This window comes from Micromonospora sp. USAFONa4, assembly GCF_057197825.1.
In genome coordinates this window covers 3,693,798-3,919,887 of the sequence record NZ_CM170072.1, presented here as the reverse complement: position 1 = coordinate 3,919,887, position 226,090 = coordinate 3,693,798, and the positions used below count along the sequence as shown (strand labels likewise).

The 226,090-nt window shown below is 72.8% G+C and carries 203 protein-coding genes, 1 tRNA gene, 6 pseudogenes and 1 riboswitch (2 of these 211 only partly in view); of the genes and pseudogenes, 83 read left to right on the top strand and 127 right to left on the bottom strand.

All coding sequences use genetic code 11. The features are described from left to right. On the bottom strand, positions 1-992 hold the 5' portion of the coding sequence (locus AC0OO9_RS17330) for a cytochrome P450 (protein ID WP_484511135.1). The gene continues 211 nt to the left of window position 1, outside the view; only the first 992 of its 1,203 coding nucleotides appear in the window; the start codon lies at positions 990-992; its stop codon lies off the left edge, out of view. A gap of 200 nt (positions 993-1,192) precedes the next feature. Continuing rightward, positions 1,193-1,375: an antitoxin gene (locus AC0OO9_RS17325; protein WP_132231882.1), complete on the bottom strand. Its 183-nt coding sequence runs from the start codon at positions 1,373-1,375 to the stop codon at positions 1,193-1,195. A gap of 202 nt (positions 1,376-1,577) precedes the next feature. Here AC0OO9_RS17325 and AC0OO9_RS17320 point away from each other — a divergent pair, with 202 nt between their 5' ends. After that, complete coding sequence (locus AC0OO9_RS17320; RefSeq protein WP_484511134.1) at positions 1,578-2,705, top strand: AI-2E family transporter; 1,128 nt, start codon at positions 1,578-1,580, stop codon at positions 2,703-2,705. Between the two features lie 20 nt (positions 2,706-2,725). On the opposite strand, the gene AC0OO9_RS17315 is transcribed toward AC0OO9_RS17320, so the two are convergent. After that, a complete protein-coding gene (locus tag AC0OO9_RS17315; RefSeq protein ID WP_484511133.1) occupies positions 2,726-3,385 on the bottom strand; it encodes a dienelactone hydrolase family protein in 660 nt (219 codons plus the stop codon). A gap of 169 nt (positions 3,386-3,554) precedes the next feature. Here AC0OO9_RS17315 and AC0OO9_RS17310 point away from each other — a divergent pair, with 169 nt between their 5' ends. Beyond that, positions 3,555-3,734: a hypothetical protein gene (locus tag AC0OO9_RS17310; protein WP_132231888.1), complete on the top strand. Its 180-nt coding sequence runs from the start codon at positions 3,555-3,557 to the stop codon at positions 3,732-3,734. Between the two features lie 73 nt (positions 3,735-3,807). Here AC0OO9_RS17310 and AC0OO9_RS17305 read toward each other — a convergent pair whose 3' ends face one another. The 9 genes from AC0OO9_RS17305 to AC0OO9_RS17265 all read right to left on the bottom strand — a co-directional run bounded on the left by AC0OO9_RS17305 (position 3,808) and on the right by AC0OO9_RS17265 (position 16,234). Beyond that, the gene (locus tag AC0OO9_RS17305) at positions 3,808-6,180 is read right to left on the bottom strand and encodes a glycoside hydrolase family 65 protein (RefSeq protein WP_484511132.1); all 2,373 of its coding nucleotides are present in this window, start codon (positions 6,178-6,180) and stop codon (positions 3,808-3,810) included. Next, positions 6,177-6,929, bottom strand: a complete 753-nt coding sequence (locus AC0OO9_RS17300) for a beta-phosphoglucomutase family hydrolase (RefSeq protein ID WP_484511131.1) — start codon at positions 6,927-6,929, stop codon at positions 6,177-6,179. Before AC0OO9_RS17300 ends, AC0OO9_RS17305 begins: the two co-directional genes overlap by 4 nt. A gap of 61 nt (positions 6,930-6,990) precedes the next feature. Further along, positions 6,991-7,455, bottom strand: coding sequence for a DUF4442 domain-containing protein (locus tag AC0OO9_RS17295; RefSeq protein ID WP_484511130.1), 465 nt, complete (start codon positions 7,453-7,455; stop codon positions 6,991-6,993). Positions 7,456-7,513: 58 nt separating this feature from the next. Next, positions 7,514-8,812 carry an ABC transporter ATP-binding protein gene (locus AC0OO9_RS17290; protein ID WP_484511129.1) on the bottom strand — a complete coding sequence of 433 codons (1,299 nt, stop codon included), beginning with the start codon at positions 8,810-8,812 and terminating at the stop codon, positions 7,514-7,516. A gap of 134 nt (positions 8,813-8,946) precedes the next feature. Continuing rightward, positions 8,947-11,208, bottom strand: coding sequence for a bifunctional glycosyltransferase/CDP-glycerol:glycerophosphate glycerophosphotransferase (locus AC0OO9_RS17285; RefSeq protein WP_484511128.1), 2,262 nt, complete (start codon positions 11,206-11,208; stop codon positions 8,947-8,949). A gap of 16 nt (positions 11,209-11,224) precedes the next feature. Further along, the gene (locus AC0OO9_RS17280) at positions 11,225-13,231 is read right to left on the bottom strand and encodes a DUF5941 domain-containing protein (RefSeq protein WP_484511127.1); all 2,007 of its coding nucleotides are present in this window, start codon (positions 13,229-13,231) and stop codon (positions 11,225-11,227) included. Then, the gene (locus AC0OO9_RS17275) at positions 13,228-13,974 is read right to left on the bottom strand and encodes an ABC transporter ATP-binding protein (protein ID WP_484511126.1); all 747 of its coding nucleotides are present in this window, start codon (positions 13,972-13,974) and stop codon (positions 13,228-13,230) included. Before AC0OO9_RS17275 ends, AC0OO9_RS17280 begins: the two co-directional genes overlap by 4 nt. Before the next feature lie 2 nt (positions 13,975-13,976). Next, positions 13,977-14,804, bottom strand: coding sequence for an ABC transporter permease (locus AC0OO9_RS17270; RefSeq protein WP_421457000.1), 828 nt, complete (start codon positions 14,802-14,804; stop codon positions 13,977-13,979). Positions 14,805-14,863: 59 nt separating this feature from the next. After that, the gene (locus AC0OO9_RS17265; protein ID WP_484511125.1) at positions 14,864-16,234 is read right to left on the bottom strand and encodes an L-serine ammonia-lyase; all 1,371 of its coding nucleotides are present in this window, start codon (positions 16,232-16,234) and stop codon (positions 14,864-14,866) included. A gap of 312 nt (positions 16,235-16,546) precedes the next feature. On the opposite strand from AC0OO9_RS17265, the gene AC0OO9_RS17260 reads away from it, so the two are divergent. After that, positions 16,547-16,753, top strand: a complete 207-nt coding sequence (locus AC0OO9_RS17260) for a PspC domain-containing protein (RefSeq protein ID WP_121396981.1) — start codon at positions 16,547-16,549, stop codon at positions 16,751-16,753. An 84-nt stretch (positions 16,754-16,837) separates the two neighbouring features. Here the strand turns inward: AC0OO9_RS17260 and AC0OO9_RS17255 are convergent, their stop codons facing one another. The 6 genes from AC0OO9_RS17255 to pdxH all read right to left on the bottom strand — a co-directional run bounded on the left by AC0OO9_RS17255 (position 16,838) and on the right by pdxH (position 21,844). Beyond that, the gene (locus tag AC0OO9_RS17255; protein ID WP_484511124.1) at positions 16,838-17,605 is read right to left on the bottom strand and encodes a DUF4230 domain-containing protein; all 768 of its coding nucleotides are present in this window, start codon (positions 17,603-17,605) and stop codon (positions 16,838-16,840) included. A 153-nt stretch (positions 17,606-17,758) separates the two neighbouring features. Continuing rightward, the gene (locus tag AC0OO9_RS17250) at positions 17,759-18,064 is read right to left on the bottom strand and encodes a type II toxin-antitoxin system VapB family antitoxin (protein WP_089002310.1); all 306 of its coding nucleotides are present in this window, start codon (positions 18,062-18,064) and stop codon (positions 17,759-17,761) included. 200 nt (positions 18,065-18,264) lie between these two features. Continuing rightward, positions 18,265-18,867, bottom strand: a complete 603-nt coding sequence (locus AC0OO9_RS17245) for a nitroreductase family protein (RefSeq protein WP_484511123.1) — start codon at positions 18,865-18,867, stop codon at positions 18,265-18,267. A 12-nt stretch (positions 18,868-18,879) separates the two neighbouring features. After that, on the bottom strand, positions 18,880-19,809 hold the full coding sequence (locus AC0OO9_RS17240) for an aldose 1-epimerase family protein (protein ID WP_327030326.1): 930 nt from the start codon (positions 19,807-19,809) through the stop codon (positions 18,880-18,882). Positions 19,810-19,862: 53 nt separating this feature from the next. Continuing rightward, positions 19,863-21,170, bottom strand: a complete 1,308-nt coding sequence (locus tag AC0OO9_RS17235; protein ID WP_484511122.1) for an MFS transporter — start codon at positions 21,168-21,170, stop codon at positions 19,863-19,865. Next, a complete protein-coding gene (pdxH, locus tag AC0OO9_RS17230; RefSeq protein WP_484511121.1) occupies positions 21,167-21,844 on the bottom strand; it encodes a pyridoxamine 5'-phosphate oxidase in 678 nt (225 codons plus the stop codon). The genes AC0OO9_RS17235 and pdxH overlap by 4 nt, the downstream gene beginning before the upstream one ends. Positions 21,845-22,081: 237 nt before the next feature. Between pdxH and AC0OO9_RS17225 the strand changes: the two genes are divergently transcribed. From AC0OO9_RS17225 to AC0OO9_RS17210, 4 genes are all read left to right on the top strand, one after another. Continuing rightward, a complete protein-coding gene (locus AC0OO9_RS17225; protein ID WP_089002315.1) occupies positions 22,082-23,188 on the top strand; it encodes a citrate synthase 2 in 1,107 nt (368 codons plus the stop codon). 292 nt (positions 23,189-23,480) lie between these two features. Further along, positions 23,481-24,608 carry a phosphoserine transaminase gene (gene serC / locus AC0OO9_RS17220; RefSeq protein ID WP_151454143.1) on the top strand — a complete coding sequence of 376 codons (1,128 nt, stop codon included), beginning with the start codon at positions 23,481-23,483 and terminating at the stop codon, positions 24,606-24,608. A 187-nt stretch (positions 24,609-24,795) separates the two neighbouring features. Continuing rightward, complete coding sequence (gene sepH / locus AC0OO9_RS17215; RefSeq protein WP_132231924.1) at positions 24,796-25,878, top strand: septation protein SepH; 1,083 nt, start codon at positions 24,796-24,798, stop codon at positions 25,876-25,878. 77 nt (positions 25,879-25,955) lie between these two features. After that, positions 25,956-26,942: an aldo/keto reductase gene (locus tag AC0OO9_RS17210; protein WP_484511120.1), complete on the top strand. Its 987-nt coding sequence runs from the start codon at positions 25,956-25,958 to the stop codon at positions 26,940-26,942. Between the two features lie 10 nt (positions 26,943-26,952). Here the strand turns inward: AC0OO9_RS17210 and thpR are convergent, their stop codons facing one another. The 5 genes from thpR to AC0OO9_RS17185 all read right to left on the bottom strand — a co-directional run bounded on the left by thpR (position 26,953) and on the right by AC0OO9_RS17185 (position 31,541). Then, a complete protein-coding gene (gene thpR, locus AC0OO9_RS17205; protein ID WP_484511119.1) occupies positions 26,953-27,531 on the bottom strand; it encodes an RNA 2',3'-cyclic phosphodiesterase in 579 nt (192 codons plus the stop codon). 13 nt (positions 27,532-27,544) lie between these two features. Further along, positions 27,545-28,054 carry a hypothetical protein gene (locus tag AC0OO9_RS17200; RefSeq protein WP_484511118.1) on the bottom strand — a complete coding sequence of 170 codons (510 nt, stop codon included), beginning with the start codon at positions 28,052-28,054 and terminating at the stop codon, positions 27,545-27,547. Positions 28,055-28,141: 87 nt separating this feature from the next. Next, positions 28,142-29,425, bottom strand: coding sequence for an MFS transporter (locus tag AC0OO9_RS17195; protein ID WP_484511117.1), 1,284 nt, complete (start codon positions 29,423-29,425; stop codon positions 28,142-28,144). 68 nt (positions 29,426-29,493) lie between these two features. Continuing rightward, on the bottom strand, positions 29,494-29,943 hold the full coding sequence (locus AC0OO9_RS17190) for a MarR family winged helix-turn-helix transcriptional regulator (RefSeq protein WP_484511116.1): 450 nt from the start codon (positions 29,941-29,943) through the stop codon (positions 29,494-29,496). Between the two features lie 119 nt (positions 29,944-30,062). Next, positions 30,063-31,541 carry an NCS2 family permease gene (locus AC0OO9_RS17185; protein ID WP_357576798.1) on the bottom strand — a complete coding sequence of 493 codons (1,479 nt, stop codon included), beginning with the start codon at positions 31,539-31,541 and terminating at the stop codon, positions 30,063-30,065. A gap of 88 nt (positions 31,542-31,629) precedes the next feature. Here AC0OO9_RS17185 and AC0OO9_RS17180 point away from each other — a divergent pair, with 88 nt between their 5' ends. Then, positions 31,630-31,878, top strand: a complete 249-nt coding sequence (locus tag AC0OO9_RS17180; RefSeq protein ID WP_484511115.1) for a DUF2530 domain-containing protein — start codon at positions 31,630-31,632, stop codon at positions 31,876-31,878. 45 nt (positions 31,879-31,923) lie between these two features. Here AC0OO9_RS17180 and AC0OO9_RS17175 read toward each other — a convergent pair whose 3' ends face one another. After that, positions 31,924-32,763, bottom strand: coding sequence for a DUF3027 domain-containing protein (locus AC0OO9_RS17175; RefSeq protein WP_421456988.1), 840 nt, complete (start codon positions 32,761-32,763; stop codon positions 31,924-31,926). 87 nt (positions 32,764-32,850) lie between these two features. On the opposite strand from AC0OO9_RS17175, the pseudogene AC0OO9_RS17170 reads away from it, so the two are divergent. The 3 genes and pseudogenes from AC0OO9_RS17170 to AC0OO9_RS17160 all read left to right on the top strand — a co-directional run. After that, positions 32,851-34,264 (top strand): annotated as a pseudogene (locus AC0OO9_RS17170) (MFS transporter); the annotation flags it as partial. Positions 34,265-34,395: 131 nt separating this feature from the next. Next, positions 34,396-34,584 (top strand): annotated as a pseudogene (locus AC0OO9_RS17165) (hypothetical protein); the annotation flags it as partial. Beyond that, positions 34,581-35,231 carry a futalosine hydrolase gene (locus AC0OO9_RS17160; RefSeq protein ID WP_484511114.1) on the top strand — a complete coding sequence of 217 codons (651 nt, stop codon included), beginning with the start codon at positions 34,581-34,583 and terminating at the stop codon, positions 35,229-35,231. The pseudogene AC0OO9_RS17165 and the gene AC0OO9_RS17160, both read left to right, overlap by 4 nt. 6 nt (positions 35,232-35,237) lie before the next feature. On the opposite strand, the gene AC0OO9_RS17155 is transcribed toward AC0OO9_RS17160, so the two are convergent. After that, positions 35,238-36,122 carry a GNAT family N-acetyltransferase gene (locus AC0OO9_RS17155; protein ID WP_484511113.1) on the bottom strand — a complete coding sequence of 295 codons (885 nt, stop codon included), beginning with the start codon at positions 36,120-36,122 and terminating at the stop codon, positions 35,238-35,240. 547 nt (positions 36,123-36,669) lie between these two features. On the opposite strand from AC0OO9_RS17155, the gene AC0OO9_RS17150 reads away from it, so the two are divergent. Next, positions 36,670-37,554: a 1,4-dihydroxy-6-naphtoate synthase gene (locus AC0OO9_RS17150; protein ID WP_484511112.1), complete on the top strand. Its 885-nt coding sequence runs from the start codon at positions 36,670-36,672 to the stop codon at positions 37,552-37,554. Here the strand turns inward: AC0OO9_RS17150 and AC0OO9_RS17145 are convergent. Continuing rightward, a complete protein-coding gene (locus AC0OO9_RS17145) occupies positions 37,515-37,901 on the bottom strand; it encodes a cold-shock protein (RefSeq protein ID WP_132231948.1) in 387 nt (128 codons plus the stop codon). The two genes, AC0OO9_RS17150 and AC0OO9_RS17145, sit on opposite strands and share 40 nt — an antisense overlap. Positions 37,902-37,935: 34 nt before the next feature. Further along, a complete protein-coding gene (locus AC0OO9_RS17140) occupies positions 37,936-38,559 on the bottom strand; it encodes an HAD family hydrolase (protein WP_393168900.1) in 624 nt (207 codons plus the stop codon). 85 nt (positions 38,560-38,644) lie between these two features. On the opposite strand from AC0OO9_RS17140, the gene AC0OO9_RS17135 reads away from it, so the two are divergent. After that, on the top strand, positions 38,645-41,125 hold the full coding sequence (locus tag AC0OO9_RS17135) for a helicase-associated domain-containing protein (RefSeq protein ID WP_484511111.1): 2,481 nt from the start codon (positions 38,645-38,647) through the stop codon (positions 41,123-41,125). 10 nt (positions 41,126-41,135) lie between these two features. On the opposite strand, the gene AC0OO9_RS17130 is transcribed toward AC0OO9_RS17135, so the two are convergent. Both AC0OO9_RS17130 and AC0OO9_RS17125 read right to left on the bottom strand, forming a co-directional pair. Beyond that, entirely contained in the window at positions 41,136-41,384 is a 249-nt protein-coding gene (locus AC0OO9_RS17130; protein ID WP_484511110.1) for a hypothetical protein, read from the bottom strand. Between the two features lie 127 nt (positions 41,385-41,511). Continuing rightward, positions 41,512-42,405: a L,D-transpeptidase family protein gene (locus tag AC0OO9_RS17125; RefSeq protein WP_484511109.1), complete on the bottom strand. Its 894-nt coding sequence runs from the start codon at positions 42,403-42,405 to the stop codon at positions 41,512-41,514. A 175-nt stretch (positions 42,406-42,580) separates the two neighbouring features. On the opposite strand from AC0OO9_RS17125, the gene AC0OO9_RS17120 reads away from it, so the two are divergent. Further along, the gene (locus AC0OO9_RS17120) at positions 42,581-44,260 is read left to right on the top strand and encodes a DNA repair helicase XPB (RefSeq protein WP_484511108.1); all 1,680 of its coding nucleotides are present in this window, start codon (positions 42,581-42,583) and stop codon (positions 44,258-44,260) included. Positions 44,261-44,354: 94 nt separating this feature from the next. On the opposite strand, the gene AC0OO9_RS17115 is transcribed toward AC0OO9_RS17120, so the two are convergent. The 6 genes from AC0OO9_RS17115 to AC0OO9_RS17090 all read right to left on the bottom strand — a co-directional run bounded on the left by AC0OO9_RS17115 (position 44,355) and on the right by AC0OO9_RS17090 (position 48,037). Further along, positions 44,355-44,894, bottom strand: a complete 540-nt coding sequence (locus AC0OO9_RS17115) for a hypothetical protein (protein WP_484511107.1) — start codon at positions 44,892-44,894, stop codon at positions 44,355-44,357. Positions 44,895-45,035: 141 nt separating this feature from the next. Next, on the bottom strand, positions 45,036-45,584 hold the full coding sequence (locus AC0OO9_RS17110; protein ID WP_484511106.1) for a carboxymuconolactone decarboxylase family protein: 549 nt from the start codon (positions 45,582-45,584) through the stop codon (positions 45,036-45,038). A 91-nt stretch (positions 45,585-45,675) separates the two neighbouring features. Then, the gene (locus tag AC0OO9_RS17105; protein WP_484517974.1) at positions 45,676-46,224 is read right to left on the bottom strand and encodes a carboxymuconolactone decarboxylase family protein; all 549 of its coding nucleotides are present in this window, start codon (positions 46,222-46,224) and stop codon (positions 45,676-45,678) included. 172 nt (positions 46,225-46,396) lie between these two features. After that, entirely contained in the window at positions 46,397-46,618 is a 222-nt protein-coding gene (locus AC0OO9_RS17100; RefSeq protein ID WP_484511105.1) for a winged helix-turn-helix domain-containing protein, read from the bottom strand. After that, positions 46,566-47,060: a hypothetical protein gene (locus tag AC0OO9_RS17095; protein WP_484511104.1), complete on the bottom strand. Its 495-nt coding sequence runs from the start codon at positions 47,058-47,060 to the stop codon at positions 46,566-46,568. Before AC0OO9_RS17095 ends, AC0OO9_RS17100 begins: the two co-directional genes overlap by 53 nt. 62 nt (positions 47,061-47,122) lie before the next feature. Then, the gene (locus tag AC0OO9_RS17090) at positions 47,123-48,037 is read right to left on the bottom strand and encodes an RNA polymerase sigma-70 factor (RefSeq protein ID WP_484511103.1); all 915 of its coding nucleotides are present in this window, start codon (positions 48,035-48,037) and stop codon (positions 47,123-47,125) included. 167 nt (positions 48,038-48,204) lie between these two features. Between AC0OO9_RS17090 and AC0OO9_RS17085 the strand changes: the two genes are divergently transcribed. Further along, positions 48,205-48,690 (top strand): carboxymuconolactone decarboxylase family protein, encoded by a 486-nt coding sequence (locus AC0OO9_RS17085; protein ID WP_484511102.1) that lies wholly within the window; start codon positions 48,205-48,207, stop codon positions 48,688-48,690. 87 nt (positions 48,691-48,777) lie between these two features. On the opposite strand, the gene AC0OO9_RS17080 is transcribed toward AC0OO9_RS17085, so the two are convergent. The 3 genes from AC0OO9_RS17080 to AC0OO9_RS17070 form a co-directional block, all read right to left on the bottom strand. Further along, complete coding sequence (locus AC0OO9_RS17080) at positions 48,778-49,737, bottom strand: zinc metalloprotease (protein ID WP_484511101.1); 960 nt, start codon at positions 49,735-49,737, stop codon at positions 48,778-48,780. 252 nt (positions 49,738-49,989) lie between these two features. Then, on the bottom strand, positions 49,990-50,586 hold the full coding sequence (locus tag AC0OO9_RS17075; protein ID WP_484511100.1) for a dihydrofolate reductase family protein: 597 nt from the start codon (positions 50,584-50,586) through the stop codon (positions 49,990-49,992). After that, the gene (locus tag AC0OO9_RS17070; RefSeq protein WP_484511099.1) at positions 50,586-51,350 is read right to left on the bottom strand and encodes a TIGR03089 family protein; all 765 of its coding nucleotides are present in this window, start codon (positions 51,348-51,350) and stop codon (positions 50,586-50,588) included. Before AC0OO9_RS17070 ends, AC0OO9_RS17075 begins: the two co-directional genes overlap by 1 nt. A gap of 247 nt (positions 51,351-51,597) precedes the next feature. Between AC0OO9_RS17070 and AC0OO9_RS17065 the strand changes: the two genes are divergently transcribed. Then, on the top strand, positions 51,598-52,758 hold the full coding sequence (locus AC0OO9_RS17065) for a hypothetical protein (protein WP_484511098.1): 1,161 nt from the start codon (positions 51,598-51,600) through the stop codon (positions 52,756-52,758). Positions 52,759-52,864: 106 nt separating this feature from the next. On the opposite strand, the gene AC0OO9_RS17060 is transcribed toward AC0OO9_RS17065, so the two are convergent. The 3 genes from AC0OO9_RS17060 to ligD (AC0OO9_RS17050) form a co-directional block, all read right to left on the bottom strand. Continuing rightward, positions 52,865-54,847 carry a family 43 glycosylhydrolase gene (locus AC0OO9_RS17060; RefSeq protein WP_484511097.1) on the bottom strand — a complete coding sequence of 661 codons (1,983 nt, stop codon included), beginning with the start codon at positions 54,845-54,847 and terminating at the stop codon, positions 52,865-52,867. Positions 54,848-55,017: 170 nt separating this feature from the next. Then, positions 55,018-55,932 carry a non-homologous end-joining DNA ligase gene (gene ligD, locus AC0OO9_RS17055; RefSeq protein ID WP_484511096.1) on the bottom strand — a complete coding sequence of 305 codons (915 nt, stop codon included), beginning with the start codon at positions 55,930-55,932 and terminating at the stop codon, positions 55,018-55,020. Further along, positions 55,922-56,863, bottom strand: coding sequence for a non-homologous end-joining DNA ligase (ligD, locus tag AC0OO9_RS17050; protein ID WP_357576827.1), 942 nt, complete (start codon positions 56,861-56,863; stop codon positions 55,922-55,924). The genes ligD (AC0OO9_RS17055) and ligD (AC0OO9_RS17050) overlap by 11 nt, the downstream gene beginning before the upstream one ends. A gap of 85 nt (positions 56,864-56,948) precedes the next feature. Here ligD (AC0OO9_RS17050) and ku point away from each other — a divergent pair, with 85 nt between their 5' ends. From ku to AC0OO9_RS17010, 8 genes and pseudogenes are all read left to right on the top strand, one after another. Continuing rightward, entirely contained in the window at positions 56,949-57,965 is a 1,017-nt protein-coding gene (gene ku / locus AC0OO9_RS17045; protein WP_484511095.1) for a non-homologous end joining protein Ku, read from the top strand. A 91-nt stretch (positions 57,966-58,056) separates the two neighbouring features. Further along, positions 58,057-58,449 carry a MerR family transcriptional regulator gene (locus tag AC0OO9_RS17040; RefSeq protein ID WP_484511094.1) on the top strand — a complete coding sequence of 131 codons (393 nt, stop codon included), beginning with the start codon at positions 58,057-58,059 and terminating at the stop codon, positions 58,447-58,449. After that, complete coding sequence (gene trxA, locus AC0OO9_RS17035; RefSeq protein ID WP_484511093.1) at positions 58,419-58,766, top strand: thioredoxin; 348 nt, start codon at positions 58,419-58,421, stop codon at positions 58,764-58,766. Before AC0OO9_RS17040 ends, trxA begins: the two co-directional genes overlap by 31 nt. Before the next feature lie 82 nt (positions 58,767-58,848). After that, the gene (locus tag AC0OO9_RS17030) at positions 58,849-59,493 is read left to right on the top strand and encodes a DUF4241 domain-containing protein (RefSeq protein WP_484511092.1); all 645 of its coding nucleotides are present in this window, start codon (positions 58,849-58,851) and stop codon (positions 59,491-59,493) included. Between the two features lie 88 nt (positions 59,494-59,581). Continuing rightward, positions 59,582-60,269: pseudogene (locus AC0OO9_RS17025) on the top strand (FKBP-type peptidyl-prolyl cis-trans isomerase). A 171-nt stretch (positions 60,270-60,440) separates the two neighbouring features. Further along, positions 60,441-61,331: an SCO6745 family protein gene (locus tag AC0OO9_RS17020; protein WP_484511091.1), complete on the top strand. Its 891-nt coding sequence runs from the start codon at positions 60,441-60,443 to the stop codon at positions 61,329-61,331. 28 nt (positions 61,332-61,359) lie between these two features. Then, complete coding sequence (locus AC0OO9_RS17015) at positions 61,360-62,031, top strand: HAD family hydrolase (RefSeq protein ID WP_484511090.1); 672 nt, start codon at positions 61,360-61,362, stop codon at positions 62,029-62,031. Positions 62,032-62,179: 148 nt separating this feature from the next. Continuing rightward, entirely contained in the window at positions 62,180-63,196 is a 1,017-nt protein-coding gene (locus AC0OO9_RS17010; protein WP_484511089.1) for an NADPH:quinone reductase, read from the top strand. 200 nt (positions 63,197-63,396) lie between these two features. Here the strand turns inward: AC0OO9_RS17010 and AC0OO9_RS17005 are convergent, their stop codons facing one another. Beyond that, the gene (locus AC0OO9_RS17005) at positions 63,397-65,046 is read right to left on the bottom strand and encodes a fatty acid--CoA ligase (RefSeq protein WP_484511088.1); all 1,650 of its coding nucleotides are present in this window, start codon (positions 65,044-65,046) and stop codon (positions 63,397-63,399) included. 83 nt (positions 65,047-65,129) lie between these two features. Here AC0OO9_RS17005 and AC0OO9_RS17000 point away from each other — a divergent pair, with 83 nt between their 5' ends. After that, entirely contained in the window at positions 65,130-65,621 is a 492-nt protein-coding gene (locus AC0OO9_RS17000; protein WP_421456968.1) for an NUDIX domain-containing protein, read from the top strand. Between the two features lie 121 nt (positions 65,622-65,742). On the opposite strand, the gene AC0OO9_RS16995 is transcribed toward AC0OO9_RS17000, so the two are convergent. Continuing rightward, positions 65,743-67,413: an MDR family MFS transporter gene (locus AC0OO9_RS16995; protein ID WP_484511087.1), complete on the bottom strand. Its 1,671-nt coding sequence runs from the start codon at positions 67,411-67,413 to the stop codon at positions 65,743-65,745. A gap of 108 nt (positions 67,414-67,521) precedes the next feature. Continuing rightward, positions 67,522-68,082: a type 1 glutamine amidotransferase domain-containing protein gene (locus AC0OO9_RS16990; protein ID WP_484511086.1), complete on the bottom strand. Its 561-nt coding sequence runs from the start codon at positions 68,080-68,082 to the stop codon at positions 67,522-67,524. Positions 68,083-68,197: 115 nt separating this feature from the next. Between AC0OO9_RS16990 and rfaE2 the strand changes: the two genes are divergently transcribed. The 3 genes from rfaE2 (at position 68,198) to AC0OO9_RS16975 (ending at position 71,654) form a co-directional block, all read left to right on the top strand. Then, positions 68,198-69,991: a D-glycero-beta-D-manno-heptose 1-phosphate adenylyltransferase gene (rfaE2, locus tag AC0OO9_RS16985; RefSeq protein ID WP_484517973.1), complete on the top strand. Its 1,794-nt coding sequence runs from the start codon at positions 68,198-68,200 to the stop codon at positions 69,989-69,991. Further along, positions 69,988-70,866, top strand: coding sequence for a glycosyltransferase family 2 protein (locus tag AC0OO9_RS16980; RefSeq protein WP_484511085.1), 879 nt, complete (start codon positions 69,988-69,990; stop codon positions 70,864-70,866). The genes rfaE2 and AC0OO9_RS16980 overlap by 4 nt, the downstream gene beginning before the upstream one ends. Positions 70,867-70,955: 89 nt before the next feature. Beyond that, complete coding sequence (locus AC0OO9_RS16975; RefSeq protein ID WP_484511084.1) at positions 70,956-71,654, top strand: DUF1963 domain-containing protein; 699 nt, start codon at positions 70,956-70,958, stop codon at positions 71,652-71,654. A 59-nt stretch (positions 71,655-71,713) separates the two neighbouring features. Here AC0OO9_RS16975 and AC0OO9_RS16970 read toward each other — a convergent pair whose 3' ends face one another. The 3 genes from AC0OO9_RS16970 to AC0OO9_RS16960 are packed head-to-tail and all read right to left on the bottom strand — an operon-like array spanning position 71,714 to position 73,936. After that, the gene (locus tag AC0OO9_RS16970; RefSeq protein ID WP_484511083.1) at positions 71,714-72,835 is read right to left on the bottom strand and encodes a glycosyltransferase family 9 protein; all 1,122 of its coding nucleotides are present in this window, start codon (positions 72,833-72,835) and stop codon (positions 71,714-71,716) included. Positions 72,836-72,843: 8 nt separating this feature from the next. Further along, complete coding sequence (locus tag AC0OO9_RS16965) at positions 72,844-73,392, bottom strand: Hsp20/alpha crystallin family protein (RefSeq protein WP_484511082.1); 549 nt, start codon at positions 73,390-73,392, stop codon at positions 72,844-72,846. 37 nt (positions 73,393-73,429) lie between these two features. Next, complete coding sequence (locus AC0OO9_RS16960; RefSeq protein ID WP_151456572.1) at positions 73,430-73,936, bottom strand: DUF2231 domain-containing protein; 507 nt, start codon at positions 73,934-73,936, stop codon at positions 73,430-73,432. A 167-nt stretch (positions 73,937-74,103) separates the two neighbouring features. Between AC0OO9_RS16960 and AC0OO9_RS16955 the strand changes: the two genes are divergently transcribed. The 4 genes and pseudogenes from AC0OO9_RS16955 to AC0OO9_RS16940 form a co-directional block, all read left to right on the top strand. Then, positions 74,104-74,721, top strand: a complete 618-nt coding sequence (locus tag AC0OO9_RS16955) for a pyridoxamine 5'-phosphate oxidase family protein (RefSeq protein WP_484511081.1) — start codon at positions 74,104-74,106, stop codon at positions 74,719-74,721. Positions 74,722-75,149: 428 nt separating this feature from the next. After that, positions 75,150-75,827 carry a helix-turn-helix domain-containing protein gene (locus tag AC0OO9_RS16950; RefSeq protein WP_484511080.1) on the top strand — a complete coding sequence of 226 codons (678 nt, stop codon included), beginning with the start codon at positions 75,150-75,152 and terminating at the stop codon, positions 75,825-75,827. Further along, positions 75,824-77,116, top strand: a complete 1,293-nt coding sequence (locus tag AC0OO9_RS16945; protein WP_484511079.1) for an MFS transporter — start codon at positions 75,824-75,826, stop codon at positions 77,114-77,116. Before AC0OO9_RS16950 ends, AC0OO9_RS16945 begins: the two co-directional genes overlap by 4 nt. Before the next feature lie 147 nt (positions 77,117-77,263). Next, positions 77,264-77,713: pseudogene (locus tag AC0OO9_RS16940) on the top strand (SRPBCC family protein); the annotation flags it as partial. A 355-nt stretch (positions 77,714-78,068) separates the two neighbouring features. Here AC0OO9_RS16940 and AC0OO9_RS16935 read toward each other — a convergent pair. The 4 genes from AC0OO9_RS16935 to AC0OO9_RS16920 form a co-directional block, all read right to left on the bottom strand. Next, positions 78,069-78,473, bottom strand: a complete 405-nt coding sequence (locus AC0OO9_RS16935; protein WP_484511078.1) for a VOC family protein — start codon at positions 78,471-78,473, stop codon at positions 78,069-78,071. A 93-nt stretch (positions 78,474-78,566) separates the two neighbouring features. Next, entirely contained in the window at positions 78,567-79,103 is a 537-nt protein-coding gene (locus AC0OO9_RS16930) for a DUF4240 domain-containing protein (RefSeq protein ID WP_484511077.1), read from the bottom strand. Between the two features lie 111 nt (positions 79,104-79,214). Then, complete coding sequence (locus AC0OO9_RS16925) at positions 79,215-79,592, bottom strand: hypothetical protein (RefSeq protein ID WP_484511076.1); 378 nt, start codon at positions 79,590-79,592, stop codon at positions 79,215-79,217. 337 nt (positions 79,593-79,929) lie between these two features. Beyond that, positions 79,930-80,003, bottom strand: a tRNA-Thr gene (locus AC0OO9_RS16920). Between the two features lie 148 nt (positions 80,004-80,151). On the opposite strand from AC0OO9_RS16920, the gene AC0OO9_RS16915 reads away from it, so the two are divergent. Further along, positions 80,152-81,885 (top strand): metallophosphoesterase family protein, encoded by a 1,734-nt coding sequence (locus AC0OO9_RS16915; protein ID WP_484517972.1) that lies wholly within the window; start codon positions 80,152-80,154, stop codon positions 81,883-81,885. Positions 81,886-81,928: 43 nt separating this feature from the next. Here the strand turns inward: AC0OO9_RS16915 and AC0OO9_RS16910 are convergent, their stop codons facing one another. Beyond that, a complete protein-coding gene (locus AC0OO9_RS16910) occupies positions 81,929-82,927 on the bottom strand; it encodes a hypothetical protein (protein WP_484511075.1) in 999 nt (332 codons plus the stop codon). Then, entirely contained in the window at positions 82,915-83,895 is a 981-nt protein-coding gene (locus AC0OO9_RS16905; RefSeq protein WP_484511074.1) for a LuxR C-terminal-related transcriptional regulator, read from the bottom strand. Before AC0OO9_RS16905 ends, AC0OO9_RS16910 begins: the two co-directional genes overlap by 13 nt. A gap of 241 nt (positions 83,896-84,136) precedes the next feature. On the opposite strand from AC0OO9_RS16905, the gene AC0OO9_RS16900 reads away from it, so the two are divergent. Then, positions 84,137-88,102 carry a S8 family peptidase gene (locus tag AC0OO9_RS16900; protein ID WP_484511073.1) on the top strand — a complete coding sequence of 1,322 codons (3,966 nt, stop codon included), beginning with the start codon at positions 84,137-84,139 and terminating at the stop codon, positions 88,100-88,102. A gap of 98 nt (positions 88,103-88,200) precedes the next feature. Here AC0OO9_RS16900 and AC0OO9_RS16895 read toward each other — a convergent pair whose 3' ends face one another. From AC0OO9_RS16895 to tmk, 6 genes are all read right to left on the bottom strand, one after another. After that, positions 88,201-89,061: a PSP1 domain-containing protein gene (locus AC0OO9_RS16895; RefSeq protein WP_484511072.1), complete on the bottom strand. Its 861-nt coding sequence runs from the start codon at positions 89,059-89,061 to the stop codon at positions 88,201-88,203. Between the two features lie 80 nt (positions 89,062-89,141). After that, a complete protein-coding gene (locus AC0OO9_RS16890) occupies positions 89,142-89,828 on the bottom strand; it encodes a hypothetical protein (protein WP_484511071.1) in 687 nt (228 codons plus the stop codon). Then, the gene (locus AC0OO9_RS16885; protein WP_484511070.1) at positions 89,828-90,133 is read right to left on the bottom strand and encodes a hypothetical protein; all 306 of its coding nucleotides are present in this window, start codon (positions 90,131-90,133) and stop codon (positions 89,828-89,830) included. Before AC0OO9_RS16885 ends, AC0OO9_RS16890 begins: the two co-directional genes overlap by 1 nt. Before the next feature lies 1 nt (position 90,134). After that, a complete protein-coding gene (locus AC0OO9_RS16880) occupies positions 90,135-90,464 on the bottom strand; it encodes a YbaB/EbfC family nucleoid-associated protein (protein ID WP_132232040.1) in 330 nt (109 codons plus the stop codon). A 181-nt stretch (positions 90,465-90,645) separates the two neighbouring features. Continuing rightward, on the bottom strand, positions 90,646-91,917 hold the full coding sequence (locus AC0OO9_RS16875; protein WP_484511069.1) for a DNA polymerase III subunit delta': 1,272 nt from the start codon (positions 91,915-91,917) through the stop codon (positions 90,646-90,648). After that, positions 91,917-93,980: a dTMP kinase gene (tmk, locus tag AC0OO9_RS16870; protein ID WP_484517971.1), complete on the bottom strand. Its 2,064-nt coding sequence runs from the start codon at positions 93,978-93,980 to the stop codon at positions 91,917-91,919. Before tmk ends, AC0OO9_RS16875 begins: the two co-directional genes overlap by 1 nt. 331 nt (positions 93,981-94,311) lie before the next feature. Between tmk and AC0OO9_RS16865 the strand changes: the two genes are divergently transcribed. Then, positions 94,312-95,520 (top strand): amino acid deaminase/aldolase, encoded by a 1,209-nt coding sequence (locus AC0OO9_RS16865; RefSeq protein ID WP_484511068.1) that lies wholly within the window; start codon positions 94,312-94,314, stop codon positions 95,518-95,520. Between the two features lie 61 nt (positions 95,521-95,581). On the opposite strand, the gene AC0OO9_RS16860 is transcribed toward AC0OO9_RS16865, so the two are convergent. Beyond that, positions 95,582-96,154 (bottom strand): TetR/AcrR family transcriptional regulator, encoded by a 573-nt coding sequence (locus AC0OO9_RS16860; protein ID WP_132232438.1) that lies wholly within the window; start codon positions 96,152-96,154, stop codon positions 95,582-95,584. A 222-nt stretch (positions 96,155-96,376) separates the two neighbouring features. Here AC0OO9_RS16860 and AC0OO9_RS16855 point away from each other — a divergent pair, with 222 nt between their 5' ends. Both AC0OO9_RS16855 and AC0OO9_RS16850 read left to right on the top strand, forming a co-directional pair. Then, positions 96,377-97,693: a D-arabinono-1,4-lactone oxidase gene (locus AC0OO9_RS16855; RefSeq protein ID WP_484511067.1), complete on the top strand. Its 1,317-nt coding sequence runs from the start codon at positions 96,377-96,379 to the stop codon at positions 97,691-97,693. A 180-nt stretch (positions 97,694-97,873) separates the two neighbouring features. Beyond that, positions 97,874-98,800, top strand: coding sequence for a DUF559 domain-containing protein (locus AC0OO9_RS16850; RefSeq protein WP_484511066.1), 927 nt, complete (start codon positions 97,874-97,876; stop codon positions 98,798-98,800). A gap of 104 nt (positions 98,801-98,904) precedes the next feature. Here the strand turns inward: AC0OO9_RS16850 and topA are convergent, their stop codons facing one another. The 6 genes from topA to AC0OO9_RS16820 form a co-directional block, all read right to left on the bottom strand. Continuing rightward, the gene (gene topA, locus AC0OO9_RS16845) at positions 98,905-101,733 is read right to left on the bottom strand and encodes a type I DNA topoisomerase (RefSeq protein WP_484511065.1); all 2,829 of its coding nucleotides are present in this window, start codon (positions 101,731-101,733) and stop codon (positions 98,905-98,907) included. A 344-nt stretch (positions 101,734-102,077) separates the two neighbouring features. Continuing rightward, a complete protein-coding gene (locus AC0OO9_RS16840) occupies positions 102,078-102,788 on the bottom strand; it encodes a hypothetical protein (protein WP_484511064.1) in 711 nt (236 codons plus the stop codon). Beyond that, positions 102,779-103,321, bottom strand: coding sequence for a hypothetical protein (locus tag AC0OO9_RS16835; RefSeq protein WP_393168813.1), 543 nt, complete (start codon positions 103,319-103,321; stop codon positions 102,779-102,781). The genes AC0OO9_RS16840 and AC0OO9_RS16835 overlap by 10 nt, the downstream gene beginning before the upstream one ends. A 115-nt stretch (positions 103,322-103,436) precedes the next feature. Continuing rightward, complete coding sequence (locus AC0OO9_RS16830; protein WP_484511063.1) at positions 103,437-105,791, bottom strand: sodium-translocating pyrophosphatase; 2,355 nt, start codon at positions 105,789-105,791, stop codon at positions 103,437-103,439. 345 nt (positions 105,792-106,136) lie between these two features. Continuing rightward, positions 106,137-106,571: an ATP-binding protein gene (locus AC0OO9_RS16825; RefSeq protein ID WP_132232054.1), complete on the bottom strand. Its 435-nt coding sequence runs from the start codon at positions 106,569-106,571 to the stop codon at positions 106,137-106,139. Further along, the gene (locus AC0OO9_RS16820) at positions 106,571-106,927 is read right to left on the bottom strand and encodes an STAS domain-containing protein (RefSeq protein WP_151453426.1); all 357 of its coding nucleotides are present in this window, start codon (positions 106,925-106,927) and stop codon (positions 106,571-106,573) included. Before AC0OO9_RS16820 ends, AC0OO9_RS16825 begins: the two co-directional genes overlap by 1 nt. Before the next feature lie 141 nt (positions 106,928-107,068). Between AC0OO9_RS16820 and AC0OO9_RS16815 the strand changes: the two are divergent. The 3 genes and pseudogenes from AC0OO9_RS16815 to AC0OO9_RS16805 form a co-directional block, all read left to right on the top strand. Further along, positions 107,069-109,435 (top strand): annotated as a pseudogene (locus tag AC0OO9_RS16815) (DEAD/DEAH box helicase); the annotation flags it as partial. Between the two features lie 338 nt (positions 109,436-109,773). After that, positions 109,774-109,980, top strand: a complete 207-nt coding sequence (locus AC0OO9_RS16810; RefSeq protein ID WP_121397051.1) for a hypothetical protein — start codon at positions 109,774-109,776, stop codon at positions 109,978-109,980. 239 nt (positions 109,981-110,219) lie between these two features. Beyond that, entirely contained in the window at positions 110,220-110,798 is a 579-nt protein-coding gene (locus AC0OO9_RS16805; RefSeq protein ID WP_357576741.1) for an LURP-one-related family protein, read from the top strand. 165 nt (positions 110,799-110,963) lie between these two features. Here AC0OO9_RS16805 and AC0OO9_RS16800 read toward each other — a convergent pair whose 3' ends face one another. The 7 genes and pseudogenes from AC0OO9_RS16800 to ssd all read right to left on the bottom strand — a co-directional run bounded on the left by AC0OO9_RS16800 (position 110,964) and on the right by ssd (position 116,588). Then, positions 110,964-111,308 carry an Rv3654c family TadE-like protein gene (locus AC0OO9_RS16800; protein WP_357576740.1) on the bottom strand — a complete coding sequence of 115 codons (345 nt, stop codon included), beginning with the start codon at positions 111,306-111,308 and terminating at the stop codon, positions 110,964-110,966. 185 nt (positions 111,309-111,493) lie between these two features. After that, positions 111,494-111,922 carry a TadE family type IV pilus minor pilin gene (locus AC0OO9_RS16795; RefSeq protein WP_484511062.1) on the bottom strand — a complete coding sequence of 143 codons (429 nt, stop codon included), beginning with the start codon at positions 111,920-111,922 and terminating at the stop codon, positions 111,494-111,496. Then, on the bottom strand, positions 111,919-112,107 hold the full coding sequence (locus AC0OO9_RS16790; RefSeq protein WP_357576738.1) for a DUF4244 domain-containing protein: 189 nt from the start codon (positions 112,105-112,107) through the stop codon (positions 111,919-111,921). The genes AC0OO9_RS16795 and AC0OO9_RS16790 overlap by 4 nt, the downstream gene beginning before the upstream one ends. A gap of 2 nt (positions 112,108-112,109) precedes the next feature. Next, positions 112,110-112,898 (bottom strand): type II secretion system F family protein, encoded by a 789-nt coding sequence (locus AC0OO9_RS16785; RefSeq protein WP_484511061.1) that lies wholly within the window; start codon positions 112,896-112,898, stop codon positions 112,110-112,112. After that, positions 112,898-113,563 (bottom strand): annotated as a pseudogene (locus tag AC0OO9_RS16780) (hypothetical protein); the annotation flags it as partial. The pseudogene AC0OO9_RS16780 and the gene AC0OO9_RS16785, both read right to left, overlap by 1 nt. 713 nt (positions 113,564-114,276) lie before the next feature. Beyond that, positions 114,277-115,488, bottom strand: coding sequence for a TadA family conjugal transfer-associated ATPase (locus AC0OO9_RS16775; RefSeq protein ID WP_484511060.1), 1,212 nt, complete (start codon positions 115,486-115,488; stop codon positions 114,277-114,279). Beyond that, positions 115,485-116,588 (bottom strand): septum site-determining protein Ssd, encoded by a 1,104-nt coding sequence (ssd, locus tag AC0OO9_RS16770; RefSeq protein WP_484511059.1) that lies wholly within the window; start codon positions 116,586-116,588, stop codon positions 115,485-115,487. Before ssd ends, AC0OO9_RS16775 begins: the two co-directional genes overlap by 4 nt. A gap of 244 nt (positions 116,589-116,832) precedes the next feature. Here ssd and AC0OO9_RS16765 point away from each other — a divergent pair, with 244 nt between their 5' ends. The 7 genes from AC0OO9_RS16765 to AC0OO9_RS16735 all read left to right on the top strand — a co-directional run bounded on the left by AC0OO9_RS16765 (position 116,833) and on the right by AC0OO9_RS16735 (position 125,215). Continuing rightward, complete coding sequence (locus AC0OO9_RS16765; RefSeq protein ID WP_484511058.1) at positions 116,833-117,213, top strand: VOC family protein; 381 nt, start codon at positions 116,833-116,835, stop codon at positions 117,211-117,213. A 962-nt stretch (positions 117,214-118,175) separates the two neighbouring features. Continuing rightward, a complete protein-coding gene (locus tag AC0OO9_RS16760; protein ID WP_484511057.1) occupies positions 118,176-119,315 on the top strand; it encodes an ImmA/IrrE family metallo-endopeptidase in 1,140 nt (379 codons plus the stop codon). Continuing rightward, positions 119,316-119,789, top strand: a complete 474-nt coding sequence (locus AC0OO9_RS16755; RefSeq protein WP_484511056.1) for a DUF4411 family protein — start codon at positions 119,316-119,318, stop codon at positions 119,787-119,789. It begins immediately after the preceding gene. Between the two features lie 424 nt (positions 119,790-120,213). Beyond that, positions 120,214-121,500, top strand: coding sequence for an AAA family ATPase (locus AC0OO9_RS16750; protein WP_484511055.1), 1,287 nt, complete (start codon positions 120,214-120,216; stop codon positions 121,498-121,500). Then, positions 121,497-122,138, top strand: a complete 642-nt coding sequence (locus AC0OO9_RS16745; protein WP_484511054.1) for an HNH endonuclease — start codon at positions 121,497-121,499, stop codon at positions 122,136-122,138. Before AC0OO9_RS16750 ends, AC0OO9_RS16745 begins: the two co-directional genes overlap by 4 nt. Before the next feature lie 1,126 nt (positions 122,139-123,264). Continuing rightward, the gene (locus tag AC0OO9_RS16740; protein WP_484511053.1) at positions 123,265-123,888 is read left to right on the top strand and encodes an SLATT domain-containing protein; all 624 of its coding nucleotides are present in this window, start codon (positions 123,265-123,267) and stop codon (positions 123,886-123,888) included. Next, complete coding sequence (locus AC0OO9_RS16735; protein WP_484511052.1) at positions 123,878-125,215, top strand: reverse transcriptase domain-containing protein; 1,338 nt, start codon at positions 123,878-123,880, stop codon at positions 125,213-125,215. The genes AC0OO9_RS16740 and AC0OO9_RS16735 overlap by 11 nt, the downstream gene beginning before the upstream one ends. A 58-nt stretch (positions 125,216-125,273) precedes the next feature. Here the strand turns inward: AC0OO9_RS16735 and AC0OO9_RS16730 are convergent, their stop codons facing one another. Both AC0OO9_RS16730 and AC0OO9_RS16725 read right to left on the bottom strand, forming a co-directional pair. Further along, entirely contained in the window at positions 125,274-125,744 is a 471-nt protein-coding gene (locus AC0OO9_RS16730) for an NUDIX domain-containing protein (RefSeq protein WP_484511051.1), read from the bottom strand. 24 nt (positions 125,745-125,768) lie between these two features. Continuing rightward, a complete protein-coding gene (locus AC0OO9_RS16725) occupies positions 125,769-126,992 on the bottom strand; it encodes a helix-turn-helix domain-containing protein (protein ID WP_484511050.1) in 1,224 nt (407 codons plus the stop codon). Between the two features lie 383 nt (positions 126,993-127,375). On the opposite strand from AC0OO9_RS16725, the gene AC0OO9_RS16720 reads away from it, so the two are divergent. The 4 genes from AC0OO9_RS16720 to AC0OO9_RS16705 all read left to right on the top strand — a co-directional run bounded on the left by AC0OO9_RS16720 (position 127,376) and on the right by AC0OO9_RS16705 (position 129,677). Further along, the gene (locus AC0OO9_RS16720; RefSeq protein WP_484511049.1) at positions 127,376-127,633 is read left to right on the top strand and encodes a hypothetical protein; all 258 of its coding nucleotides are present in this window, start codon (positions 127,376-127,378) and stop codon (positions 127,631-127,633) included. After that, a complete protein-coding gene (locus tag AC0OO9_RS16715; RefSeq protein WP_484511048.1) occupies positions 127,626-127,868 on the top strand; it encodes a hypothetical protein in 243 nt (80 codons plus the stop codon). The genes AC0OO9_RS16720 and AC0OO9_RS16715 overlap by 8 nt, the downstream gene beginning before the upstream one ends. Before the next feature lie 82 nt (positions 127,869-127,950). Then, positions 127,951-128,697 (top strand): tyrosine-type recombinase/integrase, encoded by a 747-nt coding sequence (locus tag AC0OO9_RS16710; protein WP_484511047.1) that lies wholly within the window; start codon positions 127,951-127,953, stop codon positions 128,695-128,697. Between the two features lie 173 nt (positions 128,698-128,870). Then, positions 128,871-129,677, top strand: a complete 807-nt coding sequence (locus tag AC0OO9_RS16705; RefSeq protein WP_484511046.1) for an HAD family hydrolase — start codon at positions 128,871-128,873, stop codon at positions 129,675-129,677. Between the two features lie 57 nt (positions 129,678-129,734). Here the strand turns inward: AC0OO9_RS16705 and AC0OO9_RS16700 are convergent, their stop codons facing one another. Then, complete coding sequence (locus tag AC0OO9_RS16700; protein WP_484511045.1) at positions 129,735-130,481, bottom strand: Fic family protein; 747 nt, start codon at positions 130,479-130,481, stop codon at positions 129,735-129,737. A 256-nt stretch (positions 130,482-130,737) separates the two neighbouring features. Between AC0OO9_RS16700 and acs the strand changes: the two genes are divergently transcribed. The 4 genes from acs to AC0OO9_RS16680 all read left to right on the top strand — a co-directional run bounded on the left by acs (position 130,738) and on the right by AC0OO9_RS16680 (position 139,653). Continuing rightward, positions 130,738-132,702, top strand: coding sequence for an acetate--CoA ligase (gene acs / locus AC0OO9_RS16695; protein ID WP_484511044.1), 1,965 nt, complete (start codon positions 130,738-130,740; stop codon positions 132,700-132,702). A 268-nt stretch (positions 132,703-132,970) separates the two neighbouring features. Beyond that, the gene (locus tag AC0OO9_RS16690) at positions 132,971-135,760 is read left to right on the top strand and encodes an immune inhibitor A domain-containing protein (RefSeq protein ID WP_484511043.1); all 2,790 of its coding nucleotides are present in this window, start codon (positions 132,971-132,973) and stop codon (positions 135,758-135,760) included. Positions 135,761-136,184: 424 nt separating this feature from the next. Further along, positions 136,185-138,581 carry an immune inhibitor A domain-containing protein gene (locus tag AC0OO9_RS16685; protein ID WP_484517970.1) on the top strand — a complete coding sequence of 799 codons (2,397 nt, stop codon included), beginning with the start codon at positions 136,185-136,187 and terminating at the stop codon, positions 138,579-138,581. A 139-nt stretch (positions 138,582-138,720) separates the two neighbouring features. Then, positions 138,721-139,653 carry an alpha/beta fold hydrolase gene (locus AC0OO9_RS16680; protein WP_484511042.1) on the top strand — a complete coding sequence of 311 codons (933 nt, stop codon included), beginning with the start codon at positions 138,721-138,723 and terminating at the stop codon, positions 139,651-139,653. Position 139,654: 1 nt separating this feature from the next. Here AC0OO9_RS16680 and AC0OO9_RS16675 read toward each other — a convergent pair whose 3' ends face one another. After that, positions 139,655-140,020, bottom strand: coding sequence for a hypothetical protein (locus AC0OO9_RS16675; RefSeq protein WP_484511041.1), 366 nt, complete (start codon positions 140,018-140,020; stop codon positions 139,655-139,657). After that, the gene (locus tag AC0OO9_RS16670) at positions 140,017-143,322 is read right to left on the bottom strand and encodes an SseB family protein (protein ID WP_484511040.1); all 3,306 of its coding nucleotides are present in this window, start codon (positions 143,320-143,322) and stop codon (positions 140,017-140,019) included. The genes AC0OO9_RS16675 and AC0OO9_RS16670 overlap by 4 nt, the downstream gene beginning before the upstream one ends. 152 nt (positions 143,323-143,474) lie before the next feature. On the opposite strand from AC0OO9_RS16670, the gene mycP reads away from it, so the two are divergent. After that, positions 143,475-144,752 carry a type VII secretion-associated serine protease mycosin gene (gene mycP / locus AC0OO9_RS16665; RefSeq protein WP_484511039.1) on the top strand — a complete coding sequence of 426 codons (1,278 nt, stop codon included), beginning with the start codon at positions 143,475-143,477 and terminating at the stop codon, positions 144,750-144,752. 154 nt (positions 144,753-144,906) lie between these two features. On the opposite strand, the gene AC0OO9_RS16660 is transcribed toward mycP, so the two are convergent. Beyond that, positions 144,907-145,197 (bottom strand): WXG100 family type VII secretion target, encoded by a 291-nt coding sequence (locus AC0OO9_RS16660; RefSeq protein ID WP_132232078.1) that lies wholly within the window; start codon positions 145,195-145,197, stop codon positions 144,907-144,909. Positions 145,198-145,223: 26 nt separating this feature from the next. Next, positions 145,224-145,544, bottom strand: coding sequence for a WXG100 family type VII secretion target (locus AC0OO9_RS16655; RefSeq protein ID WP_132232452.1), 321 nt, complete (start codon positions 145,542-145,544; stop codon positions 145,224-145,226). A 417-nt stretch (positions 145,545-145,961) separates the two neighbouring features. On the opposite strand from AC0OO9_RS16655, the gene eccE reads away from it, so the two are divergent. The 4 genes from eccE to rarD all read left to right on the top strand — a co-directional run bounded on the left by eccE (position 145,962) and on the right by rarD (position 149,754). Next, positions 145,962-147,800: a type VII secretion protein EccE gene (gene eccE / locus AC0OO9_RS16650; RefSeq protein ID WP_484517969.1), complete on the top strand. Its 1,839-nt coding sequence runs from the start codon at positions 145,962-145,964 to the stop codon at positions 147,798-147,800. Between the two features lie 54 nt (positions 147,801-147,854). Then, positions 147,855-148,241 (top strand): phage holin family protein, encoded by a 387-nt coding sequence (locus AC0OO9_RS16645; protein WP_132232082.1) that lies wholly within the window; start codon positions 147,855-147,857, stop codon positions 148,239-148,241. 86 nt (positions 148,242-148,327) lie between these two features. Further along, entirely contained in the window at positions 148,328-148,828 is a 501-nt protein-coding gene (locus tag AC0OO9_RS16640; RefSeq protein WP_484511038.1) for a GNAT family N-acetyltransferase, read from the top strand. Further along, positions 148,825-149,754, top strand: a complete 930-nt coding sequence (gene rarD / locus AC0OO9_RS16635; protein ID WP_484511037.1) for an EamA family transporter RarD — start codon at positions 148,825-148,827, stop codon at positions 149,752-149,754. The genes AC0OO9_RS16640 and rarD overlap by 4 nt, the downstream gene beginning before the upstream one ends. 10 nt (positions 149,755-149,764) lie before the next feature. On the opposite strand, the gene AC0OO9_RS16630 is transcribed toward rarD, so the two are convergent. After that, positions 149,765-150,457 carry an anti-sigma factor family protein gene (locus AC0OO9_RS16630; RefSeq protein WP_484511036.1) on the bottom strand — a complete coding sequence of 231 codons (693 nt, stop codon included), beginning with the start codon at positions 150,455-150,457 and terminating at the stop codon, positions 149,765-149,767. Next, the gene (locus tag AC0OO9_RS16625) at positions 150,454-150,948 is read right to left on the bottom strand and encodes a sigma-70 family RNA polymerase sigma factor (protein WP_255474788.1); all 495 of its coding nucleotides are present in this window, start codon (positions 150,946-150,948) and stop codon (positions 150,454-150,456) included. The genes AC0OO9_RS16630 and AC0OO9_RS16625 overlap by 4 nt, the downstream gene beginning before the upstream one ends. Positions 150,949-151,197: 249 nt before the next feature. Between AC0OO9_RS16625 and AC0OO9_RS16620 the strand changes: the two genes are divergently transcribed. Next, complete coding sequence (locus tag AC0OO9_RS16620) at positions 151,198-153,309, top strand: PhoX family protein (protein WP_484511035.1); 2,112 nt, start codon at positions 151,198-151,200, stop codon at positions 153,307-153,309. Positions 153,310-153,407: 98 nt separating this feature from the next. On the opposite strand, the gene AC0OO9_RS16615 is transcribed toward AC0OO9_RS16620, so the two are convergent. Then, positions 153,408-154,190, bottom strand: coding sequence for an IclR family transcriptional regulator (locus tag AC0OO9_RS16615; protein WP_421456922.1), 783 nt, complete (start codon positions 154,188-154,190; stop codon positions 153,408-153,410). A gap of 154 nt (positions 154,191-154,344) precedes the next feature. On the opposite strand from AC0OO9_RS16615, the gene AC0OO9_RS16610 reads away from it, so the two are divergent. Next, positions 154,345-155,526 (top strand): MFS transporter, encoded by a 1,182-nt coding sequence (locus AC0OO9_RS16610; RefSeq protein ID WP_484511034.1) that lies wholly within the window; start codon positions 154,345-154,347, stop codon positions 155,524-155,526. Positions 155,527-155,547: 21 nt separating this feature from the next. Here AC0OO9_RS16610 and AC0OO9_RS16605 read toward each other — a convergent pair whose 3' ends face one another. The 22 genes from AC0OO9_RS16605 to AC0OO9_RS16500 form a co-directional block, all read right to left on the bottom strand. Continuing rightward, positions 155,548-156,633, bottom strand: a complete 1,086-nt coding sequence (locus AC0OO9_RS16605; RefSeq protein WP_132232098.1) for a polyprenyl synthetase family protein — start codon at positions 156,631-156,633, stop codon at positions 155,548-155,550. Positions 156,634-156,723: 90 nt separating this feature from the next. Continuing rightward, complete coding sequence (nuoN, locus tag AC0OO9_RS16600) at positions 156,724-158,277, bottom strand: NADH-quinone oxidoreductase subunit NuoN (protein WP_484511033.1); 1,554 nt, start codon at positions 158,275-158,277, stop codon at positions 156,724-156,726. 115 nt (positions 158,278-158,392) lie between these two features. Further along, on the bottom strand, positions 158,393-159,928 hold the full coding sequence (locus tag AC0OO9_RS16595; RefSeq protein ID WP_132232102.1) for an NADH-quinone oxidoreductase subunit M: 1,536 nt from the start codon (positions 159,926-159,928) through the stop codon (positions 158,393-158,395). 64 nt (positions 159,929-159,992) lie between these two features. Further along, positions 159,993-161,951 (bottom strand): NADH-quinone oxidoreductase subunit L, encoded by a 1,959-nt coding sequence (nuoL, locus tag AC0OO9_RS16590; protein WP_484511032.1) that lies wholly within the window; start codon positions 161,949-161,951, stop codon positions 159,993-159,995. A gap of 11 nt (positions 161,952-161,962) precedes the next feature. Beyond that, positions 161,963-162,262: an NADH-quinone oxidoreductase subunit NuoK gene (gene nuoK, locus AC0OO9_RS16585; protein ID WP_132232104.1), complete on the bottom strand. Its 300-nt coding sequence runs from the start codon at positions 162,260-162,262 to the stop codon at positions 161,963-161,965. After that, positions 162,259-163,029: an NADH-quinone oxidoreductase subunit J gene (locus AC0OO9_RS16580; RefSeq protein WP_484511031.1), complete on the bottom strand. Its 771-nt coding sequence runs from the start codon at positions 163,027-163,029 to the stop codon at positions 162,259-162,261. Before AC0OO9_RS16580 ends, nuoK begins: the two co-directional genes overlap by 4 nt. Then, entirely contained in the window at positions 163,026-163,667 is a 642-nt protein-coding gene (nuoI, locus tag AC0OO9_RS16575) for an NADH-quinone oxidoreductase subunit NuoI (RefSeq protein WP_132232108.1), read from the bottom strand. Before nuoI ends, AC0OO9_RS16580 begins: the two co-directional genes overlap by 4 nt. A gap of 1 nt (position 163,668) precedes the next feature. Next, complete coding sequence (gene nuoH / locus AC0OO9_RS16570; protein WP_484511030.1) at positions 163,669-165,024, bottom strand: NADH-quinone oxidoreductase subunit NuoH; 1,356 nt, start codon at positions 165,022-165,024, stop codon at positions 163,669-163,671. After that, complete coding sequence (locus AC0OO9_RS16565) at positions 165,021-167,534, bottom strand: NADH-quinone oxidoreductase subunit G (RefSeq protein ID WP_484511029.1); 2,514 nt, start codon at positions 167,532-167,534, stop codon at positions 165,021-165,023. The genes nuoH and AC0OO9_RS16565 overlap by 4 nt, the downstream gene beginning before the upstream one ends. Next, positions 167,534-168,850, bottom strand: coding sequence for an NADH-quinone oxidoreductase subunit NuoF (gene nuoF / locus AC0OO9_RS16560; RefSeq protein WP_132232114.1), 1,317 nt, complete (start codon positions 168,848-168,850; stop codon positions 167,534-167,536). The genes AC0OO9_RS16565 and nuoF overlap by 1 nt, the downstream gene beginning before the upstream one ends. Next, a complete protein-coding gene (gene nuoE / locus AC0OO9_RS16555; RefSeq protein WP_484511028.1) occupies positions 168,847-170,004 on the bottom strand; it encodes an NADH-quinone oxidoreductase subunit NuoE in 1,158 nt (385 codons plus the stop codon). The genes nuoF and nuoE overlap by 4 nt, the downstream gene beginning before the upstream one ends. Beyond that, positions 170,001-171,326, bottom strand: a complete 1,326-nt coding sequence (locus AC0OO9_RS16550) for an NADH-quinone oxidoreductase subunit D (protein WP_132232118.1) — start codon at positions 171,324-171,326, stop codon at positions 170,001-170,003. Before AC0OO9_RS16550 ends, nuoE begins: the two co-directional genes overlap by 4 nt. Before the next feature lie 52 nt (positions 171,327-171,378). Next, positions 171,379-172,116, bottom strand: a complete 738-nt coding sequence (locus AC0OO9_RS16545; protein ID WP_484511027.1) for an NADH-quinone oxidoreductase subunit C — start codon at positions 172,114-172,116, stop codon at positions 171,379-171,381. Continuing rightward, entirely contained in the window at positions 172,113-172,790 is a 678-nt protein-coding gene (locus AC0OO9_RS16540) for a NuoB/complex I 20 kDa subunit family protein (protein WP_132232122.1), read from the bottom strand. Before AC0OO9_RS16540 ends, AC0OO9_RS16545 begins: the two co-directional genes overlap by 4 nt. Positions 172,791-172,804: 14 nt before the next feature. Next, the gene (locus AC0OO9_RS16535) at positions 172,805-173,170 is read right to left on the bottom strand and encodes an NADH-quinone oxidoreductase subunit A (RefSeq protein ID WP_111134310.1); all 366 of its coding nucleotides are present in this window, start codon (positions 173,168-173,170) and stop codon (positions 172,805-172,807) included. Positions 173,171-173,363: 193 nt separating this feature from the next. Beyond that, the gene (locus AC0OO9_RS16530) at positions 173,364-174,641 is read right to left on the bottom strand and encodes a geranylgeranyl reductase family protein (RefSeq protein WP_132232124.1); all 1,278 of its coding nucleotides are present in this window, start codon (positions 174,639-174,641) and stop codon (positions 173,364-173,366) included. 148 nt (positions 174,642-174,789) lie between these two features. Then, on the bottom strand, positions 174,790-175,020 hold the full coding sequence (locus AC0OO9_RS16525; protein WP_421456910.1) for a hypothetical protein: 231 nt from the start codon (positions 175,018-175,020) through the stop codon (positions 174,790-174,792). Between the two features lie 66 nt (positions 175,021-175,086). After that, positions 175,087-175,797: a demethylmenaquinone methyltransferase gene (locus AC0OO9_RS16520; protein ID WP_484511026.1), complete on the bottom strand. Its 711-nt coding sequence runs from the start codon at positions 175,795-175,797 to the stop codon at positions 175,087-175,089. A 114-nt stretch (positions 175,798-175,911) separates the two neighbouring features. Next, entirely contained in the window at positions 175,912-177,159 is a 1,248-nt protein-coding gene (locus AC0OO9_RS16515; protein WP_484511025.1) for a COG1361 family protein, read from the bottom strand. A gap of 221 nt (positions 177,160-177,380) precedes the next feature. Next, the gene (locus AC0OO9_RS16510; protein WP_484511024.1) at positions 177,381-178,586 is read right to left on the bottom strand and encodes an LPXTG cell wall anchor domain-containing protein; all 1,206 of its coding nucleotides are present in this window, start codon (positions 178,584-178,586) and stop codon (positions 177,381-177,383) included. Between the two features lie 354 nt (positions 178,587-178,940). Further along, complete coding sequence (gene mqnC, locus AC0OO9_RS16505; RefSeq protein ID WP_151456466.1) at positions 178,941-180,131, bottom strand: cyclic dehypoxanthinyl futalosine synthase; 1,191 nt, start codon at positions 180,129-180,131, stop codon at positions 178,941-178,943. A 143-nt stretch (positions 180,132-180,274) separates the two neighbouring features. Next, positions 180,275-182,122 carry an FG-GAP-like repeat-containing protein gene (locus tag AC0OO9_RS16500; RefSeq protein ID WP_484511023.1) on the bottom strand — a complete coding sequence of 616 codons (1,848 nt, stop codon included), beginning with the start codon at positions 182,120-182,122 and terminating at the stop codon, positions 180,275-180,277. A 276-nt stretch (positions 182,123-182,398) separates the two neighbouring features. On the opposite strand from AC0OO9_RS16500, the gene AC0OO9_RS16495 reads away from it, so the two are divergent. Beyond that, entirely contained in the window at positions 182,399-183,163 is a 765-nt protein-coding gene (locus AC0OO9_RS16495; protein WP_484511022.1) for a peptidoglycan recognition protein family protein, read from the top strand. 86 nt (positions 183,164-183,249) lie between these two features. Here AC0OO9_RS16495 and paaE read toward each other — a convergent pair whose 3' ends face one another. From paaE to paaA, 5 genes are all read right to left on the bottom strand, one after another. Next, positions 183,250-184,359 (bottom strand): 1,2-phenylacetyl-CoA epoxidase subunit PaaE, encoded by a 1,110-nt coding sequence (gene paaE / locus AC0OO9_RS16490; RefSeq protein ID WP_132232136.1) that lies wholly within the window; start codon positions 184,357-184,359, stop codon positions 183,250-183,252. Then, a complete protein-coding gene (paaD, locus tag AC0OO9_RS16485) occupies positions 184,356-184,829 on the bottom strand; it encodes a 1,2-phenylacetyl-CoA epoxidase subunit PaaD (RefSeq protein WP_484511021.1) in 474 nt (157 codons plus the stop codon). The genes paaE and paaD overlap by 4 nt, the downstream gene beginning before the upstream one ends. 30 nt (positions 184,830-184,859) lie before the next feature. Then, positions 184,860-185,585 (bottom strand): 1,2-phenylacetyl-CoA epoxidase subunit PaaC, encoded by a 726-nt coding sequence (gene paaC, locus AC0OO9_RS16480; protein WP_484511020.1) that lies wholly within the window; start codon positions 185,583-185,585, stop codon positions 184,860-184,862. Between the two features lie 76 nt (positions 185,586-185,661). After that, a complete protein-coding gene (paaB, locus tag AC0OO9_RS16475) occupies positions 185,662-185,982 on the bottom strand; it encodes a 1,2-phenylacetyl-CoA epoxidase subunit PaaB (protein WP_101413756.1) in 321 nt (106 codons plus the stop codon). Further along, entirely contained in the window at positions 185,979-187,046 is a 1,068-nt protein-coding gene (gene paaA / locus AC0OO9_RS16470) for a 1,2-phenylacetyl-CoA epoxidase subunit PaaA (RefSeq protein ID WP_484511019.1), read from the bottom strand. The genes paaB and paaA overlap by 4 nt, the downstream gene beginning before the upstream one ends. Positions 187,047-187,404: 358 nt before the next feature. Between paaA and AC0OO9_RS16465 the strand changes: the two genes are divergently transcribed. Further along, positions 187,405-188,361 carry a hypothetical protein gene (locus tag AC0OO9_RS16465; RefSeq protein ID WP_484511018.1) on the top strand — a complete coding sequence of 319 codons (957 nt, stop codon included), beginning with the start codon at positions 187,405-187,407 and terminating at the stop codon, positions 188,359-188,361. After that, entirely contained in the window at positions 188,361-189,308 is a 948-nt protein-coding gene (locus AC0OO9_RS16460; protein WP_484511017.1) for a serine hydrolase, read from the top strand. Before AC0OO9_RS16465 ends, AC0OO9_RS16460 begins: the two co-directional genes overlap by 1 nt. A gap of 31 nt (positions 189,309-189,339) precedes the next feature. Here the strand turns inward: AC0OO9_RS16460 and AC0OO9_RS16455 are convergent, their stop codons facing one another. Genes AC0OO9_RS16455 through AC0OO9_RS16445 form a run of 3 tightly spaced genes read right to left on the bottom strand, consistent with a single transcriptional unit; the run spans position 189,340 to position 192,178 of the window. Further along, on the bottom strand, positions 189,340-190,191 hold the full coding sequence (locus AC0OO9_RS16455) for a menaquinone biosynthetic enzyme MqnA/MqnD family protein (protein ID WP_484511016.1): 852 nt from the start codon (positions 190,189-190,191) through the stop codon (positions 189,340-189,342). Between the two features lie 33 nt (positions 190,192-190,224). Continuing rightward, positions 190,225-191,553 carry an MFS transporter gene (locus AC0OO9_RS16450; RefSeq protein ID WP_484511015.1) on the bottom strand — a complete coding sequence of 443 codons (1,329 nt, stop codon included), beginning with the start codon at positions 191,551-191,553 and terminating at the stop codon, positions 190,225-190,227. A 40-nt stretch (positions 191,554-191,593) separates the two neighbouring features. Further along, entirely contained in the window at positions 191,594-192,178 is a 585-nt protein-coding gene (locus tag AC0OO9_RS16445) for a helix-turn-helix domain-containing protein (protein WP_484511014.1), read from the bottom strand. A gap of 246 nt (positions 192,179-192,424) precedes the next feature. Here AC0OO9_RS16445 and AC0OO9_RS16440 point away from each other — a divergent pair, with 246 nt between their 5' ends. From AC0OO9_RS16440 to AC0OO9_RS16425, 4 genes are all read left to right on the top strand, one after another. Continuing rightward, entirely contained in the window at positions 192,425-194,641 is a 2,217-nt protein-coding gene (locus AC0OO9_RS16440) for a HelD family protein (RefSeq protein ID WP_484511013.1), read from the top strand. A 57-nt stretch (positions 194,642-194,698) separates the two neighbouring features. Beyond that, complete coding sequence (locus AC0OO9_RS16435; protein WP_484511012.1) at positions 194,699-195,616, top strand: ABC transporter ATP-binding protein; 918 nt, start codon at positions 194,699-194,701, stop codon at positions 195,614-195,616. 15 nt (positions 195,617-195,631) lie between these two features. Beyond that, entirely contained in the window at positions 195,632-196,369 is a 738-nt protein-coding gene (locus AC0OO9_RS16430; protein WP_484511011.1) for an ABC transporter permease, read from the top strand. A 97-nt stretch (positions 196,370-196,466) separates the two neighbouring features. Beyond that, on the top strand, positions 196,467-197,228 hold the full coding sequence (locus tag AC0OO9_RS16425; RefSeq protein ID WP_484511010.1) for a VOC family protein: 762 nt from the start codon (positions 196,467-196,469) through the stop codon (positions 197,226-197,228). Positions 197,229-197,255: 27 nt separating this feature from the next. Here the strand turns inward: AC0OO9_RS16425 and AC0OO9_RS16420 are convergent, their stop codons facing one another. The 4 genes from AC0OO9_RS16420 to AC0OO9_RS16405 all read right to left on the bottom strand — a co-directional run bounded on the left by AC0OO9_RS16420 (position 197,256) and on the right by AC0OO9_RS16405 (position 202,391). Beyond that, entirely contained in the window at positions 197,256-198,041 is a 786-nt protein-coding gene (locus AC0OO9_RS16420; RefSeq protein ID WP_484517968.1) for an ABC transporter ATP-binding protein, read from the bottom strand. Positions 198,042-198,100: 59 nt separating this feature from the next. Continuing rightward, positions 198,101-199,204 carry a FecCD family ABC transporter permease gene (locus tag AC0OO9_RS16415; RefSeq protein WP_484511009.1) on the bottom strand — a complete coding sequence of 368 codons (1,104 nt, stop codon included), beginning with the start codon at positions 199,202-199,204 and terminating at the stop codon, positions 198,101-198,103. 13 nt (positions 199,205-199,217) lie between these two features. Further along, complete coding sequence (locus AC0OO9_RS16410; RefSeq protein ID WP_484511008.1) at positions 199,218-200,156, bottom strand: ABC transporter substrate-binding protein; 939 nt, start codon at positions 200,154-200,156, stop codon at positions 199,218-199,220. A 111-nt stretch (positions 200,157-200,267) separates the two neighbouring features. Then, a riboswitch (cobalamin riboswitch) is annotated at positions 200,268-200,346 on the bottom strand. Between the two features lie 167 nt (positions 200,347-200,513). After that, a complete protein-coding gene (locus tag AC0OO9_RS16405) occupies positions 200,514-202,391 on the bottom strand; it encodes a M14 family metallopeptidase (protein WP_484511007.1) in 1,878 nt (625 codons plus the stop codon). Between the two features lie 212 nt (positions 202,392-202,603). On the opposite strand from AC0OO9_RS16405, the gene AC0OO9_RS16400 reads away from it, so the two are divergent. The 4 genes from AC0OO9_RS16400 (at position 202,604) to AC0OO9_RS16385 (ending at position 206,085) form a co-directional block, all read left to right on the top strand. Next, entirely contained in the window at positions 202,604-203,959 is a 1,356-nt protein-coding gene (locus AC0OO9_RS16400) for a C39 family peptidase (protein ID WP_484511006.1), read from the top strand. Between the two features lie 187 nt (positions 203,960-204,146). After that, entirely contained in the window at positions 204,147-204,647 is a 501-nt protein-coding gene (locus AC0OO9_RS16395) for a SigE family RNA polymerase sigma factor (protein ID WP_484511005.1), read from the top strand. Next, entirely contained in the window at positions 204,647-205,696 is a 1,050-nt protein-coding gene (locus tag AC0OO9_RS16390) for a hypothetical protein (RefSeq protein ID WP_484511004.1), read from the top strand. The genes AC0OO9_RS16395 and AC0OO9_RS16390 overlap by 1 nt, the downstream gene beginning before the upstream one ends. Before the next feature lie 236 nt (positions 205,697-205,932). Continuing rightward, positions 205,933-206,085, top strand: a complete 153-nt coding sequence (locus AC0OO9_RS16385; RefSeq protein WP_484511003.1) for a hypothetical protein — start codon at positions 205,933-205,935, stop codon at positions 206,083-206,085. Between the two features lie 170 nt (positions 206,086-206,255). On the opposite strand, the gene AC0OO9_RS16380 is transcribed toward AC0OO9_RS16385, so the two are convergent. Genes AC0OO9_RS16380 through mqnE form a run of 3 tightly spaced genes read right to left on the bottom strand, consistent with a single transcriptional unit; the run spans position 206,256 to position 208,195 of the window. Next, the gene (locus AC0OO9_RS16380) at positions 206,256-206,537 is read right to left on the bottom strand and encodes a DUF4229 domain-containing protein (RefSeq protein WP_484517967.1); all 282 of its coding nucleotides are present in this window, start codon (positions 206,535-206,537) and stop codon (positions 206,256-206,258) included. A 42-nt stretch (positions 206,538-206,579) separates the two neighbouring features. Beyond that, a complete protein-coding gene (locus AC0OO9_RS16375; RefSeq protein ID WP_484511002.1) occupies positions 206,580-207,002 on the bottom strand; it encodes a hypothetical protein in 423 nt (140 codons plus the stop codon). A 23-nt stretch (positions 207,003-207,025) separates the two neighbouring features. Beyond that, complete coding sequence (gene mqnE / locus AC0OO9_RS16370; RefSeq protein ID WP_132232180.1) at positions 207,026-208,195, bottom strand: aminofutalosine synthase MqnE; 1,170 nt, start codon at positions 208,193-208,195, stop codon at positions 207,026-207,028. Between the two features lie 241 nt (positions 208,196-208,436). Here mqnE and AC0OO9_RS16365 point away from each other — a divergent pair, with 241 nt between their 5' ends. The 4 genes from AC0OO9_RS16365 (at position 208,437) to AC0OO9_RS16350 (ending at position 214,498) form a co-directional block, all read left to right on the top strand. Beyond that, on the top strand, positions 208,437-210,041 hold the full coding sequence (locus tag AC0OO9_RS16365; RefSeq protein WP_484511001.1) for a C40 family peptidase: 1,605 nt from the start codon (positions 208,437-208,439) through the stop codon (positions 210,039-210,041). A gap of 1,164 nt (positions 210,042-211,205) precedes the next feature. After that, positions 211,206-211,697, top strand: a complete 492-nt coding sequence (locus tag AC0OO9_RS16360) for a hypothetical protein (protein WP_484511000.1) — start codon at positions 211,206-211,208, stop codon at positions 211,695-211,697. A gap of 196 nt (positions 211,698-211,893) precedes the next feature. Further along, positions 211,894-213,768, top strand: a complete 1,875-nt coding sequence (locus AC0OO9_RS16355; RefSeq protein ID WP_484510999.1) for a DEAD/DEAH box helicase — start codon at positions 211,894-211,896, stop codon at positions 213,766-213,768. A gap of 109 nt (positions 213,769-213,877) precedes the next feature. Beyond that, complete coding sequence (locus AC0OO9_RS16350; protein WP_484517966.1) at positions 213,878-214,498, top strand: putative glycolipid-binding domain-containing protein; 621 nt, start codon at positions 213,878-213,880, stop codon at positions 214,496-214,498. An 82-nt stretch (positions 214,499-214,580) separates the two neighbouring features. Here AC0OO9_RS16350 and cds1 read toward each other — a convergent pair whose 3' ends face one another. The 3 genes from cds1 to AC0OO9_RS16335 form a co-directional block, all read right to left on the bottom strand. Continuing rightward, positions 214,581-215,672 (bottom strand): L-cysteine desulfhydrase Cds1, encoded by a 1,092-nt coding sequence (gene cds1 / locus AC0OO9_RS16345; RefSeq protein ID WP_425693674.1) that lies wholly within the window; start codon positions 215,670-215,672, stop codon positions 214,581-214,583. A 22-nt stretch (positions 215,673-215,694) separates the two neighbouring features. Beyond that, a complete protein-coding gene (locus tag AC0OO9_RS16340; protein ID WP_393168739.1) occupies positions 215,695-216,522 on the bottom strand; it encodes an SDR family NAD(P)-dependent oxidoreductase in 828 nt (275 codons plus the stop codon). A 147-nt stretch (positions 216,523-216,669) separates the two neighbouring features. Further along, positions 216,670-217,128 carry an Lrp/AsnC family transcriptional regulator gene (locus AC0OO9_RS16335; protein WP_151454997.1) on the bottom strand — a complete coding sequence of 153 codons (459 nt, stop codon included), beginning with the start codon at positions 217,126-217,128 and terminating at the stop codon, positions 216,670-216,672. A gap of 268 nt (positions 217,129-217,396) precedes the next feature. Here AC0OO9_RS16335 and AC0OO9_RS16330 point away from each other — a divergent pair, with 268 nt between their 5' ends. Next, a complete protein-coding gene (locus AC0OO9_RS16330) occupies positions 217,397-217,663 on the top strand; it encodes a BldC family transcriptional regulator (RefSeq protein ID WP_132232190.1) in 267 nt (88 codons plus the stop codon). A 66-nt stretch (positions 217,664-217,729) separates the two neighbouring features. Here AC0OO9_RS16330 and AC0OO9_RS16325 read toward each other — a convergent pair whose 3' ends face one another. After that, a complete protein-coding gene (locus tag AC0OO9_RS16325) occupies positions 217,730-218,359 on the bottom strand; it encodes a UbiX family flavin prenyltransferase (RefSeq protein WP_132232192.1) in 630 nt (209 codons plus the stop codon). 195 nt (positions 218,360-218,554) lie between these two features. Between AC0OO9_RS16325 and AC0OO9_RS16320 the strand changes: the two genes are divergently transcribed. After that, positions 218,555-219,559: a terpene synthase family protein gene (locus tag AC0OO9_RS16320; protein ID WP_484510998.1), complete on the top strand. Its 1,005-nt coding sequence runs from the start codon at positions 218,555-218,557 to the stop codon at positions 219,557-219,559. Between the two features lie 61 nt (positions 219,560-219,620). Here AC0OO9_RS16320 and mqnP read toward each other — a convergent pair whose 3' ends face one another. Together mqnP and AC0OO9_RS16310 are read right to left on the bottom strand one after the other, a co-directional pair. Continuing rightward, positions 219,621-220,532, bottom strand: coding sequence for a menaquinone biosynthesis prenyltransferase MqnP (gene mqnP / locus AC0OO9_RS16315; RefSeq protein WP_484510997.1), 912 nt, complete (start codon positions 220,530-220,532; stop codon positions 219,621-219,623). Continuing rightward, the gene (locus tag AC0OO9_RS16310; RefSeq protein WP_484510996.1) at positions 220,532-221,992 is read right to left on the bottom strand and encodes a menaquinone biosynthesis decarboxylase; all 1,461 of its coding nucleotides are present in this window, start codon (positions 221,990-221,992) and stop codon (positions 220,532-220,534) included. Before AC0OO9_RS16310 ends, mqnP begins: the two co-directional genes overlap by 1 nt. Positions 221,993-222,239: 247 nt before the next feature. On the opposite strand from AC0OO9_RS16310, the gene AC0OO9_RS16305 reads away from it, so the two are divergent. Then, the gene (locus AC0OO9_RS16305) at positions 222,240-223,589 is read left to right on the top strand and encodes a hypothetical protein (RefSeq protein WP_484510995.1); all 1,350 of its coding nucleotides are present in this window, start codon (positions 222,240-222,242) and stop codon (positions 223,587-223,589) included. Positions 223,590-223,674: 85 nt separating this feature from the next. On the opposite strand, the gene AC0OO9_RS16300 is transcribed toward AC0OO9_RS16305, so the two are convergent. Beyond that, positions 223,675-224,232, bottom strand: a complete 558-nt coding sequence (locus tag AC0OO9_RS16300; RefSeq protein WP_484510994.1) for a carboxymuconolactone decarboxylase family protein — start codon at positions 224,230-224,232, stop codon at positions 223,675-223,677. 112 nt (positions 224,233-224,344) lie between these two features. Here AC0OO9_RS16300 and AC0OO9_RS16295 point away from each other — a divergent pair, with 112 nt between their 5' ends. The 3 genes from AC0OO9_RS16295 to AC0OO9_RS16285 form a co-directional block, all read left to right on the top strand. Next, positions 224,345-224,821, top strand: coding sequence for a MarR family winged helix-turn-helix transcriptional regulator (locus AC0OO9_RS16295; RefSeq protein ID WP_484510993.1), 477 nt, complete (start codon positions 224,345-224,347; stop codon positions 224,819-224,821). Positions 224,822-225,265: 444 nt separating this feature from the next. Further along, positions 225,266-225,637 (top strand): hypothetical protein, encoded by a 372-nt coding sequence (locus AC0OO9_RS16290; RefSeq protein ID WP_151455005.1) that lies wholly within the window; start codon positions 225,266-225,268, stop codon positions 225,635-225,637. Further along, a protein-coding gene (locus tag AC0OO9_RS16285; protein WP_484510992.1) for a hypothetical protein crosses the window boundary here: on the top strand, positions 225,637-226,090 show its 5' portion. The gene runs 875 nt beyond the window's last position; only the first 454 of its 1,329 coding nucleotides appear in the window; it begins with the start codon at positions 225,637-225,639; the stop codon falls past the right edge of the window. Before AC0OO9_RS16290 ends, AC0OO9_RS16285 begins: the two co-directional genes overlap by 1 nt.

Here is a 226,090-nt window from a genome sequence, read left to right as displayed (position 1 = left end):
TCGAGCCGGTCCGCGTCGGCGAAGACCGTCTCGTCCCGGTTGGCCGACGAGATCGACACCACCACCGGCTCACCGGCCCGTACCAGCACGCCGCCGACCTCGACGTCCTCCGTGGCGTAGCGGGCGAAGGCCGAGGACGCGCCGAGCGGCACGTACCGCATCAACTCCTCGACGGCAGCCGGCACCAGGTGCGGCCGCGACCGTAGCCGGGCCCACTCGTCCGGGTGGGTCAGCAGGGCGTACACGAAGTTGGGGATCTGGGTCACCGTCGTCTCGTGCCCTGCCGCGAGCAGCCCGGCGGCCAGGCGCACGACCTCGTCCTCGGCGAGCCGGTCGTCGGCGTCCCGGGCCCGGACCATCGCGCCGATCAGGTCGTCGGTGGGTTGCTCGCGCCGCCGCGCGATCAGCTCGCCCATGTACGCGAGGAGACTGTCGATGTACTCCTGGGCCTGTTCCGGGTTCAGCGAGGTCGTCGACACGATCGCCTCGGACCAGGTGTGGAAGCGGTCCTGGTCGGCCACGGGGACGCCGAGCAGGTCGCAGATGACCCGGATCGGCAGCGGGGTGGCCAGGTGCTCCACCAGGTCTGCCGGCGGACCGGCCGCGAGCATGCCGTCCACCAGCTCGTGGGCCACCTCCCTGGTCCGGGGTCGCAACTCCTCCACCCGGCGGGCGGTGAACGCCTTCGCCACCAGGCGACGCAGCCGGGTGTGCTCCGGCGGGTCCATCGACAGGATCCCGCCCTCCTGCTGTCGCGGCGAGTTGCGGGGCTCGTCCCGGTCCACCGAGGCGGCCCGGCTGAACCGCGCGTCGCCGAGCACGGTCCGGACGTCGGCGTGCCGGGTGGCGAGCCAGGCCGGCTCGCCGAACGGCATCTGGATCCGGGTGAGCGGTTCCTCCCGGCGCAGCCGGGCGTAGCGCGGGTCGAGGTTGAGCCGGTCGGGGTCGCTGAACGGATAGCGGTGGGCGGTCGTCTCGGGGGCCTCGGTCACCGGATGACTTCCTCTCGTCACGGCGCCCCAAGGGGAGAGCGCCGGTCCGGTCGGGGATGACTCCACTTTGAGTCATGTTCCGACTGCGGATAGTAGCGAGAGTGGTCGATCCTTGGCTAGCGGTACGCGTCGATCCGTCAGGAAGCAGTCGTCCCGGGCCGCCTGCCTGCGCGGCGACCCGGGACGACGCTACGAGGGGTTCAGCGGACCTGGTCGCCTTCGCCGGTGCGCGCCTGGGCCTGGTCGACGCCCTTGTCGATCTGCTCGTCGTACTTGCCGCCAGTGCGCTTGTCGGCCATGTCGCCGCCCTTCTCCAGGCCCTTGTCGACCTGCTCGTCGTGCTTGTCGGCGAAGTCCTTGGCCTTGTCCATGAAGTCGCTCATCGGGGTCCTCCTCGAAGCCGGTTCCGATCTCAGGCTTCCCTGGGCCCGGGGGCTCAAACGCGACGGAGCAGCAGCCCGGGGGCGGTCGGGAAACGGGCGGTCGCCCCCGACGCCCCGGCCGCCCATCTAGCGTGAAAGGGGACGCGGGTGTCGAAGGGACGCCGGCCGGGTACCGACTCGCCGGAGATCGAGGAGGGCCGACGTGGTCGCAGACGATGCCGGGCGTACGCCCGAGGGAACGCCGGGCCGGGACGCGGGCTCCCGACAGACCACCTGGGCCGCGCTCCCCTGGCTGGTCCGCTCGGCCGTGGTGTGGAGCGCCTGCCTGGTGGTGATCGTCGCCGGGCTGTACCTGCTGGGGAAGATCGCGGTGCTGCTCGCGCCGCTGGCCATCGCGCTGGCCGTCACCATCTTCCTCGCCGCGCTGCTCGACCCGGTGCAGCTCGCGCTGCGCCGGCTCCACCTGCCCGCCGCGCTGGCCGCCCTGCTCACCGTGCTGCTGCTGCTCGGCCTGCTGTTCGGCGTCGGCGCGCTGGTGTGGAGCCTCACCGCCAACCAGTTCAGCGAGTTGAGCGAGGAGCTGGTGCAGGGCCTGCAACGGACCCGGGACTTCGTGACCTCGACGCTGCCGGTCAGCGACCGGCAGCTCGACCAGCTCCTCGACCAGGCCCGCCAGGGCCTCGGGCAGGGCTCGGTCGACCCGGTCTCCGGCGCCAGGACGGCCGCGGAGGTGCTCGGCTCGGCGCTGCTCGCGCTCGTCCTGCTGTTCTTCCTGCTCAAGGACGGCAGGTCCATGTGGCGCTGGACGCTGTCCCGCACGACCGGGCCGAACCGGGAGGTGACCGCCGAGGCCGGCCGGATGGGTTGGCGGACGCTCGGCGCGTACAGCCGGGGCACGATGCTGATCGCCGCGATCGACGCGATCGGCATCGGCTTGGCGCTGGTGGTGCTCCGGGTGCCGCTGGCCTTCCCGCTCGCGCTCATCACCTTCTTCGGCGGCTTCATCCCGATCATCGGGGCGACCGTGGCCGGCGCCGTGGCGGTGCTGGTCGCGCTCGCGGCGAAGGGGCCGGTGACCGCACTGCTCGTCCTCGCCGCCGTGATCACCGTCCAGCAGGTCGAGGGCAACCTGCTGGAGCCGCTGGTCATGAAGCGTCAGGTGCGCCTGCACCCGGCGGTGATCCTGGTGGCGGTTACCGCCGGCACCCTGATCGCCGGCATCGCCGGGGCCTTCGTCTCGGTGCCGATCACGGCCGTCGTCTGGCGGGTGATCGACACCATCCAGCAGCACCGCCAGCGCCCGACGCCCGCGCCCCCGACCCCCGCCTGACCACCTGCGCGGGTGGGTCCTCAGTGCGGGGCGGGGAGGTGGGTGGTGAACCAGTCGGCGGCACTGTGCGCCACCTGTTCCAGGGTGCCGGGCTCCTCGAAGAGGTGGGTCGCCCCCGGGATCACCGTCAGCTCGGCCGTGTCCGGCAGCGCCTCCTGGGCCTGCTCGTTGAGCGTGATCACCTGCTCGTCCAGGCCGCCGACCAGCAGCAGCGTGGGCGCGCGCACCTGATCGAGCGCGGCGCCGGCCAGGTCGGGACGGCCGCCCCGGGAGACCACCGCGCCGACGAGGTCCGGCCGGGCCGCCGCCGCCACCAGGGCGGCGGCGGCCCCGGTGCTGGCCCCGAACAGCCCGATCGGCACAGCGCCGAGGGGTCGCTCCGCCGCCAGCCAGTCCACGATCGCCGCGAGCCGACGGGCGAGCAGGGGGATGTCGAAGCGCAGCTCGGCGGTACGGGCGTCCACCTGGTCCTCCGCCGGCGTCAGCAGGTCGACCAGCACGGTGCCGAGGGCACTGCGGTTGAGCACGTGCGCCACGGCCGTGTTGCGCGGGCTGTGCCGGGAACTGCCGCTGCCGTGTGCGAAGAGCACCACGCCGGCCGGCTCCGCCGGGATCAGCAGGTCGGCCGGAAGTTCGGCGTCCCCCGCCGGGATCGCCACCGCGCTGCTGCGCACGTCCATCTCGCCTCCGTACGTCCTCGGTCGTCCCCGTTCCGGCCGCATACCCGTCCCCGGCGCCGGCAAGCGGCCCCGGCGCCCCCGGCGTTTGTCGCCGAGGGGCCCGGGTAGGCGTCGGGTGACCGCAGACCGTACCGGCGCAACCGCGCCCCGACGGATCGCGAGGATCGCCATGGCCCAGCAGCAGCGGGAGACCCGGCAGCAGACCACCGACCGGGACCGGCGGGAGCAGGACACCGAACGCGGCCGGGACTGGGCGGACGACGCCGCCCAGGCGCGCACGGCCGACGACCCGCGGGCGATGGCGCCCCGCGACGCGGCGGACCGCCCGTCACAGGGCAGGCCGCTCTGACCGATGCCGCCGGGCGACCGGCACAGGTCCTACGCCGCCGGCCCGCCGTCGTCGACGGCGGGCCGGCGGTCGGTCACGGCTCGTTCTCGGGCAGGCGGAGCAGGGGAGCCCGGCCGGGGGCCTGCTCCGGGACGGGGCCCGACACCTCCGCCGCAGGGATCGGCATCGTCACCGGCTCCCCGCAGGTGACCCGGACCGGCTCGCCGTGGTGCCGCAACTCCAGCACGTCTCCCGGGTCGCCGTGGCGCAGCGCGTACGTGGTCTCGTGCGGCCGGACGTCGACCCGCAGCCGCATCCCGCGCCACTGGAGGGAGAACTCCAGCCGCCCGAGGCGGCTCGACAGCCGCGGCGCGAAGGAGAGGTTGCCGTCGTGGTCGCGCAGCCCGCCGAACCCGCCCACCAGGGCGATCCACGCGCCGGCGAGCGAGGCCATGTGCACCCCGTCGCGGGTGTTCTCGTTGAGGTCGTGCAGGTCCATCAGCGCGGCCTCGCGCAGGTAGACGTGCGCCAGTTCGGGGTGGCCCACCTCGGCGGCCAGCACCGCCTGGGTGCACGCCGACAGCGAGGAGTCGCGCACCGTACGCCGCTCGTAGTAGAGGAAGTTGCGCAGCTTCTGCTCCGGCGTGAACGCGTCGCCGCGCCAGTGCATGGCCAGGACCAGGTCCGCCTGCTTGACGACCTGCTTGCGGTAGAGGTCGAAGTACGGGTAGTGCAGCAGCAGCGGGTACTTCTCCGGCGGCGTGTGCACGAAGTCCCATTCCTGGAGCCGGGTGAAGCCCTCCACCTGTTCGTGGACGTCGATCTCCTCGTCGTACGGGATGTGCATGGACGCCGCCGCGTCCCGCCAGGCTGCCGCCTCCTCGTCGGTCACGCCGAGGTGGAACGCCTCGTCCCGGTAGCGCATCACCGCGTCGGCCGCGCTGATCAGGTTCCGCTGCGCCATCAGGTTGGTGTAGATGTTGTCGTTCTTCACCGCCGTGTACTCGTCGGGGCCGGTGACCCCGTCGATGTGGAACTGGCCGTGCCGGTCGTGGTGACCCAGCGACCGCCACAGCCGGGCGGTCTCCACCAGCAGCTCCAGCCCGATCTCGCGTTCCAGCTCGGTGTCCTGGGTGACCTGGACGTAGCGCCGCAGCGCATCGGCGACGCCGGCCGCGATGTGGAAGGCGGCGGTGCCGGCCGGCCAGTACCCCGACGACTCCGGCCCCTCGATGGTGCGCCAGGGGAACGCCGCGCCCTCCAGGTTGAGCGTCCGGGCCCGCTCGCGCGCGGCGGCCAGGGTGCCGTGCCGCCAGTGCAGCGCGTCCCGCACGGCGGCCGGTTGGGTGTAGGTGAGCACCGGCAGGACGAACATCTCCGTGTCCCAGAACGCGTGCCCGTCGTACCCCGGACCGGTCAGGCCCTTCGCGGCGATGGGCCGCCGCTCCGCCCGGGAGCCGGCCTGGAGGACGTGGAACATGCCGAACCGGACGGCCTGCTGGATCTCCGGGTCGCCCTCCACCACCACGTCGGCGGCGTCCCAGAACTCGTCGAGGTATTCGCGCTGCTCGCGGAGGAGCCCGTCCCAGCCGTCGATCCGCGCCCCCGTCAGGGCGGCCTCGACCTGGTCGCGCATCGCCGGCAGCGACCGGCGGCTCGACCAGCCGTACGCGAGGTACTTGACCACGCGCAGCGTCTCGCCGGGCTGGAGCACGCACCCGATCGTGGTACGCACCCAGTCCTCGTACCCCTCGGACTGGCTGGTCGTACGCCCCGGGGCGTACACCTCGTGTTCCATGGCGGCGGCCACCCGCAGCCCGGAGACCTTGGTGCGGTGGATCAGCAGCCCGCCGTCGGCGGTGGTGAGTTCCTCCTCGGCCTGCAACGGCGACTCAAGCACGGCCGCGACCCGCGGGTCGCCGCTCTGCGCGGGCAGCGCCTCGTTCGCCACGAGTTCCGACTGGAGGATCAGCCGCAGCGGGCCGTCCACCGCCTCGACCTCGTAGCTGATCGCGGCGACGGCGCGTTGGGTGAACGAGACGAGCCGGGTGCTGCGGACCTTGATCTCGCGGCCGGCCGGGGAGCGCCAGTGCAGTTCCCGGTGCAGGGTGCCGGCGCGCAGGTCGAGGACCCGTTCGTGGGCGAGGAGCTCGCCGTAGCGGACGTCGAGCGGCTCGTCGTCGACGAGCAGCCGGATCAGCTTGCCGTTGGTCACGTTGACGATGGTCTGGCCCGACTCGGGGAACCCGAAGCCGGCCTCGGCGTACGGCAGCGGGCGCAGCTCGTAGAAGGAGTTGAGGTACGTGCCGGGCAGGCCGTGGGGTTCCCCCTCGTCGAGGTTGCCGCGCAGCCCGACGTGCCCGTTGGAGAGGGCAAAGACCGACTCGGACTGGGCCAGGACGTCCATGTCCAGCCGGATCTCCCGGACGTGCCACGGCTCGACCGGATAGGCCCGTTCCCGGATCACGCGGTCTGCCCGGGGTCGAGCAGGTCGGCGAGGTCGGTGACCACGACGTCGGCGCCGTGGGCCAGCAGCTCGGCGGCCTGGCCGACCCGGTCCACCCCGATCACGTACCCGAACCCGCCGGCGCGGCCGGCGGCGACCCCGGCGAGGGCGTCCTCGAAGACGACGGCGTTGCGCGGGTCGACCCCGAGCAGTCTCGCGCCGGCCAGGAACGTGTCCGGCTCGGGCTTGCCGCGCAGCCCCTCGGCGCGGGCGACGAGCCCGTCCACCCGCGCCTCCAGCAGCGCTTCCAGCCCGGCGGCGGCGACCACCTCCCGGCCGTTCGCGCTGGCCGTGACGACCGCCCGGCGCAGTCCGGCGGCGCGCGCCGCCTCCAGGTAGGCGACGGAGCCGGGGTAGACGTCCACGCCGTGGGTGCGCAGCCGCTCCAGCAGCAGCACGTTCTTGCTGTTGCCGACCCCGTTGACGGTGTCGGCGTCCGGCGGGTCGTCGGGCGACCCCTCGGGCAGCACGATGCCCCGGGAGGCGAGGAAGGTGCGCACCCCGTCGGCGCGCGGCCGGCCGTCGACGTAACGGTTGTAGTCCGGCCCGGGGTCGAAGGGACGGAACTCCGCGCCGGTGGCGGCGGCGTGACGGCGCAGGAAGGCGTCGAACGTCTCGGTCCACGCGGCGTTGTGCACCCGGGCGGTCTGCGTCAGCACACCGTCCAGATCGAAGAGACAGGCGGTCACGTGAGCAGGCAGGCCCAGCACGGTACGAATCTATCCAGACCTCCGCGCCCGTAAACCGCTTTCGGTCCGCTTGTCGCGCGGCTCAGTTCGGGCGCAGCGTCCAGACCACTGTCATCCCGCCGGTCGGCTTGCCCTCCTCGGTGGCGATCTCCACCTGGACCGGGAACTCCGGCCGGCGGCCGGACTCCAGCTCCGCGACCACCTCGGCGACCGGCCGGTCGAGGCGCGCGGTGGCCAGGACGGGGCCCATGGCCAGCTTCCGGTACGCGATCTCGGCCCGTACGGCCAGCGGCGTGGCCCGGTCGAGCAGGTGCCCGAACGCGGCCAGCACGACAGCGCCGGAGGCGGTCTCGCCGAGGGTGAACATGGCCCCGGCGTGCGGGCCGCCGACGTGGTTGTGGGTGGCCGGCGAGTCGGGCAGCCGGACGGTCACCCGTACCCCGCCCTCCGCCTCGGGGGCCACTTCGACGAATTCGATGCCGAGCGTACGGGCGAACGGCACAGCCTCCAGCATGCCGGCCGCCACCTGGCGCGAGTCGATGGTCATGACCCGACGTTACTAGCCGGTAACTTCCCCGACAAGCCCGCCCTTCCTTACACCTCCGTCAGCGCCAGCCCACGTCGATGCGGTCGCCGCGCTCGTCGAAGAAGTGCAGCGCGTCCATGCGTACGGAGACGGCCAGGGGGTGCCCGGCGGCGATCCCCGGGTACGGCGCGAGCCGGACCGCGAGCTCGGCGGGGCGCCGATGGTGCCGGCCCGGGTCGTTGAGCACGCTGGTGCGGGTGGCGGCGACCGGGGCGGGCACCTCCTCGGCGGCGCGCCCGGTCAGCCGCTGCATCACCTGTCCGAAGCGGCGCAGGCCGCGCTGGCCGGTGGGTGCCTCCTCGGTCCGGGTGCCCATCTCGTCCACCACGATCGCGGTGGCCCCGATGTCGAGGAAGGCGAGCGACTCGTGCCCGTGGTGCTCCAGATAGCGGATGCGGCCGTGCAGCACGGCGCCCTGGGTGTCCGGCGCGACCGGGGTGAGCGCCTCGGCCCGCATCCCGACCACGATCCGCTCGCCGTGGTAGTGCGCGACCGCCCGGCTGCGGATGTCGTCCCACGGCAGGTGGAGTGCCTGGTCGCCGAGGGTGAGGGTGACGTAGCGGTCGAGGTGGACGTAGACGGAGGCCTCCAGCAGGTTCATCCGCGGGCTGCCGAGGAACGCGGCCACGTAGAGGGTGGCCGGGCGACCGTAGACCTGGGTGGGGGTGCCGACGTCCTGGAGGACGCCCTTGCGCATGATGGCGACCCGGTCGGCCATGGTCAGCGCCTCGGCCTGGTCGTGCGTGACGTAGATGGTGGTGACGCCCAGCTCCCGGGTCAGGCCGGAGATCTCGGCGCGCAGTTCGGCCCGGAGCCCGCTGTCGAGGTTCGACAGCGGCTCGTCCATCAGGAAGAGGCCCGGACGGCGCACGATCGCCCGGCCCATCGCGACCCGCTGGCGTTGCCCGCCGGAGAGCTGGCTTGGCTTGCGGCCGAGCACGTCGCCGATGCCGAGCGCGCTGGCCACGTCGGTGACCCGCTCGCCTCGCGGCTCGGGCTCCAACCCGGCCAGCTTGAGCGGGAAGGCGATGTTGTCGCCGACGGTCATGTGCGGGTAGAGCGCGAAGTCCTGGAAGACCATGGCAATCTTCCGGTCGCGGGGCGGCAGGTCGTTGGCCAGCTCGCCGTCGAGCATCACCGCGCCCGACGTCGGTTCCTCCAGCCCGGCCACCATCCGCAGCACCGTGGACTTCCCGCAGCCCGACGGGCCGAGCAGCACCATGAACTCGCCGTCGTTGACGTCGAGATTGACGCTGTCGACGGCGAGGGTGCCGTCCCGGAACACCTTCGTGACATCCTTGAGTGCGACGGTTGTCACCGTGCCCTCCCCCCACCTCGTCGACCGAATCCCGAATGACTGTGACGAGGATCATGCGGTTCGCACATCGGGTAAACGTGCCATGTTCGGCTTGTGACGGCCCTGTGACGCCCACCCGGCGGGATGAGCCAGCGTCAGCGGGGTCCGCCTCCCGCCTGCGACGCCGGGGCCAGCGCGCCGACTCCGTACGTTGACCGGGCGGCGCTGGCCGGTTCGCCGAGGAAGACCCGGCGGACCACCCGCTCGGCGGCGTGGCCGTCGTCGAGTGCGCAGAACCGGGCCCGGAACCGCTGTCGGGCCGAGCGCGCCGCCGCCGAGTCGACCCCGCCGGCGCGGAACAGGTCGAGCAGGTCGGCGAAGCTGGTGGCCACCGCGCCCGGCGGCTCCGCCGTCACGTCGAAGTAGACGCCCCGGGCCAGCCGGTACGCCTCCCAGTCGGGGGCGTAGACGACGATCGGCCGGTCGAGCACGGCGTAGTCGAACATCGCCGAGGAGTAGTCCGTGATCAGCACGTCCGCGACGAGGTAGAGGTCCTCCACGCGCGGATGGCCGCTGACGTCGCGTACCCGGTCCCGGTCGGCGGGGCGCCGGGCGCGTAGCTCCCGGTCGTGGAAGTAGTGGCTGCGGATCAGCAGCCGGCCGGCCGGGCCGAGCACGTCGAGCAGCCGTTCCGGGTCGAACGGCGGCCGGTAGCCGGGCAGGTGCTCCCGGTGCGTCGGGGCGTACAGGACGACCCGTTCGCCGGGCCCGAGGCCGAGTCCGGCACGCAGCCGGCGCACCTCCCCGGCGGTCGCGGTGACCAGCCGGTCGTTGCGCGGGTAGCCGACCTCCAACGTGGTGTACGCGGCCGGGTACGCGCGCTCCCACATCTGCGTGGAGAAGCTGTTCGCGCTGACGCTGTAGTCCCACCGGTCCACCCGGCGCAGCAGCCCGGCGAAGTCCATCCCCACCGCGCCGACCGGGTAGCGCTGCTGGTCCAGGCCCATCACCTTCACCGGCGTGCCGTGGTGGGTCTGCACGTGCACGGTGCCCGGCCGCTTGCGGACGTGGTCCGGGAAGTTCACGTTGTTGACCAGCCACCGCGCCCGGGCCAGCGCCCGGTAGTACGCGGGCGTCCCGGCGACCACGTACGCGACGCCCTCGGGCACGGTGTGCACGCGGTCCCGCCGGACGATCCACACGCCGCGCACCTGCGGCGCCAGCCGCCGGGCCGCCTCGAAGATCGCGGCCGGGTTGTCCGAGTAGCCCCGGTACCAGTAGGCCGCGTAGACGGCCAGCGTCTCATCGACCGGCCGGCGCAGCTCGGCCCGGTAGTACTCCCGCAGCAGGGCGTCCCGGGCCAGCCGGGCCGCGCGCCGGGCCGGGGGCGCGACCCGCCGCTTGGCGCTCCGCGCGGTACGCCGGGCGGCGTCCCGCGCGCGGTAGGCGGTGCGCAACGCGCTGAAGGTACGCCAGCGCCCGGCGGCCACCAGCCGGTGCTTGAGCCCCTCCGCGCCCGCCGGGGCCGGATAGCCGCCGGGCGGCAGCCAGCGCGCGTGGTCGGCGGTGATCTGGGCGAAGAAGGCCGGCCGCAGCTCGGGGTCGATCCGTTCCCCGTTGCCGAGCACGCTCAGGTAGTGCCAGACCATCCGCTCGAACAGCGCGGGGCGCAGGTCGTCGACCGCCGGCCCCCAGGCGTCCATCAGCCGGAACACCCGGTGCCACTGGTCGAAGACCTCGAAGTGCCGCTCGCCCCTGGTCCTGGTGATCGCCCCGGTGCGGCGCTGCCGGTAGTTGACGCAGACCCGGTCCAGCACGCCGATCCGCTCGGCGGCCATCAGCACGGGATAGCTGAACGAGACGTCCTCGTACCAGCCGGGGGCGAAGCGCAGCCCCTCCTCGATCAGGAACTGCCGGCGGACCAGCCGGTTCCAGGCGGTGTGCAGCAGCCGGAGCGTCTCGGGCCGGTCCCGCAGCCGGAAGGTCTCCTCGCCGGGCGGTTCCGGAAAGACCTCCGCCATCGCGCTGCGGCTGGTGGCGTCGTTCCAGTGCGTCCGGACGTGGTCGACCAGGAGCACGTCGGGGCGGGTGGCGCGGAGGCGGCCGACCACCTCGGTGAGGCACTCGGGGGCGAGCCAGTCGTCGCCGTCGACGAACCAGACGTACTCGCCGGCGGCCCGGTCCAGCCCGATGTTGCGGGCCGGACCGAGCCCCACGTTCTCCGTCAGCCGGACGGCACGCATCCGCGGGTCGCGGGCCGCGTACTCGGCGAGGATCTCGCCGCTGTCGTCGGGCGAGCAGTCGTCGACGCCGATCACCTCGATGTCGGTGACGGGCTGCCCGAGGATGGAGTCGAGGCATTCGCGCAGGTAGCCCTGCACCCGGTAGGCCGGCACGACGAAGCTGATCAGTGTCATCGGCCGGCCCCTGTCGTCAGCCCGGCGAGCGACCTCCCGCGCCGACCAGGCCCGCCGACGCCCGCGCGGCGCGGGCGGGCAGGACGACCCAGGCGAGGGCGACACTCCCCACGAAAACCACGAGAAGGTACGTACCGAGTGTAGCCATCCCGATACCCGCAAAACCGACGATCGCCGCCAGGGCCAGCAGCACCGACCGACCCTCCCAGCCCAGCGTGCCGCCGTGCAGCGGCGGGGCGGACTGCCGCTTCTCCAGCCGCGCGGTCAGGTCGTAGTGGTGCAGGGTCAGCACGAAGACGTACCCGAAGATGAGCCACGGCGGCACGTCGCCGACCACCCCGACCGCGACGGCGAACAGGAACTCGCCCGCCCGCAGCGCGGCCGGCACCAGCCAGTCCAGCGGCCCGGTGTGCGTCGCGCCCGCGCCGAGGCCGGCGACCAGCAGCACCAGCAGCGCGACCGGCACCGCCCACCGCGGGACCTCCGCCCCGTCGCGGGTCAGCAGCGCCGCCACCAGCAGCGCCGCCGGGCCCAGCGCCGCGACGACCGCCAGCGCCAGCGGGCCCACCGGCCGGAGCGCCGGCAGGAGCCGGGCCAGCGGCCCGTCGTCGCGGTGCAGGGTGGCGTCGACCGTGTCCAGCACCGGCACCCGCATCCAGCGGGCCCGCAGCGTACGCAGCGCCCCGGTGTACGCGAAGGCCAGCACCCCCCAGGCCAGCACCGCGTACAGGCTGACCAGCGGGCCGAACAGCGCCACGGTGATCGCGATCAGCGCCCACCGCTCCCCGATCGGGAAGACCACCGTGCGCTTCAGCCAGTACGACACCGACCCCGTGTCGGCCTGCACCCGGTTGGAGGCGGCGTTCAGCTTGTCGCCGATGCCGCCGCCGGCGGTGCCGACCGCCTTCGGCCGGCGCGCCGCCTCGTCGTGCAGCACGCCGTACCAGGTGTCCGTCATGTGCCGGACGGTCTGGAGGGTGATCGCGGCGATCGCCAGCGCCCAGCCGTACCGGAAGCCGGCCTGGGTGGCCCCGTAGCCGAGGCCGGCGTAGACCACGTACTCCTTCGCCCGGTCGGCCATCGTGTCCAGCCAGCCGCCCCACGCGCTGAAGTGCCGGGTGTAGCGGGCGAGCTGCCCGTCCACGCAGTCCAGCACGAAGCCGAGGTAGAGCAGCACCGCCCCGGCGACCAGCGCCAGCCGGCCGCCCGTACCGAAGAGCACGGCGGCGGCCACCGCGAAGGCCACCGAGATCATCGTGACGGCGGTCGGGCCGAGCCCGAGCTTCGCCGACGCCTTCGTCACGTACGGCGACCAGGTGCTGACGAAGAAGGTGGTGAAGAAGTCGTCCCGCTCCTTCACCGAGAGCTTCAGCTCGGCCCGGTCCTCGTCGACGGCGGCCACGGCCGCCTCTGCGGCGGCCAGCCCCGCCGGGTCGCCCACCCGGTGCGCCACGAGCAGGCGTACCCGCTGGGCGAAGGTCAGCACACCGAGCCCGGCGAGGCCGGCGAAGAGCCGGTCCACGGCCGGCCCGGCCGGCGGTGGCGCGGCGGCCGACGGCGCGCCGACGGGCACCACCCCGGCGGCGGCCGCACGCGCGGCGGCGGCGAGCGACGGCAGGTCGTCCACGCCGACCCGCAGCGCGCCACCGAACACGCCTGTGGCTTCGCCGTCCAGCGCCTGCGCCGGCCCGGCCCCGACCACCTGGCCGCGCTCCTCGCGCACGGCCGTGTGGCCGTCGCCGGGCGGGTCGGTGAGCACCAGCGCGACCGTCGGCCCGACGGGGCTGGTGGCCAGGTGCCGCAGTACGGCGGTGTGCGCGACCAGGTCGGCGCCGGTCACGAGCACCGGCTGCGTGGCCGCGTCGACGAGGTCGGCCAGCTCGTCCAGGCCGGCGGCGTGGCGCACCTCGTGCGCCCCGGCGCGCCGGAGCTGGTCGGCCAGCCGGTCGGCGAGGTGTTCGCCCGAACGGGTCGGCAGGCTCGCGGCCGGGGCGTCGGCGGCGAGCACGATCGCGAGCGTCACCGCGGAACCGCGGCGTGGTACGCGTGCAGCGCCTCGGCGATCGTGCCGTCGACGCCCACCCGGCCCCCGTCGAGGTACAACCCCCGACGGCAGAACCGGGTCAGGTCCTTTTCGTTGTGTGACACCAACACCAGAGTGCGCCCCTCCCCGAGCAGACGGTCGATCGTCGCATAACACTTCTTGCGGAACTCCTCGTCCCCGACCGCCGTCACCTCGTCCATGAGCAGGATCGGGTGCGGCAGGTGCGAGATGATGGCGAAGCCGAGTCGGACCTTCATGCCGGACGAGTAGTGCCGCACCGACGTGTCGACGGCCCGCTCCACCTGCTCGCCCGCGAACGAGACGATGTCGTCGAAGTGCCGCCGCAGGTAGCCCGACGGAAGCCCGTGCAGGCCGCCGACCAGGTAGAGGTTCTCCCGCCCGGTCAGGTCGTTGGAGAACCCGGCGGAGAGTTCCAGCAGCGGCGCGACGTCCCCGCGCACCCGGATCCGGCCCTCGTCGGGGATGAGCACGCCGGCGATCAGCCGCAGCAGGGTGCTCTTGCCGGTGCCGTTGCGCCCGACCACGCCGACGGTCTCCCCGGCCCGGACCGAGAACGACACGTCCCGCAGCGGCCAGAACCGGCCGTCGTCGGCGCCGCGCCGTCCCCGGTGGATGAGCAGCTCCCGCAGCCGCAACTGCCGCCGCCGGTTGCGGACAAACCGGATGCCTAGCCCCTCCGCCTCGATGATCGGATCGGCCATCCCTACAGTTCCTTGAGCACGGCGGGTTCGAGCCGGCGGAACGACCACCAGCCGGCGGCCAGCACCAGCAGGCTGACGCCGACGGAGATGGCGAGCAGCCGGGCGTCCGGGAACTCGTCCGGGTACCAGACCGCGTGGTGCAGCTGGAAGATGCCGACCAGCGGGTTCAGCTCGTAGGCGACCTTCAGCCAGCCCGGCAGGTCGGCGTCGCGCACGAGGCTCAGCGGGTAGATGATCGGGGTGGCGTAGAAGAGCACCCGGACGACCAGCCGCATGAAGCGCTCGACGTCGCGCATCAGCACGTTGACCGCCGAGAGCAGCAGCGCCAGCCCGACCAGCAGGACGGCCTGCACCGCCACCGCGAGCGGCAGGGCCAGCAGCGACCAGCCCGGCTCGACCCGGCCGGACGCGGCGTACCCGACGGCGACGGCGAGCAGGATCGGCAGGCCGGCGGCGTACTCGGCGAAGCGGCCGGTGACCCGGCCGATCGGGAAGACCTGCCGTGGCACGTTCATCGTCGTGATCAGCCGGGCCTGGCCGGTCAGCGCGTTGGTCGCCTCGCTCAGCGCCGAACTGGTCCACATCCAGGCGAAGATCCCGGTGAGCAGGAACAGCGGGTACGAGTCGGCCGCGTCGCCGAGGTGGCGGTTGGTGTCCCGGGAGTAGAGGACCCCGAAGACGAACCAGTAGATGGCGCCCAGGCCGAGGGGCTCGATCAGCGACCAGAGATACCCGAGCACGGACTGCTGGTACTTCACGGCGAGGTCGCGCCGGACCAGGATGCGCAGCGAGGTGCGGTGCGACCACAACGCCGCGACGCCAGAGGTCACCGCCGCCTCCCGCCTCACCGGACGGACGACAGGCTAGCAGTCGATGAACGAACGCCCCCTCAGCACTCGATCACGTTGACGGCCAGTCCGCCGCGCGCCGTCTCCTTGTACTTCACCTTCATGTCCGCGCCGGTCTCGCGCATGGTCTTGATGACCTTGTCCAGCGAGACGTGGTGCACCCCGTCGCCGCGCAGCGCCAGCCGGGCGGCCGTGATCGCCTTGATGCTAGCCACCGCGTTCCGCTCGATGCAGGGGATCTGCACCAGACCACCGACCGGATCACAGGTCAGCCCCAGGTTGTGCTCCATGCCGATCTCGGCGGCGTTCTCCACCTGCGCGGGTGTGCCGCCCAGCGCCTCGGCCAGCCCGGCGGCGGCCATCGAGCAGGCCGAGCCCACCTCGCCCTGGCAGCCCACCTCGGCGCCGGAGATCGAGGCGTTCTCCTTGAACAGGACGCCGATCGCGCCCGCCGCCAACAGGAACCGCACCACCCCCTCCTCGGAGGCGCCCGGGGAGAACCTGGTGTAGTAGTGCAGCACCGCCGGGATGATCCCGGCCGCCCCGTTGGTCGGCGCGGTGACGACCCGGCCGCCGGCCGCGTTCTCCTCGTTGACGGCGAGGGCGAAGAGGGTCACCCAGTCCATCGCCCGCAGCGGGTCGGCGGGGTCGGATTCCGTCTCCAGGCTGCGGCGCAGCTCGGCCGCGCGGCGGCGGACCTTCAGCCCGCCGGGCAGCACCCCGTCGCGCGAGCAGCCCCGCTCGACGCACTCCCGCATCACCCGCCAGATCTCCAGCAGGCCGGCGCGCACCTCGCCCTCACCGCGCCAGGAGAGCTCGTTGGCGAGCATCACCTCGCTGATCGACAGCCTCGTCGACGCGGTCACGTCGAGCAACTGCGCGCCGGTGAGGAACGGGTGACGTACGCGCGTGGTGTCGGGCTTGATCCGGTCCGCCCCGGCCGCCGCCTCGTCCACCACGAAACCGCCGCCGACCGAGTAGTACGTCCGCGCCCGCAGCTCGGCGCCCCGGTCGTCGTACGCGACGAAGGTCATCCCGTTGGGGTGGTACGGCAGCGACCGGCGCCGGTGCAGCACCAGGTCGTGGTCGGGGTCGAAGTCGATCTCGTGCGCGTCGAGCAGGCTCAGCCGGCGCTCGGCACGGATCCGGGCGATCCGCGCGTCGACGGTGTCGGTGTCGACGGTCTCCGGGGCCTCGCCGGCCAGCCCGAGCAGCACCGCCCGGTCGCTGCCGTGGCCGTGCCCCGTCGCACCCAGCGAGCCGAAGAGCTCCGCCTGCACCCGCACCGTGCCGGACAGCAACCCGTCGGCCTTCAGACCCGCCACGAACGTACGGGCGGCCCGCATCGGCCCCACCGTGTGGGAGCTGGACGGCCCGATACCGACACTGAACAGATCGAAAACGCTGATCATGGCTGCACTTCCTCGCCGTCGTACCTCGTGGGTCTCCGGCACGGTCGTGGCCGGCCCGGTCGGGGCGGCCGTCCGGCACCCGGGGGTGTGGGTGCCCGACCGGCGAGCCTACCCGCCCAGCTCAGCCCCTGCCGCCAGCCGCGACCGGTCGTGATGTCCCGGCATGTCCCGGGGGCGTCGCGGGGCCGGTTCCCGGGTAACCACCTACGGGTACGGGCACCGCCGATCCTCCTCCGGACCGAGGGCGCGGTGGCCACCCCTTCCTACCGTTGAGGGCAGAGGCGGCGAACGCCGCAGAGTGGGAGTACGACGATGAGTCGCAAACTGGTCCGCCCCCGTCAGGGGCGCATGATCGCCGGCGTCTGTGCCGGCCTGGCCCAGCGTTTCGGCAGGTCGGCCGGCTTCATCCGGCTGCTGTTCCTGCTGTCGCTGCTGCTGCCCGGCACCCAGGTGGTCGTCTACCTGGTGCTCTGGGTCCTGATGCCGAACGAGGACCGCTACGCCGCCGCCCGCTACTGACCCCGCCCCCGCCCGAGGCGGGGGCGAGCACGAGGCGCCCGTCCCGTCGACCGGGGCGGGCGCCGTCGCGTCGTGGGCCCGCCGTCAGGGGGCGGTGTAGGTGACCGTCACCTTCTCGTAGCCGAGGGAGCGCAGCAGCCCCTCCAGCATCTTGCGGGTGTTCTCCTCGGCCCGCTGGGTCAGGCCGCTGTCGCGGGCGGCGGTGGTGATCCGCTCCTCGGCGAGCTGGTAGACCTGCTGCTGGCGGTTGGGGTCGCCCTTGACCAGCTCGCCGACCCGGTTGAGCAGCCCGCGCTCCTCGGCGAAGACGTAGCTCTTCTCCAGGTCGAGGTTGGTCTTGGCGAGCTGCGGCGCCGGCAGCCTGATCTCCACCGACTTGCCGTCGGCCGACTCCACCACCGCGCCCTCGGAGATCTTGGCGAAGTCGACGTACGCCTCCACGCTGCCCGCCCCGACGAAGAGGGTGCGCTGGCTGAGCAGCCAGTCGGGCACGTTGCGCCGGTCGTTCTGGAGATCGACGACCACCTGGAAGTTGCCCTCGGCCGCGACGTAGCGGCTGAGATCCTGGATCGACTTGAGCAGCGGCGGCTGGCTGCGGTCGGTCTGTTCCTTGGCGAACGGGTTGCGGAAGTCCGGCAGCAGGCCGGTGGCCTGCACACCGAGCAGCACCACCACCGCCAGCGCCGCCGCGCCGAGCACCCAGAGCAGGCCGTGCGCGGGCCCGCCCGCCGGTGGTGGTGGCGCATCCGGATCCGGCTCGGTTGTGACAGCCGACCGCTCCTTGAGCGCCTCGCCGGTCGGATAACCGGGGAACTCCCTCGTGGGCTCGTTGATGTCACCGTCGCGGGCCATGGCCCTCACCGTCCTCGTCAGACACGTCGTCTGGAGATGACGGTACGGCTCCGGTGCGACAGCCGCTCGTCGAAGGGCGCCGGCAGGCGAAACCGCCGCGTCGAATCCGCGAAATCGCAGGTCAGTACGGGTCGGACGGCCGGCGGGCCGCGCTCACTCGATCGGCCCGGAGAGGACGAGCACCCGGGCGTGGATCTGGTTGCGCTGCTGGAGCGCCGCCCGCAGGGCGCGGTGCAGCCCGTCCTCCAGGTAGAGCCCGCCGTTCCACTGCACGACGTGCGGGAAGAGGTCGCCGTAGAAGGTGGAGTCCTCGGCGAGGAGCTTGTCCAGCGCCAGCTCACGCTTGGTGGTGATCAACTGGTCCAGGCGCAGCGGCCTCGGCGGGATCTCCGCCCACTGCTTGAGCGTCAGGTTGTGCTCCGGGTAGGGACGCCCGTCCCGGACCGCTCTGAAGATCACGACGGCACGCTCCCCTCCCCCTCGGCGGGCCGACCCGCGACACCGGGTCGGGTCGCGGCGCGGCACCGCGACCCGCGGCACCGATGACCGTGCCAGCGTAGCGGGCTGCACCACACCGTGTTCTGCTCCCCAATGCCAGTTTCGCCACCCGCCGTCCGGTTCGCCACCGGACGAAACACCTGACGGCACACTGGCGCCGCTCAGCTCCAGCGCCCCCGCCGGACCACCTCGCCCACCGGGCGACGCCCCCGGCGCAGCGACGGTGACCGGTGGTCAGGCGCGCGATAACCCACCGTGACGGCGCCGACGGGCTCGTACGCCTCCGGCACCCCGAACGCCTCCCGGTAGGCGTCGAGGCGCTGCGCGGGGATGCCGAAGAAGCACGCCCCCAGCCCCTCGTCCACGGCGGTCAGCAGCATCAGCAGGGCGGCGAAGCCGGTGTCCACGTACCAGTAGGGCACCGGCCAGCGCTCGGCCGAGCGGTCCGCCCAGCCCTTGTCCGGTTCCGCGTAGCGCTCCAGGTAGGCCGACCGGTTCGCGTGCGGGACGACGATCAGCGGGGCCTTGCGCATCCCCGCCAGCCACCGCTCCCGGCCGCCGCCGCCCGGCGTGGTCGCCGCCCAGAACCGCTCCCGGTCCTCCGGCGCCTCCAGCACCAGGAAACCCCAGCCCTGGGCGAAGCCGGCCGACGGCGCGCGGACCGCATGGTCGAGCAGCCGCTCCACCACGTCGGGCGGAACGGGACGGTCCGGGTCGTAGTTGCGCACCATCCGGCGTCGCCGGACCACCTCGCCGAAATCCATGCGCTCCCCCGCTCAGGCCCCGGGCCGTACGCCCCAGGCACCCCGCCAGGTCGCGCCCGGCTTCAGGGTGATCACGTCCCGACCCGAACGGAACGCGTCCGGCGGGCAGGTCATCGGCTCCACCGCCACGGAACGGCGCCGCCGCTCGCCGGGCAGGGCGTCGCCGGTGAACACCTGCCACCAGCCGAACTCCCGGTCCGCCCAGATCCGTACGCCCGCCGTGCCGTCCGGGGCCGCCAGGCTGACCACCGAACCGCCGTCGTCGTCGCGGATCACGTCGCCGAAGCAGAGGTCGAGCCGGGCGCCGCCGATCCGGCGGGGGCTGGTCCAGTCGTACTCGGTGCCGGCGACCGGGGTGCCCCCGATCGGCAGCAGCCGTCCGTCCACCTGCAACCGCGTGCGGGCCGGCAGCCGCATCGACAGGTCGTCCACCGCGACCCCGGGCACCCGCAGGTACGGGTGCACCGCGAAGCCGAACGGCGCGGGCTCGGCGCCGAGGTTCGTCGCCTCGTGCTCCGCGCGCAACCCGTCCGGGCCGACGCTCCACCGGGTACGCAGCCGCAGCGGCCACGGGTAGCCCGGCTGCGGCGGCAGGTCGTAGCCGACGGTCACCGCGTCGGACGACTGCTCCACCAGCCGCCACGGCACCCAGTTGACCAGCCCGTGGATGGCCACTCCCCGGTCCGGCTCGCTGAGGGTGAGCTGCAACGACCGCTCGCCGAAGGTGTAGCGCCCGTCGCGGATCCGGTTCGGCCAGGGGGCCAGCACCTGCCCCGCGCAGCCGGGACAGATCTCGTCGGCGGCGTACCCGTCGAGGTGGTCGGTCCCGTCGTGCCGGTATGTCCGGACCCCACCGCCCACCTCCACGATGACGGCCTCGTGGCCGGCGGCGGAAATGGTCCACTGCGCGCCCGAGGGCGGACGCTGGTCGGGGGTGTCCATGCGGGCGACCCTAACGGTTCCCGCCCCGCCGTCGCTCGCCCCGACCCGCCCCGTCACGCCTTGTCACCGCCGGGCGGGTCCGCCGCCCGGTAGCGCAGCAGCACCGGGAAGGCCACCGCGAGCAGCACCGCGAGGGCCGCCGAGAGCAGCCCGCCGCCGACCCAGGCGACGCCGCCGCCGAAACCGGCCGCCACCGCCCCGGCCCGCAGGTCGCCCAGGCGCGGGCCACCGGCGATGACCACCGTGTTGACACCCATCAGCCGCCCGCGCATCCGGTCCGGCGCGTAGACCAGCAGCATCGACTGCCGCAGCACAGCGCTGACCAGGTCGGCCGCCCCGGCCACCGCGAGCAGCAGCACCATCAGCCAGAGCTGGCCGGCGAGGCCGGCCGCCGCGATCGCCAGCCCCCAGCCGACCACCGCCAGCACCAGCACCAGCCCCTGCCGGCGCAGCCGCCCGATCCACCCGGAAGTCAGCCCGCCGAGCATCGCGCCCGCCGCGATCGCGCTGTAGAGCCAGCCGACGGCCGCGCCGCCGCCGAAGCGGGACTCGGCTATCTCGGGGAAGAGCGCCCGGGGCATGGCCAGCACCATGGCGATCAGGTCGATGACGAAGGAGAGCATCAGCACCGGGGTGGTGGCCAGGTAGCGCAGGCCGTCGACGATGCTGGCCAGCCCGGCCCGCCGTGGGGCGGCGTCCGGGTCCGCGTCCGGGTCCGGCTCCGGCGGCATGGCCGGCAGCTTCACGGTCGCCCAGACGGCGACCAGGTAGAGCACCGCGTCGGCCGCGTACGCGATCGGCAGGCCGAGGTCGGTGCCCCACCAGGCGAAGATCAGGCCGGCGGCCAGCGGGCCGAACACCGAGGCGGCCGTGTAGGTGGTGAAGTTCAGCGTGGTCGCCGCCGGCACCAGCTCCGCCGGCACCAGCCGGGGCAGGATCGCGTTGCGGGTGGGCGAGCTGATCGCGAAGGCGATCGACTGCACCGCCACCAGGACGAGCAGCAGCAACGGGCTGCCGATCCCGAGCACCGCCTGCACCGCCAGGCCGAACGTGGCGGCCCAGAGCACCGCCGCCGTCGCCAGCAGCACCTTGCGCCGGTCGTGCGCGTCGGCCACCGCGCCGCCCCAGAGCCCGAAGACCAGCAGCGGTACGAACGCCGCGATCCCGATCAGGCCGACCCAGAGCGAGCTACCGGTCAGCGCGTACATCTCCACCGGCACGGCGACCGCGGTGAGCTGGATGCCGAACATCGCGATGCCGTTGCCGAGCCACATCCGCCGGTACGCCGGCACGGCCAGCGGGCGCACGTCGATCGCGAACCGGCGCAGCCCGCTCGGCCGCGCGTCCTTGAGCTGGGTCACGGCGCCAGCCGCTCGACGCTCCACTCCCCGGGCCCGGTGAGCCGGAACCGCAGCCGGTCGTGCAGCCGGCTGACCCGGCCCTGCCAGAACTCCACCGACTCCGGCCGCACCCGCAGGCCACCCCAGTACGGCGGGGCGGGGATCGGCTCGACCTCGGCGAACCGCTCCGCCGCCGCCCGGTACGCCTCGTCCAGCACGGCCCGCCCGGGGATCACCCGGGACTGCGTGCTGGCCCACGCGCCGAGCTGGGAGCCGCGCGGCCGGCTGGCGAAGTACGCCTCCGTCTCCGCCCGGTCGACCCGCTCGACCCGGCCGGCCACCACCACCTGCCGGTGCAGCGGGAACCAGGGGAAGACGAGGCTCACGTGCGGGTTGACGGCCGCCTCGGCGCCCTTGCGGGACCCGTAGTTGGTGAAGAAGACGAAGCCCTCCGGGTCGTACCCCTTCAGCAGCACGGTGCGCGCGCTCGGGCGGCCCTCGGCGTCGGCGGTGCCGAGCACCATCGCGTTCGGTTCGGGCAGTCCGGCGGCGACCGCGTCGGCGAACCAGCGGGCGAACTGGCCGTGCCAGTCGGCGGCCAGGTCCGCCTCGGAAAGGCCCAGCTCCGGGGCGTACTCGTTACGCATACCCGCCGGCCGGACTGTGTCCCCCGTCACGTTCCCCCTCCTCCTCATCGACCCGGCCCGCTGCCTGCGGCGCTGGCCAGCCCGCACCGCACAGTGTCGCCGACGCGGTCCGGGCCGCCCGGACCGGGGATGTCGTGTGCGGCACAGTCGCAGTGGGTCGCGAATCCGGTTACCCAGCAGGCAAGATGTCACGAACACATCCCTGAGGGTCGCCTAAGGCGCTCGCCCGGCTGGGCCGGGACCGGAGCCCCGGGCGGGCGCACCGAGCAGATCCAGGAGAGCGACATGGCCGATTTCAAACCCGGGCTGGAGGGCGTCGTAGCCTTCGAGACCGAGATCGCCGAACCCGACCGCGAGGGCGGCGCGCTGCGCTATCGCGGCGTCGACATCGAGGATCTGATCGGCCAGGTCTCCTTCGGCAACGTGTGGGCGCTGCTGGTCGACGGGCGGTTCGGCCCGGGTCTGCCGCCGGCGGAGCCGTTCCCGGTGCCGGTGCACTCCGGTGACATCCGGGTGGACGTGCAGTCCGCGGTCGCGATGCTGGCCCCGTACTGGGGTCTCAACCAGCTGCTCGACATCTCCGACGAGCAGGCCCGCGAGGACCTCGCCCGGGTGTCGGTCACGGCGCTCTCCTTCGTCGCCCAGTCGGCGCGCGGCCTGGGCCTGCCGGCCGTGCCGCAGAAGGAGATCGACAAGGCGTCCACCATCGTCGAGCGCTTCATGAAGCGCTGGCGGGGGGAGCCGGACCCGCGGCACGTCAAGGCCGTCGACGCCTACTTCATCTCGGCCGCCGAGCACGGCCTGAACGCCTCCACCTTCACCGCCCGGATCGTCGCCTCCACCGGCGCGGACGCCGCGGCCTGCATCTCCTCCGGCATCGGCGCCCTCTCCGGCCCGCTGCACGGCGGCGCCCCGTCCCGCGTGCTCAGCATGCTGGAGGCGGTCGAGCGCAGCGGCGACGCCGAGGGCTACGTCAAGGGCGTCCTCGACCGGGGCGAGCGGCTGATGGGCTTCGGCCACCGCGTCTACCGGGCCGAGGACCCGCGGGCCCGGGTGCTCCGCCGCACCGCCAAGGAGCTGGGCGCGCCGCGCTTCGAGATCGCCGAGGCGCTGGAGAAGGCCGCCCTGGCCGAGCTCCAGGCCCGCCGGCCGGACCGGGTGCTCGCCACCAACGTCGAGTTCTGGTCGGCCGTGGTGCTGGACTTCGCCGAGGTGCCGGCGCACATGTTCACCTCCATGTTCACCTGCGCCCGGATGGGCGGCTGGAGCGCGCACATCCTGGAGCAGAAGAAGCTCCAGCGGCTGGTCCGCCCGTCGGCCCGCTACGTCGGCCCGGGCACCCGCAAGCCCAGCGACGTCGAGGGCTGGGACGCCATCCCGCACGGCGTCTGAGATGTGAGGAAGGGCCCCCTCCTAACGCCTGGTGCACAGGAAGGGGCCCTTCCTCGCGTCCGGGTGCGGTCGGGGGCGGCGTGCTGGCACGGATTGTGGTGGACGCCTCAACGTCGCTGGTGGGATCGGCGGCCGGTGCGGCCGGCGCGGGTGGGAGGATGAGGGCCGGCAGTGACGCCGGACCGGGCCCGGGTCCCGGCCACGTCGTGCGCCTGAGCGCGCGTCCGCCGTCGATCCGCGCCCGCCTGAACACCGGGCCCGCCCTCGCCCATGCGGAAGGATCTCGACAACCGTGGCTGACGCACCGACCATCCGGATTCCCGACGACCTCAAGCCCGCCGACGGGAGGTTCGGCTGCGGGCCGTCCAAGGTCCGTCCGGCGGCGGTCTCCGCCCTCGCCGAGGTGGCGACGAGCTACCTGGGCACCTCGCACCGGCAGAAGACCGTCCGCGACGAGGTGGCCCGGCTGCGCCGCGGCATCGCCGACTTCTTCTCCCTCCCCGAGGGCTACGAGGTGGTGCTGGGCAACGGCGGCACCACGGCCTTCTGGGAGGTCGCGACGTTCGGCCTGGTCCGCGACCGGGCGCAGTTCGCCAGCTTCGGCGAGTTCGGCGCGAAGTTCGCCAAGTCCGTCAAGGACGCCCCGTTCCTCGGCGAGCCCACCGTCCGCAAGTCGGAGGCCGGCACCGCGCCCACCCTGACCGCCGAGGCCGGGGTGGACGTCTACGCCACCCCGCACAACGAGACCTCGACGGGTGTCGCGGTGCCGATCAGCCGGGTGGCCGGCGCCGACCCCGGCTCGCTGCTGCTGGTCGACGCCACCTCGGGCGCCGGCGGCCTGGACGTCAACGTCGGCGAGACCGACGTCTACTACTTCGCCCCGCAGAAGTGCTTCGGCTCCGACGGCGGCCTGTGGCTGGCCCTGATGTCGCCGGCCGCGCTGGAGCGGGCCGGCGAGATCAAGGCGTCCGGCCGCTACATCCCGGCCTTCCTCGACCTGGTCACCGCGATCGACAACTCGCGGCTGGAGCAGACCTACAACACCCCGGCGCTGGCCACCATCTTCCTGGCCGCCGAGCAGACCGACTGGATGAACTCCCAGGGCGGGCTGGCCTGGGCGGCCAAGCGCACGGCCGAGAGCGCCGCGATCGTGTACGGCTGGGCGGAGCGCTCCGAGGTGGCGACGCCGTTCGTCACCGACCCGGCGCTGCGCTCCAACGTGGTCGCCACCATCGACTTCGCCGAGTCCGTCGACGCCACCGCGATCGCCAAGGCGCTGCGCGCGAACGGCATCGTGGACACGGAGCCCTACCGCAAGCTGGGCCGCAACCAGCTTCGTGTCGCGCTCTTCCCGGCCGTCGAGCCGGCCGACGTCGAGGCGCTGACCGCGTCGATCGACTACGTGGTCGAGCGACTCTGACCGCCGTCACGGTCGGTGGCCGCCGGACGCGTCGGCGGCCACCGACCGTGATCATCGTCGCAGCTCAGTCGCGACATGCGGGTGTCGCATCCCCCACCTGCGGACAGATGCGCGTACGGTGGTGCGAGGACGCCCGGGTGGCCGGCTCGTGGCGTGACGGCCAGCGAAGCGGGACGGAGGCAACGCGATGCGCCCAGTACGCTTCGTCGCCCTCTCCGAGGACGGCCAGGCCCTGGTGCTCGCCGACGAGGTCGGGCGACTGCTCGCCCTGCCCATCGACGAGCGGATCGCCGGCGCGTTGCACGCCGAGCCCGGCGCCCCGCCGCTCGCGGTGGCCCCGTCGGCGACCGCCGACCCGGTGCCCTCACTCTCCCCTCGGGACATCCAGGCCAAGATCCGCTCCGGTGAGTCCGCCGAGGACGTGGCCCGGATCGCCGGCGTGCCGGTCGACCGCGTGCTGCGCTACGCCGGCCCGGTGCTCCAGGAGCGGGCCATGCTCGCCCAGCACGCCCGCCGCACCCGGCTGAAGGGCGCGGAGAAGCCCACCCCGCTCGCCGAGGTGGTCAACGGCCGGCTGGCCCAGCACGGGATCGACACCGAGAAGATCTCCTGGGACGCGTGGCGCCGCGACGACGGCACCTGGCGGATCGTGGCGACCTGGCCCTCGGGCAAGGCCACCGCGCAGGCGATCTGGGATCTCGACAAGACCCGGCAGTCGGTCACCCCGCACGACGACATGGCGCAATACCTCTGCGCCGAGCGGCCCACCCCGATCCTCGGCCAGGAGCCGGCACCGGAGCGGGGCGGCCACGCGCTGCCGGGCCCGTCGCGCGGCGAGCCGAGCCGGGGCGGGCACGGTCTGCCGGCGGCGGCGGAGCACAGCCGTCCCGGGCGCGACCCGATCCGGGCCGGGCGGGACGCCCTGCTCGCCTCGCTCGACCGTCCGCTCGGCTCGACCTCGGGTCGCGGGCTCGAACCCCGCACCCCGGCTGCCCTGGCCGGGCAGGACGCGCCACGCCAGCGGCCGGTCGGCGGCGGGGCGGCGGCGCTGCTCGGCGGTGGGCAGGGTTCCGCCTTCGACGACGACTCGGACGCCCCCAAGGAGGTGCCGGCCGTGCCGTCGCTGGCGGTGCTCCGGCCCCGTCGCACGGGCGCGCCGGCGGCAGCGGCGGGCGAGTCGACCGACGCCGGCGGTAAGCCGCGCAAGCGCCTGCCGAGCTGGGACGACGTGCTCTTCGGCAGCGGCCCGGCGGCCCGCGAGTCCTCGTGACCGCCTGACTCCGGCGACCGCCCGGTCGCCGGAGTCAACGCGAGGCGCTCCGACTGCCGCCGTGGCAGGGTGGCCCCATGGAGTACACGAACCTCGGCCGTACGGGCCTGTCGGTCAGCCGCCTCTGCCTCGGCACGATGAACTTCGGGCCGCAGACCACCGAGCCGGACAGCTTCGCGATCATGGACCGGGCCCTCGACCACGGCATCAACTTCTTCGACACCGCCGACGTCTACGGCTGGCAGACCGGCGAGGGGATCACCGAGCAGATCATCGGGCGCTGGTTCGCCCAGGGTGGCGGCCGGCGGGAGAAGGTCGTGCTGGCCACCAAGGTCTACGGCAAGATGGGCGAGTGGCCCAACCAGCAGGGCCTCTCCGCCCGGCACATCGTCCGGGCCTGCGAGGACTCGCTGCGCCGCCTCCAGACCGACACCATCGACCTCTACCAGATGCACCACGTCTCGCGGAGCACGCCGTGGGAGGAGATCTGGCAGGCCATGGAGACCCTGGTCGCCCAGGGCAAGGTCCTCTACGTCGGATCGTCCAACTTCGCCGGCTGGCACATCTCCGTGGCGCAGGAGGCGGCGGGGAAGCGCCACTTCCTCGGCCTGGTCTCGGAGCAGTGCATCTACAACCTCATGACCCGGTACGTCGAGCTGGAGGTGGTGCCCGCCGCGCAGCACCACGGGCTGGGCGTCATCCCGTGGTCGCCGCTGCACGGCGGGCTGCTCGCCGGGGTGCTGCGGAAGATGGCCGAGGGCGGGGCCGCGCGGGGCGCCAGCGGCCGCTCCGCCGACGCGCTCGCCGAGCACCGGCCGACCATCGAGGCGTACGAGAAACTCTGCGGCGACCTCGGTCACGACCCGGCGGACGTGGCCCTCGGCTGGCTGCTGTCCCGGCCCGGGGTGACCGCCCCGATCATCGGGCCGCGCACCACCGACCAGCTCGACCGTTCCCTGGGCGCCCTGACCGTCGAGCTCGACGAGGACACCCTCACCCGCCTGGACGAGCTCTTCCCGCCCGTCGGCAACGGCGGCCCCGGCCCCGAGGCCTGGGCCTGGTGACCGGGGAGCGTCAGAGGGGCCAGGCGGCCAGGCGCTCGTAGGTGGGGCGGGGGCCGGGGTGGCTGCGCACGAGGACCATCTCGCCGGCCGGCCACTCCGGGCCCTCGTAGTCGTCGAGGGTGGTCACGTCGGCGACCACGTCGGCCGGGGGCACCCGGTCGCCGGGGCGCGCGACGGTCAGGTGCGGGCGGAACGGCCTCTCGTCGTGCGGCAGGCGGGCGTGCCGTAGCCGGGAGCGGATCAGCCGGGCCAGCACCAGCACCGGCTCCACCTCGCCGCGCAGGTCGACCCAGAGCACGGTGAACCGGCCCCGCCCGAACCGCCCGCCGCCGGCCAGCCGGAGCCGGGGCGCGGCCTGGCGGCCGTCGCGGGACCACTCGGCGGCGAGCCCGAGCGCGCTCTCCACGGCGACCAGCCGGTCGGCCTCGACGTCGCCGAGGAAGGCGAGGGTGACGTGCGCGTTGGCCGGGTCGGCGAGCCGGACGTTGGTCCCGGCGGCGGCCGCCGCGCCGATCCGCAGGCGGGCGACCTGCGCGCCGAGGTGCGCGACCGCCTCGGGCGGTGGGTAGAGCGCGACGAAGAGCCTCACGCGGGCCCCGCCCTCAGCGGTGACGCTGCCAGTGACCGGCCCGGGCGGCGGGCAGGGTCAGCCCGGCGGTGTGCAGCAGGCCCTCCACCCGGACGCGTTCCAGCTCCAGGTCGACGCCCTCCAGCTCGGTCAGGTGCTCGGCCAGCCCGAGGGCCCGGCAGGCCAGCCGGAGCCGGTCGTCGTACGCCTGGAGGACCATGCCGTGCCAGACGGGCTGGCGGCCGTCGGAACCCACCCCCTGGCTGCGCAGGCGGCGCAGGTCGGCGGCGAGTTCCTCCAGCGGGCGCCGGTCGGGCCGGTCGAAGGCGGTGAGGTCGATGTCGCGGGTCAGCGCGCCGGCCTCGACCGCCCGGTCCAGCCGGGCGATGGTGCGCCGCTCCCGCCGGCGCTCACGCCACTCGGCGTACCCGCAGGCGACCCGGTCGATGATCTCGTCCGCGCAGAAGACCAGGGCGATCAGCGCCGGCAGGCTGGCCATGGCGACGATGGCCAGGATCAGCAGCAGCGCGCGTCCGAGCTCCACGTATCGACGCTAAGCCGCTTTCCCCCTTACCGCTACCGCTTTCGTGTCATCCGGCCCAGGAAGCGGTCGGCCCACCTGGGGACGGGCTCAGCAGTCGGCGGAGGTGACGTAGAAGCGCGGCATCGGCAGGATGCGGAAACGCAGCCGGGCGCCGGAGCGGCGCAGCTGCCAGGTGAGCGCGATCAGGATGGTGGCCAGCGAGATCAGCCCACCGCTCCAGATGCTGGCGCCCGCGCCGTAGGTCTCGGCGACCCAGCCGATGAGCGGCGCCCCGACCGGGTTGGTGCCGAGGAAGACCAGCACCCAGAGGGCCATCACCCGGCCGCGGAAGGCGGCGTCCGTGCCGAGCTGGACCCGCTGGTTGGCCGCCTGGGCGAAGTACACCATGAAGAACCCGGTCGGCAGCAGCAGCGTCACCACCATCCAGTACGCCGGGGCGAGCCCCACCAGCGTGCCGAAGCTGGCGCAGCCGACTCCCGCGCCGAGCACCAGCCAGACCGACGGGCGGCTGCGCCGCCCGGTGCCGGCGAGCGCACCCACCAGCGCGCCGACGGCCAGTGCGGTGCTGAACAGCCCGAACGAGGCGGCGCCGGTCTGGAACACGGTCTTGGCCAGCGCGGCGAGGGTGAGCTGGAAGTTGAACAGCGACATGCCGATCACCGACATCACCGCCATGGGCAGCAGCAGGTCGGGCCGGCGCCACACGTAGCGCAGCCCGTCGACCACCTTGGCCGACGCCCGCTCGTCGCGCGGCGGCAGCGCCTCCCGGTGCAGCTCGGCGGGGCGCATCCGGATCACGGTGACCAGCGGGGCGATCGAGCTGAGGGCGGTGAACATGAAGACCGGCCCGACGTCGAAGGCGGCGATGGCCAGGCCGGCGACGGCCGGCCCGACGATCCGGGCCGAGTTGAACACGGCCGCGTTCAGCGAGAGCGCGTTCGGCAGCAGCGACGTACCGACCAGCTCCGAGACGAACGCCTGCCGGACCGGGGTCTCCACGGCGTTGGCGACGCCGAGCAGGGCCGCGAACGCGAAGACGTGCCAGAGCTGCACGAGGCCGGTGATCACCAGCAGGCTCATGGCGAGCGCCAGCACGGTCCAGAAGGCGTTGGCGACGAAGAGCAGCATCCGCTTGTCGTAGCGGTCGGCCAGGCGCCCGGAGAGCAGCGTGAGCAGCAGCACCGGGGTGAACTGGAGCGCGGTCACCACGCCGAGCGCGGTGGCGGAGTTGTCGGAGAGCTCGAGGACCAGCCAGTCCTGGGCGATGAACATCATCCAGACGCCGATCAGCTTGATCAGCTGCCCGGATGCGAAGAGCCGGTAGTTGCGGACCTGTAGGGACTGGAACATCGTGCTCAGCTTCGCCTGCACTCTTGGTGCGCCTCCTCGCGGTCGTACGCGTCATCGACGGCGGACGGCGCGGTGGCACGACGCGCGGGTCAGGCGCGGGCGACCTGCTGAAGGATCTCGGCAGCCTGCCGCAGGGTTTCCCGCTCGGCTTCGGTCAGGTCGGCCAGCCGGCGGGCCAGCCACTCGTCGCGGACCCGCTCGAACTGGTCGAGCACGGCCCGTCCCCCCTCGGTCGCCGCCAGGATGACCTGCCGGCCGTCGGTCGGATGGGGGGTGCGCTGCACGAGGCCGCGCTCCTCCAACTTCGCGACGATCCTGGTCATCGTGGGCGGCTGCACCCGTTCCACGTCGGCCAGTTCCCGAGGCGTCAGCGCACCCGCCAGCCGGAGGCTGGTGAGCGCGGAGAGCTGGGTGACCGTGAGGTCGCCGACCGGCCGGGCCTGGCGGACCCGTCGGTTCAGCCGGGTGATCGCATCACGCAGCTGCGGTGCCAGCTGCGCCGGTGGCACGCGTTTCGCCGTCACCGTCCGCTCCGTCACGATAGTTAGCCTAACTAATTAGCTTGGCGAATGACCACTGATATGACCACGCTCACGAGAAGTTTGTCCTGCTCCGGGCCGGGTACCCCGTTCGGTCACCGGCCCGGAGCAGGCCGTGTTCAGAGCACCACGGACTCGATCGGTCCACGCAGGAAGTAGAGCACGAAGAGGGCGGCCACCCCGTACAGCAGCGGGTGGATCTCCCGGGCCTTGCCCTTGGCGAGCTTCACCACCACGTACGTGATCAGGCCGGCGCCGATGCCGTTGGAGATCGAGTACGTGAAGGGCATCAGCACGATCGTCAGGAACGCCGGGATCGCGATCTCGTAGTCGGACCAGTCGATCGTCCGCACCGCGGTCATCATCAGGAAGCCGACCACCACCAGCGCCGTCGACGCCGCCTCGAACGGCACCACCACGACCAGCGGCGCCAGGAACATCGCCAGCAGGAACAGCGAGCCGGTGACCAGGTTGGCCACGCCCGTACGGGCGCCCTCCGCCACACCGGCGGCACTCTCGATGTACGACGTGTTGCTGGACGTGCTCGCCGCACCGCCGGCAGCCGCCGCGATCGAGTCGACCAGCAGGATCTCCTTGGCCCGCGGCGGGGTGCCCCGCTCGTCGAGCATGCTCCCCTCCTGGCCGACCGCCACCATCGTGCCCATGGTGTCGAAGAAGTCCGTGATCAGCAGGGTGAACACGAACATCAGGACGACGACCCAGCCGGCCCTGCCCCACGAGTCGAACAGGTTGAAGTTGCCGAGCAGCGACAGGTCCGGCACGTCCACCCAGGTCTTCGGCAGCTCGGGCACGTTGAGCGCCCAGCCCTTCGGGTTGGGCTTGCCGTCGACGAAGGACGGCCCGATGTTCGCCACCGCCTCGACGATGATCGCCACCACGGTCGAGCCGAGGATGCCGATGAGGATCGCGCCCTTGACCCGCCGCACCATCAGCACGATCGTCAGCAGCAGACCCACCACGAAGACGAGCAGGGGCCAACTGGCCAGGCTGCCGCCGATGCCCAGGCTGACCGGAACGGTGGTGTTCTGCACGTCCGGCACCCGGCGCACGAAGCCGGCGTCGACCAGGCCGATGATGGTCAGGAAGAGGCCGATGCCGACGCCGATCGCCGTCTTCATCTGCGTCGGCACCGAGCGGAACACCGCCGTACGCAGGCCGGTCAGCACCAGCACCGCGATGATCACACCCTCGATCACCACGAGGCCCATCGCGTCCGCCCAGGTCATCTCCGGGGCGATCTCGTACGCGACAAGCGCGTTGACGCCGAGGCCGGCGGCGAGCGCCAGCGGGAACCGGCCGACCACGCCCATCAGGATGGTCATCAGGCCGGCGACCAGGGCGGTTGCCGCGGCGAGCGCGGCGATGGAGAGCTTCTTGCCGTCGCCGTCGACGGCACCACCGATGATGAGCGGGTTGAGCACCACGATGTACGCCATCGTGAAGAAGGTCGCCAGGCCACCGCGTACCTCGCGGCTCATCGTCGAGCCACGGGCGGAGATCTCGAAGTACCGGTCGAAACCGTTCCGGGGGTGCGCTGGGTCGGGTGGTGTGCCGTTCTCGGGCGGCGCTACTGCCATCAGGTCCTCGCAGGTGGAACTTCCGTTGTCGCGCGCATCGTCGCAGATCACCGGCCAGCAGGAAAAGTTGATCGCGTACGCTTGCCGCGTGCCGAAGGAGCAGCCCCCGCGGCCCGAGCCGCTCGACCCGCCGATGGTGCCGTTCGCCCTCGCCGGGATGGCGGCCTGGGCGATCGCCGGGCTGGTGCTGCTGGTCTTCTTCCGCGACTGGCTGACCGCGCACGATCACCAGGACTGGCTGTGGACCTGCCTGGCCGGTTTCCTCTGGGGTTTCCCCGGTCTCGCCGTGATGATGCGGCACGACGCCAACCGACGTCGCCGCCGCGCTGGCCGCTGACCTGCGACGACACCGGTCCGCCGGACCGGCGCCGCGCCAGTGGCGTCAGGGGTGGCCGTACGGCTCCGCCGGCTCCGCGGCCTCGACGGAGCCCGGCGCCCGGCTGACCGCCACGGGCTCGACCGCGCTGTCGTCGTAGACCGTCGGCATCTCGTCGACCGGGGTCTCGGCGGCCTCGATCAGGGTCTCCGAGTGCGCCCCGCAGCCGTGGTCGGCGCTGACCACCCGACCGTCGTCGGGGGCGTAGAAGTTGCCGCAGGCCCCGAAGGACTGCCGCAGGGCGCCGGCGAGCGGCAGGTAGAAGCCGCAGGTGCCGCAGCGGGCGGCGGCGGGGGCGGCGGCCGAGATCGCGGCGGACGGGCCGTGGTCGCCGTCGTACCAGCGCTGGGCGGCCTCACTGCGCCCCTCCCGGGAGAGCACCCGGGCCCGGCCGAGACCCAGCTCCCACGCGGTCTCCTCGACCGCCGGGTCGTCGGAGAGCAGGTAGCCGGGCTGGAGGCGGTCGTCGTCCGCCGGGGTGGGCAGCAGGTCGCCGGGGCCGAGGTCGCCCGGCTTGAGCCGCTCCTGCCACGGCAGCCAGCCGGGCGCGAGCATCGCGTCCGTGCCGGGGATCAGCACCGTCTCGCAGACGGTGACGTGCCGGCTGCGCGGCACGCGGGTGACGGTGACCGCCCACCGCCAGCCCCGGTAGCCGGCGAGCCGGCACTCGAAGTAGTGGGTGACGAGCCGGTCGCCCTCCGCGACGGCCTGCAGGTGGTCGCCGATGTCCGAGGGGTCGACCTCGGTGATGGCGTCACGCGCCACCTCGACGGCGGCGGCGCAGACCTGGTCGAGACGAGCGGCACGGGCGGAGGCAGGCCTGGTCACCCAACCATTGTTCCCCATGCGTACGGCCGACCGACAGGCACCCGCCGACGACGTTCTGGGACAGTGGTGCGGCACGGACGGACCGGATGGGTGAGGATGGTGGGCATGCCGCTGTTCTCCCGCTCCGGGCGGTCCGTACTCGGGCGGACCGTCGGCACCGGCATCAAGGCCGTCCGCCTGCTGTTCCGTGGCTCGGTCAGCAGTGGCCGCTGGATGACCCGGCGGGCGGGCCGGGCCCGCACCCGGGGCGCCGGGGGCGAGGTCGGCATGGTCCGCCTCTTCGACCTGCACGCGGTCTCCTGCGCCGGGGACACGCTGATCGCCATCGGCCTCGCCGGGACGATCTTCTTCAACGTCCCGCTCGGCGAGGCACGCAGCAAGGTCGCCCTCTACCTGCTGGTGACCATGGTGCCGTTCGCCATGCTCGCCCCGGTGGTGGGCCCGCTGCTCGACCACTTCCGCCACGGTCGCCGGTACGCGCTGGCCGCCACCATGCTCGGCCGCGCCTTCCTGGCCTGGCTGATCTCCGACTACATCCACGGCTTCGGCCTCTACCCGGCGGCCTTCGGCGTGCTGGCGCTCTCCCGCGCGTACGGGGTGGCCCGCTCGGCGGCCGTCCCACGGCTGCTGCCGGAGGGGCTGGGGCTCTCCCAGGTGGGCGCCCGGGCCAGCGTCTACGGCACGGTGGCCGGCGCCCTGGTCGCTCCGATCGGGCTGGCCGCCTTCTGGTTCGGGCCGCAGTGGCCGCTCCGGGTCGCCTCGATCATCTTCCTGGTCGGCATGGTGATCTCCCTGCGCCTGCCGCCGAAGGCCGACTCCGAGCCACCGGAGCGGGTGCCCCGGCCGCTGCGTGCGCTCTGGCGGCGCACCGGCGACCGCCCGCTGGGCCGGGGACGGCCGGCCGGCCGGCTCGTGATCGCCACCCTGATCGGTGCCGCGACGCTGCGCGGGCTGTACGGGTTCCTGCTGCTCTTCCTGGCCTTCGCGATCAAGGCCGGCGACCTGACCACCGTCGTCTTCGGACGGGACCTGGGCGACGAGGGGGCGCTGGGCCTCGTCGGCGCCGCGCTGGCCGTGGGCACCTTCCTCGCCACCGCGATCGGCACCCGCCTGCGCATCCACCGACCCGTCGCGATCCAGTCCAGCGGCATGATCATCGTGGGTGGGGTGGCGATCCTCGCCGCGTTGAAGTTCTCGCTGCCGATGGTCGCCCTGCTCTGCCTGGTGGCCGCGCTGATGAGCGGCATCGCCAAGCTCACCGTGGACGCCTCGATCCAGGAGCGCATCCCGGAGCGGCTGCGGGCCAGCTCGTTCGCCCACTCCGAGACCGTGCTGATGCTCGCCTTCGTCGCCGGGGGTGGGCTGGGGCTCGTACCCTTCGACGGCCGGATCGGGATCGCGGTCGCCGCCGGGGCCGGCACGCTGGCCGCCGTCCGAGGCGTGGTGGTGGCGAACCGCCTGCGCGCCGAGCGGCTGGCCGGTCGCCCGCTCGACGACGACGAACTGGCCGAGACCGACGATGCCGGCAGCAGGGCCGGTGCCGGCACCGGCACGAACGACCGGACCGGCACGGGCGACACGGTCCGCGCACGCACCGGGGCCGGCGGAGGCAACGGGGATGAGCCGGCCGGCACGGGCGCCGGCGCACACGCCGAGGCAGAGGACGGACCCGACACTGGGGTGGCGCCCGTCTCGCCCGCCCCGGCGCAGGGCTCGCCGCTGGACGACCCGGCACTGGCCCCGCCCGGGTACCACATCTACCGGCCGTCGTCGGCGGTCGGCGGGCCGGGCGGGGCGGACGACGAGACCCGGCGGGAGCCGCAGGGGCCCCTGCCGTGACGGGCCTGCTGGTGGTCACGGCGGTGCCCGCCGAGGCCGAGGCGGTCCGCGCGGGCCTGACGGATGCGTCGACGACGGTGCTGCCCGTGGGCGTCGGCCCCGCCGTCGCCGCCGCCACCACCGCCCGGCTGCTGGTGCTCGCCGAGGCGGCCGGGCGCCCGTACCGCGGCGTGGTCAGCGCGGGCGTGGCGGGCGGCTTCGCCGGCCGGGCGGACGTCGGCGCGACGGTGCTGGGCGCCGTGTCCGTCGCCGCAGACCTGGGCGCCGAGTCGCCGACGGGCTTCCTCCCGGTGGACGAGCTGGGCATGCCCCGGGAGTGGCTCGGTGTGGGCATCGCGCTCGCCGCCGACCCCGGCCTGCTGGCGGCCCTGCGGGCCGCGCTGCCGACGGCCACGGTGGGCGCGGTGTTGACCGTCAGCACGGTGACCGGCAGCGCCGCCAGCACCGACGCCCTGCGCCGGCGTCACCCCGACGCGGTCGCCGAGGCCATGGAGGGGTACGGCGTGGCCGTCGCCGCCGCGCAGGCCGGCGTCCCCTTCGTCGAGCTGCGTACCGTCTCCAACCCCATCGGCCCCCGCGACCGCGACGCCTGGCGCATGCGCGAGGCGCTCGCCGCCCTCACCACCGCCGCCGCGGCCCTGACCTGAACCCGCCTATGCGGAGGGCCGGTTCGCAGGCGCGGGTCGACGGTCGAGACGCAGGGCCCACGGCCGGCTCGTCTTGAACTGGTAACCGCAGGCGAGCAGCAGGTCGACACCACCGCCCTCGGCGATCGCGTGGGCCGAACGAATGCCCGAGCGGTCCATCTCGGCGGCGAGCATCGCGACCAACCGGCGCCCGATGCCGAGCCGTCGACAGGCCTCGGCGACGAGGACCCCGTCGAGCACGATCTCCCGCTCGTCGCTCGGGTCCTCGCCGTCGATGAGGTGCGGGCTGCGCTCGTGTGCCCGCAGCTCACCGACCAGCCCGCCGCCCGGCAGCTCGGCCACGAATCGCCACGACGTCGCCGGCAGACCGCCGCCCGTCACCCGCCGCAGCCGTACCGTCCGCCGAACCTCCTCGGCCCGTCGGCGCCGATCCCGGTATCGACGATTCCGCTGGTACGTGGCCGGCGGTACCGGTAACGGCCAGAGCGCCGGCGGCAGGTTGTACCAGTTCGCCCACCAGGCGCCCGGCCAGTCCTTCGGCTCCTTGACCTCCCAGGCGTCGAGGTGCGCCGGGTAGCGCCGCCCTGCTCCGTCCCGCAGCGCGTCATGCGGCACCGCCGGCAGCGACAGATCGGCGGCTCCGGCGGTGCCAGCGGTTACGGCGGTGTCGGAGGTGCCGCTTACACGGATCGGCACTTCCCCACCGGCGGCCCGGACGAGCCGCTCCACCGTGCGAAACCGTGGATCGGCGGCCCGGCCCGACTCGATCCGGGCCAGGGTCGCCTGGGGCACTCCGGACCGCTCGGCCAGTTCGCGCTGGCTCAGGTCCGCTCGGCGTCGTAGGGCCCGCAGGGCTGCGCCAAGGTCGACGGCTTCCGTCAGCTCTGTCACGAGAACATGCTTCCCGGCTTGGCGCGACGTCCTCAACACCCACCCGCCGCCTGTGGACAAACCTGTGGACAACGTCGATCATCAACGGATTGGCCATCGCACGGCTCGGCGACCAGCCAGGACCGCCCGGCCAGGACGTCCCAGCAGGGACGGCCTAGCCAGGGACGTCGGCCCGGGACGACGACCCTGCTCCGACGCTGTCGAGCTGAATCGTCTACGACATCAGGAGCCGCCTGCCGCCCGTGCCACGCGACAGGTGCCCCTGGGTCCGTCACACCCGAGGTGCACAGCCACGCGCCGCGGGCGAGCGGGCGGGGATGAATCGTCTACGACATCAGCTCGAAAGGGGCTACCGGACGAGGTCTGTCGGCAACGCGGCACACGCGCTCCCGTCCGCCGGGCACGTTCCGTCCGGGCGGAGGGACAGGCGGCGGGGCGGGCGGAACCCACCTGGCGCGGTGGCTGTCGGCCCGGCGACAGTGGGTCCAGGTCACACCGAGCCTGCCACGGTCGGGCGACCCACCCGGGGCGGGGATACGGTGAGGGTGTGGCGCTCTCGCTGGCTGTCTCGCCCTGCCCCAACGACACGTTCGTCTTCCACGCCCTGGTGCACGGTCTCGTGCCCGGCGCACCGCCGGTCGACGTCACGTACGCCGACGTGGACGTCACCAACACGGCCGCCGAGCGGGGTGCGTTCGACCTGGTCAAGGTGAGCTACGCGGCGCTGCCGTGGCTGCTGGACGACTACCACCTGCTGCCCTGCGGGGGCGCACTGGGCCGCGGCTGCGGCCCGCTCGTGCTGACCCGCGGCGACCATCCCGACCGGCCCGACCGGCTCAGCCAGCCGGACCGGCCCGACGGCCCCGGGCGCGCCGACCTGAGCGGCGCCACGGTGGCGGTGCCGGGCGACCGGACGACGGCGTACCTGCTCTTCCGGCTCTGGGCGGCCGACCGGCCCCCGGCGCGGATCGAGGTCGTGCCGTTCCACGAGATCATGCCGGGCGTCGCGGCCGGCCGGTACGACGCCGGCCTGGTCATCCACGAGGCCCGGTTCACCTACCCACGGCACGGCCTGACCGCCCTGGTCGACCTCGGCGAGTGGTGGGAGGCCGACACCGGCCTGCCCATCCCCCTCGGGGCCATCCTGGCGCGGCGCGGCGCGGTCGACCCGGAGGCCGCCGCCGGGTGGATCCGCGAGTCGGTACGCCAGGCCTGGGCCGATCCGGCCGCCAGCCGGGAGTACGTGCTGGCCCACGCCCAGGAGATGGAGCCCGACGTGGTGGACCGGCACATCGGGCTCTACGTCAACGAGTTCACCGCCGACCTGGGGGACGCGGGGTTCGCCGCCGTCGAGGCGTTGCTCGGCCGGGCCGCCGACGCCGGGCTGGTGCCTCAGACCTCCAGCTCGTTGGCGACCGCGTGGACCAGCTGAGCGATCTTCTGCGCCGTCTTGCGGTCGGGGAAGCGACCCCGGCGCAGGTCCGGCTGGACCTTCGCCTCCAGCACCTTGATCATGTCCTCGACGAGGCCGTGCAGCTCCTCCGCCGGCCGGCGACGCAACTCGGCCATCGACGGCGGGGCGTCGAGCAGCTTGACCCCCATCGCCTGCGCGCCCCGGCGGCTGTCCACCACGCTGAAGTCGATCCGCTGACCACCCTTGAGGTCGGTGACACCCGTCGGTAGCGCGCCCTTGGGCAGGAACACGTCGCCACCCTCGTCACTGGTGACAAACCCGTATCCCTTGGCCGCGTCAAACCACTTCACTCGACCCGTCGGCACCTGAGAACCCCTGCTTCGCTTGAGCTTGAGACGTCTACCGCTCCAAGGCTAGCCGGATCATGCCGTCCAGCGCCGCCGGGAATCCGGTGAGATCATCCAGCACCACCTCCGCCCCGGCCGCGCGCAGCTCGTCGGCGGTGCACGGGCCCGTGGCGACCCCGATGCCGGGCACGCCCGCCGCCCCCGCCGCCACCATGTCGGCCACGTGGTCGCCGACGTAGTGGGTCGCGCCGTGCTGCCGCAGGGCGGTCGCCTTCCCCTCCGCGAACAGGTCGCCGGCCACCTCGTCGACCACCAGGCCCAGGTGGTCGAGATGCAGCCGGGCCAGGCGGCCCTGCTTGGCGGTGACCACCAGTACCCGCCCGCCGCGTTCGCGTACCGCGTCGATCGCGGCGACCGCCCCGGGCAGCGGGACGGTGGGTGTGATCGCGTACGCCGGATACAGCTCGCGGTACGTCCGGACGGCCTCGTCGACCTGCTCCGGCGGGAACCAGCGGGCGATCTCCGTACGCAGCGGTGGGCCGAGCCGCGCCACGGCGGCCGCCGCGTCCACGTGCACGCCCGTGCGGGCCGTCAACGCCCGGAACGTGTCGGCGATGCCGGGACGCGAGTCGACCAGGGTCATGTCGAGGTCGAAGCCGACCGTCAGCGCTGCCATGCGGGAGAACGTACCCGCCCAACCCCGGGTCAGCCGGACGTCCGAGGGGCGGGAGGACCCTCTGCCGGGCTAGCGTGGAACGACGATGACCACCTCACTCGCCGACCACCTGCGGTCACTTCCCGACGAGTCGCTCGCCGCCCTCCTCCAGTTGCGGCCGGACCTCGTCGTACCCGTGCCGGCCGACGTCCCCGCGCTCGCCACCCGGGCCCAGTCGCGGGTCTCGGTGGCCCGCGCCCTCGACGCGCTGGACCAGTTCACCCTGCTGATGCTCGACGCCGCCCGGCTGACCCGGGACGCGGCCGAACAGACCACCTCCACCGACGCGGTGCTCGCCATGGCGACCGCCGGGCCGCAGCCGCCCGCCCCCACCACCGTCCGCGCCGCCGTGAACCGGCTGCGCGCGCTCTTCGTGCTGTACGGCCCCGAGAGCGCCCTGCGCGTGGTGGCGAGCGTCGACGAGGTCTCCCCGTACCCGGCGGGCCTGGGTCGACCGGCGGCGGAGCTCGGGCCGCGGGTGGCGGCGCTCTGCGCGGACCCGGCGAAGCTGCGGCGGACGTTGCTGGCCGCGCCGCCCTCGGCCCGGGCGATCCTGGACCGGCTGGCCGCCGGACCGCCGGTCGGCAGCGTGCCGGCGGGCGCGTTGCAGGCGCCCCCGCTCGGTGCGGAGGCCGACCTGCCCCCGGACCCGACGAACGGCGGCGTGCCGACCGGTTCGCCGGTGCGCTGGCTCGTCGACCACCACCTGCTGGTGCCGGTCTCCGGCGGCCGGGCCGGCGCCACGGGCACCGTCGAACTGCCCCGCGAGGTCGGCCTGCTGCTGCGCCGCGACAGCGGCCCGCTCGGCCCGCTGCGCAGCAGCCCACCGCCCGTGGCCACCGCGCCGCGCGAGCCGAAGGCCGCCGACTCCGCCGGGGCCGGGCAGACCATGGAGGTGGTACGCCACACCGAGGCGCTGCTGGAGCAGCTCGCCGCCGAACCGGCGCCGGTGCTGCGCTCGGGCGGCCTGGGCGTCCGCGACCTGCGCCGGCTCGCCAAGGCCGTCGGTGTGGACGAGTCGACGGCGGCCCTGCTGCTGGAGGCGGCGTACGCGGGCGGGCTGGTCGGCGAGGTCGACCTGCCCGGGGCCACCACCACCCGGCACGGCGCCGACCAGCAGGTCCTGCCCACCGCCGGGTACGAGGTGTGGCGGGCGGGGACGCTCGCGCAGCGCTGGGAGCAGCTCGCCCGGGCATGGCTGACCATGACCCGGCAGGCCGGGCTGGTGGGGCAGCGCGACGACCGGGACCGGCCGATCACGGTGCTCTCCGCCGAGGCGGAACGGGCCGGCGCGCCGGCCGCCCGACGGGCCGTGCTGGAGGTCCTCGCCGACCTGGAACCGGCCACCGGGCCCACCCCCGAGGAGGTGCTGGCCCTGCTCGACTGGCGGGCGCCGCGGCGCAGCCGGGGGCGGGAGGCCGCGCACCGGGAGGTGCTGGTCGAGGCGGCCACGCTGGGCGTGACGGGGCTGGGGGCGCTCACCTCGTACGGGCGGCTGCTGCTCGCCGACGTGACCGCCGCCGACGAGCGGGGCGGCGACGACCCGCTCGGCCTGCGGGCGGACACCGAGAGCGGCGACCCGACCAGCACCGTACGCGCGCTGGACGCGCTGCTGCCCGCCCCGGTGGACCACTTCCTCGTGCAGGCGGACCTGACCGTCGTGGTGCCCGGCCCGCCCGACCCGGCGCTGGCCGCCGAGTTGGAGGTTGTGGCGGAGCACGAGTCGGCCGGCGGGGCCAGCGTGCACCGGGTCACCCCGGCCAGCGTGCGGCGGGCCCTGGACGCCGGCTACTCGGCCGACGACCTGCACACCCTGTTCCGTCGGCGGTCCCGCACCCCCGTCCCGCAGGGGCTGACATACCTGGTGGACGACGTGGCCCGCAAGCACGGCGGGCTGCGCGTCGGCTCCGCCGGGGCGTACGTGCGCAGCGACGACGAGGCGCTGCTGACGGAGGTGCTCGCCGACCGGCGGCTGGAGCCGCTGGCGTTGCGCCGGCTGGCGCCGACGGTGCTGTCGACGCCGTACCAGGTGGGTCGGATGCTGATGGTGCTGCGCGACGCCGGGTACGCCCCGGTGCCGGAGGACGCGAGCGGGTCGGCGGTGCTCGCCCGCCCGAAGACCAGGCGGGCGCCGGCCCGGGTGCCGGTGACGACCCGGACGCTCGACCCGCTGACCACACCGAAGCTGGCCATGCCCCGCCTGCTCGGCGTGGTGGAGCAGATCCGGCGGGGCGACGCGGCGGCGCGGGCCGCGCGACGGGCGCCGGCCGTGGTCCGGGGCGGGGTCGGGCGCACCGGTCCGGCGCCGGTGCCCTCCCACAGCGACGCCCTCGCGGTGCTCCAGCAGGCTATCCGGGACCGGGCGCGGGTCTGGGTCGGGTACGTCGACGCGCACGGGGCGACGGCGTCCCGGCTCGTCCGGCCGGTCTCGATGGGCGCGGGCTACCTGCGCGCCGAGGACGACCGGACGGAGATGCTGCACACGTTCGCCCTGCACCGGATCACGGCGGCGGTGCTGGAGGACTGAGCGGTTCGGGTCAGCGCCGGCTGCGGCGTACGGTCCCGACGACGGAGACGATCAGCAGCAGCGTGAACCCGGCGCCGGCCGACTCACCGACCGAGTCGATGAAGCCCTGTTCGAGCACCAGCCAGCCGAAGAGGAACCAGCCGACGAGCACCACCCCCGCCACCCCGTACGCGACCATGGTGGCGGTGGAGACCTCCTCGACGGGCGACCGGTCGTGCGCGGGACTGTGCTCCGGTATCACTTCACGGTCGACCGTCATCTCCAGCCTCCCCGTCCGGTTCGACGCCTGGCATCCAGCGTGACACCGCCGTGGCGGGAGTGACAGGGGATAAAACCCCGATCGGACGAGTTGTGCGATCTCGGGGTGGCGTGGGCGGCCGGGCGGCTCAGGTGCCGGGGCGCCGCCCCACCAGCACCACCTTGCTGCCGACCTTGCCCAGCTCCCAGTAGCGGACGGCGTCGCCGGGCAGCAGGTTGACGCAGCCGTGCGACCCGATCGACTTCTCGTGCAGGTAGGTCGTGGTCTGGTGGAAGCCCATGCCCTGGGTGAAGTGCTGCCAGTACGGCAGCCACACCTCGTACGGGTCGGACCACTCCTTGACGTTGCGGTAGTTGATCGTGAACGTGCCGGCGGGGGTGCGGTAGCCGGGCATGCCCGTGCGGGTGACGGTCGGTTTCACGAGCACCTTGCCGTTGCGTACGACCCAGGTGGTCTGCCGGGTCAGGTCGATGCAGAAGGTGGTGCCCGAGCCGGCCCGGCAGCGCGCCGTGTCGGTGGTGGCCAGCCGCTTCGCCACGTCGTGGGTGGTGGGCCCGGCGCGACCGTGGGCGGGGCGGATGTCGTACCGCTTCTGGAACTTCCTGATGGCGGCGCAGTCGGCGGCGGACTGCCGGCCGTCGACGGTCACCCGCCCGAACCCGCCCAGCCGGGCCAGGTATGCCTCCACCTCGCGCTGGTGCTCGCCCTGCGGGCAGCCGGCGACGGACGGCGACACGGTGGGCTTCGTCGCTGGGCGCGTCGGCCGCACCGTGGGGCGCGTCGGTTGCGGCGTGCTCCGCGTCGGCTTGACCTTGGGCTTCGGCGGCGCCGTGGTCGGCTGCGCCCGCTGGTCCGGCCCGGGCGCGCCGCTCGCCCCCGTTACCCGCTCCGCAGCCCCGGCCGCGACGGGTCCCCCGCCCCCACCGCCACCGGCCTGCGGATCGAACGTGCACGCACCGGCACCGACCAGCGTGACCACTGCCAGGGCGAGCAGCCGGCTGCTGATCCGGACGTGTTTCATGCTGCCTCCCTGACAGGTGTTCCCTTTGCTAGACGTTGCGAGTGCCGCTCCGGTTGCTCCAGGTGACCAGATTTTTCTGCGGTCATCCGGCTGCGTGCAACACTGGTGGGTCGGCCTGGGCGGGTCAGTCGCCTCCCGGACAGCCGGCGACCCGACGTGGAGGAGAGGCACTGGCGTGAGCGGTGGACCCCTGATCGTGCAGTCGGACAAGACCCTGCTGCTGGAGATCGACCACCCGGATGCGCAGGCGTGCCGGATGGCCATCGCGCCCTTCGCCGAGCTGGAGCGCTCCCCGGAGCACGTGCACACCTACCGGCTGACCCCGCTCGGGCTGTGGAACGCGCGCGCCGCCGGCCACGACGCCGAGGGCGTCGTGGACTCCCTGATCAAGTACTCCCGCTATCCGGTGCCGCACGGGCTGCTGGTCGACGTGGCCGAGACGATGGACCGGTACGGCCGCCTCCAGCTCGCCAACGACCCGGCGCACGGCCTCGTCCTGCGGGCGCTGGACCGGCTGGTGCTGATCGAGGTGGCGAAGAGCAAGAAGCTCGCCGGGATGCTCGGCGCGAAGCTCGACGACGACACGATCGCGGTGCACCCGTCGGAGCGGGGCCGGCTCAAGCAGGCGCTGCTCAAGCTCGGCTGGCCGGCCGAGGACCTGGCCGGCTACGTCGACGGCGAGGCGCACGCGATCGAGCTGGCCGAGGCCGGCAAGGACGGCCGCAAGCCGTGGACGCTGCGGTCGTACCAGCGGGAGGCCGTGGAGGCGTTCTGGGCCGGCGGGTCGGGCGTCGTGGTGCTGCCCTGCGGCGCCGGCAAGACGCTGGTCGGGGCGGCGGCGATGGCCGAGGCGAAGGCGACCACCCTGATCCTCGTCACGAACACGGTGGCGGGCCGGCAGTGGAAGCGCGAGCTGATCGCGCGCACGTCGCTGACCGAGGAGGAGATCGGCGAGTACTCGGGCGAGCGCAAGGAGATCCGCCCGGTCACCATCGCCACGTACCAGGTGCTCACCTCGCGCAAGAAGGGCACGTTCACCCACCTGGACCTGTTCGGGGCCCGCGACTGGGGCCTGGTCGTCTACGACGAGGTGCACCTGCTGCCCGCGCCGATCTTCCGCTTCACCGCGGACCTCCAGGCCCGCCGCCGGCTGGGCCTCACGGCGACGCTGGTACGCGAGGACGGCCGGGAGGGCGACGTGTTCAGCCTGATCGGCCCGAAGCGGTACGACGCGCCGTGGAAGGACATCGAGCAGCAGGGCTGGATCGCCCCGGCCGAGTGCACCGAGGTACGCGTGACGCTCACCGACGCGGAGCGCATGTCGTACGCGACGGCGGAGGCCGAGGAGCGCTACCGGATGGCGGCCACCGCCCGCACGAAGCTGCCCGTGGTGAAGGCGCTTGTCGACCGGCACCCGGACGACCAGGTGCTCGTCATCGGCGGCTACATCGACCAGCTCCACCAGCTCGGCGAGTACCTGGACGCGCCGATCGTGCAGGGCTCCACCACGAACAAGGAACGGGAGCGGCTCTTCGACGCGTTCCGCTCCGGCGAGATCCGCACCCTGGTCATCTCGAAGGTCGGCAACTTCTCCATCGACCTGCCCGAGGCAGCGGTGGCGATCCAGGTCTCCGGCACGTTCGGCTCCCGGCAGGAGGAGGCGCAGCGGCTCGGCCGGGTCCTGCGACCGAAGGCCGACGGTCGGCAGGCGCACTTCTACACGGTCGTCTCCCGGGACACCATCGACACGGAGTACGCGGCCCACCGGCAGCGCTTCCTGGCCGAGCAGGGGTACGCGTACACGATCGTCGACGCCGACGACGTCCTCGGCCCGAAGCTACCCACGGTCGACTGACGGGCGGTACCACCGGGCCGATCGACTTCCCAGTCCTTACGCGATCACCCTCTGGCGCCGCCATCGACACCGAGGATGGCGCCACCGACGGCGGTCACCCGACGGGCAAGGAATCGACCGCGGCCGCCAGGAGATTGCGCAAGTCCTGCTCCGCGCCTGGAGGAAAGTTCCGGGGTTCGACCAGTTGGTAGGTCACGCGTACCTCGTAGTCGCCGTCGACCCAGGCGCGGCCATCGATGCGTGCCTCACCGTTCGCCCAGGGAGAAATCACCAGACACGAGGCGTCACCGGGCCCGCTGGACGTCGGCTTGGCCCCGATCTCGGCGCACTGTCGGGCCCGCCAGCCGCCGTCGTACATCTCGTTGCCGTCGACCGCGACCGTCACCTCCAGGTCGCCGCGCAGGGAACCGGTGCCGGCAGTGAGGTCGACGTCGCAGCTCTTACTACCGCTGCCGTCGCCCAACTGCTCTCGCGGCTCCCGCTTCGAGCCGGGGGCGAGCCGATCCAGCACCTCGCCGGTGATCAATTCGCACGGATCGGGAAGTGCCGCAGGCGCGGCGGGACCACTTCCGCATCCGGCCACACCCGCCGTCAGGACACCGACAGCCAGCACCGCGCAGGCGCGCAAACGCATTGGCCCTCCCCAGTTGAGCTTTCGAAGCTTGTGGGCGGTCCACACAGCCGACGCCCACCGGTCGCAGTGTGCATGATCCAATCAACTGGCCGCGAGATGCCCGATCGCCGTCCCAAGCTACGTACGGGTTGAGAACCAGACTCAGACCGTGTTGCGGTAGCCGGCGCCGATGACCCGCCGAGCCGTCTCGTCGTAGTACTTCGGGTCGCTCGGGGCGAACGTGCCGAGGCCGTCGACATACCGGTTGACCATGCAGAAGGCCGCCGCGATCAGCACCGTGTCATGGATCTCCAGGTCGGTGGCGCCCTCGGCGCGGGCCGCCCCGACCAGCTCGGGGGTGACGCTGCGTCCACTGCGCTGCACGGCCCCGGCGATGTGCAACAGGGCGCGCAGCTTGGCGCTGAGCGGGGCGCTGTCCAGGTCGGCGCGTACCTGGTCGACCAGGGTGATGCCCTCGTCGAGCAGGGCGGCGGCGAACGCCGAGTGGGCCGAGCAGCAGTAGGTGCACTCGTTCAGGCCGGAGACGTACGCGGCGATCAGCTCGCGGTCGGCCGTCGGCAGGCTGAGTGGCCCGCGCAGCAGGGTCTCGGCCAGTTCCAGCATCGGCTTGCCGGTCACCGGCCGGTACTTCAACGGGCCCCGGACGCCGGGGAACTCGTTCTCGTCCACGCCCAGGTCGATGTGCGCCATGACGTCACGCCCCCATTCGGCTAGCGGCCTGATGCTCCGGATTCTGCTCGTGGGCAGACGGTTCGGTCCGGTGGCGCCGACCGGATCGTCGTCAGACGACCCGGCGGTAGCCGGCGTGGACGATGCGCCCGGACGCCTGCGCGTACCACCCGGGGTCGGTCGCCGGTCGGGTGCCGAGGCCGTCGACGTACCGGTTGAACATGCAGAAGGCCGCCGCGATCAGCACCGTGTCATGGATCTCCAGGTCGGAGGCGTCCTCGGCGCGAGCGGCCTCGACCAGGTCGGGAGTGACCTCGCGCCCACTGACCTGGACGGCCCCGGCGATGCGCAGCAGGGCGCGCAGTTTCGCGGAGACCGGTGCGCTGTCCAGGTCGGCGCGCACCTGGTCGACCAGGGCCATGCCCTCGTCGAGTTGCGCCGCCGCGTACGCCGAGTGCGCCGAGCAGCAGTAGGTGCACTCGTTGCGCCCGGAGACGTACGCTGCTATCAGTTCCCGTTCCCCAGGCGTGAGCGGGTGCGGCCCCCGTAGCAGCACCTCGACCAGTTCCAGCAACGGTTGACCGGTCTCCGGCCGGAAGCGCAGCGGCCCACGGATGCCCGGAAACTCGGCCTCGTCCACCCCTAGTTCGATGTGTGCGATGGGGTCACTCTCCCGGATCCGACGGTCCCTGATCGCGCCTACCAATCGAACCTAGTGAATCGGTTGCGGCATCTCAAGAGCATGTTGCGCACTGTCGGGTCATATCCATGAGGGATGGTCGCCGGACCGCCGGAGCCTCAGCGAGGACAGCGGCCCCGCCCGAGCGACACGCTCAGGGCCGGGTGGACTCCGCGACGAAAACGCCGCGCCCCGGACGACCAACGAGCACACCCTGCCCCCGCATCGTTGCCACTGCGCGGTGAATCGTCGAGACCGACACGTCGTAGTGATCGGCCAGTTGCTGGGTGGACGGAATCTTTGTCCCGGGCTGAAACTCGTGCTCACCGTGGCCCGGATGCCGACTTCTCGATGTGCGGGCGGTTGCGGGTCGCACTGGTACGGACGTGCGTCACGTACTCGCTGGGTGCGGCTGGACCGCAAGACAGCAACCACGTTGCTGCGATCACCGTCAGAACCAGAGCTGGACCGGCGACGACCTCTGTTACGACAGCCCAGGCCGGAAACGGGCCACCGTCGTTCGGGACGCTCACGAGAAAGCCGCCATATGCCGACCGGACGAGGATCGGACCGGTCCACAGACAAAGCAGGGCGCGGACGGGCCTGACCCGGTGACGAACGAGCAGCCCACCGGCGGCGAACAGAACGGCCGCACCGGTCACCGAGGTAACCACCAGCATCAGCAGCAGGACGACATCCGTTCCGCCGCCGTACATCGCCTCCGCGTCAAGCGCGTCACGAAGGACGATGCGGGCTCCGCTTGCTGATTGCGCGAGAGCCAGCGCACCACCGGCGAACAGCAGGAGGGAAGGACGCACGGGGCACGCTACCAAGCTGGACCGGGATCGAACCGCGTCCATGGTGGACGAGGATTTCCGGCTCACCGGCTCAGGACGGTCTCCCGTTCCATGTGGGACAGCTTCTCGGGATTGCGTACGGCGTAGATTCCGGTGATGAGGCCGCCGTCGATGCGCACGGCCAGGACCGTGTCCATCTCGCCCTTGAGTTGGACGATCAGCGCCGGGTGGCCGTTGACCTGGGCCGGCCGCCACGACGTGCTGCCCGCGACCTTGCCCCACCCGCCGGCCAGCAGGCGGGCCACCTTGTCGGCTCCGAGGATGGGCCGCGGGACTGCCTGCTTGACGCCGCCACCGTCGCCGAGGAGAACCACGTCCGGCGCGAGGATGTCGAGCAGGCTCTGCAGGTCGCCGGTCTCGACCGCCCGCTGGAACGCGTCGAGCGCGTACCGGGTCTCGGCCGCGGAGACGACCCGGCGGGGCCGGCGCGCCGCGACGTGTGCCCGGGCCCGGTGTGCGATCTGACGGACAGCGGCGGGGTTCTTGTCGACGGCTTCGGCGATCTCGTCGTAACCGAGGTCGAACACCTCGCGCAGCACGAACACCGCCCGTTCGGTCGGTGCCAGCGTCTCCAGCACCAGCAGCATCGCCATCGAGACGCTGTCGGCCAGCGCGACGTCCTCGGCGACATCCGGAGCGGTGAGCAGGGGCTCGGGCAGCCAGGGGCCGACGTAGGACTCCCTGCGGCGGCTGAGCGTACGCAGTCGGACGAGTGCCTGGCGGGTGGTGATGCGGACCAGGTAGGCGCGCCGGTCCCGGACCGCGCACAGGTCGACGCCCGCCCACCGCAGCCAGGTCTCCTGCAGGACGTCCTCCGCGTCGGCGGCCGAGCCGAGCATCTCGTACGCGACGGTGAAGAGCAGGTTGCGGTGAGCGAGGAACGCCTCGGTGGCCGGACCCGGGCGATCGTCGGCGGCGGTCTGCGGCGTACCCACCATGGGTGGCTCCTGTTCCCTCTCGACTGCGTCACCCATCAGATGCCGGACCCGGCCGTTCTGTGACACCTCCGGCTGTGGCAGTCGTCACCCGGCCGCACCGTCACGTGGCGCTGCTCGCCGGCATCTCGTGTTCGTCCAACCGAACACCGGGAGTGAAGGACGGAAGCATGGACGCCCGATTCAACCTGTTCGACAACGAGATCGCCGGGAAGTTCGCCAAGCGGTTCGCGAACGCTGGCATGGTGATCCAGCAGTCGCCGCTGCCCAAGGCCACGCAGGAGCTGGTGTCGCTGCGGGCCAGCCAGATCAACGGCTGCGGCTGGTGCATCGACATGCACACCAAGGAGGCCGCAGCGGCCGGCGAGAGCGCGGTCCGGCTCAACCTGGTCGCCGCCTGGCGCGAGTCCACCGTCTTCACCGAGGCCGAGCAGGCCGCGCTGGCGCTCGCCGAGGAGGGCACCCGGCTCGCCGACGCCCACCAGGGCGTGTCCGACGAGACCTGGGCCGAGGTGCGCAAGCACTACGACGACGACCAGATCGGCGCGCTGGTCGCCCTGGTCGCCCTGATCAACGCGGCCAATCGGCTCGCCGTGATCGTGCATCAGCGAGGCGGTTCCTACCAGCCGGGCATGTTCGCCGCCGCGTTCGACTGATTCGAGATCCGGCGCGGCCCGGGATCAGCCGGTCCGGGGCCGACGGTGGCGGCCGGTCGACGACCGGCCGCCACCTGAAGCACTGCGTCAGCCGGCGCCGCCGGCCCGGAACGCGACCCAGGCGTCGCTCATCCGGTCCGCCTGACCCGGGGTGAACATGTTCATGCAGGAGTCCTGCGTGTAGTCCATGAAGTTGTGGATCGGGTCCAGCCCGGGTGCGGTGCAGGTGTCCGCGCCCACGGGGCAGTTGAACTGCGGCGCCGCCTCGCGCGGGGTGTCCGCGACGAAGTCGCCGGAGGCGGAGCAGCCGTGCGCGAAGGTGTGCTCCAGCATCAGCCAGTGCCCGACCTCGTGCGTCAGCGTGTCGCCGAGGGCGTACTTGCCGGCCGTGCCGCCCGGCATCGACTCGTCGAGCATGACCACGCCGTCGATGTAGTCGCGGCCGTTGTTGTAGCCCTTCGGGAAGTACGCCCAGCCGAGGAGCCCGTCGCCGATGTTGGCCGCGTACACGTTGAGGGTCTCGGAGTCGCCGGTGTACAGCGCCTTCTTCATGTCGCGCTCGTTCTTGCCCGGCACGACGGTGTACCAGTCGCTGTTCACCGTCCACGTCGTGTCGACGAGGTCGAACCGGAACGGCGTGTCCGAGGCGTTGGCGGCGGTACGGCCCGCGAACGAGTCGTTGAGCACCTTCATCTGGGCCGCGATCAGGGTGTTCCACCTGGTCGTCTCGGCTGCGGTGAGCGGGTGGTCGGAGATCATGTGGAAGACCGTCGGCACGGTGACGCTGCCGTTGGCCAGGCGCGGGGCGTCCTTGATGACGCCGTAGGCGTTCGCCTCGTTCTTGGCGTAGAGCTCCGGCTCCTTGGCCGTGGCGCCCTCGGCGAGCCGGGCCGCGCCGTGCCCGTGGGCGTCCGGCTCGCACTCGGCCGCGCCCGGGGAGACGGGCACGGGCGCCGCCGACACCGCGCCGTAGGCGCCGCCGGACGCCAGGAGCGTCGCGGCGGTGGCGGTGAGGACCGCGAGTCGGAAGATGGGTCTCCTGTGCATCGGTGCACCTTTCAGGAGTACGGAGGCGGTGCGAAGTCGACGCGGGGTTGTCATGACCAGGGTCGATGACGTCGTCTCCCCGGTATGAGACCACGTCGATCGCGCATGCAACAGACCTGCGGAAAGAGCCTGTTCTCCCTGTAACGCCACGGGGTCGGGGAGCGCTGATCGAAGGCGCGCGGGGCGTTCCGCGGCCCGCGCCGCGCCTGTTCGGGGCGTACCGGAAGAGGCTCGTTTCGTCCTTTCGGACGGTTACTGTCGGCGGACCCGGTAGTAGAGGTGGGTGACCCGGTCGCCCTCGACGACCGTCGGGTCGGACAGCTCGACGGGGGCGTCGCGGACGTGGTCGAAGAACGGCACGCCGTCGCCGAGCAGCACCGGCACCAGGTTGACCCGGATCTCGTCGAGCAACCCGGCCGCCAGGCACTGGCGGGCGACGCTGCCGCCGTTGACCGCGACCCAACGGTCGCCGGCCAGCTCCCTGGCCTGCGCGACGGCGGCCTCCACGCCCTCGGTGACGAAGGTGAACGGCGCGCCCGGCCGGGGCCAGCCGTCCGGCACGTGGTGGGTGACGACCACGACGGGCTTGTCCATGGGGTGCCGGCCGTCCCAGGCGTCCACCAGGTCGAACAGCCGCCGGCCGACGACCAGGGCGCCGGTGTCGTCCAGGGTGTGCCGCAGGTGCCCGGCACTCGCCTGCGAGGTGCGGAACGTCATCTCCGGCTTGGCGGTGGCGGTGGCGACGTCGCCGTTGCCGTACCAGTGGAAGAGGTGGTCGAAGCCGCTCTCGCCCGGGCCGGCGATGTAGCCGTCCAGCGACATGCTCGCCTCGGTGTAGATCCCGGCCATCAGAGCACCCGGGTGATCTGCTCGGCGGCGATCCGGGCGTCCGACCGGGCCGGATCCAGGTTGGCGCAGAGCACCACCGACGCGCCGACGGCCAGCGGCGCCAGCAACCAGTACACGGGCTGTTCGTGCTCGGCGACGTCGACCAGCAGCCGGTCGCCTGCCCGCAGGTCGAGCCGCTCGGCGACGGCCAGCGCGACGCTGCCCCACTCGCGGTAGCTCGTACCGTCGGGGCTGGCCGCGTCGGCGCTGGTCAGCGGGGCGGACGCGGGCAGCGCGTCGGTGTGCCGGCCCACCTCGGCCAGCCAGTCCCGGTATTCCTCGGGGGCCGGGGCGCGCGGGGTGACGCCGAGGCCGAGGACGAAGCGGTGCCGCGCCTCGGGCACGTCCTCCAGCCAGTCGTCGAGCCGCTCGGCGCTGACGAAGACGGCGTCGTACGGCTCGTCGGAGCCCGGCTCGACCGGCGGCAGGCCGGCGGTCGCCCGGGGCCGGAAGGACACCGCCACCCCGGCCGACCAGGCGCCCAGCAGCACGGCGGCGCTCTGCCAGTGCGCCGGGAGCAGCACGGCCGCCCGGTCACCGACGCCCAGCCCGCAGCCCTCGCGCAGCAGCCCGGCGGCCCGCGCCGCCCAGCCGCCCAGCTCCGTCGCGGTCAGGTCGACCCGCTCACCGGTCGCGTCGTCGAGGTAGGTGAGCAGCGGCCGGTCCACCTCCGCCGCCCGGCCCCCGGTCAGCGGCTCCCGGACGAGGGCATCGGTCATGTTCATGTCGCACTCCTCGGCAGGCTGCGGTCAGCCTACTCAACGGGCTACGGGCCGGTAGGGCACCGATGCGCGGTTCCGGGCACCCGCGCGGACACCCAGGGGCACCGCGCGGGCACTGGCACCACACCGGACGTCACACTCCTGGGCGCGGTGGTTCGGGCAGGCGGCGCCGCCGCACCGGTTCGGGCATTGACCGGCGTTGCCACACTCGTGGCGCGGACGGTCCGCCGAGGCCCAGGGAGGCTGCGTCATGCAGACAGACGAACGTGTGCCCCGGACCCGGCGGGGCGGGACGCTGCGGGGCACCGTGGCGCTGGCCGTACTGCTCGCCGGGGCGGCGCTGGCCCGGCCGGTGCCCGCCGTGGCGGACCCGCTGCCGGATCCCGACCCCACGGTCACCGCCACGGTCTGGGCGCACGCCCCGACCACGACCGAGTACCGCATCACCGGCGGCTACAGCGCCCACTCCGGCGACGGCGACGTCGTGGTGCGGCGGACCGGCACCGGGGCGTACACGGTGGCGCTGGAGGGGGCGGCGACCAGCGGCGGGGTGGCCCACGCGGTGGCGTACGGGGGCGGGCCGGTTCTCTGCACGGTGGCGAGCTGGTACCGCAGCCCCATCGGCGCCCCGGACCTGTTGATCCAGGTGCGCTGCTTCGCCGCGACCGGCAGCCCGGCGGACAGCCGCTTCGTGGCCACCTTCACGAACGTCCGGCAGGTCGGCCGGGGCCGGCTGGCGTGGTTCGTCACCGACCAGGCGCAGCCGACCGGCGTACGCACGCTGCCCGCCGCCTACCGGTACGACTCGACCGGGGGGACGGTCGCCTACGAGCGCCTCGACAAGGGCCGGTACCGCTTCCTGATGAACCCGAACCCGCCCAGCGAGGGCGGAGCGATCTTCCCGTTGGCGCACGTGACCGCGCTGGGCGGCACCGCAGTGCACTGCCAGCTCGATCCGCCGGACGGGTGGGTGGTCCACTGCGCGAACGCCGCCGGCATGCCGGTGGACGCCCGCTTCGTGGTCACGTACGGCTCCCGGGTGGACCTCCTGGGCCGCGCGTTCGGGCCGCGCTTCGCCAGCGGCGTGTTCCACGGTGAGAACGTCAGTGGCACCTGGATCGGCGGCGAGAGCTACAACTCGACGATCCCGGGCTTCGGCGGCACGACGGGCACGGTGCTCGGCACCGGCCGCTACCAGGCGCGCTTCGCCGGCACGGGCACCGGTTACGGCACCGCCTTCGTGAACTCGTTCGTGACCAGTCTCCAGCGTCCGCCGCGCGGCTACTGCGTACTGGCCGGGTGGTCCCCGTCCGGGGCGGACACCGTCGTCTCGGTCAACTGCTACACCTGGCTGGGCGTGCCGGCCAACCTGAACGCGCGGATCTCGTACACCACCTGGCCGGCCGCCTGACCGATCGCCTCGGCGGCCGGGCGACGCCGCCGAGCGCGGGCCCACCCGATGCGGCGCGGCGTCACCCGGGCCGCACCGGCCGGCCGGGGTGACGCCGCCGCGCGGCTCAGGGGGCGACCTGGCCGCCCCACGACGTGGGGACCGCGCCGCCGGCCGGCTGCCAGTGCCGGTCGACGAGCGTCCCGTCGGCGCCCCGGGTGTAGACGTGGGTCTCGTCGCGCCAGGCCAGCGCCACCGGGTCGGTGGTGGCGCCGGTGCCGCCGCTGTCGGTGGTCACCGTGCCGCCCGGTCGCCACGACATGCGCCACAGCGTGCCGTCGGCGGAGCGGGCGAACACCTGCTGCGTCTGGCCCTGCCGGATGGCCCAGGGCGTGCCGACGACGTTGCCGCCCCAGTTGTCGGTGAAGACCCGGTCCAGGTCGTGGGAGTAGAAGCGGTGCTCGATGCTGCCGTCGGCGGCCCGGTAGAAGACGTGCTGCTGGTCGCCGAAGGCGAAGCCGGTCGGGTCCGAGTGGACCTTCCCGACACCGCCCCAGTCGTCCAGCCTGGGCAGGTTGTTCGCGATCTTCGGGTACCAGACCCAGTGGCGCAGGGTGTTGTCGCTGCCGCGCGCGAAGACGTGCTGCTCGTCGTGGAACGCGTACGCGACCGGGTTGCCGACCACGTCGCCGCCGTGCCAGACGTCCCGGCGGACCGTGCCGTCGAGCTCCTGCCACCAGTGGTGCAGCCTGCCGTCGGTGCCGCGGCCGAACACGTGCTTCTGCCCGTTCAGGTAGAGCATGCCGGTCGGGTCGCCGGCCAGGCCCGCGCCCCAGTCCTCCTGGCGGACGCTGCCGCCCGGGGCCCACCACCAGTGCCGCAGGTTCCCCTCGGGGGTACGGGCGAAGACGTGCTGTTCGCCGCCGACCGGGTAGCCCGTCGGCCGGCCCGCGATCGGACCGCCCCAGGTGTCGCGGTGGATCGAGCCGTCGGCCGGCTCCCGCCACCAGTGCGAGAGCATGCCGTCGGGGGCGCGCTCGAAGTGGTGCCGCTGCTCGCCGGAGACGTACCCGCGCGACGCGCCCGGTTCCTGGCTGGCCCACGGGTCCCCGGAGGGCGGCACCTGCGGCGTGCTCAGGGAGACCGGACGGCCGAAGTTCGGCGTGCCGTCGGCGTTCCAGACGACCGGTTGGGCGCGCGTGGTGCGGCCGTCGTAGGTGTACGCCGAGCTGGTCTTGCCGTGGTAGACGATCCAGTCCTGGGTGCCGTCGGGCGAGCGGAAGAAGCCGTTGTGCCCGGGGCCGAAGACGCCGGCCGCGTCGTTGCGGGAGAAGACCGGTCCGGGGTGCTGGCGCCAGTTCGACACCACCAGCGGGTCCGCGCCGTCCGCGATGGACTTCATCCACAGCTGGTAGTCCGGCTTGCCGGTGTCGCAGGCGGAGTAGACGAGGAAGAGCCGCCCCGGGCCGCGCAGGCCGGTCGGCCCCTCGCGTACCTCGTGGCAGCCGCCGTCGGCCGGCAGCGCGACGCGGTTGCCGGTGGTGGTCCACGGCGACGTCATGAGCCGCAGGTAGAGCTGCGCCGGCCCGCCCATCCCCCGGCCGGGGCCCGTCCAGGCGAAGTACGACCGGCCGTTGTGCGTCACCGGCTCGCCGTCGATGGCGTACTCGCCGTAGTCGGCGATCCGCCCCTTGAAGTGGTACGGGCCGAGCGGGTTGTCGCCCTCGGACTCGATGACGTAGTTGCGGTGGTTGGCGTCGACGCCGTCGCTGGCGGTGTAGTAGATGTACCAGCGGGGTCCCTCGGGCCGGACGAAGCGGTGGATCGAGGGGGCCCAGACCTGCTTGTTGCGGCTCGGGTCCGGGTCCCGCCACACCGTCCGCTCGGGCGCGGTGGCCAGGCCCGCCAGCGTCGGGGAGGTCCAGATGCCGATCCGGTCGCCGAGCGTGGTGGACAGGAAGTAGGCGCCGTTGAAGTAGGTCATGGTGGGGTCGGCGCCCCCGTTCAGCTGGCCGCGGAACAGTGTCGAGGCGGCGGCGGGCTGCGCCGGCAGGGCCAGCAGCGGCAGGACGCACGCGAGGGCCAGGAGGCGGGCGATGAGCCGTTTCATGGGCGATCCTCCGACTGGACGCGCGCCGACCTCGGCTGAGATTTCTTTCACGCCGGACGCGAATGTCGTCGGATACTAACAGCCAAAATCATGGCGGTCGATGCGGTAGTCGTCGGAGACGCCTGCTCGCCGGCGTCGGGAGCCGGCGGACGTGGTCAGGTGCCCCGCAGTCAGCGGGCGGGCAGTTCGGGGCCGCCGTCGAGCAGCGGGGCCAGCAGGTCGCCCTGCTTCTCCACCCGCTTGAGCACCTCCCCCGCCGTGTACGGCTTCGTCGCCGGCCGCCTCCCCGCCGCACCCGCCTCGACCTCGTCCCAGGTCAGCGGGGTGGAGACCGACGGCACGGACTGCGCCCGCAGCGAGTACGGGGACACGGTCGTCTTGGCGGCGTTGTTCTGGCTCCAGTCGATGAAGACCTTGCCCGGCCGCAGGTTCTTCGCCATCTTCGACACGACCAGCTTCGGGTGCGCCCGCTCCAGTTCCTGCGCGATCCGCTTCGCGTAGTCGGACACGTGGTCGGAGGACTGGCTGCCGGCGATCGGGCAGCAGAGCTGCATGCCCTTCTTGCCCGAGGTCTTCGGATAGCTGTCGATGCCGTCCTCGGCGAGCCGGTCGCGCATCAGCAGCGCCACCTGGCAGCACTGGCGCAGCGCCGCCGGCGGCCCCGGATCGAGGTCGACGACCATCATGTCGGGGTGCTCGCCGACCTTCCACTGCGGCGTGTGCAGCTCCAGCGCGGCGAGGTTGGCCAGCCAGACCAGGGTGGGCAGGTCGTCGGCGACCACGTAGTCGATGGTGTCCCGGCCCTTGCTGGACCCGGGCGCGGGCAGCGTCTCGGTGCGTACCCAGCCGGGGGTGGCGGCCGGGGCGTTCTTCTCGAAGAAGGAGCCGCCGGTGACCCCGTTGGGGAAGCGGATCCGGGTGAGCGCCCGGTCGGCCAGGTGCGGCAGGAGCACCGGCGCGATCCGGGTGTAGTAGTCGATCACCTCGCCCTTGGTGAACCCGGCCTCGGGATAGAGCACCTTGTCCAGGTTGGACAGCTCCAGCGCGCGCCCCTCCACGTCCACCTTGAACCGCTCAGCCGGCATCGTCGACCTCCTCGGCGGGTTTGTCGGGCCGCAGCCGGAGCACCCGGGGGAACCGCAGTCGCCCGTCCGGGGTGCGCTGGCCGTACTTCACCTCCACCACGACCAGGGGTGTTACCCAGATCGCGCCCCGGGCATCCTCGCGCGGCACGTCCCCCGCGAACGGCGACGCGCCGGCGCGCAGCGGCTCCAGCTCGCGGAGCAGTTCCCGCTCGATGGCCGCGCCGATGCCGCCGCCGACGCGCCCCCGGTAGGTGAGCCGCCCGTCCGGGCGCGGCACCCCGACCAGCAGGCCGCCGATCCGGCGCGCCCCGGGCCGCCAGCCGCCGACCACGAAGTCGCCGGTGACCTCCAGCTTGACCTTCACCCAGTCCGGCGAGCGCACGCCCGGCCGGTAGACCGAGTCGACCCGCTTGGCCATCACCCCTTCCAGGCCGTGCTCGCCGGCCGCCTCGTAGGTGGCCGGGCCGTCGCCGAAGAGCGGCGACACCGCCCACCGGGCGCCGCCGAGCGCCAGGCCGTCCAGGGCCGCCCGCCGGCGGGCGTACGACCGGCCGGTCAGGTCCTCGCCGTCGAGCCGGAGCAGGTCGAAGATCATGTACGTCACCGGGGCGACCGCCGCCAGCCGGGCGGCCTTGTTCCGGTCGCGCACGTGCATCCGCTCCGCCAGGGCCGTGAACGAGGGTTGGCCGGTCTCGCCGAGCAGCACCACCTCGCCGTCGAGCAGCGCGTCGCCCGCCTGCTCGTGCAGGGTGGCGAGCTCGGGGTACGCGGCGGTGATCTCCACGCCGCTGCGGGCGTACAGGTGCTGCCGGCCGCCGGAGATGTCGGCGAGCGCGCGGACGCCGTCCCACTTGAACTCGTAGGCCCAGCCGGCACCCGCCGGGAGCTGCCCGGTCATCGCGAGCATCGGCTTGAGCGGCGCGCCGGGCACGTCCCGACTGTACTTGCGCACCGAAGCGCTCGCGTGGCCTTCGATCATTTGCGATCCTGGCTGTACCGGCGAGAGGAGCACGAGGATGCGGGCCATCTGGAAGGGAGCCGTCTCGTTCGGGCTCGTCTCCATCGGGGTCAAGCTCTACTCGGCCACCGAGGAGAAGGACATCCGCTTCCACCAGGTGCACCGGGAGGACGGCGGGCGCATCCGCTACAAGCGCACCTGTCAGATCTGCGGCGAGGAGGTCACCTACGACGACATCGCCAAGGGCTACGACATCGGCGGCGGCGAGATGGTGATCCTCACCGACGAGGACTTCGCCGAGCTGCCGCTGTCCAGCTCGCGCGCGATCGACGTGCTGGAGTTCGTACCGGCCGAGCAGGTCGACCCGATCCTCTACAACAAGGCGTACTTCCTGGAGCCGGAGGGCACCGCCACCAAGCCGTACGTGCTGCTGCGCGACGCGCTCGCCGACTCGGAGCGGGTGGCGATCGTCAAGGTGGCGCTGCGCCAGCGGGAGCAGCTCGCCACGCTGCGGGTCCGCGAGGGCGTGCTGCTGCTCAACACGATGCTCTGGCCGGACGAGATCCGGAAGCCCGACTTCGGCTTCCTCGACGAGGACCTGAAGGTCCGCCCGCCGGAGCTGGCGATGGCCAGCTCGCTGATCGACTCGATGGCCGGCGAGTTCGAGCCGGACGCCTTCACCGACGACTACCGGGCGGCCCTGCAGGAGGTCATCGACGCCAAGGTGGAGGGTCGCGAGGTGGTCCAGCCGGAGGAGGTCGAGGAGGCCCCGGCCGCGGCGGTGGACCTGATGGCGGCGCTGAAGGCGTCCGTCGAGCGCGCCCGGTCCGCCCGGGGCGAGGCGCCGGCCGGCGGCGGCGGGGAGCCGACCCCGATCTCGGCCGCCCGCTCGGCGCAGAAGAAGGCCGCCGAGAAGAAGGCGGCGAAGGCGCCGGCCAAGAAGGCCGCCGAGAAGAAGGCCGCGCCGAAGAAGGCCGCCGCCAAGAAGGCCGCCTCGAAGAAGGCCGCCGAGGGCGAGAAGAAGCCCGCCGCAAAGAAGGCCGCCGCGAAGAAGACGGCCCGCAAGACGGCCTGACCCCTGGCCAAGGTGCCTTCCTTACATCTGAGGTTGCCTTGACGCCGGTGGGAAGGTCTAGCGTCGGTCGGGTCGGACGAGGGGGGGTCGGATGCTGATCGGTGAGCTGGCGGAGCGCGCCGGCACGAGCACCCGGGCCCTGCGTTACTACGAGACGCACGGCCTGGTCCGGGCGGCCCGTTCGGCCAACGGGTACCGGGTCTACGACGAGGCGGAGCTGCACGTCGTACGCGAGATCCGGGCGCTGCTGGCGGTGGGCTTCGGCCTTGACGACATCCGCCCGTTCGTCGCCTGCCTGCGGGCCGGCAACGCCTCCGGTCACGTCTGCCCCGACTCGGTGGCCGTGCTGCGGCGCAAGCTGGCCGAGGTCGACGCCGGCATCGACCGGCTGCACGCGGTCCGCCGGGAGTTGCGCGACCAACTCGCCCACGCCATCACCCAACGGGAGGAAACATGCTCGAGACTGCGCCGGGCGGCTCGCTGACCGCCGTCACCGACGACACCTTCGCCACCGTGGTGCTCGCCGCCGACCGGCCGGTGGTGGTCGACTTCTGGGCGGACTGGTGCCCGCCGTGCCGGGCCATCTCCCGCAGCCTCGCCGAACTCGCCGAGGAGTTCGCCGGGCGGCTGGTCGTGGCCACGATCGACACCGACGCCAACCCGACGGCCACCCGCACCTACGGCGTGATGTCCCTGCCCACCCTCCTGATGTTCCGCCACGGGCAGGTGGTCGGCTCGATCGTCGGCTCCCGCCCGAAGCACCACCTGCGTCAGGCGCTGGCACGGCATCTCGAGGGCTGAACCGCCGGCCGGCGCGGTGCGGTCTCGCGGGTGCGGATCGCCGCGGGTACGCTCCGCCGGCCCCCGCCGCGAGAGGAACCCCATGCCGTACACCCCCGACCTGGACCGGCTGCTGACACCCGGCGCCCGCTTCGCCGACGAGCACGCCACGTACGTCATGGAGGTGCACCCGCTGGGCGACGTCGTGCTGCCGACGGGGCGGGTGGTCGGCTGCGACCCGGTGGCCTGCCCCGAGGACGAACCGTTCACGGTCGGGGTGGCCCCCGGTCGCTACCCGGCCCGGGCCTGGATCGCGGTGGTGCGGGGCGAGGACACCGAGGCGGACCGGCGGGTGGCCGCCCTCGAACTGGTGGTCCACGACGAGCCGACGGCCCGCTGGGAGATGGCGCTGGTCGGCGACCAGGACGTCTCGGCCCTCAAGCCGGACGGTTGGTTCGGCTACGGGGTGGACACCGGCATCGGCACCCTGGCCGATCCCACCGCGCTGGCCGCCCTGGAAGCGTGGGGCGAGGACGCGGTGTCGGACGTCTTCGTCGCGGACGAGCCCGCGGGCGGGCCGGTGCCGGGGCACGTCGCCGCGGTGCTCGACGAGGCGACCGGGGCCAACGTGGTGACGGTCTGGTCCGGCTGGGGCGACGGCTGCTACGGCACCTGGATCGGGCGGACCGCCGACGGCCGGGTCACCTCGTTCGTGACCGACTTCATGGTGGTGCCGGGGCCGGCGTGACCCGTGCGGTGGGAGCGGCCCCGGTCGAGGCGGCGCGGTTGGCGGCCGGGCGGGTACCGTGTGCGTCGGCTTTCCCCCCGGCACTCCGATGCCGGCCACCACCTTCGCAGCAGGGAGTCGACGCCGTGAGCGAGCGTACGCAGAACCGGTCCCAGAAGTCGGAGCGGCGGCTGGCCGCCCAGTTGGCCGCGCAGAAGGCGGCCGAGGCGAAGCGCCGCCGGCAGGCCTGGGCCGGCGGGCTCGCCGGGGTCGCCGTCGTCGCGGTGCTGATCACCGTCTTCGTGACGATCGGGCGCAACAACGACGGCGACAAGGACCAGACGGCCAGCGCCCCCTCGGCCGGCCCGTCCGCCAGCGCCCCCGCCGCCGACACGCCCCCCGCCCCGCAGCTCCCGGAGGGGGCGGACCCGGCCCTGGGCACCAAGCCGAAGGTCACGGCCGGCGAGGGCGAGCTGAAGAAGCTCGTCGTGACCCCGCTGATCAAGGGCACCGGCCCGGCGGTGAAGAAGGGTCAGATGATCACCACGAACTACGTCGGCGTCTTCTACAAGGACGGCAAGGAGTTCGACTCGTCGTGGAACGCCGGGCAGCCGGCCTCCTTCGCCATCGGCGTCGGCCAGGTAATCCCGGGCTGGGACCAGGGCCTGGTCGGGGTGACCGTCGGCAGCCGCGTGCAGCTCGACCTTCCGGCCGAGCTGGCGTACGGCACGAACCCGCCCGGTGGCCGTCCCGCCGGCCCGCTGCGCTTCGTCGTGGACGTGCTCGCGGCCCAGTGACCCGCGCACCGGCCCGGTCGGCCCCGTGACCGGGCCGTTGCCCCGCGATAGCGGCCCGGTTCGCCCGGGATGTCGCCCGTCGTTGATGCAGTAGCCCACAGAGGGCTTCCGGCCCCTCCGCCACCGGCAGTAGGTTCAGCGTCACCCCGGGCGGTCCGACCGTCCGGGGTGATGACCGGACCGGACGCGGAGGTGCACGTGACGGCGCTGGACGACGCGGGGCGGACCGCCCGGGTGTTGTGGACCCACTACGAGCCGGTCCACGCGATCACCTACTTCCACCCCCGCGCCCGGGCCGCCTTCGAGGCGGTCGGGCTGCGGGGCTTCTGGCGCGGCTACTTCGCCGGCCGGGCCGCGCCGCTGGGGGCCGCCGAGCCCGCCCCGGTGACGGCGGCGTTCTTCAACTTCGCCCCGCACACGGTGGCGCGGGCGCTGCCGGCCGTCTGGCGGCTGGCCACCCCGCAGGAGGCGCTGCGGGCGCGGCTCACGGGCGCCGTGCAGGCGCTGGCCGAGCTGACCTACGAGCTGCCGGAGTCGCACCTCGTCGAGGCGGCCGAGCTGCTGGAGGCCGCCGCCGCCGAGGCGGAGCCCGCCGGCCGGGTGCTGGGCGCCGCCAACGCCGCCCTGCCGCGCGGCGAGTACCCGCTGGCCCGGCTCTGGCAGGCCGCCACCACCCTGCGCGAGCAGCGCGGCGACGGGCACATCGCCGCCCTGGTCGCGGCCGACCTCGATCCGGTGGAGACGCTGGCCTGGCGGGTCGCGGTCGACATCTCGCCGCTGAACCTGCTCGGGCGCGGCTGGTCGGAGGAGCAGTGGGCCGCCGCCCGCGCCCGGCTGGCCGAGCGGGGCTGGCTCACCCCGGACGGGAAGCCGACCGAGCAGGGTCTCGCCCGGTTCCAGGCGATCGAGGACGCCACCGACGCCGCTGCCGCCCGCCCGTGGCGGACGCTGGGCCCGGAGCGCACCGAGCGGCTGCGGGAGCTGCTCGAACCGATCGCCCGCGCCGCCCACACCGTCATCCCGGAGGGCAACCCGATCGGCCTGCCCGCGCTGCGGAGCTGACCCCCGCCCGCCGGCCCCGACGCCGCAGATGGGGCAGGATGGGTCCGTGGCGGATGCGGTGGTCTTCGACCTGGACGGCGTGATCGTGGACTCCGAGCCGGTGTGGGAGGAGGTCCGGCGGGCGTACGTCGCGGCGCACGGCGGCACCTGGCAGCCCGACACGCAGCGTCGGCTGATGGGCATGAGCACCGGCGAGTGGGCCCGCTACCTGAGCGGCGAGCTGGGCGTCGACCGCAGCCCCGAGCAGGTCGCCGCCGAGGTGATCGAGGAGATGACCCGGCGGTACGCGGAGCGCGTACCGCTGATCGACGGGGCCGACCAGGTCGTGCGCAGGCTGGCCGGACGGTGGCCGCTGGGGCTGGCCAGCTCGTCGCCGACCCGGCTGATCGCGGCGGCGCTGGCCGCGACGGACCTGACCGGGGCGTTCGGCGCCACGCTGTCGACCGAGGAGACCGAGCGGGGCAAGCCGGCGCCCGACGTCTACCTGGCGGTCGCCGAGCGGCTGGGCGTCGATCCGGCCCGCTGCGTGGCCGTGGAGGACTCGTCCAACGGCGTCCGCTCGGCCGCCGCCGCCCGGATGACGGTGGTGGCGGTGCCGCACGGGGCGTACCCGCTGGACCCGGACGCCGAGCGCCTGGCGACGCTGCTCCTGGGCGCGGTCGGGGAGCTGACCCCGCAGGCCGTCGACCGCCTCGGGTAGGCGGCCCACCGGGCCGACACGCCACGCCTGACGCGGCGACCCCCGAAGCCAACGCCGGCCCAACCCGCCGGGCGCGGGCATGAGCGCGGATCCGCCGGGTACCGCAGCCACGGCGCCCCGGCCGGGGCCGCCGGGTGAGGAGACGGGGATGAAGGCGATCGTGTACGAGCGCACCGGTGACGCCTCGGTGCTGCAACTTCTCGACCGGCCGGTGCCGGAGCCCGGCCCCGGCGAGGTCCTGGTGCGGGTGGCGTTCTCCGGGGTGAACCCGACGGACTGGAAGTCCCGCTCGCAGGGGCCGATGCCGGGTGACTGGCAGACGCCGGGGCAGGACGGCGCGGGGGTGATCGAGGCGGTGGGCGAGGGCGTCGACCGGGATCTGATCGGCGAGCGGGTCTGGCTGTGGGAGGCCGCGTGGCAGCGGCCGTGGGGCACGGCCGCCGAGTACACGGTGGTGCCGGTCCGGCAGGCGGTGCCCCTCGGCGACGCCTCCTTCGAGCTGGGCGCCTGCCTGGGCATCCCCTTCCTCACCGCGCACCGCTGCCTGACGGCCGGCGAGTACACGCCGGACCGGCTGCACGCGGGCGCGCTCAGCGACCACACGGTGCTCGTGCAGGGCGGGGCGGGCGCGGTGGGCAACGCGGCCATCCAGCTCGCCCGCTGGGCGGACGCCTGCGTGGTCGCGACCGTCAGCAGCCCGGAGAAGGCGCAGCTGGCGGCGGCGGCCGGCGCGTCCTTCGTGGTCGACTACCGGACGCAGGACGTGGTCGAGGAGGTCCGCAAGATCGCGCCCGACGGGGTGCACACCATCGTCGAGGTCTCCGCGGCGCGCAACGCCGCCGCCGACGTCCAACTGCTCCGGCGCGGCGGGGCGGTCTGCGTCTACGCCGACGACGGCGGGGACGAGGTGACCCTGCCGATCCGCCCGTTGCTGGCGCCGAACGCGCGGTTCCAGTTCGTCCTCGTCTACACCGAGCCGAAGGCAGCCAAGGCCCAGGCGGTGGTGGACGTGGCCGCCGCGGCGGCGCAGGGCGGGATCCGGGTGGGCGAGGACGCGGGCCTGCCGCTGCACCGCCACCCGCTCTCGGCGGCCGTCGCGGCCCACGAGGCGGTCGAGAACTCGGTGGTCGGGAAGGTGCTGATCACCACCAGCGGGGACGAGTGACGACCGGCGGCCGAAAGCCCTCTGAGCTGGGCGGATTTCCCCGTAGTGGGCACAGAGGCGAACAAGTTTCGCAACAATGACGGTGCGGGTACCCCGCATGGAGCGGGCGGCCCCGGCGCGGTGCGAACGCCGGGGCCGCCCCTGGGGAGGGAGTTCAGGAGTGTTCCCTACCCCAACAGGCGACAATGCGCCTGAGAACGTTACGGGGCGGTCAGCTCCCGGACACTCAGTTCGCCCCCGGCGTACCGGGAACGGACGACCTTCTTGTCGAACTTACCGACGCTGGTCTTCGGCACCGCGTCGATGACGGCCCAGCGTTCCGGCAACTGCCAGCGGGCCACCGACCCGGCCAGGAACTCCCGCAGCTCCTCGACCGTCGCCGACGCCCCCTCGCGGAGCACGACGGTGGCGAGCGGCCGCTCACCCCAGCGCTCGTCGGGCACCCCCACCACGCAGGCCTCCAGCACCGCAGGGTGAGCCATCAGGGCGTTCTCCAGCTCGACCGAGGAGATCCACTCGCCGCCGGACTTGATGACGTCCTTGGCCCGGTCGGTGAGCGTGATGTAGCCGTCCGGCGAGAGGGTGCCGACGTCGCCCGTACGCAGCCAGCCGTCGCGGAACTTCTCCTCGTCCGGCACGTCGTCGCCGACGTACCGCGCGGTCACCCACGGCCCGCGGACCTCCAGCTCGCCGACCGACGCCCCGTCGGCGGGCAGCGGCTCGCCCAGCGGGCCGACGATGCGGGCCTCGACCCCGGCCGGCACCCGGCCCTGCGTGTAGCGGTAGCGCCAGGCCTCCTCACCGGTCGCGCCGGCCGGCGGCCGGGAGACCGAGCCCAGCGGGGACATCTCCGTCATCCCCCAGGCGTGGATGACGTCGATGCCGTGCCGCTCGGCGAACGCGTGCATCAGTGCCGGCGGGCAGGCCGAGCCCCCGACGATCACCTCCCGCAGCGAGGAACTGTCCACGTCGTGGGCGTCCAGGTGGGCCAGCAGGTCGGTCCAGATGGTCGGCACCGCGCCGGCCAGGGTGGGCCGCTCGGCGGCGATCATGTCGGCGATCGGCGCGGCCTGGAGGAACCGGTCCGGCATGATCAGCGACGCCCCCGAGAGGAAGGCCGCGTACGGCAGGCCCCAGGACATCGCGTGGAACATCGGCACGATGGCCAGCTCGCGGTCGGTCGGGCCGAGGCCGAAGCCCTCCGGCATGCAGACCTGGAGGGAGTGCAGGTAGATCGAGCGGTGCGAGTAGGCCACGCCCTTCGGGTTGCCGGTGGTCCCCGAGGTGTAGCAGAGGGCGGCGGCGTCGCGCTCGTCCACCTCGGGCCAGTCGAAGACGTCCGGGCGGTCGGCCAGCAGCGCGTCCCAGTGGTGAACGGCGATCCGGTCGCCGGCCGCCGCCGTGAGCGGGGCCGGGTCGCCGCCGCCGACGACCACCACGTGCCGCACGGTGCCCAGCTCGCCGATCACCCGGGCCAGCAGCGGGATGAGCGTCGAGTCGACAAGCACCACCCGGTCCTCGGCGTGGTTGGCGATGTAGGCGACCTGGTCGGGGAAGAGCCGGAGGTTGAGGGTGTGCAGCACCGCGCCCATGCTGGGCACCGCGAAGTACGCCACCAGGTGCTCGGCGTTGTTCCACATGAAGGTGGCGACCCGCTCGTCGCCGGTGACACCACACTCGTCGCGCAGCGCGTGGGCCAGCCGGGCCGCCATGCGCCCGACCTCGGCGTACGTCATCCGGCGCGGCTCGCCGCCCGTCCAGGTGACGACCTCCGCCGTGCCGTGCACGGTGGCGCCGTGGCCGAGGATCCGGGAGACCTGGAGGGGGGCGTCCATCATCGTGCTACGCATGGGTAACAAAGTAGTGTCGGCGGTCACAGGTTGGGAACCCTGGAATGCCGGTCGAGACCGTAACGGCACCGTAAATTGTCCGGGTGAGCATCTCCTGGGCCGATTCGTACGTGGGACAGCTACGCGCGCTCGCCGGTGACCGGACGCTGATGTTCGTCGGCGCCCGCGCCGTGGTCCGCGACAAGGCGGGGCGCCTCCTGCTGATCCAGCGCTCCGACAACGGGCAGTGGGCCCTGCCCGCCGGGGCGATGGAGCTGGGCGAGTCCATCGCCGACTGCGCCGTCCGGGAGGTCCGCGAGGAAACCGGGCTGCGCGCGCTGCGGGTCAGCGCCTTCGCCCTCTACACGGGCCCGGACCGCACCCACACCAACATGTACGGCCACACGTACCAGATCTTCACGACCGCGTTCCGGGTCGACGAGTGGGACGGCGTGCTGACCCGGGTCACCGACGAGACGACCGACGCGGGCTTCTTCCACCGGGCGCAACTGCCGGCCCCGCTCTCCGCGAGCGTCGCCGAGACCGTCGCCGACCTGGACGTCTTCGAGCAGACCAACCGGCTGATCCTCAAGTAGGCGGGCCGCCCCGGCCCCGACCGGTCCCGGCTCGGGCCCCAGGTCGGGACGGGAGCCGAGACCGAGATCGGGACCGCCAGGGCCCCGCCCGGAAGCCGGGGCCGGGACCGGGGCGGGCCGGTCAGAGCATCGTCTGGCTCTTCGCCTCCATCTCGGCGGCGGCCTCCTCCTTCGACTCCCTGTCCAGCGGCTTGCCGCCGGGCGCCGGGCCCTCGCCACCGAGGCCGTCCGTGCCGCCCGTGGCGCCGCCGCCCGGGCCCGCACCGCGCAGCTTCTCGTTCGGCAGCGCCAGGGTGACCAGCACCGCCACGATCGCGATCAGGCCGGTGGTCAGGAAGACCAGGTGCAGCGACTCGACGAACGCCGCCTGGACGGCCGCGCGTACCGGGGCGGGGAGCGCCAGGATGGTCGCCGGATCGTTGACCGAGACGTCCGCCCCGCCGCTCGCCGCGACGGCGGCCTGCTGCTCCGGGGGCAGTACGGCGATCGCGCCCGGCAGCCGGTCCGCGAGTTCCGAGGTGAGCCGCGACGACAGCACCGCGCCGAGGATGGCGACGCCGAACGAGCCGCCCAGCGACCGGAAGAACGTCGCCGACGAGGTGCCGGCGCCCAGGTCGCGCATCGACACGGAGTTCTGCACGGCCAGGATCAGCGACTGCATGCAGAGCCCCAGCCCGATCCCGATCACGACCATGTAGCCGAAGGCCACCCAGAGCGACGTGTCCACCTCCAGCCGGGTGAACAGCAGCATGCCGACCAGCAGCACCGCCGCGCCGGACACCGGGAACCACTTGTACCGGCCGATCCGGCTCATCGCCCGGCCGGTCAGCACCGAGGTGACGATGATGCCGGCCATCATCGGCAGCATCAGCAGGCCGCTGCGGGTGGGCGAGGCGCCCCGGACGATCTGGAGGTAGAGCGGGATGAAGATGATCGAGCCGAACATCACCAGGCCGAGCACGAAGCCCGCCGAGTTGGCCAGCGCGAACGTGGCGCTGCGGAACAGCCGCAGCGGCAGGATCGGCTCGGCGACCCGGGCCTCCTGGAGCACGAAGAGCACGCCGAGCACCGCGCCCGCCACGAAGAGGCCGATGATCACCCCGGAGCCCCAGGCGTACTCGTTGCCGCCCCAGCTCAGCGCGAGCAGCAGGCTGCTCACCCCGGCGACCAGCAGCGCCGCGCCGAGCCAGTCGATCGAGTGGTCGCGCCTGGTGAACGGGATCAGCCGCAGCACCCGGGAGCACACGACGATCGCCAGGATCCCCAGCGGCACGTTGATGTAGAAGATCCACCGCCAGTCGGTCTCGGCGAAGTATCCGCCGACCAGCGGCCCGGCGACCGAGGAGAGGCCGAAGACCGCCCCGAACAGGCCCTGGTAGCGACCGCGCTCCCGGGGCGACACCACGTCCGAGATGATGGTGAACGCGAGCGTCATCAGGCCGCCGGCGCCGAGGCCCTGGACCCCCCGGGTGACGATGAGCTGGGTCATGTCCTGCGACAGGCCGGCCAGCAGCGAGCCGAGCAGGAACGTGCCGATGGAGAAGAGGAAGACGGGGCGTCGCCCGTACAGGTCGGCCATCTTGCCGTAGAGCGGCGTCGAGGCCGTGGAGGCCAGCAGGTACGCGGTCACCACCCACGAGTAGTGGTTGATCCCGCCCAACTCGCCGACGATGGTCGGCAGCGCGGTGCCGACGATGGTCTGGTCGAGCGCGGCCAACAACATGCCGGTCATCAGGCCGAACATCAGCAGCCGGATCTGTCGCCCGCCGAGCGCCGGGGCTTCCGTGGTCATCCCGCCTCCTTTCCCCGCTCACCCGAAACATGCGTGCGGAGCGTAGGGCACCTCGTCGATCGTGGGGCCGGTGGCACTGCGGCCACCGACCTCACGACCAACGATCGGTCAGCGGGACGAGTGCGGGCCCTCGGCGAACTCTTCGACGATCCTGGCGCAGAAGGCCGGCAGATCGTCCGGCTTGCGGCTGCTGACCAGGCCGCCGTCCGTGACGACCTGCTCGTCGACCCAGTCCGCGCCGGCGTTCGCCAGGTCGGTGCGCAGGCTGGGCCAGGAGGTGAGCCGGCGGCCCCGCACCACGTCCGCCTCGATGAGCGTCCACGGGCCGTGGCAGATCACCCCGACCGGCTTGCCGGCGTCGAAGAACGCCCTGACGAAGCGCACCGCGTCCGCGTCGGCCCGCAGGAAGTCCGGGTTCGCCACCCCGCCCGGCAGCACCAGCGCGTCGTAGCCGGCCGCGTCCGCGTCGGCCGCGGTCACGTCGACGTCGTACGTCTTCGACTGGTCCAGGTGGTTGAAGGACTGGATGGTGCCGGGCTTGAGTGAGACCAGCTCCACCGTGGCGCCGGCCTGCTCCACCGCCTCGCGGGGCTGGACGTACTCGACCTCCTCGACGCCGTCGGCGGCCAGGAACGCGATCCGCTTGCCCTGAAGTGTCGTCGCTGCCATCTCGGTCTCTCTCCTCTCCGGGGGTACCGTCCGTCCCTTCCCGGGGCCCGGTGCCCGAAACCCCTCCCCGGCGGCGGCAGGTTTGGCCCGGATGCCCCGGGGGACCCGGGACGGCATGGCAGGAGGAGCAGCGGAACAGCGCCGGCTCGCCGCGGTGGTGGAGGGCTGGCTGGGTCGTCCCGTCCTGGTCGTCGGGGACGCCATGCTCGACGAGTGGCGCTTCGCCGAGTCCGACCGGCTCTGCCGGGAGGCGCCGGCCCCGGTCCTCACCCTGCGCCGGCGGATCTCCGCGGCCGGCGGAGCGGCGAACACCGCCGTCAACGTCGCCGCACTCGGGGGTCGGGCGGTGCTGGTGGCACCGGTCGGCGCGGACGTCGCCGGCGACGAACTGCACGACTGTCTGGACCGGGCCGGCGTCTGGGACCGTACGGTCAACCAGCCCGCACGCCCGACGCCGGTGAAGCGGCGGATGCTGGCGGGCAACCAGATCCTGCTCCGGGAGGACTCCGGCGACCCCGACGACGTGCTCGACGCCGACGGGGTGGCCCGGCTGCTCACCGCGCTGGACTGCGCCACCGAGGAGCTGCGCGCGGCGGGTGGCGAGGCGCCCACCCTGGTGGTCTGCGACTACGGCCTGGGCGCGCTGCCCGCGCCCGTGCGCGCCTGGCTGGTGACCCACCGGGAGCGGTACGCGACGGTCGCGCTGGACGCCCACGACTTGGCCGACTGGCGCGGCCTGGCCCCGACGGTGGTGACCCCCAGCTTCGCCGAGGCGACCCGGCTGCTCGCCCGGGCCGCCGGCGCCCGCCCGGCGCCCGGTGCCGGGCTGCACCTGCACCACCCGGACGGCGACCCGGCCGACGGCCCCTCCGAACTCACGGTGGGCGTCTCCCCCGGCGGTCTCGCGCCGCACCCCGCCGCCCACCGCCCCGGCCCGACGAACCCGACCGGCGAGCCGACGGCCGGCGAGGGCCGGGTGGCGATGACCGGCAACGGGCTCACCGTGACCGGCACCGGCGTCACCGTCAACGCCACGGCCGGCGAGGGCGTCGACCGGGCCGTACTGGCCGAGTCCCGCCTCGCCGAGCTGCGCGCGCACACCGGCGCGGACGTGGTGGCGGTGACCCTGGACACCGACGGCGCGGTGGTCGGCGGGGCGGACGGCGAGCCCCGGCGCAGCCACAGCACCCCCGTGCCGGCCAGCCACGCGGTCGGGGCGGGCGACGCGTACCTGGCGGCGATGACGCTGGCGCTGGCCGCCGACGCGCCGCTGCCCACCGCCGCCCAGCTGGCCCAGCTCGCGGCGACCATCACCGTCTCGGACACCGGCACCTGCGTGTGCCGCCGGGAGGACCTGCTCGTCGCGCTGGACGCACCGGTCGACGGGGCGGGCCACCGGGCGCTGGTCGGCACCGGCGAGCTGGCCGCGATCGTCGAGGAACACCGCCGGGCGGGCCGCGCGATCGTCTTCACCAACGGCTGCTTCGACGTGCTGCACCGGGGCCACGTGCGCTACCTGGAGCAGGCCCGCGCGCTCGGCGACCTGCTGGTGGTGGCGGTCAACTCCGACGGCAGCGTACGCCGGCTGAAGGGCCCGGACCGGCCGGTGAACCCGGTCGAGGACCGCATCGCCCTGCTCTCCGCGCTGGCCTGCGTCGACCACGTGGTGGTCTTCGAGGAGGACTCCCCGGCGGAGCTGATCGAGGCGGTCCGCCCCGACGTGTACGTCAAGGGCGGCGACTACCCGCCGGAGATGGTGCCCGAGGCGCCGCTGGTACGCAGCCTCGGCGGGCAGGTCCGCACCCTCGGGTACGTCCCCGACCGGTCCACCTCGGCGATCATCGACCGGATCCGGGCGCACGGCCAGGAGCCGCAGGAGGACACCTCCCTGACGCCCGAGCCGTCGTGAACCGCCCGCTCGACCCCGGCACGACCGGCGGGTTCCGCACGGACCGGCTGCTCGACGTGCTGGTCCCGACCCGCAACCGCCCCGCCGAACTGGCGGTCACCCTCTCCGGGCTGGCCGCCCAGGAGGGCGTGCCCGGCTTCGGCGTGGTGGTCAGCGACCAGTCCGACGGCGACGCCGCGTACCGGCACCCGGCGGCGGCCACCATGGTCCGGGCGCTGCGCCACCGGGGGCACCCCGTGCTGCTGACCCGCCGGCTGCCCCGGCGCGGGCTGGCCGAGCACCGGGCGTACCTGCTGGCCGCGTCCGCCGCCCGGTACGTGCTCTGCCTCGACGACGACGTCTGGCTGGAGCCGGGCACGCTGCGCCGGCTGGTCACCGCCGTCGAGGAGCTGGGCTGCGGCTTCGTCGGCAACGCGGTGCACGGGCTGTCGTACGCCGACGACGTCCGGCCGGAGACGCACCGGCACTACGAGGAGTGGACCGGCCCGCCCACGCCGGAACGGATCCGCCCCGGCACGCCGCAGTGGGAGCGGGCGTCGATCCACTCGGCGGCGAACCTGCTGCACGTCACACGGCAGCTCGACCTGCCGTCGGGTGCCTGGCGGGCGTACAAGGTGTCCTGGATCGGCGGCTGCGTGCTCTACGACCGGGCGAAGCTTGTCGACTCCGGCGGGTTCGACTTCTGGCGGCGGGTGCACGAGAAGCACCAGGGCGAGGACGTTGCCGCCCAGCTCGCCGTGCTGGCGCGCTTCGGCGGCGCCGGCGTCCTGCCCAGCGGCGCGTACCACCTGGAGTCGCCCACCACGGTCACCGACCGGGAGGTGGAGGCGTGGGAGGTCGTGCTCGCCGACGACGACGCGCCTCAGCGGGTGTGAGTGCCAGTCACCGGTCGTCTCACCCCCTTGCCACAATGCGGTCCGTAAATGAACTGGAAGCGTTCCGCGCCGCTGCCCAGAAAAAGGAAATGCCCGACGACGCCATCGACTGGTGGCTGCGCCTCGCGCGCCCCTGCCTCTATCTGGAGAAGGACGGCAGCGGCCCCGTGGTCGGGCACTTCGGCGGCACGCCCTCGCTGCCCGCCTCGGTGGTCTGGCCGGACGACACCGTCCACCTGGCCTCGATCGACCTCGCCGCGCTCCCCGACGGCGCGCTCGACCTCGGTCTGCCCAGCGACGGCACCCTGGTGTTCTTCGTGGAGCCGGACATGCCCACCTACACCGGTCAGGTGATCCACGTGCCGGCCGGCGCGACGGTCGCCGAGACAAAACCACCCTCCGGCTGGGACCCGTACGACCGTTTCCCCCTGCACGCCACGCCGAACTGGAGCCTGCCCGAGCGCCCTTCCGTCACTCCCGGCTACACCTGGGGCGACCGCGACGACGAGCCCGACTACAGGAGCATCGTGTGGAGCCTCGGCGACGAGCACGACGCCGACGAAGTAATCGTCCTCGGTGGTCACGGGCTGTCGAACACCGGTGGCCTTGGCGTTCCCGTCAACGAGGAGAGGGGAGAGGTGCTGCTGGCCGAGTTCTTCCTGAACGAGGAGAAGGTCGGCGAGGGCTTCGGGACCGACTACGCCACCGTCTACTACACGATTACCCGCGAGAGTCTGGCTGCCGGCCGCTTCGCGGAGGTCTCCGTGAACGCCGACTTCCACGGCTGACCCGCGGCACAGCCGGTCACCGGTCGTACCGGCCGGGCGGCCCGGCTCCGACGGGCCGCTCAGGGTGCTCCGGGCTGCGGGCGGAGCAGCTCGCGGGCCGCCTCCAGGACCTCGACCACCGGCACGTCGGTGACGAAGGAGTCCCGGTGCGGGCACTCGCCGTCGCCGGGGCGGTGCGGGTAGATGCCCGGGGTGCAGTCCACCCCGCAGACCGGGCAGAGCACCGTCCACGAGCTGATCGGCCGGTGCCGGCCGCGCAGCAGGTTCGCGACCGTGATCAGGTTGCCGACCCAGAAGATGCCGACGGTCGCGGTGCCCACGGCGGCGGCCAGGTGCAGTGGCCCGGTGTCGTTGGAGACCACCAGCTCGCAGCCGGCGTAGCAGCCGGCGAGGCCACCGAGGCTGAGCGTGCCCACCTGCGGCCGGACCGGCACCCCGGCCGCCGCGACCACCCGGTCCACCACGTCCTGCTCGGCGGGCGTGCCCGTGACCAGCACCTCGTACCCGTCGCCGACCAGCTCGCGGGCCACCTCGGCGAAACGTCCGGCGGGCCACCGGCGGCGGGTGTCCGTGGCCCCGGGGTGCAGCGCCACTCTCGGCCGCTCCGCCGGGCCGAGCACCTCGGCCGCCTCGGCCCGGTCGGCGTCGGTCACGGCCAGCGCCGGGACGATCGTGGTGGTGCCCGCGCCGACCAGGCCGGCCACCTCCAGGTAGCGGATCACCTCGTGCTGGTAGTAGACGTACCGGGTCCAGCGGTCCAGCGGCGGTGCGTCCTCGGCGCGCAGCCCGGCGGTGACCCGCGCCCCGAGGGCGGCGACGAACGGGTTGGAGTTGGCCCCGCCGCCGTGCAGCTGCAACGCCAGGTCGAAGCGTTCCTCGCGGGCCGCCGCCAGGAAGTCGTCAAGCGTCGACTCCGGCTCGCCCGGATCTGGACCCCGGATCCCCGGCACGGGCGGCACCACCAGCACGCGGTCCACCGGCCCGGGCCGGTCGCGCCAGAACTTCGCGTGCCACGGCGCGCCGAGCAGCACGATCTCCGCTTCCGGGTACGCGGCCCGCAGCGCGTCCAGCGCCGGCAGGACGAAGATGAAGTCCCCGAGCGCGTTGGCGCGCAGCACGGCGATCCGCTCGACGTCGGGCACGCGGCCGGTGGCCGGGCCGAGCAGGTTCGGGGTGCCCACGCGGCTCGTTACGGCCGGTCGGTCTCGCCGACGGCGATGTCCGGGTGGTGCATCTCCCGGTCCGCGGCCGGGTCGAGGACGCTCGGCGTACCCCCGTCGGGGCCGGCGGGTCGGGGGCCGGTGCGGCCGACGGTGATGGTGCGCGGCGCGGGCCGGGCGGCCCGGGGCAGCCGCACCCGGAGCAGGCCGTGGTCCATGACCGCGTCGATGCTGTCGGGGTCCACCCGGGACGGCAGGTCGACCCGGTACTCGAAGCCCCGGGTCTCGAAGCCGCCGGGGATGCCGTGGTCGGCGTTGACCTCGGCCTCGGAGCGGGCCCGGACGCAGAGCTCGCGGTCGTCCAGTTCGACGGCCACCTCCTCCGGCGCCACCCCGGGCAGCCGCACCACGACCTCCCAGCCGTCGGAGGTCTCGGCCATCTCGACGTCCGGCGGCCCGGTCCGGCCGCCGACCAGCCGGCGCAGCTCCGAACGCAGCGACTGGAGTTCGCCCATCGGATCCCAGCCCTGCTGCCGGCCGCGCCAACCCCGGCCGGTCCCGCCGCTCTGCTCGCTCATGCCGGCCCTCCGCTGACGACCCGCTCGCTGCGCTCGCTCACTGCACCTCTCCGATCCGGTGGGTGGCCGCCGGGGATCGCAGTGAGCTGGGCGCGTCCAGCCCGGCCTCCCGGTCCACGCCGACGCCGAGCCGGTCGACCAGTTCCCCGCCCAGCCAGGCGCTCACGCCGAGGATGGCCAGCGCGACCACCTCGATGGCGATCAGCGCGCCCCCGGCGGCCCGGGATTCGGCGTTGAGCCGGACCACCCAGATCGCGGCGAAGAGCAGGATCACCGCCACGTTGGCGGCGGCGTGCGTCAGCGCCACCCGCTTCGCGCGGGTGGCCGACGGGATGGCCAGCAGGTCGAACGTCCCGGCCGCCGCGGCCAGCAGGCCGCCAATCAGGCCGACGGTGATGTTCCAGTACGCGACCTCGCCGAGGAAGTCCGGCCCGCCGACGGTGTCCACCAGGTCGAACAGGACCGCGGTGACCAGCAGGCCGACCGGGAACATGACCAGCATCGGGTGGACGGGATGGCCCAGCACCTTGAGCCGGCTCTCCATCGGGCCTCCACTGCTCGGTCTCTCCGGGCGGGTCGGGTCGGTCTCCCCGGGCGGGTCGGGTGAGGCGGTACCCCCGGCCTGGAGGGACAAACCTCGCGCTGGTCGCGCTCTAGGCTGACTCGTGGCGGACACCCCGCCACCGGAGTCAACGCACGGGGGAGGATCACGTGACGGTGGACATCACCTCGCACGAGGAACTGCGCGAGCTGCTGGGGGCGCCGATGCCCCGCGCGGTGACCAAGGAGCGGCCCGTCCTGCACGCCCGGGACCGGGACTGGCTGGCCGCGTCACCGTTCTGTCTGGTGGCGACGGCCGGCGCGGACGGCAGCTGCGACGTCTCGCCGAAGGGCGACCCGCCCGGCTTCGCGCTGGTGCTGGACGAGCGGACCATCGCCGTCCCGGAGCGACCGGGTAACCGGCGCGCCGACGGCTACCGCAACATCCTGGACAACCCGCACGTCGGATTGATCTTCCTGATCCCCGGGCGTACGGACACGCTGCGGATCAACGGCCGGGCCCGACTGGTCCGCGACGCGCCGTGGTTCGACGACATGGTGGTCAAGGGGCACCGCCCGATCCTCGCCGTGGTGGTGGAGATCGAGCAGATCTTCTACCACTGCGCCAAGGCGTTCCTGCGCTCCGAGCTGTGGCAGCCGGAGAGCTGGCAGCCGGACGCGCTGCCGTCCCGGGCCCGGCTGATCAAGGAGGTCGAGAACCCGGCCGAGAGCCTGGCCGACCTGGAACGCCACTACGGCCCGAGCTACGCCACCACCATCTACACCTGACCCCTCGCTGCCAGCCCCTGAGCCCTCCCCTGTCCGCACTTGCCGCCTCGCCGTCAGCTCCTGAGCCCGCCCCCGCACTGGGCCGTGCCCTCCGTGCCGCGTCCCGCCTGCCGTCCGAGCCGCGACGGCGCCGGCACCTGGATCAACGGCGGGCAGGGCGCCCTCTCCCAGTTGGGCCCTCTGGGGATCAGAGCGCCTGGAGATGCGGCACCCCCTTGCCCCACCGCGCCACGCGCACGGCGCCCACCCCAGTGAGCCCCTTGGTGATCAGGACGCCATGGACGTCAAGGGGCGCGTTTGACGTCCATGGCGTCCTGATCACCTCCGTCTGACGCGGTGTCGGGCTGCCATCGGCGGGGTGGTGTTGGTCATGCGTGGTGGCGGCCGGGATGTTGCTAAAGGGTTCTTTATAAAGATAGCTTTAGGGTATGTCGCTACCCGAGGTGAAGCTCTCCGATCCCAAGGCCCTGCGCGGGTACGCGCACCCGCTGCGGATGGCGCTGATCGGGCTGCTGCGCCAGCAGGGCCCGATGACCGCGACCCAGGCTGCCGAGCGGCTCGGCGAGAGCGTGCCGAACTGCTCGTTCCACCTCCGGCAGCTCGCCAAGTACGGGCTCGCCGAGCGGGCACCCGGCGCCGACGCCCGCGAGCGGCCCTGGCGGGCCACGGCCCTCAACACCTCCTGGGACGACGTCTCGGACGACCCGCAGACCCGTGCGGCCGTCGACGAACTCAGCGCCGTCCAGCTCGCCCTCTACGTCCGCAAGGCCGAGGAGTTCCTGGCCCGGCGCGCCGAGGAACCGACGGCCTGGCGGGCGGTCACCGGCTTCACCGACCGGCCGGTCTACGTCACCGTCGACGAGATGGCCGCGCTGAGAGCACGGATCGATGCCCTGATCACCGAGTACGACGACCGGATCGCCGACCCGGCGAAGCGTCCGGCCGGCAGCCGGAAGGTCAGCCTCGTCCGACTGGCGCTCCTCGCCGACCCGCCACCCACCGAAGCCCTCGCCGACGCCACCGGCGCCGGCAACGGCGGGGACGGGGAGCCTGCGGTCAGCGGACGGGTTGCCCGCGACCTCGGTGAGCAGCGGGGCGACCGGTGAGTGGTCAGGCGACCGGCATCCCGGTTGCCGCCCCGCCCGGCGGTCCCACTCGGCGCGGCCCGCTGCCCCGGCTGCTGCGCGAGCGCGTGTTCCGTCGGTACTGGTCGGCGCAGACCGTCTCGTACTTCGGCGACGAGATCTCCACCCTGGCCCTGCCGCTGCTGGCCGTGCTCGTCTTCGACGCAACCCCCGCCGAGATGGGCTACCTGACCGCCGCCGCGCTCGCCCCGAACCTGCTCTTCTCGCTGCTCGCCGGCGCCTGGGTCGACCGGTACCCGCACAAGCGCCGGCTCATGATCCTGACGGACCTCGGGCGGGCGCTGCTGCTCACCGCCGTGCCGGTGGCGTACGTGCTGGACCTGCTGACGATGCCGCAGCTCTACCTGGCGGCCTTCGCGGTCGGCACGCTCGCCGTGATCTTCGAGGTCGCCCGGGGGCCGCTCTTCGTCTCCGTCGTCGGTCGCGCCGACTACGTCGAGGCGAACACCCTCATCAACGGCAGCCGGGCGATGTCCCTGGTGGCCGGGCCGAGCATCGGCGGCGTCCTCGTGCAGGTGCTCACCGCGCCGATCGCCCTGGTCGCCGACGCGCTGTCGTACGTCGCGTCCGCGTACTTCCTGGTGCGGATCCGGCCGACGGAGCCGGCGCCCACGCGCGGCGGCGGGCTGGCCCTCGGCGCCGGGCTGCGGTTCATCGCGCGGACGCCGATGATGCGCGCGACCGTGCTCGGCACCACCACGATCAACCTGTTCAACTTCATGTTCATCGCGCTCTTCGTGCTCTACGCGACGCAGGAGCTGGGCCTCGCGCCCGGCCTGCTGGGCGCCGTGCTGGGCGCGGGCGCGGTGGGCGGCCTGATCGGGGCGGCGCTCACCGGCCGGCTGGTCCGCCGCTTCGGCGTCGGCCCGACGCTGCTGGCCGGGTTCGTCCTCTTCCCCGCCCCCCTGGTGCTCATCCCCCTCGCCGGCGGGCCGACACCGCTGGTGGTCGGGATGCTCTTCGCCGCCGAGTTCCTCTCCGCCGTCGGGGTGATGCTGCTCGACATCACGGTCGGCTCGGTGCAGACCGCGCTGACCCCGGAGGCGCTGCTGGCGCGGATCGCCGGGGCCCGGCGCACCATCAACTACGGCATCCGGCCGATCGGCGCGCTGCTCGGCGGCGCGCTCGGCAGCGCCCTCGGCGTACGGCCGGCGTTGTGGATCGCGACGGCGGGCGCGCTGGCCGGGGTGCTGTGGGTCGCCTTCTCCCCGGTACGCCGCCTGAGCGGGCTCCCCGAACAGGCCGGCTGACCGGCCCCGACGGGCGATCGGCGGCCCTCCAATGTGGTGTCTCGGCAGGTCCGGCGATTGAGTGCCCTCGGCGGGGGTAGGAGTTTTGTCGACGACGACGGCTCTACCTGCCGAACGAGAAGTTCGACCTGACGAGGAGGATCGCACATGACCACGAAGGTCGAGAAGTCCATCGAAGTACAGGTTCCGGTCAGCACCGCGTACAACCAGTGGACGCAGTTCGAGGAGTTCCCCCGCTTCATGGGGGGCGTCCGTGAGGTGCGCCAGCTCGACGACAGGCGCATGCACTGGGTCGCCGAGATCGGCGGCGTCCAGCGCGAGTGGGACGCCAGGGTGCTGGAGCAGGTGCCCGACCGGAAGGTGGCCTGGGCGGCCACCGAGGGCGTGACCAACGCCGGCGCGGTCTACTTCCAGCCCGTCGACGCCGGCCGCACCATGGTCAGCCTGCACCTCGAGTACGAGCCCGAGGGCCTGCTCGAGAAGGCCGGCGACAAGCTCAACATCATCGAGCGGCAGGCGGAATCCGACCTGCGGAAGTTCAAGACGTACATCGAGGAGCGCGGCGTCGAGACCGGCGCCTGGCGCGGCACCGTCGACAGCGGCCTCGGTGTCGGCACCCCGGGCGTCGAGCACGCCGCCGCCACCCGCGGCGACAGCGGCAGCGCCGGCGTCTCCGGCAAGGCCGTGGCGGCGGGCGCCGCCGTGGCCGGGGCCGCCGCAGCCGCCGGAGCCGCCGCAGCGGCTAAGCGTCGCTCCGACGCCGACGACCGGCCGGCCACCACCACGACCGACACGGAGTACGTGGTGACCGAGGTCGAGGTCGTTCCGGAGCCCGGCACCGCCGGTTACCCGCACCGCACCCTCTGATCTCCCCGCACGCCTGCCCCTGTCGGCGGACGGCCCGGTTCCCCGCGAACCGGGCCGTCCGCCCGTCCCGGTCCGATCGGTGGCGTCAGCGCCCGTCGGCCTGCACCGTCCAGAGGTGACCGTCCGGGTCGGCGAAGGTGCCCGTGTAGCCCCAGGGCTGTGCAGCCGGCTCGACGACGACCTGCGCGCCGGCGGCCCGGGCCCGCCCCACGAGTGCGTCGACCTCGGCCGGCGTCGCGGCCGGGAGGCTGACGAGGCACTCGCTCTGCCCGCGCGGGGCCACCTCGTGGTCGCCGATGACCCAGCCGAAGCCGCCGGTGGGCACCAGCATGACGCGGAGGCCGTCGTTGACGGCGTACTGGAGGGGCTCGGGGATGCCGTCCTCAGCCAACTCGCCGACGGCCTCCAGGCCGAGCCCCTCGGAGTAGAAGCGGTACGAGGTGGGGCGGTCGGCGATCGGCAGGGCGACGACGACGGGTACGTACTGCATGAGGCTGCCTCCGGAGGGTTGACGACTGCGTACGGTCAGTGTGCGGGCCGTCGCGCGGAACTCCTGGTTGCCCCCGCCGCGGCGGGGATGGTGTCAGGCGCTCCAGCCGGCCGGGTTGGTGCAGGACTCGCGGGAGATGCCCGAGCCGGTCTCCGGCCAGGCGCCGAAGCGCTCCCTGTGCAGCCTGGCGAAGAAGTAGCACATGGCCTCGCAGGCGGTGTCGGGCAGAGCGACGGTCGGATCGGCGTGCACCGCCTCGTAGAAATCCCGTCCGAGCGCGACGATGTGGCCCCGGGAGTAGAGGAAACCGTCGTCGGAGCCGTCGGTCACCTCGTGCACGTCGGCCCGGTCGATGTCGTGCAGTTTGCGCTCGAGCACCCGGTCCAGGTCGGTCAGCTCCCGGCTGGACAGTCCCTCGGCGAGCTGGCGCAGGTTGTCGAGGAACCGGTCGAGCCACGCGTCGATGGCGTACAGGCCCTCGTCGCCGGCTGCCGGGTCCCGCGTCGGCAACGCCCGCCGGAGCGCGGCGGGCTCGTCGCCGAGCCGTTCCCAGGCCGCCTCGACGAGGGCCCAGAACCGGGCCTCCTCCTCGGCGCTCGGCACCCGCACGCCATCCACCAGATCAGTCACGCCGGGAGGGTAGCGACGACGACCGACAAAGTCGGGGATTGGCCATGCCTCCCGGCCGTGGTCACCGCCGGCAGGGTCGCGGCACCGCGCGCTCGGGCCGGGCCCGCCGGGTCAGCGACCGTCGGCGCGGGCGTGCCGGCCGCCTGCGGCGGGCGCCGCCGGGACCGCGCCCTGCTCCGTGTGCCGGGCGGCCCGCTCGGAGACCAACTGGCCGAAGAGCCCGCTGGGTCGGCCGCAGTCTCCGCACAGGAAGTTGTCGTCGAGTCGCCCGCCGCCGCAGTGGTCGCAGCGACCCCGGTCGCGCGGGTCGTGGTAGGCCCGCAACGCCTCCACCAGGGCGCGGGCGACCGGGGCGCTCAGCGCCAGCCGCGACTCCACGCCCCGCAGGCCGACGACCAGCTCGCCCTGCGGCGCGGCGGCCGGATCGAGCGCGTCGACGCGGGCCACGAAGTCGCGGAGGGCCGCCAGGACGTCATCGGGAGCGGGCATGCGTCGACGGTACGACAGACGGCCGACGACGTTTCGGACGACCGCGCGGACGGGGGCTCGTCGCTACCGACGGCCTCCCGTGTCCGACTTCCTGGTCCCGATGTAGATCATCCACGGGAGGAGAGCGGTCGAGCCGACGAACAGGCTGACGTCCAGAGGGAGCTTTCCGGCCACCCACAGGAGCGGGGAGGACGCCCAGATCAGGAACCCTGCCCCGGCAAGGAGCCAGCCCCCTCGGGTCACCGGTACCCGCACCTCCCCGATCACCCCGCGGACGGCCGCACGACCGACCGTGAAAACGAAGAAACCCAGGCCGTTGACCTGGGCTTCTTCACCGAGCCGCCTGACGGAATCGAACCGTCGACCTACGCATTACGAGTGCGTCGCTCTAGCCGACTGAGCTAAGGCGGCAACGATCAGCAAGTGTACGGCACGACCCGCCGACGGGCCGAGCGGGTTCCCCATCCGGACATCCGACCCCGAACCGTCGTCCGCCGGACAGCGACCGCCGCCGGCCGGGACTACGCTGCGGCGGGTGAACGACGATCGCGCCCCCGACGTGGATCCGCAGGACGGCGCGGCGGAGAGTGCCCACACGAGCGAGTCGGCCGGCGGGCGGGCGGCGCGCCGGCCACGCGGCACCGATCCCCGGGAGCTGGGCTTCACCCCGCGCAAGCCCGTGCCGTGGCTCGCGCCGTTCCTGCTGATCAGCACCGGCATCCGTACGCTGCTGGCGATGCTCTTCGGGGCGTACCTGGACAAGCGCGAGCTGCAGAACTCCCTCGACGCGGGCATCGCGCGGCAGGTCGGGCCGGACGGCGGGCTCTGGCTGGACTACGTGGCCGACCTGGGCGACGGCTTCAACGCCACCTACTCGGTGGCGTACCTGATCGCCCAGCCCGAGCTGGAGGTGGACGGGCACCGGCTGCCCCGCGCGCAGACCCTGGTGATGGGCGGCGACCAGGTCTACCCGTCGGCGGCCTTCGAGGCGTACGAGGACCGGTGCAAGGGGCCCTACCAGGCCGCGCTGCCGGTCACCCCGCCCGAGCGGCCCACGCTCTTCGCGGTCCCCGGCAACCACGACTGGTACGACGGCCTGACCGCGTTCCTGCGGCTCTTCGTCCGGTCCCGGGACCGGCACTTCGGCGGCTGGGAGACCGGGCAGTCCCGCTCGTACTTCGCCGTGGAGCTGCCCGCCGACTGGTGGCTGCTCGGCCTCGACGACCAGTCCGGCTCGTACCTGGACGACCCGCAGCTCACCTACTTCGACCGGGTCGCCGAGCGGCTGGGCCCGCAGAGCCGGGTGATCGTGGCCGTGCCGGCGCCGACGTGGGTCAAGGCCGTCGACCACCCCACGGCGTACGACTCGATCGACTACTTCATCCGCACGATCGTCGCGCCCACCGGGGCGCAGGTGCGGCTGCTGATCTCCGGCGACCTGCACCACTACGCCCGCTACGCCGGCCCGGACCGGCAGCTGATCACCTGCGGGGGCGGCGGCGCGTACCTCTACCCGACGCACCAGCTCCCGGAGCGCATCGAGGTGCCGCCGCGCGACACCCTCGCCCGGCGGGCCAGCGCCTCCCACCCGTACGAGCTGGCCGGCCGCTACCCGGAGCAGGCCCGCTCCCGGCGGTACGCGTGGGGGATCTTCCCCCGCCTGCCGCTGCGCAACCCGGGCTTCACCACCCTGCTGGGCACCCTGCAGACGCTGCTGATGCTGGCGATGGCCGGCGTCGCGAGCAACCCGGAGGGCACCGAGCAGCGGCTGTTCAGCGTGCCGCTGATGGCGATGTTGATCGTCACGATGCTCGCGGCGGCGTTCTTCGCGAAGCCGCCCAGCTCCGGCGGCAAGCGGCACGCCCGGCACTGGATCCTCGGCGTGGGCCACGGCCTGGCCCAGATCGGGCTGGCCGCCGCCGGCACCTGGGCCTGGCTGGCCCTGCCCTTCTACGACTGGCCGTGGCCGCTGCCGGCCGTCGCCGCGGCGGTGCTCTACGGCCCGGTGAGCGGGCTGGTGGCGAGCCAGTTGGTGGCCGCGTACCTGCTGGTGGCGGGCGCGTTCGGGGTGAACCTCAACGAGCTCTTCGCCGGGCAGGGTATCGAGGACGCCAAGGCGTTCCTGCGGCTGCGCATCGATCCCGACGGGACGCTGACGATCTACCCGATCGCCGTCGACCGGGTGTCCCGCGACTGGCAGGTCAACCCCGACCAGTCCCCGGAGTCCTCCTGGCTGGCTCCGAAGCGGCCGCTGCGCCCCCGCCTGGCCGAACCACCCACGACCATCGTCTGAGACGCACCAGGTCCGCACCGGCCGGCGGCCGGGGTGCCGGCCGCTAGTCGGGCAGCGGTGGCCTGCCGCCACCCGCGGGGCGGGAGGACAGCTGGCGGAACGCCGCCTGGACGCCGGCCTGGAACCGGGTGCGCGCGCCCAGGTCGCTCATCAGGGTGGCGATACGCCGTTGCACGGTGCGGTACCCGACGCCGATCTGGCGGGCGATCGCCTCGTCGGTCAGCCCGGAGAGCAGCAGCACCACCAGCCGCCCGTCGTCGATCTCCGTGGTGCGGTTCCGGCTTTCGCCGCCACCGCGGTGGGCGGGCAGGTGCAGGGGCACCGCCCGGTGCCAGAGGCTGTCGAACAGCGTACGCAGCGCGTCGAGCAGCGCCGACGGGTGGACGATGATGGCGCTCTCCTGCCCGATCGGGCCGGGCTGCATGGGCAGGATCGCCCGCTGACCATCGGCGATGTACATCTTCATCGGCAGGTCGGGCAGGACACGGGCCTGCTGCCCGACCCGGATCAGCTCCTCGATCGTGGGCAGGCCACCGCTCTCCTCCACGGCCGCCCGGTCGTAGATGCAGCGGCTCTGCACTCCGGCGGCGAGCAGCTCCCGGTCGGTCGCGGCCGTGCTCTCCAGGTGGAGGTACGGCGGCTTGTCGAAGCAGCACAGCTCCCGTCGGGCGCTGCGCTGCACCTGGTTGACCGCCTGCTCCATCGCGCGGCGGCCCCGGACCACCTCGACGACGTGCGGGTCGACGTCGGCGCGGGCCTCCCGGTACGCCTCCGTGAGCCGCAGGACGTGGTCGTGCGTCCGGTCCAGGGACGCCTCGCGCTCCGAAAGGAGCCCGGCGACGACGTCGGTGGCGGACGCGGTGTAGCGGGGCGGGTTTCCGGCGTTGACGCCGACCAGGCCGGCGGCCTCCAGCCGGGCGAGCGCGTCGGACAGCCGGCCCGGCCCCGACCACATCGCGGCGAGTTCGGCGAGGGTGGTGCCGGGGCGTTCGAGCAGCAGATCGTAGGCCGTCTCCTCGGCGTCGCCGATCAGTTCGTACACAGCTCCTCCCGGTCCTCGGCGGTCAGCCAGCCGCGCTGGACGGCCTGGTAGCCGGCCTGGAACCGGGTCACCGCGTCGAGCCGGGCGAACAGCCGGTTCATGTGCCGGCGGACGGTACGCGGGTGGCAGCCGAGGTGCTCGGCGACGTCCTGTTCGGTCAGTCCGGCGACCAGCAGGGCGAGCAGGTCGCGTTCGAGGTCCGACGGCGCGTCCGGGTCCGACTCGACCCGCTGCCGCACCCCCACGTCCAGCGGCACGGCCCGTTCCCAGAAGCTCTCGAAGAGGGCCAGCAGCGCCGACAGCAGGACGGAGTCGCGGACCAGCAGGCAGGTCTCCAGCGCGAGGTCCGGTCGCAGCGGCACGAGGCCGACCCGCCGGTCGCAGAGCATCAACTTCATCGGGACGTCCGCGACCCGGGCCTGCTCACCCGCCGAGACGAAGCGGGCGAGCTTGGCGAGCCGCCCCGGAATGGCCACGCCCTCCCGGTCGTAGATGGTGCGCATCCGCACCTCCCGGCGCTCCGCCTCCTCGGCGGGCACCGCGAACGCGTTCAGGTACGGCGGCGCGTCGAAGATCAGCAACTCCCGCTCGGCGCTGCCTCTGAGCTCCTGGAAGGCGGCGTGGATGGCGTCGCGCCCGTGCAGCACCTCGACCAGTTCCGAGTGTTCGGCGGTCGCGGCCCGCTGGAACCGGTCGGCCATCCGGGTCACCCGCTGGCGCAGTTCCCGCAGGGACTCCCGGCGCTCGGTCAGCAGGGAGCCCAGCGCGACGTCGGGTGCCACCGCCGTCCATCGGGGAGGCTGACCGGGCAGCCGCGTGGCCAGGCCCAGCTCGGCCAGGCGCGCGAAGTCGGCGGTTCCCGCGATGTCGGGTGACACCGGGTCCGCGCTGGCGACCAGCGACTCGTAGAGGGCCTGCTGCCCGGGAGACAGGCCGAGGTCGGGGAACGGCCGTCGATCATCCCGCATCCGGTCATGCTGCCCCCGGCCGGCGGTGGCGACAAGGGTCGTGCGGCTGTTCGTCTGGCCGAGTGATCCGATCCGTACCCACCGTCACCTGCGAAGACGCGGATCCCCTTCAGAGGGTGCCCCATTCACGCCAGTGGCGTGAACCAGGCAGACGGACAGCTTCCGTGACGCCGGACCCGCTGCGAAGCTCCACGGGACGCATCCGTTCCCCCTGCGTACACCCCCTCGGAGAGGAATATCCATGTCGAGCCTGATCCCACGGCGATCACGGCGTGGCGGGGTCGCCTGCGGCCTCGCCGTCGCGGTGGCCGCCGCCACCGTCGGCGTCCCGGCACCCGTGACCGCCGCCCCGACGGTGGGCGAGCCGGGGCCGAACCCGACCGCCACGGCCACCGTGACCACCGCGACCGGCGATGCCCTCGAGGCGACCGTCACCCTGATCACCGGCCACCGGGTGCGGTACGCGGAAGGGGCGGACGGCCGGAGCAGCGCCACGGTGATCAGCTCGCCCGACGGCCCCGCCGCGACGGACGCGTTCCGGTCCTACTCGGACCCGACCGGGGTCTATGTCATCCCCCAGTCCGCGCAGGATCTGGTGGCCAGGGGCCTGCTGGACCAGGAACTGTTCGACGTGCGGTACCTGGCCCGCAACGGCTACGGCGACGACGCCGCCCAGTCGATGCCGGTGATCGTGAGCTACGGCACGGGCACGAGGGCGCGGGCGGCCGCCCCGGTGGCGCTGCCCGGCGCCACCGTGCGACGCGACCTGCCCAGCGTGGCCGGCGCCGGGTTGTCCGTGGACAAGGCCCGCGTCGCTGACTTCTGGACCGCGCTGACCGGCGGCGCCGACCGGGCCGCCGCTGCCCGTGGACCGGCGGCGAGGAGCACCGGACCGTCGCTGGCCTCCGGGGTCGGCAAGGTGTGGCTGGACCAGAAGGTCAAGGTCGACCTCGCCGAGAGCGTGCCCCTGATCGGCGCGCCGCAGGCGTGGGCCGCCGGGCTCGACGGCAGTGGGGTGAAGGTGGCGGTGCTCGACACCGGCATCGACGCCGACCACCCGGATGTGCGGGGCAAGGTCGTGGGCTCGAAGAGCTTCGTGCCGGGCGTCGAGTCGGTGACGGACGGGCACGGCCACGGCACCCACGTCGCGGCCACCATCGCCGGCTCGGGCGCCGGCTCGGGCGGCACGCGCAAGGGCGTGGCTCCCGGCGCGGACCTGCTCGTCGCGAAGGTGCTCAACGACGGCGGCAACGGCGACATGTCGTGGATCATCGACGCGATGGAGTGGGCCGCCACCAGCGGCGCGAAGGTCGTCAGCATGAGCCTCGGCGGCGAGCCCACCGACGGCACCGACCCGGCGAGCCAGGCGGTGAACCGGTTGACCGCCGAGACGGGCACCCTGTTCGTCATCGCCGCGGGCAACTCCGGCCGGGAGAACACGGTCGGCGCCCCGGGCGCCGCCGACGCGGCGCTGACCGTGGGCGCGACCTCCAAGACCGACCAGCTCGCCGACTTCTCCAGCCGGGGCCCCCGGGTCGGTGACCGGGCGATCAAGCCGGACATCTCGGCGCCCGGCGTGGGGATCGTCGCGGCCCGCGCCGCCGGCACCTCGATGGGCACCCCGGTCGACGACCGGTACACCTCGGCGAACGGCACCTCGATGGCCACCCCGCACGTGGCGGGCGCGGCGGCCGTGCTGGCCCAGCAGCACCCGGACTGGACCGCCGCCCAGCTCAAGCCGACGCTGATCGGCACCAGCAAGGACACCGGCCACACCGCCTACGAGCAGGGCGCCGGCCGGCTCGACCTGGCCCGCGCGGTGCGTCAGCAGGTCACCACCGGCACCGTCAACGTCGACTTCGGCACCGTCTCCCCGAACACCGAGCCCCGGCTCGACCGGCAGGTCAGCTACCACAACCCCACCGCGCAGCCGGTCACCCTCACCCTGACCCCGGCCCTGCGCCGGATCTCCGGTGGCGACGCCAGCGCCGCCCTGACCACCCCCGCCACGGTCACCGTGCCGGCCGGCGGCACCGGGCAGGTCACCGTCTCGCTCGACGCCGCCGAGTTGGAGATCGGCAGCTACACCGGTTCGCTCGTGGCCACCGACGAGGCCACCGGGACCCGGCTGACCCTCGCGGTCGGGCTGGTCCGGCAACCGCCGATGCGCACGATCACCACCCGCATCGTCGGCGTGCCCGGCGACCCCATCGCGATGGGCAACGCCCCCTGCGACTTCCGCAACCTGCGCGACGACACGTCCTACCTGGTCATGATGGGTGGTGTGCCGGGCCAGAACGTCATCCAGGGTGTCGGGTACGTCCCGGACGGCGAATACCACGTGAGCTGCTGGGGCGCCTACTGGGGCGACACCGAGGCGTTCCGCCACCAGGCCTGGCTGGAGAACCCGCAGTACACGATCAGCGGCGACGCCACCCTCGAGTACGACCTCGCCCGCGACCTGGTGGAGCTCGAGAAGATCGACACGCCGCTGCCGAGCGAGGCGGTGCACCTCGCCATGGGCAGCACCTTCTCCACGGCGTCCGGCCTGACCTACTCCAGCGTCTGGTACACCGGGCCGGGCCACGCCTACAGCTGGCGGACGCACGTCGTACCGAGCCGGGCCAAGCCGACCATCGGCAAGTACGGGACCTGGTTCGAGCAGCTCCGCGCCGCGCCGGAGGCCACCACCACCGTGCACGGCAACGGCCGGCTGCGGGTGAACCCGACCTACCTCACCGACAGCGAGTTCGCGCCGAAGTTCGCCACCGACCAGCGGCTCCAGCTCGCCAGCCGGGCCGACCTGCTGGCCGGCCGCGACGTCAAGGGCAAGCTGGTGCTGCTCGACAGCCCCGCCAACAGCTGGTACGTCGACGAGATCGAGCAGGCCGCGAAGGCCGGCGCGGCCGGCGTGCTCCAGTACTTCGTCGGCCGCGACGACATCGGCCTGCCCGCCCAGATCCCCCCGTACGACATCGTCAAGCCCCGGCTGCCGCTGCTCTGGCTCGACGGCGCGCAGGGGGCGAAGGTGGCGAAGGTGATCGCCGGGGCGAAGCGCCCGTACGTCGACATCGACGCGCAGCTCGTCAGCCCGTACCAGTACAAGCTGCGGCACCACACCGCCGACCGGATGCCGGCGAAGCCGGTCGACAGCGTCCGCCACCGCGACCTCGTGCAGGTGCGCAGCGAGCAGCACGCCCAGGTGCCGTCGCCGCAGTACCAGACGAACGCGCACGAGGTCAGCCACACCTACGTCCCCGGGCAGACCTTCAGCGCCAACGCCGCGCACGACTACGACGTGCCGATCGCCCGCACCGAGTACTACAACGTCACCGGACCGGACGTCCTCTGGGCGCGGTACTTCACCGTGATCAACCGGGCCGACGACGCCAGCCGCGGCAGCGACCACGTCGGGACGTTCACCCGGCCGCTCACACGGACGGAGAAGATCCACCAGCCGCCCGTCGTGCTGGGCACCCTGCCGAGCCACCCGCCCCAGGCCCACACCTGCATGTCGTGCCGGGACGGGGACACCATCTACCTGCTCGAACGCTCGTCGTCGGCGGCGGACCTGACCAGCTCCGTCTCCGGGGCCCGGCGGGTGCAGGCGACGCTCGAACGGGACGGCGTCCGGATCGCCCCGAACCCGCCGCCGGGCCGCGGGGGCAACTTCCTGCACTGGACGGTGTCTCCGGAGCCGGGCCAGTACACGCTGCGGACCGTCCGCGAGGACCGGTTCTCCGGGCAGACGCTGGCGAAGCGGATCGCCACCGACTGGACGTTCCGCTCGGCCGGCGCGACCGGCACGGTACGGGAGCCGGCGCAGTGCTACACCGCGCAGATCAACATCGGCACGGGCACGTGCGACTGGCAGCCGTTGATCCAGCTCGAGCACGACTTCGACCTGTCGCTCACCGACACCACGCAGGCCGGGCGGGCGTACCGGTTCGAGGTCACGCCGCACGCCGCGTCGAACGCGCCCCGGATCGCCGGGCTGCGTACCTGGGTGTCGTACGACGACGGGGCCACCTGGAAGCAGGCGGTGGTCGTGCCGGGCCTCGGCGGCAGCTACCACGCGCTGGTCGTGCACCCGAAGCTGGCGAAGACCACCGGGGCGGTCTCCGTACGCACCGAGGCATGGGACCGCTCGGGCAACCGCGTCGTGCAGACCATCGACCGCGCCTACGGCCTCACCGACGTCCGGTAGGCCTCTCCCCCGCACCCTGGTCGCCCTCCGCGTCTCCCGACGCGGGGGGCGACCCTCTTTTCACGTCGAGCGGGCGTCAGGCTGTCGGGCGGGGCCGGTCAGCCCTCCTCGGCTTCCGCGACCGACTGGCCACGGCTCTCGTAGGCCTGCCGCGGCCCGCAGACCGAAGCGCGCGAGCAGGAACACCGGGAGCCGTCCGCGTCCATGCGTACGGTCACCGCGTCGCGCGGCACGCTGTGCCCCACCACCCGGCCCGTGCCCTCGGGCGTCGTCACCCGACTGCCCACCGCCGGGGCGGACTCCTGGAACCGCTGGTAGAGCGGGTGCTCGTACTTCAGGCAGCACATCAGCCGGCCGCACGCTCCGGAGATGCGCAGCGGGTTGAGCGGCAGGTCCTGGTCCTTCGCCATCCGGATGGTGACCGGCTCGAAGTCGGTGAGGAAGGTGGCACAGCAGAGGTCCCGGCCGCAGGAGCCGATGCCGCCCTGCACCCGCGCCGAGTCCCGGGCGGAGAGCTGCCGCAGCTCGACCCGGCAGTGCAGGGTGGCGCCGAGGTCCCGGACCAGCGCGCGGAAGTCCACCCGGTGCGGGGCCGTGAAGTAGATGGTGCTCCGCTCGCCGCCACCCTCGGCGGCTCCCAGCACGTGGTCGATCGCCACCACCTTCATCGGCAGGGCGTGCTCCCGGATCAGCCGCTTCGCCGCGACCTTGGCCTCGGCCTTGCGGCGGCGCACCGTCTCGTCGCGGTGCAGGTCCTCCTCGCCGGCCAGGCCGGCCAGCCGGGGGAAGCCCTCGGTCTCCTCGGTGACCCACTGCGCCGCCCAGACGCACTCGGCCACCTCGGGCCCGTCGTCGGTGGGCACCAGCACCTTGTCGCCGACCTGGGGACGCAGCTCGCCCGGGTCCAGGTAGTAGAGGCGCCCGTACCGCTGGAAGCTGACCGCGCAGAGCATGCCCATGCCTCACACCCTACGACGCGCGGACCGGAGCGGCCGGGCCGGCAGTCGCCATCCGGCTACCGCGCGTGCACCCGGGTCCGTCACCAGCCGACGCGGGTGGGGGTGTCGTAGCGGGGACGGTCGACCACCGGCGCCCGCCAGCGGGACTCGGCGAGGCTCGGCGCCCACTGGCGCAGCAGGGTCTCGGCCCCGTCGTAGGCGACGCTGAGCACCGCCAGCACCCGCGCGGCGATCTCGGCGGCCTCGCTCCCGCCCGGACCCGGGGCAGCCCGGTGCCCTGGTGCGCCGCCCGGCGTCGACGTCGCGGCGACCACTGTCACCGCCTCGGCACACCGGAGGACGTCGGCGAGCGCCCGGGCCAGTGCGAGCCGGCTGCCCTCGACCCAGTCGGCGAGCGCGTCGGCGTAGCCGGCCGTCGACTCCAGCCGGCCGACCAGGCTCTCCGGCCCCTCGTCGAGGTGGCGCAGCAGGGCCGCCCGGGCCTGCCCGTAGGACGACGCGGCCGGACCGGACCAGAGCACCGGGTCGGTCAGCGCGGCGCACGCGTCGTCGTAGCCCCGCATGAGGCGGCGCGCGGTGTGGCCGGCGGCGGCCAGCGGCGCCGGATGCAGGTCGAGGAAGTTGCGGACGGCCTCGCCGGGAAGCACCTGCATCCGGCGCAGCAGCGGCCACACGCGGTGCCCCTCGGGGGCTCCTGCGGCGAGCAGCGTGTCGACCCGGCGGAGCAGGTCGAGGCCGGGCTCGGCGAGCCGGTCCAGCGCGTCCATCACGCCTCCCCGGTCAGCCGGTGGCGCGCGGCGCGGTCGACGTCCGCGTAGTGGTCGGCGGCGGCCCGCACCGCCGCCGCGGCGGCGGCCAGCCGCTGGGCGGCGACGTGCGCCTCCCGGGCCCGGTCGCCGGTGGCGGCGGTCCACTGCCGGTGCAGGGCCCGCCCGACCTCCCCGGGCCGGCCGGGGGCGTCGACGCCGAACGCGGCCTGCGCCGGATCGCCGGCGGTGACCGTGCGGGACACGGCGGTCATGGTCTCGCTCGCCTCGTCGAGCCGGGCGGCGAGGGCGCGCAGGCTCTCCATCTCAGGCTCCCGCCAGCGGCCGGTAGGCGGCAAAGGTCTCGTTGTGCAGCTTCTCCCGGGCCCACTGGGCGGCGTCGGCCGCCGCGGTGACCGCCGCCTGCACCGAGCTTGCGACGTCGCGGGGGTTGCGGGTGTGCAGCGGGCCCAGGAAGCGCACGTCGGTGATCCGCCCGCCGGCGGTGACCACCACCTCGACCAGCCCGTCGGGCGATCGCACGGTGACTTCGACGGTCGACACCGCCTGGTCGAACTCGGTCTGGAGGGACTCGATCCGGCGGTAGCGCCGCACCGCCTCCTCGATCCAGGCCTCGTCGATCTCCCCCCGCGGCATCGGCGGACCCCTCCCGGAACAGGAAAATCACTGTGCGTGCCGCCGCCGTCACGGCGGCACACCGGACCGTACCGCACAGCAATTGCGCCTGTCGATGCCTGTGGACAACCGGTCCGGCCGCCGGGACTCCGGGGGTGGGTCGGCCGCCGCAGCCCCGGCCCGGGCGGTCCGGTCGGCGGGGTCAGCCCTTCCAGAGCGAGAGCATCATCGCCTCGACGGCGATCCGGGGCTTGACGTTCGCCTCGATCGCCGCCCGGCACTCCAGCACCGCTTCCAGGCGGCGCAGCGCCCCCTCGGCGTCCCATTTCTGCGCGCCCGCCCCGGCCAGCGCGGCGGTGTCGGTGTGCACCGGCGCCACGGGGGCGCGCAGCGCCATGGTGAGCGCGTCGCGGTAGAAGCCGGCCAGGTCGACCAGCGCCCGGTCCAGCGCGTCCCGCTGGGCCCGGGTGGCCCGGGACTTCTGCCGCTTCTCCAGGTCCTTCAGCTGCCCGGCGGCTCCCCGCATCGCGCCGGCCGCCCCCCGCCCGGTGCCACCGGCGCCGAGCGCGGTCTCCAGCGCCGCCCGCTCGGCCGCGGCGGTCTCCGCGACGGACGCCTCGGCCTCCGCCTCGGCCGCCTCGATCAGCGCCGACGCCGCGTCGAAGGCGGCACCCACCCCGGTCAGCCGGCGCGGCACCGCGAGCACCGCCTCCCGGCGCGTGCGCGCCTCCGGGTCGCGGGCCAGCCGACGGGCCCGCCCCACGTGCCCCTGCGCCGCCGCCGCGGCCCACCGCGCCACGTCGGGCGCGACGCCGTCGCGGCGGGCCAGCACCTCGGCCACCGCCTCCGGCGCGGGCTGCACCAGCGGTACGACCCGGCAGCGCGACCGGATGGTCACCGAGATGTCGTCCGGGTGGGTCGACGGGGCGCAGAGCAGGAAGACCGTCCGCGGGGGCGGCTCCTCGATGGCCTTGAGCAGCGCGTTGCCGGCCGCCTCGGTGAGCCGGTCCGCGTCCTCGATGATCACCACCTGCCAGCGCCCGCCCGACGGCGTGCTGGCGGCGCGCAGCACCAGCGCCCGCATCTCGTTGACGCCGATGGAGAGCCCCTCCGGCACCACCAGCCGGACGTCGGCGTGGGTGCCGGTCATCGTGGTGTGGCAGCCGGGGCACCCGCCGCAGCCGGTGCCGTACGCGCACTGGAGGGCGGCGGCGAAGGCCCGCGCCGCCACCGACCGGCCCGACCCGGGCGGCCCGGTGAAGATCCAGGCGTGCGTCATCCCCGCCCCCGCGTCGACGGCGGCCGCCGGCTGACCGCCGTCGGACTCGTCGGCGAGCGCGTCGAACCCGTCCCCGGCGGCGTCGGTCGTGGGCGAGGCGGCGGCGCGCAGCACGGCGGCCGCCGCGGCGGCGGCCCGGCGCAGCGTGTCGACCGCCTCGTCCTGCCCGACCAGGTCGGCGAAGACGTCGGGCATCAGGTCCGGTGCTCCATCGGTACCAGCTCCGATTCGGATAACTCCGGCTGCACCGAGGTGTCCGGCCCGTGCGCGGGACGCGGGTGCACGATGCCGCCGGGGGCGCCGAACATCTCCTCGACCCGCCGGGCCACCTGCCCGGTGATCTCCTCGACCGGGCGGGACGCGTCGAGCACCAGGTAGCGCTTCGGGTCGGCGGCGGCGAGGTCGAGGAAGGCGTAGCGGACCCGCTCGTGGAAGGCGACGGACTCGGCCTCCAGGTGGTCGGCCGCCTCGGCGCGCGCCGCCACCCGGGCCAGGCCGGTGTGCGGTTCGACGTCCAGCAGCACCACCAGGTCGGGCTTGAGCCCGCCGGTGGCCCACGACGAGAGCCAGGAGACCTCGTCGACGGGGAGCGTCCGCCCCGCCCCCTGGTACGCCAGGGACGAGTCGACGTACCGGTCGCTGATCACGACCGCGCCCCGGACGAGCGCCGGCCGGACGACGGTGGCCACGTGGTGCGCCCGGTCGGCGGCGTAGAGCAGCGCCTCGGCACGCGGCGACGGCACGTCGGAGCCGGGCGCGCCGAGCAGCAGCGACCGGATCCGCTCGCCGACGGCGGTGGCCCCCGGCTCGCGGGTCACCACCACGTCGCGCCCCTGCCCGCGCAGCCGCTCGGCGAGCGCGGCGAGCTGGGTGGACTTGCCGGCGCCCTCGCCGCCCTCGAAGACCACGAAGAGGCCGGCGGAGACGAACGGCTCGGCCGGCATCAGCGGGCGGCCCCGGACCGAACCCCAGAGGTCGGCCAGGACGGGAACGCCCTTCTTGTCGTCCATCTGCCCGAACGCGCTGATGCCGGCGAAGATGCCGGCGGCGCCGGCGGCGAGCAGCAGCAGTCGGGTGGACGAGATCGACACGCCCAGGTCGGCCAACTCCAGCCGGCGCGAGCCGCCGACGCCGGCGAGCAGGCTGCTGAGGCCGATCGCGAGGATCAGCACCAGCCGGGTGCCGATCTGCACCACCGCGAAGACCCGGCCGCGCACCTCGTCGGCGATCTCCCCGCCGAGCAGGGTGGTGCCGGAGAGGAACGCCATTCCGGCGCCCGCGCCGACCAGGACCGCGCCGACCATCGCCATGGAGAGGTGGATGGCGAAGGCCAGGGCCATCACCGAGGCGCTGGCCAGCACGATGCTCATGCCGAACCAGCGCCGCCGGGACATCTCCTTGACGATCATCGGGCCGAGCCCGATGCCGAGCGCGAGGCCGACGAAGATGGCGCCGAAGAGCAGGTAGAAGGCGGCGTCACCGGCGCCGAGCGAGGTGGCGAAGAACTTGGCGGTGCCGATCACGATGCCGCCGCCGGCGAACGCGCCGAAGATGCCGAGCACCAGGCCGCGGACGAGCGGGGTCTGCCCGATGTAGCGCCAGCCCTCCTTGAACTGGCGCATCATGCTCTGCTCGGTGCGGTCCGTCTCGGCGGACTGCCCCTGGCTGATCTCCTTGATGCCGTACGCCACCACCAGCGCGGTGGCCAGCCGGGAGAACGCGTTGAACCAGAGCGCCAGGTCGGCCGGCGCGGCCCAGTCCGGCGTCGAGCCCCCGGTGGCTCCCCGCACGATGCCGTCGAGCGCGGCGAGGATCAGCGCGGCGAGGATGGGGGTGAGGCCGTACGTGGTGATCAGCGTGAGCTGGTTGGCGGCCTCCAGCCGGGCGCGCGGGATCAGGTTGGGGACCGCGGCCTCCTTGGCCGGGATCCACAGCAGCGTGATCGACTCGATCAGGAAGGTGGCGATCGCCGCCCAGCCGACCACGACCGGCCCGCTCGCCCCGAGCAGCGCGACCAGCGGGATCGAGGCGAAGAGCAGGAAGCGCAGCACGTCGCAGATGACCATGGTCCAGCGCCTGTCGAACCGGTCGGCGAACACGCCGGCGACCGGGCCGAGCACCAGCGCCGGCAGCAGCCGGATGGCGATCACGCCACCGAACGCGGCGCCCTGGGCGGTGCTGCCCTGGACCTGGGAGGCGGCGAAGACGCTGGTGGCGAGCAGGCCGAACCAGTCGCCGAAGGAGGCCGCGCCGAGCACGATCCAGAGCCGGCGGAACGGGGTGATCCGCAGCACCGAGCGGATGGCGGCGTAGCCGGAGTGGTCCGGGCCGGGCTTCTCGGCGCCGCCGGGCTTGGTCGAGGACGACGACACGCCGGGCGACTCGCCGTTGAACTGGCTTTCGATGGCCGTACCTCCACGTGCCGGCCCATCACTGGGCAGTCCCGGTGGAACACTCTAGACCCGGCGGGGACCCACCCCGCCGCGACATTCTCCTGTTCGCCGAGCCTAGGCCGCCGCGGCCACCGCCCGCAGCCCGGACAGACGCGAGGGTATTTCGCATTGCCTCCCAGACAGTTAGCGTGCACACGTGGCCATCGAAAGCGACAAACTTCGTGACCGCCTCGACCGGGCGACCGCGCACCTCGACCCGCCGTACGCCGTCGTCGACCTCGCGGCCTTCGACGGCAACGCCGCCGCGCTGGCAGAACGGGCCGCCGGCAAGCCGGTCCGGATCGCCAGCAAGTCCGTCCGCGCCCGGGACCTGATCGGCCGGGCGCTGGGGCGTCCCGGCTGGCGGGGCGTGATGGCCTTCACCCTGCCCGAGGCGCTCTGGCTGGTCCGCGCCGGCGTGACCGACGACGCGCTGGTGGCGTACCCCACGGCCGACCGGGGGGCGCTCGCCGCGCTCGCCGCCGACCCGGCGCTCGCCGCAGCCGTCACGCTGATGATCGACGGCACCGACCAGCTCGACCTCGTCGACGCCGTGTGCCCGCCCGGGCGCCGCCCTGAGCTGCGGGTCTGCCTCGACCTGGACGCCTCCTGGCGACCGCTGGGCGGGCGGGTGCACGTTGGGGTGCGCCGTTCGCCGGTGCACAGCGCCCGGGCCGCCGGCACGCTCGCCGCCACCGTCGCGGGCCGGGCGGGCTTCCGGCTGGTCGGGCTGATGGCGTACGAGGCACAGATCGCCGGCCTCGGCGACGCGCCGCCCGGGCGGGCGGTGCTCGGCTCCGCGATCCGGCTGGCCCAGCGCCGGTCGTACCGCGAGTTGCTGGCCCGCCGGGGCGCGGCGGTGACCGCCGTGCGCGAACACGCCGACCTGGAGTTCGTCAACGGCGGCGGCACCGGCAGCGTGGCCGCGACCAGCGCCGACCCCGCGGTCACCGAGGTCACCGCGGGATCGGGCCTGTACGGGCCGACGCTGTTCGACGCGTACCGCGCCTGGCGCCCCACCCCGGCGGCGGCCTTCGCCTGCGCGGTGGTCCGCCGCCCGGGGCCCGGCCTGGCCACCGTGCTCGGCGGCGGCTGGATCGCCTCCGGCCCGGCCGAGGACAGCCGGTTGCCCCGGCCGTGGCTGCCGGCGGGCCTCGAGCTGATCGGCACGGAGGGGGCCGGCGAGGTGCAGACCCCGCTGGCCGGCGCGGCGGCCGGCGCGCTGCGGGTCGGCGACCGGGTCTGGTTCCGGCACGCGAAGGCCGGCGAGCTGTGCGAGCACGTCAAGGAGTTGCACCTGGTCGAGGGGGACGCGGTCGTGGCCACCGTGCCCACCTACCGGGGCGAGGGCCACGCCTTCCTCTGATCCACGCGCCCGGCGCACCCCGGGCCGGCCTCGCCCGGTCCGGGTACCGGCGCGGCCCCGGTCAGCCGGACTGGTTGGCCTCGGCCGGGGCGTCGACCTGGCGGTGCAGGTACTCCCGGATCAGCGCCTTCGCCTCGACCAGGACCCGGTCGTCGCCCTCGGGCAGCCGGCGGAACGCCAACTTGATCAGCGCGTCGGCCGCCTCCACGGCGATCTCCAGGTGGAACCGGAGGTCGGGGACGTCGAGCCCGAAGCGCTCGGCGAGTACGCGGGCCAACTGGTCCGCGATCACGCCGTTGTTGTCCCGCTGCTCGTCGAGCAGGTGCAGGTCGACCACGTCGCCGAAGTGCAGGGTACGGAAGCCCGGAACGGTGCGGTGCATCGTGATGTACTCGTCGATGCCCGCGTCGACCCCGTCCCACCAGTGGGTCAGGTCGTCGGAGGCGAACCGCTCGTCGAGCCGCTGGAGGTAGGACTCCATCGTGCGCAGGGTCAGCGCCTGCACGATCGCCCGCTTGTCCGGGAAGAACTGGTAGACCGACCCGATCGCCACCTCGGCACGCTCGGCGAGCAGGGTCGTGGTCAGACCCTCGTACCCCACCTCGTCGACGAGTTCTGCACAGGCGTCCAGCATCCGCTGGACCCGTGCGACACTTCGACCCTGCACCGGTACGCGGCGCAGCGGCCCGGCTGTGGCGGCTGGTGTGGACACTCGCCACCCCCCTTCGACGGATGAACATATCTGCACGTCACGGGTTCGTGACTACCGGTACAACGAGCAAACCTCGATTGCGGTATTTACCTGCGACAACGTTGCTGATATGAAGTCAGTTCACATTCATGTGGAGGAGTGCGCATGGCCGGTACCGCACCGCCCACCCTGGCAGCCTGGTCCAACTGGGCCGGCAACCAACGCGCCACCGCCACCACCATCCTGCGCCCCGCCTCCCTCGCCGACGTCACCGAGGCCGTCCGCGCCGCCGCGACGGCCGGGGACCGGATCCGGGCGGTGGGCAGCGGCCACTCCTTCACCGGCGTCGCGGTCACCGACGGACGACGCATGGAACTGACCCACCTGGACACCGGGGTACGCGTCGACGCCGACCGCCGACTGGTCACCGTACCGGCCGGGATCACCCTGCGCGCACTCAACGAACTGCTCGCCGCACACGGCCTGGCACTACCCAACCTGGGCGACATCGACGCGCAGACGATCGCCGGCGCGATCTCCACCGGCACCCACGGCACCGGCGCCGCCTACGGCTGCCTGTCGACGTTCGTCGAGGCGCTCACCCTCGTCACCGGCACCGGCGAGGTGCTGCGCTGCTCCGCCGACGAGCACCCCGACGTCTTCGCCGCCGCCCGGGTGTCGCTGGGCGCGCTCGGGGTGCTCGTCGAGGTGACCCTGCGCTGCGTGGACGCCTTCGTGCTGCGTGCCCACGAGCGGCCGGCGCCGCTGGCGGCCGTGCTCGACGAACTGCCCGAGCTGATCGACAGGCACGACCACGTCGAGTTCTACTGGTTCCCGTACACCGCCCGCGTGCAGGTCAAGGCCAACGACCGGGTGCCCGACGACGACCGGCCACTGCCCCGGTGGCGCGGCTGGCTGGACGACGAGTTCCTGTCCAACACCGTCTTCGCCGGGGCCTGCCGGCTCGGCCGCGCCGTGCCGGCGCTCGCCCGCGGCATCAGTGCCGTCTCCGCCCGCGCGCTCACCGAACGCCGCTACACCGGCCGCTCCGACCAGGTCTTCTGCACCCCGCGCCGGGTCCGCTTCATGGAGATGGAGTACGCCCTGCCGCGCGACGCCCTGCCCGAGGCGCTCGACGCGCTGCGGCGGATCGTCGACGGGCTGCCGTTCAAGGTGCTCTTCCCGGTCGAGGTGCGCTTCACCGCCGCCGACGACATCTGGCTCTCCCACGGCTACGGGCGCGAGTCGGCGTACGTGGCCGTCCACCAGTTCGTCGGCATGCCGTACGAGCCGTACTTCCGGGCCTTCGAGCAGGTCGCCGCGAGCCTCGGCGGCCGGCCCCACTGGGGCAAGCTGCACTGGCGCGACGCGGAGTCGCTCGCGACGGCCTACCCCCGCTGGGCCGACTTCCAGGCGCTACGCGCCCGCCTGGACCCACACCACCTCTTCACCAACCCCCACCTGACCCAAACCCTCGGCTGACCCTCACCCCCGATCCTGCCTGCGGCCGCCGGTGCGATCTTGGTACGAACATGCCCTCCAAGGGGCGCGCTCGTACCAAGATCTGTCCGCCGTCCACAGGGGCGGACACGGGCGGCACCGGGTGGGCAGAGTGCGGGTGTGGCGAGGTCTCCAAGTTCTCTGGCAGGGCTACGGCGGGCGTTGCCGGGTGACGACGCCGACGAGCTGACCTGGCTGCTGTTCCATCAGGAAGACGTGATCAGCCTCGACCAGGCCCGGCGCCATCTGTCGTCGAAGGCGATCCGGCACCGGGTCGCCGCCCGCCGTTGGCGCCAGGTGCACCGTGCCGTCTTCGTCGCGCACAACGGTCCGGTCGGTCCCGCCCAGCATCGGTGGATCGCCGTGCTCGCCGCCGGGCCGGCCGCGATGCTCGGCGGGCTCACGGCGGCCCAGGCCTGGGGTCTACGCGGTCACGACAGCCGGATCGTGGACGTGCTCCTGCCGGCCGCGCACCAGAGCCGCGCCCTGCCACCCGGCGTACGCCTGCACCGGACCACACTGCTCGGCGAGGAGGACGTGCTGCACGTCGGGCAGCCTCCCCGCACCATGCCTGCCCGGTCGCTGGTCGACGCGGCGCAGTGGGCGGCGACCGACGAGCAGGCTCGGGCGATCATCGCCGCCGGTTTCCAGCAACGCCTCGTCGGCGGCGACGACCTCCACCTGGTCCTGGACGCCATGCCCCGGATCCGGCGCCGAAATCTGATCCGACAGACCGCCGCGGACGCCGCCGGAGGCGCGCATTCCCTGGCCAAGCTGGACTTCCTCGACCTGGTCCGACGAGCGGGGCTGCCCGAGCCCTCCCGGCAGGTCGTCCGACGCGATGCCGACGGACGTCGCCGCTATCTCGACGTGTGGTTCGGACAGTGGCGGGTGCACGTGGAGATCGACGGCGGGCAGCACCTCGACCCCGCCACCGCCTGGACGGACATGCGCCGGCAGAACGACCTGTGGGTCGAGGGCGACCGGGTGCTCCGCTTCCCCGCCTGGGCGGTACGCAACGACCCTCAGACGGTCCTCGCCCAGGTCCGAGCAGCCCTGCGCGCCGCCGGTTGGCCAGGCTGGTCCTGACCCGGATCCGCCCACCTGCGCCGGATCTTGGTACGAACATGCCCTCCGAGGGGCGCGCTCGTACCAAGATCTCTCGCGACGCCGGCCGGCGAGCGAGGCGGGTGTCAGTCCGGGCTGGTGGTGGCCTTTCTAGGGGCCGCCTTCTTCGCCGGGGTCTTCCTGGCGGTGGTGGCCTTGGCCGTCGTGGTCTTCTTCGCCGCCGTCGACTTGGTCGCCGCGGCCGTCTTCTTCGCCGCCGTGGCCTTCTTGGCGGGCGCCTTCTTCGCGGCGGCCTTCTTCTTCGGCGCCGGCCCCTTCGCCCGCTTCTCGGCGAGCATCTCGGAGGCCTCCTCGATGGTCAACGCCTCCGGGGTCTGGCCGCGCCGCAGCGACGCGTTCGTCTCGCCGTCGGTGACGTACGGGCCGAACCGGCCGTCCTTGATGACCAGCGGCTTCTCCGTCAACGGGTCGACGCCCATCTCCCGCAGCGGCGGCGCGGCGGCCCGACGCTGGCGGGCCTTCGGGGCGGCCAGCAGGGCCAGCGCCTCGTCCAGCGTGACGGTGAACATCTTCTCTTCGGAGTCCAGCGAGCGGAACTCGTCACCCTGCTTGACGTACGGGCCGTAGCGGCCGTTGTTCGCCAGGACCTCGGCGCCGTCCGGGGCCACCCCGACCAGCCGGGGCAGGCTGAGCAGCTTCAGCGCCTCGTCGAAGGTCAGCGAGTCGGGCGACTGTGAGCGCAGCAGCGACGACTTGCGCTCGCCACTGGCCACGTACGGGCCGAAGCGGCCCGACTTGAGCAGGATCGGCTCACCGGTGGCCGGGTCGTCGCCGAGCTTGCGCTCGCCCCCGCCGCCGAGGAACAGCTCGTGCACCTTCTCCGGGGTCAGCTCGTCCGGCGCCAGCCCCTCGGGGATCGGGGCCCGGTCGCCCTGGCCGCCGCCCTCCTCCCCCTCGGCGGCCGGCGCCTGCTGCTCGCCCGGCACCGCCCGCTGGAGGTACGGCCCGTAGCGGCCCACCCGCACGACGACCTCGCGGCCCTCGTCGTCGGTGAACAGCGGGATGGAGTTGACGCTGCGCGCGTCGATCTCGTTGAGGTTCTCGGTGACCAGCTTCTTCAGCCCGCCCGAGCGGGCGATGTCCCGGTCGCCGGCGCCGTTGGCGCCGCCGAAGTAGAACGCCGTGAGGAAGTCGACGGCGGCGTGGTCCCCGCCGGCGATCTCGTCCAGCTCGTTCTCCATGCTGGCGGTGAAGTCGTAGTCGATCAGGCGCGGGTAGTGCCGCTCCAGCAGGCCGATCACGGCGAAGGCCAGGAAGGTCGGGATCATCGCCTGGCCGCGCTTGGTCACGTAGCCGCGGTCCTGGATCGTCTGCATGATCGACGCGTACGTCGACGGGCGGCCGATGCCCAGCTCCTCGAGGGCCTTCACCAGCGACGCCTCGGTGTAGCGCGACGGCGGTTGGGTGTGGTGGCCCTGCGCGGCCAACTCGTCGGCGGTGAGCGGCTGGCCCTTGACCAGGTTGGGCAGGCGACGCTCGGCGTCCTCGGCCTCGGCGTTCTCGTCGTCGCTGGACTCGACGTACGCCCGCAGGAAACCCGGGTCGGTGATGGTCTTGCCGGTGGCGCCGAAGTCAGCCTCCTCCTGGGCGGAGGAGACGGCGCGGATGCGCACCGAGACGCTGGAGCCGACGGCGTCGGTCATCTGCGAGGCGATGGTGCGCCGCCAGATCAGCTCGTAGAGCTTGAACTCCTCGGCGGAGAGCTCCTTGGCCACGTCGCCCGGGGTGCGGAAGTTGTCCCCCGCCGGGCGGATCGCCTCGTGCGCCTCCTGCGCGTTCTTCACCTTGCCGGTGTAGCGGCGCGGCTCCGGCGGCACGCTGCGCTCGCCGTACAGCTCGACGATCTGCCGGCGGGCCGCCGTGATGGCGGTCTCCGACAGGTTCACCGAGTCGGTACGCATGTAGGTGATGTAGCCGTTCTCGTAGAGGCGCTGCGCGGTGCGCATCGTCTGCTGCGACGAGAACCGCAGCTTGCGGGCCGCCTCCTGCTGGAGGGTCGAGGTGATGAACGGCGCGTACGGGCGGCGGCGGTAGGGCTTCTCCTCGACCCGGGTGACGGTGAACGGCCGGCCCTGAAGGCGGGCCGCGAGCCCGTGGGCGCCGGCCGAGTCGAGGTGGACCACGCCTGCGCCGGGCTTCACCCGGCCGGTGGTCGGCTCGAAGTCCTTGCCGGTGGCGATCCGGTCACCGTTCAGCGCGACCAGGGTGGCGTTGAAGTTACGCGGGCCCTCGCCGGCGTTCGCCACGGCCAGGGTGGCCAGGATGTCCCAGTATTCCGCCGTGCGGAAGGCCATCCGCTGCCGCTCGCGCTCGACCACGATCCGGGTCGCCACGGACTGCACCCGGCCCGCCGAGAGCTTCGGCATGACCTTCTTCCACAGCACGGGCGAGACCTCGTAGCCGTAGAGGCGGTCGAGGATGCGCCGGGCCTCCTGGGCGTCGACCAGGTCGCGGTCGATCTCCCGGGGGTTGGCCACCGCGGCCTGGATGGCCGGCTTGGTGATCTCGTGGAAGACCATCCGCTTGACCGGCACCTTGGGCTTGAGCGTCTCCACCAGGTGCCAGGCGATCGCCTCGCCCTCGCGGTCCTCATCCGTCGCCAGGAAGATCTCGTCGACCTCCTTGGCCAGCTTCACCAGCTTGCTGATCTGCTGCTTGCGGTCGGCGGAGACCACGTAGAGGGCGTGGAAGCCGTTGTCGACGTCCACCCCGAGCCGGGCCCACGACTCGCCCTTGTACTTGGCCGGCACGTCGGCGGCGTTGCGCGGGAGGTCCCGGACGTGGCCGAAGCTGGCCTCCACGACGTACCCCGGGCCGAGATAGCCCGAGATCGTCTTGGCCTTCGCCGGTGACTCGACGATGACCAGACGGGTGGTTCCAGCGTTGCTCGGCACGTCTCTCCCCGACCTCACTCCTGCTCGCAGCCACCGGCGCCCGGTTCGGGGCCACTTTCGGCCCGCCGACCCCCGGCGGCCCGGATGTCCAACGTAACGCGCCGTCCGCGTTTCGGGTTTCGCGGGCGGCAAACCGTCCCGGCGGGGCGGCCTCTTTCTCCGCCGGCGGCGGGGCGTGCCGGACGGCGCCACCGTACACCGTGCGTGTGCCGCCGGGCGGGACACTGTGACGATGGCGGACCCTCGGCCGAGGCGTCACCCGGCTGTTTTCCGCGAAATTGCGCACTTGTTGTCCCTCATCGGACAGGCCCGACCGGCGCGGCGGGGCGGGCGCCGGCGGGCGGTCAGGAGCGGGCCGGCCAGTCGGTCGCGGGGGCGGCGGGCGGCGGGTCGCCCACCAGCTCGGCCAGGCGGGCGAGCCGCCGCCGGCCGGTGATCCGGTACGCGGGCCCGCCCTCGCCGGGCCCGAGCAGCGCCCCGGCCAGGCCGACCGCGTCGAGCGCCCCGCCGACCGGCCCCCAGCACTCCTCGTCGGCGGCGCCGAGCCGGAGCAGGAAACCGGACGGCTCGGCGGCCCCCGCCGCGGCGAGCCAGAGCCGCAGCCGCCGCCCGTTGAGGTGGAAGCCGGCGGGCGGCCGCTTGCCCGTACCGCGCAGCCAGGCCGCCGCGAGCGGCTTCAGCGTGCGGGCGTACGAGGTGCGCACCGCGTGCCGCCCGTCGGTGGTCGCCTCCCAGGTGGCCGCCACCCCGCGCAGCGCCAGCTCGGCGACGAGGACGTGCACCCGCCAGGCCGCGTCGACCACGACCGAGAGCCGGGCCGTGCCGCCCATCCGGACCGCCTCGCCCGGGCCGGCCAGCAGCCCGGCGAGATCGGCGATGGACGGGTCCGCCGCCTCCGCGCCGAAGAAGGTCAGCTGCCGGGCGGACTCGTCGGCGTCGGCCGGCGGGGGCGGTACGGGTCGGCGGGCGACCGGCGCGACCCGGTCCGCAGGCGCCGGGAAGAGCACCGGCAGCGCTTCGCCGCCGGACGGGTCACCGGTCCCGCTCAGCGACACTCCGGCACCTCGTCGAAGGCGCGTTTCAACTCCTCGGAGTTGAGCTGGCTGGTGTCGAGCGCGCTGGCGTCGTACTCCTTGTTCAGGGTGTCCACGGCGGCCCGGACGCCGTCGTAGAAGACGGTGGGCTGGCCGGTGCCCAGCCCGTCGATGGTGTCGCGGGCCCGGCCGTACGCGTCGCGCACCTTCGCCAGCGAGGCCTGGAAGCCCGCCGAGACCTCCTCGCCGCGCTCGGCGTCCGGGACGCCGGCCTCCTCGACCTTGCGCCGGGCGGTCTCGCTGGCCTGCTCCGCGCCGCCGAAGAGCCGCACCAGGTTCTCCTTCGCCTGCGCCGGGGTGGTCTGGGCGGTCATCTGCTGGTCGGTGCTGCTGGTCAGCTTGCTGATCTCGGCCCGCCACGGGGTGAGCGCGGAGCAGACCGACGCCGCCCACGACCGGGAGTCGGGGCCGCCGCCGCATCCGGCGAGCACGAGAACGAGCGTGGCCAGGACCACCGTGAGCTTTCCGGCGGCTGCCGCCCGGCACGTGCGCATGCGTTGCAGCGTACGGCCTCTGTCGAGTCCGGGCACCGGACAGGTTTGCCGGGTGGCACGGGGTGGTCCCCGGCCGGCCGCGCGGGCCGACCGGGGACCTCCGATGCCGGACGGATCAGGCGTTGACCGTCTCGGGCCGCTGGTCCGGGCTGCCCGCGCCCGTGCCGGAGTCGGCGTCGGACATGGCCACGCCCTTGCGCTTGCTGAACACCACCGCCGCGGCGATGATCAGCGTCGCTGCCACGGCGATCCCCACCCGCAGGGCGGTGTTCCGCTCGTCACCCACGCTCCAGGCCACCACGGCCGGCGCGATCAGCAGCGAGACCAGGTTCATCACCTTGATCAGCGGGTTGATCGCCGGGCCGGCGGTGTCCTTGAACGGGTCGCCGACGGTGTCGCCGATGACCGTGGCGGCGTGCGACTCGGAGCCCTTGCCGCCGTACGCGCCGTCCTCGACGAGCTTCTTGGCGTTGTCCCAGGCACCGCCGGAGTTGGACAGGAAGACAGCCATCAGCGTGCCGGCGCCGATCGCACCGGCCAGGTACGCCGCCAGCGCGCCCGGCCCGAGGCCGAAGCCCACCGCGATCGGCGCGAGGATGGCGAGCAGACCGGGGGTCATCAGCTCGCGCTGCGCGTCCCGGGTGCAGATGTCGACGACCTTGCCGTACTCGGGGCGCTGGGTGCCGTCCATGATGCCGGGCAGCTCGCGGAACTGCCGGCGTACCTCCATCACGACCGCGCCCGCCGAGCGGGAGACCGCGTTGATGGCCAGGCCGGAGAAGAGGAACACCACCGCCGCGCCGATGATCAGGCCGACCAGGTTGCGCGGGTTCGCCACGTTCAGCGAGTTGAGGATCTCGGTGCCGACGTCGCCCACGCCGGCGTCCGAGTACGCGGTGCGCAGCGTGTCGGTGTACGAGCCGAACAGCGCCGTCGCGGCGAGCACCGCCGTGGCGATCGCGATGCCCTTGGTGATCGCCTTGGTGGTGTTGCCGACCGCGTCCAGCTCGGTGAGCGTCCGGGCGCCGTGCTCGTCGATGTCGCCGGACATCTCCGCCACGCCCTGGGCGTTGTCGGAGATCGGGCCGAAGGTGTCCATCGCGACGATCACGCCGACCGTGGTGAGCAGGCCGGTGCCGGCCATCGCCACGGCGAACAGCGAGAGCGTGATGGAGCTGCCGCCGAGCAGGAACGCGCCGAACACGCCGGCGCCGATCAGCAGCGCCGAGTAGACCGCCGACTCCAGGCCGACGCTGATGCCGGCGAGGATGACGGTGGCGGCGCCCGTCTGCGAGCTCTTGCCGATGTCCTGCACCGGGCGCCGGTTGGTCTCGGTGAAGTAGCCGGTCAGCGCCTGGATCGCCGCCGCCAGCACGATGCCGATGACGACCGCGCCGATGGCGACCGTCCGCGGGTTCTCGCTGACGTCGGTCAGCCCGCCCTCCAGCTCGGCGAAGGTGGCCGGAAGGTACGCGTACGTGGCGATCGCCACCAGCACCGCGGAGAGCAACGCCGAGATGTAGAAGGCCCGGTTGATCGCGGTCAGACCGTTGCGGTCCGAGGCGCGCAGCCGGGTGATGAAGACGCCCACGATCGCGACGAGCACGCCGATGGTGGAGACGATCAGCGGGAAGACCAGGCCCTGCTCGCCGAAGGCGGCGCGGCCGAGGATCAGCGCGGCGACCAGGGTGACCGCGTACGACTCGAAGAGGTCGGCGGCCATGCCGGCGCAGTCACCCACGTTGTCGCCCACGTTGTCGGCGATGGTGGCGGCGTTGCGCGGGTCGTCCTCGGGGATGCCCTGCTCGACCTTGCCGACCAGGTCGGCGCCGACGTCGGCGGCCTTGGTGAAGATGCCGCCGCCGACCCGCATGAACATGGCGAGCAGCGCGGCGCCGAAGCCGAAGCCCTCCAGCACGGTCGGCGCGTCGCTGCGGTAGAACAGCACGACCAGCGCGGCGCCGAAGAGGCCGAGGCCGACGGTGAGGAAGCCGACCACGCCACCGGTGCGGAAGGCGATCTTCATCGCGGCCTCCCGGCCGCCTTCGCGCTCCCGGGCGGCGGCGGCGACCCGCAGGTTGGCGCGGGTGGCCAGCCACATGCCGGCGCCGCCGATGAACGCGCTGAACAGCGCGCCCACGACGAAGAAGACGGACCGGCCGATCTTCACCGCCACTTCGCTGCCGTCGGTGCCGTGCACCGGCAGCAGGAAGAGCAGCACCACGGCGATGACCACGAAGATCGCCAGGGTCCGGAACTGCCGGAGCAGGTAGGCCGAGGCGCCCTCCTGGACCGCGCCGGAGATCTCCTGCATTTTGTTGGTGCCCTTGCCGGCGGCCAGTACGGCCTTCGTCAGCGCGCCGGCGAAGGCGAGCGCCACCAGCGCGATGACCGCGGCGATGACGACGTACGTGACGTTGTTTCCGGTGAGGGAGATCCCGCCGCCATCGGCGGCCAAGGTGTCGGACATCTGTGTCCTCCTGTACCGAACGCTCGCGCCGGCCGGTGGAGACGCACCGACCCGGCGCCTGGATGCGGAGTCGCAAGCGCGCGCCACTCCACCCCGGTCGGACCAGCGATGAACAACCGTTCCCGCTGGCCGCGGGATGGATCACTTGCTGACAACTCGCGTACTCTAGCCCTCCACAGTGTTGGAGGTCACACCGAGGGGGCACCGCGCCGCGATGATCTTCGTCGCTGTGTTATGAGGAAAAATCTGATATAGGAGCCCATCCATGCCAAGGAGGCCGCGCCCCGGCGGGACACGGCCTCTCACGGCGTACGACGCCCTCGGCGAGGGCGGTGGAAGATCAGCTCACCGGCCGACGGGCCAGACCATCCGCACCTCGGTGCCGATGCCCTCGTCGACCGGGCGCACCTGGAGGTCCTCGACGAAACCGGCCAGCAGCGCGAAGCCCACGCCGGTGGTGAGGTCGTCCTCGTCGAGCGACTCGTTGGCGAGCTGGTCGGCGTTGAGCGCCGCCAGGCCGAGACCGGCCTCGATCGGCGCGCGGTCGACGACCCGCACCGCGTACGCGCCCGTGTCGGACATCTCGACGAGCACGGGCTCGGACACGCCGTACTGGCGGTGCAGGGCGACCGCGCGGGTGCACGCCTCGCCGATGGCCAGCCGTACCTCGTCCAGCAGCTCCTCGCGGACCCCGGCCCGCCGGGCGACCGCCACGCCGACCAGGCGCGCGGTGCGCACGTGCACCGGGGCCGGCGAGAAGGAGAGCTTGACCGTGGCCATCAGACGCCGGTGCCGGCCGGGTCGGTGCCGACCGCCGCGTCGACCGTGGGATGCAGCGGGAAGACCTGGTCGAGCGCGGTGATCCGGAAGATCTTGAGCAGCGGCTCCTTGTCGCAGACCAGGGCGAACGAGCCGCCGGCCGCGCGCAGCCGCTTGAGCGCGCCGACCAGCACGCCCAGCCCGGTGGAGTCGAGGAAGTCCACCCGACCCAGGTCGACCACGACGTGGCGGGCCCCACCGTCGATCAGCTCGAGGAGCCGCTCCCGTAGCCGGGGCGCGGTGTAGACGTCCACCTCACCGCCGACCTCGAGCACCGTGTGCTCGCCCACGGTGCGGGTCGCCAGCGACAGCTCCATCGGTCCTCCCTCGCAAGAGCCGTAAACTCTCCTGGGCATCTAACCATCCCCGCCGGAGACCGGCTCTGCTCACCGGCGGAGCCTCCCCTTACCCCGGCCCCCCGCTTTCCATCTCCGAACACCAGTGCGAGAGTGCAGGACGTGACCACCGACGGCTCCAGCTCGGCGCAGCCAGCGCCGCGCCACGACCTGAAGCCGTCGACCGACCACTCCGGCCCGGCGCCCGCCGACCTGCTGGGCCGGCTGCGCGCCCGCACCGGCGCCGACCCGGTCACCCACGTCGAGCGGGTGCCGGCACGGGCCGGCGAGCCCGCCCCGTGGCCGGACTGGGCGCCGGAGGAACTGCGCGCGGCGTTCGCCCGACGCGGCGTGGTCGCGCCCTGGCGGCACCAGACGGAGGCGGCCACCCTGGCGTACGACGGCCGGCACGTCGTGGTGGCCACGGGCACCGCGTCCGGCAAGTCCCTGGCCTACCAGCTTCCCGCGCTGGCCACCCTGCTCGCCGACCCCCGGGCCACCGTGCTCTACCTGGCGCCGACGAAGGCGCTCGCCGCCGACCAGTTGCGCGCCGTCGCCGCGCTGGAGCTGGAGGGGGTACGCCCCGCCTGCTACGACGGCGACACCCCGCGGGCCGAACGGGAGTGGATCCGCAAGCACTCCCGGTTCGTGCTGACCAACCCGGACATGCTGCACCACGGCATCCTGCCCGGGCACGCCCAGTGGTCCGGTTTCCTGCGCCGGCTCACGTACGTGGTGATCGACGAGTGCCACACCTACCGGGGGGTCTTCGGCTCGCACGTCGCGCACGTGCTGCGCCGGCTGCGGCGGCAGTGCGCCCGGTTCCGCAGCACACCCGTCTTCGTACTGGCCTCGGCCACGTCCGGCGACCCGGCGACGGCCGCCGGACGGCTCACCGGGCTGCCCGTGACCGCCGTCACCGAGGACACCTCGCCCCGCGGCGGGGTGACGTTCGCGCTCTGGGAGCCGCCGCTGCTGCCCCGGGACTCCGCCGCCGACCAACAGGCGGACCTCACCCAGGTCCGCCGGTCGGCGCTGCGGGAGACGGCCGACCTGCTCGCCGACACGGTCGCCGAGGGGGTACGCACGCTGGCCTTCGTACGCTCCCGGCGCGGCGCCGAGGTGGTCGCGGCGAACGCCCGCCGGTCCCTCGACGAGGCGGTGCCCGGGCTCGGCGACCGGGTGGCCGCCTACCGGGCCGGCTACCTGCGCGAGGAGCGACGCGAACTGGAACGGGCGCTGCTGCACGGCGACCTGCTCGGGCTGGCCTCGACCAACGCGCTGGAGCTGGGCGTCGACCTGGTCGGCCTCGACGCGGTGCTGATCTGCGGCTACCCGGGCACCCGCGCCTCCCTGTGGCAGCAGGCCGGCCGGGCGGGGCGCTCCGGGCAGGAGGCGCTCGCCGTGCTGGTCGCCCGGGACGACCCGCTCGACACCTATCTCGTGCACCATCCCGAGGCGGTGTTCGGGCGCCCGGTGGAGGCGACCGTGCTCGACCCGGCCAACCCGTACGTGCTGGCCCCGCAGCTCGCCTGCGCCGCGGTCGAGGCGCCGCTGACCCCCGACGACCTGGCGCTCTTCGGTGACGGGGCGAAGGAGGCGGTGGACCAACTGGTGGCGGCGGGGGCGCTGCGGCAGCGGCCGACCGGCTGGTACTGGCGGCACCGGGAGCGGCCGGAGGTGGACCTGCGCGGCGAGGGCGGCGCGCCGGTCTGTGTGGTGGAGGCGGCGACCGGGCGGCTGCTCGGCACCGTCGACGGCGGCTCGTCGCACTTCCTGCTCCACCCCGGCGCGGTCTACCTGCACCAGGGCGTCTCCCACGTGGTCGACTCGCTCGACCTGGCCGACGGGTGCGCGCTGGTGCACCCCGAGGAGCCGGACTGGTCCACCCACGCCCGCGACGTCACCTCGCTGTCGGTGGTGTCGGTCCGCTCGTACGTGGACGCCGGCCCCGTCGGGCTCTTCCTCGGCGAGGTCGACGTGACCAGCCAGGTGGTGTCGTACCAGCGGCGACGGATCGCCACCGGCGAGGTCATCGACACCCGCCCGCTGGACCTGCCGGCCCGGGAACTGCGTACCGTCGCGGTCTGGTTCACCCTGTCACCGCAGTCCCTGACGGCCGCCGGCGTGGAACCCGCCGACGTGCCGGGCGCGCTGCACGCCGCCGAGCACGCCGCGATCGGTCTGCTGCCGCTCACCGCGACCTGCGACCGCTGGGACATCGGCGGACTGTCGACGGCGGCGCACCCGGACACCGAGGCCCCGACGGTCTTCGTCTACGACGGGCACCCGGGTGGGGCGGGCTTCGCCGAGCGCGCGTACGGGACGGCGGCAGCCTGGCTGCGGGCCACCCGCGACGCGATCGCGGAGTGCGGCTGCGAGGCGGGCTGCCCGTCCTGCGTGCAGTCTCCCAAGTGCGGCAACGGCAACAACCCGCTCTCCAAGCCGGACGCCGTCAAGGTGCTGGACGTGGTGCTCGCGAACCTGCCCGACGGCGTACCGGCACCCCGCCCGTCCGGCGACTCGCCCGGCGTTCCGCCCGTCGGCTCGCCCGGGGTTCCGGGACGCGGTGCGGTTCGGGACGCCGCGCTTCCGGGCGGCCCTACGGTCCCGGGGGAACGCGTCGCTCCCGACGACGCCGCCTCGGGCGGCCCCGGAGGTCCGGAGGGCCCCCCGCCCCCGGTGGTGGAGACCGGCTCGGAGGCCGCTCCCGTCCCGGGTGGTGGAAGGCAGGCATAGAAACCCTTCGCTCGGGGCAAACGAGTACGTGGGAGCGCTTCCATCGCTGCTCGCGGACCCTTGCCGTGCTTCCCGTCGAAGGAGGAGACGTGGCCGACACCATCGCCGAGACCGTCGACCTGCTCTACACGATCGACCAGGAGAAACTCACTCCTGACCAGCAGATCGCCCTGGGCACCGCGCTCGCCAGCCTGGCGCAGGCCGAGCGCCTGGAGCAGATCAACGAGCGGCTGCGCAGCATCCATCAGGTCCTGAACGCGTGGGCGCTCAAGGCCACGGTCGACGGAGGCCGGTGAACCCGCTCCGCACCGCACAGCACGGCCGCAGCGGTGTTCGGGTCGTGGCGGGGCTGCGGTCGTGGCGGGGTCGCCGTCGCGGCAGGGGGGTCGGGTCCGGGCGGGATAGCGGGGGCCGGCGGGAACCGCCAGGTGCTGGCAGGACGGGCCGCGTAGCCTGCGGGGAGAGACGCGTGACCTGTCGGCGGCGGCACGGGTGAAGCTGTGCGACACTCCGGCGACCCCTCGAAGGAGAACCCATGCAACTCGAGAACTTGCAGGCCCAGCAGCAGTTCCACATCCGGCAACGGCTCCGGATGATGGTGAACCAGTACGAGGTCCACGCCGTGGCACCGGACGGCTCCGAAGGCGGCCTGCTGGCGTTCGCCCAGCAGAAGCGGCTCGCCTTCAAGGAGCAGGTGACGATCTACACCGACGACTCGAAGCAGCAGCCCCTGCTCGGGTTCAAGGCCCGCCAGCGCCTCGACATCGGCGCCACGTACGACGTGACCGACCACGCCGGCAACCCGATCGGCCTGTTCCGCAAGGACTTCGCCCAGTCCCTGCTGCGGTCCACCTGGCACGTCGAGCAGCCCGGCCTGCCGCAGGTCACGGGCCAGGAGCGCAGCATGCCGGTGGCGCTGCTGCGCCGGTTCGTCGACTCGCTGTCCTGGCTGCCCTACCACTTCGACTTCGTCGCCGGCGGTCAGCCGGTCTTCTCCGTCATCAAGCAGTGGGGCCTGCGCGACCGGTACGTCGTCCAGATCCACAACCCGCAGGTCGACCGCCGCCTCGTGATCGCGATGGCCGTCGCCCTCGACGCCCTCCAGGGACGCTGATCCACCCGGGTCGGGGTGCCGACATCCGTCGCCCCGGCCCGATCGCGTCCGGCGCGAGTGCGTCACGCCTCCCACGCCGGCTCCCCACCGACCCCCGCCACCCGACCCGCCCGCACCGGCCCCGACCACCCGCCGCAGTTCCTCCGGCACGGTGCCGCCTGTGGCTCAGCCACGGACCGGGCCGGCGCGGGCACTGGCCGCCGCGACCCGCGCCAGGCCGGGCAGCGGGGTGACGGCCACCTCTGCGGTCACCAGGACGTCGAGGCCGTCGAGTCGACAGGCGAGCAGCCGGCCACCGTTGGCGGCGGTGATCTCGGCAGCCCGGCCGCAGGCCGCCGGCTCGCCCAGGAGGGCCTCGCCGGCACCGGCCAGCGCGCCGAAGTCCGCCGCCACCCGGGCCTGCTGCCGGGCCGTCCGGGCCGCGCCGACGGCGGCACCGAACAACCCGACCATGACGAAAGCCAGCCCCACGGCGAGCAGGCAGACGGTCGCCCCACCACGCTCCCCCATCCGCTCTGCCGCACTTCGCGGCCCTCCCGCCGCGCTCCCCCTGCCCTTCCACCGCACTGCCACCGCGATCCCCCGCGCTCCCACCGCGCCCTCACGGACTCCCACCCCGGTAAGGGTCGCGGGCCAGCCGCTCCCTTCGCCCGGCCGGTCAGGGTTCTGCCGGTCGGGGCCTCCGGTCCGTCCCGTCACGGTCCGTCCTCCGCCGGCTCGACGCCCGGAGGCGCGGGCTCCGCGGCACCGGGTCCCACGGCGTCCGTCCCCACGACACCGGGTTCCACCGCCGCGACCGCCGTCGCCGTCACGGAGATCCGGGGCAGCCGGGAGCCGAGCGCGCGTACGGGCGCCCGGACGGTGGCGACGACCCGCTGACCGTCGACGGTGACGGTCACCTCCGCTCCCGGCGGCGCCGCCCCGCTGGCAGCGGCCGCCCCGTCGGCGCCCCGGGAGGCAGCCAGTGCCGCCTCCCGGGCCGCGTGCAGGCAACCCGCCCTCGTCCCGACGGCGTTGACCGCCGACAGCCCGGCGAGCAGGAGCAGCAGGAGCGCCGGCAGGCCGGCCGCCAGTTCGGCGGTGAAGGAACCCCGGTCACGGCCGGCCGGCCGGCGCCCGGTCACTTGAGCGCCCGGTCGATGACGGCGGTCAACGCGGACTGCACGTTGCCGGAGGTCAGCACCTTCAGCAGGATCCCGGCGAAGGCGACCGCGGCGAGGGTGCCGACGGCGTACTCGGCGGTGTTCATTCCGGCGTCCCCGCGCAGGCGGGCGAGCAGTTTGCGCACGTTCCTGTCCTTTCTCGACATGGTCAGAGCACGTCACCGAGGACGGCGACGATCACCGGCACCAGGCCGGCGAGAATGAAGGCCGGCAGGAAGCAGAGCCCCAACGGCAGGACGATGAGCACGCCGGCGCGGCGGGCGGCCGCCTCCGCGGCCGTGGAGCGGTCGGCTCGGAGGTCGTCGGCGAGTCGGGTCAGCGCGCCGGCCAGCGCGGCTCCGCTTTTCGCGCTGCGAAGCACGGCGGCGGTCAGCCGCTCGGCCCCCGGCACCGGCGCGAGCGGAGCCCACGCCTCCTCGGGGCCACCGCCGAGCCGCAGCAACCGGCCGACCCGGGCGAGCCGGTCGGCGAGCGGCCCGTCGAGCGCCCCGGCCACGGCCAGGATCGACCGGTCCACGGGCGCTCCCGCCCGCATGGCCGCCGCCAGCAGGTCGGCGGCGAGCGGAAGATCGGCCGCCTCACGCAGCCGCCGGTTCCGCACGGCCGGCGGCTCGATCCGACGAAGCAGCCGGTCGAGCAGCAGCATCGTCGGCACGGCCGCCACCGCCCCGGGCCAGCCGCCGACGATCACGGCCACGGCCACGGCGGCCAGACCGGCGGCGACGCGGATGGCGTCCGGCCGCCGCCGAGGCGGGACGTCACCGGTCGGGTCGTCGTCGGGACCGACCGGTCGGCGGAGCGAGGCGGCCGGGTGCACGCCGACCGGCGCCCGGCGCAACGCGCGCAGCCGGCGCAGGGGCCGCCGGCCCGCCGCGAGCATCGCGGCGAGCAGGACCGCCGCCGCCACGAAGCCCGCTGCCAGCGCCATCCGGGGCATCAGCTCACCCGTCCCGGCGACGCGCCGAGCCGCTCGGCCCAGAACAGTCCCGCGACCTGGAGCGCGATGGCGACGACCGCGCACGCACCACCGACGGGGGTGTGCAGCAGCACCGCCACCGGATCGACGCCGATGCCATAGCCGAGCCCGATGCCGCCGAGCGGCAGGGCGGCGAGCAGCAGGGCGGTGGCCCGTGCCCCGGCCGCCTGGGCCTCCGCCGCAGCCAGTCCACGGTCGGCCGAGCGGGCGTCCGCCTCGATCCGCTCCAGCAACTCCGCCAGCGGCGCGCCCGTCTGTTCGGCGAGGCGTACGGCCGCGCGGGCCAGTCGATCCAGGCGCCGTGCCCCGCCCCGGTCGTCGCGGGCCGCCGCGTCGCCACCCGGGGATCCGCGATCGGTTCCCGCCGGGCCAGGGGTGAGCTGCTCGGCGGCGACCGGTACCGGCAGGCCGGCCCGGAGGTCCGCGGCCAGCCCGCAGAGCTGGTCCAGCCGGTGCCGCCGCGCCCGGACGGCGTTCCGGCCGTCCTTGCGTCGGAGCAGCGCGCGAGCGGCCAGCGCGCCGTAGGCGCCGACGGCCACCGCCGCGACCGGACCGGCCAGCAGCAGCCCGGCTCCGGCGCCGGCCGACGCGGCGAGCAGCAGGGTGCGCCTGGGGGACGCCGCCAGCGCGTCCGGCCGGAGCCACCTCGGTCGGCGCCCCTCGCCGGGCGGATCGGTCACCGCGCCGGGCCCGTGCGGCGGGGTAGCCGCCGGGGCGGGCGTGCCGCCGGGTCGCCGGGCGTCCCGCCGACCGGGTGGCCGGAGCCGTCCGGCGTCTCCGCCACCGCGCGGCGTGTCCCGGTGGTCGAGGTGGCGCACGGGTCGCGTCAGCCGAGAATTGCCATCCCCTCCTCGTCCAGCGCCAGGGTCGTCCCCGGCCGTCCAGGGCCAGGGCGACCGGTCGGCCACGTCCCGCGACGCCCACCGATCCCCGCCGAACGTCTCGGCGGTCGGGTGGGCGTCAAGGCGCAGGTCAAGGTCGGTGGCCGAGGCCTCCGGCTCGCGCCGACTGCCGGGAGCGCCGCTGGCCGGGACGTCCGGGCCTGCCGGCGACTGCCGGAGGCGAACCCGGGACCCGTCGCGCGGGTCGCGACGACCGACGGCCGGCGGGCGAGGAACACCCTCGTCGGCGCGCGCCGCCGCACCATCCACGCCCCGACCGGGTGTCTGGCGCAGCTCGGTGACCCAGGCGACGAGCGGGTCCTCCCCGCCGGCACGCGCGCTCCCGCCGACGCCGGCGGCCAGCGTGCCCCGCCGGATCCGGCCACCACGCACCGCCCCGGCCACGAGCACCGCCGTCACCAGGACCGAGAGCAGCGCCACCAGCGCGTACGGGGCGGTCACCTCGGTCCCGCCGATCCGGGCCACGGCTCGGTCAGGACCGGCGGAACCGGTACGGCCCGCTCCCGCAGCAGGCCGGCGAGCGCCTGGGCGGCGCGGTCCGGCCCTCGCCCGCGTACCCAGGCGGGAACCGCCGTGACCAGCCGGTCCGGGCCCTCCGGCAGGAGCAGGCAGACCGATTCCAGTACGCGCCCCTCGGTGTTCCGGCGCACCTGGAGCAGCACCTGGAGCGCGGCGGCCACCTGGGCGTGAAGCGCGGCACGGGGCAGTCCGCCGAGCATCCCGAGGGCCTCCAGCCGCGCCGGCACGTCCGACGGGGCGTTGGCGTGCAGGGTGCCGGCTCCGCCGTCGTGGCCGGTGTTCAGGGCGGCGAGCAGGTCGACCACCTCCCCGCCCCGGCACTCGCCGACCACCAGTCGGTCGGGCCGCATCCGCAGGGCCTGCCGCACGAGGTCGGTCAGCCCGACCGCGCCGGAGCCCTCCACGTTGGCCGTCCTCGCCTGCAACCCGACGACGTGCGGGTGCCGGGGATGCAGCTCGGCCGCGTCCTCCACCAGCACGATCCGTTCGGTGGCGGGGACCAGTCCGAGCAGCGTGTTCAGCAGGGTCGTCTTGCCGGAGCCGGTGCCGCCGGTCACCAGGTACGCCAGCCGGGCCGCCACCACGGCGGAGAGCACCGGCGCCACCGGTCGGGGAACCGTCCCCCGGCTCACCAACTCGTCGAGGGTGAAGGGCCGCTGCCGGAAGGTCCGCAGGGACAGGTAGGGCCCGTCGGTCGCCACCGGCGGCAGCACGGCGTGCAGGCGGGTGCCGTCGGGAAGCCGGGCGTCCGCGTACGGGGAACCGTCGTCGAGCCGCCGACCGGCGCTGGCGGCGAGCCGCTGCGCGAGCCGGCGTACGTCGTCCACCGTGCCGATCGGCACCGCGACCTGGTGCAGGCCCCGTCCCCGGTCGACCCAGACCCGGACCCCGTTCACGAGTACGTCGGTGACCTCCGGATCGGCCAGCAACGGGGCGAGCGGGCCGGCTCCCACCAGGTCGTCGTGCACCTGGTCGGCCATCCGCAGCACGGCGGTGTCGCCGAGAACGGCGGCGGTGGGCTCCGCCCGTACGGCAGAAACGATCGCGGCGGCGGTGACCGGCGTCGCCGCGGCGGCCATGCGCTGCCGCACCCGGGCGGCGAGGGTGTCGCCATCCGACGGCCCGGTCATGCCGCACCCGCCGCCGGCGCGCCGGTCAGTTCGGCGACGATCCGCTGGCAGAGCGCCGCCAGCGGGCCTCGGCCGTGCGCGGCCGGCGCCTCGCCCCGCTCCAGCCCGCGAGCCAGCGCCGGTTCCGGGCGCAGCGTGCCGGCCAACGGCAGCCCGAGCGCCCGGGCCACCTCCGCCGCTCCCAGGCGGCCCGGTGCCGGACCGCGCACGATCACCGACATCGCGGTGCAGTGCGGGGCGGCGGCGGCCACCACCCGGGCCGCCGCGGCGGTGGCCCGCAGCTCGGCCGGGACCACCACGTAGACCTGGTCCGCCGCCTGCAGCGCGGTCACGGCCGCGTCGTCCAGCTGCCGGGGCAGATCGACCACCACGAGGTCCCGACCCCGCCGGGCGGCGTCGACGGTCGCCGCCATCGCCTGGGCGGGAAGGGCGAGCAGGTCCCCTCGGTCCCAGGAGAGCACCACCAGGTCGCCCCGGCTCGGCAGGGCCCGTACCAGCGCCGGCGCGTCCACCCGGCCGTCGGCGCCGGTCAGCGCCGGCCAGCGCAGCCCTTCCAACTGCTCCCAGCCGAGGACCAGATCGAGCCCGCCGCCGAGCGGGTCGGCGTCGACGAGCAGGGTGCGCAGCCGGGCCCGGGCGCCCGTGACGGCGAGCCCGCCCGCCAGGATGCTCGCCCCGGCGCCGCCCCGCCCGCCCAGGACCGCGACGATCCGGGCGCCGCCCCGCTCGCCGCCCTCCGGCCCGCACTCGGCGAACCGGTCGACCAGCCAGGGCTCGGCGGCGGGCAGCGTCGCCACGTGCTCCGCGCCGATCAGCTCGGCGACCTGCCAGCCGGGATCGAGCTCCCCGGACCGCCCGACCAGCACCATCCGTGGCCGCTGCGGCAGCCGCGCCCGCAGGCAGGGCTGGGCCTGGTCGGCGCCGACCAGCACGAGCGGGGCCGGCAGCCAGCGGGTGCGGGCCGCGGCGGGGTCGGCGGCGAGTTCCACCTCGACGCCGCCCGCCGCGGCGAGCCGCAGCAGGTCGTCGAGCAGGTCGCCGTCCGAGGTGACGAGCAGCGGCCGGGGCCGGTGCGGCGGGACGGAGGTACGGGGTGGCATCGCGGCCTCCAGCGGTCGGGCTCGGGGTTGCTGACCCGAGACCCTGCTCCGACGCCACCCCGAACGCCGCCCCGTCCCCACAGCCTGTGGACAACCGCGCGCCCTGTGGACAACGCCCGCCGGACGAGTCGATCTGCTATGGATCCCGGCGGGCCGCAGCGCCTCCCAGCTCCCGAAACACCCCGCCTGTCGCCGGGGCGGCGTGAGCACCCGACGGGCCGTACGAATCGATAGCCTGCGCTGCATGCATCGCAGTCGCGTGTACGCCATCCTGATCGACGCCCCTCGTGCGGAGGCTGCCCGGGCGGCGGCCTTCTGGTCGGGAGCCCTGGGCGTCCCAGCCGAGCCCAACGCGTCGTACCCGCAGTTCATCGGCCTGCACGACGCCCTGCCCGGGCTGGTCACCGCCGTGCAGGAGGTCGACGACGAGCCCCGATTCCACCTCGACTTCGAGACCGACGACGTCGAGGCCGAGACGGCTCGCCTGATCACCCTCGGCGCCACCCGGGTCGCGCGGTGGCAGGAGTGCCAGGTGCTGCGCGTATCCGGTGGGCACCTGGTCTGCGTGCTGCCGGTGGAGAGCCGGCCGGAGGTCTTCGACGCCGAGGCCAGAACCTGGCCGTGACACCTGTGCCGGCACGCCGAGAGGCAACCGGGCGAGCCCGCTCGGCCGGGGCCGCGGCGAGCAGGCGACGAACCGACGTCAACGACACTCAATCGTTATGAGCACGTCCCGGACAGCCCTCTGTCGGGTCCCGACATCGTCGGCGGCTTCGTTGCCTCCGGCCTGAACCAGCCCTCAGATGAGCAGCCTCAACGGCGAGGGAGGTGGCCGATGACCTGCTTAGAAGCGCTCCCGCCAGAAAGGGACGACCCCCGTCGGGGGGAAAGTGACCTGACGTAGCAGCGAGTGTGATCAAGTGCCGTACCGCGTGGTCAGACGTACCGGTCGTGCCGTCGAGCATGATCGAGTGCGGCTGCGCGGTACGGTGTTCGCTGACGATCCGCTGACTTTCGGATGGCGCGCTGCGGGCGCCCGAGGACGGCCGGAGGCCGCCCGCAGGGCAGTCCGCGAGCGCGTGGCCAATTCTCGGAGCCCTGCCTTGCAAAGATCAAGACTTCTGTCGGCCGGCGTCAGTAACTGCCGCTGACCTGCTCATCGTGTCGTCTCCCGTCGGCCTCGGGCTGCGCCCGTCGGTCGGCTTGGCTGTACGAATGGTTGTACAGCCCTCGTCGGCCACCTGATGGCGCTTTGGCCCGATCAGGCAGCCGGGCCACGCCCAAGTGTCAACTAGACTGCCCGCAATCTGACAAACGAAATGTGCTCCTACCAGCGAGAAGCAGCGCAAGCTCCTTCAACCGGTGACTGTGGGCAGGTCAGAGCGTTGGTCAAGTCCGGCTGTTGGTTGCTTGAGGACAACCCACTGTCTCCTTGATCGGCGCCAACTAGCGGTAGCGCCTCCGCAACCACTTCGGTAATTTGGACTACACGTTGCGTAACGATCGCCAGGAGGGCCAATGGGCGGGCGAACCCCGACCGCGATCGTAGAGCCATCTGTGCTTGAGTGGGCACGCCGATCCGTCGGCATGTCGCTGGAAGAGGCCGCAAGCAAGCTGGCCCAGCCGATCGCGAAGATTGAGGCGTGGGAGCAAGGCGTAGCCGCTCCCACTATGGCTCAGCTCCGGAAAATGTCCGAGGTATACAAGCGGCCGTTAGCAGTCTTCTTCTTGGACGCCCCTCCAAGAGGGTTTGATGCATTGCACGACTTCCGCCGCCTCCCAGCCACCACACCGGAGGATTGGACGGCCCCTCTTCATTTCGAATATCGGCGAGCACAGGACCAGCGCGAATCAGCGGTTGAGATCTCTCGACGGATGGGCGAGCAGATTCCAACTTCTTGGAAACCGGCATCTTCCGTGCAGGCCGACGACGCAGAGCGCCTCGGCTCCATAATGCGTTCTGCACTCGGGGTGACGTTGAAGGAACAAGGGACCTGGAACGAGAGATATAGAGCACTCGGCGGCTGGATAAGAGCACTAGAGGATAATGGCGTCCTGGTAATCCAGACCGAGAAGATCAGCGTCGAGGAGATGCGCGGCTTCAGTATCTATGCGGAACAGTTTCCAGTCGTTGCCGTCAATGGCGGCGACTTTGTGAGAGGCAAGACCTTCTCGCTTCTGCACGAGTACGCTCACTTGGCGCTACGGCAGAGTGGTTTGTGTGATCAGGAAAATGCAAGCCGGCCGCAGACGCCGGAAGACCGCCTTGAGGCTTTCTGCAATCAAGCTGCCGCTGCTGCCCTTATGCCAGCAGAGGCACTGCTGAGTGAGGTGCTTGTAGGCGCTGCTCCAGATGGCCATGAGGACTGGGAAAGCAGCGCGCTTGACTCTCTCGCCAGAAAGTATGGCGTTAGCGAAGAGGCCGTGCTGCGCAGACTCCTCACGCTCAACAAGACAACGCTGGCCTACTACCAGCGGCGACGGAGAGAATTCCTCGCCATATACGAGCGCGAGCGCAACCAGCAAAAGGAGCAGCAGAAAGAAAGCCCCGGCGGCCCTGGCTATTATCGCGTCAAGGCTCGCAACCTAGGCAAGGGCTTCGTGCGCCTTGTCAGCCATGCTTACGCGCATGATGCGATTGACACTCTGGAAGCCGCTAGCTATCTCGGCGTCAAGGTTCAGCACCTCAAGAGGATAGCTGACGAGGCATTCGGGAGGGCAGCATAGTTGCCAGTCACCTACAGCATCGACACCAGCTCCATAATTGAGGCATGGCATAGACGCTATCCCCAAGACGTCTTCCCGGGGCTTTGGCATGGGATCGATGAACTAATATCACTGGGACGCCTTCAAGCTTCCGAGGAAGTTCGGCAAGAATTAAAGAAGAAGGATGACGAACTCTACGCTTGGGCGAAAGAGCGGCCACAACTTTTTTGCGAAGCAGATTTGGACAATCAGCTCGCCGTACGCAGCATTCTGCAAGCACATCCCAGGCTTGTGAACACCCAGAAGGGCCGGAGTCAAGCCGACCCATTCGTCATCGCATTAGCGCGAGTTCGCAAGTGCACTGTCGTTACTAACGAAATCGCCTTGGGCTCTCTTGAGCGTCCACGCATTCCTGACGTTTGCCAGGCACTAGGCATTTCATGCATCGACTTCCTCGGCTTGATCCGGACCGAAAGATGGAGCTTCCGGCGGTAACGTTGCCGACTTCACGCTCTCGACACCGCTTCCTCGCCGGCCCTGCGCAGCAGCTGAATCCTCGCCATCCCGCCTGCCGCCGACCCACACCTCCTAGCGGGCCGCGGTCAGGGCGACAAGGTGGAGCGTCCTACCGGACAAGTCTAATGCCATCTGTGACGCGTCGGCGCCAGCAGCCCGGGGCGGCCTGGGGCTTAGAAGAATATCCTGAATGGCTGGTCTCCGGGTTGCGCCGCTTGCCCTCGGGTGTCTATCTCAAAGTTGGACAAACCCACCTGCCGAGAGGAAGACGAAACAGTTGCCAGGAGATACGATCCCGCGAGCAGAGTTGCGGACGCCGCCTTTGGTGGTTTCCCGCGCTCGGACACCGATGCACATCTTTGCAACCAGATCATCGATGCCAGATTAGGCGGAGAGGCAAGAAGTGCACTCCGAAAAAGACCTCAGGTTTTCAAGACTGACACTCTCCGAATGGCGACAGTTCGGCTTCGTAGAAATTGACCTTTCTCGTCGCCTGACGATCCTCACTGGAGCTAACGGATCTGGCAAGACCACGCTCCTCAACCTGCTTGGACGGCACTTCAACTGGGAATCGACATTCCTCGGACTACCCGTACCCGACAAACGAGGTCGTAACATGTTCTCGGTAGGGCTGAGGAATCGACCTACCGAGTCGGACAAAGGCATCACTCACACGTCTGCCATTGTGGGAGAATTGGGGTACACAAATGGGCACATTTCCCAGATACGAGTACCCATAGACGCAGGAGCGATCGCCTATAACGTAAACATTTTCAATCAGCAAGTGGTACAGGGGTTGTACCTAGCATCACATCGAAGCGCAAGCAACTATCAGCAAGTCAAATCAATCCCCTCGAACTTTAGCACGGGCGAACAGATCCTCAACCAATTTATCGCCGAGATACGGCAACGATATTCAGGGGGAGTAGGCCGCAGCAAATCTGCACAGCTACTCATGAAAGAAGCGCTCCTCGCGGCAGCAATATACGGCGAGGGCAGCGCCAGCGTCTACCCCAATCACGACGCGCGACGAATATGGCGAGGATTTCAAGAAGTATTGAGGTCACTCATGCCAGAGACTCTTAGGTTTGAGCGTCTCGTGGCAAGACCGCCGGAAATCGTGATAGAGACAGGAAGTGGTTCGTTTCCGCTAGATTCGATCTCCGGCGGCATGAGTGCACTGTTTGAGATCGGGTGGCAGATCTTCCTCCGCTCCCAAAACCGCGACGCGTTTACCGTTTGCATCGACGAACCCGAGAACCACCTCCACCCATCCCTTCAGCGGACCCTAGTTCCGAGTCTTTTGCGGGCATTTCCCAGGGTAAACTTCGTCCTCGCGACCCATAGTCCCTTCGTAGTGACTGCTTCTGCTACCGCCAACGTTCATGTTCTGAGTTACGACGAGGACAGCCGGGTTTTTGCCGAACAACTCGATTTCTCTAGCAAAGCAGCAACCGCAGAAACAACCTTGCGGGAGGCGCTTGGAATGACCAGCACGCTTCCCCTGTGGGCCGAGAACCGGTTCGATGAGATCATCGACCGATACCTCCACCAGCCACCGGACAGCGAGCATCTCCTCCGATTGCGTAACGAATTGAGGGCCTCCGGTCTCGATGTAGGACTGCCGGAAGCGATCGAACGGATTGCGCGCAACGCAGTGGATGATGAGATCGGACCGATCGAGAGATGAGGCGTCTGATCAAGGCGCCAAAGCCGGCGATATTGGAGACTAACGAGGCAGGTTGGACCAAGGAGTATGCGGAAGCAGCCTTAGCTGGCACAGAGAAGCCGAAACGATGGGGCCACCGGCAGATACGGCTTGCTCTGACACACGAAACGGGGAAGCGCTGCGCCTATTGCGATGCGAACATGATGGCCGTAACCACAGGGAATGTAGAACACATCCTACCCAGGGCTCGACATCCCGAATTGGTAGTCAATTGGGACAATCTTACGCTCGCCTGCCCACGCTGCAATAACACTAAGAAAGACTACTGCGATCACAAGTTTCCACTCCTCAATCCCTACACCAACGACCCCGACGAGCATCTCATTTTCATAGGGAGCCTCGTTTTTCCCCGCCCAGGCAGCGATGTTGGTGCCGTTACTGTACTCAGGTTAGGTTTGTCGCGATCAGATCTGATTGAGGCAAGAAAGCGTCGCCTTGAGTCAATCTCATCACTCCTAGATAATTGGGCACGGGCTGACGGCGCACTCAAGGAGGCAATCCGGGACGTCATTAGGGGAGACGTTGCGGATGGCGAGTTCCGAAAAAGCGTAGAGGCGCTCCTACGCGAATGCCGGTTCCCGTTAGACGAAGAAACTTAGCCTTCTCGCCATCCCGTCTGCCGCCGACCCACACACCGTGGAGCGGGCCAGGGCCAGGGTGACAAGGTGGAGCGCCCTACTGGACGTACGACCTTGTCGCCCTGGCCCTGGTCTGCTCGGCTTGCCTGGGTCGGTGGCTGGCGGGATGGCATCCCACCTCAACCACCCACGACCGCAACCGTTCGGCAACTCCATCCTGGAGTCGTTGCGCCCCCGCCGGAGGCAGCTCTAGCCCCAACCCCGCCCCCACCCTCCGCCCCTCCTCCTACCTTCACCCCTTCCCCACCTCGGACCCGTGAGCGGCCTGACGGATTCTGTTCGGCAACTCGACCGGCCGACCTGGACCGGTCCGCGGTGAGACGTCACCAGGGCTGGAAGCGACGGAAGGTAGAGCTGCCGCATGGTCACGGTCATGTCCGGGACTCATCACCGGGCCCCTTCACGGGCCCAGGGGTGACGCGCGGGGCGGGGCGTGGTTTGCGGGCCGGCTGACTTTCCGCCCCGGCGCCCAAGGCGGCCGGGGCGGCGGCTCCGTAGGAGCCGGTTGCCGCGCCCCGGCCCGCGCCGCGCGGAGCGCCTTGATCCTAAAGGGAATGTTTCGGCAGTTGTCTGTCGAAGCGGGCTGTCGAAGCGGGAGCTGAGCGGAACTGCAAGCCTCGGCGTACCTAGCAGTGGCCTGCGAGGGACGCCTGCTCGTACGCAGCCTTAGGCCCGTCACGGTAGACGGCGTCTCACGTCTTCTGCGTCCACACGCCAACGGCCGTCGAGTACTTACACCGGTCGTCAGACAACTCGTGAGGGTCAAACTCAAGGCGCCAGAGGCGTTTGCCAACATAAGTCCGTGTAAGCACATGACGGAAACCTGCTGGTAGTGAGCCTCACCTGGTCGCCCTCTCCTGGGGTTCCCTGCCAAGTCGCTGTCGCTGGGCAAAGGAATGCCAGGATGGTGTTTGGATGATAGGATGCCAGGCGGCTCGGCCACTTGCTCAGGCAAATCGCTTGAGTGGCAGTAGTAACATGCCGTGTTGGCTCGCCCATGCGGTTTGCTTCGGATTGATTGCCGAGGCAATGCTCGCATCCGGAGCGCTGCGGGTGACGTTTATTTTATGGTCAGGCAAGGAGACTAGTGGCCGAGTCGCTACCTGACGCTCTCTCTCCGATGTTGGAGCGTCTAGAAAAAAGAAGCTACATGACATACCTGTGTCGACTGAATGCTTCTCGTCGCCTCAGTCATGCAAACACTGCGTGGAATCTCGCCCTAGTTGCTTTATCAACATCGACGGCCATTGCGTCTGTCGGACTTCTTACGAAGCGGGATATGTACGGTGTCGGCGGAGACGCCCTCATGGTTGCTTTATCCATACTTTCGTTGGTGGCTTCGCTTGTTGTCTCGGGTGCTGGTTATGGAACCAGGGCGCGAGCAATGGAGGAGAACTACAAGAGGATTCAGCAGATCTCTGTTGCGGCCGAAAACCTCAAGGAGTATGCAGGGCCCAATCGGCAAGACAAATGTGAAAAGTTGCAGTGGGAGTACGAGGTTGCAGTCGCCTCGTCCGAGAACCACACCAGCCGCGATTTTCATAGAGTTCGGTTGAGAAATCAGGGTGAAGGAAGCGGCAAGTTAAAGCTACTTCGTGATCTCGCGGTTTCTGTAGCGTATTCGTCGGTGGCCCTGCTCCCATATGCCAGCCTAGCGGTGCCAATCTTGATATTAATACCATTCGTCACCTGGTTCTTCAATGGCATCTAAGCCGGCTTCTAAAATCTTTAGGTCGGTGACTGCTCCGTCTAACCTAGTGCGCGTCTACCGGGAACATGTTCTTGGAAAGAGGGCTCGCGGCCGTGATGGCGTGAGTCCGGACGCACTGAGCGGTGAGATTAAGGAAGTGGCCTCCTTCATCTCGCGAAGAATGAGATCAGGAGCATACCGATTCAGCGCCTATCGGGAGTTCCTCCAACTCAAAGGGGCGGGGCGGCCGCCCCGCGTGTTGTCAGTCCCGACGGCTCGCGATCGGATCGCACTTCGCGCCCTGGCGGATTGCCTGGGCGAACTATTTCCTCAGACTCGGGGCGCACTCCCACAAAAGCGCGTACATGAATTATCTGAAGCGCTTAGAGTTGGCGGGTTTGATTCTTACATAAAAATGGACGTGGAGAACTTCTACCCATCCATTCGTCACGAATTGATCGAGAAAGGGCTGCGAACTAGAGTCCGCAAGGACGAAGTCATTCAAGCTGTTCTAGGTGCAGTGAAGACATCAACGATCCCTGTAGGCCATAGGGGTCGGACCCCGAATCTGCGGGGCGTACCGCAGGGGCTCGCCATATCGAACTGCCTTGCCGAACTTGTCATGCAAAAAATCGACAACGAGCTCGCGGCAGAGGGCTGCTTCTACGTTCGCTATGTAGATGACATTTTAGTATTGTGCAACCATGTAGACGTCGATCGGATAAGCAAGCTAGCGGTGACACTTTTTGGAGAGGTTGGCCTAAAGGTTCACGAGGTATCGGGCAGGGGGAGCAAGTCGAGCACCGGGGACATCTCGGATGGCTTCAGCTACCTCGGGTACACGTTCAATCCGTTGACCATATCTGTCCGCGACCAGAGCGTTCGAAACGTCGAAAATTCGATTGCACGCATCTTCACTCGCTATAAGTACGAGAAGAATATTCGTCTCCTTGAGAGCCGCATCAACACGTTGATTACCGGCTGCATTTATGGCGGCAACCCGTATGGCTGGCTGCACTACTACCGACAAATGAATGACCTTACACTTCTAAAGCGCCTGGACGTTTTCGTCGGCGAAATGAAGAAAAGGTCCAAAGTGCCGGCCGGGTTCGCGACAAAGAGTTTCGTGCGCGCCCATTGGTCAATCACCCACCCTCACGGCAAGGACGGAAAATACATCCCGAACTATGACGTGAAGGACATTGACAAGATGAGGGACATCCTGGCGGTGCACTTAGGCGAAGAGGATGTTGCGAAGATTCCCGATAGCGGAATCGGGGTTGCATTCAGACGCTTGATGGGAAAGCTGACGGTAGAGCTAGAAAAGGACATCGGACACCTTTCCTAGATGGAAGGCTTGACGCCTCGCGTTCAGGGTCGCCTCAACGCGCGCCGGAACCGCAGTACTAGATTATTGCGCTGCCATGCTCGGCGTAGGTGGAACCTTCGTCGCTGCGTGCCATGATTGCGGTGCGGATCCTGCGGGCGAGTCGGGGTGGTCCATACTGCCCCAATGCTTCAGCAGTCACGTAGCGACATTCGGCTAGTTCCCCGTCTGCGAAGCGAATTTTGCTTTCCTGTTCAGCGGTGAGTGATCCGCCATCGAAGATGAAGAGGAGCTTGTCGCCCTCGTGTTCGGCAGGCGCCCAGTCAACAACCAGCATCGGTCCGAGCACGGGCGTGATGCCAAGTTCCTCTTCGACCTCACGTGCGCACGCGGCGAGGGGTGACTCGCCGGGTTCGACGTAGCCGCCGGGAATGTCCCAGTGGTTCTTGTAGCTGGGGCGTACGAGGAGCACGCGGCCTTCGTCGTCGAAGAAGAGAGCGCCTGCGGCGACGCGTGGGGTTGCCATGGGTGGCATCTCGTTGGCCGTCACCAGAGCAGCCTAGATGGGCTCGGTCTAGTCGAGCACCTTGAGCCGCCGGGCCAGACCGACCAGTTGAGCCGGGGGCTTGCCGCGCTGTCGGCGGATCCAGGTCAGGGCGAGTTGGCGGCTGAGGAAGTGGTGGCGGACCTGCTCGGGTGCCATCTGCTCGACGTCGAGCAGGACAGCTTGGGCGTCGTCAACGCGGTTCCACGAGCTGTAGGCGCGGGCGACTTCGAGGGCGTGCCGGACGCGGCGTTCCATCGGTAGGCCGGCGGTGTCGACGCGCGGCCCGAGGTCGATGGCTACTTGCAGGTCGCCCAGTTCGGCGGCGGTGGCGACGCGGTGGATGGCGACGTTGGTCGGGCCGAATGCTGTCCAGAGATGGTTGGCGTCGGCTCCGAGCTGGCCGGCAGCCTGGTCGGCGGTGGCGAGGAAGGCGCGGGTGGTGGCAGCGTCGTTGGATCGTGCGGCGGCCATCGAGCCGGACAGGAACAGGGTTCCGTACACGGACAGCAGCGCGGGCGTGGCGTGCTTCAAGTGGGGCTCAAGGTAGCCGGCGGCGTCCTCGGTGAGGCGTACGGCTTCGGCGTAGCGGCCGGTGGCGTGCAGGGCATGGCCGACCGAGCGGAACAGGGAGCCTGTGATGAGCGGGTCGCCGGTGGGTCGGACGGCGGCCAAGCCGCGGTCGGCTGCGATCCAGGCGAGGTCGCTTTCTCCGAGCTTGGTGAGCTGGGTGGCGGCGAGTTGGTACGTGAGGCCGAGTAGCCGGCGGGCCTGGTCCTGGTCGTCGCGGTCGTGGTGGTCGGCGGCGGCCTGGGCGCAGTACAGCAGGTCGGGCAGGCGGCCGGTGACGTATCCGAATCGTGAGTCCTGGTAGGCGTCCCAGAGGGCGCCTACCTCCTTCCGGAGCACGGCGACGCTGGCTGGCTCCGCCTCCGTGCCGCCACCGAACGGGCCGAGGGCGCGGTAGTTCATCAGGGCGGCGCGGAGGGCGGGCACGGTTTCGGTGCCGCTGTCGCCGGTCCAGTCGAGCAGCGAGGGTTCGCCGAGTAGGTCGCCGAGGGAGATGTCCAGGACTTCGGCGAGGGACTTGATGACGGAGAGTCGGTCCAGCTCGATCCGGTTGTTTTCGATCTTTCCGAGCCAGTCGGCGGTACGGCCGATGAGTCCGGCTAGGACTTCCTGGGACAGGCCGCGTCGGCGGCGGTACCAGGCGACGCGTTCGCCGATGGTCAGGGTGTTGGTCGTCCCGGGCACCGGTTCACTGTCTCCCCTCGGTCGGCTGCGACCCCGGAAGGATTTTCCGGGTCGCGGGGCGGTATGTGGCACAACCTGTCTGCATGACGGGGCTGAACGTATCGATCAATTGCCAATCCTCCTCGGGCGCGGGCTGGAAGTACACCCTTGCCCGCACCGCCATCCGGGGGATGGGGCGCGGGTCGGAGGGGACTCGGTCCCTTGCCCGTCGGTCCTGCCTGGACTGCGCGGGTTCCGGTCGCGCGGCGACCTGCTGAGGTTGGCCCGGGGTGGGTGCTGGTGTGGGACCGCGACCCGGACGACGGCCCGTGAATGGCCCGCCCACCCCGGCGCCCCGCAAGCCGGCGCCGTCCCGGCCGGGTGTGCCGGTACCGGGTGACCTGGTGCTGATCGACGGACGGGCGTCGGTGCAGTTCGGCGGCGATCGCGCGCTGTGGCTACGGGTGACGTCGGTCTGCGACAAGCCGACCTACTACGGCTGGGTGTGGCTCACCGGCTACGCCATCGACCTGGCCACCGGTAAGGCGTTGGCGCGGCGGGAGGTCTTCGCGCAGATCGCCGGCCTTCAGATCCAGCGACGTACTACCGACAACGCGCCGCCTCGCCACGTGGCGCCGGTGATGAGGAGGCGCGGTGTTTGACGTTCGGGTACGACTCGGCGCGGTGCTGACGATCGATGCAGCAGATCGTCTCCTGCCGTCTGACGGGCCGGTGACGTTGTGGGTGACCGGAGTTCGGCTGGTGGCCAACCGTCCGCCGCAGGATGAGTGGATTTGGGTCGAGGGATTCAGGCTCGGTTCGTCCGGCCGCCACGGTCGGCAGGCGCAGATCCTGGTGCGCGCGAGCAAGCTCCCGCCGAATGGGGCGGCCCGGTGAGCACCTACCTGTCCAGCGCGGTGCGCGACCAACTCCGGGCCGCACAAACGCAGCTTGACCAGCACACCCCGTCGAGTGGATCGTGCTGCGGGCGTACCCGAAGACGCGGGCCGGCGTGCGGACGGTGCCGATGCCGCTGTTCCTCGTCGACGAGCTGCGTCGGCGGCGCGGAGCCGCGGTGCCGGACGGGCGGGCGTTGGTCTTCGCCGACCGGGACGGCGGGCCGCAGCGGCGGTCGAACTTCCGGCGGCGGGTGTGGCTGCCGTCGCTGGTGCGGGCCGGGCTGCTCGGCCGGGTGGCCGAGGTGGCGCCGTGCCGGTGGGTGGCGTCGTGGCCGGACCGGGACGGCCGGGAGCAGCGGGCGGAGTTCGCCGACGAGTCGGCGGCGGTGGCGCACGTGGCGGCCTCGGCGTTCGGCGGCCTGCGGTTCCACGACCTGCGGCACTCGTACATCACGTGGCTGGTGACCGACGGGGTGCCGGTCAACGTGGTGCGGCGGGTCGTGGGGCACGAGAAGGCGTCAACGACGCTCAATCGTTATACGCACACCCCGGACGACTACGCCGATCGGGTGCGGCTGACGTTCGCTGACGATTCGCTGACTTTCCGCCCGTCGCCCCGCCCAGTCGGCCTCGGAGAAGTGCCTCTACCAGGTCGGGAGCGCTTCCGGGAAAGGGACGACCCCCGTCGGGGGGAGACGGGGGTCGTCGAAGGTTCGGCTCCGGGGGGGTCGAGCCGAACCCACTCAGCGGTCACGGGGGGTGCAACCGCCGAGGGTCTGCCTGTCGTACGAGATGTGAACACTCGTCGCATCAACAAGTCTGCCTGAGCGAACCTGTATACGTCGAGTGGTGTCGCTTCCACTCCCTGCGAAATAATGTTCGCAGAGTGTGACCATCATCACGATGAGCGAGGGTGGCGGAGGGCCGGCCCGCAGGTCCGAGGGGTCGCCGGGCCCCGGGCACCCGCCGACCATAGACCATCCGGCTAGACTTTCGCGCCGTGGGCCGAAGTGCCGCTTTCTTCGATCTGGACAAGACCGTCATCGCCAAGTCGAGCGCCCTGGCGTTCGGTCGGCCGTTCTACCGGGACGGTCTGATCACCCGGCGTGACGTGGTCAAGTCGGCGTACGCCCAGCTGATGTTCCGGCTGGGCGGCACCGACGAGCAGACCATGGCCAGGACCAGGGACTACCTCGCCGCGCTCTGCAAGGGCTGGCAGGTGGAACAGGTCCGCCAGATCGTCGCGGAGACGCTGCACGAGCTGATCAACCCTTACGTGTACGCCGAGGCCGCCGCCCTGATCGAGGAGCACCAGGCAGCCGGCCGCGACGTCGTGCTCGTCTCCGCCTCCGGTGAGGAGATGGTCCGGCCGATCGGCGTACTGCTCGGGATCACCGACGTGATCGCCACCCGGATGGGCGTGGTCGACGGCCGCTACAGCGGCGAGGTCGAGTTCTACGCGGCCGGCGCGAGCAAGGTCGACGCCGTCGGCGAGCTGGCCGCCGAGCGCGGATACGACCTGGCCGACTCGTACGCCTACTCCGACTCGTACAGCGATCGGCCACTGCTGGAGTGCGTCGGACATCCCTCGGTGGTCAACCCGGACCGGCAGCTGCGCCGGCTCGCGGTCGAGAACTCCTGGCCGGTGCTGGAGTTCCGGCACCCGATCCCGCTGGGGCGGCGGCTGCGCGAGCGCCCGGCCGTCCCGGTCGCCGCCGCGGCGCTGGGCGTGGGCGTGGGCGTCGCGATCGGCATCGCCTGGTACGGCCGGCACCGTCGCACCCGCACCGCCCCCGCACCCGCCTGAGGCCCGCCCGCGAGCCGCGAGGCCGGCCCAGCGCACGCAAGGCATGGCCGGGCCAGCTCAGGCCGCCGCGAGGACCTCGTCGCCGATGGCGGTGAGCTGTTCCGCGCCGACCTCCACCGCCGCCATGTAGTGGCGCAGCCAGGAGCGCAGCCCGTCCGGGGTGCCGGTGGCGAAGGCGCCGGCCGAGCCCACGTACTCCGGTTCGCGCTCGTGGTGGCCGACGTCCACGGCGAGCAGGCCGCGCGGGTCCAGCCCGCTGGACAGCAGCACCAGGCGGGCGGCGCCCCGGGCCACCACCCCGGACGGCCCGGCGAAGGGACGCAGGTTCAGCAGCTCGCCGTGCACGACGGCGGCCAGCACCAGCGGCGAGACCTTCGTGCCGCCGGCGACGAGCCCGGCCAGCCCGTCCAGCCGGGCGGCGACGACCGGGTCGGCCACCGGACGGCCCAGCTCGGCCTCGCCGACGACGTCGCGGGCGGCGAGCACGTGCAGCCTGGCCAGCGCCTGCCGGGGCGCCTTCGGCCAGAGCTCGGACAGCCCCGGCAGCGCCCCGGCGACCCGAAGCGCGCCCTGCACCACCGGCTCGGTCACCGTCCCGGCGCGGACCGCCTCGCGCTCGCGGGCGTACCCCTCCAGGGCGGCGCTGGCCACCGCGGACCGGAGGCTGACCTCGGCCGCGACCTGGCCGCCGTGCCGGCGCAGCGCGCGGTGCCCCAGGGCCTGGTCGAAGCGCTCGCGGGCCCGCTCCACGGCGGGGGCGACGTCGGCGAGCGCGAGCAGCGGGGCGAGCGGGTCAGCGGTCACCCCGTCACGCTATCGACTGCCCGGCGCGGCCCGCCGACGAGCCGCCCGGAAGCGACCACCGCCACCCCCGCGATCGTCCGGCCGGCGAGCCTGCCCGGACAAATGGCGTCGAGGCGGCGGCCCGCGTCGCCGTCCGGCGCGCGGTGGGGGCCGCTCGGCGCGTGTCGGCCGGACCGGCGGTCGCCCGTGCCGGCGGCCCCGACTAACCTCGTGCCCTAGAGAGACGCAGGTCACCCGAGCGACGAGGGAGTACGGCATGAGCGAGGCATTGGCCAATCTGCTGAACGAGACGCGCCAGTTCCCCCCGCCAGCCGAACTCGCCGCGAACGCCAACGTCACCGCCGACGCGTACGCGGACGCGGACGCCGACCGGTTGGCGTTCTGGGAGCGGCAGGCCGGGCGGCTCACCTGGGCGCGGCAGTGGGACCAGGTGCTCGACTGGTCGAAGCCGCCGTTCGCGAAGTGGTTCGTCGGCGGGCAGCTCAACGTGGCCTACAACTGCCTGGACCGGCACGTCGAGGCCGGGCTGGGCGACAAGGTCGCGATCCACTGGGAGGGCGAGCCGGGCGACACCCGGACCATCACGTACGCCGACCTGCACCGGCTGACCTGTCAGGCGGCGAACGCGCTGACCGACCTGGGCGTCACCGCCGGCGACCGGGTGGCGATCTACCTGCCGATGGTGCCGGAGGCGGCGGTCGCGATGCTGGCCTGCGCGCGGATCGGCGCCACGCACAGCGTGGTCTTCGGCGGCTTCTCCGCCGACGCGCTGACCAACCGGATCCAGGACGCCAGCGCGAAGGTGGTGATCACCGCCGACGGTGGCTACCGCCGGGGCAAGCCGTCGGCGCTGAAGCCGACCGTGGACGAGGCGGTGGCGAACTGCCCGTCGGTCGAGCACGTGCTGGTGGTGCGCCGCACCGGCGAGGAGGTGGCCTGGTCGGGCAGGGACCGCTGGTGGCACGAGACGGTCGAGACCGCCCCGGCGGAGCACGCCGCGCAGCCGTTCGACGCCGAGCACCCGCTGTTCATCCTCTACACCAGCGGCACCACGGCCCGCCCGAAGGGCATCCTGCACACGACCGGCGGCTACCTGACCCAGACGTCGTACACGCAGCACGCGGTCTTCGACCTGAAGCCGGAGACCGACGTCTACTGGTGCACCGCCGACATCGGCTGGGTGACGGGGCACTCCTACATCGTCTACGGGCCGCTCTCCAACGGCGCCACCCAGGTGATGTACGAGGGCACCCCGGACACCCCGCACAAGGGCCGGTTCTGGGAGATCGTCGACAAGTACAAGGTCAGCATCCTCTACACCGCCCCGACGCTCATCCGCACGATGATGAAGTGGGGCGAGGACATCCCGGCCGGTTACGACCTGTCCTCGCTGCGGCTGCTGGGCAGCGTGGGTGAGCCGATCAACCCCGAGGCGTGGATGTGGTACAGGCAGCACGTCGGCGGGGGTGAGCTGCCCATCGTGGACACCTGGTGGCAGACCGAGACCGGTTCGATCATGATCTCGCCACTGCCGGGCGTGACGGCGACCAAGCCCGGCTCCGCGATGACGCCGCTGCCCGGGATCGTCGCTGACGTGGTCGACGACCAGGGCCAGTCGGTGCCGAACGGCGGCGGTGGCTACCTGGTGCTGCGCGAGCCGTGGCCGTCGATGCTGCGCACCATCTGGGGCGACGACGACCGGTTCATCGAGACGTACTGGTCGCGCTTCGAGGGGATGTACTTCGCCGGGGACGGGGCGAAGAAGGACGACGACGGGCACATCTGGCTGCTGGGCCGCGTCGACGACGTGATGCTGGTGTCCGGGCACAACATCTCCACCACCGAGGTGGAGTCGGCGCTGGTCTCCCACCCGTCGGTGGCCGAGGCGGCGGTGGTCGGCGCGACCGACCCGACGACCGGGCAGGCCATCGTCGCGTTCGCCATTCCGCGCGGCACCACGGACACGGCGGGCGAGGCCGGCGAGAAGCTCATCGCCGAGCTGCGCAACCACGTGGCGAAGACGCTCGGCCCGATTGCCAAGCCCCGGCAGATCATGCTGGTGCCGGAGCTGCCGAAGACCCGCTCGGGCAAGATCATGCGGCGGCTGCTGCGCGACGTGGCGGAGAACCGCTCGCTCGGCGACGTCACCACGCTCCAGGACTCGTCCGTGATGGACCTGATCTCGTCCGGCATGGGCGGCGGCAAGTCCGACGAGGACTGACGCAGGCGTACGCCCGATGGGTGGCGGTCCCTCGCGGACCGTCACCCATCGTCGTTTCTTACGGGTGTGCGACCGGCCGGATGCGTGCTGTCACATCGGTCGGTCGGGTGAGCCGAGTGAAGCTGAACGGACACAGGCGGACGTCGACCCCTGTCGCTCCCCTGTTTCTTGATTTAGGTTCACGCACGTCGGGTCGGTTCGATGGATGTCACATCGATGGAGGGCCGGGCCGACTTCCTCCTCCCCCATGCCCGAGAAACGGAGCGGCATGAACAGAAACCCGCAATCCGGGTCACGCCGACGCCTGCTCGTCGCGCTGCCCGCCATCGCCCTCGCCGCCTCGTCACTGACCGTGACAGGTGGCGCGGCGGCGGCGGAGCCCGGCCCCGCCCGAGCCACAATCGGGGCGGACGAGCACTACATCAACTACGCCGAGCCCGCCGTCCAGCCGGACAGCGGCGGCCGCGAGGTCAAGGGCAAGGGCGGCGTCTACGCCCCGGCGGTCGAAGAGGCGCGCGCCTACGACCGCAAGTACGCCCGGGGCAACCCGGTCGCGGCCGAGCAGTTGGCGAAGCACGAGGCCAAGGCAATGACGACGGGCAAGAGCCCGCGCCAGATCAAGAAGGCCCCGAGCACCCAGACCGCCAAGCTGCTGACCCTGCTGGTGGAGTTCAACGACCAGGCCAACGACGACTTCACCGGCGTCATGGTCCCCAGGACGGTCTTCGAGGACCGGACCTGCGTCCCCGGCACCGTGCAGAACGGGCCGAAGCACAACAAGATCCCGAACCCGGCGAACCTGCCGCACGAGGACAACAACTCGATGTGGGTGCCGGACTTCTCGCCCACCCACTACGACAAGATGCTCTACTCCAAGAAGGGCATCACCGAGCGGGTCCGCAAGGACCTGAAGGGCCCCGACGGCAGGCGCGGCATCGACCTGTCCGGCCGCACGATGCACAACATGTACCTGGAGATGTCGAAGGGCGCGTACACGGTCGACGGGCAGGCCAGCCCGTGGATCACCGTGCCGCACTCCGAGGGCTGGTACGCGGCCTCGCGCTGCTTCCAGGACGAGAACGGCAACTGGGTCCCCGGCCGCCAGCAGTCGATGAACGGCCACCCGGACAACCCGCAGGGCGCGGGCCGGCTCGCCACCGACGCGATCGACGCCCTCGCGCAGGCGGACCCGAACTTCCCGTGGGCCGACTACGACATCGAGGACCAGGGCGACCGCGACGGCGACGGCAACCTCTTCGAGCCGGACGGCGTGATCGACCACCTGGTGCTGGTGCACGCCGGGCAGGGCAAGTCCCGCGGCGGCGGCGCCGAGGGCACGTACGCCGTCTGGGCGCACTCGTCGACGGTGACCGGCGGCTACACCATCCCCGGCACCAACCTCCAGGTCTCGAACTACATCGTGCAGCCGGAGGACGCCGGCGTCGGCGTCTTCGCCCACGAGTTCGGCCACGACCTGGGTCTGCCGGACCTCTACGACACCTCCGGCAACGCCGACTCCGACGTGGACTTCTGGGACCTGATGGCCTCGGGTTCGCACTCCGGTGAGATCTTCCAGGCGCTGCCGACGCACATGGGCCTGTGGGACAAGTGGGTGCTCGGCTGGGCCGACCCGCTGACCCTGGCCCCGGGCTCGGACCCGCGCGCGGTGCAGCTCGGCCAGACCTCGCGGACCCCGCGCGGCACCCAGGACGGCATCAAGATCGACCTGCCGGACAAGGTCATCACGCTCGCCACGCCGCACAGCGGCGCGAACATGTGGTACTCCGGCGCCGACCAGGACTGGGCGGACGTCAGGATCACCCGGCAGGTGGCGGTGCCGGCGGCGGCCGACGCGAAGTTCTGGATGTGGAACAACTACGTCATCGAGGCCGACTGGGACTACGGCTTCCTGGAGCTCTCCACCGACGGCGGCAACACCTGGACCGAGCAGAAGGTCTACGACGCGGCCGGCAACCTCGTCACCACGAACGACGGCTACGCCGACCCGAACGGCCGGATGGTGGACTTCGGCAACAAGAAGTACGGCCTCACCGGCGACACGCACGGCTGGCGGCACGACTACGTCGACCTGTCGGCGTACGCCGGGCAGACCGTGCAGGTCCGGCTCCGCTACGCCACGGACGAGGCGTTCGCGGAGCGCGGCTGGTTCGCCGACGACTTCTCGGTGACCGGCGGCGGCGCCACCACGTGGAGCGACGACGTCGAGGGCGGGGCCAACGGCTGGACGGCGACCGTCGGCAGCTTCGTCGACACCACCGGCCAGGGCTGGCACATCGACACCGGCACCTCGACCCAGGCGCACTACTACCTGGCCGAGTGGCGCAACTTCGACGGCTTCGACAAGGGCCTCAAGTACACCTACGACACGATCTACTCGCGCGACGCGTGGAAGGTCGACCGGGTCTCCTACAACGCCCCGGGCATGCTGGTCTGGTACCGGGACACGGAGCGGGGCGACGTCAACCACACCACGGCGCAGATGACCGCGCTGCCCAGCTACGGCGCCAAGGGCGGTCTGCTGATCGTCGACTCGCACTTCGACCCGTACCGCCGCAAGGGCGAGGCGGCCGTGAAGGACCCGTCGGTGCTGGACAACCTGCCCAGCCGCCCGCAGTCCGCCAACGCGGCCTTCTCGCTGAAGCCCACGTACCCCTTCAAGGAGTGCCTGGAGGCGGCGGACGAGCCGTACAGCGAGTACTGCACCAGCTTCGGTCCGCAGGCGCCCGTGAAGGGCTTCACGGACGCGAAGACCTGGTACCCGGGCATCGAGATGCGTGACGGCTCGCCGTACGCGCGGGACAACGACGCCTCCGTGGTCATCCCGTCGAAGGGCAACGCGCCGTACACGACCCGGGTCACCAACCCGGACGGTACGCCGGCGACGTCCTACTACGGGGTCAGCCTGGGCAGCGGCATCGTGCTGGGCACCGGGAACCCCGGCGACCAGGGTGTGTCCTACGGCGTGACCATCACCATCAAGCGCACCGCCCGGGACAACTCGTACGCCACGGTGTACGTCACCCCCGCGAGGAACTGACCCGAGGGTCGACCGAGCGGAAGAACGGGCGGGGCCCGTCCGGAGAGCACCCGTGCTCCCCGGGCGGGCCCCGTCGCGTGTACACGACGGCGGCGGTCGTAAAGGCCCGACGGACCACCCGTGGTACGGCCGACGGGCACGCCGCCGTCCACTTTTCCGTTACGCGATCACGCTTATCGAGAACCGTCTCTTTGTCCCCAGGTGGGGCCGTTCGCCCTGCTCACCGCGTTGGTGAACGGCCGGGATGTGACGGTGAAAAGCATTCCCAACAAAACTTTGCAACAAATCGACGCACGCATCTTCCCACCGGTCACACGAGTGTCTATGTTCACCATTGGTCCCACTAGTGGGATCGGTAGCACCGGCCCGTACCCCCGTTGGGCCGGTTCCCTCAAACCGGAGGTACCACGTGCGCAAAGTCGCAGTGGGTCTGCTCGGGCTTTCGCTGACGGCGACGGGACTGGCGTTCGGTTCGTCCGCCACCGCCGCGCCGCAGCCGAAGTTGCCGACGGCCGCTCCGTCGGTCGCCGAGCCAGCCCATGTCGACCACGACCTGCCGAACCCGCTGGAGGACAAGCGTCGCGCCCTGCGCCAGGAGGGTCTGAGCGACGTCCTCTCCGGCCGGGCCAAGCCGCAGAAGGTCAACGGCAGCACGGTCGTCAAGGTCGGCAAGACCCAGGCCGAGGGGGCTGCCGCCCGCTCGACCCGGGCCAACGCCGCCACCCAGACCGAGGACCAGTACGTCGAGCTCTCCCGGGAGAAGACGGACCGGATCTTCGTCATCCTCGCCGAGTTCGGCAACGAGCGGCACCCGAGCTACCCGGACCAGGACACCGACCCGGACACCGCGGGTCCGACCCGGTTCGACGGGCCGCTGCACAACGAGATCCCGCAGCCCAACCGGGCGGTGGACAACTCCACGGTGTGGCAGGCGGACTACAACGCCGACTACTACCGCAAGCTCTACTTCGGCACCAACCCCGGTGACGAGTCGGTGAAGCAGTACTACGAGGCCCAGTCCTCGGGTCGCTACAGCGTCGACGGCACCGTCACCGACTGGGTGAAGGTGAAGTACAACGAGGCCCGCTACGGCCGCTCCGGCGGCTACCCGTGCGCCTCGAACGTCTGCACCAACACCTGGGCGCTGGTCCGCGACGCCGCCAACCAGTGGGTCGCCGACCAGAAGGCCGCCGGCCGCACCGACGCCCAGATCGCCGCCGACCTGTCGGCGATGGACCAGTGGGACCGGTACGACCACGACGGCGACGCCAACTTCAACGAGCCGGACGGCTACATCGACCACTTCCAGATCGTCCACTCCGGTGGCGACGAGGCCGACGGTGACCCGCACCAGGGCGAGGACGCCATCTGGAGCCACCGCTGGTACGCCTACGCCTCTGACCAGAACGTGACCGGCCCGCCCGGTAATCGGGCTGGCGGCACCCAGATCGGCAACACCGGCATCTGGATCGGCGACTACACCATCCAGCCGGAGAACGGTGGCCGGAGCGTCTTCTACCACGAGTACGCGCACGACCTCGGTCTGCCGGACGACTACAACGTCACCAGTGGTGGGGACAACAACAACGAGCACTGGACCCTGATGGCCCAGAGCCGGCTCGGCGCCAAGACCGACGCCGGCATCGGTGACCGTGGCGGCGACCTCGGCGCGTGGAACAAGCTCCAGCTCGGCTGGCTCGACTACGAGGTGGTCGTCGCGGGGCAGAAGCGGACCATGACCCTCGGCCCGCAGGAGTACAACAGCGACGAGGCGCAGGCCGTCGTCGTGGTGCTCCCGAAGCGCGACTACACGTTCGAGCACGGCGCGCCCTTCGAGGGCAGCAAGCAGTTCTTCTCCGGCAACCAGGACGACCTCAACAGCACGATGACCCGGACCCTGGACTTCACCGGGAAGTCGTCGGCGGCCCTGTCGATGAAGGGCCGCTACAACATCGAGGCCGACTACGACTACCTGTTCTTCGAGGCGTCGCTGGACGGCGGCCAGTCCTGGGTGACCCTGCCCGGCACGGCCAACGGCCAGCCGCTCAAGGAGATCTCCGCCGGTCGCTACGCGCTGGACGGCAGCAGCGGCGGCGAGTGGGTCGACGTCAACATCCCCATGGACGTGGCGGCGGGCAAGGTCGCGCAGTTCCGGCTGCGCTACCAGACCGACGGTGGCGTCTCCGAGGGTGGCTTCTACGGTGACGCGATCACCGTGACGGCCGACGGCCAGACCGTCCTCTCCGACGGCGCCGAGACCGGTGCCGCGGGCTGGACGCTCGCCGGTGGCTTCGAGACCGCCGAGAAGAGCTACACCAAGGCGTACGACAACTACTACATCGCGGGCACCCGGCAGTACATCTCGTACGACAAGTACCTGAAGACCGGCCCGTACTTCTTCGGCTACTCGAACACCCGCCCGGACTACGTGGACCACTACGCGTACCAGGAGGGTCTGCTGATCTCCTACTGGAACACCCGCTGGGCGGACAACGACACGTTCGCGCACCCGGGTGAGGGTCGCAACCTGATCATCGACGCGCACCCGCGGCCGATCTACAACCTGACCGGCCAGCCCTGGCGGTCCCGCGTCCAGGTCTACGACGCGCCGTTCAGCCTGAAGAAGGCCGACTCGTTCACGCTGCACCTCAACAGCCAGCCGCAGTACATCCGTGGCCAGGCCGCGCAGCCGCTGTTCGACGACACCCAGCAGTACTGGTTCCCGGAGCTGCCGAACCACGGCGTCAAGCTCCCGGCCACCGGCACCAAGATCAAGGTCCTGGAGAAGGACGGCCTCAACACCAAGATCCGCATCTCCTGATCGCTGATCCCGCACCACCAGCACCACGCGATGCCCGGGCAGGTCACCTGCCCGGGCATCGCCCTTTCCACGGGCGCTCCCGGCCGCCCGCGGGGTCGGGAGCGGAGGTGACCGGCACCGGGGTCCTAGGCTGTCTGCCATGACCGAGCAGCGCGGCGGGCCCGTCGACGAGTCCTGCGTCCTCACCGAGGGGCCGTGGACGCACCGGTTCGTCGGCGCCAACGGCAGTCGCTTCCACGTGGTGGAGGCCGGCACCGGCCCGATGGTGCTCTTCCTGCACGGCTTCCCCGAGCACTGGTGGGCCTGGCACGAGATGCTGCCGGCCGTCGCCGACGCCGGCTTCCGTGCCGTCGCGGTCGACCTGCGCGGCTACGGCGCCAGCGACAAGCCGCCCCGGGGGTACGACGGCTACACCCTCGCGGCCGACGTCGCCGGCCTGATCCGGGCCCTCGGCGAGCGCTCCGCCACCGTGGTGGGCACCGGCGTCGGCGGCATGATCGCGTGGACGGTGGCCTCGTTCCACCCCTCGCTGGTCCGCCGGCTGGTGGTGCTCGGCGCCCCCCACCCGCTCCGGCTGCGGGCCGCCATCTTCGCCGACCCGCGTGGGCAGTTCGCCGCCGCCACGCCCACCCTGAAGTTCCAGCTGCCCCGCTACGAGCACGTGCTGACCCGCGACGACGCGTCGGCCGTCGAGGAGATGCTGCGCCGCTGGGGCGGGCCGCGCTGGGTCGACGGGCCGGGCTTCGAGGCGTACGCCCAGCGGTGCCGGGAGGCCATGCGCATCCCGCAGGCGGCGTTCTGCGCCCTGGAGGGCTACCGCTGGGCGTTCCGCTCGGTGCTCCGCCTGCACGGCTACCGCTTCGTCCGGCTGATGCAGAAGCCGCTGATCACGCCGACCCTCCAGCTGCACGGCGCGCTCGACGAGGCTTCTCTGCCGCGTACCGCCCAGGGCTCCGGCCGGTACGTGGTGGCGCCCTACGAGTGGCGGCTCCTGGACGGCATCGGGCACTTCCCGCACGTGGAGGCCGGCGACCTGGTGCTGGGCGAGGTCCTGCGCTGGGCGAAGTCCTGAGTCAGACCCGCTGCTCGCGCAGGTCGGCGACCTCCGCGGCGGGTGCCCAGCCCTGGTAGACGCCGAAGTCGAAGACCTCCAGCCCCATCGCCCGGGCCACCGGCCAGCGTCCGCCCGTGTACTCCACCCGCAGCCAGCCGTCGTGCTCGCCGAGGACGATGAACGGCTGCCCCTGCCAGGAGCAGGTGGTCCGCACGTACGCCAGGTCGTCGAGCTCGGTGGCCGGCAGCACCCGGACGTAGCGGCCGGGACGGATCTCCTCGAAGCCCTCGCCCGGCTCCGGCTGGTAGAGCCGGACGTCGTCGCCGTCCGGGCTCGCCTGGTACTCCCGGCCCTTCCAGCGGGCCACGTAGCCGTCGCGCGTCACTGCTCACCGACCTGTCGCCACCGCAGCGCGTCCGTGTCGAGGATGGCGACCACCCGTTCGGTGCCGTCCGCGCCGATCCGCCAAAGCTGCGCGCCGTGCGGCAGCCGGGCGCTGTCCACCTTGAACTCCGCCACCACGTCGCTGCTCTCGCCCGGCGCGAACCCGTTGCCCCGGAACGGCGGGCGCTCGATGACCCAGCCCTCCATGGCCCGCATGGCGGCCTCGTTCTGCCCGCCGTACGGGATGCGGTAGAGGCTCGGCCGGTGCGCAGGCCAGCGCAGCACGTAGATCTCGCCGGCGTCGCGGGCGAAGGGGGAATCGGGGTAGCCCAGGCCGAGCGCGTCGTGCAGCTGCGCCGGGGTGTTGAGGTGGGCCAGCTCGCCGGCCCGGTGCACGAAGCCGGAGACCCGGTCGTAGCCCCGCTCCAGGTAGTACGCGAGCTGGCTGGGGGCGACCGCCTTCTGCATCACGATCGGGCGCGCCGGGTCGGGCGCGGGCGGGGCGTAGCGGGGGCGGCTCACCGGTTCCTCGGCAGCGGGCGGCTCGGTCTCGGTGTCGTCGCCGAGCCCCACCTCCGCCGCCCAGTTGGCCAGCCCGACGATCTGCTCGCCGGGCAGCTTCGCCCCGACGGGGGTGCCCGGGTTGACCGCGAACGACCAGGACTCGTCCGGCCAGCGGCGGATCAACTGGACGAACTTCACCTCGATGGTCTCGACGGTCGCGTCGGTGTGGTCGGCGAGCCGCTCCGGCGAGGTGTGCACCACCACGAACGTCTCGCCGTCGAGTTCCTCCGTACGCCAGACGAAGCCGGGCTCGCCGGGCCGGCTGCCCGGCGCGGAGTCTGCCGCCACCGGCAGCAGCACGCGGGCCAGCAGCAGGGTGGACAGGAAGGTGTCGGTGCTGCCGGCGCCGGCGGCGTCGAGCAGGTTCTCCTCGACCTCGTTGGCCGGTTCGAAGCCGACCGGCACGGGACCGGTATCCGACGCCGCGTCCGCGCTCCCGGTCAGGGGTGCGGTGACCGGCTCGCCGGCGACCGACGGACCGGGGTCCTCCACCGGTCCGGCGTCGGGAACGCCGGCGTCGGTCGCGGCCCCCTGCCGGGCGGCGCCCTCCGCCGCCGGTGCGGGCGCGGCGACGCCGGTCGGCACCGTCGGGTCCCCGGACCACGCGTCGGCGGGCGGCCCGGATCCGAGGGACACGGTCGGGTCCCCGGGCCACGCCGCATCGGCAGGCGGACCGGGATCGAGGGACACGGTCGGGTCCAGGGACACGGTCGCGTCGCCCGACGACATGACCGGCTGCGTCCGGTCCAGGGACACCGTCGGGTCCAAGGACACGGTCGCGTCACCCGACCCCGACGACACCACCGGCTGCGTCCGATCGAGAGACACGGTCGGATCCAGGGACACGGTCGCGTCGCCCGACGACACGACCGGCTGCGTCCGGTCCAGGGACACCGTCGGATCCAGAGACACCGTCGCGTCGCCCGACGACACGACCGGCTGCGTCCGATCCAGGGACACCGTCGGATCCAGGGACGCGGTGGCGTCGCCGGACCACGACGGGGCGGCGGACCGCACGGCGTCGGCGGGCAACGACGGGTGGGCGGGCGGAGGCGGTGCGGGGTCGGCGGTCACCGGTTCCCGGCGGCGCCGGACCGGCTCGAACAGCGAGACGGTCTCCTCGGCGGGCGGGGCCGGCTCGGGGGCGGGCGGCCCGGTGAGGTCCCGCGACTCGATGACGGTGCCCTCGATGACGATGGGCGTGAACCCGCGTCGGGGAGCGGGTGGCCCGGAGACCGGTTCCGCGTCCGCCACCGGCTCCGGCCCGACCGGTTCGGGGGTGTCCTGCCGGCGCGGCAGCGCCTGGGTGAGGTCCTCGGCCGGCTGCGGTCGGTCTGCGCCGTACGCCGGTGATGGCGGCCCGGGATCCGGGGCGGGGCCCCGGAGGTCCCGGGTGGCGTCCTCGCCGGGCCCGCGCGGCGGCAGCACCTGCGTGGCCTCACCTCCGGGCATCGCGAAGGCCCGGGTGGGCTCCGCGCCGGGCGCCGCGAAGGCATGGGTCGGTTCCGCGGTCGGCGACGTGAAGGCGCGGGTCGGCTCGCCGGCGGGCGTCGTGAACGCATGGGTCGGTTCCGCGGTCGGCGACGTGAAGGCGCGGGTCGGCTCGCCGGCGGGCGTCGTGAACGCATGGGTCGGTTCCGCGGTCGGCGACGTGAAGGCGTGGGTCGGCTCGCCTGCGGGCGTCGTGAAGGCGTGGGTCGGCTCGCCTGCGGGCGTCGTGAAGGCGTGGGTCGGTTCCGCTCCCGTCGGGGCGCTCGGGATCGGGTGGGTCGCCTCCCCCGGTACCGGCTCCCCTAGTGGCCGGCGGCGGGGGAACGGCTGGCTGCCGGGGGCGAGGCGGGACGGCGGAACGGCCCGCTCGCCCGAGCGCAGCGCCTCCTGCCGGTGGGCGGCCGCGCGACCGGAGGCCGGCTCGAAGAACGACCGGTTCGGCCGCTCCGGGGCCTCCCCGGCCGGGCGACCGTTCGTCGACGGCGAGGGGTGGGCGTCGGGCGTCGGCAGGCCCCTCGGGCGCTCGGTGAGCGGCGCGGGGCGCGGCGGCGGGAGCCGGTCGGGGGCCGCCACGGCGTCGAACCGGGCGGGTCCGCCGGCCGTCGGGTCGCCACGCCGCGCATCCAGGTGGTCCGCCGGGGGCGTGGGCGGGACGAGCGGGTGGGCCGGGCCGGGTCGGGCGGGTGCGGGGATCCGGCCGGTGGCCGGCGCGGCCGTGGGCTCGGGCCGGAGCGTGCCGTCGGGCCGGGCCACACCGGTGGTCGGCCCGCCCGACGTGTCCTGACCGGCGGCCTGGGCCCGCGCCCGGGCAGCCGTCTCCACGCGTTCCAGCCGGGCCCGCGCACCCATGGTGCGGCCGGGCAGCCGGACGTCGCCCCGGGAGAGCTGCGCGACGAACCAGGCCGGCAGGTAGCCCTCGATGGGCAGCCCGGGATTGACCGCCAGCCACCACTCGTGGTTGGGCCAACTGTCGGACAGATCGGCGTACGAGATGCGCCGGACGGCACCGCCGTGCTCCCCGAGACAGGCGCGCACCGCGGCTCCGGAGGTGAACGCCAACACGTGGGTGCGGCCACCTGTGCTCCAGGTGCCCCAGCCCACCGGCGCCGTCCCCGCGAGCGCCTCGGCGGAGACCGGCAGCAGCAGTTCGGTCCGGGCCAGAACGCGGAAGTAGAGCTGTTGGTCGTTGGCGCGTAGCGCGTCCCGCATCGCCGCTTCGGCGTCGGTGGCCGGCTCCCACTCGGTCACGGCCACCCCTCCTCCCGCGCACAGGCCATAGGTATCGCGTACAACCTACAAGGTAGAAGCAAGATCACAATCGCTGGCCGGCGGCGGTGCGCCCGGGGCCGCCACAGGCGCTAACATCCCGTTCCGGAGTCGACACGATACGGAGGCGGTCGATGTCCCGGTCCCCCTCACGCCCGCTCCTCGCCGCCCTCACGACGGCGTTGCTGACGGCCGTCCCGGCCGCCCCCACGATCGCCAGCCGCCCGGCCGGGCCCGCGCCCGGCCCGGTGCCGGCCGGCTGGTCGGCGTCCGCGCCGACCGCCGCGCGTGCGGTCCCCGGCTGCGCCTCGCCCCTCGCCCCGGTTCGGCCGGTGTCCGCGCGCCCCTGGCCCCAGCAGCGGTACGCCCCGGAGCGGCTGGCACCGCTCGCCACCGGCGCCGGGGTGACGGTGGCGGTGATCGACTCGGGGGTGGACCGGCGGCATCCGCAGTTGGCCGGCCGGGTGCTCGACGGCACCGACCTGCTCGATCCGGGCGGCGACGGCAGCCGGGACTGCGCCGGCCACGGCACCGGCGTGGCGAGCATCATCGCCGCCGCCCCCCGCGACGGCACGGCGTTCCGTGGGCTGGCCCCGGGTGCCCGGATCCTGCCGGTACGGGTCAGCGAGCAGCAGGTGGTCGAGGGGCGGGAGTCGGGGCGCACGGTCAGCGCCGGGGACTTCGCCCGCGCCGTCCGTTGGGCGGTCGACCACGACGCCGACGTGCTCAACCTCTCCGTCGTCCTGTACGCGGACGACCCGGCGGTGCGGGCCGCGATCGGCTACGCGGTCGACCGGGACGTGGTCGTGGTGGCCGCCGCCGGGAACCTGCACGACGCCGGTGACCCCCGGCCCTACCCGGCCGCGTACGACGGGGTGCTCGGGGTGGGCGCGATCGGGGCGGACGGGGCACGGGCACCGTTCTCCCAGACCGGCTCGTACGTCGACCTGGTCGCCCCGGGCAGCGACGTGCTGATGGCCGCCCCCGGCGAGGGTCACCACCGGGCCGAGGGCACCAGCTACGCGGCGCCCTTCGTGGCGGCCACCGCCGCGCTGCTGCGCCAGTACCGGCCGGAGCTGACCGCGGCGCAGGTGGCGCAGCGGATCGTGGCGACCGCCGATCCTGCCCCCGGCGACGGTCGGGGCGGCGGGTACGGCGCGGGGGTGCTGAACCCGTACCGGGCGGTCACCGAGACCGGGGGAACGTCAGAGCGGGCGCGCCAGGTCAGCGCGCTCGCGGACGACCGGGCCGAGCCGGCGGTGCTGGCGCAGCGGGCCCGCCGGGCGGCGGCCCGGGACCGGGCGCTGCTGGTGGCGGGGGCCAGCGGGGCGGTGGTGGCCCTGGCGGCGCTGCTGGCGCTCGTCGTGCCGCGCGGGGCCCGCCGCCGCTGGAGGCCGGCCGACCCCGCCTGACCCGGCCGGCGGCCCGCACCCGTCACCCCGCCTGACCCGGCCGGCGTTCCGCGGCCGTCGTGTCCGGGGGCGGCCACCGTCGGCGGTCGCGCTGCCCGGAACGGCCGATGGTGGCGCCGACCGGTTCACGATCGACGCCACCACCGGGCGGGGCCTACTGGAACAGGCCGACGTTCTTCTTCTCCGTGTCGAGGTAGTCGGCGGCGGAGTCGTCCACCGCGAGCTTGATGTCGCGCAGCATGACCTGGAGGTCCTGCGAGGCCGACCGCCAGCGGCGCTGCCGCTGCTCGTAGGCCTGGAGGGCCTCGCCGGACCAGCTCGCCACGAGCGGGGCGGCGTCCCGTTCGAGCTGCCCGAGCTGCGAGTCGAGCGCGTTCAGCGCCTTCTGGATGTCCGCGCTCGCCTGTTGCAGGGCGGCGAAGTTGACGACCAGTACACCGTCCATCGGATGTCTCCTCCCCCGAGACCGGGTCAGAGCGGCAGCTGGATGCCGCCGCGGTTGGTGGTGGACACCCGGCTGGCGGCCTCGGCGTCCGAGACGTCGTAGTGCCGGCCGGCCGTGCGGACGGCGCCGGCGGTCTCCCGCAGCGCCCGCTGAAGCGCCGCCTGGTCCTGTGCCCACTGCTGCTTGACCTGCTCGAACGAGCGCCCGCCGGCACCGCGCCAGGCCTGCTGCAACACCTCCAACTCGGCCATCAGGCTGCTCAGCATGGACTGCAGGGACTGGTCGACCTGCTCGAACTTCGCGGCGGTCTGCTGCATCACCGCTGCTTCTGCCTGGGTCTGGGACACCCGGGACGTCACCTCGTCTCCTCGGTCGTGGCTGGCCGTGGGCGCACCCGCCCACCGGGCGCGCCGCTCGCGCCGCCCGGACGTCGAGCGTGGCGGGCGCGGGGTCAGCGAAACTCGTCGCTGACGGTAGCCGTACCGTCGCGGTTCTGCTACCCCGTGGCCATCCCCTGTGGACGACCGCGGCCCCCATCCCGCCGGACGCTCCCCTTACGATGGGCGGCGTCGATGTCGCGGCGAGTGACCGGTCGAGGAGGCGCGGTGACGGTGACCACCGGCCCGGGCCCGCACCGGCCGGCCCCGGGCCACGATCCCCGCCCGACCGCCGCGCCCCTCGTGCCGGCGCCGCCCGGGTCGGCCGGTCCGCCCGGCCTGGCTGGACCGCTCGGCCTGACCGGCACGTCCGGCCCGGCTGGCCCGATCGGCCCGGCTGGCCCGACCGGCCCGGCTGATCCGGCCGGCACCGTGGCCGGCGCGCCGGCGACCCCGGCCGCCCTGCCGCCGTCGCGGAACCCGGCCGGCCGGCGGAGAGGCGCCGGTGTCCGGGCCGGTCAGGTCGTCGCCACGCAGGTGGCGGTGGCCGCCGTGGTCGCGGCCGTCGGCCGGGGCGTGCTGGTGACGTTGGCCGCCGTGGGGGTGGCCGCGCTGCTGCTGCCCCTGGCCTGGGTGCGGCTGCGGGGGCGGTGGCTCTTCGAGTGGCTGACGACGGGCCTGGGCTACGCCACCCGCCGCCGCGCCCTGCCTCCGGCCGCCGGCCCGGCGGCCCTGCTGGACCTCGTCGACCCGGGCGCGGTCGTGCGTCCCGCCGAGCTGGCCGGCACGCCGGCCGCCGTGCTGGACGACGCCGCCGGCATGGTGGCCGTGCTGGAGGTCGGCGATCCGGCCGACCTGCTCGGCGACGCTCCCCGCGCGCTGCCCGCCCCGGCCTCCCTGCTGCCGGCCGCCGCGCCGGACGGCCCCCCGGTGCGGCTCCAGCTCCTCCTGACGGGCTCTCCGGCGCCGACCGTCGGCGCGGGTGGCGGCGCCGTCGCCACCTCGTACCGCCAGCTCACCGACGGGCGGCTCGCCGGCCGGGAACGGGCCGTGCTCGCCGTGCGGGTGCTGCGTGCCGAGGGCTGGACGGGAGAGGAGCTGCGGCGGGCGCTCGCCGGAACGGTGCGCCGCATCGCGCGCCGGGTCGGACCCGTCACCGCCCGCCCGCTGGGCGAGCACGCGACGCTGCGGGTGCTGGCGGAGCTGGCCCACCACGACGACCATCCCGCGCAGGAGTCCTGGCAGGCGGTCCGGGCGGGCGACCTGCTCCAGACCACGTTCCGGCTGCGCCGCTGGCCCGACCCGCGTACGGACGCCGGCCGGCGGCTGGTGACCCGGCTGCTCGCGCTGCCCGCGACGGCGACGACCGTCTCGCTCGGCGTCGGGCCGTGGGCCGGCGCCGACCCCGCGGCGGCGCCGACCGAGCTGACCGTACGGCTGGCTGCCGCCACCCCGGCGGAGCTCTCGATCGCGGCGCAGGCGCTGCGCCGGCTGATGGCCGAGGTGGGCGGCGAGGTGCACCGGCTCGACGGCGCGCAGCTCGCCGGGTTGGCCCGCACGCTGCCGCTCGCGGCGGGCGCGGCGGGGCCGGGTCCGGCGCCCGACAGCCTGGAGCTGACCCTCGGCGAGGCGGGGCTGATGGTCGGCACGAACCGGCACGGCGGCGCGGTGACCGTCCGGCTGTTCCGGCCGGAGAGCACCCGGGTGATGCTGGTCGGCGGGATACGCGCGGCGCAGCTGGTGGCGGTGCGGGCCATGGCGCTCGGGGCGCGGGTGGTGGTGCAGACCGCCCGCCCGCGCGGGTGGGAGCCGTTCGTCCGGGGCGTCGGCACCCCCGGCGCGATGATCCCGGTGGTGCCGCCGGGCCGCCCGGTGGCCCAGCCGGGATCGCCGCTGCGCCCGCTGCTGGTGGTGGTGGACGCCGGTCCCACGACCGCCGAGCCGGAGCCGGGATCCCCGTGGCGGACCACGCTGCTGCTGCGCGACGAGCTGACCCCCGCCGACGCCGACGCGCTGGGCCGCGCCGACCTGGCCGTGCTGCAACCGCTCGACCCGGCCGAGGCCGCCGTGGCGGGCGCCGCGCTGGGGCTCGGCGGATCGGCGGAGTGGCTGACCCGGATCCGGGACGACATGGTCGCGGTGGTCAACCGGCGGGCGCTGCGCTGGGCGCTGCTCTCCCCCACCCCGATCGAGTCGCAGCTGATCGGCCGCCCGTCCCGCCGCTGACCGGGGCGACGGTCGCGGCTTCCGCAGCTTGTCCGTCCGTGGCACGATCCGGCCATGGGTTTCCTCAAAGGGCTGCTGATCCGGTTGGGCAGCACGGCGCTGGCCTTCTGGCTGGCCACGCTGCTCATCCCGGGCATCACGCTGGACTCGGCGTCCGCTGGCGAGGCGGTCGTCACGCTGGTCCTCGTCGCGGTGATCTTCGGCGTGGTCAACGCGGTGCTCCAGCCGATCATCAAGACCGTCGGCTGCGGCTTCTACCTGCTGACCCTCGGGTTGATCGCGCTGGTGGTCAACGGGCTGCTGTTCCTGCTCACGAGCTGGATCGCCGACCAGGCCGGGCTGCCCTTCCACGTCGACGGCTTCTGGCCGGAGGCGGTGCTCGGCGCGCTGTTCGTCGGCATCGTCACCTGGATCCTCGGGGCCGTCCTGGACCGGGACTGACCCGCCTCGACCAGGGGGAGGCGGTCCGACCAGTAGGCGGGAATTGGTCGCTGATCGGGCCGGGTGGCCGGGTTAGCGTCGCGGGCATGTTCACCCTGACCCGCGACGACGGCTACCTGCTCAGCACCGACCCGGCCCGGATCGACCTGGGCCTGGTGCACCACTGGCTCTGCACGGACGCGTACTGGGCGCTCGGGCGGGACCGGGAGACGGTGGCGCGGGCGTTCGCCGGGTCGGTGCCGTTCGGCGTCTACCGCCCGGGTGACGGCCGCCAGGTCGCGGTCGCCCGGGTGGTCACCGATCACGCCACCTTCGCCTGGCTCTGCGACGTCTACGTCGACCCCGGAGAGCGCGGCCGGGGACTGGGCACCTGGCTGGCCGGGGCGGTCCGCGACCACCTCGCCGAGCTGGGCGTACGCCGGATCCTGCTGGCCACCGCCGACGCCCACGCGGTGTACGCCAAGGTCGGGTTCGCCCCGATGACCGATGCGCACCGCTGGATGCAGCTCGACCAGCGGGACCAGCCGGTGAGTCCGGTCACCGGAAAGGAACCGGGCGGCCTCCCGGCCCTTACGGTGGAAACGTGACGCCACTCCGCCTCGGCTACCTCTACGGCTTCGTCGCGTACCTGCTCTGGGGGTTCTTCCCGCTCTATCTGCGGCTGATGCGCCCGGCGGGGCCGCTGGAGATCCTGGCCCACCGCATCGTCTGGTCGGTGGTGTTCGTCGCCCTGCTACTGGCGGCGATGCGCAACGTCGGTTTCCTGCGGGCACTGCTGCGCCGGCCTCGGGCGCTGGCCGGCATCGGCGTCGCCGCCGCGCTGATCGCGGTGAACTGGGGCACCTACATCTACGGCGTGACCTCCGACCGGGTGGTGGAGACCGCTCTCGGCTACTTCATCAACCCGCTGGTGGTGGTGCTGCTGGGCGTCACCGTGCTGCGCGAGCGGCTGCGGCCCACGCAGTGGGTGGCGCTCGGCATCGGCGGGCTGGCCGTGGCCGTGCTGACCGTCGACTACGGCCGGCTGCCGTACCTGGCGCTGGTGCTGGCGTTCAGCTTCGCCGGATACGGCCTGGCCAAGAAGCAGCTCGGGCTGCCCGCCGCCGAGGGGCTCTTCGTCGAGTCGGCGGTGCTGGCGCTGCCCGCGCTGGCGTACGTGGGTTGGCTCGCCGCCGTCGGCGAGGGCACGTTCGGGCAGGTGTCGGTCGGGCACACCCTGCTGCTGGTGTCGGCGGGGGCGGCGACCGCGATCCCGCTGCTGCTCTTCGCCGGGGCCGCGAACCGGCTGCCGCTGACCGGTCTCGGCATGATCCAGTACCTCGCCCCGATCCTCCAGCTCGGCTGCGGGGTGCTGATCTTCCACGAGCCGATGCCGCCGGCCCGGGTCGCCGGCTTCGCCCTGGTCTGGGCCGCGCTGATCGTCTTCACCGTCGACGCCGTCCGCAACTCCCGCCGTACCCGCGCCGCCACCCTCGCCGCCCGCCGGGCCGAGGCCGTGGCCGCGCCCCGCTGACCGGCGCGGGTCAGCGGACGTCGTAGACGAGGACAGGGGTGCCGTCGGCGCGCAGCAGCTCCAGCCGGACCAGCTCCGCGTCGGTGAACCGGGTCGCGCCGGTGATCCGCAGGTCGTCGCCGGGAGCGGCGAGCCAGGAACCGATCTGCTCCGTCGCGCCGTCCGGGCCGTGCGCCACCAGCCGGAAGGTGTACGCCTTGGCGTAGCCGGCCTTCGCGTCGTACCCGCAGCGCATCCGCACCTCGGTGCCCCATTCGGTGCCGTTGAGGGCGATCTCGGCGTGTACCGGCACCGCGCCGGCGACCGGCTGCATGGCGACCATCCGCACCTCGACCGGGGTCGGGCCGGCCGCCTCCCGGGGCAGCAGGGCGGCGGTGCCGACGCCGACGACCAGGGCCGCCACGGCGGCCGCGAGCGCGGTGAGGGCGTACCGGCGGCGGGTGGCCGACCGGTCGCGGCGGCGGCGCTCCCGCGCGGCGGCGAGTAGTTCGGGCACCCGGGGGTTCTCCGGTGGCGGCAGGAACTGCTCCAGCCCGGCCGGGTCGAGCCGGCCGAGCAGCCCGGGCAGGACGGCGATCTCGGCGACCGCCTCCCGGCAGGCGACGCAGCCGGCGAGGTGCCGCTCGTAGGCCACCCGGTCGGCGGGAGCCAGCGCACCCAGCACGTACGCGCCGTCGTCGTGCGCGAACTCGCACCGGGTCATTCCGTCACCCCCATCTCGGCCAGGACCAACCGTAGTGAGCGCAGGGCGTAGTGGGTCCGGGACTTGACCGTGCCGGGCGGCACGCCCAGCCGGGAGGCCGCCTCCGCCACCGACCGTCCCTGGTAGAAGCACTCGACCAGCACCTCCCGGTGGGTGGGGCTGAGCCGGTTCAGCGCCTCGGCGACGGTCCACGCCTCCACCGCCCGTTCCGCCTCGTCCACGGCCTCGGGAGGCTCGGGCAGCTCGTCGGTGTAGACCTCCCCGACCCGGGCCGAGCGGCGCCGCCAGGCGTCGATGGCCAGGTTGCGAGCGGTGGTGAAGAGCCAGGACCGGATCGAGCCGCGCGTCGGGTCGAGCGCCTCCGGGTGCCGCCAGGCCCGCAGCAGCGTCTCCTGCACCAGGTCCTCGGCCCGCTGCCGGTCGCCGTTGACCAGCCGCAGGGCGTGCGCGTACAGCGCCTCCGCGTGCTCGTCGTGCAGCGCGCGGAGCAGTTGGGCGTCGTGGTCGCTGATGGCGGTCTCCTCGCTGTCGGCGCGAGTCCGGCGGTGGCGTTCGCACGGGAATACGTGCCGCCGCTCCGAACGGTTCAGCCGCAGGTCACCGTGGCACCCCCGGCCGAGGTGTTCACGCCCGGTTCATGCCGCCGCCGACGGTCGCTCACCGCGCCCTCCTAGCGTCCGGCGGGTACGCACGCCAGCGGCTGGTCCGGCGTGCACCGACCCCATCAGGAGGCTTCTTCCATGAGCGACCGTCCCCGGCTGCTCCCATTGCTGGGCGCCACCCGCCACGGCAGCCGCGACGCCATGACCTGTCTCTACCGGTGCGGCAACGCGTGCGACCACCCGGTGCCCAACACGTCCGACAACGCGTACTTCGGGGACGTGGTGAACGCCGAGGTGTCCCGGCGCGGCGTGGTCCGGGCCGGCGCGGTCGGCGCGCTGGTCCTCGGCTTCGGCGGCGCGGTGGCCGGCGCCGCCCCCGCCGCGGCGGCCCCCGCCGCCCCCGTCGTCCCCGGCGCCGCCGGCTTCGACCGCCCCGCCGGCGGCGTCGGCAGCGGCGCGCTGACCTTCAAGCCCGTCCCGCCGAACACCCTCGACAGCCTCGTCGTGCCCAACGGGTACGACCACGCGGTCGTCCTGCGCTGGGGCGACCCGGTGGTGCCGGGCGCCCCCGACTTCGACGTGCGCGCCCAGAGCGCCGCCGCCCAGGCCCGGCAGTTCGGCTACAACAACGACTTCGTCGGGGTGCTGCCCCTGGACGGACGCCGGCGCGCGCTGCTCGTGGTCAACCACGAGTACACAAACGAGGACCTGATGTTCCCCGGCTTCACGAGCCAGGACGCGCTGAGTGTCGAGCAGCTGCGGATCGCGATGGCGGCGCACGGCATGTCGGTGGTGGAGCTGGAGCGGGTCGACGGCACCGGGCAGTGGCGGCCGGTCGCCAAGGGCCGGCGGCCGTACAACCGGCGGGTCACGGCGCTGGCCACGAAGTTCGAGCTGACCGGGCCGGCCGCCGGCTCGGCCCACCTGCGGACGGCCGCCGACCCGAAGGGCCGTACGGTCGTCGGCACGCTGAACAACTGCGCCGGCGGGGTGACCCCCTGGGGCACGGTGCTCTCCGGCGAGGAGAACTTCAACCAGTACTTCGTCGGCGGCGACGCGGTGGCCGAGGAGGCCAAGGCGAAGCTGGCCCGGTACGGCATCACCACCACCACCCGCTACCCGAGCGGCAGCCGCAAGTGGGAGCGCGCCGACGAGCGGTTCGACCTGGCGAAGCACCCGAACGAGGCCAACCGGCACGGCTGGATCGTCGAGATCGACCCGTACGACCCGGAGAGCCGCCCGCGTAAGCACACCGCGCTGGGCCGGTTCAAGCACGAGGGCGCGAACGTCATCGTCGCGAAGAGCGGGCACGTGGTCGCGTACATGGGCGACGACGAGCGGTTCGACTACCTGTACAAGTTCGTCTCCGACAAGAAGTTCATGAAGGGCAACTCCTGGGTGGCCCGCCGGCACAACCTGACCCTGCTGGAGTCGGGCACCCTCTACGTCGCCGAGCTGAAGCAGAGCAGCGCCGGCGAGATCGACGGTTCGGGCAAGCTCCCCTCCGACGGGGCGTTCGACGGCCGGGGCCGGTGGATCAAACTGGTCAGCGGCAACCGCTCGTACGTCGACGGGATGACGGCCGCCGACGTGCTCACCTTCACCCGGCTGGCCGGCGACAAGGTCGGCGCGACCAAGATGGACCGCCCGGAGGACGTCGAGCCGAGCCTGCTCACCGGCAAGGTGTACGTGGCGCTGACCAACAACACCGACCGGGGCAGGGCCGGCAAGCCGGCCGCAGACGAGGCCAACCCGCGCAACTCGAACAAGCACGGCCAGGTGCTGGAGCTGGTCGAGGACCGTGGCGACAACGCGGGCGAGACCTTCGCCTGGTCGCTGCCGATCGTCGCCGGTGACCCGGCGGACCCGTCGACCTTCTTCGCCGGGTACGACAAGACGAAGGTCTCCCCGATCTCCTGCCCGGACAACGTGGCGTTCGACGCCACCGGCAACCTCTGGATCTCCACGGACGGCAACGCGCTGGGCAGCAACGACGGCCTCTTCGCCACGGCCGTCGAGGGGCCGGAGCGGGGCCACCTGAAGCAGTTCCTCACCGTGCCGGTGGGCGCGGAGGCCTGCGGCCCGTTCATCACCGGGGACAACCGCTCGGTCTTCGTGGCGGTGCAGCACCCGGGCGAGCTCAGCGGCGCCTCGGTCGAGAAGCCGGCCTCGAACTGGCCGGACGGCGACTACGCCAAGCCGGGCGTGGTGGTCGCCTGGCGCCTGGACGGCGGGCCGATCGGCAGCTGACCACCCGTCGGGCGGTCCGCCGCCGGACCGCCACCGTGGCCCTCTCCCAGCCGGGGGGAGGGCCACGGTCGTCGCGGCCCGACCGGGGCGGGGGCGGGTCAGCTGTCGGCGGCCAGGCCGTCGGCGATCGTCCGGGCGACGGTCAGCAGCTTCGCCCGGACCGCGCGGGCGGAGGTCATCATCTCGCCGGCCGGCAGCGCGCAGGCCAGCACGACCCGACGCTCCATGTCCTTGTCGGGGCTGACCAGCACCGCGGCGCAGGCCACGCCCTGCCGGAACTGCCCCAGCTCCAGCTGCATGCCCCGCCGGTCCCCGGCGGCCAGGTCGACCTCGAACGCCTCGGAGGTGGTCAGGGTGGCGGCGGTGAACGGACGCATGCCGTAGTCGCGCAGGTAGCGGAAGCGCTGCTCGGCGGTCATCGTGGCGAGCAGCGCCTTGCCGAGGGCGGTCGCGTGCGCCCCCTCGTCGAACCCGGGCACCAGGTCCTCCAGGTACGGCGATCGCGGGCCCTCGGCCACGGCCGTGACCGCCACCTGGCCGCCCACGAACCGGCCGAGGTAGTGGCTGTAGCCGGTGTCCATGGCGGCCCGGCGCAGGCTCTCCCCGACCGCCGGCGGCCCCCGGAACGCCGTCACCAGCTCGCGGTAACGGTCGGCCACCTCCAGGCCCACGATGTACGTGCCGTCCTCGCGACGGATCACGTAGCCCTCGTAGGCCAGGGTGCGGACCAGGTGGTAGGTCGTCGCCACGGTCAGCTCACAGCGCCTGGCGATCTGTTTGACGGTGAGCCCCTTCGGGGCGCGACCGACCGACTCGAGCACGCGTAGCGCGCGGGACACGCTCCGGATGAGATCCGAAGGTTCCGCCAAGGGGTCGCGCACAACCACCTCCGCCGCCGGGGACTTACACCATATGAAAAACAGGCCGGGTTCGAAATGCCTGTTCGGGTGGAGGATGCCAGATCGTCATGAACGTCGCGTTGCTCGACAGGCACGTTCCGTGACGAAAACCCTGCTCGCGTAGGTTTGCCGGACCATGACCGACATCGCGCTCCAGCCCGACCCGGGCATCGCCCCGCCCCGGCCCGCGCGGGCCGTGACCGGGGCCGTCGCCGTCACCATCGCCTGCGTCCTGCCGGTCTTCCTGCTCGGCGGGCTCGCCGTGCAGATGGGCGAGGACCTCGGCTTCTCGCCGGCCGGGCTGGGCCTGGCCGTGTCGGTCTACTTCGGCGTGGGCGCGCTGGCCTCGGTGCCCTCCGGCGTCCTCGCCGAGCGGCACGGGCCGACCGTGGTGGCCCGTGCCGGCATCCTGCTCTCCGCCGCCTGCCTGCTGGCCGTGGCGGGGCTGGCCCGGTCGTACCCGGTCCTGCTCGGGCTGCTCGCGCTCGCCGGCACCGCCAACGCCCTCGGTCAGCTCGCCAGCAACGCCACGCTCGCCCGGCACGTGCCGACCCGCAGGCAGGGGTTGTCGTTCGGGGTGAAGCAGGCCGCCATCCCCGTGGCCACCCTGCTGGCCGGGGCGGCGGTGCCGACCGTGGCGCTGACGGCCGGCTGGCGCTGGGCGTTCGTCGTGGCCGCCGGCGCGGCCCTGGCGGCGTTGCCGGCCGTACCCGCGCGGGAGCCGCGCCCCGCCCGGACGGCCGCACCGACCCGCGGCGGCCGCGCCACCGCGGCCCTGGTGGTGGTCGGGGCCGCCGGGACGTTCGCCGCTGCCGCCGCCAACGCGCTCGGCACCTTCGTCGTCGACTCCTCCGCCGACCGGGGGCTGTCCCCCGGGCTGGCCGGGCTGACCCTGACGCTGGGCAGCGCGGTCTGCGTGGCGGCCCGGGTCGTCGTCGGCTGGCTCGCGGACCGCCGCGCCACCGGGCACGTCGCCCTCATCGCCGGCATGCTCGTGGTCGGCGCGGCCGGGCTCGGCCTGCTCGCGACGGCCGGGTCGGTGCCGCTGGTGGCCGGCGTGCTGCTCGGCTTCGGCCTGGGCTGGGCGTGGCCGGGCCTGATGACCTTCGCGGTGGTCCGGCTGCACCCGCAGGCCCCGGCCGCCGCCACCTCGGTCACCCAGACCGGGGTGTACGCGGGCGGCTGCCTCGGCCCGCTCGGCCTCGGTGCCGTGGCCGCGCACGCCGGCTACCCCGTGATGTGGCTCGTGGCCGCCGGGTCGATGCTGCTCGCCGCCGCCCTGATGCTCGCCGGCAGCCGCCTGCTCGCCCGCCGCTAGCGGGCCGGTGCGGGTCGGGCGTCAGCTGGTGCGGTCGGCGATGTAGTCGCAGAGGGATTCGAGGGCGCGGCGGGCCGGGCCCTGCGGAAGCGGCGAGAGCTGCTCCCGGGCGTCCTCGGCGTAGCTGCGGACCGTCTCCCGGGCCCGCTTGAGCGCCGGGCTCTCGCGCAGCAGACCGAGCGCCTCGGCGTGCAGGTCGTCGTCGGTCAGCGGCCCGGTCGCCAGGATCTCCCGCAGCCGCACCGAGGCGGCGTCGGCGTCGTCCGAGCCGAGCGCGTAGAGCACCGGCAGGGTCGGCACGCCCTCACGCAGGTCGGTGCCGGGCGTCTTGCCCGACTCCACCGACTCCGAGGCGATGTCGAGCAGGTCGTCGGAGAGCTGGAAGGCCACGCCGATGGTCTCGCCGTAGCCCGCCAGCGCCTCGGTGTGCTCCGGGGCGGCACCGCCGAACATGCCGCCGAAGCGGGCCGACGTGGCGATCAGCGAACCGGTCTTGCCCGCGATCACGTCGAGGTAGTGGGCCACCGGGTCGTCGCCGGGGCGGGGGCCGACGGTCTCGGCGATCTGGCCGTGCACCAGCCGCGCGAAGGTGCGCGCCTGGAGGCGTACGGCCTCGATGCCCAGGTCGGCGGCGATGTCGGCGGCGCGGGCGAAGAGGTAGTCGCCGACGAGGATGGCCACCGAGTTGGTCCACCGGGAGTTGGCGCTCGGCGCCCCCCGGCGCACGGCGGCCTCGTCCATCACGTCGTCGTGGTAGAGCGTCGCCAGGTGGGTGAGCTCCATCACCACGGCGGCCGGCACGACCTGCGGCCCCGTGGGATCGCCGAACTGGGCGCCCAGCGCCACCAGCAGCGGGCGGAACCGCTTGCCGCCGGCCTCCACGAGGTGCCGGGCGGCCTCCGTCACGAACGGGTCGGCGCTGGCCACGCTCGCCCGCAGCTCGGACTCGACGCCCTCCAGCAGGCCCAGCACGGACGCCTCGACGCGGGGATCGGCGAGATAGAGGCCGAGCGCGCCGAACTGACTCGTGCTCACCCTGGTCCGACGGCCGCCGGACCCGGAGGCACCTGAACGCTCGCCAGCCGGATTCACCACGCCATCAACCATGCCACACCCCTGCGACCTGCCCGGGACGGGGGATACGGCGCGGGGGCCGGCACGCCGTGGCGTGCCGGCCCCCGCGGGCGTGAGCGTCGGTCATCTGACAAATTCGGCGGCGCCGGTTGCCAGGTCGAGCAGCGGCGCGGGCGCCACACCGAGCACCAGCGTGGCGAGCACACCGATCATCAGCGCGGCCGAGGTCAGCCCGCCGGGCACGGCGACGGTCGGCGTCGACTCGCCGGGCTCGGAGAGCCACATCATCACCACGACCCGCAGGTACGGGAAGGCCAGCACCATGCTGGTCAGCACGCCGGCGATCACCAGCCACGCCTGCCCGCCCTCGAGCGCCGGGCCGAAGACCGCGAACTTGCTCGTGAAGCCGCTGGTCAGCGGGATCCCGGCGAAGGCCAGCAGGATGAAGGTGAAGATCCCCGCGTAGAACGGCGAGCGCCGTCCCAGCCCGGCCCAGCGGGACAGGTGGGTGGCCTCCCCGTCGGCGTCGCGCACCAGGGTCACCACGGCGAACGCGGCGAGCACCGAGAAGCCGTACGCGACCAGGTAGAACATCGTCCCGGAGATCCCGTCGGCGCCCGGCGCCAGCACGCCGACCAGCAGGTAACCGGCGTTGGCGATGGAGGAGTACGCCAGCAGCCGCTTGATGTCGGTCTGCGTGACGGCCAGCACCGCGCCGACCAGCATGGTCAGCACCGCCACGACGCCGAGGACCGGGGTGAAGTCCCACCGGGCCCCGTCGAACGCGACGTGGAACACCCGCAGCAGGGCGCCGAACGCGGCGACCTTCGTGCAGGCGGCCATGAGACCGGTCACCGGGGTCGGCGCGCCCTGGTAGACGTCCGGGGTCCAGACGTGGAAGGGGGCCGCCGCCGCCTTGAAGAGCAGCCCGATGGCGAGCATCGCCATGCCGGCGAAGAGCAGCACCGGGCTGGCCGGGGAGTTCTCGACCGCGGCGTCGATGGTGGCGAAGTCGACACCCGCCTGCCGGCCCGGGATGCCCGCCGTGAAGCCGTAGATCAGGGCCACGCCGAACAGGAAGAAGGCCGAGGCGTACGCGCCGAGCATGAAGTACTTCAGCGCGGCCTCCTGGCTCAGCAGCCGCCGGCGGCGGGCCAGCGCGCAGAGCAGGTAGAGCGGCAGCGAGAAGACCTCGAGCGCGATGAACATGGTCAGCAGGTCGTTCGCCGCCACGAAGATCAGCATGCCGCCGATCGCGAACGTGGTCAGCGGGTAGACCTCGGTGAGGCCGTTCCTGCCCTCGGCCTGCCGCCGGTCGTCGGCCGACTCGGCGGTGACGGCGGCCTGGGCCACGAACGCCCCGCCCCGCTCCACCGAACGCTCGCCGATGAGCAGCAGCGCCATCGCGGCGAGGACCAGGATCGCGCCCTGGAGGAAGAGCGTCGGCCCGTCCACCGCGATCGCCCCGCCGATCGTGATCTTCCGCTCGTCGGCCGCCAGCACCACCATGGTCAGCGCGGCGAGCACCGCCAGCAGGGCCATCGACAGCTGGACCACGTGCCGGAGCCGGCGGGGCACGAACGCCTCGACCAGCACGCCCAGCAGAGCGGCACCCAGCATGATCAGGGTCGGAGCGAGCGCCGCGTAGTCGATCGACGGCAGTTTCAGCTCAGTCACTGCGCAAACCTTTCGTTCGCGACTGCGGGGCTCGCAAGCTCGCTCCTCGCGCTCACTTTGCCTCTTTCGTTCGCGACTGCGGGGCTCACTCGCTCCGCTCGTTCACTCCTCGCGCTCACTTGGCCGCCTCCTGGACGGTTCCGCCCGACGTCGGGGCGGGGTCGGTCCGGCCGACGTCCTGCATGGTCGCCTGCACGGCCGGGTTGATCACATCGGTGACCGGCTTCGGGTAGAAGCCGAGCAGCACGATCAGCGCGATCAGCGGCGCGACCACGAACTTCTCGCGCAGGTTCAGGTCACGCTTCATGCCGTCGATCTGGGTGAGCGCCGGGTTGAGCGTGCCCTGGGTGGTGCGCTGCACCATCCACAGCACGTACGCGGCGGCCAGGATGATGCCGAGCGTCGCGATCACCGCGACCGGCTTGTTCACCGTGAACGTGCCGATCAGCACCAGGAACTCGGAGACGAACGGCGCGGTGCCGGGCAGCGCGAGCGAGGCCAGACCGGCGAAGAAGAGCACCCCGGCCAGGATCGGCACCAGCTTGCCGGCGCCGCCGAAGTCGCTGATCAGCGCCGAGCCCCGCCGGGCGATGAGCATGCCCACCACCAGGAAGAGCAGGCCGGTGGCGAGCCCGTGGTTGACCATGTAGAGCACCGCGCCGGTGCCGGCCTGGGTGGTGAAGGCGAAGATGCCCACCCCGATGAAGCCGAAGTGCGCGATCGAGGTGTACGACACCAGCCGCTTCAGGTCGTTCTGGCCGACCGCCAGCAGCGCGGCGTAGATGATGCCGATCACGCCGAGCGCCAGCGCCCACGGGGCGAACCACTTGGCCGCGTCCGGGAACAGCGGCAGGCAGTAGCGCAGGATGCCGAAGGTGCCGACCTTGTCGAGCACCCCGACGAGCAGCGCCGCCGCACCCGCCGGGGCCGCGCCACCGGCGTCCGGCAGCCAGGTGTGGAACGGGAAGAACGGCGCCTTGATCGCGAACGCGAGGAAGAAGCCGAGGAAGAGCCAGCGCTCCGTGCCGGTGGAGATGTCCACCTGGGACAGCGCCTGCCAGTCGAAGGTCTTCCCGCCGACGACCCAGAGGCCGATCACCGCGGCGAGCATGAACAGACCGCCGACCAGCGAGTAGAGGAAGAACTTCACCGCCGCGTACTGCCGCTGGTGGCCGCCGTAGCTGCCGATGAGGAAGTACATCGGCACCAGCATGACCTCGAAGAACACGTAGAACAGGAAGACGTCGGCGGCGGCGAAGACGCCGATCATCGTGCACTCGAGGACGAGCAGCAGGGCGAAGTAGACCGGCACCGACCGCTTGGACGACTCGGCGTCGTGCCAGGACGCCAGGATCACCAGCGGTACGAGCACCGCGATCAGCATCAGCATCACCAGCGCGATGCCGTCGGCGGCGAAGGTGAAGCTGACGCCCCAGTTCGGAATCCAGGTGTAGGACTCACGGAACTGGAAGCGGTCGCCACCAACCTCGAAGGTCACCCACATGACCACCGACAGCACCAGCACCAGCAGCGACCAGCCGAGCGCCACCTGCTTGGCCAGCTCCGGCCGGCTGCGCGGCAGGAAGGCCACCACCAGGGCGCCGACCAGCGGTGCCACGGTGAGCACCGAGAGGAACGGGAAGTCGGACATTATGCGGCCTTACCTCCGTCGTCACTGCGCGGTCCGCCGGAGACGGCCGCCTGGAAGAGGTCGATCACGCCAGCCACCCCGCCTCGACGGCCAGGAACGCCGCCAGGACCAGCAGCGCGCCGGTCAGGATCGAGGTGGCGTACGACCGGACGAAGCCCGTCTGGAGCCGCCGGAGCCGACCCGAGCCGCCGCCGATCCCCGCCGCGAGGCCGTTGACCAGCCCGTCGATACCCCGGTTGTCGAGGTAGACCAGCGCCCGGGTGAGGAAGATGCCCGGCTTCTCGAAGATCGCCTCGTTGACCGTGTCGGTGTAGAGGTTCTTCCGCGCGGCGGTGACCAGCACCCCGGCCGGCTGCGGCGCGGTGGCGGTGCCGTTGCGGAAGAGGAACCAGGCCAGCCCGGCACCGAGCACGGTGACCAGGATCGACAGGATCGTGATCACGGTGTGCGAGAGCACCGCGTGGTGCTCCCCCTCTGCCGCACCGAGTCCGGCCGTGGCGGTGAGCCAGTCCGGCACCGAGGTGGAGAGCAGCCAACCCGCCCCCACCGAGCCGACCGCCAGCAGGATCAGCGGGATGGTCATCAGCTTCGGCGACTCGTGCGGGTGCCCGATGTCCTCGGTCCAGCGCTTCGGCCCGTGGAAGGTGAGCACGAAGAGCCGGGTCATGTAGAACGCGGTCAGTCCGGCGCCGAGCAGCGCGGCCATGCCGAAGAGCCAGGCGGTCCAGTCGTCCCGCTCGAACGCCGCCACGATGATCGGCTCCTTGGAGAAGAAGCCGGACAGCGGCGGGATGCCGATGATCGCGAGCCAGCCCGTCATGAAGGTGATCCAGGTGACCTTCATGTACTTCGACAGCCCGCCGAACCGGCGGATGTCGACCTGGTCGTTCATGCCGTGCATGACCGAGCCGGCGCCGAGGAACATGTTGGCCTTGAAGAAGCCGTGCGCCAGCAGGTGCACGATCGCCAGCGCGTAGGCGCCACCGCCGAGGCCGACACCGAGGAACATGTAGCCGATCTGGCTGACCGTCGACCAGGCCAGCACCCGCTTGATGTCGTCCTTGGCCGCGCCGATGATGCAGCCGATCAGCAGCGTCAGCGCGCCGACGCTCACCACCACCAGCTGGAGGGTAGAGTTGGCCGAGAAGATCGGGTTCGAGCGGGCGATCAGGTAGACGCCGGCGGTGACCATGGTCGCGGCGTGGATGAGCGCCGACACGGGGGTCGGGCCCTCCATCGCGTCCGGCAGCCACGCCTGGAGCGGGAACTGGCCGGACTTGCCGGTCGCGCCGAGCAGCAGCAGCAGGCCGAGCACCAGCACCGTGGTCGCGGTCAGCGAGCCGACCCCGTTGAAGACCTCGTCGTACTGGGTGGTGCCGAGGCTGGCGAACATGATGAAGATGCCGATCGCCAGGCCGGCGTCGCCGACCCGGTTCATCAGGAACGCCTTCTTGCCGGCGGTGGCGGCGCTGGGCCGCTCGTACCAGAAGGAGATCAGCAGGTACGACGCCAGACCGACGCCCTCCCAGCCGAAGTAGAGCATCACGTAGTTGTTGCCGAGCACCAGCAGCAGCATGGCGGCGACGAACAGGTTGAAGTAGGCGAAGAACCGCCGACGTCCCGCGTCGTGCGCCATGTACTCGACCGCGTAGAGGTGGATCAGGAAGCCCACCCCGGTGATCAGCAGTACGAAGACGGCGGCCAGCGGGTCGAAGAGCAGACCGAAGTCCACTCGCAGGTCACCGACCGTGATGAAGTCCCACAGGCTCAGCTCGACCGACTTGTTCTCCAGGCCACGCAGCTGGAGGAAGTAGGTCAGGCCCAGCACGAACGCGGCGCCGATGGCGGCCACCCCGAGCCAGTGCCCCCAGCGGTCCGCCCGCCGGCCGAGCAGCAGCAGGACCGCCGCGCTGAGCAGCGGAATCGCCACCAGCAGCCAGACGCTGCCCAGCAGCCCGTCCGCCGTCGCGTAGGCGACGGTGCCCACCGGCTCAGCCGGGGCGTTCGTCAGAATCGTTCCCACCGCAGGACCCCTCAGTACTTCAGCAGGTTGGCGTCGTCGACACTCGCGGAGCGTCGGGTCCGGAAGATCGCCATGATGATCGCGAGCCCGACCACGACCTCGGCCGCCGCCACCACCATCACGAAGAACGCCATGATCTGGCCGTTGAGGTCACCGTTGATCCGGCTGAAGGTGACCAGCGTCAGGTTGGCCGCGTTGAGCATCAACTCGATGCACATGAACAGCACGATCGCGTTGCGCCGGATGAGCACACCGACCGCGCCGATGGTGAAGAGCACCGCGGCCAGCACCAGGTAGTAGTCCGGCGTCACTTTTCCGTCCCCTTCAGGGTCGTCTCCCGGTCGTCCAGCTCCCGCACCGGCAGGATCTCCGGGGTGCTCCGCTCGGTCAGCCGGCCGTCCGGCAGGCGGGCCGGGGTGGCCACGGAGGAGGAGGTCGCGTAGACGCCCGGGCCGGGCTTCGGGCCCGGGTAGTTACCCGGGGCGAAGCGCGCCCGCATCGTCTTCGGCTGGTCCATCCTGTCCTCCTTGCGCCGCTCGATGTGGGCCAGGACCATCGCGCCGATGGCGGCCGTGATGAGCAGCGCCGAGGTGAGCTCGAACGCGAAGACGTACTTGGTGAAGAGCAGCCGGGCGATGCCCTGCACGTTGCCCTCGGCGTTGGCCTGCTCCAGGCCGACCGCCGTGGTGCCCTCCAGCGCGCGCCACAGCCCGCCGCCGGCCAGGCCGGCGAAGCCGAGCCCGAGCACCACCGCCGCGACCCGTTGGCCGCGCAGCGTCTCGATCAACGAGTCCGAGGCGTCGCGACCCACCAGCATCAGCACGAACAGGAAGAGCATCATGATCGCGCCGGTGTAGACGATGATCTGCACCATGCCGATGAACGGCCCGGCCTGGAGCACGTAGAAGACGCCCAGGCAGAGCATCGTCAGCACCAGCCAGAGGGCCGAGTGCACGGCGTTGCGCGCCGCGACCATCCCGATCGCGCCGATCAGCGCCAGCGGGGCCAGGATCCAGAAGGTCACCTGCTCCCCGCCGGAGACCTCGCCCGCCGCGGCGAGCACCGTCTGCGTGGTCATGCTCCGTCTCCCTTGGCGGCTGCCGCCCGCTGGGCGTGCTGCTCGGCGCCCGGGAAGGTCACACCGGGGTGCTCCTCCACCTGGTACCGGCCCGGGTTGTTGGCCGAGTGCTCCGCGCCGGCCGAGGTGCCCGGGTTGGTCAGCGCGCCGACGTAGTAGTCCTTCTCGCTGTCGCCGAGGCGCATCGGGTGCGGCGGCTGCTCCATGCCCGGCAGCAGCGGCGCGAGCAGCTGCTCCTTCGTGAAGATCAGATCCTGCCGGTTGTCCCGGGCCAGCTCGTACTCGTTGCTCATGGTGAGCGAACGGGTCGGGCAGGCCTCGATGCAGAGCCCGCAGAAGATGCAGCGGGCGTAGTTGATCTGGTAGATGCTGGCGTACCGCTCACCCGGCGAGAAGCGCTGCTCGTCGGTGTTGTCGCCGCCCTCGACGTAGATCGCGTCCGCCGGGCAGGCCCAGGCGCACAGCTCGCAGCCGATGCACTTCTCCAGCCCGTCCGGGTGCCGGTTGAGGATGTGCCGCCCGTGGTAGCGCGGCGCCGACACCGGCGGCTTGAACGGGTAGTCGGTGGTGACGACCTTCTTGAACATGTGCGAGAAGGTGACACCGAATCCCTTGAACGTTCCGGTGATCGCGCCCACGTCACACCTCCCTGGAGTCCGGGCCGGCGGCGATGTTGGCCGGCTCCCGCTCGGCGACCACGCGCCTCGTGCGCGGGCTCGGTGGTACCTGCAGGTCCATCGGGGGCAGCGGGAAGCTGCCGTGCGGCCGGTCGTTGACCTGCTCCTGGACCGTCGGCTTCGGCTGCGGCTTCCGGCTCGGCCAGAGCAGCGTGGCGAGCAGCAGGATGCCGGCGGGGATGCCGACGGCGATCAGCTTGCTGCGCGAGTCCCAGTCCTCGATCGAGCGCAGGCCGGCCAGGACCAGGATCCAGACCAGGTTGATCGGGAGCAGGACCTTCCAGCCGAAGCGCATGAACTGGTCGTAGCGCAGCCGGGGCAGGGTGCCCCGCAGCCAGACGAAGACGAACACCAGCATGACGACCTTGCCGAAGAACCACAGCATCGGCCACCAGCCGGAGTTGGCGCCCGCCCAGATGCTGGTGATCGGCCACGGCGCGTGCCAACCGCCGAGGAAGAGCGTCACGGTGAAGGCCGACATGGTCACCATCGCGACGTACTCGCTGAGCATGAAGAGCGCGAACTTCAGCGAGCTGTACTCCGTCTGGAAGCCCGCCACCAGCTCCGACTCCGCCTCGGGCAGGTCGAACGGCGCCCGGTTCGTCTCACCGACGATGGCGATGAAGAACATGATGAAGCTGGGGAGCAGCAGGAGCGCGTACCAGCCGGGGGCCGGAACCTCGAAGCCCCCGATGCTCAGCCGGGTGCCGTCACCCTGGGCGGCGACGATCCCGCTGGTCGACATGGTGCCGGCGGTCATGAAGACCGCGACGACGCTCAGGCCCATCGTGACCTCGTACGAGACCAGCTGGGCGGCGGAGCGCAGGCCGCCGAGCAGGGGGTACGTGGAGCCGCTGGCCCAGCCGCCGAGCACGATGCCGTACACGGCCAGCGAGGAGAGGGCCAGCACCACCAGCACCGCCACCGGCACGTCGGTGACCTGTAGCGGCGTCCGGTGCCCGAAGATGCTGACCATCGGCCCGAACGGGATCACCGACAGCGCAGTGATCGCGCAGACCACCGAGATCACCGGGGCGAAGAAGAAGACGACCTTGTCGGCGGTCCGCGGGAGGAGGTCCTCCTTGAAGGCGAGCTTCAGGCCGTCGGCGAGGGTCTGCAGCAGACCGAACGGGCCGGCCTGGTTGGGGCCGGGTCGCACGGCCATGCGGCCCACGACCCGGCGCTCGAACCAGACGCCGAGCAGCGTGGCCAGCACGGCGACGACGAACGCGAAGACGATCTTGCCGAGGACCAGCCACCAGGGATCCCGGCCGAAGTCGGCCAGCGTCGGATCCTGGGCCAGGTAGACCGCGTTCACTGCTGTACACCCCCTGCGTTGAGGAGCGGGCCCGGGCGGTCCGCCGCGTCGGCGGCGACCGCGGCGGCGGAGATCCGCACGAGCGCTCCGGACGTCGCGCCGAGGCTGCGTCGCACGGTCGAGCCGGGCGAGTTGGTCGGCAGCCAGACGACGCCGTCCGGCATCTCGGTGATCGCCGCCGGCAGGGTCAGCGCCCCCCGGTCGGTGCCCACCGTCACCGGGTCGCCGTCGGCGACGCCGAGCGCCTCCGCGGTGCCCTTGCCCAGCCGGACCACCGGCGGGCGGGCGGTGCCGGCGAGGTGCTCGTCGCCGTCGGTGAGGCTGCCCAGGTCGATCAGCTGGTGCCAGGTGGCGAGCACCGCCTCACCGGCGCCCGGCTCCCGCACCGCGGCCGGCTCCACCGACGGGGCGGCGGGACGGTCGGTCCGGGTCCGCGGCAGCGCGCCCAGCTCGCGGCGGACGCTGAGCACGTCACCGGTGCCGAGCTGCACGTCGAGCTGCGCGGCGAGCGCGTCCAGCACGCGGCCGTCGGTCATCGCGGCGGTGCGCAGCACCGCCTCGAAGGTGCGCAGCCGGCCCTCCCAGTCCAGGAAGCTGCCGGCCTTCTCGACCACCGGGGCGACGGGGAAGACCACGTCGGCCCGCCGGGCCACCGCGCTCATCCGCAGCTCCAGGCTGACCAGGAACGGCACCTCGTCCAGGGCCTTCTCGGCCAGCCGCGGGTCGGCCAGGTCGGCCGGGTCGACCCCGGCCACCACCAGCGCGCCGAGCTGACCGCCGGCGGCGGCGGCGAGGATCGCGTCGGTGTCCCGGCCGGCCTGGCTCGGGATCACCCCGGCGGGGATGTCCCACGCCTCACCCAGCTCGGCCCGGGCGGCCGGCTCGTTGACCAGGCGGCCACCGGGAAGCAGGTTGGGCAGGCAGCCCGCGTCGACCGCGCCGCGGTCACCCGCGCGCCGCGGCACCCAGGCCAGCTTCGCGCCGGTACGCCGGGCCACGTCGGCCGCCGCGGAGAGGCCGCCCGGCACGCTGGCCAGCCGCTCGCCGACGATCAGGATCGCGCCCTCGGCGCTGAGCGCCTCGGCCACCGTCGCGTGCTCGGCGAGCACGGTCGCCTCCTCGCCCGGCACCACCCGGGCCAGCTTGGCCCCGAGCTTCTCCAGGCCACGGGTGGCGAACGGCGCGATCGCGTAGACCGTCAGCTTCTTCTTCAGGTACGCCTTGCGCAGTCGCAGGAAGAGGATCGGGCACTCCTCCTCCGGCTCCAGCCCGACCAGTACCACGGCCGGCGCCTTCTCGACGTCGGCGTACGTGACGTCGGTGACCCCGGCGACCGAGCTGGCCAGGAAGTCCGTCTCCTCGCGGGAGACCGGCCGGGCCCGGAAGTCGACGTCGTTGGTGTTCAGCGCGACCCGGGCGAACTTCGCGTACGCGTAGGCGTCCTCGACGGTCAGCCGACCGCCGGTGAGCACCGCCGTGCCCCGCCCGCCGTCCCGCGCCGCGCGCAGCCCCTCGGCGGCGACGGCCAGCGCCTCGCTCCACGCCGCCTCACGCAGCTCGCCGGTCTGCGGATCGCGGACCAGCGGGGTGGTGAGCCGGTCGAAGGCGCGGGTGTACTGGAAGCCCCACCGCCCCTTGTCGCAGTTCCACTCCTCGTTCACCGCCGGGTCGTCGCCGGCCAGCCGGCGCAGCACCTTGCCCCGCCGCCAGTCGGTGCGCTGGGCGCACCCGGCCGAGCAGTGCTCGCAGACGCTCGGGGAGGAGACCAGGTCGAACGGCCGGGCCCGGAACCGGTACTGGGTGCCGGTCAGCGCGCCGACCGGGCAGATCTGCACCGTGTTCCCGGAGAAGTACGAGTTGAACGGCACGTCCCCGGACTCGTCGGCGGCCGAGCCGGGGCAGCCTGCGCCCGTCTCGACGCCGTAGTCCTCGTCCCGGTAGATGTTGATCTCCTCAGCGGACGACCGGCCCATCAGGTCGATGAACTTGTCGCCGGCGATCTCCTCGGAGAACCGGGTGCAGCGCTGGCAGAGCACGCAGCGCTCGCGGTCGAGCAGCACCTGCGTGCTGATCGGCAGCGGCTTCGGGTACTCCCGCTTGTGCTCGTGGAACCGCGAGTCGGCGCGCCCGGTGGACATCGCCTGGTTCTGCAGCGGGCACTCGCCGCCCTTGTCGCACATCGGGCAGTCGAGGGGGTGGTTCAGCAGCAGCAGCTCCATGACCCCCTCCTGCGCCTTCTTGGCGACCGGGGAGGTGAGCTGGGTGCGTACGACCATGCCGTCGGCGACGGTCTGGGTGCAGGAGGCGACGGGCTTGCGCTGCCCCTCCACCTCGACCAGGCACTGCCGGCACGCGCCGGCCGGAGCCAGCAGCGGGTGGTCGCAGAACCGGGGGATCTCGGTGCCCAACTGCTCGGCGACCCGGATCAGCAGCGCCCCCTTCGGGGCGGTGACCTCGACGCCGTCGATGGTGAGCGTGACGGTTTCCGGGGCCTTGACGACGTCAGTCATTAGTGGGCTCCCACCAACTGCTTGTCGGACAGCTTCGGCGCCGTGCGCCCCTCGATGTAGTCGAGGTAGTCCTGCTTGAAGTACTTCAGCGACGAGGTCACCGAGCTGGTCGCGCCGTCACCCAGACCGCAGAACGAGCGGCCGAGGATGTTGTCGCAGGTGTCCAGCAGGGTGTCCAGGTCCTCGTGGGTGCCCTGACCGGCGAGGATCCGCCGGTAGACCCGGACCATCCAGTAGTTGCCCTCGCGGCACGGGGTGCACTTGCCGCACGACTCGTGGTGGTAGAACTCCAGCCACCGGTAGGTCGCGTAGACCGGGCAGTCCTGGTCGGAGAAGATCTGGGTGGCCGTGGTGCCGAGGATCGAGCCGGCCGCCGCCACCCCCTCGAAGTCCAGCGGCACGTCCAGGTGCTCGGCGGTGAGCAGCGGCGTCGACGAGCCACCCGGCGTCCAGAACCTCAGGTTGTGACCGGGCTGCATGCCGCCGGCCAGCTCGATCAGCTCCCGCAGGGTGACGCCCATGCCGCACTCGAACTGGCCGGGGTTGGCGATCCGGCCGGAGAGCGAGTAGATCATCGGGCCGGACGACTTCTCCGTGCCCATGGTCTTCCACCAGTCGGCGCCGCCCAGCACGATGTAGGGGACGCTGGCGATGGTGCCGACGTTGTTGACCACCGTCGGGCTCGCGTACAGGCCGTGGGTCGCCGGGAACGGCGGGCGCAGCCGGGGCTGGCCCCGGAAGCCCTCCAGCGAGTCCAGCAGCGCGGTCTCCTCGCCGCAGATGTACGCCCCGGCGCCCGAGTGCACCACCAGCTCCAGGTCGTACCCGGAGCCGAGGATGTTCCGGCCCAGGTAGCCCTTGGCGGTGGCCTCCCGCACGGCGTTGCGCAGCCGGCGCGCGGCGTGCACCGCCTCGCCCCGGATGTAGATGTAGGCGCGGCTGGCCCGGATCGCGTACGACGCGATGATCACGCCCTCGACGAGGGCGTGCGGGTCGTGCGTCATCAGCGGGAGGTCCTTGCAGGTGCCCGGCTCCCCCTCGTCGGCGTTGACGACGAGGTAGTGCGGCTTGCCGTCGCCCTGCGGGATGAACCCCCACTTGAGACCGGTCGGGAAGCCGGCGCCGCCGCGACCGCGCAGGCCGGAGTCCTTGATCAGCTGGATCAGGTCGTCCGGGTGCGCCTTGAGCGCCTTGCGCAGGGCCGCGTAGCCGTCGAGCTTCTCGTAGGTGCCGATGCGCCAGGCGTCCGGCGAGAGCCAGCGCTTGGTGAGTACCGGCGTCAGCTTGGCCAGGGTCTCCGGCCGGGGAGTGGTCACTTCTGGACCCCCGTCTCGCTCGCGACGGCGGAGCCCGCGCCACCGGCGCCCGCCTCGGCTTCCTTGAGGTTGCGCTGCTGCGCGCCGGCCCCGTCGCCAGCGGGCTTGCCGTCGCCGGCCGGCGCGTTGGCCGCCGCCCCGGCGGCCTCCGCCTCCTGCGCGTCGCGGGGAGCCGGCGGGGCGCCGTCCACCGGAACCTTGGTGCCCGGGGCGTCCGGCACGGCGGTCGCCGCGTCGGGCTGCCGGGTCTCGGCGGTACGCACCTCGGGCGACTTGGCGTCCGGCGCCTTGACGTCACGGGTGGTGCTGCCGGCCGCCTCGGCGGCGGGGGCCGGCTCGCCGGTGCCCGCGTTGCCCGTGGCGGGCCGGGCGCCGTTGCCGCTCGGGGCCGGCGCGGCCTTGGCCTGCTCGGGAGCCGGCTTCGCGGCCTCGCTCCTGGCCTTCGCCTCGGCGGCGGCCTTGTCGGCCTCGGCCTTGCTGCGGATCGGGGTGTTCGGGTCGAAGCCCGGCACCGAGATGCCGTGCTCCTGCGCCAGCCGCAGCCCCCGCAGGGTGGGCTCCCCCGGTCCGCCGTCGGCGACCGCGCCCTCCCGCTCGTCGGCGAAGCCGGCGAGCTGCACCGCCATCTCCTTGAGGGTGCAGAGCCGGGCGCCCCGGGTCGGCATCGGCCGGCCACCGGCGCGCAGCTCGTCGACGACGCCGCGCGCGGTCTGCGGGTCCACCCCGTCGAAGAAGTCGTAGTTGACGGTCATCACCGGGCCGTAGTCGCACGCCGCCAGGCACTCGGCGTGCTCCAGGGTGATCTTCCCGTCGGCGGTGGTCTCGTCGTGCCCCACACCGAGGTGCTCGGCGAGGGTGTCGTAGACCTCCTGGCCGCCGAGCACGTTGCACATCGTGTTGGTGCAGACGCTCACCAGGTAGTCGCCGGTCGGCCGGCGCTTGTACATGGTGTAGAAGGTGGCGACCGCCCCCACCTGGGCCTTGTTCAGGCCCAGCACCTCGGCGCAGAACGCCACGCCGGCCGGGGATACGTAGCCCTCCTCGGACTGCACCAGGTGCAGCAGCGGCAGCAGCGCCGACCGGGACCGGTCGGCCGGATAGCGGGCGATGATCTCCCGCGCCCGCTCCCTGGTCTCGTCAGTGAAAACACTCATCGGTCACAACCACCCATCACGGGGTCCAGCGAGGCGCCACCGGCGATCACGTCGGCGATCAGGCCGCCCTCGGCCATCGCCGGGAGCGCCTGGAGGTTGACGAAGCTCGGCTCCCGGTAGTGCACCCGGTAGGGCCGGGTGCCACCGTCGGAGACGGCGTGCACGCCCAGCTCGCCGCGGGGCGACTCGATGCCGACGTAGACCTGGCCCGGCGGCACCCGGAAGCCCTCGGTGACGAGCTTGAAGTGGTGGATCAGCGACTCCATCGACTGACCCATGATCTTCGCGACGTGCTCCAGCGAGTTGCCCATGCCGTCGACGCCGATGGCGAGCTGCGCCGGCCAGGCGATCTTCTTGTCGGCCACCATCACCGGGCCCGGCTTGAGCCGGTCCAACGCCTGCTCGACGAGCTTGAGCGACTCCCGGATCTCGGCGAGCCGGACCAGGTAGCGGCCCCACACGTCGCCGTCGGTGTGCGTCGGCACGTCGAACTCGTACGTCTCGTAGCCGCAGTACGGCATGGTCTTGCGCAGGTCCCAGGCGAGGCCGGCCGAACGCAGCACCGGGCCGGTCACGCCGAGCGCGAGGCAGCCCGTCACGTCGAGCACCGCGACGTTCTTGGTCCGCTCGAGCCAGATGGGCTGCCCGGAGAGGAGGTTCTCGTACTCCTTGAGCCGCTTCGGCATCAGCTTGAGGAACTCGCGGATCTTGACGATCGCCTCGTCCGGCACGTCCTGGGCCACGCCGCCCGGACGGACGTACGCGTGGTTCATCCGCAGGCCGGTGATGATCTCGAAGATCTCCAGGACGTACTCACGCTCGCGGAAGCCGTAGAGCATCATGTTGATCGCGCCCAGCTCCATGGCGGTGGTGGCCACCCAGACCAGGTGCGAGGAGATCCGGTTCAGCTCCATCATCAGGACCCGGATGGTGTTCGCCCGCTCGGTGATCTGGTCGGTGATCCCGAGCAGCTTCTCCACTGCCAGCGCGTACCCGGTCTCGTTGAAGATCGGGGCGAGGTAGTCCATCCGGGTCACGAAGGTGCTGCCCTGGACCCAGTTGCGGTATTCGAGGTTCTTCTCGATGCCGGTGTGCAGGTAGCCGACGACCGAGCGGGCCTCGCGGACCGTCTCGCCCTCCAGCTCCAGGATCAGCCGGAGCACGCCGTGCGTCGACGGGTGCTGCGGACCCATGTTGACGACGATGCGCTCGTCGTTGATGGGGTCGGCCCCCGAGACGACGCTGTCCCAGTCGCCACCGGTGACGGTGAAGACCTTCCCCTCGGTGGTGTCGCGCTCGGTGGCGTAGTTCGACGTGGTCACAGTGCCGGCCCTCCGTTCACGACTGCGGGGCTCGCAAGCTCACTCCTCGCGCTCACTGGTAGGACCTCCTCCGGTCCGGCGGCGGGATCTCAGCGCCCTTGTACTCGACGGGTACGCCGCCGAGCGGGTAGTCCTTGCGCTGCGGGTGCCCCTCCCAGTCGTCCGGCATGAGGATCCGGGTCAGGTTGGGGTGACCGTCGAAGACGATGCCGAACATGTCGTACGCCTCGCGCTCCTGCCAGTCCGCCGTCGGGTAGATCGACGTGACGCTCGGCAGGTGCGGGTCCTCGGCGGAGACCGCCGCCTCCAGCCGCACCGTGCGGCGGTAGGTCATCGAGGTGAGCTGGTAGACGACGTGCAGGCGGCGGGCGTCGGCGCCGAGGTAGTCGACCCCGGAGACCGAGGAGCAGAGCTCGAAGCGGAGCGCCATGTCGTCGCGCATCACCTGGCAGACCTCGGCGATCCGCTCCGGACGGATGTGCAGGGTCAGCTCGCCCCGGTCGACCACGACCTTCTCGACGGCGTCGGCGAAGTCCGGGTACGCCTCCTCCAGCGCGTCGCGGACCTCGTCGAAGTAGCCCCCGTACGGCCGGGGCGCGTCCTCGATGGTCCGGCGCTGGCGGACGAGGCCACCGAAGCCGGACACGTCGCCGGAGCCCTGGTTGCCGAACATGCCCCGGCCGGCCGGGCTGGCCGGGGGGTACTCGGCGGGTGCGGTGGTGCTGGCGCCGGCCGGCGTGACCGGAACCGGCACTCCGCCGTCGTCTTGCCTGTCCTGAGGCGCGGTCACTTCTGGACACCCCCGTGCTGCAGGTGGTTCTGGGCCTTCATCCAGTTCTCGATCCGCAGCTGCTCCTCGCGACCCTCACGGACCGCCTTGGTCCACTCGGCCCGCCGGGCCTTGTCGCTGCGGTACGACGACGGCATCGAGCCGTAGGGGACGACCGGGACGTCGCCGCGGGCCTTGCGCGCCTCGAGCATCTTGCGGCCGTTCGGGCCGAGCGGCTCGTGCCCGATCTTCTCGCGCAGCTTGAGGACCGCGTCGATGAGCATCTCGGGCCGGGGCGGGCAGCCGGGCAGGTACATGTCGACCGGGACGATGTGGTCGACGCCCTGCACGATGGCGTAGTTGTTGAACATGCCGCCGCTGCTGGCGCAGACGCCCATCGAGATGACCCAGCGGGGCTCTGCCATCTGGTCGTAGATCTGGCGCAGCACCGGGGCCATCTTCTGGCTCACCCGGCCGGCCACGATCATCAGGTCGGCCTGCCGGGGCGAGGCCCGGAAGACCTCCATGCCCCAGCGGCCCATGTCGTAGTGCGGACCACCGGCGGCCATCATCTCGATCGCGCAGCAGGCCAGACCGAAGGTGGCCCCCCAGACCGACGTCTTCCGCGACCAGTTGACCAGCTTCTCCACCGAGGTGAGCAGGACACCGGCGGGAAGCTTCTCCTCGATACCCATCTGAGGTTCCTCCCTCAGTCCCAGTCCAGGCCGCCGCGACGCCACACGTAGGCGTAGGCGACGAAGACCGCGACGATGAACAGGACCATCTCCACGAAGCCGAAGATCGGCAGGGCGTCGAACGAGACCGCCCAGGGGTAGAGGAAGATGATCTCGATGTCGAAGACGATGAAGAGCATCGCCGTCAGGTAGAACTTGATCGGGAACCGGCCGCCGCCGACCGGCTGCGGGCTGGGCTCGATGCCGCACTCGTACGCCTCGAGCTTGGCCTTGTTGTAGCGCCGGGGACCGGCGAAGCGGGCAGCGGCCACGGAGAACAGCGCGAACCCCGCAGCGAGGGCGAACAGCCCGATGATCGGTGCATAAGGCGAGAGCGACATCGTTTTCTCCTGCTCGTCCTTCCCTGCCCTGGTCCTTGTCAAAAATCACACTATTCACGTCCCTCGCGACGGTCGTCGGCGGGGGTCGATCTCCCCTGTGCGCACCTGCGGTCATCGCAGACCGTGTACGACGCCGTCACACGGGGCTGCCTTCGTTCGCGACCGCAGGCGCTCGCAGGCTCGTTTCCTCGGGCTACACGGCCGGCGCCACTCTCGTCATCGTGTTGATGACGCGGTCCATCGCGTCCCCGTCGCGGGGGTCGGTCAGGTTGGCCAGCAGCTTGAGCACGAAGCGCATCAGCATCGGGTGCGGCATCCCGTGCTTCGTGGCCATCCGCATGATCTCGGGGCGGCCGATGAGCTTCACGAAGATGCCGCCGAGCCGGTAGTAGCCGCCGAAGCGGAGCTTCAGCTCCGTCGAGTACGCCGTCAGCGCACGCTCCCGGTCCGCGCCGGCCGGGCGCGCGAGCGCCTGCACGGCGACCTCCGCGGCCAGCTCGCCGGACTCCATCGCGTACGCGATGCCCTCGCCGTTGAACGGGTTGACCATGCCGCCGGAGTCGCCGACCAGCATCACGCCCCGGGTGTAGTGCGGCACCCGGTTGAAGCCCATGGGGAGCGCGGCGCCGAGGATCGGCCCCTCCGCGTTCGCCTCGTCGGTCATGCCCCAGTCGGCGGGCGTGTTGGCCAGCCAGTCGGTGAGCAGTCGGCGGTAGTTGGTCTTGCCGAACGCGGACGAGGAGTTGAGCACCCCGAGGCCGACGTTGACCCGGCCGTCGCCCAGCCCGAAGATCCAGCCGTACCCGGGCAGCAGGTTGTCGCCGCTGTCCTTGCTGCGCAGTTCGAGCCAGGACTCCAGGTAGTTGTCGTCGTGCTTGGCGGGCGAGCGGTAGTAGCGCCGGACGGCGACGCCGATCGGCCGGTCCTCGCGCTTGGCCAGCCCGAGGGCGAGCGGGAAGCGGCCGGAGACCCCGTCGGCCGCGACGACCAGCGGCGCGTGGAAGGTGGCGGGCTCCTTGCCCGGGCCGACCTCCGCCTCGACGCCGGTGACCCGGCCGTCCGGGCCCAGCACCGGGCCGGTGACGTTCACGCCGGTGCGCAGCTCGGCGCCGGCCTCGACGGCGCGCCGGGCGAGCAGGTCGTCGAAGTCGAGCCGGGTGCGCACCAGGCCGTAGTTGGGGAAGCTCGCCAGGTCGGGCCAGTCCAGCTCCAGCCGGACGCCGCCACCGATGACCCGCAGGCCCCGGTTGTGCAGCCAGCCCGCCTCGGGCGAGGTGTCCACGCCCATCCGGATGAGCTGCCGCACCGCGCGCGGGGTCAGCCCGTCGCCGCAGACCTTCTCCCGGGGGAACTCGGTCTTCTCCAGCAGCAGCACCCGTACGCCGTGCCGAGCCAGGTGGTATGCGGTAGCCGACCCACCGGGACCGGCGCCCACGACGATCACGTCGGCGTCATGTTCCACCGCGGCCATCCCGCGCCTCCTCCCGCATGCTCGTGAAATGCTTCACAAGCCAGACGGTGGGAGTCTATGACCGACGTCATGACCACGCCGGACCAGGGGTACCTAACTTGCCGGAGACACGTCGGCCGAGGTCGGAGGCGGGGCGCCGGGGCGGGCCTCAGTGGCGGGCGGAGGTGGCCGGATCGAGGCCGGCGTCGTGCCGGATCGTCTCCGGCAGGTGCTCGCGCAGCGCGCCGCCGGCGGCGCGGTCGAGGGCGGCCAGCACCTCGGCCACGACCTGACGGACGTCGGCGGGATCCGCGCCGGCCAACTCCTTGAGCTGGGCGATGAGTTCGGTCGCGTCGTCGTCGGTGGCCTCCGCGCCGACCGCCCGGTGTCGTCCCGTCATGGGGGCGAGCTTACGGAACAAAGTGGAGCAAAAACGGATATTTGCCGGAAAGGGTGCCGGATCGGCTTAGACGCGGACCGCGCGGTGCAACGCCGCGATCCCGCCGGTCAGGTTGCGCCAGGCCACCCTGCCCCAGCCCGCCGCGCCGATCCGCGCGGCCAGGGCCGGCTGGTCGGGCCACGCCCGGATCGACTCCGCCAGGTAGACGTACGCGTCGGGGTTGCTGGAGACGGTGCGGGCCACGCTCGGCAGCGAACGCATCAGGTACGACAGGTAGACCGTGCGGAACGCAGGGTTCACCGGGGTGCTGAACTCGCACACCACCAGCCGGCCGCCCGGCCTGGTGACCCGGGCCAGCTCCCGCAGGGCGGCGTCGGTGTCGTTCACGTTGCGCAGCGCGAACGAGATGGTCACCGCGTCGAAGCTGGCGTCGGCGAAGGGCAGCTTCAACGCGTCCCCGGCCAGCAGCGGCACCTGGGGACGGGTGCGCTTGCCGACGCGCAGCATGCCGAGGGACAGGTCGACGCCCACCGCGTACGCGCCCGACTGGGCCAGTTCCTCGGTGGACACGCCGGTGCCGGCGCCCACGTCGAGCACCCGCTCACCCGGCCGCAGGTCGAGCGCGGCCCGGGTGGCCCGGCGCCAGAACCGGTCCTGCCCGAAGGAGAGGACGGTGTTGGTCAGGTCGTAACGAGCCGCCACGCCGTCGAACATCGCGGCGACCTCGTGCGGCTGCTTGTCCAGGTTGGCGCGCTGGCCCTGCGGGGTACGGCTCACCCCTCCACTCTGCCAGTCCGGCCCGCGCGGGCGGCCGGTGGGTCGGCCGCACCACCACCCGGACACGCCACGGGGGCGGGATGGTCGCCCACCCCGCCCCCGCGTCGTCGTACGTCAGTCGGTCGACTTCTCGTCGCCGGGCGCCACCAGGACGACCCTGCGCCGCCGGGAGAGCAGCAGCAGCGCGCCGCCGGCCAGCAGCACGGCCGCGCCGATGCCGCCGATCAGCCCGGCCTGCACGCCGGTCACCGGCAGCCCGCCGTCGCCGCCGCCACCGCCACCGGGGGTGGTGGTCGGGGCCGCCGTGGGTACGCCGGTCGGGGTCGCCGTCGGGGTGGGCGTCGGCCCACCGGTCGGCGTCGGGGTCGGGGTGGGCTGCGCCGACAGGTCGACGAAGGCCTCGAAGACCGTGTGGTTGTCGCCCATGTCGGCCTCGGAGAAGGCCTTCCGCTGCGCCTGGCCGGCGATCCGCGGCTCCTCCTCCGGCTCGCCCTCGGCGACGTCCAGCCCGTACGCGAAGAGGTCGCCCTCCCGCAGCACCGGCTCGGTCACGTCGTCGCCGACCTTCACCGTCACGTCGGCGGTGTAGTACTGCCCCCGGCGGATGGTCGCGCCGGCGTCCTCGCAGAACGCCTGCTCCTTGCCCAGGAACACCTGCGTGACGCAGCCCTGCGGCACCGTCACGAAGCTCACACCCGCCGGGAGGGTGATGCCGTAGAAGACGCCGGTCGCGGGCCGGCTGCCGTCGTTGTAGACCGCCCAGTCCAGCGGGACGGTCTCGCCCCGGCGCACCGGCCTGAGGTCCGGCTCGTCGGCCACCGCGCCGTTGACCACGACGCCCGCCTGGACGTCCTGCGCCCAGGCGGTGAGGTCGTAGCCGGGCTTCGTCACGGTCACCGGCACGACGACCTTGTCGCGGACCTTGCCGCCGGGCGTCGCGGTGACGACGTGGACGACCAGCTTGCCGCCGTCGCCCCGGCCGCCCGTGCTGAACAGCGGGACGCCGAAGTCCTTGCTGGTGCCGGCGGGCAGGTCGCCGAGGGAGCACTGGTAGAGGTGGCTCTCGATGGCGCGGCAGTTCTCGGGCACCAGGAAGCCGACGCGCTTCTCCTTGAGCTGCTGGGTGTTGACCCGCAACGAGACGTCCTGGGCCGTGGCCGTGCCGGCGTTGGTGACGGTGAACTTGAACGGCTTGCTCCGGGCCGCGTCGACACCCTTCGCGAGCTGGGTGCTGATCGGGGTCAGGGCGAGGTCCGGCCCGTCGGCGGCCTGGGCGGGAACGGCGACGGTGGTCAGGCCACCCGCCGCGAGGAGTGCCACGGCACCGGCGCGGGCCAGGGCCGAGCGATGGAACAGGGTCATCGGTCCCCCGGGGGTTAGGGAAGAAACGGATGGTTGCGGAACCCGGCCGGACGCTATCGAAGGTCGAAGCGGCACGCCAGCAGGGAGATCGTGTTTCATCCGTCCGGCCGATCCGGTCGGACGGACGGTCCGACGCACAGCGGGGGCGGGATGGTCACCCATCCCGCCCCCGCTGCCGTGCGTTATGTGAACGACCCTCGCGGGTCGATGGAGGACGACCGTCAGGCCGTCGGCTTCTCGTCGCCCGGGGTCACCAGGACGACCCGGCGCCGCCGCGCCACCATGAACATGGCCGCGCCCGCGATCAGCACCGCGCCGCCGATGCCGCCGATCAGCGTGGTCTGCGCGCCGGTGACCGGCAGGCCGCCGTCGTCGTCACCGCCGCCGCCCGCGCCGCCCTTGGCCGCGACGATCACGGCGTACGCGTCGGAGTTGTCGGTGGCGTCCACGTCGGTCGCCCGCAGGCCGGTGACGTTCTCCGGCAGGGTGACCGCGGCCGCCCGCATCCGGCTGGGCGCGGACCCGACCGGCTCGACGCTGACCAGACCGCCCTTGAGGGCGCCCGGCTTCACGTCCGCCGCCACGTCGAACACGTGGTAGAAGCCGTAGGCCGAGTAGAGCTTGTCCTCGGGGTTGGTGTCCTCGTCCTGCGGGATCAGGCCGAAGTTGGCGTAGGTGCAGGTGAAGGTGGACTTGTCGGCCGCGTACTCGCAGCCCGGCTCCACCTCGGTCGGGGTTACGCCCTTGGGCAGCTTGACGCTGATCTTCAGACCGGCGGCGGCCTTGTCACCCTGGTTGGTGATGAAGTAGGTCAGCGCCGAGCGGCCGCCCGCGTGCAGGTCGCCGGAGTAGACCGGGTTGCCGTCGACGATCTTCACGGCCTGCTTGACGTCCTCGGCGACGACCGAGAGGTCCGGCCCGCTGGCGTCGGAGAAGTCCAGCGTGGCGGTCTTGGTGTTGTTCGCCGCGTTGGTGTCGTCCTTCGAGATGAGCTTGAAGGAGAGCGGGGCCTTGTACGTGCCCTCGGCCTCGAACCTGAACAGGACGATCGGCAGGTCGGTGGTCTCACCCGGGCCCGGCAGGCCCTTCTCCGTCGCGTGGCAGATGAACGCGGTCGGCTTCTCCCCGGCGAGCTCGATGTCGCAGCCGTCCTCGACGGCCGGCACGGCGGCGACCTTGTCGAAGTCGACCTTGGACACGTCCACCCGCACGGACAGTTCGCTCGGGGTGTTCTTGCCGGTGTTGGTCACCTTGGCGTAGGCGAACTTGCCCTGCGCGTTGGCGGCGACCCGCGTGCCAGCCACCTCGATCGCGAGGTCCGTCTCCGTGCCCGAGGCGTGAGCCGGGCTACCGAGGGCGGTCAACGCGCCGGAGGCGAGCAGCGCGCCGGCGCCGATACGCGCCAGCGAACGGTTACGGAAGATCATGGAAGAGTTCCCCCCGTTGGGGTGAAGGAAAGGTACGGCCGGGGACGTTAGCGGTAAGCGATCACGCCCGCCACCCCGTGGAACGGGCGCGTTGAACAGCCTGGCTAAGAATCACTTAAGGAATGCCCGGATTGATATGTCTTGCTGGCCCGGCCACCCCGACACCGACTCCGAACGGCAATCTAATTGAGATCAACGGCCCACGGGAATTCACCCGATCGGCCAGCCGGGCGAGTCATTTATGGTCACTTTGCGTATTCCCGTGATCCACGCAGTGGTCCACGTACGACGACACCCCACCGTCGGACGACGGTGGGGTGCCGGTGGTGCGGGTGCGCCTGCGGGCGCCCTGCCTCAGCGGGCGTCGACCAGCGGCAGGGACTTCCCGGCGCCGCCGCCCGGCATGGCGATCGAGGAGAAGTGCGAGACGACCCGCTCGTCGGTCGGGTCGTCGGCCGGGGTGCGGTGCACGGCCAGCCGGTTGTAGAGGGTGTCGCGCTGGGCGGGGATCCGGTCCGCCGAGCGGATCATGCCGATCAGCTCGTGCAGGTTGGAGCGGTGCCGCGCGCCGGCCGAGGAGATGACGTTCTCCTCCAGCATGATCGAGCCGAGGTCGTCCACGCCCATGTGCAGGGCGAGCTGCCCGACGTCCTTGCCGGTGGTCAGCCAGGACGCCTGCAGGTGCGGCACCGTCTCGAAGAAGAGCCGGGCCACCGCGACCAGCCGCAGGTACTCCAGGGTGGTGGCCTGCGTACGGCCCTTGAGGTGGTTGTTCTCCGGCTGGTACGTCCAGGGGATGAACGCCCGGAAGCCCTTCGTGCGGTCCTGCACGTCGCGGATCATCCGCAGGTGCTCGATCCGCTCGGCGGCGGTCTCGCCGGTGCCCATCATCATGGTGGCGGTCGACTCGACGCCCTGCCGGTGCGCCAGCTCCATGACCTCCAGCCAGCGCTCGCCCGACTCCTTCAGCGGCGCGATGGCCTTGCGCGGGCGGGCGGGCAGCATCTCCGCGCCGGCGCCGGCGATCGAGTCCAGCCCGGCCGCCTTGATTCGGGCGATGGCCTCGTCGAGGCTGACGCCGGAGACCTTGGCCATGTGCAGGATCTCGCTGGGGCCGATCGAGTGGATCGCCAGCTGCGGGTACGCCTTCTTGACCGAGGAGAACAGCTCCTCGTAGTACTCCACGCCGTAGTCCGGGTGGTGCCCGCCCTGGAGCATGACCTGGGTGGCGCCCAGCTCGACCGCCTCGCCGCAGCGGCGCAGGATCTCCTCGGTCGGGTGGGTCCAGCCCTCCTTGTGCTTGGGGGCCCGGTAGAACGCGCAGAACTTGCACGCCGTCACGCAGACGTTCGTGTAGTTGATGTTGCGGTCGATCAGGTACGTGACGACGTTGTCCGGGTAGCGGCGTCGGCGCACCGCGTCGGCGGCCTCGCCCAGGGCGTGCAACGGCGCCTCGGTGTAGAGCAGCAGGGCCTCCTCGGGCGTGATCCGCCCGCCGTCCGCGCCACGCTGCAGGATGTCGTCGATCTCCCGGCTCACACTCACCCCCCGAGCCTACGTCGCCCACTCGGGCGGCCGGCCGATGGCCGCCGAACAGCCCGCCCGGCGGCCCGTCGGGTGTGACGGTGTTCACCGCGCCGGCGGTGCGGCGCCGCCCGTCCGACGACGGACGACGCCACACCCTCCGGTCAGAAGACGCGCGGGATGCTGCTGGACGTCCAGCCGCTGCCCACGGCACTGGCGCTGGTGGCGTAGAGCTTGAAGTCGGCGCTCAGGTCCCCGGTCGACTGGAAGCCGAGCATGACGCCGGCGGAGTCCTGGCCGATCAGGTCGGCCCGGCCGTCGCCGGTGAGGTCCCCGACCAGGACGCGGGGCCGGTTCGTCGTGCCCCAGTTCGTGCCCACGTACGGGTAGGGCCCGGAGAACAGCAGCCCCTCGCCGGTCATCGCCCCGGACGACCGGTACGCCCGCAGCCGTCCGTCCGCGAGCTGGGCGACCAGGTCGGTGGTGCCGTCACCGTCGAAGTCGGCCGGCAGGATCCGAGGCATCGAGGAACTCCGCCAACCGGTGCCGACCACCTTCGCCGCGAGAGTCGTCGGGAAGAGCCTCATGTCCATGGAGAGATCCCCGCTGGACGGGTAGCCCTTCATGGTGCCGTCGGCGTGCTGGGCGATCAGATCGGTCCGCCCGTCGCCGTTGAAGTCGCCGGTCAGGATGCGCGGCACCTCCGTGGTGGTGAAACCGGTGCCGACGTCCCTCGTCGTCCCGGCGAACAGCCGGGCGTCGGCCGACAGGTCGCCCGTCGACGTCCAGACCCGCAGCGTGCCGTTGAGCAGCTGACCGAGAAGGTCGGTACGGCCGTCGCCGTTGAAGTCGCCCGGGATCAGGCGGGGGATCGAGCCGCTGGTGAAGGCGGTGCCGACGATCGCGGACGCCCCGGCGAAGAGCTGGTAGTCGGCGGAGAGGTCGCCGGTCGACTCCCAGGCGGTCAGGGTGCCGTCGCCGCTCTGCGCGATGATGTCCGCCCGGCCGTCCCCGGTGAAGTCCCCGGTGAGCGCCCGCGGCCGGTTCGCCCCGCCCCAGTTCGTCCCCACGTAGCGGTAGGGCGACGGGAAGAGCGGGGCGGTGCCCGAGAGGTCCCCGCTCGACCGGTACGCCCGCAGCCTGCCGTCGGCGAGCTGGACGAGCGCGTCGGTGCGGCAGTCGCCGGTCCAGTCGCTCAGGATCACCACGCCTGCCTGGTCTGCCGGGCCGTGACTCGCACCACCGGCACTGCAGTTGTTGGGCGTGTTCTGGCGGATCCAGCCGGCCAGGTCGTCGGTGCGGGTCTCGATGGCGTCCCGCCGGGTCTCCGTCTCGGCGAGACAGCCACCCTGCCAGGAGGCGGCGTGCACGGCAACCAGCTCGGGACGCCCGTCCACCACCCGCACCGCCGGCCCACCGGCATCGCCCTTGCAGGTGGTCGGCCCACCCTGCTCGTTGCTGATCGCGACCGAGGTGGCCGAGACGGTGCCGACCGTGACCGGCGCGCCGTGCAGCTTGTCGGGCACCCACACGGTGGCGGTACGACCGAAGCCGAGCGCCTGCAACGTCTCGCCCGGCACGGGTGCCCCGGTGGCGAGCGCGACCGGGGTGACGCCGACCACCGGCAGCGTGAGCCGGAGCAGCGCGAGGTTCCGATCCGGGTGCGACACCACGAGATTGGCACGCTGCACCCGGCCGTCGTTCGTGGTCAGATCCAGCCGGCCCACCGTGACCGTGGTGGGCCAGGCGGGCGCGCTCACAGTCGAGCGGGGGCCCGGGGTGGGGGGAAGGCATGAATGGGCCGTCAACACCCACTGGGGCGCGACCAGCGCCCCGGAGCAGGCGCCCATCGCACCGAAGGTGACCTTCGCCGCGAAGGCGTACGCGCTGTCCGTGACCGGGCTGCCCCCGCTTACCGCCCGGGCCGGCGCACCTGCGACGGCACCCGCCGTCAACGCGGCGGCGACACCGATGACGAGGGCTCTTCGCCGTCGTCGTACCTGCTGATCCATCGACACTCCATTCCTCGGGCATGGCGGCCGGCCACCCGCGCTCCGGCACGGCCGTCTCGACCCGCCGGTCCGCCCGGGCGCACCGGTCGGCCGCGTCACCTGCCGGTGACGGACTGGAATATAGATGTTGGACGGTCGCCGCACCGCCCCGCTCGACCGCCGCGATCGGGCCCTCCCGACGCACCGATCGAACCATTAACATTCGTGGATGATCGTGAAGGCGCCTTCCCCCACCCGTCCTCCCCTACGTCGCCTCGCCGACCTGATGGCAACCTGATGGCGACCATCCCCTGGCTCGCCGACGTGCTCCGCGCCGCCGGCGTCACGGTGGTGGAGCACGGCAACTGGCTCGGCCGGGTCTCCGGCAGCTCGTTCGATCCGATCGGCGTGCTCTGGCACCACACCGCCGCCACCTCCAGCGCCGGCAACCCGCACCCCGCCCTGAACATCTGCATCAACGGCCGCTCCGACCTGCCCGGCCCGCTCTGCCAGGCCCTGGTCGACTACCACGGCGTCTTCCACGTCATCTCCGGCGGGCGGGCCAACCACGCCGGCGTCAGCCGCGGCAGCGGCCCCATCCCGGCCGGCGACGGCAACACCCTGATGGTCGGCTGGGAGATCGACTACAACGGGGTCAACCAGGCCATGACCGGCGCCCAGTACAGCGCCTCGGTGCTCGCCACCGCCGCCGTGCTGCGGCGGCTCGGCCGCGACGCCAGCCACGCCCGGGGCCACCGGGAGACCAGCACCAGCGGCAAGATCGACCCGTCGTTCATCGACCTGGCCTCGATGCGCGCCGACGTGGCGCGCCAGCTCGCCGGCAACCCACCCCTCGACCTCACGGAGAACGACATGAAGCTCATCCAGTCACCCGGCCGCGGCATCGCCCTCGTCGGCCCCGGCTACTTCCGCCAGCTCCGCAACGACGAGGAGGTGCACGCCGCCGTCGCGCTGGCCGGCAACCCGCTGGTCGGCAACGACCGCCAGTTCGACCTGTGGCGCAGCATCGCCTACGACGGCCAGGTCAAGGCCCCGAGCTGACCCCACGCAGGGGGTCGGCGGGTGCGACGCGGTGCCTGCGCCGCCCCGCCGACCCGGCTGCGCCCGCCGAGCGGCGGGCGGACCGGTCAGGCGTCGTAGTCGACGGTGAGCCGGTCGGTCGTCGGGCTGGACTGGCAGGTGAGGACGTAGCCGGCGGCCACCTCGTCCGGCTCCAGCGCGTAGTTGCGGGCCATCGTGACCGCGCCGTCGACCACCTTGGCCTTGCAGGTCGAGCAGACCCCGCCCTTGCAGGCGTAAGGCAGCTCGCCGCGCACCTTCAGCGCCGCGTCCAGCACCCGCTCGTCGCGCCGCATCGTGAAGCGCGACGACCGGCCGTCCAACAGGATCGTCACCTCGGCGCCGCCCCCCGGCTCGTCGGCCGGGCGTCGCGGCGGGGCCGGGGCCTCGGCGACGTGGAACAGCTCCGTGTGCACCGCCGACTCCGGCACGCCGCGCGCGGCGAGCACCTCCCGGGCGTCCACCACCATGTCGTACGGGCCACAGAGGAACCACTCGTCGACGGTGTCGCCGGGAACGACGGTGTCCAGCAGCCGGCCCAGCCGGTCGGCGTCGATCCGGCCGGAGAGCAGCGGGGACTCGCCCTGCTCCCGGGAGAGCACGTGCACCAGGTGCAGCCGGGTGGGCCACCGGTCCTTCAGGTCGGCCAGCTCCTCGGCGAACATCACCGTGTTCGCCGTGCGGTTGCCGTACACCAGCGTGAACGTGCTGGCCGGCTCGACGGCGAGCGCCGTCGCGACCAGCGCGAGCACCGGGGTGATGCCCGAGCCGGCGACCACCGCGCCGTAGTGGCGGGCCCGGTCCGGCGCGAGGGCCGTGGTGAAGTGCCCGAGCGGCGGCAGCACCTCGATCGTGTCGCCGCCGCGCAGCGCGCCGCAGGCGAAGGCGGAGAACGCGCCGCCGGGGATCTCCCGCACGCCGATCCGCAGCCGGCCGTGCCGGGCCAGGTCGTCGGGCGTGGAGCAGATGGAGTAAGACCGCCGCACGTCCTCACCGGCGGCGCCGGGGCGACGGACGGTGAGGTGCTGGCCGGCGGAGAACGCGAACGTCTCCCGCAGCTCCTCGGGCACGGCGAAGGTGACCGCCACGGCGTCGTCGGTGAGCCGGTCGACGGCGGCGACGGACAGCGGGTGGAAGACCGGCCGGCGACGGACCGGGCGGGTGATGGTGACAGTCACAGCGCCTTCAGGTGGTCGAAGGGTTCACGGCAGGAACGGCAGCGCCAGAGCGCCTTGCACGCGGTCGAGCCGAAGCGGCTGACCTGCTCGGTCTCGGGCGAGCCGCAGCGCGGACAGCGGACGGCGAGGGTCAGCGGCACCACGTTGTCGGCGCGTACGGGCGACGGCGGGGCGATGCCGGCGGCGGCGAGCTTGGCCCGGCCGGCGTCGGAGATCCAGTCGGTGCTCCACGCCGGGCTGTAGACGGTCCGCACGTCGGCCTCGGGACGCCCGACGGCGGCCAGCGCCCGCCGGATGTCGGCGCGGATCACGTCCATCGCCGGGCAGCCGGTGTAGGTGGGGGTGATGGTCACGACCACCCGGCCGGTCGCCGGGTCCTCGTCGACCGCCCGCAGGATGCCGAGGTCGTCGATGGTGACCACCCGGATCTCCGGGTCCACCACCGCCGCCACGGCCTCCCGCGGAGTCACCGGTGCCTCCCCGCGCTCACCGGTGTCCCCTCACCAGTTGGCCCCGGGGTGGGCGCGGTGCAGCACCTGCATCTCGGCGAGCAGGAAGGACAGGTGCTCGGTGTGCACGCCGTCCCGCCCGCCGCCCGGCGCCCAGCCGGACTCCGGCCGGGTCAGGGTGGCCTCGTCGAGCACGGCACCGACGGTGGCGTCGAAGTCGGCCCGCAGGGTGGCCGGGTCGACCGGCGCCGCCGGGTCGGGGGCGAACAGCTCGTGCACGTACGGCCAGACCTGGTCGACCGCCGCCTGCATGCGCCGGTGCGACTCCTCGGTGCCGTCGCCGAGCCGCCGTACCCACGTCGAGGCGTGGTCGAGGTGGTAGGCCGACTCCTTGCGGGCCTTGGCCCCGATCGCGGCCAGCCGCTCGTCGGCGCAGCCGGCCAGCGCGGTGTAGAGCGGGAGCTGGTAGGCCGCCAGGAAGAGCAGCTTCGCCATGGTGACCGCGAAGTCGCCGTTGGGCAGCTCCACGAGCAGGCAGTTGCGGAACTCCCGGTCGTCGCGGAGGAACGCCAGCGCGTCCTCGTCCCGGCCGGCGCCCTCCACCTCGCCCGCGTACGACAGCAGGAGCCGGGCCGCGCCGAGCTGGTCTAGGGCGATGTTGGCCAGCGCGATGTCCTCCTCCATCTCGGGCGCGCGGGTGGTCCACTCGGCAAGCCGCTGCGCCGCGACGAGCGCGTCGTCGCCGAGGGCGAGGGCGAAGTCGAAGGGGCCGTTCACGCCGCCACCTCGCTCCGCTCGGCGGCGACGCGACGCGCCCCGGTGCTGAGCCGAACGGTTCGCTCGCTGCGCTCGCTCACAGGTGGGCCACCCCGTCCGGCACGTCGTAGAAGGTGGGATGCCGGTAGACCTTGTCGGCCGCCGGGTCGAAGAAGGCGTCCTTCTCGTCGGGGCTGGACGCGGTGATCGCGCCCGCCGGCACCACCCAGATGGAGACGCCCTCCTGGCGGCGGGTGTAGAGGTCCCGCGCGTTGCGCAGGGCCAGCTCGGCGTCGGGGGCGTGCAGGCTGCCGACGTGGGTGTGCGACAACCCGCGCCGCGCCCGCACGAAGACCTCCCACAGGGGCGAAGGGGCGCTCACGCCGCGCTGCTCCGTCCGCTCGCTACGCTCGCTCACGCCGCTACCTTCTCCTTCTGCTGCACCCGCTTGGCGGCGTACGCCGCGGCGGCCTCCCGCACCCACGCGCCGTCGTCGTGGGCGCGGCGCCGGTGCTCCATCCGCTGCCGGTTGCACGGGCCGTTTCCCTTGATCACCCGCATCAGCTCGTCGTAGTCGGGCTGGGTGAAGTCGTACGACTGCCGGAACTCGTTCCAGCGCAGGTCGGGGTCCGGGATCGTCAGGCCGAGGATCTCCGCCTGCTGCACGCACATGTCCACGAAGCGCTGGCGCAGCTCGTCGTTGGAGAAGCGCTTGATCTTCCAGGCCATGGACTGCGCCGAGTGGGTGGAGTCGGTGTCCGGCGGGCCGAACATCGCCAGCGACGGGTACCACCAGCGGTCGAGGGCGTCCTGCGCCATCGCCTTCTGCGCCGGGGTGCCGTGCGCGAGCGTGTGCAGGATCTCGTAGCCCTGCCGTTGGTGGAACGACTCCTCCTTGCAGACCCGGATCATCGCCCGCGCGTACGGCCCGTAGGAGCAGCGGCAGAGCGGGACCTGGTTGACGATCGCGGCGCCGTCGACCAGCCAGCCGATGGCGCCCACGTCGGCCCAGGTCAGGGTGGGGTAGTTGAAGATCGAGCTGTACTTCTGCCGGCCGTTGAGCAGCAGCTCGACCAGCTCGTCCCGGCTGATCCCGAGGGTCTCGGCGGCGGCGTAGAGGTAGAGGCCGTGGCCGGCCTCGTCCTGCACCTTGGCCAGCAGGATCGCCTTGCGCTTGAGCGAGGGGGCGCGGCTGATCCAGTTGCCCTCCGGCTGCATGCCGATGATCTCGGAGTGCGCGTGCTGCGCGATCTGCCGGATCAGCGTCCTGCGGTACGCCTCGGGCATCCAGTCGCGCGGCTCGATCTTCTGGTCGGCGTCGATGACCTCGGCGAAGTACGCCTCCAGGTCCTCGTCCGCGCCGGGCGCACCGCCCCGGCGGCCACGTGCGGCGGCCTCCCGCAGGGCCGCCTCCGCCGCCTCGACCTCGCCGAGCAGGCCACCGCCGGGTGCGTCCTCGGCGGAGAAGTCGTTGCCATACATGGGTCAAGTGTTACAGCTCGCCTCTCGGGGCACCAGAGGGTGTAACAGGTTTCCGGAGGCAGTTTCGGTACGGGGCGGCGGCTCCGACAGCCGGGCAAACTATGACTTGGCTCACTATGGGAAGCTGAATCCTCTCAACAGCCGCATAGCGGCTCGATATCCCGCCTACATGGCAAGTTGCCAGGTGTCGGGTCCTGGCGCGCCGCCGATCCGCACGTAGACTTCCCCCGTCACACCGATCGGCTGCCGACGATCGCCCGAGCAACACGGAGGGCGGATCCCCCGGCCCTCGGCGAGCCGCCGATCCGTCCGACAACCAGCCGGTCCCCCCGGCCTGACATCTGGAGCTCACCCACTCATGCGATCCCGCGTGACCCTGGTGCTCGCCGTCGTGGCGGTCCTCCTCGGTGGCGGCCTGCTCGTTCCGGCCGCGTACGCCCGACTCGCCGGCGACGACGCCGCGAGCGGCGGAAGCGGCGGCGGAAGCGTCGCGGCCCCCGCGCCCACCCCGCCCCCGCCGCCGACCCTGGCCGCCGGCCCGGTCACGGTGAACTTCAAGGGCGAGTTCTTCTCGTGGGCGCTGATGGACCGGGAGACCGGCGAGATCTCCGGGTCGAAGAACCTGGCCTCGACCAGCTCCACCGAGTCGATGATCAAGGCCTGGTTCGCGGCGGACTACCTCAACCAGCTCGGCGACAAGCCGCTGCCGGCCGAGCGGAAGAAGCAGATCACCACCGCCATCCGGGACAGCAACGACGACGCCGCCAACGCCCTCTACGGCGCGGTGGGCCGGGCCGCCACGATCAGGCGGATGGTCAGCACCTGCGGGCTCACCGACACCAAGCCGGGCAACGTGGCCGGTTACGTGGGCTGGTGGAGCTTCACGCGGATGTCCCCGCGTGACGCCGTCCGGCTCGGCGACTGCATCGCCGACGGCACGGCCGCCGGCCCCAAGTGGACGAAGCTCCTGCTGGACGAGATGAGCAAGGTCAGGGGCAGCACGGCCGCCAAGGACCAGAAGGCCCGCTCCGGCGGCGGCCGTTGGGGCATCATCGACGGCCTCCCCCAGTCGATCGTCAGCCAGGGCCCGGTCAGCATGAAGAACGGCTGGACCCCGCTCAACTACGACGGCAACTGGCACGTCAACTGCCTCGCCGTCAACGACAAGTGGAGCCTCGCGGTGATGCTCCGCTACCCGCAGAAGAGCGGGCTGAACTACGGCGCGCAGGTCTGCGCCTCGGTCGCCAGCCAGCTCGTGACCCCGCAGCCGGGCGCCGCCCTCAAGGTGCCGCAGCAGCCCGCCGGGAAGCTCTGATGCCGCGCCGGCGCCGGGCCGACGAGCCCGCCGACGCCTCCCCCCGCAGGCTCATCGCCATCGCGGTGGTCCTCATCTGCCTGGTGCTCGTCTCGCTGCGGCTGCTGCCGGGCTCGCCGTTCGAGTCCCGCGCCGCCGCCGAGTGGGGCACCCCCGCCGGCCCGGCCGAGCGCGCCACGACCGCCCCGAGTGACCGCAGCTCCCGCCCCTCGCCGTCGCCGAGCCCGACGCCGGAGCCGGAGCCGCTGCCGTTCGAGGCCAAGGAACTCGACCTGGACATCGAGGGCTGGTACTCCTGGAGCGTCCTCGACCGCCGCACCGGGGAGATCATCGGCTCCGACAACATGGACGAGACCAGCACCACCGCGTCGCTGATCAAGGCGTGGATCGTCGCCGACCACCTGCGCCGCGCCGACGAGAAGGGCCAGACCCCGAGCGACGCCAAGCTGGCCGACGCCACGAAGATCATCCGGGACAGCGACAACACCCGGACCCAGCAGTTCTACAACGCCCTGGGCGGGTCCGCCTCGATCAAGCGGCTGCTCTCCAAGTGCGAGCTGACCGACAGCAGCGTCGCCAGCGACGGCGGCTGGAGCCGGACGAAGCTCTCCCCCCGGGACACCGCCCGGATGGGCGCCTGCATCGCCGACGGCCGCGCCGCGGGGCCGAAGTGGACCAAGTGGCTGCTCAACGAGATGCGGCTGGTCAGGGGCGGCGGCGACTTCGGCATCCGCAAGGCGTTCCCGGCCGCCGAACGCAAGGACATCGCCATCAAGAACGGCTGGATCGACCGGACCAAGGAGCAGGAGATGCACATCAACTGCCTGGCCATCGGCGACACCTGGACGATGGGCGTGATGGTCCGCTACCCGATCGGCAAGGGCTACGAGTACGGCATGAACAACTGCCAGAAGATCACCGAAGCCCTCCTCCGCCCCACCACCTAGACCCGACCACCGCCCCGGGCCGGCCAGAGGTTCAGCCTGTGAAGAAGGCCGGGCCGGAGGCGGGCAGGGGCGGGGCGGCGTCGATGGCGGCGGCGCGACGCGCGAACTCGCGCAGGCCGGCCACCTGGCGCTCGCCGAGGGAGAAGTCCAGCGCCCGGAAGTACGTCGCCAGGGTCGCCGCGTCGAACGGCTCCCAGCGCGCGGCCGCCTCGGCCACCTGGTCCAGCTCGGCCAGGCAGAGGTCCCGGGAGCGCAGGAACGCCTCGTGCACCTCCTTGACCAGGCCGGGGTGGGCGGCGGCGAAGTCGCGGCGTACGGCCCAGACGGCGAAGACCATCGGCAGGCCCGTCCACTCCCGCCACGCCTGCCCGAGGTCGGTGACCTCCAGCCCACGCTTCGGCGCCTCGTAGAGGGCGCGCAGCGCCACGTCGCCGATCAGCACCCCGGCGTCGGCCTCCAGCAGCATCTGGGTCAGGTCGGGCGGGCAGCGGAAGTACTCGGGGTTCACCCCGTACCGCTCGCCGAGCAGCAACTGGGCCAACAGCACCCCGGTCCGCGAGGTCGAGCCCAGCGCCACCTTGCCGTGGCCGAGCTCGGCCAGCGGGCGGGTGGAGACGACGTTGACGGAGAGCACCGGGCCGTCGCTGCCGACCGCCAGGTCGGGCAGGAGCAGCAGCTCATCGGCGTGCCGCAGGTACTCCACCTGGGAGATCGGACCGATGTCCAGGTCACCGGCGACCAGGGCGGCGCTGAGCCGGTCCGGGGAGTCCTTGTGCAGGTCGACGTCGATCAGGGCACCGGAGCGCATCAGCCCCCAGTAGATCGGCAGGCAGTTCAGGAACTGGATGTGCCCGACCCGGGGGCGTGCGACGTGCTCAACCATGCCCCGACCGTATCCCCGCCACCGTCGCGTGGCTCAGTGGGCCGGGGTGGGAGTGGCCAACCCCGCATCCGCCGGGTGGTCGCCGTCCCCCGCCTCCCCCGGCGCGCCGTCCGCACCGCCCGCCCGGGCCGCCGCCGTCGACCCGGCGCCGGCCGCCCGGACCCGTCGGACGGAGCGCGCGACGGCCGGCACGAACGCCACCACGACCAGCAGGCCGACCGCGCCGGCCGCCGCGATCAGGGGTCGCGGCGACAGCAGCGCCAGCAGGGCGCCCCCGATCAGGTAGCCCCCCATCGAGCCGCCCTGCACGGCCGCGCCGTAGAGGGCGTACGCCCGGCCGCGCGACGCCTCCGGCACCCGCCGGGCGGTGAGCAGGTTGGCGAAGACGTTCTCCCCGCCGTTCGCCGCGCCCGCGACCAGCCAGAGCGGGACCAGCAGCGCGGCCGTGGGCACGGCGGCGGCGACCAGCACCATGAGGCAGATGCCACCGAGCGTCGCCAGCACCCCGTACACCAGGGCGCCGTCGTCGGTGAGCCGGTGGGCCAGCCGGGCGCAGAGCCAGCTGCCGGGCAGCATCCCCGCCATCCAGGCGGCGCCGACCAGCCCGTACACCGTGGGCGATCCGTCGAGGGTCTCGCGGATGAAGAAGACCTCTACCACGTTGATGCCGCCCACGGCGGTGATGACCGCGGCCGTGCTGACGACGACGGCCAGCAGCAGCGGGTCGCCGCGCAGCCGCCACGCCGGGGCCCGTTCCGTCCCGGACGCGGGTGCGGCCGTGGCCCGCCGGCCGCCCCTGCGGGTACGCAGCAGCAGGCCCGCGGCCACCAGGGCGAGGTAGCTCCCGGCGTCGATGAGCAGGGGTACGCGCGCGCCGAACTGCCCGACCAGCAGCCCGGCGAGCACCGGGCCGCCGAGCGCGCCCAGGCTGCTGGCCGTCTGGCTGATCGCGCTCGCCCGGGGCAGGTCGGCGGGGCGCACCATCGCCGGCAGCAGCGCCGCCAGGCAGGGATGGGTCACGGCCAGCCCGCAGGCGAGCAGCGCGACGAGCCCGATGATCAGGGCCGGGTGGGTGGCGAAGGCCAGCAGCGCGCAGACGGCGGCCTGCCCCAGACCCGCGGTGACCAGCAGCTTCCGGCTGTCCACCCGGTCGACGAGGCGCCCGGTGAGCGGGGCGAGCACCACCAGCGGCAGGGTCGCCGCCAACAGCAGTCCGGACACGGCTATGCCGCTGGCGCCGGCGGACTGGAGGGCGAGCGCCAGGGCGGTGGCGGCGAGGAAGTCACCGCACATCGAGGTGCCGCGCGCGGTGGCGGCGAGCCAGACGTCCGACCAGCGCGACCCGTCAGTTGTGAAGGACATACTTCGAAAATAATCCTTCACAACTGATCGAAGCAACCCCCTACGCCAGCGGCACCGCCCGGTACTGCACCGCCACCGTGCGCGCCCCGGCCGGCGGATCCGCCTGCCGGTTCCGCTGCCGGTACGGCTCGAACAACGCGCTCACCGCCTCGTTCAGCCCGGCCAGCTCGTCGGCGGTGAGCAGCAGCAGCGTGTCGCTGAACAGCGCGACGTCGTACCACTCGGCGGGCTCGTCCCCGGCGCGGCGCAGCCAGTCCCGGGTCCGCTCCATGTCCCGGGCCGCGTGCGCCTCCACCAGCGCCTGCTCGGCCGCGCGCGCCTCCGGGCCGGCGGACCGTCCCGCGTCGACCAGCAGGGTCCGGCCGACCGTGCGCCACAGCCGCTCGCGCGCGTCCCCCCGGCTCGGCGCCTGCTCCACCAGGCCCGACTTCGCCAGCGCCCGGAGGTGGTAGCTGGTGGCGCTCGGCGACAGCCCGGCCACCTCCGCACACTCGGTGGCGGTCGCGCCGCCCTCCACCACGCCCAGGTGTTCCATGATCGCGATTCGGGCCGGATGGGCCAGCGCCCGCATCACCTGCGGGTCGCTGATCGTGATCCGGCGCTGTTCGGGACGCGCCTCCGTCATGTGTCCATGATTCCTGGTCGCCCGCCCGCCGCGGGTCGCCGGTCGACCGGCACCGGAGGTCCAGCGGCGGGCGGCGGGTGCCACGGTCGAAATCCGGTGGAGCGGCACGCGCCCGGCGCGTAGGCTGTCAGGTCGCTTGACGGCCAGGGTGAGGTGACCACCGCATCGGACGTCCCGCGCCGGGGGCCGGCCCATCCGCCCGCCGGACACGCGAGCGACCGGCAGTAGACCCCGACGGGATTCAGCGTGACCGACCTCGATCTCGACCTCGACGCCGACCTCGCCGCCGAACGCGAGCACCTCGCCACCTCCCGGGCCGCCCTGGCGCAGATGCGGGAACGCGCCCAGGCCCTCTTCTCGACCGGCGACCAGGTGGCCGGCGACGCGTACGCGGCCGAGACCCTCGGGCGCACCCTGGCCCGCCGGGTCGCCGAACTCGCCGACGACCCCACCACGCCGCTCTTCTTCGGGCGCCTCGACTTCGGCCCGGCGACCGGGGCCCCGCCCGCCGACGACCCGCCCGGCGACCCCGGCGACGGGCCGGACGGGTGGCACGCGGACCACGCCGGGCGGCGCTACCACGTCGGCCGGCGGCACGTCACCGACGACCGGGGCGAGCCGCTGGTGCTGGACTGGCGGGCCCCGGTCTCCCGGTCGTTCTACCGGGCGAGCGCGCGCGACCCGCAGGGCGTGGCGGTACGGCGCCGCTTCGGCTTCAGCAACGGGGCGCTGACCAGCTTCGAGGACGAGCGCCTCGACCGGGGCGAGGAACTGGGCACGACCAGCCGGATCCTGACCGCCGAGATCGAACGGCCGCGCGTCGGGCCGATGCGCGACATCGTCGCCACCATCCAGCCCGAGCAGGACGAGCTGGTCCGGGCCGACCTCGCCGACTCGATCTGCGTGCAGGGCGCCCCGGGCACCGGCAAGACCGCCGTCGGCCTGCACCGGGCCGCGTACCTGCTCTACCTGCACCGGGAGCGGCTGCGCCGCTCCGGCGTGCTGATCGTGGGGCCGAACCGGGCCTTCCTGTCGTACATCGCGGCGGTGCTGCCGGCGCTCGGCGAGGTGGAGGTCGAGCAGGCCACGGTGGAGGACCTGGTCGGCCGGGTGCCGGTGCGGGCCGTCGAGGACCCGGCGGTGGCGACGATCAAGCACGACGCCCGGATGGCCGAGGTGCTGCGTCGGGCCGTCGACGCGCACATCGGCGAGCCGACCGAGCCGATCATGGTCTCGGACGGCTCGTTCCGCTGGCGGATCGGCCTGGACCCGCTGCACCGGGTGGTCCAGGAGACCCGCCGGGAGCGGCTGCCGTACGCCACGGGGCGCGAGCGCGTCCGGGCCCGGGTGGTGGCGCTGCTGCAACGGCAGGCCGAGGCGCGGCGCGCCGAGTCCCCGAGCGACGCCTGGCTGCGCCGGATGGGCAAGGCCACGCCGGTCACCGCCTTCCTCGACGCGGTCTGGCCGGCGCTCACCCCGGAAGGGCTGGTGCACGCCCTGCTCGGCGACCCGCAGCGGCTCGCCACGGCGGCGGACGGGCTGCTCGACGCCGAGGAGCAGGCGCGGCTGCGCGGGCTCGCCGACCCGACGGCGACGGTCGGCACCCCGGACCCGGCGGCCGGCCCGACCACGGCAGCCGACGCCCAGGCCCTGACGGCCGGCACCACGCGGGCCCCGGCGCGGCGTCCCGCCCCGGCCGGCACGAAGCTCGGGCGTACGCCGAAGGCCACGAAGTGGACGGCGGCCGACGCCGTGCTCATCGACGAGGCGGCCGGGCTGATCGAGCGACCGGGCGGCTTCGGGCACGTCGTCGTCGACGAGGCCCAGGACCTCTCCCCGATGCAGTGCCGGGTGATCGCCCGGCGCAGCGAACACGGGTCGATCACCCTCCTCGGCGACCTGGCCCAGGGCACCGCCCCGTGGGCCGCCGCCGACTGGCGGGAGTCCCTGCGCCACCTCGGCAAGCCGGACGCCGTCGTGGTGCCGCTGACCGTCGGGTTCCGGGTGCCCGCCGCCGTGGTGACGTTCGCCAACCGGCTGCTGCCGGCGCTCGCCGTCGACGTGCCCCCGGCCGAGTCGCTGCGCCGCGACGGCGCGCTCGACGTGCGTACCGTCGATGACCTGACCGCCGCGACGGTGGCCGAGGTGCGCGCGGCGCTGGCGTTCGACGGCTCGGTGGCGGTGATCGCCGCCGACGACGCGGTCGGCGGGCTGCGGGCGGCGCTGGAGGCCGTTGGCGTCGACACCGCGACCGTCGACGAGCCGGCCGCCGCGGCGCGCGTCACGGTGGTGCCCGCGACCCTGGTCAAGGGCCTGGAGTACGACCACGTCATCGTCGTCGAGCCGGCGGCGATCGTGGCCGCCGAACCGCGCGGCCTGCACCGGCTCTACGTGGTGCTCACCCGGGCGGTTTCCCGACTCGCCGTGCTGCACGCCCGACCGCTGCCCGCCCCGCTCGGCTGACCCGGACTTGCGCCGGGGCGGTAGACAGGTGTCCGTGACGCCCTCGACGAGTCTCCCGTGATCCTCGCCCGCGCCGAGGCGGTCAGCCGCCGCTACGGCGACGTGCTCGCCCTCGACCGGGTCGACCTGGAGGTCTCCGCCGGCGAACTGGTCGGCCTGCTCGGCCCGAACGGGGCCGGCAAGAGCACCCTGCTGAACCTGCTCGTCGGGCTGCGCCGGCCCACCGCCGGCCGGGTCGAACTGTTCGGCGGCGACCCGCGCGACCCGGCGAGCCGGCGGCAGATCGGGGTCACCCCGCAGGAGACGGGCCTGCCCGGCACGCTGCGGGTCGGCGAGGTGGTGGACTTCGTCGCCGCCCACCACCCCGCCCCGGTCCCCCGGGGCGAACTGCTCGACCGCTTCGGCCTCGGCGAGCTGGCCCGGCGGCAGACCGGGGGCCTCTCCGGCGGGCAGCGCCGCCGGCTCGCGGTGGCGCTCGCCTTCGTCGGCCGGCCCCGGCTGGTGCTGCTCGACGAGCCGACCACCGGCCTGGACGTCGCGGCGCGGCACACCCTGTGGGAGGCGATCCGGGCGTTCCACGACGACGGCGGCACCGTGCTGCTGAGCAGCCACTACCTGGAGGAGGTCGAGGCGCTGGCCCGGCGGGTGGTGGTCATCGGGCAGGGCCGGGTGCTGGCCGACGACACGGTCGACGCGATCCGGGGCATCGTCGGCGTACGCCGGGTCAGCCTGGTCGCCGACGCGCTGCCCGCGCTGCCCGGCGTCGTCCGCACCGAGCGGGTCGACGGCCGCACGCACCTGCTCACCACCGACGCCGACGAGCTGGTGCGGGCCCTGGTCACCGCCGGGGTGGCGTTCGCCGACCTGGAGGTCCGCCCCACCTCGCTGGAGGAGGCGTTCCTCGCCATCACCGCGCCCGGCTCCGGGGCCGACCGTCCGACGACCGCCGTGGCCGGCCCGCCGGCCACCGCCTGAGGGGACGGATCTCCCATGCGCCTCGCCCTGGTCCACGCCCGCTACCAGCTCCTGGAGACGGTCCGCATCCCGGTCGCCGTCGTCGGCAGCGCCTTCTTCCCGGCCGTCGCGATGCTCTTCTTCGTGGTGCCGTTCGCCGGGAAGGACCCGGTCGGCGCCACCTACGCCACCGCCGCCATGGTCACCTTCTCGGTGATGAGCGCGAACATCTTCCAGTACGGCGTCGGGGTCGCCGAGGACCGCGACCAGCCCTGGAACCCGTACACCCGGACCCTGCCGGCCGGGCCGGCACCCCGCTTCGCCGGGCGGGTGCTGGCCGGGCTGGCACTCACCTACCTCTCGCTGGTGCCGGTGGTGGCGATCGGGGCGGCGCTCACCGAGGCGCGGGTCAGCGCGCCGGCGTTCCTGCTGGCCCTGGCGATCGTCACGGTGATCTCGGTGCCGTTCACGCTGCTGGGTCTCGCCATCGGCTACTCGATGCCCAGCAAGGCGGCGATCGTGGTGGCGCAGGTCGTCTTCTTCCCGCTCGCCTTCGGGGGCGGGCTGCTCTCCGCACCGGACCAGGCGCCCGGCTTCGTGGAGGCCGTCGCGCCGTTCCTGCCGACCCGCGGCGCGGTGGAGCTGATGTGGGCGGCGGTCGGCGCCTACCCGGTCAACCCGCTGTCCATGGTCATGCTCGGGGTCTGGGTGGTGCTGCTGGCGCTGCTGGCCGGGTGGGCGTACCGGCGCGACGAGGGTCGACGGTTCAGCTGACGTTTCGGCCGATCCGCCACGTGGCGCGGCGGGTCGGTGCCACGATTCCGGCAGGGGCGTGCCGGCGTGGCCGTCCCCCGCCGAGAGGGGGGTCGACGTGAGCATCGTCCCGCCGGGCACACCCTGCTGGGTCGACCTCGCCACCCCGGGCCTCGCCGAGGCGCGGCGGTTCTACCCCGAGCTGTTCGGCTGGACCGGCCGGATCGACCCGGAGCCCGAGGCGGGCGGCTACACGGTCTTCCTGCTCGGCGGGCGGGCGGTGGCGGGCGCGGGCCCGCCGGCCATCCCCGACCAGGTGCCGATCTGGTCGACGTACCTGGCGACCGACGACGCGGACCTGGTGGCCGGCCGGGTCGAGCGGGCCGGCGGGCAGGTCGTGGTGCCCCCGTTCGAGGTCTTCGACCAGGGACGGATGGCGGTCTTCGCCGACCCCGCCGGGGCGGCGTTCAGCGTCTGGCAGCCGATGTCGATGCGCGGGGCCGAGGTCTTCGACGTCCCGGGGGCGCTGGCCTGGACCGAACTGGTCACCCCCGATCCGGAGGGCGCGAAGGTCTTCTACGAGCTGGTCTTCGGCTGGCAACCGGACGACCAACAGGCGGGCCCGGTCACGTACACCGGCTGGCGGCTCGGCACCCGGATCGTGGCCGGCATGGTGCCACCGCTCGGCGACGGGTTCCCGGCGGACACGCCCGCGTACTGGTCGGTGTACTTCGCCGTGGCCGACGCCGACGCGGTCGCCGCCCGCGCCGCCGAACTCGGCGGCACCATCCTCGTCCCGCCCCAGACCGCCCCTGCGGGCCGCTACGCCGCCCTCCGCGACCCCCACGGCGCCCTCTTCAACATCCTCACCCGCCCCTGACCTGCCGCCTCGCGCGGGGCGGGACGGTCAGTGACGGGGGCGGATCGGGACCACCAGGGGGCCGTGGACACCGGGGATGACGCGGACCGTGGCGCGGTACCAGGTGGCGAGGAGTTGCTCGGTGAGCACCTCGCGGGGGGTGCCGGCGGCCACCACCCGGCCGTCGGCCAGCAGCACCATGCGGTCGGCGTACTCGCCGGCGATGGAGAGGTCGTGCATGGTGGCGAGCACCGTCAGGCCGTGCTCGCGGCGCAGCCGGTCGACCAGCTCCAGCACCTCCTGCTGGTGGCCGATGTCCAGGGCGCTGGTCGGCTCGTCCAGCAGCAGCAGGGTCGCGCCCTGGGCCAGCGCGCGGGCCAGGAAGACCCGCTGCCGCTCGCCGCCGGAGAGGGTGGCCAGTTCCCGGTCGTGGAACCCGGTCAGGTCCAGCCCGTCGAGCACCTCGTGGGCGGCGGCCAGGTCGGCGGCGGACTCCCGGCCCAGCGTCGGGATGTAGGGGGTGCGGCCCAGCAGCACGTAGTCGAACACCGTCATGCCGGCCGGCACGACCGGGGACTGGGCGACCGTGGCGACCACCCGGGCGCGGTCGCGGCGGCGCAGCGCCTCGCTGGGCGTACCGAAGAGGGAGACGGCGCCCGGCGCGGGCAGCAGGCCGCCGACGGCGCGCAGCAGGGTCGACTTCCCGGCACCGTTCGGGCCGATCACGGTGACCCACTCGCCGGCGGCGACGGTCAGGTCGACGCCGGCCAGGATCGGCGTGCCGTCCAGGCGCACGTGCAGGTCGCGCACCTCGACGGCGGGCACGGCGGCCACGTCGGGGGAGCGCACGGCCCCACCGTCCGCCGGCCGCGCGGCCGGCACCCGCCACGCGCTCACCCGAGCATCCGGCGGGAGGTACGCAGCACCAGCACGAAGAACGGGCCGCCGAGCAGTGCGGTGACCACGCCGATCGGGATCTCCGACGGGGCGGCGGCGGTACGGGCCACCACGTCGGTCAGGGCCAGGAAGGCCCCGCCGAAGAGCAGCGAGAGCGGCAGGATCACCCGGTAGCTCGACCCGGCGAGCAGCCGGACGGTGTGCGGCACGATGATCCCGACGAAGCCGATCAGGCCGGACGCGGAGACGGCGGCGGCGGTGCCGAGCGAGGCGGCGGCGATGAGCAGGTAGCGGGACCGCTGCGGGTGCAGTCCGAGGCTCGTGGCCTCGTCGTCGCCGACGGAGAGCACGTCGAGCTCCCGTCGGTGCAGCAGCACCACGAACGCGGTGACCAGGAAGTACGGCAGCACCAGCCGCACGTCGTGCCAGCCGGCGGTGGCGAGCCGCCCGAGCAGCCAGGAGTAGACCTGCTGGATGCTGTCGGAGTTGCGTTGCAGCAGGTAGGTCTGCCCGGCCGAGAGGAACGCGGAGACGGCCACGCCGGCGAGGATCAGCGTGGCGGTGGAGCGGCCGCGCCCGCCGGAGACGCCCAGCAGGTAGGTCATCGCCACCGCGCCGATCGAGCCGACGAACGCGGCCAGCGGGATGGTGAGCGGCAGCCCGGTCAGCGCGCCGCCCGCCCCGGCGCCGAGGGTGATGACCGCCGTGACGGCGAGCCCGGCCCCGGCCGCCACCCCGAGCAGGTACGGGTCGGCCAGCGGGTTGCGGAACACGCCCTGGTAGCAGCCGCCGGCCAGGGCCAGCAGCCCGCCGACCAGCAGCCCGAGCACCACCCGGGGCAGCCGCAGCTCGGTGACGATGGCGATCTCGCGCTCGGAGAGCCCGCTGTCGAGGCGTACCCCCGGGATGAGGTTCAGCAGCTCGGCCGCGACGCTGCCCGGCGGCAGGGCGACCGGGCCGAGGGACACCCCGGCGACCAGGGCGACGAGCACCGCGGCGACCCCGGCGGCGAGCCAGCGGGGCCGCAGCCCGGAGGGCCGGGACGCGGGGAGCGTCCCGGCCCGCCGGGCGGGCGGCGCCTTCACGAGCGGACGGCTCATGGACGGGTGCGGGTCACGCGGGGACCTTGGCGGTGGCGTCGACGATCACGCGGAGCAGGTCCACCACGCGGGGTCCCCAGCGGGAGGCGACGTCGTCGTCGAGGGCGACGACCTGGTTGTTCTTGACCGCCGTGACGCCCGCCCAGCCGGCGCGCGCCTTGACCGTCTCCGCGCTCTGCTTGCAGCACTTGGTGTCGGCGAGGAAGACGAAGTCCGGGTCGGCCTTGACGATGACCTCCTGGGAGAGCTGCGGGTAGCCGCCCTGCTTGCCGTCGGCGTCGGACGCATCGGCGATGTTCTCCAGGCCCACCATGGTGTAGAGCGAGCCGATGAAGGTCTTGCTGGTGGCCGTGTAGAGCTCCGGGCCCAGCTCGTGGTAGTAGGTGAGCTTCTCGGCGCGCTTCGGCAGGTCGGCGACCAGCTTGGTGATGTCGTCCTTCATGCGCTTCGTCACGTCGGCGGCCTCGTCGGCGTGGCCGGTGAGGGCGCCCAGCTCGGTGATCTGCCGGTAGCTGTCGTCGAGCGTGGTCGCGGCCGGGGTCTGGTAGACCGGGATCTTCAGCGCGGTGAGCTGATCGACGATCTTGTTGCGGTCGTCGGAGAGGACCACCAGGTCGGGGCTCTTGCCGGCGATCGCCTCGGCGTTCGGGGTGAAGCCCGAGAGGTCGCTCTTCGGCGCGTCGGCCGGGAAGTTCGACTGGTCGTCGACGGCGGTGACCTGCTTGCCGGCGCCGATGGCGAAGAGCATCTCGGTGGCCGTCGGGCTGAGCGAGACGATCTTCTCGGGCCGCTTCTCCAGCGTCACCGTGCCGACGGTGACCGGGAAGGCGGCGCCGGCCGAGCTGGCGCCGGCGGCGGGGGTGTCGTCGGAGCTCTTCTCGGCGCAGGCGCCGAGGGCGAGCGCGGCCACCGCGAGGGTCGCGGCGAAGAGCCGGGGGGTACGTCTGAGCACGGGTCCTCCTGTCGGTCGAGGAGCGTGGTGCTTCGCCGACAGGGAGCGGTGGCGCCCGTCCGCGAGGCGCCCTTCCTCGAGAGCGCGTGTCGCGACCACGGACGCAGGCGACCTGGCTCGTCCCCGCCACGCCGGAGTGCGGCGGTGGCGGGACATCACAGTTGCGGGACAGCGCCGGTTTCGCACCGGCTTCGCTGCGCGTGGTCGGTAGAACCGTAGCGCACGCCCCGGACGTGCCTCGACGATCCAGGGCGCATCGGCGCTCGTTGATCACCAACGGCGGCGACACGCCCTGGACCGGCGTACGCGGAGAGGGGTGGTGGGGCCCCGCCGGGGGCGGAACGGGGCCCCACCGGGTCAGGAACTGGTGATGGTGACGTTGTCCACAGCCGCCTCGACCAGGCTCGCGCCCGAGGCGTCCGCCGCCTCGACGAGGATCCGCACCGACTGGCCGGCGTACGGGGTGAGGTTGGCGTTCGCCACCGCCCAGGCGCCGTTGCGGTTGGTGGCAGCCCCGGACTGGGTGAACAGGGCCGTGGTGCCGCCGTTGTGCACCACGCTGACCCGCAGGTAGTCGGCCGACGACGCGTTCGAGCCGTGGGCCAGGTACCAGGCGAGGGAGAGCGTCAGCGTGCCGCTCGACGGCAGGGTCACCGCCGGCGACCGGGCGCTGGTCACGCCGCCGTCGAGGTCGTAGTCACCGGCCGCCGTGCCGGCCAGCCGGCCGGTGACGAGGTCGTTGGCGCCGGCGTACGGGGCGAGCTGCTTCGCCCCGCTGGAGTTGGTCGCCTGGGCGGCGCCCCGCTCGAACGCCCCGGCGGTCGCGGTGTCGGTGCCGTTCGGGTTGATGGTCCAGCCGGTGGCCGTCTCGAAGGTGTCCGACCAGACCGTGGTGCCGCCGCCACCGCCGCAGTACTGGTCCTGCTTGCCGATGACCCGGTACGGGCAGTCGGCGTACTCGCTGATCAGCAGGACCGCCTCCCGGTTGCGCGAGGTCTGGGCGGGGATCACCTCGTCGGGCGGGTAGAAGCCGCCACCGCCGGCCGAGCCGGGGTACATCTCGAAGGTGTACGCCCAGATGCCGTGCTGGCCCCACATCCAGTCGATGCTGTCCCCGTCGGTGATGTAGAGGTCGCTGGACTGCTGCGGGGTGTAGCCGTTGGTGTTCGCCATCTGCTGGCCCAGCGTGGCGAAGGTGTTGTACTGGTCCGTCGACATCCCGGGGGCCGTGTTGTTGTACGTGTAGCCGAACGGCCAGAGCACCAGCTCCGAGTACGTGTGGAAGTCGATGTTGGCCTTGATCTGCTGGGTGCCGCCGACGACCCGGCTGTTCACGAAGTTGCGCAGCGCCGCGGTCTCCGGCGCGGAGAACGCCGACGGGCCCCGGTAGGTGTCCGACGAGGTCGAGCCGGACGAGCCGCCGCAGCAGCCCCACTGGTAGGACCAGTTCCGGTTCAGGTCGGTCCCGACGTACGACGAGCCGCTGTTCGGCTGCCGGTTCTTGCGCCAGGAGCGGTAGGAGCCGGTGGCGATGTCGTACTCGCTGCCGTCCGGGTTGACCGTCGGCACGATCCAGATCTCCCGGCTGTTCACGATGCTGGTGATCCGGGAGTCGCTGCCGTAGCTGTCGGTGAAGAGGTTGAGCAGGTAGACCGCCATCTCGACGGTCAGGTGCTCGCGGGCGTGCTGCTGGGAGTTGAACAGGATCTCCGGCTCGTTCTCGTCGGTGGCGACGTTGTCGGAGATCTTCACCGCCATCAGGTCCCGGCCCTCGTACGAGGAGCCGATGCTGATCTTCCGGGCGATCGAGGGGTGGTCCGCGACCACCTTGTTCACCAGGGCGGTCAGCTCGGCGTAGTCGTGGTAGTTCGAGTCGGCGGGCGGGAAGGCCGCCGTGCCGACGTCCCCCTCGGCGTGGTCGTGCCCGTCGGCCGACGGGGCGGGGACCGCCTCCAGCCGGAAGCCGAGCCGGGTGATGGCCGCCGCCTCGGCGGGGGTGGCCGAGACGTTCAGCACGCCGTGCTCGACGAAGTCGATGGCGGCGCCGGTGCCGGCGACGGCGGTGCGGTCGGCGACCGTACGCGGGCCGAGCACCCGGTACGACGTCGCCGCGGAGTCGGCCCGGTCCGGGGCCGGCCGGGCTGTGGCCGGCGCGGCGGCGACCGTGAGCAGGGCGAACCCGGCTGCTACGGCGACCGCCAGGCGACGGCGGAGGGTGGTGTTGCGGAAGGCCATGGACAACCTCCTCGGGGGGCGGGAGGAGATCCCGCTCGGTGGAGGACACTTCACCACCGCTCACATGGTCATATCAACATCCATCGCTGCCCACTTTGCATGTCATCCTGATCCTCACATCGGCAAGGATTTTCCAACTGTCGACCTCTGGCGAAAGTTCCTTCCGAGCGGGACACTGACCCGCAACGATCGTCCGTCCCTGCGGAGGACTCATGGCCAGAACACGCCTGCGTACGGCCGCCCTCGCGGCCGCCACCGCACTCACCCTTCTCGGCACCGCGGCACCCGCCGTCGCCGCGCCCGTAACGGCACCGTCGACCACCCGCCCGGTGGTCCACGACGAACAGATCACCTTCCAGGACTGGTCCCGCTACCCCGACTGGCGTCGCGGCACCCACGCCGGCACCAGGGCCGTCCCCGGCCTCCGGCCGGGCGTGACGCTGGCCCGGCCGCTCGGCACCACCGACTACACCGACCCGCACACCGGCGTCACCAGGAGCTGGGAGTACGCGACCTGGACCTCCCCGGTCACCCGGATCGGCTTCGACGCCACCGAGCTGATCGCCTCGTGGAACGCGGACACCCCGGCCGGCACCTGGATCCAGGTGGAGATGCAGGGCACGTACAACACCGGCGTCCAGACCAAGTGGTACGTGATGGGGCGGTGGGCCTCCGGCGACGCCGACATCAAGCGCACCAGCGTCAACCGGCAGGGCGACCCCTGGTCGACCATCTGGACCGACACCTTCAGCATCGACGACGCCTCCGTCGGGGTGCTGCTGCGGGAGTACCAGCTGCGGCTCACCCTCTACAAGGCCCCGGGCCAGCGCGCCGCGCCGGTCGTGCACACCGTGGGCGCGATGAGCTCGAACGTCCCCGACCGGTTCACCGTCGAGCCGAGCAGGGGCGGCATCGCCTGGGGCAGGGAACTCAACGTCCCCCGCTACTCGCAGAACGTCCACGCCGGCCACTACCCCGAGTACGACGGCGGCGGCCAGGCCTGGTGCTCCCCCACCTCCACCACGATGGTGATCGAGTACTGGGGCCGCAAGGCGTCCGAGGAGGAGACCTCCTGGGTCGACCCGACCTACCCGGACCCGACGGTCAACCACGCCGCCCGGATGGTCTACGACTACCAGTACGACGGCGCGGGCAACTGGCCCTTCAACACCGCGTACGCGGCCAGCTTCCCCGGCCTGGAGGCGCGGGTCACCCGGCTGCACTCGCTGGACGAGGTGGAGCGCTTCATCGCCGCCGGGATCCCGGTCGTGACCAGCCAGTCCTTCCTCGCCAGCGAGCTGGACGGGGCGAACTACGGCACCTCCGGGCACCTGTTCGTCATCGTCGGCTTCACCGCCGAGGGCGACGTGATCGTCAACGACCCGGCCTCGTCGAGCAACGACGTGGTGCGCAACGTCTACAAGCGTGAGCAGTTCGAGCAGATCTGGCTGCGGACCAAGCGGATCAACGCCAGCGGCGGGGTGTCCGGCGGCTCCGGCGGCGTCGTCTACCTGATCAAGCCCACGTTGAAGCCGTGGCCGAAGGTGGCCGGCTCCACCAACTGGTGACCTGACACCGACCCGATCGAGGGGTCCGCGTCGCCCGGCTCAGGCCGGCGACCGGGCCCCTCGGCCGTTCCCCCCATCCGGCGAGGCGCGAGCCTGCGGGCGCCGGAGGGGCCACGCCCTGAGGTTCTCCTTCGAGAGGTGCTCGCCGGATGTCTACGGGTTGGCCGACTCGCGACGTTGATAGGGCGTGACCTTCGAGGAGTACGCGTTCGCCCGCACTTCGGCGCTGGTGCGGCTCGCCCGGTTGCTGACCGGTGACGAGCATCGGGCCGAGGACCTGGTTCAGGAGGTCCTCGCCAGGGCGTACGCCCGCTGGGCGCGCATCTCCCGGACGGATCGACCCGACGCGTACGTCCGTCGGATGCTGGTCAACGCCCACCACTCGTGGTGGCGCCGGCGTAGCAGTCAGGAGATCTCCGTCGCCGACGTGCACGATCGGCCGGGCGCCACGGACGAGGCCGCCGGTGTCGCCGAACGCGACGCGCTGTGGCGGCTCGTCCGCACCCTACCGGCGCGTCAACGCACCGTGATCGTCCTGCGCTACTACGAGGATCTCGACGACACGTCGATCGCCGAGATCATGGACTGTTCCACCGGCACAGTCCGTACCCACGCCATGCGGGCCCTGACGGCACTCCGCAAGCGGCAGGAAGCATTCGCCTCCGTCCGGACAGGAGGAGAGTTCTGATGTCCAGCGACCTCGGTCAGCAGCTCGCCACGACGCTCAGGCACCACGCGGGCGGCGACATCGACCCCACGCCGATCGTGGAGCACGCCCGGCGTCGCGGCCACCGCCTCCGGCTGCGTCGCCGCTGGCTGGCCACCGGGGGAACGGCAGCAGCGTGCGTCGTCCTGGCCGCTGCTGCGGTCATGGTGGTTCCGTTCAATCGGGCACCCGATGGCGCGATCCTGCCGGCCACGGCACTCGTGCTGCCGGACGCGCCGGGCCAGCCCGGCGCCATCGCACGGCCCGAGAACGTGGGGGCCGACCCCGACGTGGTGCACTTCACGACCGACAGCCTGGTCAGCGATGCCACGTCCGCGACCTGGAGCGCCGGCCGTGGGATCGAGAGCGTCGAGTTCCAGGGCCCGGCCGGGCAGGCTCGGTTCGCGTTGGCGCGCAGCGCCGCGACGCTCGACGGGCTGCAGCAGACCATATCGTCGGCGGGTCGACCCCAGCCGCCGGTCGATGTACGAGTCGAAGGCCGTCCGGGGGTCGCCTGGTTCGATCCGTCCGGCGACACGAAACTGTGGTTCGTCCGTTGGCAACCCGTCGACGGGCTCTGGGCTCAGCTCGACATCTACGCGACCGGCCGCGACGAGGCGACAGACGCCGCGAGTCGGGTCCGGTTCGACGGTGCCCACCGCTGCGTGGTGCCGTTCCGCCTCCAGTCGCTGCCGCCAGGTGGGCGGCTGCTCGGCTGCTCGGTCACACTTCTCCGGTCGGAGCACGGCTCCTTCAGGGAGGCCTCGCTGGTGGTAGGCGACGAATCCGGTCGCTGGCTGACGGTTCGGGCGCAACCCGTGCCGGACCGCGACCCAGAGGCCGCCGGCCTCGTCGCGGGGCCCTACCGGGCACACCGGCAGGGCAGCGACGTGCTGGAGATGTACGTCAAGCCCTGCGTCGTCGAGGCGTTCCTCAAGGGTTGGGGGGACGGCTACACCGAGTCGGACGGCCTGACGGTCCTGAGCGGGTACCAGCCGGCCCACGACCTCGACCACCCCGACACCTGGTGACGCCACCCCCGACGCCGAGGGAGGCGTTGGAGCGTCCAACCGTGCGCGCATCTGCGAGGCGCGTGCGGAGTCGGACAGGGCACCGGCAGGGTAGCCGGCGAACTACACTCGGTTACCCATTGAGGGAGGCGGATGTGGCGGACTGCTCGAAGTGTGGCCGATCGAAGAACTACGCGGGCGAGTGCATGTACTGCTGGGGGCGGGAGGCGGGAGACGACATAAACGCCGGGAAGACCATGCGCCTGCCGAACTCCGATTCGCGGCGCGACATACACACCGGGCAGACCTATCACCCGAAGAGTTCCGGCTGCCTCGTGCTCGCAGTGCTCACGCTGTCGCTGTCCGGGCTGATCCCCGGCGCGCTGCTGGTGTGGCAGCTGGCGAGCTGACCGAGCCGACGCCCGGGCACCTGCCCGACAGCAACCGCGCCCCCGCGGACTCGGGTGTCCCCGCGCAGCAACGCGCATGCAGGACGCCGGCCAGCACCGCACCGGTCGCGTGATCGTCGACAGTTCAGCAGCGGGCGGCTCGGCGGGTCGAGTTACTCAGCCGTCACCGTTCAACGGGCGCCACCCTGTTGCTCGTCGCCTCCGGGCTCGTCCTCGCCGGCGAGGGCGGAGCGGAGCCGCTCCTTCTCGGCGCGACGACGCTCGGCGGCGGTGGCCATCTCCTCGGCCATCTCGTCCCGCCAGCCCTTCAGCAGGAAGAACGACAGGGCGGCCGAGAAGGCCAGCGCCACCATCAGCTTGATGAAGATGTTCATCTCGACCAGCCAGAGGGCCGCCAGCACGGCGACGAACAGGCCGAGCCGGCCCAGCGTGTACTTGACCGCCGCGCTCACGTTCCGCACTCCGTTCTCCGCGCCGGGGCTCCGGCGGCAGGTTCAGCCCGTCCGGCGGGCCAGCCAGTGGACGCCGTGGAACCAGACCACCGCGTACCCGAGGGTGAAGGTCGCCGCCCCCAGCCCACCGGAGAGCAGCGGCGGGAGACCGGCGGCGAGGCCGGCCACCACGAGCCCGGCGACCACGCCCACCGCGGCGGCCGCCAGCGCCGACACCACCCGGGCCGCGCCGAACTCCCAGGCGCGGAAGTCGTCCCAGAACAGCCAGGCCGGCAGGATGATCGCCAGCCAGCCGTTCGACCGCCCGAACTCGCCGCTGCCGACCAGCGCGAACGCCCAGTCGAACAGCACCACCGCCAGCACGCCGATGACCAGGCCGGCCAGGCTCACCCCGAGCAGGTCGCCCAGGGTGAGGATGCGCCCCTCGGCGTCCCGCCGGGGGAATCCGCTCCGCTGCTCGGTCATGGTCTGGAAGGGTACGTGCCGACTCAGGCCCAGACCTGCTGCGGCTCGGCGCGGCGCTCGGCCAGGGACGCGGGGGCGTCGTACTCGCGGACCACCTCGTAGCGGGTGTTCCGCTCGACGGGACGGAAGCCGGCGTCCCAGATCAGGTGCAGCAGGTCGTCCCGGTGCATCGTGTTCGGGGTGCCGTACGAGTCGGCGTCGTGGGTGATCTTGTATTCGACGACCGAGCCGTCCAGGTCGTCGACGCCGAAGTTGAGCGAGAGCTGGGCGACCGACAGCCCGTGCATGACCCAGAAGCACTTCACGTGCGGGACGTTGTCGAAGAGCAGCCGGGAGACCGCGAAGGTCTTCAGCGACTCGGCCGGCGACGCCATCGTCGTCCGGGCCTGGATCCGGTTACGGATCTTGCCGTCCGCCGAGTCGACGAAGTCGTGCTGGTAGCGCAGCGGGATGAAGACCGCGAAGCCGCCCGTCTCGTCCTGGAGCTCGCGCAGCCGCAGCACGTGGTCCACCCGGTGCCGGGGTTCCTCGATGTGGCCGTAGAGCATCGTCGCCGGGGTCTTCATGCCCTTGCTGTGCGCCAGGGCGTGGATCCGCGACCAGTCCTCCCAGTGGCAGGCGTGGTCGACGATGTGCTGGCGGACCTCCCAGTCGAAGATCTCCGCGCCGCCGCCGGTCAGCGACTCCAGGCCGGCGTCCATCAGCTCGTCGAGGATCTCGTCGGCGCTCAGCCCGCTGATCTTCTCGAACCACTGCACCTCGGTCGCGGTGAAGCACTTGAGCTTGACGTTCGGCAGCGCCGCCTTCAGCTCGCGCAGCACCTTCGGGTAGTAGCGCCAGGGCAGGGTCGGGTGCAGGCCGTTGACGATGTGCAGCTCGGTGAGCTGCTCGTCCTCCATCTCCTTGGCCTTGCGGACCGCCTCGTCGATGCGCATCGTGTAGGCGTCCTTCTCGCCCGGCTTGCGCTGGAACGAGCAGTACGCGCACGAGGCGGAGCAGACGTTTGTCAGGTTGAGGTGCCGGTTGACGTTGAACATCACCCGGTCGCCGTTGAGCTCGGTGCGCCGGTGGTGCGCCAGCCGGCCGAGCCACGCGAGGTCGTCGCTGTCGTAGAGGGCGATCCCGTCCTCACGGGTCAGCCGCTCGCCGGCGTACACCTTCGCTTCGAGCTCACGCTTGAGTCCGGCGTCCATCGAAAGCCACGTCCCTTCCACCTGCGGTAGGAATCGAGCGTACGTCGGCCCGCCGACGCCGCCGCAGCATGGTCGGCCCCCGTGCGCCGGTTCACCGAACTCTCAGGCTTCCGTTACCCGCCGACGCATCGACATCGTTGCCTGGGTGCGGTAAGACAGGGTGGGACGTTCACCACACACTGGTAGCGTCCCCACCGCCGCGCCCACCCGGCGCGGCGACGCAGGCCGGACGGGGAGCGGAATGGTCGACAGCAGGCACGGGCGACGGCAGCGACGGCGGAGTCCGGTGATCTCGCCGGTGCTGCGCCCGGCGCTCTGGTCCGCCCTGCTCGGCGCCGTCGTCGCCACGGTCCTCGCCAACCCGGTCCAGGCCGACCCGTCGCTGCCCACCAGCGTCCCCGACACGGGGTCCCGGCCGTCCTACACCGGCCAGCTCCAGCTCCCCGGCGGCACGCCGGTCCCCGGGCTGCCGGGCACGGTCCCGGGACTGCCGGGCACGGTTCCCGGGCTGCCGGGCGCGGTTCCCGGGCTGCCGGGCGCGGTCCCCGGTGTGCCGGCCGGCAACGTCGGCACCGGCCCGCTCGCCGCCCAGATCTACGCCGCCGAGGCCCAGGTCGGGCAGCTCCGTGACCAGCTGCTCCTGCTCCAGCAGAAGCGCACCGAGGCCGAGACGCAGCGCGCCACCGCCGAGCGCGACCTCGCCCTCGCCCGGGACGCGGTGGCGCGCGCCCAGGAGGGCGCCGACGCCGCCGCCGCGGGCGCCTTCAAGGCCGCCGCCGCACTCCCGCCTGGCGAGTTCGCCAACGACCTGCACGAACTGAGCCGGCTCTCCCGGATCATCCGGGGCGAGAAGGCCGAGGGCGGCACCACCGCCGCCCAGGGCGAGGTGTCCCGCGCCCGCACCGGCGAGCAGGCCGCCAGCCAGGCGATGATCTCGGCCGACTCCCGCCTCACGGGCGCCAGGACGGAATACTCCGCCGGCGAGAAGGCCCTGCGCACGGCCGAGAAGAAGCTGGACAAGCTGAAGCGGGACAACGCCGCCCAGCTCGTCGAGATCGAGCGCCAGCAGGAGGCCGCCGAGCAGCGCCTCGGCGCCGGCTACCTCGGCAACGAGACCGCCAACGGACTGGCCGCCCACCCGACGGCGCTGAAGGCCCTGGCGTACGCCAAGGCGCAGCTCGGCGACCCCTACCTGTGGGCCGCCGAGGGGCCGGACCGGTTCGACTGCTCCGGCCTGATCTACGCCGCCTACCGGTCGGCGGGCTACTACGGGCTGCCCCGGGTCTCCCGGGACCAGTACTACGCCACCCGGTCCCGCACCGTGTCCCGCACGGCGCTGCTCCCCGGTGACCTGCTCTTCTTCGCCTCCGGCACCAGCTGGACGACGATCCACCACATGGGCATGTACGTCGGCGGCGGCAAGATGATCCACGCGCCGACCACCGGCGACGTGGTGAAGATCTCCACCGTGCGCTGGTCGCGCCTCTACGCCGCCACCCGCGTCATCGGGGCGGTGCCCGCGCCGGTCAGCACCCCCTCGCCGACGCCGACGCCGAGCAAGCCGCCCGCGACGAAGCCGCCGACCAGCCCGAAGCCGACCTCGCCGACCTCGCCGTCGCCGAGCCCGTCGACGTCACCGTCGACCTCGCCGTCGCCGTCCCCGACGCCGACCGGCACCCCCTCGCCCACGCCCAGCACGTCGACCTCGCCGTCGCCGTCTCCGAGCAGCTCGGACGCCTCGTCGCCGAGCGCCTCGGCCAGCAGTGTGGCGCCGACCACGGCGCAGAGCAGTGCCGATCCGGCGGCCAGCACGTCGGCCACCGCCTCGGCGAGCACCGGCAGCTGACCACGGTCCCCGGGCCGACCGACGGGATCGGCCCGACATCGCCCCCGGAACACGCTCCGGCTGTGCCGTCGGGCCGGAATGTGGCACGGTGACAGACAGGCACGCCCGGTCCGATGTCGCGGATCCGGGCGCGAGCGTGCGCGGAGGGCGAGCATGGCCGAGCAAGAGGTTCCGGCGGAGCCGGTCGACCACGGATCCGCGCCCGACCGGAGCCGTGCCGGGGCACCGCGTCCCCTGACGTCCGTCGGCGCACCGACGCCGGCCACAGCCGACGGCGCGGCGGAGCCGTCCGGGTCGTCGACCGAGCCGCCCTCGGACGACGTACGCCGGCAGCCCGACGCGCCGGCCCGCGGCCGGGTGTCCGTGGCCACCGCCGCCGCGCCCGGCGGGAGCGAGGCGGTACCGCCGCCCGGCCCGAGCGCCGGCACCACCTACCGGGCCGGCGGAACGGGTGCCCCGGCGGCCACCCCGGTCCCCGGTCAGCGGGGCACGGCGGGGGCGCGGGCCAGCGCCGCCGTACCGGGCATGCGGCGGATCTCGGCCGACGAGGCCGGGGCCATCCGCTCCCGCACGGGCGAGGCCCGGATCTACCGGGCGGCGCCGGTCAACCCGGAGCCGCCGGAGCCCGCCCAGCCGCCGGAGCCGGCGCAGCCGCCGACCCCGCCCGTCCCGGAGCCCGAGCCGGCGCCGGCCCCCACTCCGCCGGTACCGGGTCCGAACCCGCCGTCGCCGGCCCCTCCGGTCCCGACGCCGACGCCGCCGGTCCCCGGTCCCTACCCGCCCGGCCCGGTACCACCGGGACCGGGACCCAGGCCGCCGGCACCGGTACCGCCCGTGCCGGGTCCGCCCACGCCGCCACCCGGGCCGCCGGTGCCCGCCCCGCCGCCCCCGCCCGGCCCGACGCCGGCGCCACCGTTCCCGCCGCCGCCCCTCACGGCCGCGAGCGCCGGACCGGCACCGGGCCCCGTCGCGGGCGCGCCGCCGTTCTCCGCACCGCCGGCAATCACGCCGTCGTTCTCCGCGCCCCCGGCGGTCAAGCCCTCGTTCTCCGCGCCGCCGTTCTCCGCGCCCCCGGCGAGCGCGCCCTCGTTCTCCGCGCCCCCGGCATCCGCGCCGCCGTTCTCCGCGCCCCCGGCATCCGCGCCGCCGTTCTCTTCGCCGTCGGTGTCCGGGCCGCCGGGCGTGCCCGCTCCCGCGCTGCCGGGCTGGCCGCCGCCCACCAACCCGGGTGACCGCCGGCCCGGTGGCGCCGAGCCGGCCACCGCGCCCCGGGAGGCACGCCGGCTGAGCGGTCGCGTCGACGGCGCCGGCCCGGCCACGCGCGTCGGGCAGGCCGAGGGCGCCCCCGCGGGCCGCTACGACGGCGGACCCGACCTGGGCACCATCTACGGCGCGGGTGCCGGAGGCGCCACCGAGGGCCCCGGCTTCAGCACCGTCTCGTTCCCGAACAACCCGGTGGAGAACTCCGGCTCGCTGACCGGGCACATCCTGGCCCAGGGCTGGACGGAGACCCCCACCGAACAGCGGTCCAGCACGACCAAGGTGGTGGTCGTCCTGGCCGCCTCGCTGGGCCTGCTCGTGGCGATCAGCGTGCTGGTCGTGCTGCTCGCCAACGACACGGTGGGTGGGCTGGTGGGCGGCGTCCTGAGCAAGTGAGCCGCGTACGACGACGATGGTGAGCCCGCCCACTACCCGTCCGTGGTCGGGTGGCGGGTTCGTCCTGTCGCCGTACACTGGTGGGGATCACTGACCCGGCGCGCCCTGCGCGCCCATGGGCGATCTTGCGGGCGATTCGGCGGCGTTCAGCTGCGGCAGGCCATCGCGAAGATGCGCCCCGCTCGAAAGGCATTTCTTGACGACCTTTGCTGAACCCAGCACGTTCCTGCCCGCCCTCGACTCCGCCGACGCACAGACCGCCGTCGAGCGGGACGGCACCGTCCAGGACCCGGCCGTCCCGGTGACGCCCGAGGCCACCGACTTCGCCGCGCTGGGGCTGCCCCAGCCGCTGGTCCAGGCGCTCGCCCGGCAGGGCATCACCACCCCGTTCGAGATCCAGCGCGCCACCATGCCCGACGCGCTCGCCGGCCGCGACGTCCTCGGCCGGGGCCAGACCGGCTCCGGCAAGACCCTGGCCTTCGGCCTGCCCCTGCTGGCCCTGGTCGCCGACCGCAACCGGGCCCGGCCGTTGCGCCCCCGGGCCCTGGTCCTGGTGCCGACCCGGGAGCTCGCGATGCAGGTCAACGACGCGCTGATGCCGCTCGGCAAGGCCGTCGGCGTGTTCCTGAAGACCGCCGTCGGGGGCGTGCCGTACGACCGGCAGATCGACGCGCTGCGGCGCGGGGTGGAGATCATCGTGGCCACCCCGGGCCGGCTGGGCGACCTGATCGCCCGGGGCGTCTGCCACCTGGACGACATCGAGGTCACGGTCCTCGACGAGGCCGACCAGATGGCCGACATGGGCTTCCTGCCCGAGGTCACCGAACTGCTGGCGAAGACGCCGGCCGGCACCCAGCGGCTGCTCTTCTCGGCCACGCTGGACGGCGACGTCGACGCGCTGGTCAAGCGGTTCATGACCGACCCGGTGACGCACTCCACCGCCCCGTCCACCGCCTCGGTGTCCACCATGGACCACCACATGCTGCTGATCCCGCCGCACGACAAGTTCCCGGTCGCCGCGTCCATCGCGGCCCGGGACGGTCGGACGATGGTCTTCGCCCGCACCCAGCTCGGCGTCGACCGGCTGGTCGAGCAGCTGGCCGCCGTCGGCGTACGGGCGGGCGGGCTGCACGGCGGCAAGACCCAGCGGATGCGTACCCGCACGCTGGCCGAGTTCCGTGAGGGCCGGGTGAACGTGCTGGTCGCCACTGACGTGGCGGCCCGGGGCATCCACGTCGACGGTGTCTCGCTGGTGCTGCACGTCGACCCGCCGAAGGACCCGAAGGACTACCTGCACCGCGCGGGGCGTACCGCCCGGGCCGGCGAGTCCGGCGCGGTGGCCACGCTGGTGCTGCCGAAGCAGCGGCGGACCACGCTCGCCATGCTGGAGAAGGCCGGCGTGGCACCGGCCGAGACCCGGGTGCGGGTCGGCGACCCGGCGCTCGCCGAGCTGACCGGCGCCCGCGAGCCGAGCGGCGTCCCGGTGCGCATCGAGGCCGAGGAGCCGCGCCGGCACGGCGACCGGCCGGGCGGCACGCGCCGCTACGGCGACCGCGACACCCGGGGCGAGCGCCGCTACGGCGACCGGCCCCAGGGCGAGCGCCGCTACGGCGACCGGCCCCAGGGCGAGCGCCGCTACGGCGACCGGCCCCAGGGCGAGCGCCGCTACGGCGACCGCCCGACCGACGGCCGCGGCTACGGCGACCGCCCGCAGGGCGAACGCCGCTACTCCGACCGGCCCACCGAAAGCCGTGGCTACGGCGACCGCCCGCAGGGCGAACGGCGCTACTCCGACCGGCCCACCGAAAGCCGTGGCTACGGCGACCGGCCGCAGGGCGAACGGCGCTACGGCGACCGGCCGACCGACGGCCGTGGCTACTCCGACCGCCCGGCCGACACCCGTGGCTACGGCGACCGGCCCAGCGACAGCCGTGGCTACGGCGACCGGCCGCAGGGCGAGCGGCGCTTCGGCGACCGGGGCGGCTTCCGGCCCGAGGGCCGGGGGCGCGACGACCGGCCGCGTGACGACCGGCGGGGCTTCGGCGGGCGTCCGCCGGCGCGTACCCACTGACCGACAGCGTCATCCACGAACGCCGTCGCGGGGCCCAGGCTCCGCGACGGCGTTCGCGCATTCGCTGCCGGTGTCGGCCGGGTCGCGTAACGTCCGGCTCATGCCGACCATGCCGAAGTCGCTCTTCTGGACCCGGACGGACACCGCCGGCGCGGAGCACGCGCTGTTCGACGACGGCCGTGGGCTGACGGCGCGGGGCACGCTCACGGCCGTCGACCCGATCCCCTACACCTGCCGCTACCAGCTCGCCACCGACCCGGAGTGGGCGACCCTCCGCGTCGAGGTCGAGGCGGAGGGCACCGGGTGGCTGCGGAGCGTACGCCTGGAGCGGGTGACCGACGGGTGGCGGGTGACCACCGCCGAGCAGGGTGACCTGGACGCGGCGCTGCGGGCGGCCGGCCACCCGCCGGTCGGGCTTCCCGGCACCGACGACCCGCACCGGCTGGCCGGGGCGGTGGACGTCGACCTCGGCGGGGCGGCGCTGTTCAACGCGCTACCGGTGCGCCGGCTCGGGCTGCCCCGCGCCGCGGCCGACACCCCGCACCGGATCGACGTCGCCTGGGTGCTGGTGCCCAGCCTGCTGGTGGTGCCCGCCGAGCAGGTCTACACCCCGCTCGGCCCCGGCCGGGTCCGTTTCACCAGTGACACCTTCACCGCCGACATCGACCTCGACGGCGGCGGCTACGTGGTGCGCTACCCCGGGCTGGCCGAGCGCGTCGACCCGCGCTGACCGGGCTGCGGACGCCTCCCCCGACGACCCGGGCCGGCCAGGCTGGCTCGGTCACCCCGCCGGCTCAGGCCAGGCAGGCGGCTCAGGCCGGCCAGGCGCCCGTGGTGAGGAAGCGTTCGACGGTCGCCAGGTGCGGGGTGAGGTCCAGTCCCTGGGCCGCCAGCCAGTCGTCGGAGTAGTAGGTGTCGGCGTAGCGGTCGCCGGCGTCGCAGATCAGGGTGACCACCGAGCCGGTGCGGCCCTCGGCGAGCAGCTCCGCGATCAGCCCGAAGGCGCCCCACAGGTTGGTGCCGGTCGAGCCGCCCACCCGGCGGCCGAGCACGGCCGACCCGGCGCGCATGGCGGCCAGCGAGGCGGCGTCGGGCACCTGGACCATCCGGTCCACCACCGACGGCACGAACGACGCCTCGACGGTCGGCCGGCCGATCCCCTCGATGCGGGAGCCCCGCCCGGTGCGCACCGACCAGTCGGCGGCCTGCCAGGCGGGATAGAACGCGGAGTTCTCCGGGTCGACCACGCACAGCTTGGTGGGCAGCCGCTGGTAGCGGGCGTAGCGGCCGATGGTGGCGCTGGTGCCGCCCGTGCCGGCGCCCACCACGACCCACGCCGGCACCGGGTGCCGTTCCAGGGCGAGCTGCGCGTAGATCGACTCGGCGATGTTGTTGTTGCCCCGCCAGTCGGTGGCGCGCTCGGCGTAGGTGAACTGGTCCATGAAGTGCCCGCCGGAGTCCTCCGCCAGCCAGCGGGCCTCCACGACCACCTTGGCCGGGTCGTCGACGAGGTGGCAGCGGCCACCCTGGAACTCGATCTGGGCGATCTTCTCCGGCGAGGTGGAGGCGGGCATCACCGCGATGAACGGCAGCCCCAGCATCCGCGCGAAGTAGGCCTCGGAGACCGCCGTCGAGCCGGAGGACGCCTCCACGATCGTGGTCTCTGGGCCGATCCAGCCGTTGCACAGCCCGTAGAGGAAGAGCGAACGGGCCAGCCGGTGCTTCAGCGAGCCGGTCGGGTGCACCGACTCGTCCTTGAGGTAGAGGTCGATCCCCCACGACCGGGGAAGCGGGAACGGCAGCAGGTGGGTGTCGGCGGAGCGGTTGGCGTCCGCCTCCACGGCGGCGATCGCCTCGGTCACCCAGCGCCGGCTGGCCTCGTCGCACCGGTCGATGTGAGTCACGTTCGAAACTTAGCAAGCCCGCTCACCGCGGACCGGCCCCGATCCGGCGGCGCTGGCGGCGCTGCCCGGCCCGGCCGGCCGCGAGGATCAGCGGGGCGAGGCGCACGGCGACGCCGGGCAGCGCGTCGAGGAGCCGGACCTGCGCGCCGCGCCAGCGGGGGACGCTGACCACCGGGCGGGGCCGCCGGGCCAGCCGCGCGGCCCGCCGGGCCACCCGCTCGGGGGTCAGCAGCGTCCCGGTGAAGGAGGCCGCGGCGCCCGGGTCGTCGAGCCGGTCGTGCAGCATCGGCGTCCAGATCCCGTCCGGGCACAGGCACGACACGTGTACGCCCCGGTGCCCGGCCAGCCGCAGGTCGGCGAGCGTGCCGATGCTGAACGCGACGAGGGCGTGCTTGCTGGCCGCGTAGACGGTCTCGCCGGGCGCGGCCACCAGGCCGGCCAGCGACACGACGTTGACCACGTGCCCGTGCCCTTGTTCCCGCATGACGGCCAGCGCGGCGAGGGTGCCGTTCATCGCGCCGAGGGCGTTGACCTCGACCACCCGGCGGCGGGTCGCCGCGTCGTGCTCCCACGAGGGGCCGGTGACGAGGATCCCCGCGTTGTTCACCCAGAGGCCGAGCCCGCCCCGGCCGGCGGCCTCGGCGGCGACGGCCGCGCAGGCGTCGGAGTCGCGTACGTCCAGCCGGCGCGACCAGCCGCCCAGCGGGGCGGCGGCACGGGCCACCGCCTGGTCGTCGTGGTCGGTGAGGAGCACCGGCCAGCCGTCGGCGTGCAGCGCGGCGGCGATGGCGCGGCCGAGGCCGCCGGCCGCGCCGGTGACCACCGCCGTCCCGGGGGCTGGCTTCGTCATCGGCGCACGCTATCGCCGCCCGGCGACCGCGCGCCAGAGCCGGCCGGCCGCGGCCGTCCGGCGACCGACGGCCGGGGTGGCGGGACGCGGCCGTCCGGCGGCCGGAGGTGACCGGACGCGGACGTCGGGGCGGGCGGGGGTGGCGGGTCAGGTGGCGGGAGGCACCGGGGCCTGTGGCCGGTTCTCCCACTTCGTGGAGAGGGCGATGCCGGTCCGGGTGGAGGCGACGCCCGGGGTCCGGTTCAGCCGCACGATGAGCCGCTCCAGCTCGGCGATGGTGCCGACCCTGGCCTTGAGCAGGAACGACTCGACGCCGGCCATGAAGTAGCAGGACTCGATCTCGGGCATCTGCCGGAAGGCCTCCAGCACGTCGTCGGTGTCGCCGCCGGAGTCCTCGACGATCCCGATGAGCGCGGTGACGGCGAATCCGATCGCCTCGGGCTCCACCTCCGCCCGGTAGGCCCGGATCACGCCGCTGGACTCCAGCTTGCCGACCCGCTCGTGCACGGCGGGCGCGGAGAGGCCGACCTGCCGGGCCAGCTCGGCGTAGGACAGGCGGGCGTTGCCGCGTAGCAGCTCCACGAGGCTCAGGTCGATGGCGTCCACGGACTGTGACCCTAGCGGTCCGGGCGTAACGTCGGGCATCCGGCGCGCGTTGGACATGACAGGGTGCAGTCGCTCGCAAACTGACAGTCAAGGGAGCCGCACGCAGGTAATATTTCCTAACTTCCCACTCAGTGCGTTTTTCGCGTTTGGCGGACAGGCCAGGTCGCTGGTGCTGTAATTGCCATACGTCCCTCATGACGGCTCTGGGCTCGCACCGGCCGGGGGCAGTGTGTTCAGCCGGGGGCTTCGTCGACGCGAGGAGGGGGCTGTGGACACTGGAGATCGCCTGCTGACACCGGGTGAAGTTGCCGCGCTGTTTCGGGTTGACCCGAAGACTGTGACGCGATGGGCAGCGGCGGGCCGGATAGGCAGCATCCGGACTCCAGGCGGGCATCGCCGGTTTCGGGAATCCGAGGTGCGGGCCCTGCTTGAGGGGGAGGGCATGTTGGACGAGGCGGAAGACGTCGGCAAGCCGCGTAACGCGGGGCCGGCCACCTCGACCGGGCCGGGCCCGGCCAACGCCGGCATGTACTGAATGGTGCGGATCATCACGCGGGCCGGACGGAAGCTCCGGTCCGCGTCGCGGTGAGCCGGGCCCGGGTCACTCCCGCGCCACGCCCAGCTCACCCGACCAGCGACGGAACAGCGTGTGCGGTACGCCGAGGGCGTCCAGCACCTTGCCGGCCACGAAGTCGACGAGTTGCGGGGCGGACGCCGCCGCGCCGGCGCCGTAGAAACCGGGACTGGCCGGCAGCACCACCGCTCCGGCGTCGTGCAGCGCGATCAGATGCTCCAGGTGGCTGCGGGTCACCGGCGTCTCCCGGGGCACCACCACCACCGGCCGGCGCTCCTTGAGGTTGACCTCGGCGGCCCGCTGCAACAGGTCCTTGGAGAGCCCGATCGCGATGCCGGCGCAGGCCGCCGTGCTCGCCGGGACCACCGCCATCCCGCGTACCCGGTAGGAGCCGCTGCTCGGGCCGGCGGCGAGGTCGCCGGCGGGCCAGTGCCGCACGTCGGCTCCCGCGAGGTCGCGGCCCAGCCAGGCGGCGAGGTCGTCGGCCCAGTGTGCGTCCCGGAACGGGCGCCCGGTCTCGTCGAGGACGGTCAGCCGGGCGGCCCGGGAGACGATCAGGTCCACCGGCTCGCCGGCGTCGAGCAGCGCCCGCACGACGGCCGCCGCGTACGGCGTGCCGGACGCCCCGGAGACTCCGACCACCCATGGTTCGCGCATGCCCTCCAGCCTGCCTGGTCGTCCCCTCCCGATGCCGGGCACCCCCGCCCGGAGCGTCCGTGATGTCCCACTCGGGGGTCGGTTGTGCGCCGACGGGCGCGATGTCGGGCCGGGAGCGCGACCATCCCGCCGGCCTGACATGCTGCCGGTGGCGGTTCCCACGCGAAGCGGGATCGCACCCGGGAGGAATCGGTGATGACCGGCGAGGTCCTCTGGTCGCTACGGTCGGAGTGCCCCATCCCGCCCCGACTCTCGCCGCACGCCGACCGGGTGCAGGAGTGGCTGGTCGGCGACCTGCTGCCGAGCCTCGGCCTGGCGACTGACGACGCCGCGCCGCAACGGCTGGCGCACGCTGGCGTCGCCCGGTACGCCGGCCGGCTCTACCCCGGCGCCACCGAGGCCGACCTGCGGGCGTTGACGGCCCTGTTCACCTGGTTCTTCCTGGTCGACGACGCGTGCGACCGGCCGGGCCGGCTCGACGCCGACCAGATCCGGGCGCTGCGCGCCGGCGCGCTCACCCTGCTGCACGCCGGCCCCCGGCTCCGGCACGCCGGCCTGACCGGGCCGCTGAGGCGGCTGCTGGTGCACGCGTGGCGGGAGCCGCGCCGGCGGATGCCGGCCCGCTGGCGGCTGCGCTTCGCCGAGGCCGTCGCCGACCATCTCGACGGCACGTGGCGGGAGGCGGCGAACAAGGCGGCCGGCCGCCGCCCCGGCGTCGCCGAGTACGTCGCGCTGCGGCGCGCCACCTCCGCCGCGTACGTGTCGTATCCGCTTGTGGAGTTCGTCACCGGCCGCCCGCTGCCCGACCCGGTCCACCACCACCCGCTGCTGCGGGAGATCGCCGGCACCGGCAACGACCTGCTCTCCTGGTACAACGACCTCGCCTCCCTTGAGCGCGACGAGGCCACCGCCGGCGGGCACAACCTGGTGCTCGCGACGGCGGCCGAGCAGCGGGTGCCGGTGGAGACCGCGATCGGCCTGACGGCCGAGCGCTGGCGGGCGTCGATGCGGCGCTTCGTCGAGCTTCGCGCCGGGGTGCCGTCGTTCGGCCCGGCGTTGGACCGGGCGGTCGCCGACCACCTCGACGGGGTGGCGAACGCCGTCCGGGCCACCGTCGACTGGACCCTGGAGAGCAGCCGCTACGGCGGTAAGGAAGGGCACCTTGTTGACGCCTCCGGTAGAGGAAGGGGCCCTTCCTGACGGGCTGGCCCGGCCGCAGCCGCCGACAGCCGGCACCCGCGGGGCGAGCGACGGCCCAGGGTCAGGCGCGCAGGCCGAGGCGGACGACCAGGTCGAGCAGGGCGAAGACGAACAGCGCGATGCCGACGAAGCCGTTGGCGGTGAAGAAGGCCCGGTTGACCTTGCTCAGGTCGGTCGGGCTGACCACCAGGTGCTGGTAGCCGAAGGCGACGGCGGTCAACGCCAGACCCACCCACCAGAGCCAGCCGAAGCCGACCAGCGCCCCGAACCAGACGAACAGCGCGAACGTCACCACGTGCGCGACCGTGGAGGCGTGCAGCGCGAACCGCAGCCCGTAGCGGGCCGGCACGCTGTGCACGCCGATCTCCCGGTCCACCTCGGCGTCCTGGCAGGCGTAGATCAGGTCGAACCCGCCGATCCAGAGGCCGACGGCCACGCCCAGCAGCCACGCCGGCCAGGAGCCGTCGAGGGTGCCGGTGACGCCCAGCCAGGCGCCGACCGGGCCGACGGCCTGGGCGACGGCCAGGATCGCGTGCGGCCAGTTGGTGAACCGCTTGCCGTACGGGTAGACGACCAGCGGCACCACGGCGAGCGGCGCGAGCACCAGGCAGAGCGGGTTGAGCAGGGCGGCGGCGGCGAGGAAGACCACGAGCGCGACCGCCGCGCCGGTCCAGGCCGTCCGCACGCTGACCGCCCCGGTGACCAGCTCCCGGCCGGCGGTACGGGGGTTCCGCGCGTCGATCCGTCGGTCCAGGATCCGGTTGGCGGCCATCGCGAACGTCCGCGCGCCGACCATCGCCACGGTGATCAGCAGCAGGTCCAGCCACCGGACCCGCCCGCCGTCGACCTGCATCGCGGTGAGCGCCGACAGGTACGCGAACGGCAGCGCGAACACGGAGTGCTCGATCGCCACCAGCTTGAGGAAGGACTTCACCCGGCCCGGTCGCTGCACCGGTTCGACGGCGGTGGCCATCAGATGCCGTACTCCTTCCAGCGCTTGTCGACCAGAGAGACGACCTCGGGGGCCATCCGCATCTCCTCCGGCCAGCCCCGGGTGTAGCCCTCCTCGGGCAGCTTGCGGGTCGCGTCGACGCCCGCCTTGCCGCCCCAGAACTGCTGGTACGACGCGTGGTCCAGGTGGTCCACCGGGCCCTCGGTGAGCAGCAGGTCCCGGGCGTAGTCGACGTTGCCGAAGGCGCGGAAGGCGACCTCGTTGTAGTCGTGCACGTCGCAGTCCTCGTCGACGATCACGATCAGCTTGGTCAGCGACATCATGTGCGCGCCCCAGATCGCGTTCATGACCTTCTGGGCGTGCTTCGGGTAGCGCTTGCGGATCGACACGATCGCGCAGTTGTGGAAGACCCCGGCGGCGGGCAGGTCGTAGTCGACGATGTCCGGGATCAGGAAGCGCAGCAGCGGCGCGAAGATCCGCTCGGTGGCCTTGCCCAGACCGTGGTCCTCCTGGGGCGGCTGCGACGTGACGATCGTGTGGTAGACCGGGTCGCGCTGCGTGGTCATGCACTCGATGTGCATCACCGGGAAGGGCTCCACCGGGGTGTAGAAGCCGGTGTGGTCGCCGAACGGGCCCTCCGGGAGCCGCTCGCCCGGCTCGATGTAGCCCTCCAGGACGATCTGCGCGTGCGCCGGCACCTGCAACGGGACGGTCAGGCAGTCCACCATCTCGACCCGCTCGCCGCGCAGGTACCCGGCGAACAGGTATTCGTCGATGTCGGCGGGGAGCGGCGCGCTGGCCGAGTACGCCACCGCCGGGTCGGTGCCGATGGCGATCGCCACCGGCAGGCGCTGCCCGAGCCGCTCCGCGACCGCGTGGTGCGCCGTGGAGTTCTTGTGGATCTGCCAGTGCATGCCGATGCTGTTCCGCGAGTGCTGCTGCAACCGGTACAGCCCCAGGTTGCGCTTGCCGGTCTCCGGGTGCTTCGTGTGGGTCAGCCCGAAGTTGTGGAAGATCCCGCCGTCACCCGGCCAGACCTGCAACCCCGGCAGCCGGTTCAGGTCGACGTCGTCGCCCCGGTATACCACCTGCTGGCAGGGGGCGGTCCTGACCTTCTTCGGCGGCATCGACGTGAGCTGCCTGACCTTGCCGAGGCCGTCCATCATCCCGGAGAGACCCACCGGCAGCTCCGGCTTGAGCATGTTGCCGATCCGCTCGCCGATCTCGTCCAGCGACTCGACGCCGAGCGCCATCGCCATCCGCTTCTCGGTGCCGAAGAGGTTGATCACCACCGGCATCTCGCCCCGCGTGGGCCGCTCGAAGAGCAGCGCCGGGCCGCCCGCGCGGACCGTCCGGGTGACGATCTCGCTGATCTCCAGGGTGGGATCGACCGGCGCGCTCACCCGCCGCAGCTCGCCCGCGCGCTCCAGCGCCGCGAGGAAGTCCTTGAGATCGGTGTACGGGAAGCCACGAGCCGCCATGCCTGCCAGTCTCCCGCACCGACCTGGGCGGCGACCACGCCGGGTGGTGTGACACCGGCGATCCACCGGTACGGCGGCGCGGGCGCGGCCGTACCGCTTCTGCCGACGGAGTCCGCGCCATCGAACATCGTCGCTCCGACGGGCCGGATCGGACGGCCGGCGCTCACTAGGATCAGGTCCGCCGACCGGGCTGGCGGTGACGCCCCGCCGCGGCTCCGCGGACCGGCCCACCCCACGAAGGAGATCGATGACAACTGTGCGCTTCCCGCGCGGCAGCGTGCTGCGCGCCCTGACGGTGCTGGCCGTGGTCACGGCGGGCGCCGGCGCGGCGGCCGGCCCGGCCGCCGCCCGGACCGACCCCGGTTGGGTCAGCGGCTGGCTCAACGACCTCACCGTCGGCGCGGCCGGTGCGCCCGGCCGGTCGGCACCGCTGGACCTGAGCAGCAGCGGCGCGACCGCCCCCCGGGTCACCGTCGACCTGACCGGTCTCGCCGGCGTCGCCACGGCCAGCTTCCCCAGCTGGTGTGTCACCGAGGGCACCTCGGTGACCTGCCCGATGCCGCCGGAGGCGACCCCGGACGAGTACGGCACCGTCAACGGCACGGTGCCGGTGGTGTTCCGCGCCGCCCCGGGCGCCGTCGACGGCGCGACCGGCACGCTGGACTACACGGTGCGGGCCGACGGGCTGGAGCCGTACACCCAGCAGGCGACCGTCAGCGTGCGCTCCGGTGCCGACGTCCTCGACCTGGTCGACGAGTACGTCCCGGGCGCCGAGGTCGGCGACGTCCACACCGCGCCCGTGGCCGTGGTCAACGCCGGCGACCAGCCGGCCGAGGATCTCCGGGTGACCTTCCGCTTTCCGGTCGGCCTGCACCCGGCCAGCTACCGGAACTGCCGGTACGGCACCGATCCCGTGCTCGCCACGGTGGTGGTCTGCACCGTGCGGGGCACGTTCGCGCCCGGGATCCGGCACGAACTGCGCAACGGCTTCGCCACCACGATCGGTCCGGCCGCCCTCGGCGACAAGCGCATCACCCAGTTCGTGGAGCCGCTGGCCACCGCGGGACCGCTGCCCGGCAACGTGCGGCTGACCCGCCGGGAGGCCGACCGCGCGCTCCGGCTACGGCCGGTCGGCGGGACGCTCGATCCGGTCACCGCCACCGGCTCCGGCGGCGGGACCTACCTGCGCGACATCCACGGCGCCTTCGACGTCGTCGCCGTGGGCGCCACCGTCTCCGGTGCCGTCGGTACCACCGTGCGGGTGAGCGTGGGGATCCGCAACGACGGTCCGGGTGTGCCGGACGGCACCGTCTCCGGCGGCAACGCCGGCGGGTTCCTCTTCACCCCACCGGCCGGCGTGACCGTGCTGGCCACCCCGCCCGGCTGCTCGCCGACCGGCGACGACGAGGGCGGCGCTCCGACGTCCTGGGTCTGCTGGCTGGGGGCGGTGTTCCCCGCCGGGCAGAGCTTCACGGTCCCGTTCGACCTGCGGATCGACGGGCCCGCGGGCGCCCCCGGCGAGGTCCGGTCGTACTACGACTACCCGCGTCCGGACGACGATCCGGCCGACAACGCCGCCCCGGTCACGCTCGGCTGACCGGAGAACGGCGCCCCTCGACGGAGGTGGGCCGGGCTCGGGCATACCGTGGCCGGCCCACCCCGCCCTCGGCTGCCCGGGTGCGTCAGCGGGCGGTCGGCTGCCAGGCGTACGCGGCCAGGGGCGCGTCGAGCGGGGCGCCGGTGAGCCGGTTGGCCAGGGTGGAGATGGTGTACGTGCCGACGCCGAGCACCACGTCCAGGGCGTGCCGGGGCTGGTAGCCGGCCGCCAGAAAGGCGGTGGTCCCGTCCTCGGGGACCGCGCCCCGGTGGTCGAGCACGGCGAGGGTGAAGCGCCGCAGCGCCTCCAGCCGGTCGTCGGGCAGCGGCGTGCCGGCGCGCAGCGCGTCGACCAGCTCGGGCGTCGCGCCGTGCCGGGTGAGGGCGGCGGTGTGCATGGCGACGCAGAGGTGGCATTCGTTGCGGGTGGCGACCGTCATGACGACGACCTCCCGCTCGACCGGGTCGAGGGCGCACTTCTCGAAGATGCCGTTGACGGTGAGGAAGCCGGTGAGCAGTTCCGGGGACTCGGCCATCAGGCCGACGGCGGCGGGCAGGTGCCCGAGCCTGCGGCGTACGCCCTCCATGGTCGGCCGGGCGGCGGCGGGTGCGGTGTCGGCGGTGTGCGCGGTGAACGGGGGCACGGCAAGCCTGCTCTCGGGTCGGGGACGGCCGGCGCGGCCCGATCGGCGACGCGCCGCGCGTGACGTAGAATCGTCAACGTGGTTGTCGAGATAGTAAACGAGGTTGTCGAACGTGGCAACGGCTGACCCCGACCGGCCCGGCTTCCTGCTGCCCCTGCTCCTGCTGGCCGGCTTCCGTACGCTCATCGACGACCTGCACGCGGAGCTGGCCCGGCAGGGGCACCCGGAGCTGCGGCCGTTGCACGGCTTCGTCCTCCAGGCCGTCGGCGCCGAGGGCACCACCGCCACCGAGCTGGGCCAGCGGCTCGGCGTCTCCAAGCAGGCGGCCGGCAAGACGGTGGACCGGCTCGTCGCCCTCGGCTATCTGGAGCGCGCCGACGACCCGCGCGACGCCCGACGCAAGCTGGTCCGGGTGACCCCGCACGGCCTGGACGGCCTGCGCCGCTCGGCGGCCGTCTTCGACCAGCTCCGGCAGCGGTGGGCGGGCACCCTCGGCCCCGACCGGGTCGCCGCCCTGGAGGACGACCTGCGCGCGGTCACCCCGGCCAACCCGTTCCGCCTCGACGTGCCCGGCTGGTTCGGCGGCTGACCCCCGCCGCGCGGCGTTCGCGGCCGGGGCGGGGCTCCACCGGCCCGATTCCCGGGTGGCACCCGCCCGTAGCCGGGAGCAGGCAGGCGTCGGGTGAGGCCGGCAGCAGCACGGCCGCCCGCCGTCAAGACCCCCGGTCGCCGTCGCCCGAACGGTCGAAGCCCGAACGGTGCGGGCCGCGCGACCCCGCGGTCCGACCCGGCATACCCGCCGACAGGTGCCTTTCCCGGGACGCCCGAGCCGGTCATAGGCCTTTCGGTCACCCGCTAACACACCGCGCGCGAATGCCGCCAGCACCATCCATGCGGAATTGCCCGCCGTTCAGTCGGGCCCCGCCGGATCCGCCCGGCGACGTAAATCTTCCGACATTGCCCGCAGACAATTCCAATGGTTCCGTCACCACCATCCGAAACATTTTCCATCGAAGCAAGATGGGGGTGACGGTTGGCGATGGCCACCTTCAATCAGCAGAACCAGCGCGTGGATCAGCAGTTCAACGCCGAAACCATCGATCTGCGGAACAGCACCTTCGAACGTCTGCCCGACAACGCCGGCCAGACGGAACTCGTCCCTCGGCTGGAGGCCGTCCTGAGGGCGGTGGAACAGGCCACGGCCAGCGGCGCCCTCGACCCGCAGGTCGGCCGCACCGTCGTCGACGACCTGCACGGCGCCCGCCGGAGCCTGACCCGCGACGACCAACGCGAGGCCTCGCGACGGCTGCGGCGGGCCATCGAGGTGTTGCAGGCGGCGGCGCCGCTGGCGGTGATCGGCGGGGCGATGGCGACCATCTGGAACTCGTTGGGCGGGGCTTCCTGATGACCACCTTCGACCAGCACGGCCAGCGCGTCTTCGGCGCCCAGATCAACGCCGACAACGTGCACATCAACAAGTCCGACGGGCCGCAGCAGCTGATGGCCTACGGGCGGCGGGCCGTCGCCGAACGGCTGTACAAGAGGGCGGCCGAATACTTCACCGAGGCGATCGCCAAGGGGGCGAAGGGCTCCGACCCGCACTACTACCTGGCCCTCGCGCTCCTCGGCGGCAGACGGCCCAGCCGGATGGGTCGCGAGGCGCAGCAGGTGATGGTCCGGGTGGAGGAGCACCTGGGCAGGGCACTCCAGATCGACCCCGCCGCGGCACACGTCCGCGCCCTCTGGGCGGCCGTCAAGCACGACCACTACGCCGACCGCCACGACCCCGGCCCGTCCGTCGCCGACATCGAGGCCGGAGCCGGCGACATCGACCCGGTGCACGCGGCCGAGATCGCCC

What these genes read in the sequence shown, in the direction of transcription:
- AC0OO9_RS17325 (WP_132231882.1), bottom strand. Translation starts at nt 1,375, where the DNA reads ATGAGCGACTTCATGGACAAGGCCAAGGACTTCGCCGACAAGCACGAC.
- AC0OO9_RS17315 (WP_484511133.1), bottom strand. Translation starts at nt 3,385, where the DNA reads ATGGACGTGCGCAGCAGCGCGGTGGCGATCCCGGCGGGGGACGCCGAA.
- AC0OO9_RS17310 (WP_132231888.1), top strand. Translation starts at nt 3,555, where the DNA reads ATGGCCCAGCAGCAGCGGGAGACCCGGCAGCAGACCACCGACCGGGAC.
- AC0OO9_RS17295 (WP_484511130.1), bottom strand. Translation starts at nt 7,455, where the DNA reads ATGACCATCGACTCGCGCCAGGTGGCGGCCGGCATGCTGGAGGCTGTG.
- AC0OO9_RS17285 (WP_484511128.1), bottom strand. Translation starts at nt 11,208, where the DNA reads ATGACACTGATCAGCTTCGTCGTGCCGGCCTACCGGGTGCAGGGCTAC.
- AC0OO9_RS17275 (WP_484511126.1), bottom strand. Translation starts at nt 13,974, where the DNA reads ATGGCCGATCCGATCATCGAGGCGGAGGGGCTAGGCATCCGGTTTGTC.
- AC0OO9_RS17265 (WP_484511125.1), bottom strand. Translation starts at nt 16,234, where the DNA reads ATGATCAGCGTTTTCGATCTGTTCAGTGTCGGTATCGGGCCGTCCAGC.
- AC0OO9_RS17260 (WP_121396981.1), top strand. Translation starts at nt 16,547, where the DNA reads ATGAGTCGCAAACTGGTCCGCCCCCGTCAGGGGCGCATGATCGCCGGC.
- AC0OO9_RS17255 (WP_484511124.1), bottom strand. Translation starts at nt 17,605, where the DNA reads ATGGCCCGCGACGGTGACATCAACGAGCCCACGAGGGAGTTCCCCGGT.
- AC0OO9_RS17245 (WP_484511123.1), bottom strand. Translation starts at nt 18,867, where the DNA reads ATGGATTTCGGCGAGGTGGTCCGGCGACGCCGGATGGTGCGCAACTAC.
- AC0OO9_RS17240 (WP_327030326.1), bottom strand. Translation starts at nt 19,809, where the DNA reads ATGGACACCCCCGACCAGCGTCCGCCCTCGGGCGCGCAGTGGACCATT.
- pdxH (WP_484511121.1), bottom strand. Translation starts at nt 21,844, where the DNA reads ATGAGGAGGAGGGGGAACGTGACGGGGGACACAGTCCGGCCGGCGGGT.
- AC0OO9_RS17225 (WP_089002315.1), top strand. Translation starts at nt 22,082, where the DNA reads ATGGCCGATTTCAAACCCGGGCTGGAGGGCGTCGTAGCCTTCGAGACC.
- sepH (WP_132231924.1), top strand. Translation starts at nt 24,796, where the DNA reads ATGCGCCCAGTACGCTTCGTCGCCCTCTCCGAGGACGGCCAGGCCCTG.
- AC0OO9_RS17210 (WP_484511120.1), top strand. Translation starts at nt 25,956, where the DNA reads ATGGAGTACACGAACCTCGGCCGTACGGGCCTGTCGGTCAGCCGCCTC.
- AC0OO9_RS17185 (WP_357576798.1), bottom strand. Translation starts at nt 31,541, where the DNA reads ATGGCAGTAGCGCCGCCCGAGAACGGCACACCACCCGACCCAGCGCAC.
- AC0OO9_RS17175 (WP_421456988.1), bottom strand. Translation starts at nt 32,763, where the DNA reads ATGGGGAACAATGGTTGGGTGACCAGGCCTGCCTCCGCCCGTGCCGCT.
- AC0OO9_RS17140 (WP_393168900.1), bottom strand. Translation starts at nt 38,559, where the DNA reads ATGGCAGCGCTGACGGTCGGCTTCGACCTCGACATGACCCTGGTCGAC.
- AC0OO9_RS17135 (WP_484511111.1), top strand. Translation starts at nt 38,645, where the DNA reads ATGACCACCTCACTCGCCGACCACCTGCGGTCACTTCCCGACGAGTCG.
- AC0OO9_RS17130 (WP_484511110.1), bottom strand. Translation starts at nt 41,384, where the DNA reads ATGACGGTCGACCGTGAAGTGATACCGGAGCACAGTCCCGCGCACGAC.
- AC0OO9_RS17125 (WP_484511109.1), bottom strand. Translation starts at nt 42,405, where the DNA reads ATGAAACACGTCCGGATCAGCAGCCGGCTGCTCGCCCTGGCAGTGGTC.
- AC0OO9_RS17115 (WP_484511107.1), bottom strand. Translation starts at nt 44,894, where the DNA reads ATGCGTTTGCGCGCCTGCGCGGTGCTGGCTGTCGGTGTCCTGACGGCG.
- AC0OO9_RS17110 (WP_484511106.1), bottom strand. Translation starts at nt 45,584, where the DNA reads ATGGCGCACATCGACCTGGGCGTGGACGAGAACGAGTTCCCCGGCGTC.
- AC0OO9_RS17090 (WP_484511103.1), bottom strand. Translation starts at nt 48,037, where the DNA reads ATGGTGGGTACGCCGCAGACCGCCGCCGACGATCGCCCGGGTCCGGCC.
- AC0OO9_RS17085 (WP_484511102.1), top strand. Translation starts at nt 48,205, where the DNA reads ATGGACGCCCGATTCAACCTGTTCGACAACGAGATCGCCGGGAAGTTC.
- AC0OO9_RS17080 (WP_484511101.1), bottom strand. Translation starts at nt 49,737, where the DNA reads ATGCACAGGAGACCCATCTTCCGACTCGCGGTCCTCACCGCCACCGCC.
- AC0OO9_RS17075 (WP_484511100.1), bottom strand. Translation starts at nt 50,586, where the DNA reads ATGGCCGGGATCTACACCGAGGCGAGCATGTCGCTGGACGGCTACATC.
- AC0OO9_RS17070 (WP_484511099.1), bottom strand. Translation starts at nt 51,350, where the DNA reads ATGAACATGACCGATGCCCTCGTCCGGGAGCCGCTGACCGGGGGCCGG.
- AC0OO9_RS17065 (WP_484511098.1), top strand. Translation starts at nt 51,598, where the DNA reads ATGCAGACAGACGAACGTGTGCCCCGGACCCGGCGGGGCGGGACGCTG.
- AC0OO9_RS17060 (WP_484511097.1), bottom strand. Translation starts at nt 54,847, where the DNA reads ATGAAACGGCTCATCGCCCGCCTCCTGGCCCTCGCGTGCGTCCTGCCG.
- ligD (WP_484511096.1), bottom strand. Translation starts at nt 55,932, where the DNA reads ATGCCGGCTGAGCGGTTCAAGGTGGACGTGGAGGGGCGCGCGCTGGAG.
- ku (WP_484511095.1), top strand. Translation starts at nt 56,949, where the DNA reads ATGCGGGCCATCTGGAAGGGAGCCGTCTCGTTCGGGCTCGTCTCCATC.
- AC0OO9_RS17040 (WP_484511094.1), top strand. Translation starts at nt 58,057, where the DNA reads ATGCTGATCGGTGAGCTGGCGGAGCGCGCCGGCACGAGCACCCGGGCC.
- trxA (WP_484511093.1), top strand. Translation starts at nt 58,419, where the DNA reads ATGCTCGAGACTGCGCCGGGCGGCTCGCTGACCGCCGTCACCGACGAC.
- AC0OO9_RS17030 (WP_484511092.1), top strand. Translation starts at nt 58,849, where the DNA reads ATGCCGTACACCCCCGACCTGGACCGGCTGCTGACACCCGGCGCCCGC.
- AC0OO9_RS17020 (WP_484511091.1), top strand. Translation starts at nt 60,441, where the DNA reads ATGACCGGACCGGACGCGGAGGTGCACGTGACGGCGCTGGACGACGCG.
- AC0OO9_RS17015 (WP_484511090.1), top strand. Translation starts at nt 61,360, where the DNA reads ATGGGGCAGGATGGGTCCGTGGCGGATGCGGTGGTCTTCGACCTGGAC.
- AC0OO9_RS17010 (WP_484511089.1), top strand. Translation starts at nt 62,180, where the DNA reads ATGAAGGCGATCGTGTACGAGCGCACCGGTGACGCCTCGGTGCTGCAA.
- AC0OO9_RS17005 (WP_484511088.1), bottom strand. Translation starts at nt 65,046, where the DNA reads ATGCGTAGCACGATGATGGACGCCCCCCTCCAGGTCTCCCGGATCCTC.
- AC0OO9_RS16995 (WP_484511087.1), bottom strand. Translation starts at nt 67,413, where the DNA reads ATGACCACGGAAGCCCCGGCGCTCGGCGGGCGACAGATCCGGCTGCTG.
- AC0OO9_RS16990 (WP_484511086.1), bottom strand. Translation starts at nt 68,082, where the DNA reads ATGGCAGCGACGACACTTCAGGGCAAGCGGATCGCGTTCCTGGCCGCC.
- rfaE2 (WP_484517973.1), top strand. Translation starts at nt 68,198, where the DNA reads ATGGCAGGAGGAGCAGCGGAACAGCGCCGGCTCGCCGCGGTGGTGGAG.
- AC0OO9_RS16975 (WP_484511084.1), top strand. Translation starts at nt 70,956, where the DNA reads ATGCCCGACGACGCCATCGACTGGTGGCTGCGCCTCGCGCGCCCCTGC.
- AC0OO9_RS16965 (WP_484511082.1), bottom strand. Translation starts at nt 73,392, where the DNA reads ATGAGCGAGCAGAGCGGCGGGACCGGCCGGGGTTGGCGCGGCCGGCAG.
- AC0OO9_RS16960 (WP_151456572.1), bottom strand. Translation starts at nt 73,936, where the DNA reads ATGGAGAGCCGGCTCAAGGTGCTGGGCCATCCCGTCCACCCGATGCTG.
- AC0OO9_RS16950 (WP_484511080.1), top strand. Translation starts at nt 75,150, where the DNA reads ATGTCGCTACCCGAGGTGAAGCTCTCCGATCCCAAGGCCCTGCGCGGG.
- AC0OO9_RS16935 (WP_484511078.1), bottom strand. Translation starts at nt 78,473, where the DNA reads ATGCAGTACGTACCCGTCGTCGTCGCCCTGCCGATCGCCGACCGCCCC.
- AC0OO9_RS16925 (WP_484511076.1), bottom strand. Translation starts at nt 79,592, where the DNA reads ATGCCCGCTCCCGATGACGTCCTGGCGGCCCTCCGCGACTTCGTGGCC.
- AC0OO9_RS16905 (WP_484511074.1), bottom strand. Translation starts at nt 83,895, where the DNA reads ATGCGGGATGATCGACGGCCGTTCCCCGACCTCGGCCTGTCTCCCGGG.
- AC0OO9_RS16900 (WP_484511073.1), top strand. Translation starts at nt 84,137, where the DNA reads ATGTCGAGCCTGATCCCACGGCGATCACGGCGTGGCGGGGTCGCCTGC.
- AC0OO9_RS16895 (WP_484511072.1), bottom strand. Translation starts at nt 89,061, where the DNA reads ATGGGCATGCTCTGCGCGGTCAGCTTCCAGCGGTACGGGCGCCTCTAC.
- AC0OO9_RS16890 (WP_484511071.1), bottom strand. Translation starts at nt 89,828, where the DNA reads ATGGACGCGCTGGACCGGCTCGCCGAGCCCGGCCTCGACCTGCTCCGC.
- AC0OO9_RS16885 (WP_484511070.1), bottom strand. Translation starts at nt 90,133, where the DNA reads ATGGAGAGCCTGCGCGCCCTCGCCGCCCGGCTCGACGAGGCGAGCGAG.
- AC0OO9_RS16880 (WP_132232040.1), bottom strand. Translation starts at nt 90,464, where the DNA reads ATGCCGCGGGGGGAGATCGACGAGGCCTGGATCGAGGAGGCGGTGCGG.
- AC0OO9_RS16875 (WP_484511069.1), bottom strand. Translation starts at nt 91,917, where the DNA reads ATGCCCGACGTCTTCGCCGACCTGGTCGGGCAGGACGAGGCGGTCGAC.
- AC0OO9_RS16860 (WP_132232438.1), bottom strand. Translation starts at nt 96,154, where the DNA reads ATGCTGGACGCCTGTGCAGAACTCGTCGACGAGGTGGGGTACGAGGGT.
- AC0OO9_RS16855 (WP_484511067.1), top strand. Translation starts at nt 96,377, where the DNA reads ATGGCCGGTACCGCACCGCCCACCCTGGCAGCCTGGTCCAACTGGGCC.
- AC0OO9_RS16835 (WP_393168813.1), bottom strand. Translation starts at nt 103,321, where the DNA reads ATGCGCACGTGCCGGGCGGCAGCCGCCGGAAAGCTCACGGTGGTCCTG.
- AC0OO9_RS16830 (WP_484511063.1), bottom strand. Translation starts at nt 105,791, where the DNA reads ATGTCCGACACCTTGGCCGCCGATGGCGGCGGGATCTCCCTCACCGGA.
- AC0OO9_RS16825 (WP_132232054.1), bottom strand. Translation starts at nt 106,571, where the DNA reads ATGGCCACGGTCAAGCTCTCCTTCTCGCCGGCCCCGGTGCACGTGCGC.
- AC0OO9_RS16820 (WP_151453426.1), bottom strand. Translation starts at nt 106,927, where the DNA reads ATGGAGCTGTCGCTGGCGACCCGCACCGTGGGCGAGCACACGGTGCTC.
- AC0OO9_RS16805 (WP_357576741.1), top strand. Translation starts at nt 110,220, where the DNA reads ATGCAACTCGAGAACTTGCAGGCCCAGCAGCAGTTCCACATCCGGCAA.
- AC0OO9_RS16800 (WP_357576740.1), bottom strand. Translation starts at nt 111,308, where the DNA reads ATGGGGGAGCGTGGTGGGGCGACCGTCTGCCTGCTCGCCGTGGGGCTG.
- AC0OO9_RS16790 (WP_357576738.1), bottom strand. Translation starts at nt 112,107, where the DNA reads ATGTCGAGAAAGGACAGGAACGTGCGCAAACTGCTCGCCCGCCTGCGC.
- AC0OO9_RS16785 (WP_484511061.1), bottom strand. Translation starts at nt 112,898, where the DNA reads ATGCCCCGGATGGCGCTGGCAGCGGGCTTCGTGGCGGCGGCGGTCCTG.
- AC0OO9_RS16775 (WP_484511060.1), bottom strand. Translation starts at nt 115,488, where the DNA reads ATGACCGGGCCGTCGGATGGCGACACCCTCGCCGCCCGGGTGCGGCAG.
- ssd (WP_484511059.1), bottom strand. Translation starts at nt 116,588, where the DNA reads ATGCCACCCCGTACCTCCGTCCCGCCGCACCGGCCCCGGCCGCTGCTC.
- AC0OO9_RS16765 (WP_484511058.1), top strand. Translation starts at nt 116,833, where the DNA reads ATGCATCGCAGTCGCGTGTACGCCATCCTGATCGACGCCCCTCGTGCG.
- AC0OO9_RS16760 (WP_484511057.1), top strand. Translation starts at nt 118,176, where the DNA reads ATGTCGCTGGAAGAGGCCGCAAGCAAGCTGGCCCAGCCGATCGCGAAG.
- AC0OO9_RS16745 (WP_484511054.1), top strand. Translation starts at nt 121,497, where the DNA reads ATGAGGCGTCTGATCAAGGCGCCAAAGCCGGCGATATTGGAGACTAAC.
- AC0OO9_RS16735 (WP_484511052.1), top strand. Translation starts at nt 123,878, where the DNA reads ATGGCATCTAAGCCGGCTTCTAAAATCTTTAGGTCGGTGACTGCTCCG.
- acs (WP_484511044.1), top strand. Translation starts at nt 130,738, where the DNA reads ATGAGCGAGGCATTGGCCAATCTGCTGAACGAGACGCGCCAGTTCCCC.
- AC0OO9_RS16690 (WP_484511043.1), top strand. Translation starts at nt 132,971, where the DNA reads ATGAACAGAAACCCGCAATCCGGGTCACGCCGACGCCTGCTCGTCGCG.
- AC0OO9_RS16680 (WP_484511042.1), top strand. Translation starts at nt 138,721, where the DNA reads ATGACCGAGCAGCGCGGCGGGCCCGTCGACGAGTCCTGCGTCCTCACC.
- mycP (WP_484511039.1), top strand. Translation starts at nt 143,475, where the DNA reads ATGTCCCGGTCCCCCTCACGCCCGCTCCTCGCCGCCCTCACGACGGCG.
- AC0OO9_RS16660 (WP_132232078.1), bottom strand. Translation starts at nt 145,197, where the DNA reads ATGGACGGTGTACTGGTCGTCAACTTCGCCGCCCTGCAACAGGCGAGC.
- AC0OO9_RS16645 (WP_132232082.1), top strand. Translation starts at nt 147,855, where the DNA reads ATGGGTTTCCTCAAAGGGCTGCTGATCCGGTTGGGCAGCACGGCGCTG.
- AC0OO9_RS16640 (WP_484511038.1), top strand. Translation starts at nt 148,328, where the DNA reads ATGTTCACCCTGACCCGCGACGACGGCTACCTGCTCAGCACCGACCCG.
- AC0OO9_RS16630 (WP_484511036.1), bottom strand. Translation starts at nt 150,457, where the DNA reads ATGACCCGGTGCGAGTTCGCGCACGACGACGGCGCGTACGTGCTGGGT.
- AC0OO9_RS16620 (WP_484511035.1), top strand. Translation starts at nt 151,198, where the DNA reads ATGAGCGACCGTCCCCGGCTGCTCCCATTGCTGGGCGCCACCCGCCAC.
- AC0OO9_RS16610 (WP_484511034.1), top strand. Translation starts at nt 154,345, where the DNA reads ATGACCGACATCGCGCTCCAGCCCGACCCGGGCATCGCCCCGCCCCGG.
- AC0OO9_RS16605 (WP_132232098.1), bottom strand. Translation starts at nt 156,633, where the DNA reads ATGGTTGATGGCGTGGTGAATCCGGCTGGCGAGCGTTCAGGTGCCTCC.
- AC0OO9_RS16595 (WP_132232102.1), bottom strand. Translation starts at nt 159,928, where the DNA reads ATGTCCGACTTCCCGTTCCTCTCGGTGCTCACCGTGGCACCGCTGGTC.
- AC0OO9_RS16580 (WP_484511031.1), bottom strand. Translation starts at nt 163,029, where the DNA reads ATGACCACGCAGACGGTGCTCGCCGCGGCGGGCGAGGTCTCCGGCGGG.
- AC0OO9_RS16565 (WP_484511029.1), bottom strand. Translation starts at nt 167,534, where the DNA reads ATGACTGACGTCGTCAAGGCCCCGGAAACCGTCACGCTCACCATCGAC.
- nuoE (WP_484511028.1), bottom strand. Translation starts at nt 170,004, where the DNA reads ATGAGTGTTTTCACTGACGAGACCAGGGAGCGGGCGCGGGAGATCATC.
- AC0OO9_RS16540 (WP_132232122.1), bottom strand. Translation starts at nt 172,790, where the DNA reads ATGGGTATCGAGGAGAAGCTTCCCGCCGGTGTCCTGCTCACCTCGGTG.
- AC0OO9_RS16535 (WP_111134310.1), bottom strand. Translation starts at nt 173,170, where the DNA reads ATGTCGCTCTCGCCTTATGCACCGATCATCGGGCTGTTCGCCCTCGCT.
- AC0OO9_RS16530 (WP_132232124.1), bottom strand. Translation starts at nt 174,641, where the DNA reads ATGGCCGCGGTGGAACATGACGCCGACGTGATCGTCGTGGGCGCCGGT.
- AC0OO9_RS16525 (WP_421456910.1), bottom strand. Translation starts at nt 175,020, where the DNA reads ATGACGGGACGACACCGGGCGGTCGGCGCGGAGGCCACCGACGACGAC.
- AC0OO9_RS16515 (WP_484511025.1), bottom strand. Translation starts at nt 177,159, where the DNA reads ATGACCCTGTTCCATCGCTCGGCCCTGGCCCGCGCCGGTGCCGTGGCA.
- AC0OO9_RS16510 (WP_484511024.1), bottom strand. Translation starts at nt 178,586, where the DNA reads ATGATCTTCCGTAACCGTTCGCTGGCGCGTATCGGCGCCGGCGCGCTG.
- AC0OO9_RS16500 (WP_484511023.1), bottom strand. Translation starts at nt 182,122, where the DNA reads ATGGATCAGCAGGTACGACGACGGCGAAGAGCCCTCGTCATCGGTGTC.
- AC0OO9_RS16495 (WP_484511022.1), top strand. Translation starts at nt 182,399, where the DNA reads ATGGCGACCATCCCCTGGCTCGCCGACGTGCTCCGCGCCGCCGGCGTC.
- paaA (WP_484511019.1), bottom strand. Translation starts at nt 187,046, where the DNA reads ATGTATGGCAACGACTTCTCCGCCGAGGACGCACCCGGCGGTGGCCTG.
- AC0OO9_RS16465 (WP_484511018.1), top strand. Translation starts at nt 187,405, where the DNA reads ATGCGATCCCGCGTGACCCTGGTGCTCGCCGTCGTGGCGGTCCTCCTC.
- AC0OO9_RS16460 (WP_484511017.1), top strand. Translation starts at nt 188,361, where the DNA reads ATGCCGCGCCGGCGCCGGGCCGACGAGCCCGCCGACGCCTCCCCCCGC.
- AC0OO9_RS16455 (WP_484511016.1), bottom strand. Translation starts at nt 190,191, where the DNA reads ATGGTTGAGCACGTCGCACGCCCCCGGGTCGGGCACATCCAGTTCCTG.
- AC0OO9_RS16450 (WP_484511015.1), bottom strand. Translation starts at nt 191,553, where the DNA reads ATGTCCTTCACAACTGACGGGTCGCGCTGGTCGGACGTCTGGCTCGCC.
- AC0OO9_RS16445 (WP_484511014.1), bottom strand. Translation starts at nt 192,178, where the DNA reads ATGACGGAGGCGCGTCCCGAACAGCGCCGGATCACGATCAGCGACCCG.
- AC0OO9_RS16430 (WP_484511011.1), top strand. Translation starts at nt 195,632, where the DNA reads ATGCGCCTCGCCCTGGTCCACGCCCGCTACCAGCTCCTGGAGACGGTC.
- AC0OO9_RS16415 (WP_484511009.1), bottom strand. Translation starts at nt 199,204, where the DNA reads ATGAGCCGTCCGCTCGTGAAGGCGCCGCCCGCCCGGCGGGCCGGGACG.
- AC0OO9_RS16405 (WP_484511007.1), bottom strand. Translation starts at nt 202,391, where the DNA reads ATGGCCTTCCGCAACACCACCCTCCGCCGTCGCCTGGCGGTCGCCGTA.
- AC0OO9_RS16400 (WP_484511006.1), top strand. Translation starts at nt 202,604, where the DNA reads ATGGCCAGAACACGCCTGCGTACGGCCGCCCTCGCGGCCGCCACCGCA.
- AC0OO9_RS16390 (WP_484511004.1), top strand. Translation starts at nt 204,647, where the DNA reads ATGTCCAGCGACCTCGGTCAGCAGCTCGCCACGACGCTCAGGCACCAC.
- AC0OO9_RS16385 (WP_484511003.1), top strand. Translation starts at nt 205,933, where the DNA reads ATGCGCCTGCCGAACTCCGATTCGCGGCGCGACATACACACCGGGCAG.
- AC0OO9_RS16375 (WP_484511002.1), bottom strand. Translation starts at nt 207,002, where the DNA reads ATGACCGAGCAGCGGAGCGGATTCCCCCGGCGGGACGCCGAGGGGCGC.
- mqnE (WP_132232180.1), bottom strand. Translation starts at nt 208,195, where the DNA reads ATGGACGCCGGACTCAAGCGTGAGCTCGAAGCGAAGGTGTACGCCGGC.
- AC0OO9_RS16365 (WP_484511001.1), top strand. Translation starts at nt 208,437, where the DNA reads ATGGTCGACAGCAGGCACGGGCGACGGCAGCGACGGCGGAGTCCGGTG.
- AC0OO9_RS16350 (WP_484517966.1), top strand. Translation starts at nt 213,878, where the DNA reads ATGCCGAAGTCGCTCTTCTGGACCCGGACGGACACCGCCGGCGCGGAG.
- AC0OO9_RS16340 (WP_393168739.1), bottom strand. Translation starts at nt 216,522, where the DNA reads ATGACGAAGCCAGCCCCCGGGACGGCGGTGGTCACCGGCGCGGCCGGC.
- AC0OO9_RS16325 (WP_132232192.1), bottom strand. Translation starts at nt 218,359, where the DNA reads ATGCGCGAACCATGGGTGGTCGGAGTCTCCGGGGCGTCCGGCACGCCG.
- AC0OO9_RS16320 (WP_484510998.1), top strand. Translation starts at nt 218,555, where the DNA reads ATGACCGGCGAGGTCCTCTGGTCGCTACGGTCGGAGTGCCCCATCCCG.
- mqnP (WP_484510997.1), bottom strand. Translation starts at nt 220,532, where the DNA reads ATGGCCACCGCCGTCGAACCGGTGCAGCGACCGGGCCGGGTGAAGTCC.
- AC0OO9_RS16310 (WP_484510996.1), bottom strand. Translation starts at nt 221,992, where the DNA reads ATGGCGGCTCGTGGCTTCCCGTACACCGATCTCAAGGACTTCCTCGCG.
- AC0OO9_RS16305 (WP_484510995.1), top strand. Translation starts at nt 222,240, where the DNA reads ATGACAACTGTGCGCTTCCCGCGCGGCAGCGTGCTGCGCGCCCTGACG.